The following is a 230,686-nucleotide window of genomic DNA, read 5'->3' on the forward strand; positions in this document are numbered from 1 at the left end:
GGACGCCCCCGTGACGGCGGCAGCAACGGCCGCGCGATCTCCCACAGGCCCTCCGGAACGATCCAACCCCACCGCGAACTCCCCATGCCCAACCAACGACCGGCTCACCACGTAGGACACGGTCTTAGCCGCTTCACACCGTAGCGGCGGTGGTGGTCGGCGACGGACTGGAAGCGGTTCACCAGCGCGTCTCCCCAGCGGAGTCTGATCGTCACGCACGAAGTATCGGTGCGGCCTTGGCTCCATTGGGCACGGATCCGGCACGCGGCCCCATAGCAGCCGCACTCAGCAAGCAACCCCCAGATCGCTGACCTGGGGGCTTGAGACGGAGCGGGCGACGAGAATCGAACTCGCGCTCTGAGCTTGGGAATCACCGGTGCTTCGAGGGCCTTTCCACAGGTAGGCCGCCTGTGGTGGTGGTAATTACCATCCTCGGGCGCCATCGTCTTGTGCCCCGGCCGTCCGTGGTTAACTGCTTTAACTGGTGCGAGAGTTGTGCGGGGTGAGTAATTCGGTGCATTCCTCCCTGCTCGGGTGCTTGGGAGAGGGTTTGAGGGCACCCCAGCCAACCTCGGCGACCGCACCGCCCGGGGTCCGCTGTGCATGTGGCACGCACGCGCCCCCGGCTGGCGCAGGTCTGGGGCCCGCATGCGTCGCGATTCACCCCGGCCACGACTATCCCAAGACTGCGCTTTCGAGCATGGCCACAGGACCTTGCCTTCTGCTGACAGGCAGTCACGAGGTGTACCGCGAGGTCGACCCTCGCCCTATACCCTCATTCCGTAAGCGAGCTACGTTACAGGGGGCAGACCATGAGCAAGCTGCACATCGAGTATGTCCGCAACGCCATCGACGAGCGGTACACTGATCTGCTGGACATGTCGGACCTGCCGAGATCGACCTCCGCACAGGGCCGTCAACAGGCGTTCCTCAGTCGCGGTATCGCAGCACTCGCCGTGCAGCATGAGCACCAGATCGGTCCGCGGGCTGCCGCTGCATGCGTCTTCGATGGTGCGGACGACCGTGGCCTGGACGCGATATCGGTCGAGTTCAGTGCTCCGCAGCCGCGGATCTGTCTGGTGCAGGCGAAGTGGAGCGACGCGGGCAAGGGCCCGTTCGACGAAGAAGCGGTGCACAAGCTGTTTCGCGGGCTGGACCTGCTTTTCGACCGGGCCTATTCGAAGTTTAACAGTCGTTTCCAGTCGCTGGTGCCGACTCTCCAGCAGGCGTTCGACCTGAGCCTGCCGAAGGTGACCATCGTCCTTGCCCTGATGCGGACGGCCCCTCTCAACTCCAACGTGCGGGAGTTACTGGAAGAGAAGATCGCCGAGCAGAACCAGGTCGACGAGATCGTCGACTACAAGGTCCTCGATCTGCGTGACTTCCACCGGGCGATCCTCGGTGACGCGGCTGCGCCGAAGATCGACGCCACGGTCAGGCTCGACGGCTTCGTACAGGAGTCGACCCCGTACAAGGCTCTCTACGGCACCATGACCGTCCCCGACCTCGCCGACCTGTACGGCGAGCACAGGCGAGGGCTCTTCGCTCGCAACATCCGGGATTCCCTCGACCTGACGGACGTCAATGTCAAGATCCAGAACACGCTGTTGGAGCAGCCTGAGCACTTCTGGTACTTCAGCAACGGCATCACCATGCTCTGCGAGACGATCAAGCCGGTCGGCCGAGTCGTCCCTGGAAGGGGCGGCGACTTCAAGCTGACCGGCATCAGTGTGGTCAACGGCGCACAGACCGTGAGTGCCCTGCACCGGGCCTTCGTCAAGGATCCCGACACCGCGGAGATCGGCCGGGTCATGGTGCGGCTGATCTCCCTGGAAAACTGCCCGGAGGGTTTCGGGGACCAGGTCACCACCACCACGAACACACAGAACCCGATCGAGGAGCGCGACTTCAAGTCGCTCGATCAGGGACAGATCCAGCTCCGCGACGATTTCCCCCTGTTGCTGCACCGTAGTTACGTCATCAAGCGTGGCGAGCGTCCCCCAGACGAGCGGCACGGTTGCTCCATGGCGGAGGCCGCCGAGGCCCTGGCCGCCGTCCATCCCAATGCTCAGCTCGCGGCGGTGGCCAAGCGAGACCAGAACCTCGCCGGATTGTGGGAAGACAGCGTCTACGACCAGGTCTTCGGGAAAACCCCGAACGTGTACCGGGTCTGGCGCTCGGTCGAACTACTCCGCGCGGTCCGCGAGGAGCTGAAGGCGCTCCGCGACGGCCTGCTCTGGCGTGCCGACGCCACCGCCTCGCACGGCGATCTTCTCGTCACCCACATCGTCTTCCGCCGCTTGAACACCACTGCCATCGAGAGCCCGGACTTCGACTGGTCGGGCGAACTCGCCAAGGTGCCGCAGCTGGTGCAGGACACCTTCGCGTGGGTACTGCGCGCGATCGACGACGAGTACGGCACGAGCAGCCACATCATCGCCGCTGTCCGCAATGCCGAACGCATGCAGCGCGTGGTCCGCGCGGCCATGCGGGGCCTCGACTCCGGCAGTACCGCTCCCGTCCTCCAGGACGATTACCAGGTCGCGGGAACCGAGCAGCGCGGGCGGCAGGTCAACGCGGTCGTCACCCTCATCGCAGCCGGCCGCATCCCAGAGGGCACAGAGCTGGAGTTCCGCCCCTTCTCACGGCCGGAGCGGCGAGAGATGACGGACTGGCTCGCCGCGACTCCTGACCGTGCCCGGGCAATCTGGTCAAACGTGAACGGCAACAGGAACCCACTGCGCTGGGCCGTGGACGGAAAGTGGTATTCGCCGAGTGGTCTGACCCGGAAGATGCGGGCCGAGGCGTCAGGGGTGGTCACCTCGGCGCAAGGAACGGTGCGGTGGTTCGTGCCCGACCAGGGCTCCCTCGAAGAGCTGGCGTACGAGGTGCGGCAGAACGAGGGGACCGATACCGAGACCGGACCCACGGAGCAGTGACGGGCGAAGGCCGGAGAACGCGCGGCTGACCGCTGGAAATCGGTGATTGTCACTGCCTGGCGTTACGGTCAGCACGTCCGTATGCCCGGTCGTGATCCCTTCCTCCGGGAAGCTCTGGCGGGTCAACTCCAGGACCGTAAGATCGCAGGTGCCAGCCGTTACAGGAGTGCCTGCAGGACAGACACGGGCTCCGGGCGGCGGGCATCTCACGCACCACCGAGCACAGGGAAGAAGCATCCGCCGATGGAGGAACTGACCTTGGATCTGGACATCCCGCAGCAGCCCGAGGACAGTGCCGGTCGGGATGCAGCAGCGGAAGCGGGCCAGCCCCAGGTCACGGCCCTGGAAGAGGGGCAGATCGTCGACTACATCACCGGCGAGGCGATCAAGGAGACCGAGAAGGAGAAGGTCCGCCAGCGCATCGCCCGGGCGCTCGTCCATGAACACGGGATCGACCCCGCTGACATGGCGCGCGATTTCCGCGTCACGATCAGTGAAGCCGGTGCCAAGCGGACGCGGACCAAACCGGCCGACATCGCGGTCTTCGAGTCCGGAGCCGCGCACACCACCGCCAACCTTCGCCGTGTGGTGATCTGCAAACCGGAGCCCAAGAGCAAGGGGAAGAACGTCGTCAAACTCCGTGAGCCCGACCAGGCGGAGAAGGATCTCGATGCCCTCCGGGAACTGATGGGCAACGAGGACCGCCCACTGTGCGCGGACGGGATGTGGACGGACGGCGTTGACTTCTTCTTCCTCAAGAAGGTGGTCAGCGACTTCGGCGCAGATTTCGAGGATCGCAGTGACTGGGCAGTCGCCGACGGGACCCTCGGCAGCCGCACCGTCGCCTCGCACCAGCGACTGCGGCGAGCAGAACCCGAGCGCCTCAAGACCGCGTTCCGCCGCTGCCACAACTACATCCACGGCAATGAGGGCATGCCGAAGGACGCCGCATTCTGGCAGTTCTTGTATCTGCTCTTCGCCAAGATGTACGACGAGCGAGTCACCCGAGGCACCGGACACGGCCGCTTCCGCACCGGCCTTAAGGAGATGTTCGAGAAGGACGGTCGGGCAGCTATCAGCGCCCGCGTCAGGGAGCTCTTCGAGGACGTCAAGCGCGAGTACAAGGACGTCTTCAAGCCCACCGATGAGATCACCCTCTCCGACCGGGCGCTCGCGTTCATCGTCAGCGAGATCGCCCCGTACGACCTCAGCGGCACCGACGTCGACGCGAAGGGCCTCGCCTACCAGGAGCTCGTTGGCACCAATCTGCGCGGTGACCGGGGTCAGTACTTCACCCCGCGCGGCGCGGTCAATTTGATGGTCGAGATCCTCGACCCGCAGGAGGACGAGACCGTCCTCGACCCGACCTGCGGCACCGGCGGCTTCCTCCAGGCCACGCTCAAGCACCTGCGCGACACCTGGAAGAAGGAGGCCGGCACCTATGGCTTCCCGGACACCGACGAGGAACGAGAGCGCTACCGGGACCGGCTGAGGGACTACGCGGAGAAGCGCCTGATGGGTGCGGACTTCGATCCCTTCCTGGTCCGTGCCACCACCATGGCGATCATGACACTCGCGGAGACCACCGGGAACGTCTTCCACATGGATTCCCTCGGCTTCCCACGCGGACACCTCCCGGGCGTCGAGGAGGCAAAGAAGAGGATCCCCCTCGGCGAGACCGTCGACGTCCTCCTGACTAACCCGCCGTTCGGCGCCGACATCCCCGTCAGCGACGAGTCCGTCCTCGGCTCCTTCCGGGACGGCATCGCCAAGTCCTGGGGACGCAACAAGGAAACCGGCGAGATCGAGGAAAGCCTGACCAGCAAGCCGGGCAGCATGGCCCCCGAGCAGTTGTTCATCCAACGCGCCATCGAGTGGGTCAAACCGGGCGGCCGTATCGGCATCGTCCTGCCCAACGGCATCCTGTCGAACCCGGGCCCGACCGACGAGGCCATCCGCCGGTACATCCTGGAGCACTGCTGGGTCCTCGCGAGCATCGAACTGCCTGTGGAGACGTTCGTCGTCGACGCCAACGTCAACATCCTGACGACACTCCTCTTCCTCAAGCGCAAGACAAACAAGGAGGTTCAAAATCACCGGATCGGGACGGAGAAGGCGTACCCAGTCTTCATGGCGGTCGCCGAGAAGGTGGGATTCGACCGGCGTGGGAACGACCTCCACAAGCGCGAGCCTGACGGAAAGATCATCGTGGAGACCTCGGTCGAGCAGGAGCGTCTGCGTATCCGCGGCAAGGATGTCGTCCGGCCGCTGCGGCGCAGCAAGCCGGTCATCGACAACGACCTGCCGGTGATCGCGAAGAACTACCGCGAGTTCCGGGCCAAGTACCCGGTGCCGGGCTTCGACCCGCGCGCGGGAACGGAGGTGGGCGCGTGAAGATCGCCAGCCTGTCAAACCCGGTGACGTCCGACTGGTTTCGGGAGCAGGGGCTCCGGCTCGACGCCTCGCCGTACGTCTCGGGCGCGCTGCAGGTGAAGAAGCTGCTGGACCGGCTTCCGGAGACGGTGCCGTTGGCGAGCCTGACGAGGGGACACAACGGTGGGATCTTCAACGGCCCCATGTTCCGCCGGGTCTATCTCACCGACCCCGAGCACAGCGTGCCGTTCCTCGGCACGAAGGACATGATGGCCGCCGACCTCACGGGGCTACCCCGGCTGCGGAAGGCTGACGCCCACTCGGCGGCGCTGTCGTACCTGCAGCTCAAGCCAGGCATGACCCTGATCTCGCGCTCGGGCTTTAATGCTGGCAGACGGGCTTACGCCCGACCTGATATGAGCGGTGTCTGGGCTTCAGAGGACATTGTCAAGGTCCAGCCCGACCCCGAGAGGATCAAGTCGGGATACCTTTATGCCTTCCTGCTCAGCCGGTTCGGCGAGGCGCTCGTGCGCGGGTCCGTGTACGGCTCGGCCGTGAAGCACATTGAGGCTCATCACATCGCAGGGCTTCCGGTGCCCCGGTTCGGCGATCGGGTGGAGTCCGAGATTCATGAGCTGGTGGAGGAGAGCACCGAGTTGCGTGCTCGCCACCAGGCCGAACTTGCCGCCGCGACGAAGGATTTTTTCGACAGCAACGGGCTGCCCGAGCTGAGCGAGCTGCGGTGGCATCAGCAGGAGCGGGATCTCGGGTTCGAGGTCGCGCGCGTGGGTTCGACCTCCTTGAGGGCGTTGAACTTTGCGCCGAGGGCGCGGCGGTTGATCGAGAAGCTGGAGACGGTGCCGGGAGCCAGGCTCGGGGAGATCTGCGCAGGCGGTCAGCTCAGCCGTGGCGTCCGTTTCAAGCGCGTGGAGAGCGACTCCGAACACGGTGTCCAGCTGGTGGGACAGCGTCAGGCGTTTTGGCTTCGGCCCGAAGGGCGCTGGATCGGAACCGCAACGACGCCTGCCGAGGTGTTCGCGAGCGACGAGAGCGTCCTTGTTGCGGCTCAAGGAACCCTCGGCGAGAACGAGGTGTACTGCCGGTCGATCCTCGCTACCGGATCGTTCTTGAAGTACGCATATTCTGAGCACTTCCTCCGCGTAGTCAGCGGCACCCCCGACATCCCTGGTGCCTACCTCTTCGCTTTCTTCCGCTCTGAGGCCGCGTTCCGAGTCCTGCGGTCGCTGAGCGTCGGTGGGAAGCAGCAAGACATCCACGAGTTCCTGCGCGCAGAGATCCCTGTCCCAATTGCCCTCAACACCGATCGCGACCGCATCACCGCCACCGTACGTTCCGCCTACCGATGTCGCGACCGCGCCGATGTCCTTGAGGACAAGGCGCTTGCGCTGCTCACCGCTGCCGTCGAGGAGGCCGTTGGCTAATGGGTGCCAGGATCGTTGCTGTTGGGGAGGCCGTCAACGATGCCGAGCGGCGCGTGATCGCGCATCTGCGTGATCACGCGCCGGACGACTGGACGGTTCTGCACTCCGTCGAAATCCCGGATGGGAACCGTCTGTTCGAAGTTGACCTGGTGGTGGTCACCGGGCACGCGGTGTACGTGATCGACGTCAAGGGCACCAGCGGCCGGATCGAGGTCGACGGCAGCCGCTGGTATCCGGCGAGGCGGGCCCCGTTCCGCAGCCCGGTACCCAAACTGCAGAGCCACGCCAAGCAACTCAAGACGATCCTGGAAACCGCACACCTGCCGCTGTCCCGGCTCTGGACCGACGCTCTGGTCGTCCTCTCGGCCCGGGACGCGGTCCTGCTGGACAACACGCCCGTGCAGCGTGACGCGAAAGCGACGGTCGCGCTGCCGGATCTGATCGAACGGCTGACGGATGTCCGCCGGGTACCTGTGTCGTCCGGGCGGTTCGACACGGATATCTCCGCGTACCACGAGGCGATCGTGAACACCGTGCGGGGCACCTCGCACGCGCCATCGGGGCCGCCGAGGTACGGCAGCTGGGAGGTCATCGAGCGGCTCAGCGAGTCCCAGCACGCCGAGGGCGCCGACGTCCTGGACGAGTACCGGGCGAAGAACGCTCTCGCGGTGCAGGGCTCGGGCACGGTCCGGCTCCAGGTCCGCCAGGCTGACCCGTACGCGCCGGAGGCCGAGCGGCTGCGGCAGCAGAAGCGGATCGGTATCGCCTACGAGGCACTGGGCAAGCTGCCCGCGCATCCGAACATCGTGGGGGTACGGGACTTCTTCGCCGACGAGGACCGGGGCGTGTACGTCACCGTCTTCGACGATGCCCCCGGGCATGCGCTGAAGCTGCACCTGACCGGGGCCGCCGACCCGCTGACTGCCGACGCCAAGCTGCGCAGCATCCGGCATGTCCTGCAGGGACTCGCGCACGCGCACAGCCGGCGGATCGCGCACCGCGAGCTGAACCCGTCGACGATTCTGATCGCTCAGGACGGCCGGGCGATGCTGACCGGCTTCGAGTACGCCAAGACCGCACAGCAGCGCGGGCACACGGTGCTGCAGGAGGCTCGACTGGTCGCCGACCCGGCGTACCTCGCTCCCGAATGCCACGCCGACCCCACCGCCATGGGGATGGCGTCGGACGTGTACGCGGTCGGCGTCATCGGCTACCAGCTGCTGACTGGCGAGCTGCCGTTCGGCTCGGTAACCGAACAGGCCGGGGCCGCCGGTCAGTTGCCGGCCGACGGGCTGGAGAACGCCGGGGTCCGGGTGGAGCTGGCGCACTGGCTCCGGACGCTGTGCGCAAGGGACCCGGACGCGCGGCCCAGCGCCCTCGAAGCGCTACGCCGCCTGGACCTGGCGATGGGCGCGCGCCGGGCCCCGGCCAAGCGGATCGGTTCCTCGGCCGCGCGGTCGGCGCGGCAGCCCGCCGCTGAGCAGCCCGGTGGCCCGGACGCGCCGCGCGGGGCGGACTTCTTCAAGCGTCTGCCCGCCGACTTCCAGCTCGGCACCAAGTACCTGGTGCGCCACCGGCTGGGCCGGCCCGGCGGGTTCGGCGTGGCCTACCGGGTGTACGACACGATACGGAGCGTCGACCGGGCGGTGAAGCTGGTCCTCAGGGACCGCGACTCCGTACTGGAGCGCCTCAAGCGCGAGGCCGACGTGCTGCAGCGGCTGCAGGGCGCGCCGCACCCCAACGTGGTGTCCATGGTGGACGCGGACCGGCTACCCGCTCCCGATCCGTACCCGTACCTGGTGTTCGAGTTCGTTGACGGCAAGGATGTCGCCGAGGTGATCCGAGGCGGCAGGATGGGCGCGGCAGACGTGCTGCGGTTGGCCGTCGACACCGCGCGTGGGCTGCGGCACATCCACGACCTCGGGGTGTGGCACTGCGACATCAAGCCGAGCAACCTGCTGTGGACCGACGACGGCGTCAGGCTGATCGACTTCGGGATTGCCAAGACCGCCGACTCCTCCGAGGGACACACCTACACCAGCGCCCGCTACAGCCCGCCCGATTTGGACCAGGTGCCAGCCAACGCCACCGGATACATCGATCGTGACCTGTTCGGGCTCGGTGTCACCCTGTATGAGGCGCTCACCGGCGGCCACTACCCGTGGGACGCCAACGCCCCGCTGGCCGGGGTCGCGCCGGCCGACCCTCGGATCGCATACAGCGGCTTCGACGATCTCGCGCCCGGCTTCGCCGAGATCCTGCTCCGGGTGACCTCTCCATACCGCGGCGAGCGGTTCACCACGGCAGAGGAACTGCTCGGGGCGCTGCAGACGCTGGAGTCGGCGCGGGACGCCCCCGTGCCCGCACCGCTACCCGAGCGTTCGGAACTGCCGCCGTCCCCACCGTCCGGCGACGGTCCCGACGAGACGCCCCTGCCCGATCCCAACACCAACCCGTTCGTGGCCCATCTGCAGACGCTGTACAGCCAGAGCCGGCGCAGCAATCGCGGCACGCGGGGCCTCGACCCGCACGCCATGTCGGTGTACGTCGAAACCGCCCTGGACCGCGAGCTTGTTCCCGCGCTGCGGCAGGGCAAGCACGCCCTCGTCGTGGTCACCGGGAACGCGGGCGACGGAAAGACCGCGTTCCTGGAGAGCTTCGAGCGCCAGGCCCGCGAGTGGGGCGCCGTCTTCGGGTCCCGGCGGCCCAACGGCAGCGACTTCACACTGGACGGTCACCGGTTCCGCATCAACCACGACGGCAGCCAGGACGAAGGCGAGGTGGGCGGGGACGATGTCCTGGAGGAGTTCTTCGCGCCGTTCACCGGAGCGGACGAGTCCGGCTGGGACGGCACCGGAGGTGAGACACGGCTGATCGCCATCAACGAGGGTCGCCTCATCGACTTCCTGAGCCACCGCCACGAGAGCTACTCGCACCTCGCCAAGCTGGTCAACCTCGGTCTGGTCGGGCGGGACACCGGTCAGACGGTCGCCGTCGTCAACCTCAACGCCCGCGACGTGGCCGCCCGCCCGACGGATACCGACGGCGTTCCCCAGGACGGTGAGTCGCTGCTGGAGCGGGTGATCGAGCGGATGACACACGAGCGGTTCTGGGAAGACTGCGCGTCCTGCGACCTCGCCGCCAGCTGCTACGCCCGGCACAACGCCCAGACCTTCCAGCACCCCTCGGCCGGCCCCCAGGCGATGCGGAGGTTGCGCAGGATCTACGAGCTCACCCAGCTGCGCGGCAAATTGCACATCACGCTGCGCGACCTGCGGTCGGCTCTGGCCTTCACCCTCACCTCTGGCCGCGACTGCGCGGAGATCCACCAGCTGTACGCGGCCGGTGACGCCCAAGGCATCCTGGACGGCTTCTACTTCTCCGCGCACCTGGGCACGCCCCCGGCCGAGGACGGCGGCCCGAGGGAACGCGACCGGCTGCTGTCCCTGCTGCGGGAGGCCGACGTCGCCGCCACGCCGCAGCCCCGGCTGGACCGTCGCCTCGACTACGCCGGGTTGCTGGAGGACGGCGCCCTGGTCACCGTGGACGGGCGCGGGAACCGGGACCGGGTGCTGCTGGAGCAGCGGTTCGCGGAGCTCGGCCGGTCGAACCCCAATGGTCGAGGGCACGCGGGCCGGGCGACCGACCACCGCCGCTACCTCGACGCGGCGCGCCGTCTGCTCTATTTCGAGCTCCACGACGAGGAGCGGGCCCAGCGGATGCTGCCCTACCCCTCGGTGCTGCGCTTCATGGAGCTGCTGAGCACCGATGCCTCCGTCGACGACGAACGCGACATGGTGCTGCGTGCTCTCAACCGGGGAGAGGGGCTGGTGGCCCCGGACCGCATCGGGGAGGCCCTGGCCCTGAAGGTCCGTGAGGTGACGGGCGGTCTCGTCCGCAGTTACCGCCGCTTCCCCGCCGAAGGGTTCCGGCTTGAGCCCGGAAAGGTGCCTGCCTCCCCCTATGTCGAATCCGGCCGCACCGCGCTGCGTCTGAGCTACCGCGACCCGGCAGGTAGCCAGGGTGGGACCGCGGAGCTGGACATCCGGCTCGACCTGTTCGAGCTGCTGCAGCGATTCGGACAGGGATACCGGCCCTCGGTGGCCGACGTCCAGGGGCAGCAGCTCGCCCTGGCCGTGTTCAAGAACCGGCTGGCCGCCGTCCCGTACCAGGAAGTGCTCCTCACCACGCACGGGCATGACCTGCACCGCGTCCACCGCACCGAGGACGGCGTCCTGCACATGAAGGACCTGGCAGCCGCCTCGGCAGAGGCGGCAGGCGACCTGGACGACGACCGACAGGCCGACGGGGCGGAGGAGACGGCATGGCGTTGACAGGATCACTCGGCACCTTCCACCACCCCGGCGTCAGCCGGATCGACTACAAGCCGCTGGAGATGGACCGGGTCCTCACCGCGCTGCTCGCCCGGCTGTGGCACCACGGCATGCCCAGCAAGATCAGCCGTACGGCGACGCTCGACGTCGATGTGTTCGTCAAGCTGTTCCTGGATCACCCCGACGTGTTCGACGGCTTCGACAGGGAGACCACCACCCGCTGGGCCGTCACCCACCTCATGGACATGGTCAACCGCGGCCGGGCCGACGAAGCCGTGGCCGCACCCAGGCCGCTGCACGGCTTCACCTACCGATTCCGCAACAGCCGCAAATCCCGTCCGTACGGCGCCGACGAACAGCTGTACGAGATGCTCGGCGCGGACGACGGTGCGCTGAAGGGATTGCGCGAGTTCTTCTTCTCCGACGTCGACCGGGTCACCGGCACCATTACCCCCGGCCCGGACACCGACGTGGAGACACAGGCGCTGCTGCACCTGGTCGAGCTCGCGGGCCGGAAGGTGCGGGACCAGGCGGACACCAGCAAACCCCGCACCCCCTCTCCGCCGCTGTGCGCCGAGCCCGCACAGCTGCTCTGCCAGGACGTCATGCGGCTCCTCTACCACCAGGACCGCATGCCGCGCACCGTGCTGGTGGACTACCTCAAGACACTCTTCGCCTTCCACCTGGCGCTTTACCACCTACGCATGATGAAGCTCCTGCCTGCTGCCGTCGAGGCCGGCACGGTCCCGGCCAGCTGCCGCAGGGGACACACCTCGAAGGCGGCGGCGGACCGCTGCCCGTACCAGGTGCGGCTCTTCCTCGATGCGGACGGCGCCCCCGGAACCCCGGCCGCCGCGCTGGCCGAACACAGCGCGGACATCTGGTACCGGCGCATCCCCCGCTTCGTCCAGGCGACCTACCAGGTGAAGAAGCTCGACGACTTCGCCGAGTCCCTCGCCAAGGCCGGCACCCTGAGCCGGCCCGCCGGACGGAACTACTTCACCCCGGAAGAGCTCCTGCGTCTGCTGGACAAGAAACGCCGTAGGGACCGCGACGCCTTCTTCCTCCAACGCGTCACCCGGGTGCGGGACGAGGAGGAGGACCTCCCGCCCGAGCTCAAGCAGATCACCCAGCTCGGACTCGACCCGTTCGACGAGTACACCGAGATGCTGATGCACTACCGCGGCCGTTACTACCGGGGCCAGTTCGTGAAGTGCCTCGACTCGATGCTGCTGAAACACCGTCCTGGCGCACTGCTCGCCCAGCCGCGCGGTGGCGGCGCGGACGCCGCCCGCCGGTTCGTCCTGGACGGACGTCTCCTCGAAGTCCTCCTCCAGGTGTCACTGCTGCGCGAGGCGGCCGACGGCAGCGGCGACCTGGCCACCGCCCCGATGCGGGTCGACGAATTCCTCACCCTGCTCCGTAGCCGGTACGGGCTCTACATCGACCGCCTCCCCGACGGCGACGGCTTCGCCGGCGCCCACCTCGACGACCAGGCGGCGCTGCGCGCCAACTCCGCCGCCTTCCTCAACCGGCTGCGCGAGATCGGCTACTACCAGGACATGTCAGACGCCTACCTGACGCAGACCATCACCCCCAGGTACGCCATCGGCACCGCTACACGGACGGGAGTCAGCACGCGATGACCACCACCCCGCCCGGCACGACCGGCCTGACCGAGACCACCGCGAAAGACCTCCGGGAGGCCCTCGAAAGCATCCTGGTGCCCCAGCTGGCGAAAATCGTCGGCGAGCGCGGCGCAGGACACTGCATGCGCGTCACCGAGGTCGAACCCGAACTCGCCGCACCCCTGGTGCGCCGACTGCGCGGTGCGCTCGGCCCCGACGCCACGGTCTGCCTGCTCTGCCCCACCGACGACCTCGCGCTGGACCGGCCGCTGCACGACGTGGGAGTGAGCAGCACCAAGTTGGTCGAGCTGCGCAACCGCAGCGACGGCGAAGGCGTCCTGCCCGGCCCCCTACTGGTCTTTGTGCCACCCATGGTCCGAGTCAGTGCGGAGGACTCCTTCGGCATCGCCACCTTCGAAGAAATCCCGCTCGGCGACGCCTACACCCGTCTCGCAGACCACCTCCTCGACCAGGTGCCGCAGCGGCAGCGCCCCGCCGTCGAGGAACTGCTCGCCGCCGTCCGCAGCCATCCGGACGGACGGCAGGCAGGCGACCGCGCCATCGCCCAGTACCTCCTCACCCTCCAGGTCAACGCCTACCGTGACCAGGTCGCCGGGGCGGCGCTCTACCACTTCGGCCTCGTACCGGACTTCGACCTGTTCGCCGACCCGGCCCTGGTACGGGAACGAGTCGACAAGAACCGCGGCCTGGTACAGAAGCTCACCGATTCGCCACGCTCCGAACGACAGCGTGTCCTGGATCTCGGCCTGACCGACAGCGGCTTCGCCGCCCGCCTCGCCGCCTTCGCCACCCGCTGCGGTCTGGAAGAGCCCACGGCCTGGACCCGCCGCATCGTCGTCGACCGGGAGAACTGGGGCCTGTCCTTCGGCAACTGGCGCGTCGACGAGCGGCGCCGTGCCACCGTCTCCATCGACGTCCGCGAACTCGGCCTGCCCTCATCGGGTGACAACCCCCAGCACCTGAGGGACTACCCGGCGCTGGCCGCCATGGCCGGCCAGCCCTACCTCCTCACCGGGGACAAGGGAGTCCGCGACATCACCGTCCGCTTCACCGTGCAGCCCGCCCCCCGCACAGTGGAAGGGCTGGAGAAGTTCCGTGTGGAGATCGTCTCCGAGAACGGCGGCCCCATCGGCCGAATCACCCACGTCGGCAAGGGGAAAACGGCCAAACCCGAGTACAAGAAGGCACTGAGTCGCCTCAACAAAATCGACTGGGAGGAAGGGTGGCACTACATCCGCGTCGTCCCACTCGACAAGGAGGGCGAGCCTCTCGATGTCGTCCCTGGCGCCCACGACCTGCCCGGCGGCGAGAGCGAGCGCTTCTACGTCGTCCCCGACGCCGAGGCCGAGGAGCCGCCGGAGCGCACCGCGGGACGGTTCCTCGGGCTCACCCAAGCCCTACGCTCGCTTCAGCTCGACTCACTCACCGCGGGAGAGGACCCGGCCCAGGTCATCGCCACCGACGTCCGCTGGAAGGCGTTCGGCGTCCGTAGCCCGCACCGCACGCTAAGCGCGAAGATCCACGCCGCGGGCAACGTCGAGATCCGGCTGTCCCCGCTGCTCGTCCAGGCCCAGCAGCACCTCCTCGCCCACCCCGACGACACCAGCCTGCGCCGACTGCTCCTGCGCCCGGACGGCACCGCCGAGGTGTCCAACGGCGACGACGCAGTCCTCGGGCAGACCCTGACCGGCCGGGCGGCCGAGGCGTACGACGCCTTCGTGAGCGCCCGGCAGGCGTATTTCGCCGCGATCACGGGCGAGACGGGCGCCTCGACGGAGCCTGCCGAGTTCCTGGTCAGCGAGGCGGTCGACTTCGAGCAGGTGCGTGACGAAGTCGCCGCCTATGCCGAGGCGTACGCGGAGCTCGTCGACGCGCAGGCGCTCCAGGTCGAAAGGGCCACCGACACCACCCGGGGCAGCGCCCTGAACGCACTCGCCCGCATCCAGCAGATCGACTGTGTGGCGGCGATGCTCACCGACGGTACGGGCCGACGCGAGGCGGTTCTGCTCGTCGCCCCCACCCACCCACTGCGGGCACTATGGCTGGCCACGTGGTCGGCGCTTGGCCTGGACTGGGTGAGCCGCCTGACCGCCGGCGACAGGAAGGCCGTTCTGTCCGCACGGGACTCCCTGCTGGCTTCCCTGGCACCCCTCGGCTTTCCGTTCGCCGTGCCGCGCCAGGACGGACGCCTGATGGCCACGGCCGACAACCTCACTCCGTACTGGGGCGCCTACTTGCCCAGCGAGACCGCCGACCCCCGCGGGGTGATCGGTCGGCTCGCCACCACCCTGAGTCTTCCTCCCGAGAGCACCCGCGCCACCGCCAACGGCAGCGGCGCCCTGTCCGGAACCGCACTGGCTGACCGGATCGAGCGCTACGTCCGCCTGCATCCGTACGTCCGCAGCCTGGTCATGAACGTCGTCAACGCAGGCCGGGCCGAGATCGTCGCCGATGCCCTGCTCGAATTGCAGCGCCGCGCCGCTACCCGCGACCTCACGTACGACATCCGCCTGTGTGTCACCGACCCCGAGGCGCCCGAGGCTGGCGCCGCCCTGATGGAGCTGCAGAGCGTGCAGAGCCAGATCTCCTCCGCCGAGGCCGAAGCCTTCCTGCACACCACCGGCCCGGCCCGCACCGCCAAGCTCGTCCATTCCGTACGCTCGGTGGACGAGTTCACCCGGCAGCCGGCGGAGTTTGACGCCCATCTCACCGTCCTCATCGACGCGTTCGGCGGCGAACAGCACTCCGCCACGCCGCACCAGACCGTCACCTACACGCCCGTCCACGGCCTGGTTCAGGCGACTGCCTCCACCTACGAGGACAGCGACCAGCAGATCGTCTGGCGAGCCGCCCCTCGCCACGGCACGGCCCTCCCCATAGAGGACGCCGAAGACCTCACCACGCTCATGGGCCGCCTCCCCGCCCTGCTCGCCACCGCCGCGGCCTGCGTGGCCACCGCCGGCCAGGCGCCGCGCAACGTCCCATGCACCGTCCTGTCTCTCGACACCGACGCCCGCGATCTCCTCTACCAGGCTCACCAGTCCGGCGACTGGGTCGTCACCATTGACCGCACTCTGGGCCTGGAGTACTTCGACAACGCCGACCGGCACGGCAGGCCCGAATACGTCATCGACTACGCGCCCTCCCAGGGCAGCGACCTTGGCCACCAGGTCATGGTCAGCTCCAACTCGGTCGACGAGCTACGCACCCTCCTCGGCCCGACGGCCGAGCAGCACGGTCTCAACGTCGAGACACGTCACCTGAACACGTTCTTCGACCAACTCCGACTTCTATCCGGCAACCTGGCGTTCAAGCTCGCGTCTACCGCGCCCAACCAGCGCACCGAGGTCCTCGGCTTGTCCCTGGCCCGCCTCTACCTGGACTATCAGGACGTCCTGCACAACCAGATCGTCGTGCCGCTCGACGGCCACCCCGAGTTGTACGCCGAGGCCCGTCGCCAGTCCCGCGAGCTTGGTGACGGTCTGTCCTTCCACCGGAGCGACCTGGCCCTGTTCCACCTGAACGCACGGCAGCGGACGATCACCTGCCACCTCGTCGAGGTGAAGTGCTACACCGCGCTCGACGACATCGGCGCCTACCAGCGGCTTAAGACCAAAGCCGCCCAGCAACTGGAACGCAGCCGGACCGTACTCGCCGAGTCCTTCGACCCGGACCTCAACACCCGTGACCGCGTCGACCGCTCCGTCAAGAACCTCACCCTCGCCTCCATGCTCCGCTTCTACCTGGAGCGCGCGGCCCGCCATGGCCTCGTGAACCAGAAGGCCCGAGCAGCAGCCCATCAACTACTCGACAGCCTCGACGACGGCTACCGGCTCCGCTTCACCCAAAGTGGCCTGATCTTTGATCTCGCCCGCACCGGCACCGACCAGGAAACCGACGGCCCGGTGAAGTTCCACCGCATCGGCCAGGACCTCATCACGGAACTCGTCGAGGCGATCCCGACAGTGCGGCCGGGTGTGGCGGTTCAGTTGGACGACACCGACCTGGCGGTCGACGGTGGAGACACCCGGACGCCGGGCGGCGCCGCAACAGCGCCGACTCTGGCTCTTCTACCACTCTCCGTCCCACGTCTCGCCGACGCGGCCTTCCGCGCGGACGACCTGGTGTTGGAACTGGAACGGCCAGCACCCGAACCGGAACCGGAGCCGGACGCGGAAGAGGGTTCAGCGCCGGTACCGCCAGCAGCCGATCAGCCTGGCAGCGAGGAGAAGGAGTCCGGCCCGCCCACTCCGCGGGCCGCCGCGGACTCGGCTCTCCTCAACACGCCGGCCCCCGAGGCCTCCGCCGCAGCCCTCGACCCGCAAAACTTCCACGATGTCCCGATCGTGGACGCCGCGAGCCCCGCCACCCCACCACCCAATCCGGCCGTGCCCGGTACCGCCCAGCGAGACATCTACCTCGGCGTCACTCGCCCCTCGCCCCAGCACGGCGTACTGGGCGACATCGCCGGCCGCACCGTCTCTCTCGATCTCAACGAGACTCACATCATCAGCCTTTTCGGCATCCAAGGTGGCGGCAAGAGCTACACCCTGGGCAGCATCATCGAAGCGGCCACGCTCCCGGCCCCGCCCGTCAACGTCCTGCCACACCCGCTGGCCACCGTGGTCTTCCACTACAGCAAGGACCAGCACTACGCGCCCGAGTTCACCTCGATGCTGCACCCCAACAACGACAGCGCTCAACTCGCCGCCCTCAAGGAACGCTACGGAGCGGAACCGCGTGCCCTGACCGACATCCTCCTCATCACGCCGGCGGCCCAGGTCGACGAACGCCGTGCGGAGTACCCAGGGATCGACGTGCACCCCCTGGCGTTCTCCTCCACCGAACTCAAGGCGGAGCACTGGAGGTTCCTACTCGGCGCCGTCGGGAACCGGTCCACTTACATCAAACAGATCGCCAAGGCCGTCCGTAAACACCGCGACAACCTGACCCTCGACGCGATCCGCCAGGAACTGTCCAGCTCCCGGATGCCTGACCACCTCATGGACCTGGCCGAGGGCCGCCTCGACCTGGCCGCAGAGTACATCGACGACAACGTCCGGCTCACCAGCCTGATCCGACCCGGCCGACTCGTCATCGTCGACCTGCGCGACGACCTGATCGAAAAGGACGACGCCCTCGGCCTGTTCGTCGTCCTGATGCAGCTCTTCGCCGACGCCCGCGACGGCGATCGCCGTTTCAACAAGCTGGTCGTCTTCGACGAAGCCCACAAGTACATCGACAGCCCTGACCTCGTGGCCGGCCTGGTCGAGTCGGTTCGCGAAATGCGCCACAAGGGCATGAGCATCCTGGTGGCGAGCCAGGACCCGCCGTCCGTCCCCGTGCAGCTGATCGAGCTTTCCAATCACCTCATCCTACATAAATGCACGTCCCCCGCCTGGCTCAAGCACCTGCAGAAGGCGAACGCTGCCCTGTCCGGCCTTACGGCTGAGAAACTCGCCCATCTCCGCACGGGCGAGGCTTACATCTGGTCGAGCAGGGCCACCGATCCGGCGTTCACCTACGGTGCTGTACGCATTCGATGCCGTCCCCGAGTGACGCAGCACGGCGGGGACACGAAAACGGCATCCGGGCGGTAAGTGGGTGTCAACTGAAGGCTCTCGTTTCAACGTCGGCTACTCGTCCGGAGTGGCGTAGTAGTCGGCCAGCATCTCGGCTGGCCAGGTGGGCTGCCGGATCTCGCCCCGTGGGCCCATCTCGGTGAACCAGGGTTTGATGTCCAAGACAGGTGTGCCGTCCACGGCGTCGAGTTCTTCCACGTGGAGGTCGAGGCCGTCCACCTTGAGCAGGCGGCAGCGGCTCACACCGAGCCAGTTCAAGCGACGCATGTTCCGGTGCGCGAAGATCCCTCCGGCCGGCCAGTCGGGGTTGCTCCTGGGGCGCCGGGGCTCGGCGTGCAGGTCGGTGGGGTCGGTCAGGTGGAAGCGGAAGACGACCTCGATGTGGGAGAAGTCGGCCAGCCCGACGACCGATCCCTCGGTGAACCTGTCACTGTCGACGCGGATGATCGAACGGGCGCCACCCCAGAAGTCGTCGCCGGGCTCCGCTCGCCCTCCGACGACGCGGGCCACCGGCACGACCGTGAACTCTTCTGCCATGAGTTGGTCTCTCCTGACGTAGGTCCGATCCCTGCATTCACGCCGACGCTGCCAGGTACGCGGCTGCTCTGCCGTCGAGCTCGACGACGGCGGGGATGCCGCGACGACGCACCGGGGAGAGTGCCTGGCGCATGTCCGCAGCAGTTCGGCGGGCGCGAGCCGAGTGGATACCGTCCATGGCGTCGAGAGCCCGTGCCCAGGTTGCGCACGCTTCCTCGATGGCACCCTGGCTGGCCTGGACGGAACCGAGATACCCAAGGGTCACGGCATGCGTGCGGGTGAAAGTGGATGCCTTGCGGGTGCGGACGCTACGTCGGAATTCGCGTCGCGCACCTTCCAGATCGCCCGTGTCGCGGAGGGCACAGGCAGTTTCATGGGCGAGGCTCGCTTCGCTGAAGAAGAAGATCCTGCCGGGTTCCTCGTCCCCGGGCCTGGCGCCGGCCAGATCGTCTTCTGCGCGGAGAAGTGCTGCGGCTGCGGCCCGCCTCTGGCCGGTCGCGGCGAGGGCACGGGCGTGGACGGCGCCGAGGAGGGCACGCTCCCTGGGGGTGGCCAGCTCATACCGTTGCCCGTCCACCGAGGCCGCGGCCAACTCCAGTGCGTGGTCCGGGTGGCCGAGGTCTACGGCTTGGTGAGCCATGGCTCGCAGCACGTGGCCAGCCATCGGTGCGTCGTCTGCTTCGGCGGCCAGGCCGACTGCCTTGGTGAAGTAGTGCTGTGCGACGGTCTGTTCCGCGTTGTCGAAAGCCATCCATCCCGACAGATACGCCAACTCGCTGGCAGCGGAGAACATGCCCTTGCGTACGCGGTCGTCGGTGAAGCGGCTGTTGAGGTAGGTCCAGACATCGCTGGTGAGATACTGCACGACCGCGGCGCGGGCGTGCCCGCCGCCGTGTCGTTGGTCGATGCGCGAGAAGGCAGCCACCATGTCGCGAGCGGCGTCGAGGTCGCCAAGCCCGATCCTGCGGCGGCCGGTGGCAGAGCGGCTGGCAGCGCGTTCGGCCTGTTGGGTCCACCAGGTAGAGCCTGGCACAGCCAGCGCGGCAACGGAGTAAGCGGCGGCCGACAGAGCACGCCTGCGCCCCTTGTCCAAGTCGAGCCTCCCGAGATCGTTCAGCGCTGCCAGCGTATCCGTACGCCAATCCAGCGTTGGTCCGAGAGCCGGTGTCGTCAGGCCGATCTCTTCTGCGCTCACCGTGCGGCCGAGGTGCCGAGATAGTGCCTCGACGACGAAGAAGACGGTCTCTTCGGCTGGTGAAGCGCCCGCGACCCATTGCGCGACGCTAGCCCTGCTCGTCCGCAAGGAGATCCCCATCTCCGCGGCAACGCCTCGTACCTGCCAGGCCAGAGCCTCGTAGGTGACAGCGCCGGCCTTCAAGGCGGCCCTCAGCAGGGCGTTCGGAGTCCCGTTCTTCCCACCTGGCTTGCCCATCAAGCCCCCTCGGTCTCGGCCTGCGTTCCAACATAGTCGTCACGTTGGGGAGTTGGCTAAACACACTTAACGCATCGCACCGCGCCACACCCTGGGCGTCGACTCCCAGGGCTCGTTGACTGATGAGGCAGCGCTTCGGCGCCCGTTTCGGAGCCTCGGCGTTCAGGAACGGACGTTGTCCACCCCCATCGACGGACGCGCGGGACCAACCATGATTGCAACGGCCAGTCTCACCGAACAGACCCGATATGCCCGAACATTGCCATGCCTGGCGCGGAGCGTCGGCGATTCCCGGTGCTGAGCTGCGCGGGGACGGGTGGGGACGGTTCGAACCGGATCAGGCCGAGGCGGTGGCCTGGTCCGGTTCCGGAACCGGTGCGGGGCAGTAACGGGCCCAGGCGTCGAGGAACTGGGTGCGGGCGTAGCCCTTGGCCTGGGTGCCGCCGGGGAAGCGGTGGTTGCCCGGGCGGATGCCGTAGTCCTCCAGCAGCAGACCGAGACGGCGCGGGGTGATCCCGGTCGGGCCGTGTTCGGCCCACGGCGCTTCGGGGGCGGTGTTGAGCTGGTCGATCAGGCGGCTCGTGCGCAGGGCGGGTGGGTCGCCCTCGGTGGCGAAGACCTCGCGGATGTCGGCCAGGATGCGGGTGCGCAGCCCCGTGTCGGCGTCCCTTCCCGTCTCGTGGGCGGTCATGGCCCGGCAGGCGGTGCGGGCGAGGGCGGGCCACTCACCTCCCCCGAGGTCGGCGATGATCACCAGGGGTTCCCAGGTGTCGGCTGCGCGGTCCTCGACGGGCATGTCCGGCTCCATGTCCTCGGCCTGGGCGCACAGGGGCCTGAGCCAGGCGGCGAGGCGGTCGCGTAGGGCGTGCAGGGCGGGGGTGTCGCGGCCGGTGCGGAAGGCCGCCACACTCTCGCCCGGTGCGCGGCGGCGCATGCGGATGACCACGGAGCGGTCCATGATCGTGTCGGGCAGGTCGCCGATGCCGGCGAGGGCGGCCATGGCGAAGGTGGGGAAGGCGACCGGGGTGTGCTCGGGGCCGGTGACGCGCAGGGTGGGCCGGTTGCGCTGGTGTCCGGCGTTGAGCAGGCCACGCAGGTCCTCGTTGCGCTCGGCCGCCTTGGCGGTGCCGAAGAGGGTGTCGGCCTCGTCGACCAGGAACGTCGGCGGATCCTCATCGGTGATCGAGCGGAAGATCGCCGCCGCGCTGGCGTTGACCGTGATCAGCGGGGCGTGCACGGTCTCGGTCACCACATCCAGCAGCCGCGACTTGCCGCACCGCTTGGCCGGACCGACCACCGCCAGACGCGGCGCGTGCTGCCACGCGGGCTGCAGGTGCGTGGCCGCCACCCACAACGTCACCGCCGTGAGGGCTTCCTCGCTCGGCATCACGACGAACCTCTTGATCCGGGCCCGTAGTTCGGTCAGCACCCGCGCCCCTTCGGACAGCGCACCTGGCGTGGCCCCGCTGGCTGGGGCGTCGGCGGAGGGGAGGGATGGCATGGGCGAGTGGGGATCGGTCATACTGGTGTCAGCTCCTCTGCTCGCGGGCCATACGGGACGGCAATCCCGGCCACGCGGGTCGATCGCTAGGGATGGCGGTTGAGAGGTTTGCGCTTTGGCCCCCGGTGCGAGCCGGGGGCTTCTGTCATGTGACGCGGATCGTGAGACTCCTCGGGCTGGTGGGGCCGGATCCAGACCATGCCACACGATTGCGGATCGCAGGAACTTTCTCCCTGTCGCAGAATGCATGCTACGGTTCACCAATCGCTGCGCCTGGCAGTGGTGCACTACGCATGGAAGGAGGTGGCTGTGGCAGACGAAGAAGCCCCGCAGGGTGTGCTGCTCAGCGGTGAGGCGAACGTCGCGGTGCGCATCAAGCTGGAACGTGAAGCCCGCGGCTGGAGCACCAACACCCTCTCCGACCGCCTCAACGAGGCCGGCTTCGACATGAACCCGTCCGGTGTCTGGCGCATCGAGAACGGCAAGCGCCGCATCAACCTGGACGAGGCCATCGGCTTCGCCGAGGTCTTCGGCCTCGACCTGCGCAACCTCGTCGGCCCCCCGCAACTAGCCGCCAAAGCCCGCGCCATGGAGCTCATCGACGCCGTCGTCCACGCGTTCCGCCAGACCCAACGGGCCAACGCCACCTACGCCACGGCGCGCGACGCCCTCGACGCGTACCTGGCCGAGCACCCCGACGTCCGAAGAGAAGCCGACGTGATGGTCTCCAACGCCATTGCCGAAGCCAGCGCCAGTCACCTGGCCACGACCTACGAGCCTCGGAACGACGCGGTCAACCACGCCCAAGAGGCGTAACTCGCCCGAGTTCTCGCCCTGTCGCCGGAGCTTCCCTCAAGCCCCGGACGGCTCAGTACGCAACCGCCATCCCTAGCGATCGACTCGGCAGGTCGGCATTGCCGTGCCACGGGCCTGCCGGGAGAGGACTCTCCCATGCGCCGAACGGCGATACCCCATGTATCCGCACAGCCCGCACGTGCCGCGACGGAGCTGAGCACCCATGACCGTCTGCTCACGGTGGCAAAGGCCGCCGAGCGGCTCGGCACCAGCGAGCGCTTTCCCCGTCGGCTGATCGCCGAACGCCGCATCGCTTTCGTCAAGGTCGGGCGCCACGTCCGCATCGCCGAGAGTGTCCTCGATGCCTACATCGAGGCACAGACCGTTCAGCCTGCCGTTCGGCGCGCCCGCTCCCGCTACGGCAGGGCCGCCTGATGGCGAAGAAGAAGGCGGCCAAGCGCCGCTTCGGGGCCGTTCGGCAGTATCCCTCGGGTCGTTGGACGGCCAGCTACGTCGACCCCACAGGGCTGCGGCGGCGCTCGCCCGAGACCTTCGCCACCAAGACGGACGCCGACGTCTGGCTGTCCCAGGTCGAGGCGGACCTCACCCGTGGCGACTGGACCGATCCGGATGTCGGGGCGGTCAACTTCGAGGAGTACGCCCTGCGGTGGGTCGAGGAGCGCCAGCTCGCCGCCACCACCGGCGAGCTCTACCGCCGTCTGCTCCGCCTGCACATCCTGCCGAGGTTCCGGCAGTGGGACCTTGACGAGGTGACCCCGCCCCGCGTTCGCGCCTGGCGTGCCGAACGGCTGGAGGCCACGGGCGCCGACACGACGGTCGCCAAGGCGTACCGACTGCTGAAGGCCATCCTCCAGACGGCTGCCGACGACGAGTTGATCCGCCGTAACCCATGCCGGATCAAGGGCGCGGGCAAGGAGTCCGCCGACGAGCGGCCGGTGGCGACCGTTGAGCAGGTCGACACCCTGGCCGACGCGATGGGGCCGCGCTGGCGGCTGATGGTCTACTTCGCGGCCTACGCCAGCCTCCGTCCTGAGGAGCAGGCCGAAATGCGCAGGCATGACGTGCTCCTGCCCGAAGAGCCCGACCCTGACGAGCCCCGTGAGCGTGAGGCTGAGCCTGAACCGGTCCTCTTGCTCATCAGCAGGGCGGCGCCCGAGCTGACCACCGGCCACCGGGTGACCGGCGAGACCAAGTCGCAGGCCGGGAAGCGCACGGTCGTGCTGCCGGGCTTCCTGTACGTCGATGTGCGGCGCCACCTCGACTGGTTCGCCTCCAAAGAGCCCGAGGGGCTGCTGTTCGTCGGCGAGCGTGGTGCACCGTTCCGCCGCTCCACCTTCGGTCGGAAGTGGCGCAAGGCGCGGATCAAGGTCGGGCTGCCGCCCAACTTCCGTTTCTACGATCTTCGGCACACCGGCAACACCCTCGTGACCCAGTCCGGCGGCACGCTCAAGGACGTCATGGTCCGCGCCGGCCAGTCGACGGAGAAGGCTGCGCTGATCTATCAGCATTCGCCCCTGGAGCGCCAGAAGGAAGTCGCCCACGGCCTCGACACCCGTGTTCGGGTGGCTCGCAGGGGTATCGCGGACGGCCACGGCAAGGGACGGTCAAGCTCGGACAGCGGGCCAAGTGGTGCGCGAGTGGTGCGCCACGCCTGACACCCTCCGACACCCGCCTCAGGGGGCCGACATGCTGCCGTCTCGGCCCCCTGAGACGGTCGCTACAGGCACGAAGACAGCGCCTGCGGAGCAGATCGGAGTCACCCCCGCTCACTCAACTTCCCATGGGGACAGAGGATTTGGTGTGCCTGTGGCCGCTGCTCTGGCTGCGCCACTCGACCGAGGGTTGTGTGATGCAGGTCACATGAAGTCGGTCTCGCCATTTGAGACGCATGTCGAACATGTAAACGATCGCACCCCCGTGCGTCGTGCCTGGGCGTCATTCGGCGGCTCAAGTGGTGCGCAAGTGGTGAGAGGGGCCTGGAGAGGTCTGGACAACAAACAAGCTCCAGGTCGCTGACCTGGAGCTTTGTCGTGGAGCGGGCGACGAGAATCGAACTCGCGCTCTGAGCTTGGGAAGCTCATGTTCTACCATTAAACTACGCCCGCGTGACCGGCTCGGGGGCTGGTCTTGGGGGTTAGCCTACCTCATCTTGGTGGGCTCCGTGTACGTCGGAGTGCCGTCGTGGTGGGGGGTGCTTCTTCCTCTAATGTGGCCTTCGCCGTTGTCAAGTCGCATGGGAGAGGGAAGCGTTGCAGACCAACACCGTGGTGCGTTGTGCCGAGGGGCATGTCTTTGTTGCGGCTCGGTTTCCCTTGCGGCAGTTGGGGCGGGAGCGGATCGGGCCGGGGCGGTTGTTGCGGTGTCCGCGGTGTGCCCGGCTGCGGAGTGCGGTGCCGGTGGGGTCAGATGCGGGTGCGGTGGAAGTTGAGGTAGGAGCGGGAGGGGGTCGGGCCGCGCTGGCCCTGGTAGCGGGAGCCGGCGCGTGATGAGCCGTAGGGGTGTTCGGCCGGGGAGGTCAGCCGGAACATGCAGAGCTGGCCGATCTTCATGCCGGGCCAGAGCTTGATCGGCAGCGTGGCCATGTTGGACAGCTCCAGGGTCACGTGACCGGAGAAGCCGGGGTCGATGAAGCCGGCCGTGGAGTGGGTCAGCAGGCCGAGGCGGCCGAGGGAGCTCTTGCCCTCCAGGCGGGACGCGACGTCCTCGGGGAGGGTGATCACCTCGTAGGTGGAGGCGAGGACGAACTCGCCGGGGTGCAGGATGAACGGCTCGTCGCCCGGCGGCTCGATCACGCGGGTGAGGTCGGGCTGTTCGGTGGCGGGGTCGATGTGGGGGTAGCGATGGTTCTCGAAGACGCGGAAGTAACGGTCCAGCCGGACGTCGATGCTCGACGGCTGGACCATGGTCGGATCGTAAGGGTCGATCCGTACACGGCCGGCGTCGATTTCCGTACGGATGTCCTTGTCTGACAGAAGCACGCCCCGAGGCTACCGGAGGGGCTGGTGGCCGCCCGCCCGCCGGGCGGCCGGCCACCACCGCGCGGCTACAGCGTGCCGAGCTTCACCAGCATCAGCAGGGCGAGCAGTTGGATCGTGGAGGCGGCCAGGGCGCGGGGCCAGGCGATCTCGTGGGAGCGGCTGACCATCATGGTGAACAGCGCACCCGCGCCCAGCCACGTCGCCCAGCCGATCACCTGGACGACCGGGTCGGCGCCGCCGAGGAAGATGGCGAGGGCGAGCCGGGGCACGTCCGTCAGGGTCATGATCAGCATGGCGAGCCCGGCGGTGGGCGCCCACAGGCCGTTGCCGCCGAACTGCCGGGCGAGGTTGTGCGTGACGGTGCTCAGGACGAGGGCGCCGAGGACCATGGCGAGGCCGGTGACCAGCAGGTACGGCGCGACCGTCGAGGCCGTGGTGTCGAGGATCTCCTCGCGGGCCTGGTCGAGGCCGAAGGCGGCGACCAGGCCGTAGAGGAACGTGACGATCAGCGCGGGCCACCACATGGCGTAGTCGCGCATGTGCCAGTAGGTGCGGCTTGAGCGGAAGACGACGCCGGTCAGCAGCTCCCGCCAGGGCAGCGGCGGCGGGGGCGGGGGCGGCTGCGGGGCAGCCGCCGGCGCTCCGGCGGCGTACGGGTCGCCGTGGTACGGGTCGCCGTAGTGCGGGTCGCCGTGGTGCGGTGCGTACTGCGGGTCCTGCGGGTACGGCTGCGGGGCGCCGGCGTACGGCGTCGGCGGCGGGTTGCCCTCGTCGCGCCTTCTTCTGAATACGGCCACGCCTATGAACGTACCGATTCCAGCAGCAGCTGTGCCACGTCGACGACGCGCAGGTCCTCCTTGGCGGCGCCGTCGTTCTTCTTGCCGTTCACCGAGTCGGACAGCATGACGAGGCAGAACGGGCAGGCGGTGGAGACGATGTCCGGGTTGAGGGAGAGGGCTTCGTCGACACGCTCGTCGTTGACGCGCTTGCCGATCCGCTCCTCCATCCACATGCGGGCGCCGCCCGCGCCGCAGCAGAAGCCGCGTTCCTTGTGGCGGTGCATCTCCTCGTTCCGCAGTCCTGGGACGCGGCCGATGATCTCGCGGGGCGGGGTGTAGACCTTGTTGTGGCGGCCCAGGTAGCAGGGGTCGTGGTAGGTGATCAGGCCCTCGACGGGCGTGACCGGGATCAGCCGGCCCGCGTCGATCAGGTGCTGGAGCAGCTGGGTGTGGTGGATGACCTCGTAGGTGCCGCCGAGCTGCGGGTACTCGTTCGCGATGGTGTTGAAGCAGTGCGGGCAGGTGGTGACGATCTTCTTGGCGCCGGCCGCGTCGAGGGTTTCGACGTTCTGCTGACCGAGCTGCTGGAACAGGAACTCGTTGCCGAGGCGGCGGGCGGAGTCGCCGGTGCAGGCCTCGTCGCCGCCCATGATGGCGAACTCGACGCCGGCGATGTGCAGCAGCTCCGCGAACGCCTTGGTGGTCTTCTTGGCGCGGTCCTCCAGGGCGCCGGCGCAGCCGACCCAGTAGAGGTAGTCGATCTCGGTGAGGTCCTCGACGTCGGTGCCGACGACGGGGACGTCGAAGTCGACCTCCTTCGTCCACTCCAGGCGCTTCTTCTTGGCCAGGCCCCACGGGTTGCCCTTGCGCTCCAGGTTCTTCAGCATCGTGCCGGCCTCGCTGGGGAAGGACGACTCGATCATGACCTGGTAGCGGCGCATGTCGACGATGTGGTCGACGTGCTCGATGTCGACGGGGCACTGTTCGACGCACGCGCCGCAGGTGGTGCACGACCAGAGGACGTCGGGGTCGATGACGCCCTGCTCCGCCGCGGTGCCGATCAGCGGGCGTTCGGTGACCTCGCCGGTCTCGCCCGCCAGCAGGTAGGGGGCGGCGGCGTGCGCCTGGTCGCGCAGGGACATGACCAGCAGCTTCGGCGAGAGGGGCTTGCCGGTGTTCCAGGCGGGGCACTGGGACTGGCAGCGCCCGCACTCGGTGCAGGTGGAGAAGTCGAGCAGGCCCTTCCAGGAGAAGTGCTCGATCCGGGAGACGCCGAACTGCGCGTCCTCGTCGGGGTCCTCGAAGTCGATCGGCTTGCCGGCGGAGGTCATGGGGAGCAGCGCGCCGAGCGAGACGGCGCCGTCGGCGTTCCGCTTGAACCAGATGTTGGGGAACGCCAGGAACCGGTGCCAGGCGACGCCCATGGCGGTGTTCAGGCCGATGGTGATGGCCCAGGTCATCGAGACGCCGATCTTGATCATGGCGACGAGGTAGACCAGGTTCTGGAGGGTGCCGGTGCCGAGGCCGTCGAACGCGGCGACAAGGGGGTAGCTGAGGAAGTATGACGCCTGGTAGCCGTCGGCGTGGTGCAGCGCGCCTTCGAGGCCGCGCAGCACGAGGATCGCGACGCCGATGGTGAGGATGACGTACTCGACGAAGTACGCCTGCCAGGGCGTGGACCCGGCGAAACGGGACTTGCGGCCGAGCCGGGAGGGCAGGCTCAGCAGCCGGATGGTGATCAACGTCACGATGCCGACGACCGTCATGGCGGCGATGAACTCGATGTACATCTCGTACGGCAGGAAGCCGCCGAGCAGCGGCAGCGTCCAGTCGGCCTCGAAGAGCTGCCCGTACGCCTGGGCCACCGTCAGGATGAGGGTGAAGAAGCCGATCGCCACGAACCAGTGGGCGACGCCGACGATGCCCCACCGGTTCATCCGGGTGTGGCCGAGGAACTCCTTGGCGAGCGTGGCGCTGCGCCGCTTCCACGCGTCCGTGCGCAGGCCCGCGGGGACGGGCTGGCCGAGCCGCAGGGTGCGGAAGAGGTGCAGCACGGCCCGGCCGAGCAGCGCGACGGCGACCGCGGTGAGCACCAGCGATACGACGATGGCGGCGAGTTGCATGGCGGCTCCTCGAACCTGCGGATCTTCATTGACGTGCGGGCGGACGGCTGACGGGCGTGCTGGCAAGATAGCTCAGCGCCATCTTACTAGGCGGTAACTTACCCGCTCCCGCCGGGCCCACGCCCTCGGCCGGACGGCGGCGCCGCGGGCGGGGCTTGACTTCAATATAACTTTAAGTTCCAGGCTGTATTCCGTCGCGCCGTTCCGTCGCGCCCCGACCGAAGGGATACGCCATGTCCATTGCCCACGACACCCACGACACCCACGACACCCACGACACCCACGACGCACGGCCGCTGCGCCTTGCCGTGATCATCGGCAGCGTCCGCGAGGGCCGCTTCGGGCCGACCGTCTCCCGCTGGTTCGCCGAACGGGCCGCCGCCCGGGAGGACATGACGGTCGATCTGGTCGACCTCGCCGAGCCGGCCGCCGCCCTGCCGCTCGGCATGGGCGAACCGGGCGACCCGCACACCGCGTTCGCGCAACGGCTCGGCGCGGCCGACGCGTTCGCCGTCGTGACGCCGGAGTACAACCACAGTTACCCGGCGGCGCTCAAGAACGTCATCGACTGGCACCACGGCGAATGGCAGGCCAAGCCGGTCGGCTTCGTCTCCTACGGCGGGCTCTCCGGCGGCCTGCGGGCCGTTGAGCACCTGCGGCCCGTCTTCGCCGAACTGCACGCCGTCACCGTCCGGGACACCGTCAGTTTCCACGACGCCTGGTCGCGCTTCGACGACAAGGGCCGGCCGCTGGAGCCCGCGGGCTGCGACGGTGCCGCCAAGGCCATGCTCGACCAGCTCGCCTGGTGGGGCCACGCGCTCCGCACCGCCCGCGCGAGCCGCCCCTACGGCTCGTGAACGCCATCGCCCGAGACGCGGCGGGTCGGCCGATTGGCGTCGTGCCGCGCGTCCGTTCGGAGGAAGCCATCGACAAATAATCCCAAATAACTTATGGCGTCCGACGGGCCGCGCAGGATGGGCGCATGACGCGCGGTCAGAAAATCCTGTGGTGGCTGCTGCTGGCCTTCGGGACGCTCCTGGCGATCACGGCCGGCACGGCGCTGTGGGCGTACCAGAAGCTGAACGGGAACATCCGCACCGACCACGCCGCCGCCGAGGCGCTGGACCGGGACGCGGCGAGGCGGCCCGCCGCGGAGCCGGGCGAGGGCAGGAACATCCTGGTGATCGGGCACGACCGGGGCTCCGGCACCGGCAACGCGCGGTCCGACACCGTGCTGCTGCTGCACCTCTCCGGCGACGGGCGCCGGGCGGACGCGGTGCACGTGCCGCGCGACATCGTCGTGGACATCCCGGCCTGCCGGACGGCCGGGGGCGAGCGGAGCGAGGCCGCCCGGGACCAGTTCAACTGGGCGTTCCAGCACGGCGGCGCGGCCTGCACGATCCTGACGTTCGAACGGCTCTCCGGTATCCGCGTCGACCATCACCTCGTGCTCGGTTTCGACGGGTTCGCCGACGTCGTGGACGCGGTCGGCGGCGTCGAGGTGGAGCTGGCCGAGGACGAACGCGACCCCAACGTGGGCCACGACCTGTCCGCCGGGCGGCACCTCCTCGACGGCGAGCGGGCCCTGGCCTACGCCAGGGCCCGGGTGCACGTCGGCGACGGCAGCGACCTCAACCGGCTCCAGCGCCAGCAGCACCTCCTCGGCCTGCTCCACGAGCGCATCACCGCACAGGGCACGGTCACCGACCCGGCGCAGCTGTACCCGCTGCTGAAGGCCGTCACCTCGGCGATCACCGCGGACCCCGGGCTCGACTCGCTGGACGAGCTGCACGGCCTGGTCAAGGACGTCCGGGCCGTTCCCGACGGCGGGGTGACGTTCCGCACCGTGCCAACCGTTCCGCATCCCACCCGGCCGGACCGCCTCGCCCTCGACACCTCCCCGGCCGGGCGCCTCTTCGCCGCGCTGCGGCAGGACCGGGCGCTGCCGCGCGTCGCCTGAGCCGCTGCCCGAGCCGCCGCCTGAGCCCGAGATGCGGGGCCCCTGGGGGCGTGCTGGCATGGAGAAATGATTGTGACGATCGTGGGCGCGGGCGCCATGGCCCGCGGCGTGGCGACCATCGCGCTGGCCGGCGGGCACACCGTGCGGCTGATCGACCGGACGCCCCGGAAGGCGGCCGGGCTCGCGGACGAGCTGCGCGAGGCCGCGCCGGACGGCGAGATCACGGCGTCCGACGCCATCGGCGTCGAGGACGCCGACCTCGTGGTGCTTGCCGTGCCCTGGCCGGCCGGGCGCGAGGCGGTCGCCGAGTACGGCACCGCGCTCGCCGGCTCGGTCGTCGTCGACATCAGCAACCCCGTGGACTTCTCGACCTTCGACTCGCTGGCGGTGCCGCCCGGCACCTCGGCCGCCGAGCAGATCGCCGCCGACGCGGCCCCGGGAACGCCGGTGGTCAAGGCGTTCAACACCACCTTCGCCACCACGCTGCTGGCCGGCCGCGTCGACGGCAAGCCGCTGGACGTGCTGATCGCGGGGGACGACGAGGACGGCAAGGGCGCCGTCGCCGACCTGGCCGCCGCGGGGGGCCTGCGCCCGCTCGACGTGGGGCCGCTGCGCCGGGCCCGCGAGCTGGAGGGCTTCCAGTTCCTCCACATGGCCGCCCAGGAGCGACTCGGCCTGGGCTGGTCGAGCGCCGTGAAGATCCTGCCCTGAGCCGGGGAGGCGCCGTGTGGTCACGCCGAATAGCCCTGTGGGCCGCGGTCCTGCCGGTGGCAGCCGTGGTCACCTGGGACGCCCCGCAGCTGACCGCGGCCACGCCCGCGCCGCCCGCCGCCGAGCACCGCTGGCCGCCGGTGAAGCGGGCCGCCGCCGCGCCGGCCGTGGTCACGCGTTCCGCCTGGGGGGCCGACGAGGACCTGCGGCACGAGGCCGTCACCTATACGGGCCCCGCCCGCGCGGTCTTCGTGCACCACACCAGCCACCCCGACGACTACGACTGCGCGGACGTGCCCGAGATGCTGCGCGGGATGCAGGCGGACCACGTGCACCGGATGGGCTGGGACGACCTGGGCTACAACTTCGTCGTCGACAAGTGCGGGAAGATCTACGAGGGCCGTTCCGGCGGCCTCGACCGCTTCGTGCTGGGGGCGCACACCACCGGTTTCAACATGGACAGCGTCGGCATCGCCGCGCTCGGCGACTTCGGCGACGCGGGCGACGTACCGGCCGCGCTGGTCACCGCCATCGCCCGCATCGCGGCGTGGAAGCTGCGCCCGGGGACCGACCCGCGCGGGCGGGTGGAGATGGTCTCGACGAACGACGACAGCCGTGTCCCCGAGGGGGACCCGGCCGAGCTGCACGTCGTCTCCGGGCACCGGGACATCGTGCAGACCCACTGCCCGGGGGACGCGCTGCACGCCGAACTGCCCGCCATCCGCGCGAAGGCGGCGGCGCTGCGGATCTCGGCCGGGCGCTGACGTTCCGATGGCGAGCCCCGCCGCGCGCAGCGCCGACGGCCTCCAGCCCCGCTGGCTGCGCGTGCTGCCGCTCGTGCTGCTCACCGGGGTGGGCGTGGCGGAGTGGATGGCGCCCGGCTGGGTGCAGCTGGCGTTCCTGTTCGCGGCGCTGCCGCCGCTGACAGGGCTGGTGTACGGGCCGCGCATGACGACGCTCCTGTCGGTGCTCGCGCTGCTGCTGCTCGTACTGCCGGTGACCAGGCCGCCGCATGTCAGCGACGCGGACCTGGGGGCGGTCGGCGCGATCTCGGCGGGCGGCGTGGTGGTGTCCTGGATCAGGACGCGGTACGTGCGGGACTTCGTCGTGGTGCGCAACGTCGCCGAGGAGGTGCAGCGCGCCGTGCTGCCGCCGCTGCCGGAACGGGTGGACGGGGTGCGGTGCGCGGCTCTCTACCGGGCGGCGCAGGTCGGGGCGCTGGTCGGGGGCGATCTGTACGACGTAAGGACCAGCCCGTACGGGGTGCGGGCCCTGGTGGCGGACGTGCAGGGGCACGGGCTCGCGGCCGTGGGCACGGTGACGGCGCTGCTCGGCGCGTTCCGGGAGGCGGTGCTCGACGAGGCGGACCTCGGGGCGGTGGCCGCGCGTATGGACCGCAGGCTGCTCGTGGACGCGGAGAACGCGGGCGAGCCGACGGAGCTGTTCGCGACGGCGCTGCTGCTGGAGTTCCCCGCGGCCGGCGGCGAGGTGCGCCTGCTGAGCTGCGGGCATCCGCTGCCGCTGCTGATCAGCGACGGGCGGGCGCGGGAGCTGCCGGCCGAGCCGGGCCCGCCGCTCGGCCTCGGGGTGGCCGGGTCCGCTCCGCCGCGGGCCGCGTCGGCGGCGCTGCGCGCCGGGGACGTGGTGCTCGGTTACACGGACGGCGTGACGGAGGCGCGGGACGCGGCGGGTGCGTTCTACCCGCTGACGGGCCGCCTCGCGGGGGCGGTGGGGCGGGAGTGGCCCGCGGGGCGGGTGCCCACGTCGGGTCTTGTGGAGTACGTGTGGCGGGACGTGACCCAGTTCGCCGGTGCGATACAGGATGACGTGGCGCTGCTGGCCTTGAGCCTCTGCCGACGACAAGAGTTGAGCTGACTCGGCTCAGGGTATTTGACGGGGGCGGTCGCCTGCGGCAGTCTTGAGTCAGTTGCACTCAAGCTAGTAGCTGGAGGATACCGAAATGGCACGTGCGGTCGGCATCGACCTGGGCACGACGAACTCCGTCGTCAGTGTTCTCGAAGGCGGTGAGCCCACCGTCATCACCAACGCCGAGGGCGCCAGGACCACGCCGTCCGTCGTCGCCTTCGCGAAGAACGGCGAAGTGCTCGTCGGCGAGGTGGCCAAGCGCCAGGCCGTTACCAACGTGGACCGGACGATTCGTTCCGTCAAGCGCCACATGGGCACGGACTGGAAGATCGGCCTGGACGGCAAGGACTTCAACCCCCAGCAGATCAGCGCCTTCATTCTCCAGAAGCTGAAGCGGGACGCCGAGTCCTACCTGGGCGAGAAGGTCGCCGACGCGGTGATCACCGTCCCGGCGTACTTCAACGACCACGAGCGGCAGGCCACCAAGGAGGCCGGCGAGATCGCCGGGCTCAACGTGCTGCGCATCGTCAACGAGCCGACGGCCGCCGCCCTCGCCTACGGCCTGGAGAAGGACGACCAGACCATCCTGGTCTTCGACCTCGGCGGCGGCACGTTCGACGTGTCGCTGCTTGAGATCGGCGACGGCGTGGTCGAGGTCAAGGCCACCAACGGTGACAATCACCTCGGCGGCGACGACTGGGACCAGCGCATCGTGGACCACCTGGTCCGCCAGTTCGCCAACGCGCACGGCGTGGACCTGTCCAAGGACAAGATGGCGCTCCAGCGGCTCCGCGAGTCCGCCGAGAAGGCCAAGATCGAGCTGTCCTCGTCCACCGAGACCACGATCAACCTGCCCTACATCACGGCCTCCGCCGAGGGCCCGCTGCACATGGACGAGAAGCTGTCCCGTGCGCAGTTCCAGCAGCTCACCTCCGACCTGCTGGAGCGCTGCAAGACCCCGTTCCACAATGTGATCAAGGACGCCGGTATCCACCTGTCCGAGATCGACCACGTGGTGCTGGTCGGCGGCTCGACCCGGATGCCCGCCGTGGCGGAGCTGGTGCGCGAGCTGACCGGCGGCAAGGACGCCAACAAGGGCGTCAACCCCGACGAGGTCGTCGCCATCGGCGCCAGCCTCCAGGCCGGCGTGCTCAAGGGCGAGGTCAAGGACGTCCTGCTGCTCGACGTCACCCCGCTGTCCCTCGGTATCGAGACCAAGGGCGGCATCATGACCAAGCTGATCGAGCGCAACACCACGATCCCGACCAAGCGCTCCGAGATCTTCACCACGGCGGAGGACAACCAGCCGTCGGTGCAGATCCAGGTCTACCAGGGCGAGCGCGAGATCGCCGCGTACAACAAGAAGCTCGGGATGTTCGAGCTGACCGGGCTGCCCCCGGCGCCGCGCGGCGTGCCGCAGATCGAGGTCACGTTCGACATCGACGCGAACGGCATCATGCACGTCTCCGCCAAGGACCTCGGCACCGGCAAGGAGCAGCGGATGACCGTCACCGGCGGCTCCGCGCTGCCGAAGGACGACATCGAGCGCATGATGCGCGACGCCGAGCAGTACGCCGACGAGGACGCCAGGCGCCGTGAGTCCGCCGAGACGCGGAACCAGGCGGAGCAGCTCGTCTACACCACGGAAAACTTCCTCAAGGAGAACGGGGAGAAGGTTCCCGGCGAGGTGAAGACCGAGGTGGAGGCCGCCATCGCCGATCTGAAGGAGCAGCTGAAGGGCGAGGACACGGCCGCCATCCGCGAGGCGTCCGAGAAGGTCGCGGCCACCAGCCAGAAGCTCGGCCAGGCCATGTACGCCGACGCCCAGTCGGCGCAGGCCGCGGGCGGCGCCCCCGGCGGGGACGGCGCGGGCGCGCCGGGCCAGGGCGGCGACCGGGCCGCCGACGACGATGTCGTCGAAGCCGAGATCGTGGACGACGACAAGCCGAAGGGCGGTGCGGCGTGACCCAGGACCCGCAGGGCTTCGACAAGGAGCCCGAGGTCCCCGACGCCGAGGCGGCGACCCCGGAGGTGCCGGAAGGGGCCACCGGTCCGCAGGAACAGCCGGGCGGCGAGGCCGCCCCCGGCGGGGACGGCGGCACGCCGGACCCGCAGCCCTCGGCGCAGGACCCCCAGATTCTGCAGGACGTCGCGCTGACGGCCCAGCTGGACCAGGCGCGCACCGCGCTGCACGAGCGGACGCAGGACCTCCAGCGGCTCCAGGCGGAGTTCCAGAACTACCGCCGCCGCGTGGAGCGCGACCGGGTCGCGGTCAAGGAGGTGGCCGTGGCCAATCTCCTGACCGAGTTGCTGCCGGTGCTCGACGACATCGGCCGCGCGCGGGACCACGGTGAGCTGCTCGGCGGCTTCAAGCAGGTGGCCGAGTCGTTGGAGATGGTCGCGGCGAAGATGGGCCTCGCCCAGTTCGGCAAGGAGGGCGAGCCCTTCGACCCGATCGTGCACGAGGCACTGATGCACAGCTATTCGCCGGACGTCACCGAGACGACGTGCGTGCAGATCCTCCAGCCGGGGTACCGCATCGGCGAGCGCACGATCCGTCCCGCCCGGGTCGGCGTCGCGGAGCCGCAGCCGGGCAAGCCGGCCGAGCAGGAGGAGAGCGCTGCCGAGAAGGACGACGGCGGTGGCCCGGACGAGGGCTGACGCCGCGGTGAGCGGGCCGACGCGGAAGGAGGGGCGCCGGGGATGAGTACCAAGGACTTCATCGAGAAGGACTTCTACAAGGTTCTCGGCGTCCCGAAGGACGCCACCGAGGCCGAGATCAAGAAGGCGTACCGCAAGCTCGCCCGGGAGAACCACCCCGATGCCAACACGGGCGACGCCAAGGCCGAGGACCGTTTCAAGGACGTGTCCGAGGCGTACGACGTGCTCGGCGACCCGAAGCGGCGCAAGGAGTATGACGAGGCGCGCGCGCTGTTCGGCAACGGTGCCTTCCGGCAGGGCCCCGGCGGGGGCGGCCAGTTCAACTTCGACCTGGGCGACCTGTTCGGCGGCGGCCAGCCGGGCGGCGGTCCGGCCGGCACCGGTCCTGCCGGGGCCGGCGGGTTCGGCGGCGGGCTCGGGGATGTCTTCGGCGGCCTGTTCAACCGCGGCGGGCCGGGTACGCGCACCCAGCCGCGCCGCGGCCAGGACATCGAGTCGGAGGTGACGCTCAGCTTCACCGAGGCGGTCTCCGGCGCGACCGTTCCGCTGCGGATGTCCTCCAGCGCGGCGTGCAAGGCGTGCTCCGGCACCGGCGACAAGAACGGCACGCCCCGCGTGTGCCCGACCTGCGTCGGCACCGGGCAGGTCAGCCGCGGCGGCGGGGGCGGCTTCTCGCTCACCGACCCCTGCGTCGACTGCCGCGGGCGCGGGCTGATCGCCCAGGACCCGTGCCAGGTGTGCAAGGGCAGCGGGCGCGCGACGAGTTCGCGGACGATGCAGGTGCGCATCCCGGCGGGCGTGGACGACGGGCAGCGCATCCGGCTGCGCGGCAAGGGCGCGCCGGGCGAGCGCGGCGGGCCGCACGGCGACCTGTACGTGGTGGTGCACGTCGACGCGCACCCGGTGTTCGGCAGGCGCGGGGACAATCTCACGATCACCGTGCCGGTGACCTTCCCGGAAGCCGCGCTCGGTGGTGAGATCAAGGTACCGACGCTGGGTGGTCCGCCGGTGACGCTGAAGCTGCCGCCCGGCACGCCGGGTGGCCGCACCATGCGGGCGCGCGGCAAGGGGGCGGTGCGCAAGGACGGCACCCTCGGCGACCTGCTGGTCACCATCGAGGTGGCCGTACCGCGCGATCTGGGCGACGAGGCGAAGAAGGCCCTGGAGGACTATCGCGCCACGGCAGAGGGCGAGGACCCCAGGGCGGGGCTGTTCGAGGCCGCGAAGGGAGAGTAATGAGATGAACGGCCGGAACGGACAGAGCAGCAACCCCTACGAACTGACCGAAGAAACTCCGGTGTACGTCATCTCCGTCGCGGCTCAGCTTTCCGGGCTGCACCCGCAGACGCTGCGGCAGTACGACCGCCTCGGTCTGGTCTCGCCGGACCGGACCGCGGGCCGCGGCCGCCGGTACTCGGCGCGCGACATCCAGCTGCTGCGCGAGGTGCAGCGGCTGTCCCAGGACGAGGGCATCAACCTCGCGGGGATCAAGCGGATCATCGAGCTCCAGACGCAGGTCGCCGCGCTCCAGGCGAAGGTGGTCGAGCTCCAGCAGGCCGTGGAGGGCGCCGCGGTCGCCATGCGGCAGCGCGAGGCGCAGGTCCACGCGTCCTACCGCCGCGACCTGGTGCCCTACCAGGACGTCCGGCAGTCCGCCGCCATCGTGGTCTGGCGCCCCGAGCGGGGGCGCTGACCGGCGGCGGTCCGCCGGGCCTGCGGGTGACGTCAGCCGCCCCGCGTCATGGCGTCGCCGCGGATCGTCGTGCCCACCGGACTGCCGTCGGCCCACACGCACATCGGCGCGAGACCGTTCTGCCCCTCCTCCGACCCCTCGCCGAGGTCGAACATCCGGCACTCCATGATCGCGTCGCCGAGCCCGTCCGGGGTGACGCGTTCCGGCTCGCTCACCGTCGACGTGGTGCCGCTCGCGGCGTGCAGCTGCTCGTGTATCGCAGTGGATGCCCGCGATGGCCGCCTCCGGGTCGGCCGATCTCGCCCCACAGACCGGTGACGATCATCGACTCTCCCTCCTCGCCGCCCAGGGGATCGGCCGTGGTGCGGATGCCGGCGGCCGTCCCGGCGAGGGTGATGCCGAGGGCCGCCGTCTGCGCCTCGGGCAGCTCGGGCAGCTCGGGCAGCTCGGGCGGCGCCGCCTCGGCGTCCGTCGGCGAGAAGGTCCCGCTCGTCTCCGGCAGCACCAGCTCGTACGTGCCGTCCGCGGTCCGGTCCGCCTCGTTGTCACTCATGTCGGTTCCCCTCCGGGTCTGCGCCCCCCTCGCGAACGTCGGTGCGCGGGGCCGAGCGCCGGGCGTGTGCCCCGGGGCTTGCGCTCTGGCTCAACACGTAACAAGCGTTGCTTGTCGGCCGCTTCAGCGTGGGACGATGACAAGGGAGTCATCGGCTGCGGCAGTTGGAGGGGATGTCAGGTGAGCGGTCCCAGCAAGGGAATCGAGAAGGCCGACGTACAGATCAAGTGGGACCCGAGCCCGTCCGGCGCGGCGGCCCATGACCTCGACATCATCGCCGCCACCTACCGCGCGGACGACCCGCACGGCGTGCCGGTGTACCTCGTGCACTTCGACAGCCGTTCCCCGGACGGCACCATCACGCTGAGCCGGGACAGCACCACGGGGCAGGGCTTCGGCTTCGACGAGATCATGAGCTTCGAGTTCGAGCGGCTGGCCGAGTCCTACGGCCGGGTGGTCGTGGGAGTGGTGATCCAGCAGCGCGGCGGGCGGACGGCGTTCGGCGACGTCGCGGGCACGCGGGTGCGCGTCGCGGAGGGCTATATCGAGCTGGCGGAGGACGATTTCGCGTCGGTCGCGGGCGCGACGGCGGCGACGGTCGCCGAGTTCACCCGCGACGGCTCCGCGGGCTGGGCGTTCCGCAAGGACGTGCGCGGCTTCGACGTCTCCGGGCCCGAGGAGTTCAGCCGCGTCATGGGAGCTCCGCCGGCCTGACCGAGCGCCGCAGGCGGCGGCCGAGCGGCGGCAGCACCAGCAGGGTCAGGGCGGCGGCGAACAGCCAGCCCGCCAGGACGTCGGTGGGCCAGTGCACGCCCAGGTAGACGCGGGTGAGCCCGACCGAGGCGCCCCAGGCCGCGGGCACCGCGATGGCCAGCGCCCGGGTCGCCGTGCGGTGGCAGTACGGCAGCAGCGCGGCGGCCAGGCCGATGGCCGTCAGCGCCGCCGTCGTCGAATGTCCCGAGGGCATCGACGGGTTGTTGACGTGCGCGGTCCAACTCTCCGCGGGGGGCCGCGGCCGGTCCAGCGCGTGCACCAGGAGGAGGCGCAGCAACTGCCCGGTGAGCAGCGCCGCGAAGCCCGCCACCGCGCCGAGCCACCACGTCCGCGGCACGGTGAGCGCCCCGGCCAGGGCGGCCAGGAGGTGCGGGATCACCCGGTTCCCCGTGTCGGTGACGAACGTGGCCACGTCGATGCCGGCGGACGTGCGGTGGTCGAGCACCCAGCGGTGCAGAGCCGTGTCGGGGCCGAACGGCGCGCCGTCCCCGGCCGCGGCGAAGAGGATCAGCGCGGCGAGCAGCGTGGCGGCCACGGACGCGAAGAGGTGGCGGCGCGGCACGGTCACACCACCGCGCCGTTCAGGAACAGGCCCGTGGCGGCCTCGGTCGTCCGCTCGACGCCGAGGCCGCCACGCGAGGCCAGCGGCACGGCCGCCTCGATCAGGCCGGCGTACAGCGCGAGCAGCACCTCGGGCGGCACGTCGCCGCGCAGCGTGCCCTCGGCGGCGCCGCGCCTGAAGAGGTCGAGCACCGGCGTGCCCACCCGCCGGTCCACCTCGTCGCGGGGGACGTAGCCGCTGCCCGAGCGCAGGAACGCGGTGTAGCGGCTGCCCGTGCCGAGGAAGGCGCGGGTGAGTCTGGCCAGGGCCTCGGCGACCGGTACGGTGTCCAGGCGCGCGGCGGCGATACGTTCCGTCAGCTCGTCGAGCGCGGCCTCGCGGAGCGCGGCGAGCAGCGCCTCGCGGGTGGGGAAGTACCGGTAGAGCGTGGCGCGTCCGACGCCGGCGGCGCCCGCGATGTCGGCCATGGAGGCCGATTCGCCCCGCTCGGTCAGCACGGTGGCGGCGGCGTCAAGCACGGAGGTCGCGAGGTGGTCCCTGAGGGCCGGCTTCCTGCTCATCGGCGTGAGTGTACTTGCGCCCCACGCCGCGCAGCGTCTAGTGGGAGGAGCGGCGCAGTTCGACGTCGTCGGCGCGTACCCAGGCGATGCGGTGGCCGAGCTGAATCTGGAAGTACTCCTCGCCGCGCACAACTTGGTGTCCGGCCGGGTCGAACGTGACGGCCCGGTAGTACTCGCTGTCCGTGCGCAGGCCGACCGCGTACTCCTGGTCGGCCGGTATCTCGTACGACAGCGGAACGACCGGCTGTACCGGGACGTCCGCCGGGTAGGCGCCGGCCTCCGGGTAGGCGCGGCCGTGGACCGGGATGGTCGCGGCGCCGTCCTTGCCGGTGACCACCCAGCCGCGGGCGTTCACCGCGGTCGGCGCGTCCGCCGGGTTGTGGAACCACGCCTTCTGCCCGAGGTACCAGATCGCCGTCCACGCGCCGCGGCGTTCGGCGACGGCGAACTGCTGGCCCGCGGAGGCGCGGGCGCCCACGTCGTTCACGCCGGTGGAAGACTCGCCGTCGCCGGGGTGCGTGCCGGGGTCGCGGACCAGGGGCGCGTCGTGCGCGGGCGCGGTGTGCAGGCGGACGGCGGCCGAACCGTGCGGCGCGCAGGGGGAGCCGGCGCCCTCGCAGTCCTCGTACGCCGGGGTGTGCGTCTCGTAGTCCGGCGCGATGGTCACCAGGCCGCCGCGCGGGCCCGCGGTGGCGCGGAACGGGGCGCCCAGCAGATCGAAGTAGTGCGCCCAGTCCCAGTAGGGCCCCGGGTCGGTGTGCATGCCGGGAACGTTCGCGTCGGTCGGGCCCTGCACGTTGTCGTGGCCGAGGATGTGGTGGCGGTCCAGCGGGATGTCGTACTCCCGCGCCAGGTGGCGGACCAGGCGGGCGGAGGTGCGGTACATCGCCTCCGTGTACCAGGCGTCGGGGTCGGTCAGGAAGCCCTCGTGCTCCAGGCCGATGGACTTGGCGTTGACGTACCAGTTGCCGGCGTGCCAGCCGACGTCCTCGCCCGCGACGTGCTGCGCGATGTGCCCGTCCCGGGAGCGCAGGCTGTAGTGCCAGGAGACGTACTCGGGGTCCTGCACCAGGTCGAGGGTGGTCTCCCAGGTGGCCTCGGTGTCGTGGATGACGATGTAGTCGACGGACTGCGAGGCGGGCCGCCGCGCCTGGTCGTGGTTGCCGTAGCCGCCGTCGGCCAGCTCCTCGTAGGGGGCGGGCAGCCACGCGCAGGAGACGGAACGCGGGCACTCGACGCGCGGGTCGCGCGGGGCGGCGGGCAGGCCGAGCGCGTCGGCGGTGCGGGTGTCGGGGACGACGGCGAGCGGCGGGAGCGTGACGCGGTCGCCGGAGTCGGTGACGCGGGAGGCGCCCTCGTTGATGACGGCGTACACCTCGTCCGCGAAGAACTCCGCGGCCTCGCGGGTGCCCGCGCCCGCGTAGGCCGCGACCGCGCCGTACCAGTCGGCGGGGTCGCCGCTCGCGGGGTGGCCGAGGTCGCGCTGCGCGGCGGCCAGCAGCGCGGCGCCGCCGGCGACGTTCGCCGCGTTGCCGGTCCGCAGCTCCGCGGGGTCGAGGCCGGTCAGCTCGGCCGCCTCGGCCAGGGTGCGGAGGTCCGCCGGGACGGCCCCGGCGTCCGGGGCGTTACGGGGGCCGGGGGACGGCGGCGGGAGCGGCCGCGAGGTGTCGCCGCGCGCGTCCTCGGTGCCGTGCGCGTGGTGCCCGCCGGTCGCCTCGGATGCGGTGGCGAGGGCGGTGGCCGCGTCGGTGAGGTGCATCGGCCCGTAGCCGCCGGAGACGCTGGGCGCGCCGTCGTGGCCGTCCCACCGGGAGGTGAGGTAGGAGACGCCGAGCAGCACGCTCTCGGGCACGCCGTGGCGTTCCGCCGCGTCGGCGAACGCGCGGGCCAGGCCCGTGGCGTCGGAGTCGGCGCCGGCCGGTCCCGCCGTGGTCAGCAGCGGCAGGGCGGCGGCCAGCGCGGTGGCGGCGGCCACGGCGGAACGGCGGGCGGGGGGACGGGTGCGTCGCAAGGCGGGCCTCCCGGGGCACGGCTGGGTCGCCATGGGCATGATCATGCTGATGGCCGCGGGCGGCGGCGTCAATGCGCGGGAGTAAGCCGGCACGCGGCTTTCGCGCGCGCCCCGTCGCCGCCTGCGGCGCGGCACTGGTCCACACCGCTGAAGTCCCCGGGTTTTGCCGGGACTTTACGCCGCGGGGTCGTCGTCAACCCCGGCCGGGACCCCACTCGATCGGCGGACGGTAGCTGGACATGTCCGTTCCGTGAACACAGGGTGGGCTCATGAGAATTGCGCGTTCCCCGATACCCGTGGCGCTCGCCGCCGTGCTGCTCGCGTTCGGTGCCCGTCCGGCCGCCGCCGCGCAGCCGTGGGCCGAGGGGCCCGTCGGCACGGTCGGCAAGCTCATGTGGGACGCGGGCGGCGGGCGGCTCGGTCTCTGCTCCGGGGCCGTCGTCGACGCGCCGAACGGCAGCGTCGTCGCGACGGCCGCGCACTGCGTGCGCACCGCGGCCGGTCCCGAGCCCCCGGCGGAGGTGTGGTTCGTGCCCGGCTACCACCACGGCCGCGACACCTACCGCGAGGACGGCTGGCTCGTCACCGGCTTCCACACGCCCGAGGGCTGGGACGTGACGCGCGAGACCTCGGCGATCCTGCCGCACGACTACGCGTTCCTCACGCTCGGGCGCCGGGACGGGCGCACCGTCCAGGAGGTGCACGGTGCGAACCGCCTCGCGTTCGAGCCGGTGGCCGAGGGCGGTCGGGTGGCCGTGCTCGGCTATCCGGCGGTCGAGCCCTACGACGGGGAGACGCTGCACTACTGCGCGGGCGAGACGGACGTGCTGACCGCGGGCGAGGCCGAGGAGCCGAACCTGGGGGGACTGCTGCTGTCCGGCTGCGACATGACCGCGGGGTCGAGCGGCGGCCCGTGGCTCACGGACTACGACCCGGCGACCGGGTCCGGCACGCTCGTGGCCGTGATGTCGGTGGGCAGCGGGCAGGGGCACGTCGTGGGCCGCCCGTATCCGGAGGGCGCGCGAAGCCTGTTCGCCGCGGCGAGCGGCGGCTGAGCGGCCGCGGCGCCGCCGTCTTCCGTGTCCGGTGCTGCCCCGAAACCAGCTTGAGTGGAATAGACTCAACTTATCGCACGTTGCGTCTGGCAGACTCATGCATGCGCACGCACACGGGACCTACGGAGGAGTACCGCTGAAGTGAACGCCGAGCTGACCAACAGGAGCCGGGACGCGATCAGCGCGGCCAACGACCGCGCGCTGACCGGCGGGCATCCGGACATCACCCCGGCGCATCTGCTGCTCGCCCTGCTGACCGGCCAGGACAACGAGAACATCCAGGACCTGCTCGTCGCCGTAGACGCCGACCAGGCGGCCCTGCGCTCCGGTGCCGAGCGCCTGCTGACCGGGCTGCCCAGCGTGCAGGGCGCGTCCGTGGCCAAGCCCCAGCCCAACCGGGAGCTGCTTGCCGTCGTCGCCGACGCCGCGCAGCGCGCCAAGGAGCTGGGCGACTCCTACGTCTCCACCGAGCACCTGCTGATCGGCCTGGCCGCCAAGGGCGGGCAGACCGCCGAGCTGCTGGCCGCCCAGGGCGCGGCCGACCGCAAGCTGCTCGACGCCTTCGAGGCCGGCCGCGGCGGCCAGCGCGTCACGACGGCCGATCCGGAGGGCACCTACAAGGCGCTGGAACGGTTCGGCACCGACTTCACGGCCGCGGCCCGCGAGGGCCGTCTTGACCCGGTCATCGGCAGGGACCACGAGATCCGGCGCGTCGTCCAGGTGCTCTCCCGCCGCACCAAGAACAACCCGGTGCTCATCGGCGAGCCCGGCGTCGGCAAGACCGCCGTCGTCGAAGGGCTCGCGCAGCGGATGGTCAAGGGCGACGTCCCGGAGTCCCTGAAGAACAAGCGGCTGGTCGCCCTCGACCTGGGCGCGATGGTGGCGGGCGCGAAGTACCGCGGCGAGTTCGAGGAGCGGCTGAAGGCCGTGCTCGGCGAGATCAAGGACAGCCACGGGCAGATCGTCACGTTCATCGACGAGCTGCACACGGTCGTCGGCGCGGGCGCGGGCAGCGATTCCGCCATGGACGCGGGCAACATGCTGAAGCCGATGCTGGCGCGCGGCGAGCTGCGCATGGTCGGCGCCACGACGCTGGACGAGTACCGGGAGCGGATCGAGAAGGACGCCGCGCTGGAGCGCCGCTTCCAGCAGGTGCTGGTAGCCGAGCCGGGCGTGGAGGACTCCATCGCCATCCTGCGCGGCCTGAAGGGGCGGTACGAGGCGCACCACAAGGTGCAGATCGCGGACGGCGCGCTGGTCGCCGCCGCGGCGCTGTCCGACCGTTACATCACCTCCAGGTTCCTGCCCGACAAGGCCATCGACCTGGTCGACGAGGCGGCGTCCCGGCTGCGCATGGAGATCGACTCCTCGCCGGTGGAGATCGACGAGCTGCAGCGTTCGGTCGACCGGCTGAAGATGGAGGAGCTGGCCCTGGCCAACGAGTCGGACGCCTCCTCCCAGGAGCGGCTGGCCCGGCTGCGGCGCGAGCTGGCCGACCGCGAGGAGGATCTGCGCGGCCTGACCGCCCGCTGGGAGAAGGAGAAGCAGGGGCTCAACCGGGTGGGCGAGCTGAAGGAGCGCCTGGACGAGTCCAGGGGCCTGGCCGAGCGCGCGCAGCGCGACGGCGACTTCGAGGCCGCCTCCAAGCTGCTGTACGGGGAGATTCCCGCACTCGAACGGGAGCTGGCCGCCGCCTCGGAGGCCGAGCGGGAGGCCAAGCGGGACACGATGGTCAAGGAGGAGGTCGGCCCGGACGACATCGCCGACGTGGTGTCCTCCTGGACCGGAATCCCCGCCGGGCGGCTGCTTGAGGGCGAGACGGAGAAGCTGCTGCGCATGGAGGAGCAGCTCGGCCGGCGGCTGATCGGCCAGCACGAGGCCGTGCGGGCGGTCTCGGACGCGGTACGCCGCAGCCGGGCCGGCGTCGCCGACCCGGACCGGCCCACCGGCTCGTTCCTCTTCCTCGGCCCGACCGGCGTCGGCAAGACCGAGCTGGCCAAGGCGCTCGCGGACTTCCTCTTCGACGACGAGCGGGCGATGGTCCGCATCGACATGAGCGAGTACAGCGAAAAGCATTCGGTGGCGCGGCTGGTCGGCGCGCCCCCCGGCTACGTCGGCTACGAGGAGGGCGGCCAGCTCACCGAGGCCGTGCGGCGCCGCCCGTACACGGTGGTGCTGCTGGACGAGGTGGAGAAGGCGCACCACGAGGTCTTCGACATCCTGCTCCAGGTGCTCGACGACGGGCGGCTGACCGACGGGCAGGGCCGCACGGTCGACTTCCGCAACACCATCCTCGTCCTCACCTCCAACCTCGGCAGCCAGCACCTGATCGACCCGCTGACCAAGCCGGAGCAGCAGCGCGAGGAGGTGCTGGCGGCGGTGCGGGCCGCGTTCCGGCCCGAATTCCTCAACCGGCTCGACGACCTGGTGGTGTTCTCCGCGCTCACCGGCCAGGAGCTGAGCAGCATCGCGCGGCTCCAGACCGACGCGCTCCAGCGGCGGCTCGCGGACCGGCGGCTGACCCTGGAGGTCACCGAGCCGGCACTGCGCTGGCTGTCCGACGAGGGGAACGACCCGGCCTACGGCGCCCGGCCGCTGCGGCGGCTGGTGCAGACCGCGATCGGGGACCCGCTGGCCAGGAAGATCCTGGCCGGCGAGGTCAGGGACGGCGATACGGTCCGCGTGGACGCGGCCCTGGACGGCGGCCTGGTGATAACGGCGGACGGCCGGGAATAGCGGCCCGGGCCCGCACCCGCCCCGGACGGCGCCGTTCCCGCGGTTGCCAGACCGGGGCGGGTGTGGGAGAGGATGGGGAGGCTTCCCCATCCGCACGAAGGGACTCACCTGTGTCTGTCGATCCGTCCGCCATCCCGAACTTCGGGGGTAAGCCGGGCAAGCCGGACAAGCAGGGCCAGCAGGGCCAGCCGCAGCAGGCGGGCAGGCCCACGGGGCCGATCATGCCGAACCAGGAGCTGGTCAAGCAGCTGCTGGACCGCATGAAGCTGAAGCACACCGTGGACAAGTCGGGTGACCTGCTCGCGCCGTGGAAGCACTACCGCGTGTACTTCATGTTCCGCGGCGAGGAGCGGCAGCGGGTGCTGACGGTTCGCACCTTCTACGACCGGCCGCACACCGTCGACGACAAGCCGCGGCTGCTCCAGGCCATCGACGAGTGGAACCATTCGACGCTCTGGCCCAAGGTCTACACGCACACCAGCGACGACGGCACGGTCCGGCTCGTCGGCGACTTCCAGCTGCTGCTGGGGGCCGGGGTCGGCTTCGACCACTTCGTGGCCAGCGTGGTCAGCTGGGTGCGGGCCGCGGGCGAGTTCGACAAGTGGCTCGTCGACCGGTTCGGGCTGGCCAAGGACGAGGACGAGGAGTCCACGGCTGAGCCCGCGGAGGACGCCAGGAACGCCGAGGGGGCGGCCGGGGAGCCCGCGGCTTCCGGGGACTCGGGCGACGCCGGGGACTCGGGCGACGCCGGGACCGCCGGCGGCCCCGCGGGCGAGGGCACGGGGACCGCGCCGTGATCGTCGCGTTCTCCGTGACGCCCATCGGCACCGGTGAGAACGTGGGGGCCGAGGTCGCCGAGGCGGTTCGCGTGGTCCGGGAGAGCGGCCTGCCCAACCGGACCGACGCGATGTTCACCAGTGTCGAGGGCGAGTGGGACGAGGTGATGGCCGTGGTGAAGCAGGCCGTGGAGGCCGTCACCGCCCGCGCGGGCCGGGTCAGCCTCGTGCTGAAGGCCGACCTGCGCAGCGGCGTCACCGACGGCCTCACCGGCAAGGTCGAGCGGGTCGAACGGCTGCTTGCCGGGCCCGATCAGCCCGGCGGCCGCGAGGAGCGGTAGGCCCGCAGCCGTTCGGGGCCCACGCCCAGATCGCGCAGCCGGGTCAGCACCTCAGCCACATCCGGGCTGCCCAGCTCGTCCATGATGCGCAGCGCGTCGGCCCACGCCTCGCCCGCCGCCGCGTCGTTCCCGAGCGCGCGGTGCGTGTCGCCGAGCCGCTGGAGCAGCGCGGCCTCAAGGGAACGGTCCCCGAGCCCGGGGCCGCGCAGCAGGGACAGGGCCCGCTCGTAGGCGCGCAGGGCGTCAGGCCACGCGCCGAGCTGGTGCTGGACGTAGCCGAGGGAGTCCAGCGTCGCGGCGAGGCCGAGCGCGTCGTCCCCCTCCTGCTGGAGCCGGAGCGCCTCGCGGCAGTAGTCCAGCGCCTCCCGGTGCTCGCCCAGGCGGGCCAGCAGCCAGCCGACGACGTTCAGCGAACGTGCCTCGTCCGGCCCGTTGCCCGCCGCGCGGTACAGCGCGAGCGCGCGGCGCTCGTGGCCGAGCGCCTCGGGCAGCCGCCCGCAGTTCTCCAGCACGAAGCCGAGGTGCTGATGCGTCTCCGCCTGCCCCTGCCGGTCGTCGGTCGCCTCCAGCAGGTCCAGGGCGTCCCGCAGCAGGCTCAGCGCCTCGTCGTAGTGCAGGAACCTGGTGCTCAGCCGCGCCTTGTTGTTCAACGCACGGGCCTGCTCGCCGAGTTCGCCCAGGCGCAGGGACGCGTCGAGAGCCGTGTCCTGGACGCGGCCCAGGTCGTGCCAGTGGCCCTGCCGGTCGAGGAGGCCGGTGAGGACCCACGCCAGGGCGCAGACCAGCGTGTCGAGCTCCTCGGCCGCCGCCCCTTCGAACGCGTCCAGCAGGCAGGCCCGTTCCGCCGTGAACCAGGCCACCGCCGCGGCCTCGTCCGCGAACGTCTCGACGACGATGCCGTCCCGCGGTGTGCCGAGGTCGGTGGGCTGCCGCCAGGAGGGGCCGAGCTGCCGGTGGGCGCGGTGCGCCGAGTGCAGGTAGTAGTCCAGCACCCGCCGCGTCGCGGCGCTCCGTTCCGCCGCGTCGTCGGTGGCCGCGGTCAGCTCGCGCGCGTAGGCGCGCAGCAGGTCGTGCATGGCGTACCGGCCCGGTTCGCGTTCGGTCAGCAGCTGCGCGCGGCTCAGCTCGGCCAGCCGTGCCCGCGCGGAACGCGGCGGCAGCCCGGTCAGCGCGGCGGCCGAGAGCGGCGTCAGGTCGGGGCCCGGATGCAGCCCGCCGAGCCGGAACAGGCGGGCCGCTGCCGGGCTCAGCGCCCGGTAGGACCAGGAGAACAGCGCCCTGATGTCCGTGGCCGCCTCCCCCGCCTCCCCCGCGAGGGCGTTCAGGGGCTCGGGACCGCCGAGGCCGTCGGCCAGTTCGGCGAGCGAGCGCTCGGGGGTCGCGGCGGCCTGCGCCGCGACCACGGCCAGGGCGAGCGGCAGCCGCGCGCACGTGTCGATGATGCCGTCCACGGCCCGCGCGTCGGCGGCGAGCCGCCGCGGGCCGAGCCGGTCGGCGAGCATCTGCCACGCCTCGTCCCGGGTGAACAGGTCCAGGTTGACCGCCCGCGCGCCGAGCGAAGCGACCAGGCCGAGCAGCCGGTTGCGGCTGGTGACGACGGCCAGGCTGCCGGGCGATCCGGGCAGCAGCGGGCGGCACTGCGCGGTGTCCCCGGCGTTGTCCAGCACGACGAGCATCCGCTTGCCCGCCAGCAGGCTGCGGTAGAGCGCGGCCTGGCTGTCCAGATCGGCCGGGACGCGCTGCGGCGGCACCCGGAGCGCGGACAGGATGCCGCGCAGCGCGTCCGAGGCGTCGAGCGGCTCCCCGGCCGCGCCGAGCCCCCGCAGGTCGACGTAGAGCTGGCCGTCAGGGAAGTGCGCGGCGACGCGGTGGGCCCAGTGCACCGCGAGCGTCGTCTTGCCGATGCCGGCGCCGCCGTTGACGGTGACGATCACCGCGGCGCTCCCGCCGCCGTCGCCCTCGCACGGCAGCAGCCCGTCGAGCTCGCGGATCTCCGCCGCGCGTCCGGTGAACGACGTGACGTCCGGCGGGAGTTGCCTGGGCCGCACGTCCGGGGCCGCCGCCCGGGCCCCGAGGCCGGGGTCGCGGCGCAGGATGCGCTGGTGCAGCCGCCGCAGTGCGGCGCCCGGCTCCGCGCCCAGCTCGGCGGCGAGCCGCTGTCTGGTCCTGGTGTAGGCGGCGAGGGCGTCCGCCTGCCGCCCGGAGCGGTACAGCGCCAGCATCAGCTGTTCCGCGAGCGGCTCCGCCAGCGGGTGGTCGAGCACCGCCGCCGACAGGGCGGGCACCACGTCGGCGTGCCGGGCGAGCCGCAGTTCCTGCGCGAACCGGTCCGTGAGCAGGGTGACCAGCTCGCGTTCGAGGCCCACCCTGACGCCCTCCGCCCACTCGCCGCGCAGCCCGGACAGCGGTGTGCCGCGCCATAACGCGGCGGCTTCGGCCAGCAGTTCGGCGGCGCGTGCGGCGTCCTCACCTCCCGCGGCCCGCGCGGCCAGGTGGCGCGCGCGGTGCAGGTCGACGGCGTTCCGCGGAACGTCGAGCAGGTAGCCCCCGGCCCCCCGGCGCAGCACGGGGCCGCCGGCGCCGTCCCCCAGGCGCCGCAGCACCCGGCGGAGCCGGGAAATGTAGGTGTAGAGCACGTCGCGGACGTGTCCCGGCGGCTGGCGCGGCCAGACCCGGTCGATCAGGGTCTCCGCGGTCACCGCCCGGCCGGGCGACATGGCCAGCACGGCCAGAACGCACCGCTGCTGCGGAGGACCCGGGTCCAGCCGGGCGCCGTTCGCCGCCCGTAGCTCCACGGAGCCGAGCAGCCGTATCTCAACCATGCGTCATCCGTCCCCATCCCTCGGCGCGATCCGGCGTGCCGGCGCACGCGTCCCCCGGGAGTTTCCCGGTTATACCGTCGGGGACGCGCGTGCGTAGGCAACGGCGCGGGGGTGGCTGAATCGCCGTTTCAGAACCTGTCAAGGTATCCGACAAGCCCGTTCGCCGACGCTTGCGGTCGGGTTTCTTCGCCGCTCGGCCAGAAGGAGTCGATCTCGTGCAGGCAGTACGCAGATCACGCCGCACGTGACGGATCTTGAAAGAGGGAGGTGTTCCCCGGGCGTCCGTAGGGCAGCGTCGTCCGGCGGGACCAGAGCGGTACTTAAGGACGTTGGAGTTCTCTGTCAGATGATGCACACCACTGCGAAGGCCGCGTGGGACGAGGGAGCCCCGTCATGAAGCCGATCATGCGACACGACGTCTACCACGCCGCCACCGGCGACGGCGCGTACCTGCTCACCCCCAGTGGAGCCGTCCGGCTCGCGGGCGAGGCCGCGGGCCCCTGGCTCGACCGTTTACTTTCGAGCCTCGACGGCAGCAGGACCGTCGCGGAGCTGACCGAAGGACTGCCGCCCGACCAGCGGGAGTTCGTCGAACGGATGCTGCGGCGGCTGCGCGCCGCCGGCGTCGTGCGCGACGCCGCGCCCACGCGGCACGCGGAGCTGACCGCGGCCGAGGCCGAGGAATACGCCCAGGAGATCGCGCACATCACCGGGTTCACCGAGGCCGACGCCACCGCCGCGTTCGTCCGCCACCGCGCCCAGCGCACGCTGGTCGCGGGCGAGGGGCCGCTGCTCGCGGCCGTCGCGACCGCCGCCGTCGCCTCCGGCCTGCGCACCGTGCGCGTCGTCGCGTTCGACGACGACGACGACGGGGGCGGGCCGCGGCCGCGGCCGCGGGACTCGGGTCAGCGGCTGACGTGGGAACGGCATCCCGAGCCGCGCGACGCCGAGGCGATGACGGCGCTGCTCCACCGCGCCGACCTGGTGCTGCACGTCACCAGCCGCCCCGCCGACCGCGCCCTGCTGGTCGAACGGTGCGCCGCGCGCACCGGGGTGCCGCTCGCCCAGGCCGTCGTGCGCGGGCCCGAGGCGTGGCTGGTCCCCCTCCAGCGCTGGACGGGAACCGGCGGCGCGCCCGGCCGCTGGGCCGCCGCCCTGCCCCGGCTCGCCGCGCCCGCCGAGACCGTGACCGCCGCCCCGGGGCCCGCCGCTCGCCTCGCGGTGGCCGCCCGCCTTGTCCAGAGCGTGTTCCGCATCGTCACCGGCGCCGAACCGGCCCCCGACCGGAGCGAGTTGGTCACCATCGACCTCGCCACGCTCGCCGGGCGGCACCGGCCGTTCCTGCCGCACCCTGTCGCGCTGCCCGCCCCGGCGCCCGACCGGCCCCGCTTCGCCGAACGCGTCCGCGCCCTGCGCCGCGGGCCGCGGCTCAGCGGGCAGGCGTTCGCGCAGCGGGCCGCGAGCTGTACCGACGACCGGCTCGGCGTCTTCCGCTTCGTCGACTCCGACTGGGCGCAGTCCCCGCTGCACGTCGCCCGCGCCGTGGTGACGCGGCGACCGCAACTGAGCGCCATCGGCTTCGGCTTCGGCGAACTCCAGGCCCGCCACCAGGCCGCGCTTTCCGCCCTGGCCCGGTACGCCGCGGGCCAGTTCGACGCGCGGAGACTGCCGGGTCACGCCGACGGCGGCAACGGGGAGCACGGAGCCGGCGCCGCGGGGCCCGACGAGCCGCACGGGCCCGCGGTGCTCGGCTACGAACTGGCCGACCCGGGCCGCGTCCACCGCGTTCCGGTGGCGGACGCGTTCCCCGGGCTGCGGCCCTGGCGCCCCTCGGACGACCCGTTCTCGCCCGTCGTCGGCGGCCAGGACTGGCAGGAGGCCGTCACCGCGGGACTCCTCGCGCACTGCCGCCTGCTGACGCTGGTGCGGATGCGGGAAACCACGCGGCCCTACCCGCGCGTGCCGCTCGACGAGGCGCCGCTCGGCCGGGAGGGCGCCCGCTGCCGGGACATCCTCGCCGAGCTGGACGAACTGCCGGAGACCTACGACATTACCGGGCAACTCGGCGTGCCCACCTACGCGTTCTGCCGCGGGCCCGTCACCGTCGCCTGCGCCGCCGGGCTCACGGCCGCCGCCGCCCTGACCGACGGGCTGCGCCAGGTGCTGCTCGGCGTGCAGGCGCGCGCCCACCTCCAGACCGGCTACGCGCCGTTCCCCGTCGTGCCCGGGCTGCCCCACGCGCTGCGCTCGCGGGACGCGCACACCCCGGCCGTCAACCCGCCGCTCGACGTCGCCGCGGTGGCGGCGCGGCTCGACGCCCTCGGCCACACCGCGGTCGCGGTGCCGCTCGACCACGACCCCGCGGTCGCGGAACTGATGCCTTATCTCGTTCACGTGGTGGTGCTATGACCAGCCCCGAGACCATGCCCACCCGCGCCAGGATCTGCGTGCTCGGCTCCGGCGGCGCGCTGTACGACGCCGTCCTCGCCAGAAGCGGCGGCACCGCGGGGCCGCGCACGCTGCTCGTGGCCGTGCACGAGGGCTGGGACACGGCCCTGCACGACTCGGCGCGGCGCACCGCCGCCGACCACGGCATCGGCTGGCTGCCGGTGCGCACCGAGCTGAGCCACGCCGTCGTCGGCCCGCTCGAAGTCCCAGGCGGCACCGGCTGCGCCGACTGCGCCACGGCCCGCGCCCGCCGCGTCCGCCCGGACCAGGACGAACGCGACGCCGTCCGGCGGCGGCACGGCCGCGCGCTCGCGGCCACCGCCCCCTCGTGGCTGACGGGCACCGCGGCCGGGCTCGTCGCCGGGCTCGTCGCCGAGGAGGCGGAACGGCTGTCGGGCGCCGAGCCGGGCGCGCCCCGCACCCGCAGGGCGCTGCTGCGCGTCGCGCTTGACGACCTGTCCGTCACCCGGCACCCCTTCCTGCCCGAGCCGCTGTGCGAGGTGTGCGGCGACGTGCCCGCGGACACCGCGGAAGGCGCCGTCCCCGCCCTCAAGGCCCGGCCGGCCCACCGCCCTGGCCGCTTCCGCGCCCGGCCGCTGCGCGACGCGCTGCGCGAGCTGACCGACGCCTACGTCGACGACCAGGTCGGCCTCATCGCCTCCCTCGACGGCCACCGGGCCGGCGGCCTGGTCGTGACGTCCGCCCCGGTCGGTTTCCGCACCGGCCGCAGGACCGCGGGCCGCGGCCACGCGCCGACGGCCCGCGCCAGCCGGCTGTCGGCGCTGCTCGGCGCCGTCGAACGGTACGGGAACGCGCCCGGCGGGCGGTCCACCGCCGTCACGGCCACCTTCCGGGAGCTGGGCGACCGGGCCCTCGACCCGCGCGCCGCCGACCCGTTCGCGCCGGAGCCGTGTCAGGACCGCCCGCGCGCCTGGGTGTGGGGCTGGTCGTTCGCCAGGCGCGAGAGCGTGCTGGTGCCCCAGTCCCTGGCCTACCGCGACCCCGCCGCGGGCGGGCAGGCCGAGGGGCCAGGCGGCAGCGCGGTGGGCGGCAGCCTGGAGGAGGCGATCCTCCACGGCCTGCTCCAGGCCGCCCGGTGGGACGCGCTGCTGATGACCTGGTACGCCAGGCTCGCCGCCGCCGAGATCGACCTGGCGGCGGCGGCCGACCGCGCCGTTCCGCTGCTCGCCGCCACCGTTCGCGCCGAAACGGGCTACCGCGTCCGGGCGTTCGACGTCTCGGCGGAGCAGGGCATCCCCTGCGTGTGGGCGCTGGCCGAGAACCCCGCGGGGAACGGCGGGCCCGCCGTGGCGTGCGCCGGGGGCGCCCACCCCGACCCGGAGAAGGCGATCCGCCGGGCGCTGCACGACCTCGGCCCGGCGCTCGCGGCCCTGCTCGACGGCTACGCGGAGGCGGGCGCGGCGGAGCTGGCCCGCCGCATGGCCCAGGAGCCCGAGCTGGTGCGGACGGCCGAGCAGCACGCGCTGCTGTACGGCGATCCGGGCGCCGCGGCCAGGCTGCGCTTCCTCACCAGCGCGGCGCCCAGCCGCAAGCCGGTCGACATCGGCGCGGAGCGCGGCGGGTTCGCCGGGGACGACCTGCTCGGCCACCTGCTTGAGGCCGTCGGCCGCTACACCGCGCGCGGTATGGACGTCGTGGTGGTCGACCAGACCGCGGCCGAGCACGCCGCGGGCGGCCTGGCCTGTGTGAACGTGCTGGTGCCCGGTACGGTGCCGCTGACCTACGGGCACGCGCGCCGGCGCGTGGACCGGCTGCGGCGCCTCGCCGAGGTGCCGGTGCGGCTCGGGCACCGCACCAGCCCGCTGCCGCCCGCGGATGTGAACCCGCACCCGCACCCGTTCGGCGGCCGGGGGAGCGCGCCCGGCGCCTGAGTCCGCGCTGAACGGCGGCGGTCAGCTTCCGTCAAGCTTTCGCTCAGCCGCGGGGGGCAGGCTGAACCCCGTTGCATGTTCGGAGACTTCGGAACGGGGGATTCAGGTGTCCACGCCCACTGCGCTCCCCGGCACCAGGGCGCACGCATTCCGGCTGCTCGGGCCCTTCACCTTCATCAGGGAGGGCGCCCTGCCGCGGCCCATGTGGCCCAAGCCCCGGGCGCTGCTCGCGCTCCTGCTCGTCGCGGAGGGGCCCGTCACACTGGAACGGATCGGCGCGGAGCTGTGGCGGGGCGGGCCGCCGGACTCCGCGGTCGCCAATATCCGCGGCTACATCGGGCTGCTGCGCCGCGAGGTCGGGACCGCCGCGGTGCGGACCGGGCTCGGCGCCTATGAACTGGCCCTGCCGCAGGCGCGCCTGGACGCCGAGGAGTTCCGCGCGCTCGTCGACCGCGCCGAGGTGACGGCCTGCCCGCGGCAGCGCCGTGAGCTGCTTGAGGGCGCCCTCGGCCTGTGGCGCGGGCCGGCGCTCAGCGGCATCGAGCACGGTCCGCTGCTGGAGAGCTGGGTGGAGCGGATGAACGGCCACCGGCGGCGCGCGTTGCTCCAGGTCGCCGAACTATGCCTGGAAGCGCGGCAGTACGCCAGGGCGCAGGACGTGCTGCGGCAGCACCTGGTGGGCAGCCCGACCGATGAGGCGGCGTACCAGCTGCTGATGCGGGCGCTGCACGGCGCGGGCGACAGCAGCGCGGCCCTGGCCGTCTACCAGCAGGCGAACCGGCGGCTGGTGGACCACGGCCTCTTTCCCGGGCCTCAACTGCGGGGTATGCAGCAGGCGATTCTCAGTCATCTGCCGCTGCCCACCCCCTGAGCCGGCGGCGGTCCCGGGGCGGGCGTGGTACGGCCGGGATGTGAAGAAGGCTGGTGCGACGTTGGTATTCCGTGTGGTCTGTGGATCAACTGCGGGGGTGATTGGGGGAGTTCGCGGACGGTCTGGCTCAACTGTTCGTATGGCGGGCGGGTGCGGGGTGAACACCTGACCACCCTGTCCCCGACGGGATGGAAACCTGGCTAAGTTGGGTAAAAACGCTGTGGTGGCGGCGTGTTACGTGATTCGGTGGTCCCGTTGTCTCCGGAGGGTCGGTCCGCGCCACCCTCAACTGCGCGCATGCGGGAGCCGACCCATGCTCACCACGATTCACACCGCCTTCACCGACACCCGAGCGGGCGACCTGGCCTGGGCCCTCGGCCGGGAGCCGCTGCCCTCGCTCGCCACCCTCGACGTCGAACTTGCCGGGGCACATATCCAGTTGCGCGTGCTCGGCGCCTCCCATCAGGTGCTGCTCGACTGCCGCGAGGGCACCTGCTCCGAAACCGTGGCCTGCATGCCGGGCAGCAACAACCCGTTGCCGCTCGGTGTGTCCAAGCGCCTGGGAAACTTCGAATACGAGTTCGCGGCCCGCGTGGAGAGCCTGAGCGTGGGCTCGTTCGCGGGTCGCGCCCAGGAGTTGCTCGCCCTGGTCGCCGAACACCCGTACGGCCTCGCGGGCCTCTTTCCCGGTGATCCGAACGCGTTCACCGCGCTTGTGGTCCAGCGCAGGGGCGGCCAGTTCCACTGGCGGACCTGGCACGCGTACCCGCAGGAACGGTGTCTGGTGGCGACGAGAACCCGGGTGAGCGGTACGACGGATCACCCCAAGTCCACTCCTGTGGGTGACAAGGCCAACCCGAAGTGTGACGTAACGTTCGGTTCATGATCGATACAACCGGGCAGGCGGCCGCCCCGCGCTCAGCGACCGCCGTGCTCCCCGTATCGGCGGGCGCCGGGCGCCTCGTGGTCCTCGTCGCCGTCTTCGTCTGCGCCGCCTGCGGCCTCGTGTACGAACTCGAACTCATCGCGCTCGCCGACTACCTGGTGGGCGACACCGTCACCCACACCTCCATCGTGCTGTCCCTCATGGTCTTCGCCATGGGCATCGGCTCACTGGCCGCCAAGCGCCTGCGGGAGCGCGCCGCGCTCAACTTCGGGCTGATCGAGTCGCTGCTCGCGCTGGTCGGGGGCTGCTCGGCGACCGTGCTGTACGTCTCCTTCCTGCTGTTCGGCGAGGCGAGACCGGCGCTGCTCGCGTTCTCCCTCGCCATCGGCGTGCTGATCGGCGCGGAGATGCCGCTGCTGATGACGCTGATCCAGCGCATTAGGGAGCAGGACGCCGGCCGCGCGGTGGCCGACCTGTCCGCCGCCGACTACGTGGGCGCGCTGCTCGGCGGCCTCGCCTTCCCCTTCCTGCTGCTGCCGCTGCTCGGGAAGCTCAGCGCGGCGCTGTGCACCGGCGTGGTCAACGCGCTGGCCGGCGCGGTCATAGTCCTGTGGCTGTTCCGCGGCGATCTCTCCCGCGCCGCGCGGCGCCGGCTCGTTCTGCTGAACGCGGCGGTGATCGCCGTCCTGGTGTCCTGCTCCGCGGCCGTCGATCCGCTGGAGCGGGCCGCGGCCGAGCGGATCAGCGAGAGCCCGGCGTCCGAGTCGCGGCACGCCCGCGCCGCGGCCCTCGCCGTGACCTCACCGTGAGCGCCACGGCGCGGGGGGTGGCATTTGGCGCGACCAGTGCCTTATGTGCCGGGCAGTGGGTAGGCTCCGCGCCATGGAGCACGAGGTCTTCCTGCCCTATTCAGCCGAAGCCGTGCGGAGCGCGCTCGCCGCGCCCGACCGGGTGGTCCGGTGCGTTCCCGGGCTCCAGCTGGAGCCCGGCGCGGACCCGGCCGCGCCCGAGGGCAGGCTGCGGGTGCGCATCGGCTCCTCCAGCATCACCTACCGCGGCTCCATGTCGGTGACGGCCCGCGGCGACCGCCTCACCGTCGAGGCGCAGGGCGCCGAGGCCAGGGGCGCCGGCGAGGCGGCGCTCATGCTCAGTGTCGTGCCGCGCGAGGTCGAGGACGGCTCCGGCACCGCGCTGACCTTCCACGGCACCGTCGAGGGGAAGGGGCGCATCGGCACCTTCGACGCAGGTCAGCGGCAGGCGGCGGGCCGCCGCCTGCTGGATCGTTTCGCCGAGGCGCTGGCCGAGGAGCTGGCGCGGGCCGACGAGCCGGCCCCCGCGGCCGGCGGCATCGGGGAGCCGGACGACAACGAGCGGGTCATTCCCGGCATTCCGTCCGCCCCCGAGCCGGAGCCCGGGCCCGGCGCCGGGCCCGGGCGTACGGCGCGCGCGGGCGGCAACGAGACGGGGGCCGGTGCCGAGTCCGACCACGACGCCGCGTTCGACGCCGTGCTGGGCGCGGAGCCCGGTCTCGGCCGCGATCCGGATGCCGATGCGGGCCCCGGGTCCGACCGCGGGTTCGACGGCGGCGACCTTGACGCCGATCTCGACGCCGATCTCGACTCCGACCTCGGCGCCGGTCTTGACTCCGGTCCTGACCGTGATTTCGACCCGGGTCTCGATGACGAGGAGGATCTTCCGGTGCACGAGCCCGAAGCGGACTTCGCCCGGCGCACCATGATCGGCCGCAGCGCGGAAGAGGTGGATCACGCCCCGCCGCGCGGCCGGTACGCCCCCGAGCCCACGCCCGGCGGCGCCCCCGGCCCCGCGGCGGCGCTGCGCTGGGCGGCCCCGGCGGCCGCGCTGGCCGTGGCCACGGCCGTGGTCCTGACGCGGGCCATTCGCCGCCGCCGGTGACGCGAGGCGCCCCACACAAGGGCGTCATTATGATTTACGTACATCGAATCGTTATCGTCATGGGGTGACCACCCACGACTCCGATCGCGGAGTACGACTCCGCGCCGCCGACGCCGAGTTGACGCTGCGCCCCGATCAGGGCGGCCGCATCTCCTCGCTGCGGGTCGGCGGTACCGAGCTGTTGCGCCAAGGCGAACGGTTCGGCTCCTTCATCATGGCGCCCTGGTGCGGCAGGACCAGGGAAGGGCGGTTCAGGAACGGCGCCACGGCGCACGAACTGCCGCTGAACGCCGCCCCGCACGCCATTCACGGCACCGTCCGCCGCCGTCCCTGGCGCACCGTCCGGGCGGACGCCACCTCGGCGGCGCTGATCTGCGCACTGGCGGAGCCCTGGCCGTACGCGGGCCGCGTCACCCAGCTGGTCGAGCTGGCCGAGGACGGCGGCGGGCTGACGTGCACGCTCGGCGTGGAGACCGACGGCGACTCCTTCCCCGCCCAGGCCGGCTGGCACCCGTGGTTCCTGCGCAACCTGCGCCCGGGCGGCCCCGGCGTGGAGATCGGCTTCGACGCCGAGTGGCAGGAGGAGCGGGGCGCCGACCACCTGCCGACCGGCCGGCGCATCGCGCCGGAGCCCGGCCCCTGGGACGACTGCTTCGGCATGCCGGACGGGGTGGACGTCACCCTGACCTGGCCGGGGCACCTGGAGCTGAAGGTCCGCAGCCGGAGCCCGTGGGCGGTGATCTACGACGAGCAGGCCGAGGCGGTGTGCGTGGAGCCGCAGTCGGGGCCGCCCAACGGCCTCAACACCCACCCGCGCCTGGTCACCCCGCTGGAACCGCTGGAGATCTCCACGACCTGGACCTGGCGGACCCTGCCGTAGGGTCGGGTGCCATGAGCGTGCGTGACGAGCTGTTGCAGCAGATCAAGGACAAGGCCGTGGTGCACGGCCGGGTGGTGCTCTCCTCCGGGCGGGAGGCCGACTGGTACGTCGATCTGCGCCGGGTGGCCCTGGACGGCGAGGCCGCACCGCTGGTCGGCCGGACGATGCTGGACCTGACGGCAGACCTGGAGTACGACGCGGTCGGCGGGCTCACCCTGGGCGCGGACCCCGTGGCCACGGCGATGCTGCACGCCGCCGCGGCGGCCGGCCGGCGGCTGGACGCGTTCGTGGTGCGCAAGGCGGGCAAGGCCCACGGGCTCCAGCGCCGGATCGAGGGTCCCGACGTGGCCGGGCGCCGTGTGCTCGCGGTCGAGGACGCCTCGACCACCGGCAGTTCCGTGCTGACGGCCGTGGAGGCGCTGCACGAGGCGGGGGCCGAGGTGGTGGCCGTCGCGGTGATCGTCGACCGCGGGGCGGCGGCGGCCGTGGCGCGGACGGGGCTCGCCTACCGTTCCGCGTTCACGCTGGACGATCTGGGGCTCGCCGACGCCTGAAGCGCGGCTTGGCTGGTGCCTGCCCCCCGGTTTGCGCGCGGCTTGCGGCCCCGCGGCGCGCCGGGCGCACGGTGCGACGTGGCCGCTCCGGCCAGCGCATATCACCCTGCGTGATGGTTTCACGTGAAACTGTCGCGCGCTGTCCCGGTGGCGGCGGGCGTCTGGGAGGATATTCGGGCAGTCGAACGCCACGCACACGGCAAGAACACAAGGAGCGGACATGCCCATCGCGACCCCCGAGATCTACAACGAGATGCTCGACCGGGCGAAGGCAGGCCAGTTCGCCTACCCGGCCATCAACGTCACCTCGACGCAGACGCTGCACGCAGCGCTGCGCGGCTTCGCCGAGGCGGAGAGCGACGGCATCGTTCAGATCTCCACCGGCGGCGCCGAGTTCCTGGGCGGCCAGTACAGCAAGGACATGGTCTCCGGGGCCACGGCGCTGGCCGAGTTCGCGCATGTCGTCGCGCAGAAGTACCCGGTGAACATCGCGCTGCACACCGACCACTGCCCCAAGGACAAGCTGGACGGCTACGTGCGCCCGCTGCTCGCCATCTCCGAGGAGCGCGTGGCCCGCGGCGAGAACCCGCTGTTCCAGTCCCACATGTGGGACGGCTCCGCCGAGACGCTGCGCGACAACCTGGAGGTCGCCGAGGAGCTGCTGGCCCGGGCCGCCGCCGCCAAGATCGTGCTGGAGGTGGAGATCACCCCGACCGGCGGTGAGGAGGACGGCGTCACCCACGAGATCAACGACAAGCTGTACACCACCGTCGAGGACGCCCTGCGCACCGCGGAGGCCCTGGGCCTCGGCGAGCGCGGGCGGTACCTGCTCGCCGCCTCCTTCGGCAATGTGCACGGGGTGTACAAGCCGGGCAACGTCGTGCTGCGCCCCGAGCTGCTGAAGGATCTCCAGGAGGGCGTGGCCGCGAAGCACGGCAAGGCGAGCCCGTTCGACTTCGTCTTCCACGGCGGCTCCGGTTCCACCCGCGAGGAGATCGCCACCGCGCTCGGCAACGGCGTGGTGAAGATGAACCTGGACACCGACACCCAGTACGCGTTCACCCGGCCCATCGTCGACCACGCCTTCCGCAACTACGACGGCGTGCTGAAGGTGGACGGCGAGGTCGGCAACAAGAAGGCGTACGACCCGCGCAGCTGGGGCAAGCTTGCCGAGGCCGGGATGGCCGAGCGGGTCACCCAGGCGTGCGGCGACCTGCGCTCCACGGGCACCCGGCTCAAGTAACGCGTCCGCCAGGAGGCACAGGAAGCAACTGGGCCTTCCACCGCGGACCCGGCAGACTGGACATCATGGCCATTCACGAAGACCTGCTCGGGGGCCCGCCCCCGACGCACCTGCCCGACGATCCGGAGCCCCGCGAGCTGCTCGCGGCCGGTACGGCCCCCGCCGAGGTGGCCGCGAAGTACCCGGCGTCCTCGCTGGTCTGGGCCCAGCTGGCGGACGACGCGTTCGCCGAGGGCCGCAGCATCGAGTCGTACGCCTTCGCGCGCACCGGCTACCACCGTGGCCTCGACGCGCTGCGGCGCAGCGGCTGGCGCGGCCAGGGCCCCATCCCCTTCGAGCACGAGCCGAACCGCGGCTTCCTGCGCGCGCTCCACGCGCTGGCCCGTGCCGCGGCGGCCATCGGCGAGCAGGAGGAGTACGAACGCTGCGCGCAGTTCCTCCGCGACAGCTCCCCGACGGCGGCCGACACCCTGTCCTGACGGAGATCTCCCACCGAGGGCGCCCCGTGACGAAGCGGGGCGCCTTGTCCGTCGGCACCCGTACCCTGACGGCGACCAAGCCGTGAGGAGACAACGATGTCGCAACCGGTGACCGATTTCGGACAGAACGAAACCCCCTACGAGCGCTACGTCCAGGCGGACGTGCTCACCCACCTCCAGCGACCGCTGACCGACGATCCGGGCGAAATGGCGTTCCTGGTCACGACCCAGGTCATGGAGCTGTGGTTCACCGTGCTCGTCCACGAGTGGCGCACCGCCGTGGACGCGCTGCGCGCGGACCGGCTGCCCGCGGCGCTGGCGGCGCTCGGCCGCTCGGCGCAGGAGCTGCGGGCGCTGAACGCCTCGTGGGAGCCGCTGGCGCGGCTGACCCCGCGGCAGTTCAATGCCTACCGTTCCGCGCTCGGCGAGGGCTCGGGGTTCCAGTCGGCGATGTACCGGCACGTGGAGTTCCTGCTGGGCGAGAAGTCGCCCTCGATGCTGGTCCCGCACCAGGGCACGCCCCGGGCGCACGCCGAGCTGGAACAGGCGCTGCGCGCGCCGAGCCTGTACGACGAGGCGCTGGCGTACCTGGCCCGGCACGGCGCGGTGATACCCGACGAGGTGCTGCTCCGGGAGCGCACCGGACGGTACGAGCCGCATCCGGCGGTGGAGGCGGCGTGGCGGCGGATCTACGCGGCCGGCGGCGACGGCGGCCGGGGGACCGGTGCGGAGAGCGGGCCGCTGCGGCTGGGCGAGGCGCTGACGGAGGTGGCCGAGCTGGTGTGGCGCTGGCGGTCCGACCACCTGGCGGCGACCCGCCGCGCGATGGGCGGCAAGGCCGGCACCGGCGGTTCGTCCGGCGTGGAGTGGCTGGAGAAGCGGGCCCGCAGGTGGGTGTTCCCCGAACTGTGGACGGCGCGCGGCCGGGTGTGAACGCGTGCGGCGCCGCGGCCCGGTCGGGGCCGCGGCGCGGGGGGCGTTCACCCGGCGGGAACGCCGGGCGCGGGCACGGGTGCGGGCGCGGGCACCGGTTCCGGCGCGGCGGTGTCCTGGCCGGCGGTGTCCTGGCCGGCGGTGGCGGTCAGCCGGGCGTACGCGACGATGTTGGAGTCGTAGCCGCCGTCCTGCGTCCACCGCCCGCCGCAGGTGATCAGCCGCAGCTGCGGGCTGCCGACCGCGCCGTAGACCCGCTGGTCGGGGAAGTCGGACTTCGGGTACTGCTCGACCGAGTCCACCGTGAACACGGCCGTTCGGCCGTCGGCGCGGTCGATCTCGATGTTCTCGCCCGGCCGGAGCGAGCCGAGCCCCGCGAAGGCGGCCGGCCCGTCGTAGGTGTCCAGGTGCCCGACGAGGATGGCGGCGCCGCGTTCACCCGGCGCGACGCCTCCCGCGTACCAGGCGGCGCGCATCGCGTCCTCGACCGAGGGCGAGGGCGGCGCCCCGTCCGGTGCCAGGTCGGCGCCGAAGACCTCGACGTCGGTGGCGAGTTGCGGAATGCGGACCCGCGTCGGGTCGGCCCGCGCCAGCGGTGCGGCCACCACGTCCGAGGGCTGGCCCGATATGGAGGCGTCCAGGTCCGCGGTCGATCCCGCGTCCGGCGCCGCGGCGGGCGCGTCCACCGCGCCGGGCCGGGACACTCCCTCGGCGATGCTGCTGGAGGCGCGCGCCTCGCGGACGTCGTCGCCTGAGCCGGGCGCGAGCACCCCGGCGGCCACTCCGATGGCGACGGCGGCGACCGCGGCCGCCACCTCAAGCCGCCGGCTGCGCACCGACAGCCGCTGCTGCCGCGTCCGCGCCGCGGGGCGGCCCGGTGCGGGCGCGGCCGGCCGCGTGCGGCGGCGTGCGGCGACGGCGCCGCGGCCGGCCGCGACGGCGCGCTGGGCCAGGGCCCGGCCGGCCGCCGCGAGCCGCGGCGCGCGGTGGCGGATCTTCGCGGATACTTCGCCGGCGCGGCGGGCCGCGCCGGTCAGCTGCCGGGTGCGGGCGAGCGCCGCGAGCCGGGCCGGCCGTGGGGGGCGGGTCACGCGCCCGGCCCTCAGTAGTGGGTGCCGGCGGCGCGGCGGCGGCGGGCGAGGAACACGTAACCGGCGGCGCCGGCGACGGTCACGCCGCCGCCGATGGCGAGCGCGGTGGCCTGGGTGCCGCCGCTGTCCGAGGAGCCGGAGCCGCCGAAGCCGGCCGAGGCGCCGCCGGACGGGGTGCCCGCGGTGAAGGTGAACGACGTGCTCAGCGTCACGCCGTCGGTGCAGCGGACGGTCACGGGGTAGCTTCTGCCGACCTGGAGGCCGCTGCGCTTGATGCGGCCGGTCCCGACCCACTTGTTCTCGTGGGCCTTCCGCAGCGTGATGTGCCGCTGGAACGCGTCCGAGGTGGCCGGGCCGCTGGGGTGGCAGGACGATTTGACGGTGACCGAGGTGCCGGAGCCGCCCGAGCTGGGCGAGATGGTCAGCGGCGAGGCGTGGTCCCAGCCGGGTCTGGCGTCGTCGTGGGCGGCGGCCGGGGCGGCGGCGACGCCGAGGGGGAGCAGGGACAGGGCCGCGGTCGCGGTGAGGCGGCTGGCGAAACGGTGCAGGGGCTTCATGGGTGACTGACCTCCGGTCGGCTGCCGCACGCGGGGTGGCGTGACGGGTTGTCACCCATGCGAACAGTGCGTGACGAGAAGCGCATCCGGAAGGCGTCCCCGCGGGTGCCGCATTGCTCCGCACGAGGGGAACGCGGCCCGCCGACCGCGGCTGACTGCCCTTCAGCGGGCCCTTCAGCAGGCGGCCGTTATTTGGTGTCCAGGTCCCGGCGCCGGAAGCCGAGCAGGCCGACGGTGATCAGCACCGCGCCCAGCACCGTCAGGACGACCAGCGGTGCCCAGTTGAGATCGGCGGCGGGCACCTGCGGGATGTGGCCGATGGGCGAGAGGTTGTACAGCCAGTCCGGCAGGTCGACGACCTCGCCGAGGGCCGTCACGAAGAAGCCGTAGGCCGGTACGGCCCAGGCCGCCGCCGACGCCGAGGGGAACCAGCCGAACAGCACGGCGGCGATGCCCGCCGTCGTCCACAGCGCGGGGGCGTAGGCGAGCGAGGCCAGCGTCAGGCTGCCAAGCAGGCCGGTGTCGTCGGCCGACGCGGCGCCGGAGACCCCGAAGCCCGCCCCGGCGAGCACCATGAGCAGCGTGCCGCCGACGAGCGCGACGGCGAGGTGCCCGCCCAGCCACCTCGCCCGGGAGAGCCCGGTGGCCAGCACCGGCTCCGCCCGGCCCGCGGTCTCCTCGGAACGGGCCCTGAGCGTCGCCATCACCACGTACGCGGCGGCGACGACGGCGAGGAGGCTCATGATGACGGAGGCGAAGGACTCGACGAGGTCGCCGCCGAGCTGCTCCACGGTGCGCCGCAGCTGGTCGTTCTCCGCCAGCAGGTCCTCCGCGTCGCCCAGGATCGAGCCGTACATCAGGCCGAACAGCAGCCCGCCCGCGGCGAATCCGGTCAGCACTCCGCGGTGCAGCCGCACCGCGAAGCCGAGCGGCGTGGTGAGCGTTCCGCCGGCGACGGCACGGCCAGGGCGCGGCGGGCGCAGCCCGGCCCCGACGTCCCTGCGCGTGCTGAGCCAGAAGGCGGCGGCGACGCCCGCGGCGGCCAGCGCCACGTTCAGCAGGAGGGGCCACCAGCGGTCGTCGACGTAGGGGTAGGTGCGCTGCGCCCAGCCGATCGGGGAGAGCCAGGCGAACGCGCCGGTGCCGACGTCGCCGACGGCCCGCAGCGTGTAGGCGACGGCGACCGCGGCCATGCCGAGCCCGGCGGCGCCGCGGGCGAACGGGGTGATCTGCGCGGTGAGGGCGGCGACGGCGGCGAAGGTGATGCCGACCGCGGCGCTGCCCGCGCCGTAGAGCAGGGAGCCGTTCGCGGTGATGCTCTCGACGCCGAGCCCGGTCAGCGAGGCCGCGAGCAGCAGGCCGAGTACGGCGTTGGCGGCGGCGGCCACGATCAGCGCGGCCGTCATGTGGGCGTGCCGGCCGACCACGCTGGAACGCAGCAGCTCGGCGCGGCCGGTCTCCTCCTCCGTCCTGCTGTGCCTGACGACCGTCAGGACGCTCATGATGCCGATGGCGATGCCCATGAAGCCGATCATCTGGTGGGCCGTCATGGCGCCGTAGGTGTAGTCGCCGGCGAGGTAGTGCTCGGGGCCCGTCATGGCGAGCCCGGCCGGCCCCTCCAGGGTCTCCTTCACCGAGGCGCGGTCCTCGGCCTCGGGGTACTGGGAGGTGAAGCTGGAGACGGAGGCCAGCGTGACCAGCAGCAGGGAGCCGATCCACACCGGCAGCCTGACCCGGTCGCGCCGCAGGTTGAAGCGGACGAGGGTGCCGGTGCCGGCGAGGGCGTTGCCGTGGCCGGGCCCGCGCGGCGCGGCCACCTCGGGCGGCCTGGTCGCGGTGGCGGTCATCGGGCCGCCCCCGCACCGTTGTTGCTCTCCATGGCCTTCAGCTCGTCGCCGTAGTGCCGCAGCATCAGCTCCTCCAGCGTGGGCGGGTGGCTGATCAGGCTGCGGATGCCGAACTCGCCGAGCCGGCGGACGGCGCCGTCGAGGTGCCGGCCGTCGACGCTGAACCGGAGCGTGCCGTGGGCCGCGTCGACGTCGTGCACGCCGGGCAGCTCGGCCAGGCCGGTGACCGGCCGCTCGGTCTCGGCCTCGATCGTGGTGCGGGTCAGGTGGCGCATGTCGCTGAGCGTTCCCGACTGGACGATGCGGCCGAGCCTGATGATGCTGATGCGATCGCACAGCTTCTCCACCTGGGCCAGGATGTGGCTGGAGAGCAGCACGGTCCGGCCGGCCTGTTTGGCCTCGCCGATGACGTCCTGGAAGACGACCTCCATGAGCGGGTCGAGGCCGGCGGTGGGCTCGTCGAGCAGCAGCAGATCGGCGTCGGAGGCGAGCGCGGCGACCAGGGCGACCTTCTGCCGGTTGCCCTTGGAGTAGGTGCGGCCCTTTTTGGTCGGGTCCAGGTCGAAGCGCTCGATGAGCTGGTCCCTGCGCCCCGGGTCCAGGCCGCCGCGCAGCTTCGCGAGGAGGTCGATGGCTTCCCCGCCGCTCAGGTTGGGCCACAGCTCGACATCACCGGGCACGTAGGCGAGCCGTTTGTGCAGCTGGACGGCGTCGTGCCACGGATCGCCGCCCAGCAGCGAGGCCGTGCCGGCGTCCGCCCGCAGCAGCCCGAGCAGGACGCGGATGGCCGTGGACTTGCCGGCGCCGTTGGGGCCGAGGAAGCCGTGCACCTCGCCGGACGCCACCTCCAGATCGAGCCCGTCCAGCGCACGCGTCCTGCCGAAGGTCTTGACCAGGCCGCTGACGGTGATGGCGTTGGTTGCCTCTGTCATGTTTCGAACCTACAGTTGTTTCACAAACTTGTGAAGCTAGGGAAATGTCAATACGCCGTAGGCGGGGTGGCAGGATGGCACGGTGATCGAGCACCATACGACCGTCGGGGAAGCGGATGATCAGCTCGCGGGCGAGCCGTACACGGAGGCCATGGCGGCCGTCGTCGAGCGCTTCGCGGCGGACCTGACCCAGGCGGGCATGCAGCGGATGGCCTCCCGCGTCTTCGCCTGCCTGCTCATCTCGCACGAGCCGACCCTCAGCTCGGCGGCGCTGGCCCGGCGGCTCCAGATCTCGCCCGCGGCCATCTCCGGGGCGGTCCGCTACCTCGCGCAGGTGCACCTGATCAGCCGCGAGCGCGAGCCCGGCTCACGGCGCGAGCGCTACCGCCTCCACCACGACATCTGGTACGAGGCCATCGCCGACAGGGACACCGTGCTGGCCCGCTGGATCGCCACCATGCGGGCGGGCATCGAGGTCGTCGGCGAGCACAGCCCCGCCGGGGAACGGCTGACCGACACCGCCGAGTTCCTCGAATTCCTCGCGTCCGAATTCGACGCGATCCTGACCCGCTGGAAGGAGCGCGGCGCCGGGCGCTGACCGGCCGGGCGCCCGGTCAGCCGGGCCGGGCCGGGACCGTCAGCCGCAGCGCGCCGGGCAGTACCGTCCACGTCCGCGCCCGGGTCGGGCCCAGGTCGACCGCGTCCGCCCGGTAGCTGAACGCCGGCCCCGACACCGTCACCGAGGTCGCGCGCGCGGAGACGTCCGCGCCCGCGGGTCTCGGCCGCACCACCACCTCGGCCAGGCCGTCCGCCGCCCGCAGCGACACCCCCGCCACCGGCCGGTCCACGTCCGCGAGCACCCGCCCGTCCGCCTCCACGCGCAGCCGCTGCCGCGGCCGGTGCACCGTCCGCCACCACAGGGCCGTCGCCCCCGAGGGGCGGGCCCGCGGCGCCGGGATACCGAGCGGGCCGAGCACCACGCCCCCCGCGTCGTCCGTCAGCACGTCGAGCCGCCGGTCGATGCCGGTGAGCACCGCGCGCGACGCGGCCACCGCGTCCGTCGGCACACCGAGCGTCCGCGCCACCGCCACCGTCGGCCCCGGGCCGACCGGCACCATGGCCAGCGGGCTCATGTCCAACTCCCCGTTGCGGTGCAGCAGCTTCACGGCCCGCAGCAGCGCCCCGTCGTCCCCGACGATCACCAGCCGGCGCCCGCGCCGCCGGGCCAGCACCCGCGTCAGCGCCTGCGGCCCCTCCAGGACACACACCTTGGCCTCGCCAGGACCCGCGCACAGGACGTCTCTGGCGATCCGTACCGCTTCCCCGTCCGTCCGCCGCGCCGTCGGATCGATGACGATGAGCACTGACTGTTCGCCTCCCGGCTGCGTCTCCCGTAAGCTCTCTGTGCAAGAGCCCCTGTCGCGATTGCGCCAGGGGTTTCGTCGATCCGGGGCAGCCCTTGCGTAGATGCCCCGCTCGAAAGGGGTGTACGCCTGTGCCCGCACTTGTGCTGCTCGGCGCTCAGTGGGGTGACGAAGGCAAGGGGAAGGCCACCGACCTGCTCGGCGGCTCGGTCGACTACGTAGTGCGCTACCAGGGCGGCAACAATGCCGGCCACACCGTCGTCGTCGACGGGCAGAAGTACGCGCTGCACCTGCTGCCCTCCGGGATTCTCTCCCCGGAGTGCACCCCTGTCATCGGCAACGGCGTCGTCGTGGACCCCAAGGTGCTGCTCTCCGAGCTGAGCGGCCTCGCGGACCGCGGCATCGACACCTCCCGGCTGCTGCTCAGCGGCAACGCCCACCTGATCACGCCGTACCACCAGACGCTGGACAAGGTGTCCGAACGTTTCCTCGGCAAGCGCAAGATCGGCACCACGGGCCGGGGCATCGGACCCGCCTACGCGGACAAGATCAACCGGCAGGGCATCCGCGTCCAGGACCTGTTCGATGAATCGATCCTCCGCCAGAAGGTCGAGGCCGCGCTCGACCACAAGAATCAGGTGCTCGCCAAGCTCTACAACCGCCGCGCCATCGTCACCGACCAGGTCGTCGAGGAGCTGCTCGGGTACGCGGAGAGCCTGCGCGGGTACGTGTGCGACACCGTGCTCGTGCTCAACCGCGCGGTGGACGAGGGCAAGGTCGTGCTGTTCGAGGGCGGCCAGGGCACGCTCCTCGACGTCGACCACGGCACCTATCCGTTCGTCACGTCCTCCAACCCGACCGCGGGCGGCGCCTGCACCGGCTCCGGCGTCGGGCCGACGCGCATCAGCCGCGTCATCGGCATCCTGAAGGCGTACACCACGCGCGTCGGCGCGGGCCCGTTCCCCACCGAGCTGCACGACGAGGACGGCGAGGCGCTGCGGCGCATCGGCGGCGAGTTCGGCGTGACGACCGGCCGCGACCGGCGCTGCGGCTGGTTCGACGCGGTGATCGCCCGCTACGCGACCCGCGTCAACGGGCTGACCGACTTCTTCCTCACCAAGCTGGACGTCCTCACCGGCTGGGAGCGCATCCCGGTGTGCACCGCCTATGACATCGACGGCCGGCGCGTGACTGACCTGCCGTACAACCAGACCGACTTCCACCACGCCAAGCCCGTCTACGAATACCTGCCGGGCTGGAGCGAGGACATCTCCAAGGCCCGCAGCTTCGAGGAGCTGCCGAAGAACGCGCAGTCCTACGTGCTGGCCCTCCAGGACCTCTCCGGCGCCCCGATCTCGGCGATCGGCGTCGGCCCGGGGCGCGACGAGACCATCCAGATCAACCCGTTCGTCTGAACGACCTAATCGCCTGCCCCACGGCCGCGGGGCGGCCGCGTGTACGCCACGCGGCCGGCCCGCGGCCGTCCTCCTGCCCGGTGTCAGTCGGCGCTCCCCGAGTACTCGGCCGTGAAGCCGCCGGAGCCGTCGCCGCCGTACGGGGTGAACGCGATCGACTCGGCGTCGTCGAAGGTCTCGACCGGCTCCCACTCCAGGCGGTAGGACGGCAGCGGATCGCAGTCCCCGCTCGTCGTGTCGCCCGGGCCGACCAGGATCGAGGCCCCGTCCTCCCGCTCCGAGACCAGCGGCGCCTCCCAGGTGCAGGTGCCGTTGGTGTAGGTGAGTGCCAACTCGCCCGCGGACGCCGAGTAGGCGGTGGTGATCTCGTAGTCAGAGGACGAGTAGACCTGGTCGTAGATGCCCAGCGGCATGCCGTCGCCGCCGGCGCTCAGGTACGACGAACGCAGCTCCGCCGACAGGGCGCCCGCGGTCCACAGCAGTGAGCCGTCGTTCTGCACCTCGATGGTCTGCTCCCCGTACGGCTCGCACCGGGACGGGTCGTCGTCCGGCACCGTGTCGGTGACGCCGGCGCCGTTGAGCGTCAGCGTGCCGTCCCCGGCCGCGACCAGCTCCGACTCCTCGGTGCACAGCAGGGTGCTGAGCAGGGTCCACTGGGTGGCCACGACGTCGCCGCCCGAGCCGTCGGTGAGCTCCAGCCGCTGGTACCAGCCCTTCGGCTCACCGTTCTCCATCACCTCGCCCTCCCAGTCGCCCACGAACTCGGAGCCCACCGTGGCGTCCCCGGGCGGGGTGGTCTGCGGATCGGACGGCTCAGGATCGGTCGGCTCCGGGGTGGTCGGGTCGACCGACGGGCCCGTCGCCGTCGGCCCCGGCGGCTCCGGGTCCTCGTCGTCGCCGCCGCCGAGGGCGACGACCGCGACACCCGCCGCGACGGCGAAGACCACGACCGCGGCCACGATGATCCACGTGATGTTCTTGCGCTGCCCGCCGGGCGCGCCGTGTCCGCCGTGTCCGCCGTGTCCGCCCGGCCCGTGCCCGCCGGGGCCGCCGGGGTAGGCGGGCCCGTACGGGCCCTGGAGCGAGGCCACCTCGGGCGGCACGGGCGAGCCGTAGCCCGGCGTGCCCTGGGCCTGCGGGTAGCCGTAGCCACCGGGCGGCTGCGGGTAGCCGTACCCCGCGGGGGGCACGGCCGAGGTCATGGTCGCCATCCCGTCGACGCCCGAGTTCGGCGGCGGGCTCGGCGGCGGCGTGGCCGGGGTGCTCAGCTGGGTCGGCGTCGGCGGGGCCAGCGGCGCCGTGGGCGGCGGCGGGCTCGGCATGCCCGTGGGGGGCGGCGGGCTCGGCATGGCCGAGGGCGGCGCCGGCGTCGGCGGAACGCTCGGCATGGCCGGCGGCGGCTGCGTCGTGGGCGGCGGCGGGGCCTGGAGCGGGTCCTCGGAGTCCAGCAGCTCCACGGCGTGCCGGCCGAGCTTCGCCACCAGGGCGCCCGGCAGCCAGGGCTCCTCGTCGTCGTCGGTGGTGGTCGCGGCGAGCAGCTCGTCCAGGCTGGGGCGCTCCGCCGGGTGCTGGGCCAGGCAGCGTTCGACCAGCGGCCTGATGTTCTCGGGGACTTCGGAAAGGTCCTGCTGGCCCTGGACTATTCGCAGCATCAGCGCGGTCATCGCGCTGTTGGCGTCGCCGAACGGCGTGCTCGCGGTGGCCGCGAAGGTGAGCACGGAGCCGAGGCAGAAGATGTCGCTCGCCGCGGTCAGCACTTCGCCGCGGCACTGCTCGGGGGACATGAAGCCGGGCGAGCCGACGGCCGCGCCGGTGCGGGTCAGCCCTTCGCCGCCGGACTCCAGGGCGCGGGCGATGCCGAAGTCGATGACCCGCGGCCCGTCAATCGTGATCATGACGTTCGACGGCTTGAGGTCCCGGTGCACCAGACCCGCGGCGTGAATGTCACGCAGGGCCTTGACCAGGCCGTTCGCCAGGACGAAGAGGGTACGCTCGGGCAGCCTGCCGTAGGTGTGGGAGACGACCTCGTGCAGCGAGGGCCCCGCGACGTAGCCGGTCGCGACCCACGGCGTCTGCGCCTCGGTGTCACAGCCGAGAACCGGCGCGGTCCAGTCGCCGCCGACCCTCCGTGCGGCGTCCACCTCCTGCTGGAAGCGCCTGCGGAACTCGGGCTGTGCCGCGAGTTCGGGCTGGACCAGCTTGACGGCCACCGTGCGCCCGCGGTCGGAGCGGGCGAGATACACGCTGCCCATTCCGCCGGCGCCCAATTTACCCAGCAGCCTGTAGTGGCCCACCCGTTGCGGATCTGTCGGCCCGAGCGGTTTCATGCTGTGTTACTCCTCTTCGCTCCGGTAAGCCTCATGAGAATACGGGCGCCCGTACGCACCGGTGAGGACAGAGGCCGAACCGTGATCGGTTCCCGATCCCGCCGTGAGGCCGGGAACCCGTGCCGTTTCGTGACATGAGGCACACCTAGTCGTTGCGTTCGAACTCGCCGGGGTCGTTGTCCAGCGCGGTGAGCCAGATGACCTTGATCGTGTCGTCGTCGTCCTCTTCGTGCCACAGCCGGAAACCGGAGTAGACACCGCAGTCCGGGTCGGAGACCGATTCGTCGAGGACATCGGGTCCGAGCGTGATTTCCCTCCCCTCGACCTTGACGAGGCGGTTGTCCCACGCGCAGACCAGCTCGTCCGCCTCGGAACGCTCGAAGCGCAGGACCGGCTCCCCGATCGGGCCCTGGGAGATGGTGATGATGTCCTCGCCGTCGACCTCTTCGCCGTCCAGGCCCTCGTCACGCCATTCGTCGCGCCACGCGCCGAGCAGCGTTTCCGGCACATTCGCCTCGGAGGCGGTGTCGGCCGGGCTCAGCGTCGCGGTCTGCTCGCCGTAGTTCCACGTCATCTCCTCGCCGTTCTCCGACAGCTGGAGGGTCTGCGGCGTGCTGTTGTCGCGGCACGTCTCGGTGGTCTGGTGCGAGGGAACGGCCCAGGCGGACTCCTCGGTGAACGACAGCCGTTCCTCGAAGGAGTCGAGACGCACCTCGTAGGAGCACAGGATGGTCGGGCTGAGGGTCAGGGCGCTGCCGACGATCTCGCCTTCGGCCCCCTGCGTGATCTCGAAGCGCAGCTCGCGCACTTCGCCGCTCGCGTTCTCGTACTCGCCCTGCCAGGCGCCGAGATAGCCCTCCTCGATGGCGGCGTCCGAGCCCGAGCCCGAGCCGCCGGTCAGCTGCGTCGCGACCACGACGCCGAGCACCGCCATCACCACGAGTACCGCGCCGACGGCGAGTACCGGGACCGCGCGGCGCCGCCGCGGCGCGGCCGGTCCCGCGCCCGTGCTGCCGTACGGCGAGGGGCCGTAGCCGCCGAGCGAGGGGATGGAGGGGGCGTCGGGCCGGTACGGGGTGTTCGGCTGCGAGTAGGGAGAAGGCACGGGAACGGGCCGCGGCTGCGGGGTCGCGGACGAGGGCCAGGACGGCGGCGCCGGCCGGGTCGGGCCGGGGTCGAGCGGCGTGGGGCCGACGGCGGTCTGGCCCGCGGCGCCGGTGGCCGTCGGGTCCGCGGGCGCGGCGGCGGTGGCGCCGGTGGCGCCGGTGGCGGTGGGGTCCGCGGGGACGGCGCGGGCGTCGGTGCGGCTCTCGGGGTTCTCCGAGTCGAGCAGGGCGACGGCGTGCCGGCCGAGCTGGGCGACCAGCTCGCCGGGCAGCCACGGCTCCCGCGAGTTGTCGGGGGTGGTCGCGGCCAGCAACTCCTCGACGGTGGTGCGCCGTTCGGGCTCCTTGGCCAGGCAGCCCGCTATCAGCCGGCGCAGACCCTCGGGTATGTCGGTGAGGTCGGGGCCCTCCTCGGCGATGCGGAACATGAGGATGTGCACGCCGGAGTCCAGGGCGCCGAACGGGGTGCGCCCCGTCGCCGCGTACGCGAGCAGCGACCCGTAGCAGAACACGTCGCTCGCCGGGCTGATCTGCTGGCCGCGGACCTGCTCGGGGGACATGAAGCCGGGCGAGCCGACGGTGGCGCCGGTGCGGGTGACGCCCTCGCCGGGGGCGGACTCCAGGGCGCGGGCGATGCCGAAGTCGATGACGCGCGGCCCGTCGATGGTCAGCAGCACGTTGGACGGCTTGAGGTCGCGGTGCACCAGACCGGCGCCGTGGATGTCGCGCAGCGCGTGGGCAAGACCGTTGGCCAGCAGGCGGACGCTGCGCTCCGGCAGCGGACCGTAATCGCGGCTGACGATCTCGTGCAGGGAGGGACCGGCGATGTAGCCGGTGGCGACCCACGGCACCGGGCCCTCGGTGTCGGCGTCGAGGACGGGCGCCGTCCAGCTGCCGCCGACGCGGCGGGCCGCGGCGATCTCCAGCGAGAACCGCCGCCGGAAGTCCGGCTCCTGGGCCAGGGCGGAGCGGATCGTCTTGACGGCCACGGTACGGCCGCGCTCGGAACGGGCCAGGTACACCTGGCCCATGCCCCCCTCGCCGAGCCGGCCGAGCAGCCGGTACGCACCGATGCGGTGCGGGTCCTGTGGCATCAGCCGGTCCATACGGAACAGACTCCCCCGATTGTTTCACGTGGTTGTCTCACCGAGGATAGAGGTGAACGCGGTGGGCGCGTATGCGGGTCAGAGCCGCCGGTGCGGCGGCCACGCGCGTTCATCTCGGCCCGGTGAGCCGGTTGTGCTGCATGGTGGTCAGCCGCCTCAGGAACACCACGGCGGCCAAGGCGGCGGCGAGGCACAGCACTTGCTCCACGGCCCCCAGGTTCCCCCGCGTCACGGCCTCGTCCCAGTCGTCCGCCTCGTGCCACGGGTCGCCGCTCACGACGACGCCGTACACGATCCAGCCCAGCAGCAGCGTCCACCAGGTGTTGACGAGGCCGACGGCGGGGTGCGGCAGCGGGTGGGAGGCCCGCCAGATGTCGTCGGCGATCTGCTTGGGCAGCACGAGGTTGGCGAAGGGGACGAACCAGAAGATGACGGCCCGGTTCGGCCGGTAGCGGATGCGGCCGGGCGCGAACGCCTCCGCGTTGCACCGCATCCGCCGGAACCAGATCAGCCAGACGACGAAGATGGCGATGTGGAGCAGGCCGACGAGCGTCGTCAGCACGTCGAGCGTGGTTTTGCTCCCCTCGGCGGCGTCCGCCACGGAGGAGAAGAGGAGATACGGGTCGGCTTTCCGCTCCTCGCGCAGGTCGCCGAGCAGTTGCAGGTGGACCACGAGCGTGACCACGACGAACAGGGCCATGACGGCGAACAGCCAGGTCAGGGCGTTCGCCAGGGCGCTCGCCCGCCGCGGCTCCGGCGGCGGCCCCTGCGGAACGGCCGGGCCGGGCGCGGGCCAGGCGTGGCCGGGCGGCGGCGGTGTCCGCCACGGCGGCGGCGTGTGCGCGCCGGGCGCGTGCGCCGGCGGTGGAGTGCGGACGGGCACCGCGCCGGGCGCGTGCGCCGGTGCGGCGTACGTGAGCGGGTGCGCGGCGGCGGCGCCCGCGGTGGTGCGAGCCGGCGCCCCGCCGGGGCGCGGCGGCGCGGCCGGGGGCGCGGGCGGGCCGGCCGCGGCGGCCGGGTCCTCGCTGTCCAGCAGGGCCACGGCGTGCCGGCCGAGCTGCGCCAGCACCTCGGCGGGCAGCCAGGGCTCCGCCACGGCGGCGGTCCCGGTGCGCTCCAGCAACTCGGGTACGCCGGGGCGCCGTTCGGGGTCCTTGTCCAGGCAGTCGCCGACGAGACCGAGGAGAGCGTCGGGAATGCCGTCGAGCGCCGGCTCCTCTTCCACGATGCGGAACATCAGGGCGTGGCCGCCGCTGTCCGCGGTGCCGAACGGGAGCCGGCCGGTGGCCGCGTAGGCCAGCACGGCGCCGAGGCAGAAGATGTCGCTCGCCGTCGTCAGCCGCGCGCCGCGCACCTGCTCGGGGGACATGAAGCCGGGCGAGCCGATGACCGCCCCGGTGCGGGTCAGCCCGCCCGAGGTGACCGCGTCCAGGGCGCGGGCGATGCCGAAGTCGATGACGCGCGGCCCCTCGATCGTGACCATGACGTTCGACGGTTTGAGGTCGCGGTGCACCAGGCCGGTGGTGTGGATATCGCGCAGCGCCAGGACCAGGCCCCTGGCGAGGAACGTCAGGGACCGTTCCGGCAGCGGGCCGTAGTCCTCTGCCACCACCCGGTGCAGGGTGGGCCCGGCGATGTAGCCGGTGGCGACCCACGGCACCCGGCCCTCGGTGTCGGCGTCAAGTACGGGCGCGGTCCACTCGCCGCCCACCCGGCGGGCGGTGGCGATCTCCTGCGCGAAGCGCTCCCGGAAGGCGCGCTCCCTGGCCAGGGCCGGCTGGATGGTCTTGACGGCCACCGTCCTGCCGCGCTGTGAACGGGCGAGGTAGACCTGCCCCATCCCGCCCTCGCCGAGCCGGCCGAGCAGCCGGTAACCGCCGATGGCCTGCGGGTCCTCCGGCTCCAGCGGTCTCATGCGCGCTTTTCCTCCCCCGGAAGGCGTGATCAGGTCGCAGGCAGGATAGGTCAACCGGCCGCGGCCGGGTTCCCGTGCGCCGCGGCCCGTGAGCGGGGCCCGGACGCCGCCGGGCCGGACGCCGCAGTGTTGAGGACGCGCGGTCCCCGCGAACGGTTCTCGCCCGCGCGCGGTCAGCCGCGGGTGTCCGGGAGTCCGTCCATGACCTCGGACAGCCGGGTGAGCACCGCGAGCACGTAGCGGAACTCCTCGGGCCCGCCGAGCGCTTCGCCGAGCCGCGCGGCGAACTCGGTATGCGCGGGCCCGACGCGCGCGACCGCGGCGCGCCCTTCCGCGGTCGGCGCGAGCAGCTTGGCCCTGCGGTGCGCCGGGTTCTGCCGGTACTCGGCGAGGCCGCGCCGGACCAGCAGGTCGGCGATGCGCTGCACGCTCTGACGGGTGATGCCCATGGCCCGCGCGATCCCGGCGACCGGCAGCGGTTCGCGCAGCACGGCGCCGAGCACCTGCCACCACGCCGCGGTCAGCCCCGCGGGGCGCGCCATGCGCTCCGCGGCGGCGAGGAACTGCCCGTTGAGGCGGAAGACCGCCAGCGCGCTGCCCGAGAGCAGCGCCGGGTCCGCGGGCAGCGCCGGGTCCGCGGGCTCCGCCGGGCCGGCGGGCCGCTCCGTTCCGCTCATCCGGCCGCCGCCACCGTCGGGTAGGCGGACGCGTCGGAGTGCGCGAACAGCCGGAACCAGGCGTCGAGCACGTGCGGCTCGAAGACGCCGAGCCTGGCGAAGATCTCGCGGGCGAACGCCTCCGGGTCCGTGGGTCCCGCGGTGATGAGGTCGCCGTCGGTCACCGCGTCCGCGTCCAGGTAGCGCGAGCCGCCCGCGTAGCCGCTGGCGTCGAGCACCTGCCGGTCGGCGCCGGTGTGCGCGCGGCCGTCGAGCAGCCCGGCCCGCGCCAGGCCGAACGTCGCCCCGCAGATCGCGGCGACGGGCACCCCGGCGTCGAGGAAGGCGCGGGCCGCGCGGGCGAACGGCGCCAGCGCGTCGCCGGTCAGCCACAGGTCGGCGCCCGGCAGGATCAGCAGGGCGCTGTCCTCGGGGCGCAGCAGATCCAGCGTGGTGTCCGGCAGGATGCGCAGGCCGCCGGCGGTGGTGACCGGCGCGTCCGTCGCGGCCACCGACACCACCCGGTGGCCGCGCCTGGCGAGCTCGGCCGTGGCGTGCCCGGTTTCCCAGTCGGCGAGCGTGTCGTACACGGCCAGATGCACGGTCTTCCGCATGGTGTCCTCCGGTCTCGGCGCGTCTCTTCCCGTCGCCATTGACAGCATACTGTCGGATAAGCAGTATGCTGTCAACGGAAGGGGTCTAGGCTGGACCGCCGTGATTCAACGCAGCACCTTGCGCGAACAACTGGCCGACGCTCTCCGGGAGGAAATACTCGCCGGGCGGCTGGCTCCCGGCGGCGAGTTCACCGTGCGCGAGATCGCCGAACAGTACGGCGTCTCGGCCACGCCGGTGCGCGAAGCCCTGGTGGATCTCTCGGCCCAGGGCCTGCTTGAGGTCGAACAACACCGCGGCTTCCGCATCCGGCGCTTCTCGCTGACCGACTACCGGCACATGGTCGAAGCCCAGCGGCTCGTCAGCGACGGGATACTGCACGCCGACCCGGCCTTAAGCCTGCGCGAGGCGGTACCCGAGGCGTTCACCTCCATCCGCCGCCGCGCCGCCGCGGCCAGGCAGGCCGCCCTGGCCGGTGACCTGGACATCCTCATCGCCTACGACCTGCGCTTCTGGCGCGAACTCGACGCGCTGCTCGGCAACCCCCACATCGGCGAGTTCCTCGACCGGCTGCGCGTCGCCTGCTGGGCGTTCACCGTGCCCCGCCTGCGCGGGCAGCCCGGCCTCGCCGGGCGGCTCTGGTCCGGCCACCTCGAACTGGCCGACGCCGTCGAACGGCAGGACGCCGCCGAGACCGGCCGCCTGCTGCGGGCCCACCGTTCCCACGCACTTGAACTCGCCGCTCAACTGGCCGGGGCGTGACCGCCCTTCCAGGCTCTACGCTGGCGGTACGCAACCGTTCGAGAGAAAGCCGTTACGTGGCCTGTGACCTGTGGCTGGTCCCCCTCGTCGATGTGCTGTGCCACAGCCCCGACAACCCCTTCGCCGACGAGCTCGCCGAGTACGACCGGGCCCTGGCCGAGGCCGGGCTGCCCCCGGTCCCGGTGTACGGCTACGTCCCCGGCATGTCCGGCTCGGTGGCCCCCATCGCCGGCTTCGACTACGCGGCCCTGCACCTGCTGCGCCGCGCCTACCTGCTCCAGCTGAGCGGCCTGCCGGTCTCGCCCGCCGACGAGCTGGACGGCGACTACCAGCAGCTGCTCGAAATGTTCGAGGCGAGCGCCCAGCAGGCGCACCTCGTGTGGCACTTCGACCACGCGGGCGCCTACGTGCCGGTCGACTTCCCGCACCCGCTGGTCAACGAGTCGCTGCTGGCCGGCGGCGGCCCGCTCGGGTCGAGCCACGGCCTGCTGCGCGAGCTTGAGCTGGTGGCCCCCGTACTCGACATCAACCCGGTCAACCCGCCGCCCGCCCCCGACCCGCCGTCGCGCCCCACCAGCCTGGAGGAGCCGGCCGCCCTGCCCGGATACGGCGAAGGCCCGTTCGCCAGAGAACGCCACGTCTGGCTCGGCCTGCACGCCGCGGCGACCCGCAGCCTCGCCCAGGGGTCCATGATCGTCTTCAGCTGACCCCGCGTCCGCCCTCCGGGGGCGGGGACCATCCGCCGCCGTGCCGGATCACCCGCCGCCGTGCCGGATCACCCGCCGTTCTCCGGCGGACGCTGCCTGGGCATGCCCGGCCGCATACCCGGCCGCATGCCCGTCCGGTCCGCGAGGAAGCGGGCCCTGAGCGCCGTGTCCGCCTCCGACCGGCCGCCGTCCCGGTCGCCGTCCCGATCCGCGGCCAGGACCCGCCGCTGCCCACCCGCGGACACCCGGCCGTACGGGTGGAACTCCCGCATCCAGTCCGCCGTTTCCGCCCGCACCAGCTCCGTCACGTCCTCGGAGAACTGCCGCAGCACGCCGAGCCGCCGCTCCGCCGCCTCCTCCGCCAGCCCGTCCCGCAGCCCCTCCGCCGCCCAGTCGTACCGCAGGACCGCCAGCCGTTCCCGCACCGCCTGCGCCGTCGCCACGTCCCGCATCCACCCGGACGTCAGCCCCAGGTACCGGTCGCAGGCCAGCGCGGCCACCGCGCCGAGCAGCGACAGGCAGCCGAAGCGGCCCGCCACGCCCACCAGCGGCAGCACCGCGCCGCCCGCCGCGCCCGCGAACGTGCCGCAGCGCAGCAGCCACGCCGTGCGGCGCTTCCACACCCGGGCGGCCAAATACCAGTCCGCGGTCCGCGCCGCGTCCGCCTCGGCGCAGGCGTACAGCTCCGCCAGCCGGTCGGCCGCGACCGTTCCCCCGGACATCTCGGGCAGACTCACCACCCTCACACTCCCCACGACAGGCCCGCACCCCGGGCCGGGAAAGCCTTTCTAGTGCCTTCCGCGCCGCCGCCCCGCCGCCGTTCCCCCGCGGGGAACGGCGCGCCGGGCCGCGTTCCCGCCACCCGTGGGCGGTACGGCCGGGAGCCCGCGGACCACCCCTCACCCGAAAGAGTGGGCGGCGGACAGGGCCTACTCTTGGGCCCCGTGAGAATCCTTGTCATCGGCGGCGGTGCCCGCGAACACGCCCTGTGCCACGCCCTCTCCCAGGACCCCGACGTCACCGAGCTGCACTGCGCGCCGGGCAACGCCGGGACGGCGGAGGTGGCGCAACCGCACCCGGTCGACGCGGTGAACGGCCCCGAGGTCGCGGAGCTGGCCGCCCGGCTCGGGGCGGACCTCGTCGTCGTCGGCCCCGAGGCCCCGCTGGTCGCCGGCGTCGCGGACGCGGTGCGCGCCGCGGGTATCCCGGTCTTCGGTCCCTCCGCGCAGGCCGCGCGCCTGGAGGGCAGCAAGGCGTTCGCCAAGGAGATCATGGCCGCGGCCGGGGTGCCGACCGCCCGCGCCCACGTCTGCACCACCCCCGCGGAGGCCGACGCGGCGCTCGACGCCTTCGGCCCGCCCTACGTGGTCAAGGACGACGGCCTGGCCGCGGGCAAGGGCGTCGTCGTCACCGAGGACCTGGCGCACGCCCGCGCGCACGCCCGTTCCTGCGAGCGGGTCGTCATCGAGGAGTTCCTCGACGGCCCCGAGGTCTCCCTGTTCGCCGTCACCGACGGCGAGACCGTCGTGCCGCTCCAGCCCGCGCAGGACTTCAAGCGGGCCCGCGACGGCGACGAGGGGCCCAACACCGGCGGGATGGGCGCCTACTCCCCGCTGCCCTGGGCCGATCCCAAGCTGACCGACGAAGTGCTCGACACCGTGCTCAGGCCCACCGTCGAGGAGCTGCGGCGCCGCGGCACCCCGTTCTCCGGCCTGCTCTACGCCGGACTCGCCCTGACCTCCCGGGGGGTGCGGGTCGTCGAGTTCAACGCCAGGTTCGGCGACCCGGAGACCCAGGCCGTGCTGGCCCGGCTGCTCACCCCGCCGGCCGGGCTGCTGCACGCCGCCGCCACCGGCACTCTCGACAGCTTCCCGCCGCTGCGCTGGAGCGACGGCGCCGCCGTCACCGTCGTGGTCGCCGCCGAGGGATACCCCGAGGCGCCCAGGACCGGCGACCCCGTCGAGGGGCTCGACGAGATCGCCGCCGAGGACGCCCCCGGCGCGTACGTGCTGCACGCCGGCACGCGGCGCGACGAGGCGGGCCGGGTGGTGAGCGCGGGCGGCCGGGTGCTGTCCCTGACCGCCACAGGACCCGATCTCGCGCAGGCCAGGGCCGCCGCCTACCGCGCCGTCGCCCGGGTGCGGCTGGCCGGCTCCCACCACCGCACCGACATTGCCGCGCAGGCGGCCTCCGCGGTTCCGTTCTCTCCCCAAAGCCCCTCCATCGAGTGACCGATCCGCTGACCTGCTGACGGGCCCGCCGCGCCCAACTAGGGTGCGGCGCAACGTCTTCCGCCCACGTGGTCACGCGCCCCCGTGGCGATCGGCGGCATCGCACGTTGCGGTGCCGGCGACCGGTGCGACAGTGGAGGAACGGCGGGGGACAGGCCGAGCGGCGTCGCACTGCGGAGGGCAGGGCATGGGGCAGCGTAAGGCGCGAAAAGCCGGACTCTCCGCGCGGGATCACGCGCTGGCCGTGCTCCGGGTGCGCAACAGCGCGCTGGCGCTCGCGCTGCTCCCGGCCGCCGTCACGGTGGTGCTGTTCGCCTCGGGCGCCCCCGGCGCGGCCGGCACGCTGCGCGCCCCGGTCTCCGTGCTCGCGGCCGTCGTCGCGGCCGTCGCCGTGGCCACCGGAATCATGATCTGCCGCGCCCGGCCCGCCGTGACCCCGGTGGTCCCCCTGCCGGAACGTGCCGCGCCCGCACTCCACGGCCTGATACGAGATCTCGCGGACCGGCTCGACGTGCCCGCGCCCGGCGGCATCGCGCTCACCCCCGACTGCGACAGCTGGCTGGAGGAGCCGCCGGGGCACCCCGGCGCGGCGGCGCCCGTTCTGGTCATCGGCTCGCCGTTCCTGTGGTGGATGCGGGTCGCCGAGCTGCGGGCCCTCCTCGCGCCCGTCGTCGCGGGCACCGGCCCCGCCGGCCACCCCGACATCGCCGCCGCGCGCCGCTGTGTGCGCGCCTGGGACGCGGCCGCCGGCCTCGCCCGGGGCGTCTCGCCGCTGCGCCACCCGCTGACCGCCTCGGCCGGCCGCCTCGCCCGGCTGTTCCTGCGCATCGCGGCGACGCACAGCGCCGAGATGGAGCGCGGCGTCGCCGCGGCCGCCGCCGCGCGCGCCCAGGGCGTGGACCACGGGGCGCGGGCGCTCGCGCAGGAGCAGGTCGGCCTCGCGTACGCGGGCTGGGACCGGCTGCTGACCCGCGTCGCGCTGCCCGCCTGGCGCGTCGGCCGCTGGCCCCGGCGCCTGGACGCCGGCGTGGCCGCCGCCCTCACCGAGCTGTCCCGCCGCGACCGCCTCGCCGACGGCTTCGCCGCGCGGCTCGGCGAACGCCCCGCATGCGACCTGCTGGAGGACCCGGGAGCCGTCGACGAGGCGGTCTCCCTGCTCGCCGCCCGCCTCTTCCACGGCGTGCCCGCGGGCCACGGCGCCGACTGGGCCCCCGTGGACTGGACCGCGTACCCCGACGAGGTCGTCGACCGCATCTGGCGCGACCGCGCCGCGCGCCTGTTCGACGTCCTCGACGCCGCCGAGACGCCCACGCTGGCCCGCGCCCTCCAGCGGCTGGCGGACGCCGCCGTCGCCGACGGCACCGAAGCACTCGCCGCCAGACTCGGCGCGCACGCCGCCCGGTGCGACGCCCAGCGCGCCCCGGCCGCCGTGGGCGCCGACCCGGCCGCCCCCGGCGCCGCCTTCCCGCCGCCCCTGGCGCCGCCGCGCAGCGACAGGGAACTGCTCATCGAGCACGTCTCCGCCGCCGTCTGCTGCGCCGCGGCGGACACCACGGGGGCCACGGCCGGCCTCGACTGGCTGGACGGCCCGGTGCTGCTCGCCGACGGGGAGAAACGCCGGGACGACCTGTCGGCGCCGGTGCACAGCCTCGTCGACGACGGCGACCCAGGACCGCTGCGGGACTGGCTGGCCGACGCCGGGGTCCGCGCGGACAAGCCCGTGCGGCTGGTCTGAGGAGGATGCGCCCGTTCCGGCCGCGAGGGCTCGACACGCCCCGCCCGCGGCGCCACCATCGGGCAGCCGCCGCCGGCCTCCGCCGTGACGGTACGGTGACGTACCGTCTTCTCCTGGTGCGGTGCCGGGGGCGGTGTCGAGGGTGGTGCCGGGAGCGGCGTCGGGAGCGGTGCCGGGGGCGTGCCGCATCACCGTCAGGGGCCGGGAGGGGCGAGTGAGCAAGAGCACGGAGCAGGTCCGGCGCTGGGAGTCGGGCGCGCTCACGCACGCGGTCTCCGATCCGTTCGGCCAGGGCCCGCTGCCCTGGGTGCGGGCCGGCGACGGCCACCTGCGGACGAACGGCCTCGGGCTGCCCGCCGTGCGGACACCGCCGGGACTGCGGACCGCCGACGACGTCGACTGCCAGATCAAGGGCTTCGTCACGGACAGCACCGTCGCCCCGGGCGGCCCGCTCGATTTCCGCGTCACGGTCGACCCGCCGCGGGAGTTCACCATCGACATCTACCGCATCGGCTACTTCGGCGGCGACGGCGCCCGCCTGCTGCTGAGCAGCCCCCGCCTCATCGGCATCCGCCAGCCCGCCCCGCTGATCGCGGGCCGCACCGTCTCCTGCCACCACTGGTGGCTGTCCTGGCGCCTCCAGGTGCCGCCCGACTGGCTGCCGGGCGCGTACGTCGCCGTCCTGACGACCGCGGACGGCGAGTTCCGGTCCCACGTGCCGTTCACCGTGCGCGACGACCACCCCGCCGACCTGTGCCTCGTCCTGCCCGACATCACCTGGCAGGCGTACAACCTCTTCCCCGAGGACGGCCGCGGCGGCGCCAGCCTCTACCACGCCTGGGACGCGGCCGGCCGGCTCATCGGCGAGCAGAACGCGGCCATCACCGTCTGCTTCGACCGCCCCTTCGCGGGCGCCGGGCTGCCGCTGCACGCCGGGCACGCCTACGACTTCATCCGCTGGGCCGAGCGCTACGGCTACGACCTGGCCTACGCCACCGCCCGCGACCTGCACGCCGGGCGCGTGGACGCGTCCCGCTACCGCGGTCTGGTGTTCTCCGGGCACGACGAGTACTGGTCCGTGCCGATGCGCGGCGCCGTCGAGGACGCCAGGGACGGCGGCACCTCGCTGGTGTTCCTCTCGGCCAACACCATGTACTGGCAGGTCACGCTCAGCGCGCTGCCCTCGGGCGACAGCGACCGGCTGCTGAGCTGCCGCAAACGCCAGGGGCCCGGCCGTTCCGCGCTGTGGCGCGACCAGGGGCAGCCGGAGCAGACGCTGCTCGGCGTGCAGTACGCGGGCCCGGTCCCGCGGCCGCACCCGCTGGTCGTGCGCAACGCCGGCCACTGGCTGTGGGAGGCGACCGGCGCGGCGGAGGGCGAGGAGCTGCCCGGGCTCGTCGCCGGCGAGGCGGACCGCTACTACCCGCGCACCCAACTGCCCGATGCCGAGAGCCGCATCCTGCTCGCCCACTCGCCGTACCGCGACGGGACCGGCGCCCGCCGCCACCAGGAGACGTCGCTGTACCGGGCGCCGAGCGGCGCCTGGGTCTTCGCCTCCGGCACCTTCGCGTGGTCGCCCGCGCTCGCCCGGCCCGGCCACCTCGACCCGCGCATCCAGAAGGCGACGGCCAATCTGCTGGACCGTATCTGCAAACGCGACTGAACGTCTCCGCGGCGCCCGCCGGAAGCACGGCACGCGCCGGGAGCCCTCCACGGGCGCCTCCCGCGCCCTTCCCGCCCCCGTTGCCTCCGTCCGTCGCCGCCCCGGTGACGAAACGGACAGTTCCCTGCGGAACAATGGATTCGCGCGGCCCAACCGTCCCAGAAGCCGCCAGGAGGCGTCGTGCCAGGATTCGTCGACAAGCCGCAGCCCGTTCACGTGCCGGGTCTTGTGCATGTGCACACCGGGAAGGTCCGGGACCTGTACCGGACGGAGACGGGCGATCTGGTGCTCGTCGCGACCGACCGCGTATCCGCCTACGACTGGGTGCTCGCGACCGAGATCCCGGACAAGGGCCGCATCCTGACCCGGCTTTCGCTCTGGTGGTTCGACCAGCTCGCCGACCTCGTGCCGGGGCACGTGATCTCCACCGAGCCGCCGCCCGGCGCGCCCGAGGCGTGGGCGGGCCGCGTCATGGTGTGCCGCGCCCTGTCGATGATCCCCGTCGAGGCCGTCGCCCGCGGCTACCTCACCGGCAGCGGGCTCGCCGAGTACGAACGTGACCGCACCGTCTGCGGCCTCGCGCTCCCGCCGGGGCTCGTCGACGGCTCCGAGCTGCCCGCGCCGATCTTCACACCCGCCACCAAGGCCCCGGTCGGCGAGCACGACGAGAATGTGAGCTATGAGGAGGTCGCCCGCCAGGTCGGCCCCGAGACGGCCGCCCGGCTGCGCCAGGCCACGCTCGCCCTCTACAGCCGGGCCCGCGACATCGCCAGGGACCGCGGGATCATCCTCGCCGACACGAAGTTCGAGTTCGGCATGGCGCAGGACGCGGGCCCCGACGGCCCGCTGATCCTCGCCGACGAGGTTCTGACGCCCGACTCCTCCCGCTTCTGGCGCAAGGCCGAGTGGGAGCCAGGACGTCCCCAGAAGCCCTACGACAAGCAGCTCATCCGCGACTGGCTCTCGTCCCCCGCCGCCGGCTGGGACCGCACCGGCGACGCCCCGCCGCCCGCCCTGCCAGAACACATCGTGGCCAGGACGCGGGCCCGCTACGCGGAGGCGTACCAGCTGCTGACCGGCATCCCCTGGACCTGACGCGCCCCGCGCGGGGTGCGCGGTTCACAGCCAGCCGCGTTCACAGCCAGCCGCGTTCACAGCCAGCCGCGTTCGCGGGCGATGCGGGCCGCGGCGTGGCGGTTCTCCGCGCCGAGCTTCGCCGCCGCGGCCGACAGGTAGTTGCGCACCGTGCCGGGTGCCAGGGACGCGCGGGCGGCGATGTCCGCGACCGGTGCGCCGTCCGCCGCCAGTTCGAGCAGCTCCGCCTCGCGCGGGGTCAGCGGCGAGTCGCCCGAACTGATCGCGTCCGCGGCCAGTTCGGGATCGATGTAGCGGTTGCCCGCGCGCACCGCGCGGATGATCTCGGCCAGCCGCTGCGCGGACAGCGTCTTCGGCAGGAAGCCCCGGACACCCGCCGCGAGCGCCCGCTTCAGGTCACCGGGCCGCCCGTGCGAAGTCACGATCATCGCCGCGCACTCCGGCAGCCGGGACCGCAGCGCTTCGGCCACCGCCACCCCGTCCTGTCCCGGCATCTGGAGGTCGAGCACCGCCACGTCGGGCCGCAGGGCCAGCGCCATGGCCAGCGCCTCAGGACCGGTGCCCGCCTCGGCGACGACCGCCAGATCGTCCTCCAGGGCGAGCAGCGCCGCCAGCGCCCCGCGGATCAGGTGCTCGTCGTCGGCGAGCAGCACTCTGGTCTTCTCGTCGCCCGTCATTCCGCCCCTCCGGCCGGTACCCGGGCGGTCAGCAGGAACGTCCCGCCCGCGCCCCGTTCCGTGCTCAGCGAGCCGCCGAGCGCGGCGACCCGCTCGCGCAGCCCGGCCAGCCCCATGCCGCCGCCCTGGCTGTCCTGAACGCCCTCCGCCAGCACCCCGTCGTTCTCCATCTCCAGCACCGCCTCACCGTTCGCCAGCCGGCGCAGCCGTACCGTGCACCGGCCCGCGTCCGCGTGGCGCAGCACGTTGGTCGTGCCCTCGCGCACCACCCAGCCCAGGGCCGACTGGACCGGCTCAGGCAGCCGCTCGCCGTGCCGGTCCTCGATGCGGCAGACGATGCCCGCCGCCTGGAGCACACCGCGGGCCCCGACCAGCTCCGCGTGCAGATCCGCCCTGCGGTAGCCGCGGACCACCTCGCGGATCTCGCGCTGCGAGTCCCGCGCGATGCGCTGGACCTCCGCCATCTCGTCGAGCGCCGCGCCTTTGTCGCGCTGGAGCAGCTGCGCGGCGAGCTCGCTCTTCAGCGCGATCACCGACAGGTTCCGCCCCAGCACGTCGTGCAGGTCCCGCCCGAACCGCAGCCGTTCCTCCGCCACCGCGAGCCTCGCCTCCGTCTCCCTCGCCGCATCCAACCGGTCGACCACCTTCAACGTCCACGCGCTGGTCCGGAAGGCGGCGCCGCACACCGCCGCACCGCCCGCGGTGGCGACACCGATCACCAAGCCGCCGAGCAGCGGCGCGTCCAGCGCGACCGCGCCGATCGCGCAGGTCGCCGCCGGTACCGCGCAGACGGCCGCGGCGCGGCGCAGCGGCCACGCGAGCACGGCGGGGCCGGCGCAGTACACGGCCTGGTAAATGGCGATGGCGCGGCCCTCTTCCGGCATGCCGCCCGCCGCCTCGGCCAGCACGGGTGCGATGAGGGTCGCCGCCGTCGCCGCGTAGTACGCCACGAGCAGCCGGTCCGGCCGGTCCTGCCCGCCGAGGTAGTACCGCAGCGCGGTCCGGATCAGCACCAGGCTGAGCAGAAGCTGCCCGCCCACCACCGTGCTCACCGCGGCCAGCGCCGCCGCGTCGCTCTCGTCGGCCACCCGGACCAGGACCGTCGCGACCAGCACCGCGTTCGTGAGGCTGATGAAGTAGAGGCTCCAGGCGACGTAGTGGTGGAACCTGGCGCGCTGGCTGGTGCGCCGCAGACCCTCCAGCCGGCGGAACGTGCGCATCGGACTCTCCTCGTCGGCGGGTGTGCTGCCCGGTGGGCGTGCGGTGGGCGGCCTGCTTCCCGTTCAGTGCCGCGGTTCCCAGCGGAACCACCGGCGTACAGCAAACACCGAGGCCGCGATCCAGGCCACTCCGACGGCCATGGCCCGCAACTGGTCGGACGCGTCGATCCCGCCGAGCCAGCCGGCCCTGACCAGGTCGACGGCCGGGGTGAGCGGCAGGAAGCGGCAGATCTCCGCGAGGTTGTCGGGCAGGATGTCGAGCGGGAAGTAAAGGCCGGAGCCCATCACCGAGATCATCAGCAGCGGCATGCCGGTGATCTGCGCGCTCTCCACGGTCTTGGTGAACGTGGCCGTGGCCGCGGACGCCGCGGCGAGCACCGCGGTGCCGAGCAGCAGCCCGAGGAGCAGCACCGCCGCGTTCTCGGGAACCGCCGCGTCCAGCACGGCGATACCGCCGACCACCAGGAGGACGCACTGCACGAGCGCGAGCACCGCGGCGGGCAGCGCGGTGGCGGTCATGATCTCGCCGTCCGTCAGCTCGCCGGTGCGCAGCCGCTTCAGCACCCGCTCCTCGCGCCGTGCCACGTACGTGGGAATGAGTCCCAGGTAGAGGACCATGATCAGCACCATGCCGATGCCGCCGGTCATCACGGCCTCGCCGCGGCTGAGGCCGGTGCCCGCCAGGTCGAGCTGGTCGGACGCCGTGTACGAGAGGCCGATCAGCGCGGCGGGCATCAGCAGCGAGACGAAGAGCGCGCTGCGGTTGCGCAGCAGCAGCGTCAGCTCCGCCCGCGCCAGCGCCCCCATGCGGCGCAGCGCCGCCGCGTCCGGCAGGCCCCAGGTGAGAAACGACGTCATCGGCTTCAACGGCTTCTGTGCGTTGTGCGTACTCATGCAGCCTCCTCAGCCATGGCGAGAAACACCTGTTCGAGCGAAGCGGAACGGGCGTCGAGCCCGGGCAGCTCCACGCCCGCCTCGCGGGCCCACAGCAGCAGATCGGTCAGCGACTGCTGGAGATTGCCGGTCTGCGCCTCGACGTTCCCGTCGAACACGTCGACCGGTCCCGGCAGCGGGAGCCACGCCGGGTCGAGCCCTTCCGGCAGGCGGAAACGGATACGGGCGGGGTGGGCGGCCATCACCTCGGCGGGGGTGCCCATGACGGTGATCCGGCCCCGGTGCATGATCGCCAGGCGGTCCGCCAGCGCCTCCGCCTCCTCCAGGTAGTGGGTGGTCAGCAGGATCGTCACGCCGTCCTCGCGCAGCCGCCGCACGACCTGCCAGGTGTCCTGCCTGGCCTGCGGGTCCATGCCGGTCGTCGGCTCGTCGAGGAACAGCACGCGCGGGCGGGTGGTCAGGGCGAGCGCCAGGTCAAGGCGCCGCCGTTCGCCGCCGGACAGCTGCTTCACGCGCACGTCCGCCCGCTCGTTCAGACGCACCGTGCCCAGCACCTCGGATATCGGAGCCGGGCGGCCGGTGCAGCCGGCCCACATGCGGGCGGTCTCGGCGACGGTCAAGTCGTTGGAGAACCCGGCCTCCTGAAGCATGATGCCGGTGTGCGGGCGCACCTGCGCGCGCTCCTTGAACGGATCGCGCCCCAGCACCCGGACCTCGCCCGCGCTCGGCGCGGCCAGCCCTTCGAGCACCTCGACCGTGGACGTCTTCCCGGCCCCGTTGGTGCCGAGCAGGGCGAAGATCTCGCCCTGACCCACCGAGAAGTCCACTCCGCGGACGGCTTCGTAGCCGTCCCGGCCGCTTCCCCCGTAGCGCCGCCGCAGGGCGCTCACTTCGATCATCGTGTCCATGCCGTCAAGCCTGGCCGGGGAACGGGCGCCGCGGCAGTGCGGGCTGTCACGCATGCGGATGACAAATGTCAGGGGGGCACGGCCCCAACCCGCGCGCACACGGCGGAGGGCCCGGTCCTCAAGGACCGGGCCCTCCGACTCACGAGCGGACGACGAGATTCGAACTCGCGACCCTCACCTTGGCAAGGTGATGCTCTACCAACTGAGCCACGTCCGCACGACACTCACTATACCCGACCCGAGTCGGGGCCAGTGGGCTGGAGCGGGTGACAGGAATCGCACACTGCGCCTCCCTCTTGGAAAGAGGGTGTTCTGCTACTGAACTACACCCGCGCGGCTCCCGGGGCTTCGGGCCTTGTCTGCCCTGCCCCGCGGCGCGCTCCAGACTCTAGCCGATCACCCCGGGTTCATGGCAAGTCGACTCAATGAACGGTCGTGTGTGCCTCGTTGAAGGCGTCGTAGACCTTCTTGGGGATGCGGCCCCTGGCGGGCACCCCGAAGCCGTTGGACTCCGCCCAGGCCCGCACGGCCTTGGGGTCGGGGGCCACGGCGGTGTGGTGGAACGTCCTGCCCGAGCGGGCGCGCTTGCGGCCGGCCTCCACGTAGGGGGCGAGAGCGGTCCGCAGCTTCTCCGCGTTGTTGGAGCTGAGGTCGATCTCGTACGTCTTCCCGTCGAGTCCGAAGGCAACCGTTTCCGACGCTTCTCCGCCGTCGATGTCGTCGGCGAGGGTGACCACTACACGCTGTGCCACGGATATCGGTCCTTCCGGGAGGCTCGCTGCCACGGCGGCCCGGAGGCCGGTTACCGCCGAATCACGTGCAGCGACGCTGGACTCCCACTCGTTCGCGAGTATGGTTCTTTTATTTGCACTGCGCCTGGCACAGTAATGCGAGACGATGAATTCAGTCACTCATCATCCTCGTACGGGGACCTTACTTTTTCCAGGACGTTTTCTGGAAGGGTTCCAGGTCCCGATACCCTAACGTGACCTTTACTCTGAATATCTACTCGCGTAGATTTCTCCTCCGGGTACGCTGGCCGGTGCAGCGTCAAGCATCACCACCACCGCACCACCACCGGGAGTACCAGTGGCTCGCGTCGTAGTCGACGTCATGCTCAAGCCGGAGATCCTCGACCCCCAGGGCCAAGCGGTGCAGCGCGCACTGCCACGGCTCGGGTTCGACGGCGTCTCGGACGTCCGCCAGGGCAAGCGTTTCGAACTGGAGCTTGCCGGGCCCGTCGACGAGGCGGCCCTCGACCGTGTCAGGGAGATGGCGCGCACGTTTCTCGCCAACACGGTGATCGAGGACTTCGAGGTCCGGGTCGAGGAGGAGCGGTGACCACTCGTGTGGGAGTCGTCACATTTCCCGGCTCGCTCGACGACCGTGATGCCGCCCGCGCGGTAAAGCTCGCCGGCGCCGAGCCCGTCGCGCTCTGGCACGGCGACAAAGGCCTGCATCAGGTCGACGCCGTGATCCTTCCGGGCGGTTTCTCCTATGGTGACTATCTCCGCTGCGGCGCCATCGCGCGTTTCTCCCCCGTGATGGAAACGATCATCGCCAGGGCGCGCGCGGGCCTTCCCGTGCTCGGCATCTGCAATGGCTTCCAGATGCTGTGCGAATCCCACCTGCTGCCCGGCGCGCTCACCCGCAACGACCACCTGCACTTCATCTGCCGCGACCAGCGCCTGCGCGTGGAGAACGCCGGGACCGCCTGGACGGCCGACTACGCCGAGGGCCAGGAGATCACCGTTCCCCTGAAGAACGGGGAGGGCGGCTACGTCGCCGACGAGCGCACCCTCGACGAGCTGGAGGCCGAGGGCCGGGTCGTCTTCCGCTACCTGGAGCGCAATCCGAACGGATCGCGCCGCGACATCGCCGGCATCTGCAACCCCGCGGGGAACGTGGTGGGTCTGATGCCGCACCCGGAGCACGCCGTGGAGGCCCTGACCGGCCCCACCACGGACGGGCTCCCGTTCTTCACCTCGGTCCTCAAGAAGCTGGTCAGCGCATGAGCCTCGACACCGTCAAGCACGCCGCGGGCAACCCGCACGACGAGCAGCCCTGGGCCGAACTCGGTCTGAAGGAGGACGAGTACGAGCGCATCAGGACCATCCTCGGCCGCCGCCCGACCGGCGCAGAGCTGGCCATGTACTCGGTGATGTGGTCCGAGCACTGCTCCTACAAGTCCAGCAAGGTCCACCTCAAGCAGTTCGGCGAAAAGGCCCCGGCCAGCGACGCGTTGCTGGTCGGCATCGGGGAGAACGCGGGCGTCGTCGACGTCGGCCAGGGGTACGCGGTCACGTTCAAGGTCGAGTCGCACAACCACCCCTCGTACGTCGAGCCCTACCAGGGCGCGGCCACCGGCATCGGCGGCATCGTCCGCGACATCCTCGCCATGGGCGCCAGGCCCGTCGCCGTGATGGACCCGCTGCGCTTCGGCGCGGCCGACCACCCCGACACGCGCCGCGTGCTGCCGGGCGTCGTCGCGGGCATCGGCGGCTACGGCAACTGCCTTGGCCTGCCCAACATCGGCGGCGAGGTCGTCTTCGACTCCTGCTACCAGGGCAACCCGCTGGTCAACGCGCTGTGCGTGGGCGTCATGCGGCACGAGGACATCCACCTCGCCAAAGCCTCGGGCACCGGCAACAAGGTGATCCTGTACGGCGCCCGCACCGGCGGCGACGGCATCGGCGGCGTCTCCGTGCTCGCCTCGGAGACCTTCTCCCACCCGTCGCCCCCCACCCCGAGCGGAGACGCTTCGCGTCACCCTCTTCCTGGCCCCGCCAAGCGGCCCGCGGTCCAGGTCGGCGACCCGTTCCAGGAGAAGCTGCTCATCGAGTGCACCCTGGAGGTCTTCGCCGAGGACCTGGTCGCCGGCATCCAGGACCTGGGCGGCGCAGGACTGTCCTGCGCCACCTCCGAGCTGGCCTCGGCCGGCTCCGGCGGGATGCGCGTCGACCTGGACACCGTTCCGCTGCGCGACGCCTCGCTCTCCCCCGAGGAGATCCTCATGAGCGAGTCGCAGGAGCGCATGTGCGCCGTCGTCCGGCCGGAGAACGTCGACCGGTTCCTGGAGATCTGCGCCAAGTGGGACGTCATCGCCACCGTCATCGGCGAGGTCACCGAGGGCGACCGGCTGGAGATCTTCTGGCACGGCGAGCAGATCGTCGACGTCCCGCCGCGCACCGTCGCGCACGAGGGGCCCGTCTACCACCGCCCGCTCGCCCGCCCCACCTGGCAGGACGCGCTCCAGGCTGACGACGCCGCGGCCCTGCCGCGCCCGGCCGGGCCCGAGGAGCTGCGCGAGCAGGTGCTGCGGCTGACCGCCTCGCCGAACCAGGCCGCCAAGGCGTGGATCACCGACCAGTACGACCGTTACGTCCTGGGCAACACGGTGCTCGCGCAGCCCGAGGACGGCGGCATGATCCGCATCGACGAGGAGACCAACCTCGGGGTCGCCATCGCCACCGACGGCAACGGCCGCTACGCCAAGCTCGACCCGTACGCCGGCGCCCAGCTCGCCCTGGCCGAGTCCTACCGCAACGTGGCGGCCACCGGCGCCCGGCCGCTCGCCGTCACCGACTGCCTCAACTTCGGCTCCCCCGAGGACCCGGCCGTCATGTGGCAGTTCGCCGAGGCCGCCCGCGGTCTCGCCGACGCCTGCCGGACGCTGGGCACCCCCGTGACCGGCGGGAACGTCTCGCTGTACAACCAGACCGGCGAGAGCGCGATCCACCCCACCCCCGTGGTCGGCGTGCTCGGCGTCATCGACGACGTCACCCGCCGCACCCCGATGGCCTTCCGCACCGAGGGACAGCTGATCTACCTGCTGGGCGACACCGCCGGGGAGTTCGGCGGCTCGGCCTGGTCCCAGGTGATCCACGGCCACCTCGGCGGCCTGCCGCCGCGGGTGGACCTGGAGCGCGAACGGCTGCTCGCGGAGGTGCTGATCGCCGCCTCCCGCGACGGCATGATCGACGCGGCGCACGACCTGTCGGACGGCGGCCTGATCCAGGCGGTCACCGAGTCCTGCCTGAAGGGCGGGCGGGGCGCGCGTCTCGTCGTTCCCGAGGGCCTCGACGCGTTCACGTTCCTCTTCTCCGAATCGGCGGGCCGCGCCGTGGTCGCCGTGCCGCGCGGCGAGGAGGTCAGGTTCACCGACATGTGCCGCGCCAGGTCGCTGCCCGCGGCGCGCGTCGGCGTCGTGGACGGTGACGCGGTGGAGGTGCAGGGGCAGTTCACCCTGCCCCTCGCGGAGCTGCGCGAGGCCCACGAGCACACGCTGCCCGCGCTGTTCGCCTGACGCCGTTCACCTGATGCTGTGCGCCTGCCGCGCCGCGCGGCCTGCCGCCCCCGTGCGCGGGAGGAGCACAGATCGGTGAAGTGCCCCACCCGGCGCCCCTGGACTCGGTAGCGTGACGGCTCGTCATGACACCGAGCAGTCAGGGGTTCACCAAACGTCATGTCCGCACCGCATCCGACACCGCATCCGACACCGCAGCCGGCCCCGCGGCCGGCACCGCCACGATCGAAGTGGCAGCATCCGTTCGTCATCGTTCTCCTGCTCGTGGTCTTCCCGCCCGTCGGCATCTGGCTGGCGTGGCGGAGCGGATGGCCACGGCGAAGAAAGTTCATCGCCATGGGCTTATCCGCCCTTTGGCTCGTCGCCCTGGCTTTCGCGCCGTCCGAGGAGGAGACGGCCGACGACGCCGAGGCGGCAGCGGCGGACCAGGAGGAGGAAGGGCGCACCGAGGTGCCGGACTACACCGGCCAGAATCTGGCCGTCGCCATCCGCTCCGCGGTCACGGCCGGATTCGACACCACCTCCCACGATGCGACCGACGAGGACGCGGGCCAGCGGGACGACGGAGACTGGCTCGTCTGCTTCCAGAACCCCGGGGCCGGTGCGACGGCCCCGCCGGGGACCACCATCGACTTCGCCGTGGTGCGCGGCGGCTCGCCGTGCCCGGAGGCTGACGGACTCGCCGTGCTGCAGGAAGCGGTGCCCTCCGTGGTCACCCTGCCCTACGCCGAGGCCGCCGAGCGCCTGGGTGAGTACGGACTGACGGAGATCGGGGCGCGCAGCGCGTACCGCGACGTGGAATTGCCGGAGGAGTACGGGGACTGGCTCGTCTGCTTCCAGCGGCCCCGCGCGGGCGAGGTGGTCCGGGACCTGGCCGCGACGACGGCGGACCTCTCCCTTGTCGAACCGGGCACGGACTGCCCCGCGTTCGACAACGACCGGCTGCACCCCGAGCCCGAGCCCGAGCCCGAGCCCGAGCCGGAACCCGATCCGGTCCCCGTTCCCGACCCGGAACCCGTTCCCGATCCGGAACCCGTTCCGGACCCCACGACGGGCGGCGGTGACGACGACTCCGGCGGTTCTGCCTACTACCAGAACTGCGATGCGGCCCGCGCGGCCGGCGCGGCGCCCCTGTACCGGGGCGACCCCGGCTACCGGGCGGGTCTCGACCGGGACGGCGACGGAGTGGCCTGCGATTCCTGAACGCCGGACGCCCGCTGCTCCGCCCCGCTACTCCGGGCGGAGTAGCGGGCGACTCCGCCCGTCGGATGCCGTGGTGCGGGGTCGCGCATAGCGTCGGTGGCATGACGGAGGGATACGAGCACAGCAGGCGCCGCTTCATGACGGCCGCGGCGGCGTTCGGGGGCGCCGCCGCGGCGGTAGGGCTGGCCGGCGGGGCCCGCGCCGCCGGGCGCGGCGGGGCGCGCGTCGCGCGTGAACGCCGTACGGGAGACCGGCTGGTCGAGCTGACGATCGACTCGCCCGCGCTCGGCGGCCGGGAAACGGTGGCGCTGCTGACGCCCCGCGGCTGGGAACGCCGGGCCGCGGGGCGGACCTGGCCGGTGCTGTGGCTGCTGCCGGGCGGCGACGGCGACGAGCGGATCTGGACCGAGCAGCACCTCGTGCAGGACATCGACGAACTGCGGGACACGCTCGTCGTCATGCCCGGCATGCCGCTGTTCGGCTTCTGTACCGACTGGTGGAACGGCGGGGCCGGCGGGCCGCCCGCCGTCGAGACGTTCCACCTGCGCGAGGTACTGCCCCTGCTGGAACGTGACTACGGCGCGGGACAAGCGCGCGCGGTCGGCGGCGACTCGCAGGGCGGCTTCGGCGCCCTGTCCTACACGGCGCGCCACCCAGGACTGTTCCGCGCCGCGGCCTCCTACAGCGGCGCCGTTCACCCGCTGGCGCACCCCGAGGTGTGGCTGTCCGGCGCCAGGTACGTCGGCATCGACGGCACGGCGATCTTCGGCGACCCGGTGGCGCAGCGGCACCTGTGGGAGGCCCGCGACCCGTGGTACCTGGCCGACGCGCTGCGCCGCACGCCCGTCTACCTCGCGGCGGGCGACGGCACGGCAGGGGAGCTGGACGGCCCGGACCCCGAGCCGGACCCGTTCATCCCCGGCACGGAGGAGTGGGTCGAGCGGCTGCCGGACGACGTGATCTCGCTGACCGAGGCGATCTGCGGGCTGGAGGCCCGCGCACTCGCCGACCGGCTGATCACGCGGGGCACGCCGGTGACCGCCCACTTCTACCCGGGCACGCACGGCGGCACCTACGGCAGGCGCGAACTACGCGCCTCCGTACCCCTGTTGCTGCGCGCTCTCAACGGTGACGGGTAGCCGCGCGCTGCTCAGCGGCCCGGCCTCGTCTCGTAGCGGGGGCCGAGGTCCGGGCGGTCGGTGCCCTGGAGTTCGGTGACGAGCCGGTGGACGGACACCAGATCGTGCAGCAGCAGCCGCGTCCGCTCGTCGGGCAGACCGGCGGTGCGGGCGATCTCCGTCGCGTACACGGCGTCGCCGCCGTGGCGCCGTTCCGCGTCGCCGAGCGCCTGGAAGACGCGGGCGTGGTCGCTTCCGTAGCCGGGCGCCCCCCGTCCGGTGAACGTCCGCCCGGGCGGCGGCGCGGGCCGGTCAGCGGCGCGGGCCTCGGCCTGTTCCTCGGCCTCCCGGCGCTGCTTGCCGCGGTGGAGCGGGTCCGTCTTCTCCTCGTGGGTCAGCGAGGAGCGGTCGGGCATGTGGGTGCGCTGCTTGGAGCCGCCCGTGGTGACTCCGCGCGCGCTGGGGCTGCCGCCCGCGCGTTCGGCCTCACGCGCCGCGCGGCGCCGCTGTTCCTCGTTGCCCTCGACCTTCTTGCGCACCATGACGCCTCCTCTCGGCGCTCCCGCTCCGCTCAGCGGTCGCGGTCGCGGTCCTCGCGGTCCAGTTCCTCCTCCACCGGGGGCTTCGGCACGTCCCGCAGCTGCTCGGCCTGCCCGCGCCTGCCGCCCCTGCGGGCCTGTTCCGCGCGCTGGGCCGGGCTGAGCCCGAGCCCCGCGTCCCCGGGCAGCCGCACGGAGCGCGCGACCTCGGTGCGGTTGGCGTAGCTCTCCGGCGGGATGCCGCGCAGCGCCTTGACGGCGGGTTCTGACGCGCCGGCCTGCTTGGCGGCGCGGACCAGATCGTCCTTCCCGGCGGGGAAGTCGACGCTTCTGACGGCGTGCAGGATTTCGTTCATATCGGTCGCGGCCATGGCGTTCCTCCCGTCCTCGGCCGTTCGTGTCAACGCTGGTGCAGGCCCACGAGGGTGCCGCCGGCGAGCTGCCGGCCGCCCAGCTCCTCGCGCACGTCCCGCGCCGAGGCGGGCTCGGGCAGCGGAACGGGCCCGGGGAGCGCGTAGAGGCGGAAGAAGTAGCGGTGCGCCGGGTCGCCGACCGGGGGCCTCGGCCCGTCCCAGTCCGCGTCGCCGAAGCTGTTGGTGTGCGCGGCGGCGCCCGGCGGCAGCGACCCGGTGCCGACGCCGTCGCGGTGCGGGTCGATGCCGGTGACCAGCCAGTGCAGGAACGTGCCGGACGGCGCGTCCGGGTCCTCGCACATCAGGGCCAGCTCCCGCGTGCCGGCGGGGGGACGCGACCAGCTCAGCGGCGGCGAGAGATTCTCGCCGTCCTTGGTGTAGCGCCCGGGAATGGGCGCGTGGTCGTTGAATGCGCTGCTGCGCAGTTCGATTCCAGCCATGCCGCCGGAGTACCCGGCGCGGCCCGGCCCATTCAGCTGTCCTCGTCCAGTCCGTCGAGGGCCTGGTAGATGACGTTCTTCAGGGCCTCGGGCTCCGGAACGTGCCGCAGGGTCATCATTCCGTGTTCGGACGCGGACTGTACGCGCACGGTGCCGTACCGCATGATCCGTTCCCACAGGGTGGCCGAGAACGACACGTCGTTCACCCGGCTGAGCGGAATGCTGGTCCCCGTCTTGTTGAGGAATCCGGCCCGCTTGTGGAGCCGCTTGGTGGTGAGGAAGTACAGCGTGGCGCGCCACTGGAGGAGGGGGATCAGCCACCACCACACGGCGGCGACCGCCGCGGCGCCGAGCACCACCCACACCGCGGTCCCGCCCCAGTCCTCGTCGGTGGGGAGCACCCAGATCACGGCGCCGGCGGCCACGGCGACGAGGCAGAGCACCAGGAACTCACTGATCATCGTGGTCCAGTGCTGCCGGGTCTCGTAGATGAGTTCCTCGTCCTCCGCCAGGTAGCGGTCCGCGGTAGCCATGGGCGCATCGTGGCACAGCCTCCCGCACCCCACCCGCCGCCCGGCCCACTTGGTATGACCTTGTCACCTTCCGGCCCGCGGCGATGGTCGTAAGCTCCGTGCTATGTCTGCCGTCCGGCGCAAGGTCCGCGCCCACCACCCCGACCGGGTCCGCGACGCGCTGCTCGCCCAGGTGGAGTTCGTGCGGCTGGCGGCCCGGGAGATCCCGGACGAGGCGCGGGCGGTGCCGTCCGGCCTGCCGGGCTGGGACGTCGGGACGCTGCTGGTCCACATGGCCGGTCAGATCGACGCGCTGCCCAGGGTGCTCGCGCAGCCGCCGCCGGACGTGGCGCGCCCCGAGCTGGGGGTGAGCGAGTGGGCCCTGACCGCTGGGTCCACCGGGTCCACCGCGAACGCCGGGTCCACCGGGTCCACAGCGAGCGCCGCGGACGCCGCGAGCGCCGCGGACGCCGCGAGCGCCGCGGACGGCGGGACGCGGCTGGACGCCGCCGCGGAGGAGCTGGAGGCGGTGGTGGAGACCGGCGTGCGCGAGGACGTGCTGCTGCCGCACCGGTTCGGCGCCATGCGCGCCCTCGACTTCACCGTCACCCGCGTCGTCGAGCTGGTGGTGCACAGCGACGATCTGACGCGCGCCCTCGGGCGGCCGGTGCGGCTGGACCGGCAGGCCTTGGCGATCACCACGCGGGTGCTCGCGGACGCGCTGGCCGTCAAGGCGCCCGGCGCCTCCACCGAGCTGCGGGTCCCGCCGTTCGCCGCCGTCCAGTGCCTGCCCGGCCCGCGGCACACCCGCGGCACCCCGCCGAACGTGGTGGAGACCGACCCGGTGACCTGGCTGCGGCTGGCCGCCGGGCGCACCGCCTGGGACTCGGCGCTCGCGGCCGGCCGGCTGCGCGCGAGCGGCGAGCGGGCGGGGGCGCTCGCGGCCGAGCTGCCCGTCCTGAGCTGATCCACGCCGGGCCGGTATGGGGCATGTCTCACAATCCTGGGGTTCTCCCCGGCCCGGGGTCCTGGCCTAGACTCGTGCTCGTGCCACGTGGTGACGGACGACTCAGCCACGACCTTGACCCCGGAGAGCAGGGCCCGAGGGACGCGTGCGGCGTCTTCGGTGTCTGGGCCCCGGGCGAGGAGGTCGCCAAGCTCACCTTCTTCGGACTTTACGCACTCCAGCACCGCGGACAGGAGTCCGCGGGTATCGCGGTGAGTGACGGTTCGAAGATCCTGGTTTTCAAGGACATGGGCCTGGTCTCCCAGGTCTTCGACGAAACCTCCCTCGGCTCGCTCCAGGGCCACATCGCCGTGGGACACGCCAGGTACTCGACGACGGGCGCCCCCACCTGGGAGAACGCGCAGCCCACCTTCCGCGCGACCGGCCACGGGTCGATCGCCCTCGGCCACAACGGCAATCTGGTCAACACCACGGAGCTGGCCGGGCTCGTCGCCGCGCTGCCGGACGGCAAGGGGCCGCGCCAGGGCGCGCCGGAGCGGGTCGCCTCGACCAACGACACGGATCTCGTGACCGCGCTGCTCGCCGGGCAGACCGACGAGGCAACGGGCGAGCCGCTGACCGTGGAGGAGGCCGCCCCGCGCGTGCTGCCGCAGGTCAAGGGCGCGTTCAGCTTCGTTTTCATGGACGAGGACACGCTGTACGCGGCCCGCGACCCGCAGGGCATCCGTCCGCTGGTCCTCGGCCGCCTGGAGCGCGGCTGGGTGGTGGCCTCCGAGACGGCCGCCCTGGACATCGTCGGCGCCTCGGTCGTGCGGGAGGTCGAGCCGGGCGAGCTGATCGCCGTCGACGCACAGGGGCTGCGTTCCACACGCTTCGCGGAAGCAAAACCGCGCACCTGCGTCTTCGAGTACGTGTACCTCGCCCGCCCCGACACCGACATCTCGGGCCGCAATGTGTACCTCTCCCGCGTCGAGATGGGCCGCAGGCTGGCCGCGCAGGCGCCGGTGGAGGCGGACCTGGTGATACCGACCCCGGAGTCCGGCACGCCCGCGGCCATCGGCTACGCCGAGGCGTCGGGCATCCCGTACGGCTCGGGCCTGGTGAAGAACGCGTACGTGGGCCGGACGTTCATCCAGCCGAGCCAGACGATCAGGCAGCTCGGCATCCGCCTCAAGCTGAACCCGCTGAAGGAAGTCATCCGCGGCAAGCGTCTCGTGGTCGTCGACGACTCGATCGTCCGCGGCAACACGCAGCGCGCCCTGGTCCGCATGCTCCGCGAGGCGGGCGCCGCCGAGGTCCACGTGCGGATCAGTTCGCCGCCCATCAAGTGGCCCTGCTACTTCGGCATAGACTTCGCCACCCGGGCCGAGCTGATCGCGGGCGGCCTGTCGGTCGAGGAGATCCGCACCTCCCTGGGCGCCGATTCGCTGGCCTACATCGACCTGGACGCGATGGTCGCGGCCACCACGATTCCCAAGCGGAAGCTGTGCTGCGCCTGCTTCGACGGGGCCTACCCGATGGAGCTGCCCGATCCGGCGGTGCTCGGCAAGGACGTGCTGGAGCAGCCGGCGAACGCGGCCGGGCCGTCCCCCCTGCTGACGGCGGGCTCAGGCGGCGGCAACGCCCGCCCGTGACACCGATACGAAAGATCTCCCTGATGACCGAGAACGCGCCGCCCGGCGCCAGCTACGCGGCGGCCGGCGTCGACATCCAGGCCGGCGAGACGGCCGTCGAGCTGATGAAGAAGTGGGTCGCCACGACCCAGCGGCCGGAGAGCATGGGGGCCCTCGGCGGGTTCGCCGGCCTCTTCGACGCTTCGGCCCTGCTGCGCTACCGCCGCCCGCTGCTGGCCTCGGCCACCGACGGCGTCGGCACCAAGCTCGTGATCGCCCAGCGGATGGACGTGCACGACACCATCGGCCAGGACCTGGTCGCGATGGTGGTGGACGACCTGGTCGTCTGCGGCGCGGAGCCGCTGTTCATGACCGACTACATCTGTGTGGGCAAGGTCCGCCCGGAGCGGGTCGCTTCGATCGTCAAGGGCATCGCGGAGGGCTGCGTGCTGGCCGGGTGCGCGCTGGTCGGCGGCGAGACGGCCGAGCACCCCGGCCTGCTCGGCCCCGACGAGTACGACGTCGCGGGGGCCGGCACGGGCGTGGTCGAGGCGGACCTGGTGCTGGGCGCCGAGCGCGTCCGGCCGGGTGACGCGGTGCTCGCGCTCGCCTCCTCCGGCCTTCACTCCAACGGGTACTCGCTGGTGCGGCACGTGTTCTTCGACCGGGCGGGCTGGTCCCTCGAACGGCACGTGCCCGAGTTCGGCGGCACGCTGGGCGAGGAGCTGCTGCGGCCCACCCGCATCTACACGCTCGACTGCCTGGCGCTGATCGGGGCCGCCGAGGTGCATGCTCTCGCGCATGTGACGGGCGGCGGGCTCGCGGCCAATCTGGCGCGGGTGCTCCCGCCGGAGCTGCATGCCACGGTGGACCGCGCCACCTGGACCCCGCCGCCGGTCTTTGGCGCCGTCGGGGCGGCCGGGGGGGTGGCCCGCGAAGAGCTGGAACGCACGCTGAACATGGGCATCGGCATGTTCGCCCTCGTGCCGCAGGACGCGGTGCCCGCCGCGCTGGCCACGCTCGCGGACCGCGGCGTTCCGGCGTGGGTGGCGGGTGAGGTCACCGAGGCGGGAGCGGACCGGCCGGGCGGCACGGCCGTCCTCACCGGAGACCATGCGCTCTGAAGCCGCCCGGCGCCCGTCCGGCCGCAGGCGCGCGGACAGGACTGAACCCGGTCCGGCGGTACCGGACCGGGTCGGAGTCTGTCGCGTCGTCTTCTCGGTCAGTCCGCAGTACGAAGCCGCGGGTCAGGCGCCACGGCGTTTGGACGAGGCGCCTGACGACGGCCCGTCGTCGTCGTCCTCCTCGTTGTACAACTCCGCGTACCGTGCGTACTGGTCGTCGTCCAGCTCATCGTCGTCGTCCTCGAACCGCTCGCCGTTCGGCGGCTGTTCCGGCGGCGTCGTCGACGATGCACCCAGCTCCTCGGCCAGACGAGAAAGGTCCGTCCTGCCGCTGTTGTACTTCAGCTGGCGGGCGACCTTCGTCTGCTTGGCCTTGGCCCGGCCGCGCCCCATTGGCTCGACCCCCTCAACGACGGGGCGCAACGGCCCCGGAGTGTTGACATCCGTTCATGAATGAGAACGAGCTCTCGGACGAGAGCCCGGTCCATCGGCCTTCAACCGTACCTGCTTCCGCGACCCTACGGTACGCCGTCCGCAGGACCGGGCCGCACGCATGGCGACCGATGGGCCTCTCTTTGCTGGTCAACGGCGATTTTACCTTCTTTCGACGCGCGACTCGCGCGCGGGGGTGACATGTCTTACGCATACGCACGTTCAGCGTTCGCGGCCTGCGCCATCCGGCGCTCGGCGATCCGGTCGGCTGCCACGGCGGGGGGTACCCCCTCGGCCGCCGCATGGCCGAAGATCTCCAGCGCCGTCTCGTAGATCTTTGCCGCCTTTGCCTTCGCACGTGCGAAGTCGAAGCCGTGCAGCTCGTCGGCGACCTGGATGACGCCGCCCGAGTTCACGACGTAGTCGGGCGCGTAGAGGATGCCCCGCTCGGCCAGGTCCTTGGCCACGCCGGGGCGCGAGAGCTGGTTGTTCGCCGCGCCGCAGACGATGTCCGCGGTCAGCAGGGGCACCGTGGTGTCGCTGAGTGCACCGCCGAGCGCACAGGGCGCGTAGATGTCCAGGCCCTCCGCCGTGATCAGGGCCTCGGTCGTCGGCACCGCGGTGACCTGCGGGTGCGCGGCCAGCACCTGCGCGACGGCGCCGGGCCTGACATCGGTGACCAGCACGCGCGCCCCCGCCTCGACGAGGAGCCCGGTGAGCAGGTGCCCGACCTTGCCGACGCCGGCCACGCCGACCGTGCGGCCGGTCAGCTCGGGACTGCCCCAGCGGTGCGCGGCGCCGGCGCGCATGCCCTGGTAGACGCCGAAGGCGGTGAGCACGGAGGAGTCCCCGGCGCCGCCCGCCTCCGGGGAGCGGCCGGTGGTCCAGCGGCAGGTGCGGGCGACGACGTCCATGTCGCCGACGTAGGTGCCCACGTCGCAGGCGGTGACGTAGCGTCCGCCGAGGCCGTCCACGAACCGGCCGTAGGCGAGCAGAAGCTCTTCGGTCTTGATCCGATCCGGATCGCCGATGATCACGGCCTTGCCGCCGCCGTGCGGCAGGCCCGCCAGGGCGTTCTTGTAGCTCATGCCGCGCGCCAGGTTCAGGGCGTCGCGCAGGGCGGCCTCCTCCGGCCTCGCCTCGCCGGCGTAGGCGTGGAAGCGCGTGCCGCCGAGGGCGGGGCCCAGGGCGGTGGAGTGCAGGGCGATGACGGCCTTGAGGCCGGTGGTCCTGTCCTGGCAGAGCAGGACCTCTTCGTGACCGCCCTGGTCGGAGTGGAAGAGGGTTTCCAGCGCGCCTGGTCGGGCGGTGCGCTCGACGCCGGGCGCGGCACCTACGTCGGTCACGGTGGTGACTCCTGTATGTCGATGCGGATGCTCCCCGTTGGGTTGGGAGGGCATTGTTGGGATGAGACTACGGCGATTGCGGGCGAGGGGATGCCCCGGGTTCGGCTCCCTGACACGATCGGACGCGTCGCCTGCGGGTGGGGCCGCCGCGGCGGCGGCCCGGGAGAGGGAGGGCTGAGTGCCGAACGTGCCGTACGCGGCGTATCTCCGGGTCTACGAGCCGCTTGCGGCCTTCCCGGAGCCGGAGCGCTCGCACTGGGCGGCATACGCCCAGCGCGACCGGCTGCCGACCGCGCAGGACGAGATCGGCCACGCCCTGGCCGGGCTCGTGGCGACGCCGCCGCGGGCGGCACCGGCCAGGGAGAGCGGCGACGCCTTCGTGACGACGGTCGACGGCGTGCTGTGCGTGTGCCCGTGGCGGACCCGGCTGCGCTCCTGGCAGGCGCTGGGCGACGTGGGGGACTGGCTGATGCCGCAGCCGGTGCTCGACGCCGCGCTGCCGCCAGGCGTGCGGCGCCGGGCGGCGGCCGACTACAGCGACTGGCGCGAGCGGAACCCGGACGCGCGCCCGTGGGTCCGGTCGGCGCTGTGGCACGTTCCGGTGCGCTGGTTCACGCTCTTCACCGATGCGGAACGGATCTTCCGCAAGTCCGGGGAGGGGCCGGGGCCGGCGGCGGCGCCCTCGCTGAGCTACCGGACGCCGATGGTCGAGGCGCGGCGCCGGGTGGCGCGCGGGCTGCGCACGGTGCGCGAGGCGATGCCGCAGGGGCCGCTCGCCGAGGCGCTCACCGATGTGGGGCGGTGGCTGGAGGAGTTCCACCCCCGCTCACTTGTCGAACTGGACTACGGGGGATTGATCTATACGATTCCCGAGGACCAACTGGCCGCGGACCGCTCCGCGGCCGACGTCACGGAGGGGCTTGCCGCGCTCGCGGCCGGCGACGCCGAACGGGCGGGCCGGCTCTACGAGGAGCTGACCGACCGCTGGATGGCGATTCGCGAGCGTCAGTTCGCCAACTGATCTAGGGACTAAAGCCCCAAGCGTGATGGAAGGCACTGTAAGGAACTCTTGCCAACAAGTAGTCTCCTCGTGTCAAAATAGGACAAGGAGCTCGGAGCAGGTCCAGCTGTCCGTCGGGCGGCCCGGTGGTGAGTCATCGTGGAGTGACTGATCGTCACGGCGGCGTGACTGTCCGCTATGGCATGCTCCGGTGGCTTCCGCCGAGGTTGAACACCTGAGAGGGCAATTCCATCGGTTTGGCCGACCCGGCTGGACGGATGGTGTAGTTGTAGTGCCGAGGACAAGCCGTTCGTCCTATAACCGACTCGACCCTCGTCCGCCATTTCGGGCAACGTGGGTCAAGGTGCAGAATTTAGAGGAAAGAACCGTGATGGTTCGGTTCTCCCGAGGAGGCCGCTCATGACCGCTCGCACCCCTGATGCCGAGCCGCTGCTGACCCCGGCTGAGGTTGCCACGATGTTCCGCGTAGACCCGAAAACGGTCACACGCTGGGCAAAGGCGGGCAAGCTCACGTCAATCCGCACGCTTGGTGGGCACCGCCGCTACCGCGAAGCGGAGGTGCGCGCGCTGCTCGCGGGCATCCCGCAGCAGCGCGGCGAGGCCTGAGCAACGCAGCACGACCCAGGTCCCGGGGCCCCCACCCCGGCCGGCTTGGCCCTAGATCGCGTCGGACTCCGCCGGGTCCGGCGCGATCTCTTTGTGTGCGGAGCCGGTAGCGGGTGCCCCGTGCAATTGCACATATTAAATTGGCGAGTGTCTCTACGGGGTCGAATGAGCTCAGCGCGCTATCAAGTTCCGTGACTCCCGTCACACCTCCGTTGGCTTGCCCGCCCGGATGATCTTGCGGTAGTACGCGCCCGCCCCACCCGCGGCCCCACCTACATCACTACCCAACAGCGAAAGCCCGGACCCCCAAATGGGGGTCCGGGCTGATGTCCGCGGTCCTGACGGGATTTGAACCCGCGGCCTCCACCTTGACAGGGTGGCGAGCACTCCAAACTGCTCCACAGGACCATGCGTGCGAGCGAGACTCTACCCCAGCGCGCCCCGCCCGGGCCAATCGCGGTCCGGGCAGAGGGCCGGCGGCCCCGCGGCCCTAAGGAACGAGCGCGTCGATGGCCTTCAGGATGCGCTTGTCGGACACCGGCTGCGCCGTGCCCAGGGCGTGCGCGAAGTAGCTCACGCGCAGCTCCTCGATCATCCAGCGGATGTCCGCGGCCTGCGCCGGCACCGGCCGCCCCGCGGGGAACTGTTCGAGCAGCCAGGCGTGTTCGTCCTGCATCTCGTGGACCTTCGCCATCCGCGCCCGGTCCTTCTCGGCCTGGTGCGGCAGTTGCTGGAGCCGTCGGTCGGCCGCCATCAGGTAGCGCAGCAGATCCGGCAGCCGCCGCGCCCCGTGGCGCGTCACGAAGCCCGGCGGCACCAGCGCGGCCAGCTGCGCCGTCACGTCCGCCACGGCGGGCGCGAGCACCGGGCTCGTCACCCCCGCGAGGCGCCGTTCGCACACCTGCCAGGCCGACAGCACCTCCCGCACCTGCCGCACGATCCGCAGGGTCACATCCACCACGTCCGCCCGCACCGCGTCGAACAGCTTGCGGAACGCCTCCTCGTCCCACACCGGCCCGCCGTGCGCCGCGATCAGCTGATCGGCCGCCGCGCCCACGCAGTCGTCCAGCAGGGCCTGTACGCCGCCGTGGGGCGACCTGGACAGCGCGAGCTTCGCCGCGTTGTCCAGCTGCCGCTGCGCGAACTTCCCCGGATCGGAAGGGAGGTTCAGCAGCACGAGCCGCCGCGTGCCCTGGCCCATCGCCTGCCGCTGCTCCGCCTCGCTGTCGAACAGCCGCACCGCCACCGTCGCGCCCTCGTCCACCAGCGCGGGGAACGCCTTCACCGGCTGGCCGCCGCGCCGCGTCTCGAACGTGCGCGGCAGCGTGCCGACCGTCCAGGACGTCAGGCCCTCCGCGGTCGCCGCGAACGCCCGGTCCAGCGCCTGCCGCGCCTTCGGCCGCAGCCGCTCCCGCAGCGCCTCCAGATCCTTGTCCTCGGCATCGCGGCCGTCGACCGACAGCTTCCGCCGCCGCTCGTCCACGATCCGGAACGTGATCCGCAGATGCCCGGGAATCCGTTCCGGCGCGAAGTCCTCCGGCGCGATCCGCACGCCCGTCAGCCGCGTCAGCTCACGCGCCAGCGCGACGTGCAGCGGGTCGCCCGTCGGCTCCGGCGTCTGCGCGAGGAACCGCTGCGCGAAGTTCGGCGCGGGAACGCAGTGCCGCCGCACCGGCTTCGGCAGCGACCTGATCAGCTCGGTGACCAACTGCTCGCGCAAACCGGGGATCTGCCAGTCGAAGCCCTCGGCCGACACCTGATTCAGCACCTGGAGCGGCAGATGCACCGTCACGCCGTCCGCGTCCGCGCCCGGCTCGAACTGGTACGTCACGGGGAACGTCAGCCGCCCCTGCCGCCACGTGTCCGGGTAGTCGGCCTTGGTGACCCGCTCCGCCTGCTCGTTGATGAGCATGGACTTCTCGAAGCTGAGCAGATCCGGCTCCGCCTGGCGCTTCTTCTTCCACCAGGAGTCGAAGTGCGCGCCCGACACGACGTGGTCGGGCACGCGCTGGTCGTAGAAGTCGTACAGCGTCTCGTCGTCCACCAGGATGTCGCGCCGCCGCGCCCGGTGCTCAAGCTCCTCGACCTCGGCCAGCAGCTTCCTGTTGTCGTGGAAGAACTGGTGCCGGGTACGCCAGTCACCCTCCACCAGCGCGTTCCGCAGGAACAGGTCCCGCGAGACCACCGGGTCGATCCGCCCGTAGTTCACCTTCCGCTGCGCCACGATCGGCACGCCGTACAGCGTCACCCGCTCGTACGCCATCACCGCCGCCTGCTTCTGCTCCCAGTGCGGCTCGCTGTACGTCCGTTTCACCAGGTGCCCGGCGAGCGGCTCGATCCACTCCGGCTCGATCCGGCCGTTGACGCGCGCCCACAGCCGCGAGGTCTCCACCAGCTCGGCCGACATCAGCCACCGCGGCGGCTTCTTGAACAGCACGGACCCGGGAAACACCGCGAACTTCGTGCCCCGCGCGCCCAGATACTCGTGCTTGTCGGGGTCCTTGAGGCCCACGTGCGACAGCAGCCCGGCGAGCAGCGACTGGTGGACGCGCGCGGGCTCCGCGTCGAGCTCCGACAGCTCGATGCGCAACGTCTTCGCAACCGTGCGCAGTTGGGAATAGATGTCCTGCCACTCGCGTATCCGCAGGTAGTTCAGGAACTCCGTCCGGCACATCCGTCTGAACGCCGAGGACGACAGCGCCCGTTGCTGCTCCCGCACGTAACTCCACAGCGCGAGCAGCGCCAGGAAGTCCGACTCCTCCGCGGGACCCTCCCGGAACCTGGCGTGCTTCGCGTCCGCCTGCTGCTGCTTGTCCGCCGGCCGCTCCCGCGGGTCCTGGATCGACAGCGCGGCGGCGATCACCATGACCTCGCGCGCGCACCCGTTGCGGTCCGCCTCCAGGATCATCCGCGCCAGCCGCGGGTCCACCGGCAGCTGCGCCAGCTTCCGGCCCGTGTCCGTCAGCCGCGCGCCCGCGAGCGCGCCCAGCTCTTCGAGCAGCTGCACGCCCGCCTTGATCGACCGGTGGTCCGGTGGGTCGATGAACGGGAAGCGCTCGATGTCGCCGAGACCCGCCGCGTTCATCTGGAGGATCACCGAGGCCAGGTTCGTCCGCAGGATCTCCGCGTCGGTGAACTCCGGCCGGGAGAGGAAGTCCTCCTCCGAGTACAGCCGGATGCAGATGCCGTCGCTTGTCCGGCCGCAGCGGCCCTTCCGCTGGTTCGCGCTGGCCTGCGAGACCGCCTCGATCGGCAGCCGCTGCACCTTGGTGCGGTGGCTGTAGCGCGAGATGCGGGCCGTGCCCGGGTCGATCACGTACTTGATGCCGGGCACCGTCAGCGAGGTCTCCGCCACGTTCGTCGCCAGGACCACCCGCCGCCCCGGGTGCGCCTGGAAGACCCGCTGCTGCTCGCCGTGCGACAGCCGCGCGTACAGCGGCAGCACCTCGGTCATGCGCAGCCTCCGCTTCTCCAGCGCGTCCGCGGTGTCGCGGATCTCCCGCTCGCCGGAGAGGAAGACCAGGATGTCGCCCGGCCCTGAGGCCTGAAGCTCGTCGACCGCCTCACAGATCGCGGTGACCTGGTCGCGGTCCGGCGCCTCGCCCTCCTCCTCAAGCAGCGGCCGGTAGCGCACCTCCACGGGGAACGTGCGGCCCGAGACCTCGATGACCGGCGCGTCGCGCCCCTCGCGGTCGCGGAAGTGCCGCGCGAACCGCTGCGGGTCGATCGTGGCCGAGGTGATGACCACCTTCAGATCCGGGCGGCGCGGCAGCAGTTGGGCCAGGTAGCCGAGCAGGAAGTCGATGTTGAGGCTGCGCTCGTGGGCCTCGTCGATGATGAGGGTGTCGTACTGGCGCAGCTCGCGGTCGTGCTGGACCTCCGCCAGCAGGATGCCGTCGGTCATCAGCTTGACCAGTGTGTCGTCGCCGGCCTGGTCGGTGAACCTCACCTTGTAGCCGACCGCGCCGCCCAACTGCCCGCCCAGCTCGTCGGCGACGCGCTGCGCGACCGTGCGCGCCGCGATCCGGCGCGGCTGGGTGTGCCCGATCAGCCCCTGGACCCCGCGGCCCAGCTCCAGGCAGATCTTCGGGATCTGGGTGGTCTTGCCCGAGCCCGTCTCCCCGGCGACGATCACCACCTGGTGATCGCGTATCGCCGCGAGGATCTCGTCCTTCTTCCGGCTGACCGGCAGCTGCTCGGGATAGGTGATCCGCGGCACGGCGGCACGCCGCGCCTGCACGCGCAGCTCGGCCGCGCCGACCGCCTCGGCGATCTCCGCGAGCACCGCGGCCTGCGCGGCCGGCTTGCGGACGCGGCGGGCCCCGTCGAGGCGGCGGCCGAGGCGGCGCTGGTCGCGCAGCATGAGTCCGGGCAGCCGGTCGGCGAGATCTGATAGGGGGGAGGGGTGTGTAGACATACGCACCCAAGGGTCTCACCTCCGTGCGGGGGCGGCGAGCCGTTATCCGACCTGGCGTGTTGTGGGCGTTATGCCCGAATATGGTGAGCCGGTGAGTGGACACTGGCGTGCCTTCCGGCACTCGCCGTACCTTCCCGCGCTCGTGATCGTGCTGATCGTCGCGGCCTCCGCCGGTCTCTTCGCCGGCTCCTACACGTACGCGATGGCGAATCCGACGCCGCGCGAGGTGCCGGTGGCCGTCGTCGGCAGCCCGGACGGTGCGTTCCTCGACGCGTTGCGGGGGCGGCTCTCGGCCTCCCTGGACCGGCGGGAGTACGCGGAGTATCCACAGGCTGTGGACGCCGTCGAGGCGCAGCGCGTCTTCGCCATCGTGCGCGAGCGCAACGGCCGCATCGAGCTGGACACCGCGAGCGCCGCCGGCGCCTCGGTGGCCGAGCTGCTGACCGGCGGCGCCCGCGCCGCGGCCCGCTCCGTCGACGCGCGCATTGACATCCGCGACCTCAAACCCCTGCATCCTGGGGACCCGCGCGGGCTCGCCCTGTTCTACCTCTCCATCGCCGCCGTGATCACCGGCTTCCTCGGCGCGGTGCAGCTCAGCGCCAACGCGGGCACGCTCAAACCCCTCGAACGAGCCCTCGCCACCGTCGCCTACGCGCTGCTCGGCGGCTTCGCGATCGTCGCGACGGTGACCTGGCTGCTCGACGCGGTGGAGCTGCCGTTCCTCCAGTCCTGGACCATCGTCTCGCTCACCATGTTCGCCTCGGGCATGATCTTCACGATGTTCAACACCCTGGTGCGGCGCTGGGCGATCCTGCCCACCTGGGTGCTGATGGTGATGCTCGGCAACCCCTCCTCCGGCGGCGCCGTCTCCTGGCCGCTCCTGCCGTCCGTGCTCGGCGCGATCGGCCGCTGGCTGCCGCCCGGCGCCTCCGTGAACGCGCAGCACACCGCCGTGTACTTCGCCGGCCACCAGCACGCCCAGCCCTACCTGGTGCTGGCCGGCTGGACCGCGGTGTCCTGCACGGTCTTCGCCGTCTGGCGGCACCACCACCCCGGCGGCCGGAACTGAACCCGCCCGACCAGATGGCGGCTCCGGAGATTGCCACGGCCAACCGTTGCCGCTTGGCGTGAGAGCGCCCTCCAGCGAACGACCCGGCGCCATGCCGGGAGGCGTTCAGTCCTCGTCCGCTCCCGGCGTTCCTGGCGAGGCGCGCCACGCCAGGAACGCCCCCACGGCGCTGTACGTCAGCAGCAGAATTCCGTTCTCGGCGTCCCGACGCCGCTCCAGGGACTGTGTCCGCTGCTGCTGCTCGTAGGTTCGTGTCCCCACCATGACGGACCCGTCCAGCACCGCGCATCCGGTGTCACCGGGACGCATCGGGCCCGGGTGCTCCTCCCCGTCCTCGCGCACGTTCTCCCCGGGGCACACGACCTCCGTCGACGCCGTCAGGGACCCCACCAGGCTCGCCGCTCCCCATGCCGCCGGCACGAGGAGAAGGGCCACGAGGGCGATTCTGTACGTTCGGTGGTTCACGAGACCTTCCACGCAGGACGCCGGACCCGGCGTTCCGTGCGGTCCCCCCGCACCCCGGACGCCCCGCTTTCACCATAGCCCGCGCGGGTCGGCACCCAGCGGCAACTCCCTCTCGCCGAGCTTCGGTTGCCCGGAGCAGCCGCCGGGAGCAGCCCGCCGGGAGCAGCCGCCCGGAGCAGCTGGCGGGACTTCGCGCAGAATCGCCGGTGCGGTCTCGATCCAGCCCGGTCGGGGGCATGGCCGCCGACGCGTTCGTCCATGCGGTCCCCCGGCGGATCAGGTGCTGGAACGCGCGACCAGGCGGGTGGGCAGTATCAGCGGGCTGGGCTCCTCGCCGCCGATGAGCCTGACGAGCATGCGTGCTGTTTCGTGGCCCAGAGCCTGAATGGGCTGGTGAACCGTGGTCAGCGCCGGTTCGGTGATCTGCGCGATGTCCAGGTCGTCGAACCCCACGACCGCGACATCGTGCGGAACGGCCCGGCCGACGCCGCGCAGCGCGCGCAGGGCACCGGCCGCCATGTTGTCGTTGGCGGCGAAAACCGCGTCCACGTCCGGGTGCCGTTCGAGCAGTTCGGTCATGGCGGTGGCCCCGCTGGGCTCGGTGAAGTCGCCGCTCGCCGGGGGGAGGGGCTCAAGCCCGGCAAGGATCATGGCCTCCCGGTAGCCGCGGTGGCGTTCGCGGCTGACCTGCGTGTCCAGCGGTCCGCAGATCATGACCACCCGCCGCCGTCCGCGGGCGAGCAAATGCTCCGTGGCCCGGCGCGCGCCGCCGACGTTGTCGGCGTCCACGTACCACGGCGGTTCGTGACCGGCCGGGCGTCCGCCGAAGACCACGGGCAGTTCTGCCTCCCGGGCGGTGTGGAGCACGGGGTCGTTCTCGCGCACAGCCATGAGCATCACGCCGTCGACGCCCCGGGCACGCAGCAGTTCCGCCAGGCGCTGCCGACTGCGGTCGGCGGCCGCGAGGCACAGCATCAGGTGCAGATCGGCTTCCTCCAGGGCCGCCGACGCGCCGACGATCACCTTGGCGAAGAACGGGTCCGCGAAGATCGCGGGTGTCTCCCCCGAGATGACGAGAGCGGCCACCCCCCGCTGGCGGGTCGCAAGTGCCCGCGCCGTGGTGTTCGGCACGTAACGAAGCTCCCTGATGGCCCGTTGGACCGCCTCGCGCTTGTCGCGGCTGACGTGGGGCGCGTTGTTGAGCACCCGGGAAGCCGCCGAACGGGAGACGCCGGCACGCTCGGCCACCTCGTCGAGCGTGGGCCGTCGGCGCGGCATATCTGTCATGAACTGCGGACCCTTCCTCGCTGCGATCGCCTGGTCGTTCCCGCTGTGGCGTCCCGCCTGGTCGTCCAGCTAAGCCATCCCGCTGGGCCATCCCGCTGGGTCGGCACGCTGGGTCGGCACGCTGGAAATTGCTGGGAGCGCTTCCATTCTAGAACGTATCCGCGTTCATCACGCCGTGCCTGACGAGCAGCTGACGCGGGCCCCCTTGACAGCTCCCAACAGCACACACACCATATCGAGAAGACCGTGAGGTCGACCCCCACCGGAGTGGGAGCGCTTCCAGATCAACGCTTCCGAACCAACGCTCTCGAAGCGCCGCTCGCGCCCGGCATGCCGCAGCCCGGCATGCCCCCGCTCCCCGTGTCGACGGCTCAGGACGAAGGCCGCGCGGCGCTCCCCTTTTGACGAATGAGGTACATCCATGCGCAGACTCCTACGCGGGGCAGTGGCAGGACTCCTCGCTCTGCCACTGTTCCTGGCCTCCTCGCCCTCCGCGCAGGCGGCCCCCGACCCGCTCGCCATGACCAGCGGCTTCTACGTCGACCCGGATTCCAGCCCGGCGGTCTGGTCGGCCGCCAACCCCGGTGACGGACGCGCCGCCTCGATCCGCGACTCCATCGCCGACGTCCCCATGGCCCGCTGGTTCGGCTCGTGGAGCGGAGACATCCGTTCCGCCACGGGCTCCTTCGTCGGCGCGGCTCAGTCCGCCGACAAGCTCCCGCTCCTCGTCGCCTACAACATGTACGGCCGCGACGCCTGCGGTGGGCACTCGGGGGGCGGAGCCGCGTCCCCGTCCGAGTACGCGGCCTGGGTCGCCGCCTTCGCCGACGGCGTCGGCAACCGTCCGGCGGTTGTCGTACTCGAACCGGACGCCCTCGGCGACTACAGCTGCATGACCCAGGAGCAGATCGACGAGCGCCAGAACATGCTCGTCAACGCCCTCGCCGAATTCCGGTCCAAGGCGCCGAACGCCTGGGTCTACCTCGACGCGGGCAACCCGGGCTGGGTCGACGCCTCGACCATGGCCGACCGCCTCCACGCTGCCGGCCTCAGTCAGGCCAGGGGCTTCTCCCTCAACGTCTCGAACTACTTCCCCACTTCGGAGAACGTGTCCTACGCCGGCGGCATCAACCAGGTGCTGGGTCAGCGTCACGGCTACGGCAAACCGTTCGTCGTGGACACCAGCCGGAACGGCAACGGCTCCAACGGCGAATGGTGCAACCCCGGCGGTCGCAGGATCGGCACTCCCACCCAGGAAGGGGGCAGCGGCGCGGAGATGCTCCTGTGGCTCAAGACCCCGGGTGAGTCCGACGGCGACTGCGGTGTCGGATCGGGCTCCACGGCCGGGCAGTTCCTGCCGGAGGTCGCCTACAAGATGATCCACGGCTACTGACACCCCGCTACGCCTGGCTTCGCCTCACCTCGCCCCGGCGGCCACCCGCCTCGGCGCCGGCACATCCCGTCGGCGCCGGGGACGGCCGCGTTCCGCCGTCCCTGTCCTCCGGGTCGTCACCGGCGGCCGGGCGAGCAGCCTGCGGGCCGCGCCACCAGGAGGCGGGCCGCGTTACCGAACGGGCCATGGCGGCCCGCGCCGGGTGTGACGGCTGGGGGCCTCAGCTCTCAGGAGCCGGGGTGGTGTCGGTGTCGCCTGTGCGGCACAGGGCATCCTGATGCCCGTCCTCCCATGTGATGAGCAGGACGCCAGGCCCCTCGTCGCAGTCCCAGATGTCCCACATGGAACCGGCCGACTCGGGTGAGGTCTCGACGGTGGCTGTGCCCCGGTAGGAGTCCTGGGGGCCGCTGAGGTCGGCGAGGCTGTTGCAGTCCAGTTCTACCGTGAGCTGTCCGTCGTTCTCGTCCTCGATGGAGCCGAAGCAGACTTCGTCTCCCGCAAGAGCGGAGTAGGAACCGGGGCTGCCGACCGAGTCGGCGTCTCCCTTCGTGTCGATGAGGAGGGTGTAGACGGCGCCGTTGTCCGAGTAGGCCGGCATCCAGCCGCCGGCGAGGTCCTCGACGCCGAAGTCCGTCGGGGTGGGGGCGGGGCTGCTCGGACTCGGTGCGGGGGACGATCGTTCCGCTGACGGGGGTGATGGTGTGGGCGCGGCCCTGTCGTCGCCGGCGGAACCGCCGTCATCTGAGCCGCCGTCATCGGAACAGCCGCCGATGGCCAGCGCGGCAGCGGCCACGGCTGCGGCCACGGGTCGTCTCATATCCCTTTTGATACAGGGACCTGCGCGGGAGGGGTCCCGACCGTGTTCGTGGGTGGTGCCGAAGGCACCGAGTCGGCCTCGGGGTGGCCGGCGACAAGAGCGACGGAGCGGAGGCGGTGGGGCGAGCCGTGCTCACCAGCCGAGAGGCCGGGTGTCGCGGAAGAAGCCGCCCCGTGGGCCGTGGTCGGGCAGGGTCGCGGCCCAGATGATTCCCGGGGCGCTTTCCTCGACGGGGCGCGCGCCGAACGCTTCGGCGCCCGGCACTGTCGCCGTCACGCCGGGACAGACCGCGTTCACGATCACGGGAGTGTCGGACAGTTCGGCCGCGAGTACCGCGGTGAACGCGTTGAGCGCGGCCTTGCTGATCGCGTGGCTCGCCGCCGCGCCGCCAAAGGCCGGGAAACCGTACTGTCCGTCGGTGTGTGATCCCGCGCCCGAGCTGACGTTGACGATCCGGGGGTGGCTCGACCGGCGCAGCAGAGGCAGGAAGGCCTGCGTCATCCGCCACGTTCCGAAGAGCGTCACCCGCAGAGCGTCCGAGGCCGCCGCGAGGTTCGCCTGTGAGGGCGTCTCGTCCCTGTCGGGGGGAGCGGCCGCGTTGTTGATCAGGATGTCGAGGTGCCCCCACCGGGCGGCGAACAGCTGTGCCGCGGTCTCGACCGATGCCTGGTCGGCGATGTCCACTCCCACGGGCATGGCCTCGGCTCCGTCGATGGGTCCGGCGGCGGCCGCGGCGTCGGCGGGGTCTCGTGCGGTGAGGACGACGCGCGTTCCCAGCCGGCCCAGCTGCCGGGCGACCTCCGCTCCGATGCCGCGTCCCGCGCCGGTGATCAGAGCGGTCGTCGTCGGGCGTTCCGTCGCGTCGTCCGCGCTGCTCACCGGGCCTCCAGCCGTCCGAGCGGGGTGGGTGCGGTGGTGAACGCTTTGCCGGCGAAGTCCCAGGCGTGCTCGTCCAGGCCCAGTTCCGTGCGCAGGAACGCCCAGGTGAGCCATAGGGCGGCGTCTGCCAGTTCGGGGTTCTCGTCGGTCGCTTCGGCGGCGTCGTAGCCTGAGACACCTCCGAGGGCATGGCCCGCGCCGTGGAGCTGGAGCAGCGCCTTGCGGCCGGGGGAGAGCGCGTAGGCGTCGGTGTACCAGTCGGGTCCGCGGACGTTGAGGTGGGTGGAGAGGTCCTCGGCGCCTCCGATGACGAGCGCGGGCCTGTTCATGAAGGAGAAGTCGGTGCCCGAGAGGACCGGGTAGTGCTCCTTGGCGTACTCGCTCAGTGAGTCACCACCATGCCCGGGCGCGGACATCAGGACGCCGGCCGTGAGGCGCGGCTCGGCGAGATCGATCGGTGACCCGTCCGCCGGGTCGATGCTGCGCGCGCCGAGCAGGAGGCTCGCCGTGTAGCCACCCATCGAGTGTCCGACGACGGCGATCCGGGTCCGGTCGAGGCGTCCCCGCAGAGAAGGCAGCGCTTCCTCGGCACTGTCGAGGTGATCGAGCACGAACGACATGTCCGTGGCGCGCGTGCGCCAGTACAGCGGTGCCTCGGGATCGTCGGCGTCGCGCAGGCCGAGCATCGCCGAGTCCAGGTGCGTGGGCTGGAGCACCGCGAAGCCGCGCGCGGCGAGGAAGTTTCTGAGCGGCCCGTAGCCGTACAGCGAGGACAGGAAGTTCGACGGGCCGTGTCCGTGAGACAGAAGGACGATGGGGAGGTCCGTGCCGGAGACCGGTGCCGAGATCCGCAGCTGCAGATCGACGGCGCGGTCCTGGGTCGGCAGCGTCACCGGCGCGATGGAGAGCACCGGTGAGGCGGGCACGGGGTCACGGGTGTAGCGCATGGATGTGCTCCTCTGGACGGATGCGGTGGGCGTCGCCGTCGTCGCCGCCGAGGCCGACTGGCGTACCCACCTAGGCGGATCAGTGTTCCGCTAAAGACGATACGGAACCATGTTCCGGAATGTCAACGAGTCGCTCGCCCGGCTGACGAGCCGATGGCCCGGGGGACGTGGCCGACTACACTCACCGGGTCAGTGACCCAGTAGCCCGCGGCGCGGAGAAGGTCATCCGGATGACAGAACAAGACCCGGCGGCGCCCCCGCGTCGCGCTCGGCGCATCGACGCACGCCGGAACGAGCAGAGGCTCCTCGACGCCGCGGCCACCGTCTTCGCGACGACAGGTGTCGACGCGCCGATCCGCGCGATCGCAGCGGAGGCGGGCGTCGGGCTGGGGACCATCTACCGACACTTTCCGACGCGCACCGAGCTGGTCGTCGCGGTGTACGGGCACCAGGTGGAAGCCTGCGCGGACACCGGCCTGCGCCTGCTCGCCGAGACGGCCTCGCCGTTCGACGCGCTCCTCGTGTGGGCGGACCGGTTCGTCGACTTCGTCATCACCAAGCACGGCCTTGCCGACGCGCTGGGCTCGGACGACGCCGGATTCCGGCGGCTTCACGCCTACTTCCTCGACCGGCTCGTCCCCGTGTGCGCGAAGCTGCTGGTCGCCGCCGAACGCTCCGGCCAGATCACGCCCGGGGTGGATGCCTACGAACTGATGCGCGGCATCGGGAATCTCTGCGTCGGGCACGAGACGGACGCCCGATACAACCCCCGCCACTTGGTCGAGCTTCTCGTTCGCGGTCTGCGCGCGTCCGGGGCGGACTCCCCGGCCCCGTCACCCCCCGCCCCCTGAGCGCCCCGCCGGATCGCCGCCGCCATCGGTCCGGGTGTTGCTGCACCGGCTGCGCGACGAGTGCCGGTGCCGCACCCGGGAGCGGGGCAAGCGCCCCGCCGAGCCCCGGCGTCGCGGAACGTCGCGCGGCTCGTCCGCACGCCGACGCCCGGCTACGCCACCGGTCGGCCACCGGTCGGCAGTTCGGCCTCACCCGCCGCTTCCATGATCCGCGCCACACGTGCGTCACGCTGCCGCGGGGCACAGCGACCACGGCGTGAGGATGCGGGGGCCCGCGCACGCATCACTGGGGGAGAAGCGCAGGGCGCCGGACAGACTCGGCGGAGGGCTGACCGGGGGCGTAGATGTCAGCGTTGATGTCAATCGGCGCCCCGGGCGATTGGCCAGCGACCGGGGCGACGGCTTCATGGACATCGTGAGTTACTCCGGTCAGCACGCACTCGACGCGGTCGATGTCTCAGTCCGCGAGACCGGCCCCGCACCCCGCCGAGACCGCCTGGGCGCCCGCGCAGGGCCCGCGCTTGGTGCGGCCGGGCCGTGCGGGCGTCCTCCGGGGCACGGCCCCACCAGGCGAGCTGGTCCAGGAAGGCGGCGGCCGGGGCCTCCTGCGCGCCGGGGTCCTTGAGGTTGCGGTCCTCGTCGAACTGCTTCCAGAAGTTGGCGAAGCTGATGGTGTTGCGGATGGAGACGGCGTGCACCTCGTTGAGGACGCGGGCCGCAACTGTCCCACCGCGTACACCCCGCCGCCCATTCCGCCGTACGAGACATAGCCGACCGGCTTGGCGCTCCGCTCCTCGAAGTACCAGTCGATGCCACTTCAGGGGCGCCGGGTAGCCGCGGTTGTAGACCGGGGTGACGATCACGAACGCGTCGGCCGCGGCCGGCCGCGGGGCCAGTGCCCGCACCGGCCCCGGCAGCGGGGCGTCCGGGGCATCCCGGCGAGGGTGTCGGGCAGCCGGGCCTGAAGCAGGTCGGCGGTGTTCACCTCGAACTCGTCGCAGGCGGCGGCCCGTTCGGCTATCCACTGCGCGGGCGCCGGACAGAACCGGGTCCTTGCGGGGGCTTCCGAGGAACACGGCCAGGCGGAGCCTGGTGGTGGTGCCGGCCCAGCGGTGGTGGACGACCGCGGTGCCGGACATCGTGGTGTTCTCCTTCTCGTTGCATGAGGCCACCCGTGCCGCTCCCGTCTCGGCGGGCAGCCCGCAGGTGTCCAACTCCGCCCGGTGAACCGCCGCGGCGAGCGAGCCGAACACCGCGATCCCGGCCCCGCGCCGACCTTCATACAGATCTCCGGTAGCGACGCCGCGGCGCCCGTCCGCTCTTTGAAGAGCGATGCCGATCACCAAGGTGTTGACCAGCACCGGCAGCGGACTCGTCGCCTGTGCGGAGGCGGACTTCGCAGCCTCCCGGGCATACAAGTTCGGCCCGTACGCGATCGTTGCGGGCGACGTGAACTTCAGCCGGCAGGCCGGGCCTGCCCCCCGGTGCGAGGAGATGCGGCCATACAACCCCGAGTCGCGAACCGTGCACACCGATCCGGCGCTCGGACTGCTCAGGTCTCCGAACCGGGAGGTGGCGTGGACATTGGCAGCGAACGGACTCGTCGACGCGGCCTGGCGGCTCTATCAGCAGTCCGGGGACGAGGAACTGCTGCGGCCCACCTGCCTGGAGGAGCCCATCGACCAGGTCTGGGTCAGCGCGCCGCTCGCTCCTGCCCTGGTCGGCTACCAACTCCTCGACACGCCCGTCGGCGCATCCGACCACCACGGCGTCGCGATCACGCTGGACCTCAGCCGCGTGGTGAAAAACGACCCATGGGCCTACCGCTGAGGTGATCCGAGCATCGGGCCGCTCCATGGAGGGGCCCTCCATTCCTGCCGGGGGCACGATGGAAAGGGCTGGTCAACGGCCCGCGGGGTGGCCGGAGTCCCCGCCGCCGTGGTGGTCTCCGCGACACGGGCGGCCAGGGCTCCACCGATGGTCACCCGCGTGTTCACGGTTCGGTCTCGGTTGTCATAACGGACCTGGAGCTGGAAGGCGTCGTAGACCTCGCGCTGGACATCGGCGGGCAGCCGGGAGAAGCGCGTGCCGAGCCGGGGCAGGGCGTCGAGGAGCGCGGTGTCGCCCCGCACGGCCCGGGAGGGGCCGGCGGACCGGGCGTGCGTGAGTTCTTCCTGTGCGGCCCGCCGGGTGCGTTCGAGGTCGTCGAAGCATCGGCGGATGCCCGTGCGGAAGGCCGCGGCCGTGTCGGGATCGCCGTCCTCCTCCCCGTTCGCGAGCTGGTCCAGAGCCGGTCCAGGAGACGCTCGCGGCGGGCTTCCAGCCCGGTGACCTCCTGGCGGAGTCGGCTGATGCGGTCGGCATCGCCGGGCCGCGCCCCGGGTTCCGACCGGAGCAGGCCTTTCCGCCGTTCCCGCCGGTCGGGTCCGAAGACGTGCTCGTCGATGAAACCGTGCACGGCCTCCAGCAAGGGGCGCGCGCCGCTCCAGACCGCCGTGGGGCGCCCGCCGTACCAGTCGGCGGCGTGGTGGTGATCGCGCTTCGGCCGGCGGGCGTAGTAGTTCCGCCCCTTGGAACACACGTGCCGAACGTACGGCGCCCGCACAAAACGCAGAAGATGTATGACCGCAGCACGTAGACGTGTTGGGCCGAGCGGGCACGGGGGGACGGTGGCGGGCCAGACGGCGTCGAAGGGCATCACCTGCCGGGTCAGGGTGGGAGTGGCCCGCTTGGTGCGGGCGCCGGCCGGAACACCGGTGGGCGGATCGAGGCTAAGCAGTACCCGTTTCTGGTTCCCGACCCCGCGGTCCTGGCGACTCGGCGAGAGGTCCGGCCGCGCGGTCGAGTGCGGCTGCGTAGGCGGCCTGCATTTGTGCCGCGATGGTGGGGCCGTTGGGCGCCGGCTGTCGGCGGGCTTGTGGCCCGAGGTGGGTCGCACGGAGTTCGTCCATGAAGGCTTCCCACGTCGGCGGGCCGCCGGCGGCGAGCACGTCTCCACGGGCGGCGTACTCATCGGTCACCGGGAGATGCCGGGTTCCCCAGGCGCCGAGTTGGACGAAGACCGGCACCAGCTGGATCGCCTGTTCGGTCAGGCTGTAGGTGACCTTCTGCTTGTGCGAGGGATCGTCGGCCCTGGTGAGCAACCCGTGCTCGACGAGCACGGCGAGCCGGTCGGCGAGGACGTTCGACGAGATCCGCTCGGGGCCGGCAAGTAGTTCACGGAAGTGCCGGGCGCCAACGAAGATCACGTCACGGAGGACCAGCAAGGTCCATCGGTCGCCGAAGATCTCCAGCGACAGGTTGATCGGACAGCTCGACCGCGCGTCCTTCCGCACCGCACTCACCTCCGAACTGGTTGCGTATACGCACCAGTATCTCCTACGATAAAACCGGTTGCATGATGAGAGCAGTTAAGGAGGCTCAGGCATGTCGCTGGGCAACCTCCCCGAGGTGGTGTCGCGCGAGGAGTGGCTCGCTGCCCGCAAGGAGCTTCTCGCACGCGAGAAGGAACTGACCCGACACCGTGACGATGTCAACGCCGCTCGGCGCCGACTGCCGATGGTCGAGATCACGAGAAACTACGTCTTCGACGGTCCGCACGGCAGCGCTGAACTGATCGACCTCTTCGAGGGGCGCGGCCAACTGGTGATCTATCACGTCATGTTCGGACCCGACGCCGACGAGGCCTGCCCAGCCTGTTCGTTCTGGATCGACAACGTGGGCCACCTGAGCCATTTGCACGCTCGCGACACTTCGTTCGCGGCCGTCTCGCGAGCGCCGCTGGACAAGCTCGAACGCTACAAGCAGCGAATGGGCTGGACCATCCCGTGGTACTCATCGCACAGCAGTGACTTCAACTACGATTTTCACGTCAGCTTCGACGCGTCGATCACGCCGGTCGAATGGAACTACCAGGACTACGCCCAGCTGGTGCGAGACACCCCAAGCTGGGAGGGGTACACCGGCGAGGAGATGGGCGTGAGCGCCTTCCTGCGCCGAGAAGATCGCGTCTTCCACACCTATTCCTGCTACGGGCGCGGCATCGATCTGCTCAACGGCACCTACAACTGGCTCGACCTCACCGCCCGCGGCCGCCAGGAGGACTGGGAACAACCGCCCGGCCGCAACGACGGCCCTGCCATGAGCTGGCTGCGTCGCCACGACGAGTATGAGTCCACAGCCGTCGACCGTGCGAGCGGCCCAGCCTGAACACGACGTGGCGCGAGACCGCACGGCAACGAAGGCTCCCATCGCCGTGGCGCTGCGGCTCCTTACCAGCAGACCAAGACGTGGACACGTTCGTGGCCAAGACCCCGCACACCAACGAGGACAAGCAAAATCCACAAAGAGGTGCGGACGAGTGCCCCGCAGGCGGCACCGCCCCCACCGCACCGGCGCGGAAGCCGAACTCGCCCACCTCCGCCGGCGACCGCATCGGCTGCCGGTGGCCGCCGTCGAACTCGGCGTCCCGGACCCGTTCGTGCGAGTCGCCGATCGGAGCGGCGCGGCTTTCTCGGACAGGCATCGCGCCGGTCAGGCCGACGGGCCGGTGCGGGGCACCGGCCCGTCGGGGGGTTGCTGCTGTCAGCGGTGTCGTGCGCGCCGCTGACGGGCGATGAGGACCGCCGTCGTGCCCGCGCCGAGCAGCACGGCGGTGAGGGCGATGACGCCGCCGAGGCCGGACGTACCGGTGTGGGCGAGGCTGCCGTCCGGTTCCGGGGCGTTGGGCGGCGGGCCCGTCGGCTGCGCCGAGGGCGGGGACGTGGGCGGTGTCGGGGACGGGGGTGCGGGAGATGTCGGTGTCGGTGTCGGTGTCGGTGTCGGGGATTCCGGCTCCGGGATGTGGACGCCGGCGTCGATCGTGTGGTCGACCCCTCCTGCTGTGTCCGGCGCGGTGACCGGGACGTAGCCGTTGCAGAGCCGGCCGGAGGTCGGCGGGGTCACGTTGGAGTCGTGGACCCGGTCGTCACCGGCGCGCGGCAGTGTGAACCGCAGGTCGGTGGCGGCCGGCTGGCCCGGTACCCCGCTGGTGTCCGCCGTGCAGACGTCGAACTGCACGGTGTACTCGGCGCCCGGGGTCAGCTCGTAGTCCGCGCCGACCCCGCCGAAGTAGTACTCGCCGGCGGCATCGGTCGTGGTCGTGGCGACCTGCTCGCCGCCGGCGTCCAGGAGGTTGACCGTCGCACCCGGCAGCAGCACGTGCCCCGGGTCCTGGAGGCCGTTGCGGTCGCCGTCGTACCAGACCACGTTGCCGATCTGGATCGGCGCGTTCGCCGCGGCGTACGCGATGTCGCCGAGGCCGCCGGCCTTGCCGAACCCGTTCTGATTCGGGCCGACGAACTCGTACGCGTTGTTGACCGGGTCGTTGCCGGGGCCGAGGCCGGTGGCGACGTCGTAGTAGCCGGTTCCGCTGGTGACGACCCGGCCGGTCGGGTCCATCTGGGTGCTGACGACCCACTGCTGCTGCGGGATGTAGGCGACCGATCCGAGGGCGGACTCCTGGTGCGGCCCAGGCTGGGTCGCGGAGCCGCCGTTCGGGAAGAAGTCGCCCGGGAAGTACTCGACGACGCTGCCGGGCTGGACCCCGTCGAGGGTCGGGTCCGTGGCGTGGTCGGGGCAGTTCCCGGTGCCTTCCCAGTCGTACCCGCCGTCGGGCCTGGCGCAGGCCATGCTGATGTCGCCGCCGGACATCCCGTTCTGCGGTGTGTCCTCGCCCGGCCTCGGGTCAAGACCGCCCCAGCTCACGACGTCCATGAACCGGTCGCGGAAGCCGAGGATCAGCGAGCCGTCGCGGGCGAAGGCCATACCGGCCAGCGCCGGCTGCGGGTTGATCATCGCGCCGCCCACCTGGAAGGAGTCCCAGTCCGCCAGGTCGGTGTTCCACGGGTTCCAGTGGTTGTTCTGATCGTGGCCGGTGTTGTTGACGTGCACGCTGCCGCGCTCGAAGTCCAGCGGCTGGGACAGCACGGTGGTGAACTCCCCGCCGTCATAGGTGGCGACGACGGCCCTCAGGTCCGCGCGGTCCTGGGTGCTCTCGGCGCTGCACACACCGCCGACGTACAGGCCGCCGTCGTGGGCGGCCACACTGAACGGACGCCAGTCCCCGGCCGACGCGCAGCCCGGGTCGGGGATCGGCACGGTCTCCTCGGGCGCCGAGGCCGTGGGCCCGGTCGCGTCGAAGCTGACCAGGCTGCGGGTGAGCAGGTTCACCGCGTACAGGGTCGAGCCGTCCTCCGACAGGGCCAGGCCGCCGATGCTCTCCTTGCCCGGCGCGTCGGTGAACCCGGCGTCCTTGATCAGGTTTTCGGTGTCGTGCGGTGTCTCCGTGGCGCCCGGCACCGTCGCGAACAGCGTCGGGGCACCGCCGTCGGCCGGCTGGAGGTAGATCGCGCCGCCGCCCTCCGGCCCGTACTCGGTGTACCGGCGGGCAAACGCCGACTGGAACAGCTGGTCGCGGTACCGGTCGTAGGCCAGCCCGTAGGTGGTGCCCACCTGATCCTGGGTGTTGAGGACCTCCGGGCACGCCTCCTGCTCGGGACAGGTGCCCCGGGCGTCCGTCCCGAACGCCACCAGCGCCCGGGTGTCCGTTCCGCCCGCGCCGCTCTGGATCGGCACGAAGTAACGGGAGTCGGGGAGTGCGTAGTCGGCCGGGTTCCAGACCCCGGTGGTCACCGAGTCGTCCTTGCCGTCCGAGACGTCCACGAACGTGGTGAAGCTGTCGAAGTGGTTCGCCGCGGTCGAGGCAGGCGCCGCCTGTAGATAGTCCTGGTAGGGCTCCGGGACGCTGACGTCGACCCGGTACCGGCCGCCGGTCAGCTCGTTCGACGGCGGCACGACGACCCGTCCTGTGACGTCCGTGACACCGGTGACACGATTGCCCGCGGGGTCGGTGACGTCGACCTGGATTCCCCGCTGCGGCACGTCCATGGTCGCGTTGATCACGCCGGTGCCGAAGAAGTCCCGCAGTACCTCGACGGTCAGGGTGCCGTCGGAGGCAGCGGCTCCGGCCGACCCGGCGCCGGCCAGGACCGTGCCCACGCCGCCCCCTAACAGGAGCACGCCGGACAGCCCCATCCGCAGCAGTACACCTAATCGCATAACGCTCCCTTTATCTCGTCCTGAGTTGACGCAGACCCAGCGACTTCCGGGCAGGAGACTACAGTTGACCAGCCCGTAGCGTCCGGCCAACCGCGGAGTTGGAAGCGCCTCGGTGACAGCTGTTATGCTCGCGCCGCGTGCGGAGCATGTGGAGCGGCAGAGCCCGGGACGTCAGTGCGCGGAGCAGCGAAGCGCGGAACGGCAAGGCGCGGGTCAGCAGTGGGCGGAGCACCGACAGCGAGCGGCGTCGCCGGTGGACACGATTACGTTGGACAGTGGCAGCCGTTGTCTGCGTCGGGGCAGCCGCGGCCGGCTCCCTCGTCCTCCTCCGCGACGGCGATGACCCCGCCGCCCCGCGGGCGTTGACCTCGGACGAGGTGAACCGGCTGGCCGTCACTCGATTCCTCAACTACCAGGCCGGAGGCCGGGCGGTGACGATCAACGTGCCGAACGTCGCCGGTGGGCTGGTCATCACCGCATCGGTCGACTACCGCACCCACACCGGTTACGGGGTCGTGCGCGGGACCGGCCGCGACGCGTCCAGCGACGGGCTGATCCGGTGGACGGACACCACCGTCCTCGTCCACCCCATGGCGGACCCCCCGGCCGTCGCCCCGGCGTCGCCGCCCGCGTCCGGTTGGCACAGCCGTCCACTGCTGACGTCCGGTATGACGCTGGACAGTGCGCTGGCCATCGTGCTCGACCTCGGCAGCGACCGGCCGGACAACGCCGCGCTCTTGCCGCAGAACGGCGCCACCTGGGTCGGGCAGGAGCACGTACACGGCCATCGAACGGACATCATGACCGGGCCGCGCGCCCAGGCCGAGTCCGGCGCCGGCGCCGAGTCCGGTCCCGACGTTCCCGAGTCCGGTCCCGACGTTCCCGGTGGCGACAGCGGCACCGGAACGTCACAGACCGTGCGTTACTGGATCGGCTCGGACGGCACCATGCACCGGGTCGAGGTCGATATCGCCTCCGCGCCCGAGCCGGTGGTCCTCGACTTCGACACCCGGACGTACGTCCCCGTCCAGCCGCTGCCCGAAGCCACCCCGACGCCGTAGCCGCCGCTCACGAGGTCCCTGCCCGCGCGCCGTCGGCGAGCAGGGACGGTGACGGCAGCGCGATGTCCGCGACGGCCGGCAGCACCGGGACGTCCGGCACGGCGGTGGCGCCGGCCGTGCCCGCCGCCGGAAACTCCGGCTGCGGGCCGGGCGCGGCCACATCGGTGAAAGGAATGCCCGCGGGCGCCGCCGGGCCGCGCCAACTGCCGGACGGCGTGGGGGAGGTGGCGGGGACCGGGCAGGACGCGGTGGACGCGAGCCCCGCGGGCACGGTCGTCCGAAGCTCGTTCCCCTCCAGGCAGTTGCCCTGACCCCCGGTGGCGGTGGGGAACGTCCAGCCGACGTCGACGCCGTTGGCGGTGAAGGTGTTGTCCGTGATCCGGTTGCGGTCCGCCGTCAGGTCGGCGGTCGCGGTGATCACAAGCCCGGCGTTGGGGTTGCCGGTGACCCGGTTGCGGATGAACAGGTTGTCGCTGCCGCCGTCGACGCCGATGCCGATACCCCAGCCGCCGTCGGCCTGTTCGGGGGTCCGCGGCTGCTGGTTGTCCGCGATCAGGTTGCCCGCGATGACGGCGTCGCGCTGCGGGAGCAGTTTCTCCTGGTGGTCGGAGTTGGTGGTCAGTCCGACCCGGTTGCCGACCAGGCGGTTGCCGACCACATACATGTCACCACTGGCGTTCGTGCCCTCGTAACCGACCGCGTTGAGCTCGGAGATGTTGTCCCGCACCACGATCCGGCACGGCCTGCACTGGCCGACGTAGATCCCCGAGTCCGCCCCGCCCGAGGTGTAGGAGTGCTCGATGACACCGTTCTGCGCGGAGAACGCGTAGATGCCGTAAAGGCCGTTGCGGGTCGCGGTCACATGCGACACCAGGAACGATTCCAGGAGGGTGACCGGTTCGTCGCCGGTGTCGTAGCCACCGCTCCCCGGCAGTGCGGCGGCCGCCGCCGCCGAACCGGTGACCAACACCCCGTTGTGCGTGTGGTGTTGCACGGTCAGGTTCTCCACGGCCACCCCGGGCGCCGTGACGACCACACCGTTCGGCCGCCGCACCTGCCCGTCGATGACCACCTCCGCCCGGGACTCGCCCCGCAGCGTGACGCGCTCCGTGTCGATCAGCACCGACTCGTGGTACACGCCCGGCGCCACCAGGACCAGGTCACCGGGCCGGGCCAGGGACACCGCGTCCGAGATCGTCGCGGCGTCGGCGGGCACCCGGATCGTCACCTCCGCGCCGTCCGGCCGCCGCCCCGCGTCCGATCCATCGCCGCCGCCATCGCCGCCACCGCCGCCACAGCCGGTCACCAGCGTCAGCGCGCCCAGGGCAGCCGTCATCACGCGAAGAGCTAATCGAGACATGATCCCAGTCTGGCACGGTGTCACCCCGCCGAACGTCGAACCCCCGGTCGCCATAAGACGATTGCAGGGCAGCCCCGGGCCGGGTGTGGCAGTGTACGCAGCATGCACCGCGCCGACCGTCCGCCGTCACGCCGCACGTTCCTCGATGTCACGGGTGCCACGGTGGCCGCCGGTCTCCTCGCCGGCTGCTCGGGGGACTCCGCCCGGTCCGACCGGTCGGGCGATCCCGCCCCTGCCGCGTCGGCCACGCCCACGCCGGTCGCGGTGACGGGCCGGCATCAGGCGGGCGTGACGCTTCCCCGGTTGGCCCAGCCCCACCTGCTGGCCCTGGTGGCCGACCTCGGCGCCACGGTGCCGCCCGGCCCGCTCCTCGCGGAACTCGGCGAGACCATCCGGACCCTCACCGCCGGGTCCGACCCGCGCCTGCTGGGCCTGTCCCCGGGCGATATGACCGTGACCGTCGGCGTGGGCCCACGGCTGGTGCGGACGGCCGATGCCACCCTGCCCGGCGCGGCCGACCTCCCGGGGTTCTCGCGCGAGCGGATCGCCTCGCGGGAACGCGGCGGGGATCTGCTGCTCCAGATCTGCGCCGGCGACGCGTTGCTCCTGCCGGTCGCCGCCGCCGCGCTCCTGGACCAGGCCGGCGACCGAGTCCAGGAGCGCTGGCGGCAGTTCGGACGCCGCGGTACGGAGGTGCCCGTGGCCGAGGACCGTTCCGCACCGCGCAACCTGCTCGGTTTCATCGACGGCATCGTGGGCCCGCACACCACCGCCGAGCAGGAACGTGACCTGTGGCTGGCCGGACCCCGCGCGGTCGCCGACGGCACCCTGGCCGTACTGCGGCGCATGGAAATCGACCTGACCCGGTTCGCCGCCCTGTCCGTCGCCGAGCAGGAGGCGGTCTTCGGGCGGCGCCGGGCCAGCGGCGTCCCCCTCTCCGGCGGCAGCGCCGACTCGGCCCCCGGACTCGGCGCCAAAACACCCGACGGGCGCTATCTCGTCCCCGTGGACGCCCACGTACGCAGGGCGAACCCCACGGTGGTCGGCGTCGGCCACATGCTCCGCCGCTCCTACAGCATCGACTCTCCCGCCCCGGGCCTGCTCTTCATCAGCTTCCAGAACGACCTGCGGACCTTCACGGCCACGCTCGCCCGCATGGACACCTCCGACGCGCTGCTGCCCTTCACCACCACGACCGCCAGCGCGACCTTCCTGATCCTCCCCGGCTACGAGCCCCAACGCCCGCTCGGTTCCACCCTGTTCGGCTGATCCACGATCACGATCACCACAGGTGACCTGAGCGCGCCGAGAGCACCCAGTCGCGCACCCGCGTCTCGACCAGGCCGAAGTCCTTGGCGACCTGACCGATCGAGCGGTCGCCACGACGGCACAACTCAACGATCTCGGCCTTGAACTCCGGCGTGAACGAGCGGCGAGCGCGACGAGACTTGTTCCCCACGCTCTCCATGATGGACATCCTCCCGGGGATGAACCCCTGATCTCGAATGTCCGTCGAACCGCAGCAAGCTCACCCCGACGCCCAGCTACACCACGGGCAGGGACTCTCGACGTCCGTCGCGAAGCTCGTGCTGAAGGAGTTGCGGGACCACAGCTTCTACGCGCTGTACGTTCTCGCGCTGACGATGGGCATGCGGCGTGGTGAGTTGCTGGGGCTGTCCTGGACGGCCGTCGACTGGAGCGCCGGACGCTCGTGGTGGCGACGAGCCTTCAGCGCGCCGGGGGAGAGCTGCGGCTCATGCAGCCGAAGACCATGGCGTCGGTGCGGACGCTGCCGCTCCCGCCGCTCGTGGTCGGCGCGCTCACGGACCACGGGGAGCGTCAGGCGCAGGAGCGGGCCGCCGTGGGGATCGACTGGAAGGAGAACGGGCTGGTCTTCCCCTCCCGGGTCGGGACGCCGTACGAGCCGGACAACCTGCGCCGGAGCTGCGAGCCGGTGCGGAAGCGGCTGGGTCTCGACATCCGCCTTCCGTTATCTGCGCCACACGTGCATCACGCTGCTGCTCGACCTCGGGGTACCGCCGCACATCGTGCAGCAGATCGCAGGTCACAGCGGCATCGAGGTGACCATGAAGGTCTACGCCCATGCGTCGCTGGACGAGATGCGGAAGGGTCTCGACAAGCTGGGGAACCGGCTGAGCTGAGGGCGTTGGCGTACCGGTTGGCGTAGACGCACGAAACGGGCCCTGCGGGTGATCTCCGCTGGGGCCCGTTTCCGCTGGTCAGAAGGAAGGTGGCTGGGGCCGGGATCGAACCGGCGACCTTCCGCTTTTCAGGCGGACGCTCGTACCAACTGAGCTACCCAGCCGGAGCGGTCCTGACGGGATTTGAACCCGCGGCCTCCACCTTGACAGGGTGGCGAGCACTCCAAACTGCTCCACAGGACCCGGCTTGTCGCGACGCCCTGACCCGGGCCGTTGTCGCTGAAGCAGCGTATCACGGCGGCGCGGCCCGCCGAATCGCGTTCCCTGGCGGCCGGGGCGGCCGCGGCCCGGCCCTTGACGGCCGCGGCGGTGCGTGCGACGGTCGTGCACCGCTGTGTTGTATCGATATAAGGTCGCCCCACCCCCCGAAGGAGATCTTCCGCATGCCGGAAAAGATCGGCACCGCCGTCATCAACCTCGATCTCGAAGGCCCGGTCATCAGCCGGCACCTCTACGGGCACTTCGCCGAACACCTCGGACGGTGCGTCTACGGCGGCTTCTGGGTCGGTGAGGACTCCGACATCCCGAACGAGGGCGGCATCCGCCTGGACGTCGTCGAGGCGCTGCGCAAGCTCAACGTTCCCAACCTGCGCTGGCCCGGCGGCTGTTTCGCCGACGAGTACCACTGGCAGGACGGCATCGGGCCGCGCGCGGAGCGGCCCCGCATGGTCAACACGCACTGGGGTGACGTCGAGGAGAACAACCACTTCGGCACCCACGAGTTCATGGCCCTGTGCGAACTGCTCGGCGCCGACCCGTACATCAGCGGGAACGTCGGCAGCGGCACGGTCAAGGAGATGAGCGACTGGGTCGAGTACCTCACCCGCCCCGGCGACAGCCCCATGGCGCGGCTGCGCCGCGGCAACGGCCGGGACGAGCCGTGGCGCGTCCCGTTCTGGGGGCTCGGCAACGAGACGTGGGGCTGCGGCGGCAACATGCGCGCCGAGCACTACGCCGACCTCGCGCGGCAGTACGCCACCTACTGCCGCGACCACGGCGACAACACCCTCTACCGCATCGCCGCGGGCGCCTCCGACGACGACTACGCCTGGACCGAGACGCTGATGAAGCAGATCAGCTGCTTCGGCTGTGAGGCCACGCCGCGCAACTTCTTCCAGGGGGTGTCCTTCCACTACTACACGATCGCCGGAACGTGGGAGGCGAAGGGCAGCGCGACCGAGTTCACGGCGGACGAGTACTACCGCACGCTGGTCCGCGCGCAGCGCGTGGACCGCCTCATCAGCGGTCACTCCGCGGTGATGGACTGCTACGACCCGGGCCGGAAGGTCGGCCTCGTGCTGGACGAGTGGGGCACCTGGTGGGACGTGGAGCCCGGCACCAACCCGGGCTTCCTGCACCAGCAGAACACCTTGCGCGACGCGATGGTGGCCGGGCTGCACTTCGACATCTTCCACCGGCACGCCGAGCGGCTGTTCATGGCGAACATCGCGCAGACCGTCAACGTGCTCCAGGCCATGGTCCTCACCGACGACCGTGAACGGCTGATCCTCACCCCGACCTACCACGTCTTCGAGATGAACAAGGGGCACCAGGACGCCACTTCGCTCGCCGTGCACCTGCGCGCCCCGGACGCGAAACGCGCCGTCGGGGACGGCGAGCTGGAAACGCTGTCGGCCTCCGCCAGCGTCCGCGACGACCGGGTGCTGATCTCGCTGACGAACCTCGACGCCGAGGACTCCGTCGCGCTGACGCTCGACCTGCGCGGCCGGACGGCGGGCGAGCCCGCCGCGCGCATCTTGACCGCGGAGCGGCCCCAGGCGTTCAACACCGGGGACGCGCCGGACACCGTCGCGCCGCGCGCGTTCGACGGCGTGGAGCGCGTGCCGGGCGGGCTGCGCGCCGTGCTTCCGCCGCACTCGTTCGTGACGATCGAGGCGCCCCTGTCCTAAAGACGCCGGCCGGAACGCGGCCCCGCCCCTTTTTCCACGGCGGGCCGGCGGGCCGGGGTGATCTACTGGGCGAACGCCCACCGGTGCCGGGGCAGCGCGGCCGCGGCCAGGTGGTAAGGATTTGAGGACGAGGGAGACCCGTGACATACGTCGCCTCCGGCACCCGCTACGACGGCGCCATGCCCTACCGGCGCAGCGGCCGGTCCGGTCTGAAGCTGCCGGCCGTTTCGCTCGGCCTGTGGCACAACTTCGGGGACGGCCACCCGCTGGAGACCCAGCAGGCCATCCTCCGCCGCGCCTTCGACCTCGGCGTGACGCACTTCGACCTGGCCAACAACTACGGTCCGCCGCCCGGGGCCGCCGAGACGAACTTCGGCCGCGTCTTCGCGCGCGACTTCCGGTCCCACCGGGACGAGATCGTCGTCTCGACCAAGGCCGGCTACCACATGTGGAACGGCCCCTACGGTGAGTGGGGTTCGCGCAAGTACATGCTGTCCAGCCTGGACCAGAGCCTCACGCGGCTCGGCCTCGATCACGTCGACATCTTCTACTCCCACCGCCCCGACCCGGAAACGCCGCTCGAAGAGACGATGGGCGCGCTGGACGCGGCCGTGCGCCGGGGCAAGGCGCTGTACGCCGGCATCTCCAACTACTCGCCCGAGCAGACCCGCGAGGCCGCGCGCATCCTGGCCGGGCTCGGCACGCCGCTGCTGATCCACCAGCCCTCGTACTCGATGGTCAACCGCTGGGTCGAGGACGGCCTCCTCGACGCGCTCGACGAGGCGGGCGCGGGCTCCATCGCGTTCTCGCCGCTGGCCCAGGGCCGCCTCACCGACCGCTACCTGCAGGGCATCCCCGAGGGTTCGCGCGCGGCGGGCGGCAGTCCGTTCCTCGACGCGAAGGGCGTGGAGGAGACGGTGGGCCTCGCCCGCGCGCTGAACGCCGTCGCGCAGCGGCGCGGGCAGACCCTCGCGCAGCTGGCCATCGCCTGGGTGCTGCGCGGCGAACGGGTCACCTCCGCGCTGGTCGGCGCGAGCAGCGTGCGGCAGCTGGAGGACAGCGTCGGCGCGGTCGGGAACCTGGACTTCACCCCGGAGGAACTGGCCGAGATCGAGGTGCTCCTCACCCGGTCATGAGCGGCGGGCGCGGGGTGCGGGGTGCGGGGTGCGGGGCGTGCCCGCGTGCCCGCGCGCCCGGTCCGTTGTCGGACCCGGGACGTAGCTTGTGAAGCATGGATGTGCGGGAGCTGGAGCTGGGCGGCGGCCGGGTGCTGCGGACGTATGACGCGGGGGGTGGCTCGTTCCCCGTGTTCTGGCTGCACGGCACGCCGAACGTGGGGACGCCGCCCGCGCCGCTGTTCCCGGCCGCGGAGCGGCTCGGGGTGCGGTGGGTGTCCTACGACAGGCCCGGGTACGGCGGTTCTTCGCCGCGGCCCGGGCGGGACGTCGCCTCGGCCGCGGGGGACGTGGCCGCGGTGGCCGACGCGCTGGGTCTCGGGCGGTTCGGGGTCATGGGTCACTCGGGCGGTGCCCCGCACGCGCTGGCGTGCGGGGCGCTGCTGCCGGAGCGGGTGACGGGGGTGGTCGCCGGTGCCGGGCTCGCGCCGTTCGGGGCGGCGGGCCTTGGCTGGTTCGACGGCATGGGGGAGTCGGCGGCGGCGTCCCTGCGGGCCGCCGCGCGGGGGCGGGCGGCGAAGGAGGCGTACACGGCGGCGGCGGGCGGCGATGAAGGGCCGGAGTTCACCGAGGCGGATCTCGCCGCACTGGCCGGTGCGTGGGGCTGGTTCGGCGAGGTCGTAGGACCGGCCGTCGAGAGCGGTCCCGGGCCGCTGATCGACGACGATCTCGCCTACGTCGCGCCGTGGGGCTTCGACCCGGCCGGGGTGCGCGTTCCCGTGCTGCTGCTGCACGGGGAGCGGGACCGGATGGTGCCGGCGGCGCACAGCCGGTGGCTCGCGGACCACTGCCGGGGGGCGGAGCTGTGGCAGTACCCGGAGGACGGGCACATCTCGGTACTGCACGCGGGCGAGGCGGCGCTCGCGTGGCTGTGCGCCCGGCGGGACGCGGCCTGACGGCAACTGCCAGGCCCGGCCCGGCCCGCCGGTTCTCCCCGGCGCCGCGGGGTGGCCGGGTTGGCCGGGCCGGTGGCGGGTATTCAGTTCCTGGCCCCTGCCCGCCGCCCCGTCGCGGGCCCGCGGTGGGCCGGTTCCTGCCTCGGCGGCCCGCTTTCCGGGAGGACACCGCTGCCATGACGACTAGCTCGCTCCCCTCCGAGGCCGCCGACGTCATCGTGGTGGGCGCGGGGCCCGCCGGGGCGTCGGCGGCCTACCATCTCGCCCGGCACGGGCACGAGGTACTGCTGCTGGAGAAGGCGGAGTTCCCGCGCGACAAGGTCTGCGGCGACGGCCTGACGCCGCGGGCGGTGCACCATCTGGTCCGCATGGGCATCGACACCAGGGAGGCCGGCTGGCAGACCAACCGCGGGGTGCGGTTCGTCTCGGGCGACGTGTCCTTCGAGGTGGACTGGCCGGAGAGCGGGCGCTTCCCCGGGTACGGGCTGACGCGTTCCCGGCACGACTTCGACGATCTGCTCGCCCGGCGGGCGGTGGCCGCCGGGGCCAGGCTGTTCTCCTCGACCCGCGTCACGGGCCCGGTCCTCAACCGCGCCGGGCGGGTGTGCGGGGTGCGGGCGGTGATGGGGGCGGGGCAGCGCCCCGTGGTCTGCTCCGCGCCGCTGGTGGTCGCCGCGGACGGGGTGTCGGCGCGGCTCGCGGTGGCCCTCGGCGTCGGCCGCCTGCCGCGCCGCCCGATGGCCACCGCCGTCCGCCGCTACCACCGCACGTCGGTGCGGCACGCGGACCCGTACCTCGACATCTGGGGGGATCTGCGGATGCGGACGGGCGGGCCGCCGCTGCCCGGCTACGGCTGGATCTTCCCGATGGGCGACGGCCGGGTGAACGTGGGGCTCGGCCTGGTCAACGACCGGCGCTCCGGCTCGTCCGAGACCCGGCAGGTGCTGGACGACTGGCTGGCCCGCACGCCGCCCGAGTGGGAGCTGCGCGACCCGGCGGGCATCGACGGGCCGCTGCGCGGCGCGGCACTGCCCATGGGGTTCAACCGGCTGCCGCACTACACGCGCGGGCTGCTGCTCGCGGGCGACTCGGGCGGCATGGTCAGCCCGTGGAACGGCGAGGGCATCCCGTACGCGCTGGAGTCGGGGGAGCTGGCCGCCGAGATCGTCACCGACGCGCTGGCGCGCCCGGCGGGGCCGTGGCGGGAGCGGGCCATGCTGCGCTACCCGCACGAGGTGCTGCGGCGCAACGGCCGTTACTACCGGCTGGGCAACGCGTGGGCGACGCTGCTGGCCAGGCCGGCGATCACCTCGCTCGTCAGCCGCCGGCTGGTCACGTCGCCCGCGGCGATGCGCTGGATGATCAGGCTCCTGGTCAACCTGACGGACGACCGCGGCGGCGATACGGCGGACCGGGTCATCAACGCGCTGGTGCGCGTCGTGCCCGCGCCCGCGCCCGTACCCCGCGGCGCACGGCGCGCGCCCCGCCGGGCGCTGGCCGACCGGGGCTGAAAGCGGACGCCTCTGTGATCGTTTACGGTCGGAATGTTTCTTGTTCCCTGAACGCTTCGACCGTATCCGACCGAAAGACAGGGGCCTGCTTCCATGCGCATCTTCCTGACCGGTGCGACCGGTTACATCGGCGGCTCGCTCGCCGTCCGCCTCGTCGAGGCCGGGCACCAGGTGCGCGGCCTCACCCGTTCCGCGTCCTCGGCCGCGGGGCTGACGCGGCTCGGTATCGATCCCGTGGCCGGCTCCCTCGACGACGCGGCGGTCCTGGCCCGCGAGGCGCGGGCCGCGGACGCCGTGGTCAACGCCGCGGACAGCGACCACGCGGGTGCCGCCTCGGTGCTCGCCGAGGCACTGGCCGGCTCGGGCAAGGCGCTCCTGCACACCAGCGGCTCCAGCATCGTCGGCGAGGCCGCGGGCGGCGAACGGCGCGACGAGGTCTACACGGAGGCCGACCTCGCGGAGGGCGGCCCGTGGCGGCCCGCCCCGGACAAGGCGCCGCGCGTGGCCATCGACCAGGGCGTGCTGGCCGCGGCGCGCGACGGCGTGCGCTCCGTGGTGCTGTGCAACAGCCTGATCTACGGCACCGGCCGCGCGCTGCGCGCCGACAGCGTGCAGATCCCGCGTCTGGTCGCCACCGCCCGCAGGACCGGCGTCGCCCGGCACATCGGCCGCGGCGAGAACATCTGGTCGCACGTGCACCTCGACGACGTCACCGACCTCTACCTCCGCGCGCTCGCGGACGCCGCGCCCGGCTCGTTCCACTTCGTCGAGAACGGCGAGTCCGACTTCCGCGCGATCACCGTTGCCATCGCCGAGGCACTGGGGCTGCCCGCGCCCGAGCCGATCGGCGTGGACGCCGCGATCGAGGAGTGGGGCTACGAACCGGCCGTGTACGCGCTCGGCTCCAACAGCCGGGTGCGGGGCGCCGCGCCACGCGCCGATCTGGACTGGCAGCCGGCGCACGCGTCCGTCACCGACTGGATCAAGGAGAACGTCCGCCCGGAACAGGGGAGTTGACCGCCCCCGACCGGCAAGAATGACGGGCGGGCTGATCTTCGTCCCAGTCCCAGTCCCAGTCCCCGCCCCAGGAGGAGCAATGCCAGAGAAGCCGCAGGTCCCCATCGACACCGCCGTGCCGCAGTCGGCCCGCATCTGGAACTACTGGCTGGGCGGCAAGGACAACTACGAGGTGGATCGCGTCGCCGGGGACCAGTTCCGGGCGACCTTCCCCGGCATCGTCGACGGGGCGCGCGCCGCCCGGTACTTCCTGGCGCGGGCCGTGCGGCACCTGGCGGGCGAGGCCGGTGTCCGGCAGTTCCTCGACATCGGCACCGGGCTGCCCAACGTCGACAACACGCACGAGATCGCGCAGCGGGTCGCCCCCGACTCCCGGATCGTCTACGTGGACAACGACCCGCTGGTGCTGGCCCACGCGCGCGCCCTGCTGACCAGCGCGCCCGAGGGCGCGGCGGACTACGTCGACGCCGACCTCTTCGAGCCGGCGGCGATCGTGCGGGCCGCGTCGGAAACGCTGGACTTCGACCGCCCGGTGGCGCTGATGCTGATGGGCGTTCTCGGGCACGTGGAGGACTTCGGCCGGGCGAAGTCGATCGTGCGCAGCCTGCTGGAGGTGCTGCCGCCGGGCAGCTACCTGGTGCAGTACGACAGCACGGATACCAGCGAGAGGTACGTGGCGGCGATCCGGAGCTACAACGAGGCCGCCGCCGTCCCCTACATCCTGCGCAGCCCGGCACAGATACGGGAGTTCTTCGACGGCCTCGACCTGCTGGAGCCCGGCGTCGTCTCCTGCTCCAGGTGGCGGCCGGACGCGCTCGCGTTCGGCCTGCCCGAGGAGGTGCACCAGTACGGCGGGGTGGCCATGAAGCTCTGAGGCCCGCCCCGCCGTACCGCCCGGAGCCCGTCAGAGCAGGGTTTCGCTGACGGCCGACGCGAACGCGGTCACCAGCGGCGGGGTGTGGTCGCGGTGCCAGACGAGGCCGAGCTCGGAGTCGGGCAGCCCGGTGACCGGCACGAACGCGACGGAGCGGCGGCCGGCGTGGTAGTCCGCCGTCGAGCGGCACAGCAGCATCGTGCCGCGGTCGGCCGCGGTCAGACTCAGGCCCTCCTGAAGGGTGTTGACCGCGGGGCCCGGCGGCACCCGCCGCCCGCCGGGCGTCCGGCTCGGCGCCTGGACGCGGCGCCAGTACGCGGGCGCGGAGCCGTTGACGCCGATGAGCGGCCACTCGGCCAGCTCCTCCGCCGTCACGGACTCCCGCGCGGCGAACGGGTGCCGCGCCGAGACGGCCAAAGTCTGCGGCTGGCGGGAGAACACGGGCCCGAGCACGATGTCCTCCTCCTCCACCGGCAGCAGCACGACCGCCGCGTCCAGCTCCTGGCGCTGCAGCGGCCCGAACGGGTCGGACAGCGGTATCTCCACCAGCTCGATGGTGCTGCCCTGGCACCGTTCCTGGAACAGGGTGAGCGCGCCCGCGAGGTAGTCGTCCACCGTGCCCTGGAAGCCGATGCGCAGCACCCCGCCCGTGCCGCGGGCCGCCGCGCGGGCATTGTCGACCGAGTCGCGCAGCGCGTCGTAGGCGGGCCGGAGTTCGGCGAGGAAGCGTTCGCCGAGCGGCGTGAGGCCGACGCGGCGGCTGGTGCGCTCGACGAGGGAGGCGCCGATGCGGCTCTCCAGCGAGCGCAGCAGCTGGCTGACCCGGCTCTGCGACACGTAGAGCCGCTCCCCGGCGCGGCCGAAGTGCAGCTCGCGGGCGAGGACGAGGAACGCCTCAAGCTCACGAATCTCGATTCCGCTCATCGGACTTCCTCCCTGCGGACATGCGGACACGCGGACACGCGGGCATGCGGACCCGGCCCCGGGCGGGGTGGCCCGGCGGATTGAGTAGCCCGGCTCATAGAAGGATGAGGGATTGGCCGTTGTTCCCGCAGCCCTCCGGCCGGTTCCCTGAATACATGACTCAGACTGAGAAGACCGCGGGCTCCGCGCCCGCGCCCGCGCCGGAACGGGCGGACGCGCGGGGCTGGGCCGCCGTGGCCGCGGTCGCGGGCGCGACGTTCACCGTCGTCACGTCCGAGATGCTGCCCGTGGGCCTGCTGACGCCGATCGGCGACTCGCTGAACGTGTCGGAGGGCACGGCCGGGCTCACCCTGACGGTCACCGGTCTGGTGGCCGCCGTCTCCGCGCCGCTGCTGACTCCCGCGTTCGGGCGCGCCGACCGGCGGATGCTGCTGTGCGTGCTGATGGCGGTCCTCACGGTCGGCAACCTGATGGCCGCGTGGGCGCCGAACTTCGGCGTGATGATGGTGGCCCGCGTGCTGGTCGGCCTCGGCATGGGCGCCGTCTGGGCCATCGCCGCGGGGCTCGCCCCGCGCCTGGTCCCCGCCGGGTCCACGGGGCCGGCGACCTCGCTCATCTTCAGCGGTATCGCGGTGGCCTCCGTGCTCGGCGTGCCCGCGGGCACCTACATCGGTGAACTCGCCGACTGGCGCATGGCGTTCGTGGTCATCGGCGGCCTGGCGCTGGCCGTGCTCGTGGCGCTCGCCATGCTGCTGCCGCCCCTGCCGGGCGAGGAACGGACGCGGCTCGGCGGCGTGATGGGGCTGGTCCGCAATCCGCAGGTCGCCTCCGGCCTGCTCGTCGTCGCCCTGCTGGTCACCGGCCACTTCGCCGCATACACCTACGTGCGGCCCGTGCTCGAAGAGGTGTCGGACGCGGAGGCCGGGGTGATCGGCACGCTGCTGCTGGTCTACGGCATCGCGGGCGTGGTGGGCAACTTCATCTCCGGCGCGGGCGCCGGGCGGTCCCCGCGGCGCACGCTGCTCGTCATCACCGCGGTACTCGCGGTCACCGCCGCGCTGGTGCCGCTGATCGGCGGCTCCGTGCTGGTCGCGGGGGTGCTGCTGGTCACCTGGGGCCTGTCCTACGGCGGCGTGTCCGTGGCCACGCAGACCTGGCTCCTCGCTTCCTCCCCCGAGGCCAGGGAAGCCGCGTCCTCGCTGTTCGTCGGGGTGTTCAACGGTGCCATCGCGGCCGGTGCGCTGGCCGGCGGCCTGGCGGCGGACGGCATCGGGACCACGGCGGTGATGTGGCTCGGCTGCGGTCTCGCGGCGGCGGCGTTCGCGGCGGTCGCGCTGGGCCGCGCGCCGGAGACCGGCCGGCTCTGAGGGCCGGCCGGTGCGGTGGCCGGTGCGGTGGCCGGTGCGCCGGCCGGGCGGGCGGCGGCTCTCGCACGGGCCGCCGCCCGCGCCCGGGTCAGTGCCCGACCGCGTCGAGGAACTCGGTGATCAACGCGGCCCAGGGGCCGGGGCGTTCCGCGGCGATGGCGTGACCGGAGTCGACCGACACCAGGCGCGCGCCGGGGATGCCCGCCGCAAGTTCGCGAGAGTGAACAGGAGTCGTGAGGAGGTCGCCGTGCGGTGACACCACGAGGACCGGGACGCGGATGCGCGGCAGATCGGCCCGGACGTCGATTGTGTTCAGCAGTTTCAACTGCTGTGCCGTGCCCGGTGGAAGGCCCTGTGAGAAAAGCCGCACCTGCTCTTCGAGCTCGTCCTGCGACCGGTCCTCCAGCCAGTCCACACTTCCCACGACCAGCGAAAGATAGGCGGCCAGTGTCCGGTTGTCCCCGCCGCTCTCCACCAGGGCGCGCCAGGTGTCTATTGCCAGCCTCAGCCGCGGACTCGGCCGGGCGAATCCGGCGGAGAGAACGAGGGCGGTCACGCGCTCGGGATGGCGAATCGCGGCCCGCACGGCAACGGTGGTGCCCATCGAGAAACCAGATATCGCGAATGAATGGACCCCTGCCCGCACCGAGCTTTCCACAATGTGGTCGGCGAGGCCGTCCAACGTGAGCGGGCCGGCTGCGGACGGGGTCGTTCCCGAGCCGGGATAATCGGGTCCCACCAGGGTGCGGCTCTTTGCGAGGGCGTCGAGAACCGGCCCGAAGCTGTCCTGGATGTCGCTGCCGGCTCCGTGTGCGAGCAGCAGGCCAGGGCCCTGCCCGCGGACGAGGGGAGCCGCCGTTCGAGTATGCTGATCGGTCATGTCGGCCAGGATAACGAGGGTTTGATGCCGTTACACGAAGCGGCTCCGTCAAAAACGTGTATTCCGCGGACGACTACCTGAACGAGTAGTCGCGGTCTACTCGCATAGGCAGTGGTGCCGACGAGTGGAGGAATCGTAGAGTCAGTGCGAATCGGGCGCGCCGAATGAAGGTGCCCGCACTGACAAAGGAAGGCCGATGCTCGCTTCCCGCCGTTTCCCTCTGTCCTCCTACCAGCGCGACATCTGGGCCGCAGAAGCAGCGGTTCCGGACGATCCGCAGTTCAATGTGGTGCTGCACGACCGGCTGACGGGTGATGTCGACACGGACGCGCTGCGGGCCGCCCTCGAACGCGTGCTCAAAGCGAACGAAACGTTCTCCCTGCGGTTCGACGAGCAGGACGGTATTCCCTTTCAGTGGATCGGGGCCGCGGACCGCTCGCCGTGGGTGGAGTACCTCGACCACAGCGGGGCCGCGGACCCGGCGGCGGCCTGCGCCGAGTGGCGGGACCGGTCCCTCCAGCGGCCCTTCCCGCTGCGCAACGCGCGATTATTCGCAGCTGCGATCATTCGGGAGAGCGCGTCCACGGTGCACCTGCACCTCAACGCCCACCATCTCCTCGTCGACTCCTGGGCGTTGAACGAGGTCGCCCGGCAGGTGTGGGACGCGTACGGCGCGCTGACGGGCGGTGGCGCGGCCGGGTCGGAGCCGGCGGTGACGCGGGTGCCCGGCGTGGCCGCCCTGCTGGACGCAGACGCCGCCTACCGGGCGTCCGACGAGCCCGCGCGCGCCCGCGCGCACCACCGCGCGGCGCTCGACGGCGTGACGCCCGCGCTGTTCGGCCGCCGGGCGGCGCCCGCCGCGGGGCCCGCGCGCGGCCGGCACACGTTCACCGTCGAGGCGGACATCGTGCGGCGTGTCCGCCGCGCGGGCGGCTCGCCGTTCGCGTTCGTCGCCGCCGCGTTCGCCACCTATCTGGCGCGTGTCCACCGCGCCGGCGAGGTCGTGCTCGGCGTGCCGTTCCTCAACCGCCGCACGGCGGCGGAACGGCAGCTGGTCGGCCAGCTGGCGAACAACCTGCCGGTCCGGGTCGCCGTGCCCGCCGGTGCCTCGCTGCACGAGGTGGCCGCCGCCGTCCGCGGCAGCACGGCGGCGCTGCGGCCGCACGAACGGCTCGCGTTCGGCGACGTGCTGCGCGAACTGCCCGCCCCCGGCGCGCGCCGCCTCTTCGACGTCACGCTGTCCTACCTGCGCCATCCGCACCCCGCAGTGCCCGACGGGATCGAACGGGACACCGCCCTCATGGCGCCGGTGCACGCGGACGGGGTGCTCGCGGCGATGATCCACGCCTCCGACGACGACGCGGACCTGCGCATCGACCTGGACTACGCCCGCGACGTCTTCGACGAGGACCTGCCGATCACGGCCGTCGCCGGGCACCTGCTCGCGCTCCTCACCGGCGGCGCTGAGCAGCCGGGCCGCCCGGCGCTCGACCTGCCGATGCTCGACCCCGACGAGTACAAGGAGCTGACCGAGGTCAGGCAGGGCCCTGACACCTGGTACGCGGGCGACCGCACCGTCCACGGCCTCATCGCCGAGCAGGCGGCGCGCACGCCGGAGCGCATCGCTGTCCACGCGCCGGACGGCGGCTCCCTCACCTATGCCGAACTCGACGCGCGGGCCTCCAGCGTCGCCCGCGCCCTGCGGGTCCGCGGCGTCGGCGCGGGCGACCGCGTGGCCGTGCTGATGGAGCGCGGCCCGCAGCTGATCGTCGCGCTGCTCGGCGTGCTCAAGTCCTCCGGCGCCTACGTGCCCGTCGACCCCGGCTACCCGGCCGACCGCATCCGCTTCCTGCTCGACGACAGCCGCGCGAAGGCCGTACTGGTGGACGAACTCACCGCGCTCCCCGACGAAGGACCTGGAGGGCCAGAAGGACCGGGCGGTGGGCACGCCGCACGCGCCCTGCGCGTCGGCGACCTGACCGCGGACGCCGCAGGGGATGCCGCGCCGGACGCCGCCCTGGACGCCGCGGGCGACGGCTCGGCCACCGCCACCTCGCGGGACCTCGCCTACGTCATCTACACCTCGGGCTCCACCGGCCGCCCCAAGGGCGTCATGGTCGAGCACCACTCGGTGATCAACCGGCTGGCCTGGATGCAGAAGCGCTACCCGGTCGGCCAGGACGACGTCCTGCTCCAGAAGACGCCGATCTCCTTCGACGTGTCCGTCTGGGAGCTGTTCTGGTGGGCCATCGAGGGTGCGAGCCTCGCGCTGCTGCCCGCCGACGGGCGGCGCGACCCGCGCGACATCCTGCACGCCGTCGCCGAACGGCGCGTCACCACCCTGCACTTCGTGCCCTCGATGCTCGGCCCGTTCCTCGACCTGCTCGAATCCGACCCCGCGCTGGCGGCCGAGGCGGCGTCCCTGCGGCAGGTGTTCGCCAGCGGCGAGGCCCTGCCGGGCGCCCGCGTCGAGCAGTTCAACCGCGTCTTCGCCGCCCGCCCCGGTGGCCCGCCGCGGCTGGTCAACCTGTACGGGCCGACCGAGGCCACCGTCGACGTCTCCTTCTGGGACTGCCCGGCCGGGCCAGGACGGCCCGTGCCGCGGGTGCCGATCGGCCGGCCGATCGACAACACCCGTCTCTACGTGGTGGACGCGCGCGGCGGCCTCCAGCCGTCCGGTGTCCCGGGCGAGCTGTGCATCGGCGGTGTCGGCGTCGCCCGCGGCTACCTGGAACGTCCCGAGCTGACCGCGGAGAAGTTCACTTCCGACCCGTTCAGCCCCGGCGGGCGCCTGTACCGCACCGGCGACCTCGCCCGCTGGCTGGCCGACGGCACGCTCGAATACCTCGGCCGCATCGACGACCAGGTCAAGATCCGCGGCAACCGCGTGGAGATGGGCGAGGTGCAGAACCGGCTCGCCTCGGTGCCCGGCGTTCGCGACGCCGTCGTCGTCGACCGGCGGAGCGAACGGCGCGGCACCCACCTCGTCGGCTACTACGTCGCCGACGACGACCTGCCCGCCGACCGGCTCCGCGCCGAACTCGCCGCCACACTGCCCGAGTTCATGATCCCCACGCACTTCGTCCGGCTCGGCGCCATCCCGCTGACCCCCAACGGCAAGGCCGACCGCCGCGCCCTGCCGGACCCGGGCGCCGCGCCCGCCGCCGACTCGGAAGGCGCCGAGCCGGACGGCGCCGACGCGCCCGAGGGCGCCGTCCAGACCGCACTCGCCCGCATCTGGGCCGACGTGCTGGAGACCGGACCGGTCGGCGTGCACGCCAACTACTACGCGCTGGGCGGCGATTCCCTCACCCTGCTGCGCATCCGGGCCCTGGCCGAGCGGGAGGGCATCCGCTTCTCCCTCACCGACCTGATGCGCCACCCCACCGTCGCCGGGCTCGCCCGGCACGCCACGGCCGGGCCCGCGGGGCCCGCGGCGCACGCGGACCTGGGCCCGTTCGCGCTGGTCTCCGGCGTGGACCGGGCGCAGCTCGAAGGCCGCGAGGACGCGCACCCCCTCACCCGCCTCCAGCTCGGCCTGATCTACCACAGCCGCGCGGAGGAGGGCTCGGCCGTCTACCGCGACGTCTTCCAGTACTCCTTCGCGTTCGACTGGGACGAGGCGCGGTTCCGCCGCGCGTTCGGCCTGCTGGTGGCGCGGCACCCCGCCCTGCGTTCCTCGTTCCACCTCGGCGGCTTCTCCGAGCCGCTCCAGGTCGTCGACGCCCGCGTCGACGGCGGCCTGGGCATCACCGACCTGCGCGGCCACGACGAGCCGGCCGCCCTGGCGGCGATCCGCGCCCACGTCGACGAACGCCGCTACCACCGCTACGACGTCGAACGGCCGCCGCTGTACCGCTTCCAGGTGTTCCTGCGCCCGCGCACGGTCGAACTCGTGCTGAGCTTCCACCACGCGCTGCTCGACGGCGGCAGCGTCGCCAACCTCGTCAGCGAACTCCTCCAGGACTACCTGCACGGCCTCGGACTCGGCATCGGCCCGGTGCCCGGCACGGGGCTGCCCTCCGCCGCCCACCACGTGCTGGCCGAACGGGAGGCGCTCGGCTCCCAGGAGTCCCGCGACTACTGGCGCGAACGGCTCGCGGACGCGCCGCGGCTGCGGATCGAGGGCTTCCGCCAGCACGAGGCCCCCGCGGGCGAGGAGCAGATCACGCGCCTGGTCACCCTCGCCGACGACCTCACCGGACGCGTCCGCGACCTGGCCAGGGACCGCGCGCTGCCGGTCAAGTCGGTGCTGCTGGCCGCCCACTGCCTGACGCTGCGGCTGCTGACCGGCACCGCGGACGTCACCACGGGCCTGGTCAGCCACGGCCGCCCCGAGACGACGGGCGGCGAACGCGTCACCGGGCTGTTCCTCAACACCGTGCCGCTGCGCCTCGACACCGGCGCGGCGACCTGGGCGGAGGTGGCGCGCGCCGCGCTGCGCGAGGAGCAGGACGGCCACCCGCACCGCCGCTACCCGCTCAGCGCCATTCAGGAGGACAGCGGCGGCACCGTGCTGGAGACGGCGTTCAACTACATCCACTTCCGGCAGCTCGCGGCCGTTCTCACGCTGCCGGGCGCCCGGCTGCTCGACTTCACGACCTGGGAGGAGACCAACTTCCAGCTGCTGGTCAACGCGATGACCGACCCGGTGAGCGGGCGGGTGCGGCTGCGCATGGACTTCCACGGCGGCACCTTCACCGCCGCGCAGGCGGAGCTGTACGCGGACCGGTTCACCGCCGTCCTGCGCCGGATCGCCGAACACCCGGACGAGACACCGGACTTCACCTTCCTCGCGCCCGGCGGTCTGGCGCGGCCGCCGGTGGCGCTGCCCGCCGAGCCCGCCGCCGAGAACGTCGTGCGCGCCCTCGACGCGCGGATCGCGCGCACCCCGGAGGCGGTCGCGCTGGTCTCCGGCGGCACCCGCTGGACCTACGCGGAACTCGGCCGCGCCGCCGACCGGGTGGCCGGCGCGCTGCTCGCGCTCGGTGCCCGGCCCGGCGACCGCGTCGGCATCGCGATGGAACGCTCGCCCGAGACCGTCGCCGTCACCGTCGGCGTGCTCAAGGCCGGGGCCGCCGCCGTGCCGCTGGACATCGCCTACCCGGCGGAGCGGATCGCGATGATGGTCGAGCAGGCCCGTCCGTTCCGCGTCATCGCCCACGCCGCGCACACCGGCGCCCTGGGCGGCGCCGCGAACCCCCTGATCGCCGGCAAGCTGCTGATCGCCGAAAAGCTGCTGGATGGCGAGGAGTTGCTGGATGGCGAGGAGCTGCTGGACGGCGGAACGCCCGCGCCCGCCCCGCGGCCGCCCGCGCCCGATCCGGACCGCACCGCGTACGTGCTGTTCACCTCGGGCTCCACCGGGCGGCCCAAGGGCGTCGCGATGCCGCACCGTTCGCTCGCGCGGCTGGTCGCCTGGCAGAACCGCGTCCCCAGCGGCGTCACCGGCGGGGTCACCGCCCAGTTCGCGCCGCTCAGCTTCGACGTGTCCTTCCAGGAGATCTTCTCCACCCTCTGCGGCGGCGGCACGCTCGTCGTGCTCGGCGAGGAGGAACGGCGGGACATGCCGCGGCTGCTGCGCCTGCTGGACCGGGAGGGCGTGCAGCGGATCTGCCTGCCCTACGTCGCGCTCCAGCAGCTCGCCGAGACCGCGGTCGCCCTCGGCCTCGCGCCCCGGGCCCTGCGCGCGCTGCTGTCCTCGGGCGAACAGCTGCGCGTCACCGACGAGATACGCCGGCTGTGCGCCGCGCTGCCCGGCGTGCTGCTGGAAAACCAGTACGGGCCGACCGAATCGCACGTCGTCACCTCGTTCACGATGCGCGGCGACCCCGCGCGTTTCCCCGCGCTGCCGCCGATCGGCCGCCCCGTCGACGGCTCCGCCGTGCACGTTCTCGACGAGCGGCTGCGACCCGTGCCCGCCGGGGTCAGGGGCGAGCTGTACCTCGCGGGCGAGTGCCTGGCCGAGGGGTACGTGGGCCAGCCCGAGCTGACCGCGGAACGTTTCGTTCCGCACCCGGCGGGGCCGGCCGCCGGCCGCCTGTACCGCACCGGCGACCTCGGGTACGCGCTGCCGGACGGCGACGTGGTGTGCCTCGGGCGGGCCGACGCGCAGGTCAAGGTTCGCGGCTTCCGCGTGGAGCCGGCCGAGGTCGAACTGGCCATCACCCGCTTCGCGGCGCGGCACCCCGGCATCGCGGAGGCCGCCGTCGTCGCGCGCCGCCGGGAGGGCAACGACTCGTTCCTCGCGGCGTTCCTCGTCGGGGAACGCGACCAGGCCGACCTCACACTGCTGCGCAAGCAACTGCGGACCGTGCTGCCCGAGTACATGGTGCCCTCGCACGTCGAGTGGCTGGCCGCCCTGCCGCTGACCCCCAGCGGCAAACGGGACGACGCCGCGCTGCGCCGTGCCCCGCTGACCGCGGGCGGCGGCGGCGGTGGCGGCGGCGGGCGGGCGGGCGCCGCGCCGCGCGACACCTACGAACGGACGCTGGCCGGCATCCTCGCCGACCTGCTGGACGTGCCCTCGCTCGGCGTGCACGACAACATCTTCGACCTCGGCGGCACCTCCCTGACCGCGATGCGGCTCGTAGTGCTGATCGAGCAGCGCTACGGGATCAACGTGCCGCTGTCCGAGTTCGTGGCCGCGCCCACCGTCGCCGAACTCGCCGCCCTCCTCCGCGCGGGCGGCGCCACGACCGGCTTCGACCCGCTGGTGCCGATCCGGCCGCGCGGCTCGCGGCGGCCGGTCTTCTTCGTCCACCCGATGGGCGGCAACGTGCTGTGCTACGTCGGGCTCGCCAAACACCTGCACCCAGACCAGCCGTTCTACGCCCTCCAGGCCGCCGGCGCCGACCCGGGCACCGAACCGCTGCGCAGCGTCGAGGAGTTGGCCGCCCGCTACGTCGAGGCGATCCGCCGGGTGCAGCCGGCGGGCCCCTACGTGATCGGCGGCTGGTCGTTCGGCGGCTTCGTGGCGTTCGAGATGGCCAGGCAACTGCGGGCCGCGGGAGAGGACATCGCCCGGCTCGTGCTGCTCGACACCACCGCGCTGAACGAGGGGCGGCGGCTCGCCACCGACGACGAGGCGCTGCTCGGCTGGTTCTTCTGGGAGCTGCTGTGGCTGCGGCGCGGCGGCGACTCGCCGCTCGAACTGATCCCCGATCAGCTGACCACGCTGGACGAGAAGTTCGACTTCATCGCCGGGCTCGCGGCCGAGGAGGGCGTGCTCCCCGCGGGTGCCTCCGGGGCGGTCGTGCGGCGCCTGTTCCACGTGTACGAGGCCAACTGGCGGGCCGCGTTCGCCTACCGGCCCGACGTGCGGGACCAGGACATGGTGCTGATCCACGCCTCGGAGCCGCTGCCCGGCGTGCTGCACTCGATGCACACCGCGATCGGCAGCATGCACGCGGACCCGGCCAACGGCTGGCGGCAGCGCACCAGCGGCCGGCTCGACGTCGTCGACGTGCCGGGCGACCACCTCTCGATCATGGAGGAGCCGCACGTCGCGCACCTGGTCAAGACCGTCACCGAACTGATCGGACAGTGACATGAGCGACGCGACCACCACTCCCGAACGGCCGCGGCGGGCGCCGCGGAAGGCACCGCGGAAAGCACTCGTGATCGGCGCGGGCATCGGTGGCCTCACCGCCGCCGCGGCCCTGCGCAAGGCCGGTCTCGACGTCGAGGTGTACGAGCGGGCGGGCGAGCTGCGGGCGGCGGGCTCCGGCCTGTCGGTGATGAGCAACGCCATCGCCGCGCTCGACTCGCTCGGCCTCGGCATCGACCTGGCCGGGCGCGGACAACCGCTGGAGTCCTACCACGTCAGGACGCCACGGGGACGGCTGATCCGGGAGTTCCCCTTTCCCGAGATCATCGCCCGCATCGGCGCGCCCAGCGTCCTGATCACCCGCGCCGACCTGCAACAGGCGCTCCTGGAGGCCACCGAGGGCATCCCCATCATCACCGGCAGCACCGCCACCGCGTTCGAGTGGGACGAGACCGGTGCGGACGACGGCGGGGTGCGGGTCACCTTCGCCGACGGCAGTGAGGCGTACGGCGACGTTCTGATCGGCGCCGACGGCTTCCACTCGGCCGTGCGCAGGCAGCTGGTCGGCCCCGAGGACGCGCAGGACAGCGGCTACATCTGCTGGCTGGCCGTCGTTCCCTACGCGCACCCGAAGTTCGCGCCCGGCTCCGTCATCCACTACTGGGGCGCGGGCCGGCGCTTCGGTCTGGTCGACGTGGGCGGCGGGCGCGTGTACTGGTGGGGCACGAAGAACATGCCGGCCGAACGGTCCCGCAGCTGGAAGGGCGACCGCACCGAGATCCTCGCGACCTACGGCGGCTGGGCCGACGAGGTCAGGCACGCCATCGAGGTCACCCCTGACGACGCGGTGATCGCCGTGCCCTCGCAGGACCGGGCGTTCCTCGAACGCTGGGGCCGCGGCCCGGTGACGCTGCTCGGCGACGCCGCGCACCCCATGCTGACCAGCCTCGGGCAGGGCTGCTGCATGGCCATCGAGGACGCCGTGGTGCTCGGCCGGGCGCTGGCCGGCGCCGAGGACGTGCCGGCCGCGCTGCGCCACTACGAGGACCTGCGCCGCGAACGCACCCGCGGCATGGTCGCCGCCTCCCGCGGCATCAGCACGTTCGAGCAGTCGGAGACCCTGATCAGGCGGCCGGTGCGGGACGCGTACTTCCGGTTCATGCCGCAGCGCAAACTGACCCGCATGCTTCAGGACGCCCTGACCTTCCAGGACGTGGCCCTGTGAACGGCCGGCGACGGCGGGCAACGCCGGGGCACGGGCGGGCCGTTCTGGTGACGGGCGCCTCGTCCGGCCTCGGCCGGGTGTGTGCGCTGCGCCTCGCGGCGGGCGGGTTCCACGTGTTCGCCGGGGTGCGGCAGGAGACCGACGGGGACCGGCTGGCGCAGGCCGCGGCCCGCGGCCGCCTCACCCCGGTGCGGGTGGACGTGACCGACGAGAAGTCGGTCGCGGCCGCGGCCGAGCGGATCGGCGAGGAGACCGGCGAGGGGACCGGCGGGCGCGGCCTGTGGGGCCTGGTCAACAACGCGGGGATCTGCGTCTCCGCGCCCCTGGAGTGCGTGCCGCCGGCGCAGCTGCGCCGACAGCTGGACACCAACGTCGTCGGGCAACTCGCCGTCACCCAGGCGCTGCTGCCGCTGCTGCGGCGGGCGCGTGGCCGCGTCGTCAACGTCACCTCCGGGCTCGGCAGCGTCGCCATCCCGTTCCTCGGGGCGTACGCGTCGGCGCAGTTCGCGAAGGAGGCGCTGACGGACGTGCTGCGGCGCGAGCTGCGCCCGCACGGGGTGGCCGTCACCGTGGTGCAGCCGGGCGCCATCATGACGCCGATCTGGGGCAAGGTCTCCGATGTGGCGCGGGACGCCATGGCGGGGGCGCCCGGGCAGGTCGCGGCGCTGTACCGCGACAAGTTCGAGCAGTTCCTCGCCTACAACGAGCGGCAGGCCGAAGAGAGTCCGACCCGTCCGGAGGACTTCGCCCGGGTCGTCGGGCACGTCCTGACGGTGCGGCGGCCGAAGGCCCGCTACCGCGTGGGCGCGGACGCCCGCCGGGTGAGCGTACTCGCGCGGGTCCTGCCGGACGCGGCCCTCGACCGCTATTTGCGGTCGATAACCGAATGAGCGAATGAGCGAATGAGCGAATGAACGAATGAGCGAAGCGCACCGGGCAGCCGCGCCGGACCCTTGGTCCTGGCGCGGCTGCTGACCGGCCGTCCGGAACTGTTCTGCCCGGGCGCGGCGAATTTTGGCCATTGTGGCGGAGTCGCCGTGCATTAAAGGGCGAGGGGAACGATGCCGGGTGGCAAGGCCGACGTCAGTCGGCCGAAATTTGCTGTCCACTTGCGGGCGCCTAATCTATGCTGTCCCGGCGTTCATGGCCGGGCCCTTCCGACGCGCGACAAGGAGCAGGATCATGGTGGCGACACAGCAGCAGGAAGATCCCCACATATGGCGGGACTTGATTGCCAGGCACCGGCAGACGCTCGATAACGCACTGGAATCCGTCCGCACCCGCGTCAACTGGTCGCCCTATTCCGAAGATTACCGCACCTACGGGAAGAGCGGGAAGAACGGGGGAGCGGGCGACGAAGGCGAAACGCAGTTCCGGCGATTACTCGGCCGCCCGTGGGACGTGGCGCAGCCCGGCCGCGACGGGACCGTGGGCCCCGGCCCCGACGCGGGCGGCGAACGCTCCCCCTACGGCCCGGAACTCGGCATCTCCTACCCGCACTCCGACCCGGACGCGCTGCTGCCCGCGATGACCGCCGCCATTCCGGCCTGGCGCGACGCCGGACCCGAGGTCCGCGCCGCGGTGTGCGTGGAAATACTCCACCGCATCAATATGCGCAGCCCGGAATTCACTTACGCCGCGATGCACACGAGCGGGCACAATCCGGTGATGGCCTTCCACGCCGGCGCGGTGCACGCCCAGGACCGCGGCCTGGAGGCGGTCGCCCACGCCTACGCCGAGCAGACCCGCCTGCCCGCGGCGTTCCGGTGGCGCAAGCCGCTGGGCGACGGCACGGCGATCAACCTGGACAAGACGTTCACGGCCGTGCCGCTCGGCATCGCGCTCGTCGTCGCGGGCAGCGTCTTCCCCGCCTGGAACAGCTACGCCGGCCTGTTCGCCTCGCTGGCCACCGGCAACGCCGTCCTCGTCAAACCGCACCCGGCCGCCGTCCTGCCGCTCGCGCTCACCGTCTCGGTGGCCCGCGAGGCGCTGGGCGACGCGGGCTTCGCCCCCGACCTCGTCTGCCTCGCCGCGGAACACCCGGGCGAACGGCTGGCCGCCTCGCTCGCCACCCGCCCCGAGATCCGCATCGTCGACTACGCCGGCGGCCGGGACTTCGGCGACTGGCTCACCGGCAACGCCCGGCAGGCCCGCGTCCACACCGCCACCTCGGCCGTCAACACCCTCCTCGTCGAATCCACCGCCGACTACCGCGACATGCTCGCCAACCTGGCGTTTTCCGTCTCCCTCTACAGCGGCCAGCTGTGCACCAGCCCGCAGAACGTGCTGATCCCGCGCGCCGGTATCGCCACCGACGAGGGCCACAAGACCTACGACCAGGTCGTCGACGACCTCGGCGCCGCCCTCGGCGACCTGCTCGCCGACGACGCGGCGGCCGCCGCCGTCCTCGGCGCGCTCCTCGGGCCCGCGGTGCTGGCACGCGTCGAACGCGCCATGTCCGGCGCGCTCGGCAAGGTCGCCGCGCCCACCCGCGCCGTGCGGCACCCGGAGCACCCAGACGCCGTGATCCGCACCCCCGTTCTCGTGCGCCTCGACGCCGCCCGCCCGGCCGACCGCGCGACGCTCCTCAGCGAATGGCTCGGGCCCGTCGTGTTCGCCGTCGCCGTCGGCTCGCCCGCCGAGGGAATCGACCTGATGGCCCACACGAACCGCACCTGCGGCGCCCTTTCCGTCGGGGTCTACACGCGCAGCAGGGACGTGGAGGAAGCCGCGGAAAAAGCCTGCCTCGATACCGGGGTCATGCTGTCGGTCAACCTCATGGGGAACTGGTACATCTCGCAGTCCGCGGTCTACTCCGATCTCCACGGAACGGCACTCAACCCTGCCGCCAATTCGGTCCACTGCGATGCCGCATTCGTCGCCGGACGTTTCCGTTTCGTCGGTGTGCGCCGTTACGGCGGTGCCGCATGACCGTTTTTGCTGTCGTGGGCGAGACCCCAATTCGGGGGCGTCGGCGCGAAATGCAGCTGGTGCGCGAGATATTGGAGCACGGGCTGAACGCGGGCAGCGCCGTTCTCACGGTCGAGGGAATTCCCGGCATCGGCAAGACCCGGCTGCTGCGCGAGGCCGCCGCCGTCGCCGACCGCCTCGGCTACCGCTTCGCCCAGCACCGCGGCCCGGGGCCCGGGCCCCGCACCGGCAGGACCCACGCGCTGCTGTCCGGGCAGCTCGCCGGGCGGCCCCGGCAGGCGGAGGCGGCGGGCCGCCCCCTGCTCGTCGTCCTCGACACGCCCGACCGGCCCGACCACACGCCGCCGCCGCGCCGCCACCGCGCGCTCGGCGGGCGCGTGGTGTGGCTGATCGCCAGGCGCCCCGGCTGCCCGCGGCCGCTGCCCGCCGACGACCAGGGGCGCCGCGGCGAACGGCTCGTTCTCGGCCCGCTCGCCCACGCGGACGCGGTGCGGCTCGCCCAGGACACCCTCGGCGCGCCGCCGGGGCCCGCGCTGCGGCGGCTGCTCGAACGGGCGGGCGGCCACCCGCAGTTGCTCGTCGATCTGCTGGCCGGGCTGAAGGAGGAGGGCGGCCTGCACCGCGTCGCGGGCGAGGCGGACCTGTCGGGCCACCGGCTCCCGACGCGGCTGACCGCCCGCGTGGGCGCGGTGCTCGACCGGTATTCGAGCGGCTGCCGCCAGCTCCTGTGCATCGCCGCGATCCTCGGCGACGAAGTGGTCTACGAGGACCTGGCCGCGATGACCGCCACCTCCGTCTCCGCGCTGCTGCCCGCCATCGAGGAGGTCCGCGCCACCGGCTTCGTGCGCACCGAGGGCACCAGGACGGTCTTCCTCAACCCGCTGCTGCGGCAGCTGATCGCCGCCTCGATGCCGCCGACCCTGCGCACGGCCCTCATCCGGGAGGCGTCCGCGCTGCGCGCGGCCGCCCGCGAGCCGGCCGCGGGACGCGGCCCCGCCGCCCCGCCCCGGCCCGGCCGGGACACCGTTCCCGTGCACGTCCCCGCCCCCGTGCCGGGGCCGCCGGCGGCGCAGCCGGACGAGACCGACCTGAACCAGCGGCAGCAACTGCTGGTCGACCTCGTCGGCGAGGGCCTGACGAACCAGCAGATCGCCCGCAGGCTCGCCGTCTCCCACCACACCGTCAACTACCACCTCAGGAAGCTGTTCAAGGTCTTCGGCGTCAGCTCCCGCATCGACCTGCTGAACGCGGCCGAGCGGCAGCGGACCCCGGCGGGCGCCCGCCGCCCCTGACCCCGAAGCCCGCATCCGACCCCGGAGGCTGCCCCATGACCCGCATCGCCCTGGCCAGGACCTGGCCCGACGCCGACACCCCCGCCCCGGCGCGCCGCTCCGGCTGGCTCGCCGACGCCCTGCGCGACGAGCCAGCCGACGGCCGCACCCCGCCGCTGCTCGACGACACCCGCTGCGACGTGTGCGTCGTGGGCGGCGGGTTCACCGGCCTGTGGACGGCGCTCGACATCGTGCGCCGCGCCCCCGGCACCGACGTCGTTCTCATCGAGGCCGACATCTGCGGCGGCGGCGCCAGCGGCGCCAACGCGGGCTTCCTCATGCCGATGTGGGCCAGATTCAGCAGCCTGGTCGCCATCAGCGACCACGCCGAGGCCCGCCGCATCGGCACGGCCTCCGCCCGCGCCGTCGACGACATCCTGGACTTCGCCGGCACCCACGGCATCGACATCGGCCACCGCCGCGGCCCCTGGCTGTGGGCCGCGTCCACGCCCGCCCAGCGCGGCGCCTGGGAACGCACCCTCACCGACCTGCACCGCGCGGGCATCCGGCCGCTGCACCAGATATCCGGCGCCGAGGCGCGCCGCGCCGTCGGCACCGCACAGCACTTCGGCGGCGTCGTCGACCCCGGCTGCGCCACCATCCAGCCCGCCCGGCTCGCCCGCGGCCTGCGCCGCGCCGCCCTCGACGCGGGCGTGCGCATCCACGAACACACCCCGCTGCTCGCGCTGCGCGCCGCGGACGGCACCACCGAGGCCCGCACCGCCTACGGCAGCATCCGCGCCGAACGGACCGTGCTCGCCATCAACGCCTGGGCCGGGCAGCTGGAGGACCTCGGCCGCCGCATGGTGACCGTGGCCAGCGACACCCTGCTCACCGAGCCCGCCCCCGAACGGCTGAAGGCCATCGGCTGGGACGACGACACGTCCGTATGCGACTCCCGCCGCCGCCTGAACTACTACCGCACCACCCCCGACGGGCGGCTGCTGTTCGGCAAGGGCGGCGCGGGCGTCGCCCCCGGGCACGCCGGGCCGAGCACCCTGTGGGGGCCGCCGCTGCGCATGGGCGAGCTGCGGCAGCAACTGGCGCGCCTCTTCCCGCGGCTGGCCCAGGTGCCCGTGGCCCACGCGTGGACGGCGCCGGTGGAGTACTCCGTCACCTCGCTGCCGTTCGCCGGCTGGCTCCGCTCCGTGCCCGGCGTCGCCTACGGCACCGGCTACTCAGGCGACGGCATCGGCCCCGCCCGGCTGATGGCGCGGGTGCTGTCCTCGCTCGCCCTCGGCGTGACCGACGAGTGGTCGCGTTCGGCGTTCGCCCGCACCCCGGGCGGCCGCATCCCCACCGAGCCGCTCCGCTACCCGGGCACCCGCCTGCTGCTCCCCGCGATGCGCGCGGTCGAACGCCGCGAGGACCGCGGGCGCAAGATCCCGGCCCCGGTGAAACGGCTGCTCACCCCCGACCCGTCCCTCTTCAGGACCCGCACCCGGGCCGGCTGACCCCCCGTGGTGACGCGCGGGCCCCCGCGGTGGCACCCTGGAGCCGGCAGCCGCCGCCGACAGCCGAGGGAGATTCCCCACCATGCAGTTCGGACGCCGGAAGCAGCAGCGCGGGCAGGAGCCGGAGCAGGCCGCGCCCCCCGAGGAGATCGCCGAACGCGAACACGCCGTCGGCCGGCTGCTCGAAGCCGGGCTCCACGAGGACGCCGCCCCGCTGATGCGTGAACTCCTCGCGGACTACGAACGCCACCTCGGGCACCGGCACCCCACCACCATCTCCCTCTACGACGCGCTCGGCCACACCCTCTACCAGCTGCGGCGGCTGCCCGAGGCGGAGGACATGCACCGGGAGGCGTACCAGCGCAGCACCGTCGTCGAGGGGCCAGACCACGCCAGGACCCTCACCTACGCGCACAACCTGGGCGCCGCGCTCGTCATCGGCGAGGAGACGGAACAGGGCATCACCCTGCTCACGCGGACGCTGGAACGCCGCGAGGCGCTCCTCGGCGCCGACCACCGCGACTCCCTGGACACCGCGGCGGTCCTGGGCGCCGTGCTGTTCTCCACCGGGGACCACGTCCGCGGCCACGAGCTGCTGGAACGCACCTGGACCCGTTACGCGGCGAGCCTCGGCCCCGACGACCTCCAGACCCTCGCCGCCGCCGGGAACCTGGCGGCGGCCCGCCACGCCGTGGGGCGTACCCGCGACGCGGCGCAGCTCCTCGCCGAGGTGGTGCAGGGCTACGCCCGGGTCCTGGGGCCCGACCACGAGCTCACCCTGCACACCAGGTCGCGCCTGGACACGATGACCAGGGCCGCCGGGCTCCGCCCGGACTGAGTCCTCAGTGATCCTCGGGGCCGCGGCGCGGCCCGCGCTGTTCTCCGCGGCGTTCGACGCGCTGGGCGAACGCGAGCCAGGAGGCCGCGCACTCCCGCGCCGCCGCCGCGACCAGTCCTGTGCAGTGGGCAGGCACGGCCTCGGCGAGGCGCTGCCAGGTGGCGGACGGCACCGAGTGCGCGTCCATGAGGCGCAGGATGCTGCGGCCCGCCTCGGAGAAGCGCAGCGAGGGGTCCCGCTTCAGCTTCCGCAGCAGCTCCTTCGCCCCGGCGCCGTCCTCCTGGTTTCCGGCCGCCGCCGCGGACACGGCGTCGTGCGGCGTCACCGGCGCGCCGCGCGGGGGCCTGGGGGCCTGGGCGGCCCGGTGGGCCGTCGGCTCCGGCGGCTCGATGCGCGCCGTCGCCTGGCGCCTGCGCAGCCCGGCGGGCACCGGGTGCTGTCCCGAGGTCAGCCGCCGCCGCACGTCGTGCGCGGTGCCGATCGATATGGCGGCCTCGCGCGCGATCTCACGCAGGCTCGCGGCCGGCCGTTCCCTGATCAGCCGGCTCGCCAGCAGGCGGCCCTGCGCCGCGTTCAGCGGCCGGGTCCTGCCGTCCCGCCCGACGCGCCCCGCGAGTTGTGCGGCGTCCCCGCTCGCGCGGCGGCGGATCGACGCGACGCTCTTCGCCGACAGGCCGGTGATGTGCCCGATCGCCCGGTCCGACCACTGCGGGTGCGAGCCGAGCAGGCGGCGCACCGCGGCGGTGCGGTCGGCCGTGGACAGCGGCAGGCCGTGCGTCACGTTGAGCCGCACCGACAGTGCGAACAGGTCGTGCTCGTGCCCGTCGACGAGCCGCGCCTCGATCGTCTCGTGCCCGCGCAGAACGGCCGCGCGCACCCGGTGCCTTCCGTCGATCACCCGCATCGTCGGGCGGTGCACGAGGATGGGCGGCAGCGGGTTGTCCGTGGCCGCGAGCGCGTTCACGTGCTCGATGTCCAGGCCCGCGAGCCGCGGTGAATCGGTCAGCCGCAGCACGGCGACGGGCACCGGGGTGACGGGGATCTCCTCGACGGGCTCCGTGGCCCGCACCACCGGATGCACCCCGGAGTACTCCGCGAGATATGCGCCCGGTTCAACGCCCACCGTTCATCTCTCCACGTTACTCGTCGAGGGTTTTCCGCATACTATGGGCGCTTTCCAGGACGCGTGAGGGCCGTTCGACCCACACCGGAGAGCAGCGCGATGCGAGGGCGTGCACGGTGAGACCACCGCAGACTTCCCTGCCGCCGGGGCCCGCCGAGCGGGAGTTCATGACGTTCGCCCGGCAGTTCGCGTTCTACGGGCGCACCGTGGTCATCGGCGCCTGTTCCGTGCTCGCCGTACTCGCCATGCCGGTGGACGAGATGGCCGTGACCGCCCTCATCTGCGGTGCCGTCCTGGCCTGGTGCGGCGTGCACCTCGCCTGCGCGGACGCGCCCGGCAGGTCGAGGACGATGCTGGCCGCGGACCTCGTCGTCATGACGGGCCTGTGCCTCAGCAGGCCGCTGACCGTTCCCGAGTCGCAGACCGCGCACGACAGTACGTGGATCGTGGTGGCCGTCAGCTTCCTCGTGGTCTCCTACCAGCTGTCGCACCCGCCGCTGACCGGCGCCCTCGTCGCCGTGCAGCTGTGCCTGGCCGACCTCGCCGGCGCCGCGCTGGCGAACCCCGGCACGTGGCAGGGGGCGCTGCCGGTGGTCTCCTGGGTGCTGGTCGAAGCGGTGCTGGCCCGCGTCCTGTTCGGGCTCGTGCTCCGCGAGAGCCGGGCGGCCGACGCCGCGCTGGCCGAAGCGGCCGCCGCCCGCCGGGACCTGGAGGTCGCCGATGCCCGCCGGGCCGCGGAACGCGAACACCTCGCCGTCCTCCACGACACCGCGTCCGCGACGCTGCTGATGGCGTCGCTGCCGGGATCGCCCGTCAGCCGCGGCGACTTGCGCGCCCAGGCCGCCCGCGACCTCGACCGGCTGCTGGCCGGGCAGGCCGCCGCGGGGGAGGCCGACGTGGCCGCGGAGCTGGCCGCCGAGATCGCCGCGCACCCGGGCCTGACGGTCACCGCCCGCCTCGCCGACGACCTCGGTACCGCGCCAGGCGCGGCCGTGGCAGGACTGCGCGACGGCATGGGCGAGGCCCTGCGGAACGTCGCGCGCCACGCGGGGGTCACCGCCGCGGCCGTCACGGCGGAACGCACCGGGCCGACGCTCCGCGTGACCGTCGCCGACGAGGGCGCCGGCTTCGACCCGGCGGCCGTCCCCGCGCACCGGCAGGGCCTGAAGCTGTCGGTCACCGGCCGGATGGCCGCGGCGGGCGGCCACGCGGCCGTCGCCTCCCGGCCAGGACGGGGCACCACGGTCCGCCTGACCTGGCCGGGCGAGGCGGTGCCCGGCGCGGCGGAACGCGACGAGCTGGTCGGCCGCCACCTGTTCCGCGGCCTGCGCCACGCCGGACTGATCATCCTGGCCGTCATCCACTTCGGCCTCGCCCTGCCCGCGCTGCTCGGCAGCCTCTCCGGCTACCGCCATCCGCTGCTCCAGCTCGCCGCGTTCGGGCTGCTGACGGCCGTCGTCGCGGTCACCGCCGCGTTCGTCGTACGGGGGCGGCCGTGGCCGCGGCGCTGGGTGCCGCTCGCGCTCGCCGCCGTGTTCGCCGCCTCGGTGGCCGCGACCAGTCAGCTGCCGGGCGGGGACTTCCTGACGACGCCGCACTGGGCGTTCCTGGAGACCGGCTGGTTCGGCGTGGTCCTGCTCGGGCACCGCGGGCTGCGCGCCGTCGGGGCGTTCATCGGCTGCCATCTGGCGGTGACGATCGCCCAGTTGCTGGCCGCGGGCGTGCCGGGCCGGGCGGACGCGGCCGGGATGGCCGTCAGCGCGCTCGCCGTCTGCGGCTTCCAGGTGGCCGTCGTGCTCGGCACCGGCCTGCTGCGCGAACGCGGCGACGCCATCGGGGCCGCCGCGCGAGACCGGGACACCATGCGCATCCGGGCGGCGGCCGCCGTGCAGATCCACGCCGACCAGCGCGAACGGTACCGGGCGCTGCACGCCACCGTCTTCCCGCTGCTCACCGCGCTCGCCGAGGAGTCGGCCGACCCGGCGGACGAGGAGGTGCGGCGCGCCTGCGCGCGCGAGGCCACGCGGCTGCGCCGGCTGTTCGCGGAGAGCGACTACGCCGCGGACCAGCTGATCCACGAGCTGCGCGCCTGCATCGACGTCGCGGAACGCAACGGCGTCACCGTGCAGCTCGCGGTGCGCGGTGAGCCGCGGGGCCTGCCGCAGGACGTGCGGCGCGCGCTGACGGACCCGGTCATCACGGCGCTGGCCGCGGCCAGGCGGACGGCGCGGGCCACCGTGGTGCGCGCCCCGGGGCAGGTGCGGGTGGGCATCGTGATCGACGTCCCGGAGGCGCCGATAGCGGCCGGCCCCGCGGGCGGGGTGCGCATCCGGCGGGTCAGCGGCGAGGGACGGCTGTTCGTCGAGGCGGCCTGCGCGGCCTGACTTACAGCTCGTCGAGGGAGATCAGGCCGTCCTGGACGGCCCTGGCCACGAGGTTGGCCTTGGTGTTCGCGGGCCGCCCGGCGTTCGCGTAGCGGATGCGCACGCGGTCCAGGTAGGTGTTCACGGTGCTCACTGACAGGCCGAGGCTCTCGGCCACCATGGCCTTCGACTCGCACTGGAACCACTCCAGCAGCACCTCTATCTCGCGCGGCGTCAGCGTCGGCCGGCCGGGGCTGCGGTCGCTGCCGAACGCGCCGGCGAGCCCCGGCGGCGTGTAGGGCCGCCCGGCCGCGGCGGCGTGGATCGCGGCGACGAGGTGCCGTTCCCCCTCCGACTTGGTCAGGTAGGTGAACGCGCCGAGGTCCAGGCAGGTCAGCGCCGCCTCCTGGCTGTCCCGCATGGTGTAGACGATCACCTTGCGGTCCTGCGCGACCAGCCGGTTGACCTCGGTGTAGGCGGGCGTCTCGCCCGTCAGGTACAGGTCGAGCACCACCACGTCGGCCTCGCGGCCGGGACCCGCGAGGGCGACCGCCACGTCCGCGCCCTCGGCGAGCACGCGTATCGGCTCCGCCGCGGCGGCGCACCAGCCGCGGATGCCGGCCCGCACCACGGGGTGGTCGTCGATCAGCACGGCGCTCACCGCCCCGGGCACGGGCGGACACGGCTCGCCGCCGGCCGGCCCACTCGGCTCTTCGTCCACAGATGACCCCATGGTGATGGTGGGCCACAAGTCTATGGGGGGTCATGGGCAGCTTTCGACACAGTGTCGATTAGTGCCGGCGGGCGGCGGGCGGCGGTCAGCGGGTGCCATGCGGGCGTCTGCCCGGTGTCAGCAGGGCCGTTTCGCCCGGGGAGATGTCCAGGCTCAGCACGTCGGGTTCCGCGCCGGGGCGGAAGACGATGATCTCCCCGGCCGCCAGCACGGCGGTGCGCCGGGCCGCCTCCTCGCCCAGCAGGCGCCCCACCGGCTCCGCGAACCGCGCGTCCAGCGCGAGCACCGCGTCCGCCGTCGACCAGAACACCGAACGCCGCGGCGCGTTGCGCGTCACGTGCAGCACCGTGCGCCACGGCCCCTCGGCCAGCCCCGCGGGCGGCGCCCGCCGCAGGTCGCACATCAGCGCCTGCGGCCCGTCGGCCACCGTCGGCGGCGCGGGCGGCGCGGCCGGCCAGCCCGCCACGTTGTCCGTGACGACCAGCCGGTCGCCCGCGGCCTCCCCGACGGACGCCCACTGGTCAGGCACCCGCGTGGCCGCGGTGACGCGGGCGCCGACGCCGAGCAGCCGCAGCGCGAACAGCCTGCTGAACAGCGACTCGCCCAGCACCGCGATGCGCGAGCCGGCGGGTCCTGGCGCCGCGAGCGACACCGGCTGCCCGGCCGCCGTCGTGCCGAGGTGCACGCCCGCCTGGCCCGGCAGCAGGCCGAAGGCGGGCACCGACGCGTCCTGCCAGGACGTGGCGGGCAGCGTGGTCAGATCGGGCGTGGCCGCCCGGCGTGCGGGGCTCATCGGGCTCCTCCGGCCGTGGTCGAGGTCGGGCCGCCCGCGCCGGCCGCGGTGCCGGAGAACCCGGCGGCCTCGACCAGTGGGCGCGAGGGATGGGCGACGGGCAGGGTCGCCAGCAGACCGGCGGCCTGGTCCTCGGCGGGCGGGCCGACCGCCCCGGCCCGCACCAGCCGGTCCCGTTCGGACGCGGCGTGCTGCGCGAGCGTGCTGACGATGCGGACCGCGGTCCTGATCCGCAGCTCACCGCCCTCCGCGGTGAGGGTGGCCGCCGCGACCACGCGGTCCGCGGTGCACCCGGCCAGGCCCGCGAGCAGCCGCGCCCAGTCGCCCTGGCCGCCGACGCGCGCCGTGACCGTGCAGTGGGTGGCCGCGCTGCCCGCCCAACTGCCCGCCAGCGCACGGCCGTCGCCCGAGGTGTCCCCGATCTGCCGCAGCAGGTCGCGCAGCGCGTCGGCGTCCAGTGGCGTGGTCGCCACGCCGAACGCGGCGAGCCGCGCCCTGATCCGCGCGGTCGCCGCGGCCACCGCGGCGCGCGCCCCGGCCGCGCCGCCGCCGCGCCGTTCCGCCGCCTCGGGCGCGTCGATCGGCTCGTGCCGCACCACGAGCCACGACCGCAGCGCGACGGGCCGCCCGCCCGTGGGCAGCTGGCGGTAGCAGATCGTCGGCTGGTAGCGGTAGTGGAAGTCCCAGGGCGGCAGGCCGAACTGTTCCACGACGAGCTGCGCGGCGGCCGGGTACGCCGGGTCCTCGGCCAGCCACTGCGCGACGGGCCCGGCCGGCACGGCGGGCAGCGCGCCGCCCGGGAACGCGAGCACCGCGGCGTAGCCGCGCCCGTCGGCGAGCACGCCGAGCGCGTAGCCGTTGCGGTCGGCCACCTCGGTCACGTCGAGCGCGGGCAGCAGGGTGTGGACGACACCGAGGTGGTCCGCGGCACCGGCGGCGGGGCCGGCGACCGGCGCGCCGGTCAGGGCCCGGCGCCGCACCCGTTCCAGGAGCCGCTGGTCGGCCCAGCCGCCGCGGCTGCGCAGCAGCGCGCCCGTGGCGAGCAGGACGCCGAGGGCGCCGAGTGCCCAGGCCCATGGGCCGCTGTCGTGGAACGCGATCCCGGCGGCGAGGCAGCCGAGCGCGCTCTGCACGGCGACGAGCCGGCCGCGGCCGAAGCGCGCGCCGGGGACGTTCGGCCCTGTGCTCATGCGCCGCCTCCGTTCTCTTCGGCGTTCTCTTCTGGGGATTCGTCAGTGGTCTCCGCGGCTTCGTCCTCGCCGTCGGGCCGGCCGCCGCGCTGCTCCCTGGCGGCGGCCTGCGGGTCGAGCACGGGGCCCGCGGGCAGCAGGCCGACGAAGCTCCGCGGCACGGACAGCGCCTCGTCCGGCGCGTACCGCAGCCGTTCCACCGCCTCGGGGGAGGCGAACGGGTAGCCGGTGCCGCTGTCGGTGACCAGGACGTACGTGCCGCCCGTGCCGCCGGAGGCGCTCGCGCGGACCAGCGCGCCGGAACCCGCGGGCATCCAGATCTCGTCGAGCAGCCCGAGCCGCGCCCCGTCGGCCGGGGTCACCGGCGTCAGCCCGGCCGGCTCCGGCAGCGCGGCGGGCAGGTGCACCTCCGCCTGCCAGGGCGCGTCGCCCGGCCGGCCGCCTGGCGGGCTGCTGACGCACACCGGCTGGTTGCGGCCCGGCTCCGCCGCGTCCGGCAGCGCGTCCGGCCACGCCGGGTCGCCCGGCGCGGAGTCGTCCGAGCGCGGCGCGCGGGCCGCGTCCGAGGCGCTGATCTCGTGGCCCTCGGCCTCGGCACTCAGCAGCGTGTGCACCAGTTCGGGAACGGACACCAGGCCGTCCGGGCGCACCAGGTAGTACTGCCGCCCCGCGCCGCCCCCGGCGGTGTGCGCGAGATCGCCCACGGCGGCCTCGAACGGCAGCTCCACGTCCGGCGCGGCGCCGCTGCCCGCGCCCGGTTCCGGGATGGTGATGGCCGGGCCCTCGGGCACGGTGGCGATGAACTCTTCCGGCAACTGCACGGCGGCGACGCTCTGGAGCCCGAGCAGGTCGCGGATGCCGGGCTCGATGGCGTGCCTGCGGCCCTCGGTGAGCAGCCAGAGACCGCCGTCCCCGGCCTGGATCAGCACGGTGGCGCCGCCCGCGCCGCCCGCGCCGCCGTCCCCGCCGTCCGGCGCGACGCCGGGGACCGACAGGTACAGGGCGGTCCGCGTCGGGTCGCCGCCCGTCTCCGACGGCGTGGCGCACAGCGTCCAGTCCTCGTCGACCAGCGCGTCGGCGTCCGGCAGCGCGTCGGGCGCGCCGGGGATGCCGACGGGCAGCCCGCGGGGCGCGTCGTCGAGCGTGGCCTGCCGCACCTCGGTCAGCTCGCCGCCGCCGACCAGCAGCGCGGAGGCGAGGTTGAGCGCCGGGTGCACCACGCCGTCGTTCACGACGTAGCGCCCGCCGCTGTCGCCGACGACGACGGCGCCGGTGTCCGGCAGCGCGGGCCCGCGCCCGCCGCCGAGCCAGCCGGCGATGCCGAAGCCGGCCATGATGAGGATGCCGATGGCGATGCCGCCGCCCAGCGACCGGTTCAGCCGGCGGCGCGGGTCGAACCTGGCCTCGTCGGCGCCCCGCAGGAGGCTGGTGGTGCGCCGGCGGTTCTCGTAGGCGTACGCCTCTGCCTGTTCGCGTGTCGTTGCCATCTATCGGGTCCGGTTCCTGGTCGGGTGCGCGGCGCCGCGCGCGGGTCGTTCCGTGCCGTCGAGCCAGGCGTGGCCGCCGGGCGCGGCCGGTGGCGCGGCGGCCCGGCGTTCGCCCTCGGCCGGGCCGGGCCCCGGGCCCGCCCGCCAGCCGCGCCTGGCGGCGCGGCGCACGGCGGGCGCGCCGAGCAGGCCGAGGACGACGGCGAGCAGCAGCACGCCGCTCCACGCCAGCGCCGTCGCCGCGGTCGAGGACAGCAGCGGCTCCTCGCGGGGAACGGCCTGGACGGGGATGTGCCCGGGCCGGGCGGCGGCGTCGTCGTTGTCGCCGGTACCGTCCGCGCCGTCGCCGCCGCCGAGGTGGGTGAGGGCGCTGAACGGGTCGACGATGCCGGCGCCGGTGCGGTCGTTCCGGCCGCCCGCGACGGGGGTGGCGGAGTCGGTCAGCCGCTGGGCGACCTCGGCCGCGGTCAGGTCGGGGAAGCGGGAACGGACCAGGGCCGCGGCGCCCGAGACCTGGGCGGCGGCCATGCTGGTGCCCGCCTCGGCGCGGTAGCCGGAGCCGCCGGGCGCGACGACGGCCATCTCCTCGCCGTAGCCGGCGAGATCGACCCACGGGCCCGCGTTGGAGGAGTCCAGCGGCTGGCCGTCGTCGCCGACGGCGCCCACGGCGAGCACGCCGTCGTAGGCGGCGGGGTACATCAGGCCGCCGGAGACGCCCTGGTTGCCCTCGTTGCCCGCGGCGGCGACCACGACGACGTCGGCGGCGACGGCGCGGGCGACGGCGTCCCGGACAGGATCGTCGTCGACGGGCCTGGCCAGGGACAGGTTGATCACCCCGGCGCCCGCCTCGACGGCGTCGTCGATGGCGGCGGCGAGGGTGCGGGGGGTGGCCCGGTCGACGCCGTCGTCCATGCGGACGGGGTAGACGGCCGCACCGGGCGCGACGCCGCTCATGCGGTCGGAACGGTGTGCGGCCACCAGGCCGGCGATGGCGGTTCCGTGCCCTTCGCAGTCCTGAACGGGCTCGACCGCCGTGCGTTCGAACTCCTCCTCGGTCATCACGCCGCTGAACTCGCTGCCGTTGTGCACCTGGCCCGCCAGGTCCGGGTGGGTGGCGTCCACGCCCGAGTCGACGACGGCTACGGTCACGCCCTCGCCCAGGGCCAGGTCCCACGCCTGCCACAGCCCGAGGCGGTCGACCAGCGGGTAGGGCCCGGTGCCGTCCGGCAGGTCCTCGCCGGTCGCCTGGGTGCGGCACGGTTCGGCGGCGGCCTGGGGCGCGAGGCCCGGTACGGCGAGCGGCGCGGCGCACAGCGCCAGCGCCAGCGCGAGAGCGCAGGGCAGCGCCGTTCGCGCCGTTCGCGCCGTTCGCGCCGTTCGCGCCGTTCGTTCCGTTCGCTTCGTTCGTTTCGTTCGTTTCGTCCTCATCGGCGACGCCCGCCTCATACCCGCAGGTTCAGGAGGGCCGAGTAGACCTCCCAGACGGCCAGGGCGAGCGGCACCACGGACAGCAGGACCGTCGTCTCCAGCATGTCGAGCGAACGGGACAGCCGCGGGTTCACGTGCTGGCGGCCCGCGAAGAGCGCCACGCAGCCCGCGATCAGCGCGGTCAGCAGCGCCACGGGCAGCGCGATGCCCAGCGGCGCCAGGGTCTGCCCGAGCCGGTCGGCCAGCGCGAACGCGGCGGCGCCCGCCGTCGTCAGCAGCGCGGTGGCCAGCGGAACGACCCGCTGGCCCGCCTCCTTGAACAGGCGGGCCCGCATCAGCATCAGCACCACCAGCACGGCGCCGAGCACGCCGGGCCACAGGCCGCCCGCGGCGAACAGCACCAGCGTGCCGCCGCCCGCGACGACGTGGCTGCCGGCGAGCAGCCCCGTCAGGAGGCGGCGGGCGCGGGCGATCCTGGCGCGCAGCGCCTCGTGGGCGAGCTGGCTCGGCAGCGACTCCACGTCCTCGGCGGTCGCGGCGACGTGCGGCGCGGGCATGCGCGCGACGCGCAGCGCGAGCGTCGGCCACAGCGTGGTCAGGGCCAGGGCCAGCGGGGCCGTGACCGACGCGGCCTCGGCGGCCGTCACGTCCCATACGGCGGCGAGCAGCGCGCCGGTCGCGGCCAGCGGTCCGGTGACGACGAGGGCCGCGAACGTGCCGTCGCCGCCGCCGATCAGCACCGGGCCGAGCGCGCCGACGACAGCGAGCACCGCGCAGGCCAGCAGCAGGTGTCCCGCGGTGAAGCCGTCGACGGTGCCCGCCTCCGTGCCCAGCAGCCGGGCGGCGCCCAGCACGGCGGGCGGCGCGGCCAGCACGGCGGCGAACGTGCCCGCGCGGACATCGCCGAACGCGCGGGACATCAGCACGCCGACGGTCAGCGCGAGCAGGGCGGTGGCCAGGCCGAGCCAGCCGGGCAGCCGGCCGGGCGCGACGGCCAGCGCGCCGCAGCCCGCGAGCAGCGCGACCGCGGCAAGTGCCGCCGCGGTGCGGCGTGTTGCGGCGGCCGGCCAGCCGAAGCGCACGCCGTGCTCGCCGATGACCTCGGCGACGTCGTCGTACAGCGGCGGCGTGGTGTCGTCCCGACCGTGCCCGAGGAAGAGGAGGTCGCCCTCGCGGACGCCCTGCGCGGCGAGCGGGGCCGCCGCGTCCAGGCGCGTTCCGTCGGCCCGGCGCAGTATCCAGCCGCCGTGCCGCACGCCGCCGTCCTGGCCCGGCTCCTGACCGGCGTGCCGCAGCAGTCCCGGCATCAGGCGGGCCAGCGGCACCCCGGCGGGCACGGCGAGGTCGGCCCGCCCGGCCGGGCCCGCCAGGCCGATGCGGACGAATGCGGATTCCGTGCCGGGCTGCGGCTGGTGGGTGCGGCTGCCGTTCGTGGTGAGATCGGCGGTCATGGCGTCGTCCTGGTCATGGCGTGGTTCCTCGGTCCTGGGTGAGGGGCGATTCGGCGCGGGCGACCTGCACGGGAACGTTGCCGAGCCGGCGGTGCAGCATCAGGCCGCGGCCCCTGCGCCGCTTCACGGACTTCAGACCCCAGATGGGCATTTCGTCCTTGGGAATGCTCAGCAGGACCGCGGGAGTGTTCAGCTCCTTCAGGCGGCCGACGACGGGCTCGGCCACGCCGCGGGAGGCGCCGGCGGCCTGGCGCGCGAGGTAGATGTGCAGGCCCATGCCGCGGGCCTGGGGCAGGAAGTCGAGCAGGTACTTCAGGGCGTTGCCGCGGGAGGTGGCGACCAGGTCGTAGTCGTCCACGACGAGGTAGATCTCGGGACCGCTCCACCAGGAGCGGTCGCGCAGCTGCTCGGGCGTGACGTCGGTGCCGGGCAGCCGCTTCTTCAGCCCTTCCGCGAGCCCGCCGACGACCTCCATGGACCGTTCGTGCGTCGTGGAGTAGCCCAGCAGGTGCGGCCCTTCGAACTCCCTGAGCATCGTCATGCGGTGGTCGAGGATGATCAGCTGGGCCTGCTCGGGCGTGAACGCGGTGGTCACCTGCCGGGCGACGGACCGCAGCAGCGACGTCTTGCCCGACTCGCTGTCGCCCAGCACGATAAGACCGGCCTCCTCGCCCGGCCGGAAGGTCACCGGCTCAAGACGGTTGCCCTCGGTGGCGACCGTGATGCCGGGCCGCTCGTCCGGCAGCGCGGCGGGCACGGGGAACGTGGTGGGCAGCAGCCGCACCCCCGGCGCGCGGGGGCCCTGCCAGGCGGAGTCGACGCGGCGCACGAGGTCGGCGATGCCGTCCGCGAGCCCTTCGGCCGAGGGAACGCCGTCCACGCGCGGCACCGCGGTGAGGAAGTGCAGCTTCTCGTTCGGGTCGGTGATGCCGCGTCCGGGGCGGCCGCCGGGGATGGTGCGCTGCGCCTTGCGGTCCACCTCGGAGTCGAGGGCGTCGCCGAGCTTCAGTTCGACCTTGGTGCCGATGAGGTCGCGCAGGCCCATGCGCATGTCCAGCCAGCGGTTGCCGGTGACGACCAGGTGGATGCCGTACGTCAGCATGCGGCCCGCGACGGCCATCAGGGTCTGTTCCAGCTCGGGGTAGGTCTGCCGCAGCACCGCCCAGCCGTCGACGACGAGGAAGACGTCGCCGTGCGGCTCCGCGGAACCCGCCGTCTCGCCGGTGCGGCTCGCGGCGCGTTTGGCGCGGTAGTCCGCCATCGAGGTCACGCCCAGCTCGCGGAACCGGCTCTCGCGGCTCTCCAGCACAGAAAGGACCTCCGCGACGGTGCGGTTGACGCTCTCCGCGTCCAGCCGCCCGGCGACGCCGCCGACGTGCGGCAGCCCGGCCATGCCGAACAGCGTGCCGCTGAAGTCCAGGCAGTAGAACTGCACTTCGAGCGCGGTGTGGCGCAGCGCGAGGGAGGCGATGAGGCTGCGCAGGGCCGTCGACTTGCCGGAGTGCGGCCCGCCGACGATCGCCACGTGCCCGCCGGCGCCCGCGAGGTCCAGCGTCATGGGGTCGCGCCGCTGGTGGAAGGGGCGGTCGACGATGCCGATGACGCCGGTGAGCGGCGGCCGTTCCGGCGCGCAGCCGTAGCCGCGGCCGGTCCGGACGGACAGGTCGCCGAGCAGCGCGTCCAGCGGCTCCGGCTCGTCCAGCGGCGCCAGCCACACCTGATGCGCCTGCGGGCCCTGCCCGGTCATCTGCTCGACCATCACGCCGAGCACGGTGCTGCCCAGCGACTCGTTGTCCTCGAACTCGTCCGGCTCCGGCTGCGGTTCAGGATCGGGAACGGTCTGCTCCGCGGGCACCGGCAGGTAGCCCGCGGGGAACGGGCGGACATCGAGGCCGCCGCCGAGCGCCGCGCCGCCGCCGTCCCCGCCGTCCGTGCGGTACGGGCCGGAGACGTACGCGGCGCGGAAGCGCTTCAGGGTGGCGGTGTCGGTCTTGAGGTAGCCGTGTCCTGGGGCGGTCGGCAGGTGGTGGGCGTCGGTGACGCCGATGGCGGTGCGGGACTCCGACTCGGAGAACGTGCGCAGGCCGACGCGGTACGACAGGTGGGCCTCAAGACCGCGAAGACGCCCCTCGTCCAGACGCTGGGACGCCAGCAGCAGGTGCAGGCCCAGCGAGCGGCCCAGGCGGCCGATCTGCACGAACAGATCGGCGAAGTCCGGCTTTTGCGCGAGCAGTTCGGAAAACTCGTCGACGACGATGAACAGGCTGGGCAGCGGCGGCAGCGCCGCCCCGCGCTGCCGCGCCCGCTCGTAGTCGCGCACCGACACCAGGTTGCCCGCGTCCCGCAGCACCTCCTGGCGGCGGTTCATCTCGCCGGACAGCGCCTCGCGCATGCGGTCGACGAGGGTGAGGTCGTCCTCCAGGTTGGTGATGACGGCGGCCACGTGCGGGAGTTCGGCCATGCCCGCGAACGTGGCGCCGCCCTTGAAGTCCACCAGCACGAAGTTCAGCTGGTCGGGGCCGTGTGTGGCCGCCATGCCGAGCACCAGCGTCCGCAGCAGCTCCGATTTGCCGGAGCCGGTCGCGCCCACCAGCAGGCCGTGCGGGCCCATCCCGTTGAGCGCGGACTCCTTGATGTCCAGTTCGAGCAGGCCGCCGTCGGCGGATACGCCGATCGGCACCGCGAGCCGGTCGCGGATGGGCCGCGGGCGCCACAGCGCGTCCAGGTCAAGGCGCCCCGGGTCCGGCACGTTCAGCAGCGCGGGCAGTGTGTTGACGGCGGTCGTCAGGTCCTCCGCGTCGGCCGTCGTGGCCGCCGTGTCCACCCGGTAGTACGCGAGCTGCGTCGCCAGCGCCTCGGCCTCCGCCGCGGACAGGCCGTCCGCGGTGCCGAGTTCGTCCCTGGTCTCGCCCGCGACCACGGACAGCGTCCCGCCCGCGATGTCCAGGCGGACCCCGTGCGCGTCGGTGAGCGGCGCGGCGCGGCCGTCCAGGTCGAGCACGGTGACGCCCTGCATGCCGTTCGGGTCGAGCAGCGCCTCGCCGCCCGTCACGAGGCCGCCGTCCAGCACCACGAGCAGATGCGGGATGTCCGGGTCCGGCTCGGCGTTCCGGTTGAAGCGGGTGCGTCGCGTCAGCTCGGAGCCGAGCCAGTCCTCCAGCACGCCGAGCATCCCGTGCAGCATCCGCACCGGACCCACGTGGTCGAGATCGTCGGGGTGGTGGGCGTGCGGCAGCCACTTCGCCCAGCCCCACTCCGGCCCCTCGACATCGCGGGTGCAGACCACGATCCGCAGATCGCGCGGCGAGTGGAACGCGGCGGCGTGCGCCACCACGGCGCGCGCCAGGGCGCGCGCCGCGCCGGGCTCCTCCGCGGTCAGGGCCAGCGAGGCGAAGCGGCGCAGCGCGACCTGGACGGGCAGCCCCGGCACCACCGAGTGGGCGTCGATGAACCGCTTCAGCGCGACCGCCGACAGCGGATCGAGGTCCTCCACCGGCGGTGACTCGCCCGGCACCAGCGGCGTCGCCAGGTACCGCGGCCCCGCCCCGACCCGGACGGTGCCGAAGTCGTCGTCGGTGCCGCGCCGTTCCCACAGCCTGCGGCTGCCGGCGAGGGCCCAAAGGCCCCCGGGCTCCGGCGCGTTCCACTCCAGCGCCTCACGCTGCGCGGCGGCGGTGCGCCGCACCTGGGCGCGGGTGCGCTCCAGGTAACGCAGGTACTCCCTGCGGTCGTTGCGCGCCTGGCTCTTGGCGGAGCCGCGCTGCCGCAGCACCGAGCCGACCACCATGGCCAGACACGACACCAGGAACATGGTGCCGACGATGTACCCGATGGCGCCGCGCCCCATCGTGAGCATGTACAGCACCGAGCCGAGCCCGCTGAGCGCGGGCAGCGCCGTCATCCAGACGTTGCTGTCCTCCGGCTGCGGCAGCGGCGGCGGCGCCTTGAGCACGAGGTCGCTCTCGGGCACGGCGGGCCTGGCGGCCCGCGCCGGCCGGCGGAACACGGTGGTGGGGCTGGTCACGGTCGTGTTCCTGCCTTTCTGACGTGCCTGGTTCTTCTGGGCGCCGGGCCGGCCGCCCGGGTCACGGGGCGGCTATGTCCCGGCGGAGGCTGCGGTAGTCCTCCACGTGGTCGTGGTAGCCGCCGTCCCGTTCGAGATCCCCGAGATTCGGGAGGAAGTCCACGTCCCCGCGCCCGTCGCGCAGTGCGTCGACCTGCTCCTGGCTGATCGGCGGGTTGTCGGCGTTCGCGGCGCCCTGCGCGATCCAGTACCTGGCCTCGCCCTCCTCGGCGACGGCGTCCTCGTAACTCGCCGTGCGCCGCAGTTCGTCCGCGGTCGGCGGCTCGCCGACGGTGGCCGACTCCAGACCGGAGATGATGGGACCGGTGATGCCGGTCACGGCGCCCGCGGGCGGAATCATGCCGATCGTGTCGTTGATGGCACTGGCCATCTGGAAGCCGTTTCGCCAGTTCTGCTCGACCCGCTGCGAGGCGTCCTCCGGGTTGGTGCCCGCGACGGTGTACTCGGCGTAGTCGAGACCGCCGTGCAGCCTGGCCAGGTTTTCCAGCGAGCCCTCGACGGTGCCGCCGCCCTCGTTGAACGCCTGGGTCATCCGCTGCTGGGCATGGGCGTTGACGCCGCCGTAGAACTCGTCCTTCTGCTCCTGCTCCCGGGTGGCCACGAAGTCGAAGAAGCCGTTGCGCGCGTCGCCGTCCAGTGCGAAGCCCGGCACCTCCTGGCCGAGAACGTTCCGCACCATCCCGTCGTCGTCGGTGCCCTCGCGGGCCAGGAAGTCGAGGTAGGCGAGACCGGTGTCGAGCACCGCGTCCTCGACGTGCTGCGTGGTGGGGCCGTCGCCGCGGGCCACGGCGGTGTCCCCGCTGACCACCTCCAGCACGTTCTTCGCCGCGTCGAGCTGGTACCGGCTCGCCTCCTCGCCGTCCGCCGGGATGGTCGCGGCCCGCATGAAGTCGGCGGCGGCCTCCCCGTTGTCCTGGCTCCAGTTCAGCCGCGCGAGCGTGTCGACCCGCTCCACCGAGTCGAGGGTCAGCGCGGCTGCGTCCGGGTTGGTGGCGACCATGGTGAGCACCTGGCCCGTGCCGGTGAGGTCGTCGTAGAGGTCGGCATCCCGGACGTAGTTGGGACTGCCGGAGATGGAGTCGGCGCGCGCGTCGCGCTGCCACAGCTCGTAGTCCGTCTGGATGCCCAGGGCCGCCGCGCCCATGTCCGCGCCGAACCGGTCGCCCGGCGGCACGCTCGCGTGCGACATGAGTTCGCCCAGGCCGTTGTACTGCCCGATGCGCTCGTTGACCTGGTCCTCGTCGAGATCCTGGTTGAGGAAGTTCTCGTTGATCAGCGGCTTGACCGAGTCGGGAACGAGGTGGTCCTCCTCGGCCGGGTCGATGCCGCCGCGCTCGGGGTCCATCAGCGTGTTGATGCCGTCGGCCACGCTGCCCCGCGCGCCGTCGTACCGTTCGCCCTCCAGGTTGCCGAGTGCCGCGAGGTCGTCGGCTTCGAGGGTGTCGTAGAAGCTGCGCAGGTAGCTGCGCTCCTGGGAGGTCAGATCGTCGCTGCCGGCCAGCCGCTCGACGCCCGCGGTGTAGCGCTCCAGCTCCTCCGGGTCCGGGTCGTCCTCTTCGAGCAGCCGCTCCAGCTGTTCGGCCTCGTGCTCGGCCCGGCCGTCGGTGTGCCAGAACGGGACCGGGGAGTCGGAGACGTCGTAGCCGTACTCGGCGAGCTGGCCCTCCTTGCTGTGCAGCATCGCGTAGTAGTCGTCGATCCGTTCGAACATCAGGTCGTGGGAGAAGGAGACGCCGTCCGCGGCCTGAGTCAGGCGGTAGTCGCGGATGTGCGCCTCGACCAGATCCTTGCGGAAGGTCGGCTTGGTGTAGGTGAACGTCTCCTCGTAGACGGTGTAGGAGAACAGGTCGTGCTCCCCGCCGTCCTGCTCCGACAGCCAGGTCTCGAACATGTCGTAGTCGCTGGTGGCGCCCGACTGGTGCCGGTCCACCAGCCAGTCAAGGCCCATCGGGCCGTTGATGGCGTCGTCGTTCGACTCCAGGACCGACTCCGCCTCGCCGGCCACCGTGTTCAGCACCGACGAGATGTTCTCCAGGTTCTCCGCGCCCAGGTCCTCGTACGTCTGCGTCAGGTGCTCGGAGGCGTCCGCGTAGATCGCGTTGCTGCCGCGGGTGCCGGCCCGCTCCTCCAGGCTGGAGGCGTAGGCCGCGACGCCGCCCGCGTCATCGGCCTCCTCCGCACCGTTCCGGAATATTCCCGCGAGCGAATCGATCATTTCCAGATCGGTGTCGGAGGCGAATTCGCTTTCCAGCTCCCACGGGTCAACGCCCGCCTCGTCGATGACGTCTTGTTTGGTGATGGATATGGACACGGCTGAGCTCCGGGGAAGAGGAATCCCGGCGCACGGGAATTCCGGGGAAAATGCCGGGAAACTGGAATTAGATGCGGTCGGCGATATCGCGGCCGACATCGGTCAACTGGGCGCCGCCGAGGACGTATCCGGCCTCGGCGTCGGTGTCGTCGCCGATGTTGCCCGCGGTCACCGCGCCCGTCGCGATCTCGCCGCGCGTGTCCTGCACGCGCTGCGCCGCGCGGGACCGGTCGCCCGCCGCCGTGTTCAGCGAGGAGCTGAAACCGGCGGCGCCAGACCCGCCGAAGTGGGTGGAGGCGGGCGACGCGTTGCCGACGCGGCGGGCCAGGCCGCCCGCGACCTCGGCGGACTCGTCGTGGTGCCCCGCGCTGGTGCGGAACTCTTCGGGAAGGTACTCGGTCGCGTCGTCTGCCATCTGGTCCTCCTTCGGTCCCCCCTGGTCACTGCCCCGGTGCCGCGGCACGGCACCGGACGGCCGGTCACTCCCCGAGCACACCGGGCCCGGCCTTCCGGCCGGACGCCCACACACTCGGGTCCTCGGTCAGCTCGGTGGGCCGGTGGTGGCGGGTCCGCTCCTCCGCACGGTCCCGCGTCCGCGCGGCCGCCGCCGCGGGCGGCGGGCCGCCGGCCAGCCGCGCCGCCGCGTCCCTGGGCCGCGCCCGCACCGCGCCGGGCGACTCGGCCGTCGCCCTGCGCCCGGCCGCGCCGCCCCGGGCGGTGCCGCCGGTGCCGCCGGCGCGCGAGGCCGCCGCGCCGGGCGGCGGCGTGAACGGCCGCCCGCCCTGGGCCGCTTCGTGCATGGCGAACCGGCCGGCGACCGTGGCCCGCGTGTGGAGGTTGCGCGTCGCCTGCTGCACCATCTGGCCGCGCGCGGGGCCGGTGTGGCCGACGCTCGGCGGCATCATCCCGCCGTACAGGTTGGCCAGGCCCGCCGCCGTGCCGCCGGCACCGATCACGCCGGCCCCGGCCATTCCGAAGCCGGCCGCGATCGTGCCGGGGCCGGTGCCGAGGCCGGAGTAGCGCGTCGCGTACTCGGTGACCTCGCCGAACGGCTGCCCGGTGACCGGGTCGATCCAGCGGCCCGTCACGGTGTCGAACTCCCGGCCGGTGGCCGGGTCCACGAGGAAACCGGTGCCCGGGCTCTGCACCCAGCCGGCGAAGTCGCCCTGGTCGGGGCCGAGTACACGCGAGTAGGGGTAATCGCCGACGCCGACGTGCGCGCCGTTGGCCGTCTGGACCAGCGCGCCGGAGCCGCCGTACCCCGCGGCGCCCGCGGAACCGGCCGCGCCCGCGCCCGCGACGCCCCCGCCGCCGGACCCCGCGCCACCCGCGCCGCCCGCGCCCCCACCGGCTCCGCCGCCGCCCGCGCCGCCCCCCGGCGCCGCGGGCACGTCGCCGCCCGTCACCTGCGCGATCGTGTCGCCGAGGCGCGCCCGCACGTCCTCGGCGGCGCGGATCAGCTTCTGCTTCTCCTCGTGCTGGCGCTCCGCCGCCTGGACGGCCGCCATCCCGACATCGGGACCCGCGGGCGTCTCGGACGCCTCGTCGTACCTGGCCTCAAGACCGAGTGCCTCCTCCGTCGCCCTGGCGGAGGTCTCGCCCGCGACGCTCAGCTGCTCGGCGATCCGCCGGGCCACCGCGCCGGCGCCCCCGGCCCAGGAGGCGGTGCCCTCGACGCGCTCCGCCAGCTCGATCAGCCCGACGCCGGTCTCGGCCTGCGCCGCGGAGGCGGTGCCGGACAGCCGGTCCTCCTCCGAGGTGCCCGCGCCGGCCAGCGCGATCCACGCGCCGGCCGCGGCGAGGATGCGGACGTGCGCGGCGCTGTAGATATCCGCGACGATGCCCTTGAACTCCCCGTCGGTCGTCATGTCACTGCACCTCCAGGTACGCGCCGCCGCCGCCCCCGGAGGAGTGGAGGAAGTTGTTCATGTACTCGACGGCCTCGGTGGCGTTGTTGAGGCGGACCCGGGCCTCGTCGTCCGTCTCGTCGGCGATCTGCGCGGTCTCGCCCGCGCTGGTGCTGATGTCCTGGATCGAGATGCCGGCCCGCTCCAGCTGGTCCAGCATGGCGGCGGCCGCGGATTCCAGCGCCGCCTCCGCGGCGGCGCCGTTCGGAGCGGTGCCGAACAGCCCCTGGGCGGAGGCGATGTCGATGAACTTCGCCCGCATACCGGCAAGTTGGTCACTCCCGCCGGCGCCCGCCTCCACATCGCGCGCGGCGCCGGGGTTCAGCTCCAGATCCCCGTCACCCATCTCGCGTCCTCCCCTTGTGCGTCACCGTCTCGTCGCTGTCTCGTCGCCGTCTCGCCGCTGTCCCGTGCGGCCTGCGGTCAGCGTCCGCCGCCGCCCGAGGCGGCGTTGATCATCGCGCGACCGCCCTCGTTGCCGATCATCTGCACGTCGCGCATCGCGCGGTTCTGCGAGTTCACGCTGTCGTCGAAGCCGCCGGCCTCGCGCCGGAACTGCGCGTCGCGCTCGTTCAGCACCTCGCCGATCGCGGCGTCCACCAGGCCCTGCTCGACCAGGTTCATCAGCTGCGTGTGTACGCGGTCCCAGATCTCGGTGTACTGCTCCTGCTGGCCAACGGTCTGTGACTGGATGCCGTCCAGCGCCTCGTTGCCGAAACGGATCGTGTCCCCGCTCATGGTCCTGCCCCTTCGGTCTCGCGGTACGTGGCGTCGTGACGGTCAGATGCGGGCGGCGATGCCCGCGTCCGGCGTCGGGCCCTGCATCTGGACGTTGTTCAGCACGTTCTGTGCGTCCAGGTCCGTCTCGCGGCCCGTGTTGGCCGTCAGGCCCAGGTCCATCGACAGTCCGTCCAGCGCTTCGGCCAGCGCCTGCCCGGCGCGGCCGAGGTCCTCGTAGTTCTCCACCGCCCGGCCGGTGCCGGAGCCGTTGTAGGCCGTGCTGACGTTCGCGCCGTGCCCGCCGATGCCGAGCGCGACGCCCTCCATGTCGGTGTAGGCCTGGTTGATGATGCCTTGAACCCGGTCGACTTCCTCGGGTGAGAGCTTGACCTCATCGCTACTCATCGCTGCTCCTCATTTCCGCTCCGTCATGTTTGCCGGCGGCCCGCCCACGGGCGCCTTCCGGGTGTTTTCCATAGTGGCCGGACCCATCCGGCAAGGCCACAGACGGGTGTCCACAACCCTGTTCCAGAATCGTCACAACGGGTCCGCGTCTCGGCGGGGCGCCGCTGACCTGCGGGGACGTCGGTGAGCTCGGCCTCTTCCGCCTGATTGCGCACGCTTCGGCCCCCCCGTGTTCAACGTGACGTGAACGGCCTTGTGTTGGGCCGGGCCCCGCTCCGCGCGCAGCTCAGGGCGTTTGCGCACGGGACCACGCCGCCCGGTGGGCGGGCGCGCGGGCGGCGCGGGGCGGGCGCTCAACTGCGGCGGGTCAGCGGTTGAACAGCGGCGGCCTAACCGGCTTCCGGCGCGTACCAGTAGACGTGGTCGGCGCCGCGCGGCCCGAACGACAGGGAGGCGGGGACGTCGCCCTCCTGGAGCATGTGGATGGAGCACTGGGTGACCGTCGCGCCCGGCGCCGCCATCTCGTCGGGGACCCGTGCCGGGCACTGCTCGACCTCGCGGCCGTACACGTCGAGCAGGAGCACCTTGGTCGCCTCCTGACCGCTCACGGTGCGCAGTTCCACGTTCTCCTGCATGTCCGGGTAGAGGTCGAGCTCCGGGCTGTCGTTCCGATACTCGAAGGTGACGTAGTAGGGCACCTTGCCCTCGGTGTCGACATCCCAGTCGCTCAGGTCGGCCGCGCTGCCCGCGGTGACGCCGACGGGGGTGACGTTCAGCGGGATGTCCTGCTCGTCGGAGTTCTGCCAGGTGGTGTCGACGGATTCGCCCGCGGGCAGCACGGCGCCGCTCTCGCCGCCCTCGCCGCCCTCGGGCTCGGACGCCTCGACGGGCCACAGCAGCGGCCCGGTCCCGTCGTCCACGTAGGACACGGTGGCGGGCGCCAGGCCCGGGGGCACCATGTGGATCTGGCAGACCTCGACGGTCTCGCCCGCGGCGAGCCGCTCGGGAGCCTCCGCGTCGCACGCCGCGGGCAGCGGGGATTCGGCGCCGTCGTAGGAGAAGCCGCTCATCACGGTCATCCGCTCGCCCGGCCAGCCGTCGGCGCCGACGACGTTGAAGCCGTCGAGGTCGCCCTCCGGCAGCGCCGCGCCGGTGGGCGTGTAGCTGACGGTCAGGTAGTAGGGGACCAGCCCCTCCATGTCGTCGGGGAGTTGAATCCGCTCCAGGTCGGCGGCGTCGCCGCGGGCGAGGCCCACCGGCGTGATCTCCACGTCGTGGGCCGCGTCGGAGTCGTCCGTCCACGTGCTGCTCTGCGTGGTGGTGTCCAGGGTCAGGGCCGTGGGCTCGGCCGCCGCGCCGCCGTCCCCTGTGGTCTCCGCGGACTCCTCGCCGCTTCCCTCCCCGCTTCCGCTGTCGTCCGAACAACCGGATATCAGCAGAAGCGCTCCGGCGCCCACGACTCCGACAATTCCTCTGGGTACCCGCATCACAACTCCGGTGGCAGCAATTCTTCCGCGCTGTGCATTGCGCATCAGCAAGCCGGCGAGGCGCGCACCGCGGGTGCGGCACTTCCGCCGTGATCAGCAGCTTAATCACTGCCTGCCAGTGCAAAGCAACGGGCTCTGGGGCGCGGGAGAACGGCGCGTGGCACCGCGGTATCGGCCACTTCGGTTGCCGCAAGTCGCTTGCGCCGCTTGCGGATGCGCGCCCGCGGTCGTCGGGGTGGCGCGTAAGGCGCAGTTCACGGCGGGCGGCCGGTTTGCGTGCTGCGTGCACGGAACGCGGGCGCCGCGCCGTCCGGCGGCCGCGGCCGTGCGCGACCGGTGGACACCTTCGCAATGCACTGCAACTCTCTGACGATAATGCGCAAAATCGCATCCATTTTCGTGCAGAAATCGGATGGGAGACAGATGAGACAGCTGAGACAGCTGAGACGTCGACGTTTCAGGGCACGCACTCCGGTCGCCGTCCTGACCGCCCTGCTCGTCACGCTGGGCGGACCGACAGCCGTCGCCGTGGCGGCCCCCGACGACGGACCGGCCGCCGGCGCCCCGGCCGCGGCCGGCAGCACCGACGGCGGGCACGCCGCGGCGCACATCACCGACGGCGATACGGACACCTACTGGCAGGGCGCGGAAGGCGACTTCCCGCAGTGGGTGCAGACCGACCTCGGGGATGCCACCCGCATCGACGAGGTCGTGCTGAAGCTCCCCGCCGACTGGGACGAAAGGCAGCAGACCCTGGCCGTGCGGGGCAGCAGGGACGGGACCAGCTTCACCACCCTGACCGGCGCCGCCACCCACACCTTCGACCCCGGCTCCGGCAACACGGTCACGAGGACTTCACCGAGCTGACGCCCGAGGAGGGCCACCTCTTCGACGCGGCCGCGGGCGGCAACACCGTGACGCTGTCCTTCGACAGCACCACCGCCAGGCACCTGCGGGTCGCCTTCACCGGCAACACCGTCCAGGACGCGGGCCAGCTGTCGGAACTGGAGGTCTACGGACCGCGGTCGGGGGACACCCGGGCGCCGACCGCACCCACCGGGCTCACCCTCGCCGAGCCGGAGCCCGCCGCCAACCCGGACCCGGCCCGCTACACCGAGCCGGCCGGCTTCGGCCAGCAGGACGTGCAGGCGGCCCTCGACCGGGTCCGGATGGACCGGACCGGCACGCTGACCGGCGTCTACCTGCCGCCCGGGGACTACCTGACCTCCGCCAAGTTCCAGGTGTACGGCAAGCCGGTCGAGGTCGTGGGCGCGGGGGTCTGGTACACGCGCTTCCACGCGCCGGAGGGCCAGGGGAACACCGACGTCGGCTTCCGCGCGGACAGTTCGGCGGCGGGCTCGCGGTTCGCGAGCTTCGCCTACTTCGGCAACTACACCTCGCGGATCGACGGCCCGGGCAAGGTCTTCGACTTCTCGAACGTCGCCGATATCGAGATCGACGACATCTGGGCCGAGCACATGGTGTGCCTCTACTGGGGCGCCAACACCGACCGCGTCACCATCAGCGACTCCCGCGTCCGCAACGTGTTCGCCGACGGTCTCAACATGACCAACGGCAGTACGGACAACCACGTCGTCAGCAACGAGACGCGGGCCACGGGCGACGACAGCTTCGCCCTGTTCTCCGCGATCGACGCGGGCGGCGCGGACGAGACGAACAACCTCTACGAGAACCTGACGTCCCTGCTGACCTGGCGGGCCGCGGGTCTCGCCGTCTACGGCGGGTACGACAACACGTTCCGCAACATCCGCATCGCCGACACCCTGGTCTACTCGGGCATCACCATCAGCTCGCTCGACTTCGGCTACCCGATGAACGGGTTCGGCGAGATACCGACCAACTTCGAGAACATCACGATCGAACGGGCCGGCGGCCACTTCTGGGGCGATCAGGTCTTCCCCGGCATCTGGCTGTTCTCCGCCTCGGAGGAGTTCCGGGGCATCCGCATCAGCAACGTCGACATCGTCGATCCCACCTACGTCGGGATCATGTTCCAGACCAACTACGTGGGCGGGCAGCCGGAGCATCCGGTGACGGACACCGTCCTGACGGACGTCACCATCTCCGGCGCACGGCGCAGCGGCGACCGCTACGACCACAAGTCGGGCATGGCCGTGTGGGCGAACGAGATGGCGGAGCCCGGCCAGGGCCCCGCGGTCGGCGAGGCCACGTTCGTCAACCTGACCCTGACCGGCAACGACGAGGACTTCAGAAACACGACGTCCACTTTCACGTTCCACCTGCGGGAGGAGTAGCACCGCGGCCCGCCGAAGGCCACGCACCTTGGGCGGGCCGCGCCCCGTCGTGCGCGAACCGTTGACAAAGCCGTGCCTCGCTTGAAAACTCGTGATTGCTTGAACGCAAGACTTCGACTCATACAACTCAAAAAGCTGCATGACCTCCGCAACTTCGATGCAGTCACCTCTCCCCCACAGAACAGAGGACCCCCATGAAGTGGAAGAAATCGCGCGGAAGGCTGCTCACCGGCGCCTCCCTGGCCGGGCTGATGGCCGTCGCCCTCCTGCCCGCCACCTCCACCGCCGCTCCCTCCGAGCCCGCTCCCTCCGAGCCCGCATCCGCCGCTCCCGCCGAAGCCGCCGCGGAGCGTGGTGCGTCGTTGCCGTTTGTGGAGTATGAGGCGGAGGCGGGGGTGTTCGAGGGGACGTTGGTGGAGGCGGACGCGGAGCGGACGTTCGGGCACACGAATTTCGGGACGGAGTCCTCGGGGCGTGCGTCGGTGCGGCTGGACGCGACGGGGGAGTTCGTGGAGTTCACCTCGGTGAACGTGACGAACTCGATCGTGGTGCGCAACTCGATCCCGGACGCGCCGGGCGGCGGGGGGCAGGAGGCGAGCCTGAGTCTGTACGCGGACGGGGAGTTCGTGCAGAAGCTGACGCTGTCCTCGCGGCACAGCTGGCTGTACGGGAACACCGATGACCCGGAAGGGCTGACGAACACCCCGCAGGGGGACGCGCGGCGGCTGTTCGATGAGTCCCATGCGCTGCTGGAGGACAGTTACCCGGCCGGGACGACGTTCCGGCTGCAGCGGGACGCGGATGACACCGCGGACTTCTACTACGTGGACCTGATCGATCTGGAGGAGGTGGCGGCGCCGCTGCCGCGGCCGGCCGGCTGCGTGTCGATCACGGAGTTCGGCGCGGTCGCGGACGATGGCCTGGATGACACCGCGGCGATCCAGGCGGCGGTGACGGCCGATCAGGAGGGGGAGATCGACTGTGTGTGGGTGCCGGCCGGGCAGTGGCGCCAGGAGCAGAAGATCCTGACCGACGACCCGCTGGACCGCGGCCCGCACAACCAGGTCGGTATCCGGGATGTGACCCTGCGCGGGGCGGGGATGTGGCACTCGCGGTTCTACACGCTGACCCCGCCGCACGAGGCCGGGGGGATCAACCACCCGCACGAGGGGAACTTCGGGTTCGACATCGACGCGAACACGCGGATCTCCGATATCGCGATCTTCGGCTCGGGCACGATCCGCGGCGGGGACGGCGGCGCGGAGGGCGGGGTCGGGCTCAACGGCCGCTTCGGGGAGGGCACCCGCATCGCGAATGTGTGGATCGAGCACGCGAACGTCGGGGTGTGGGTCGGGCGCGACCACAGCAACATCCCCGAGCTGTGGGGGCCGGGTGACGGTGTGGAGTTCTCAGGTATGCGCATCCGCAACACCTACGCCGACGGTATCAACTTCACCAACGGCACCCGCAACTCCCAGGTGACCGACTCGCATTTCCGTACCACGGGGGATGACGCGCTGGCGGTGTGGGCCAGCCGCTACGTCGCCGACCCGGGCACCGATATCGGGCACGACAACACCTTCGCGAACAACACCATCCAGCTGCCCTGGCGGGCCAACGGGATCGCGGTCTACGGCGGGTACGGCAACACCATCGAGAACAACGTCATCTCCGACACGATGAACTATCCCGGGATCATGCTGGCCACCGACCATGACCCGCTGCCGTTCTCCGGGCAGACGCTGATCGCGAACAACGAACTGCACCGCTGCGGCGGCGCGTTCTGGGGCGAGGCCCAGGAGTTCGGCGCGATCACCCTCTTCGCCGCCGCCCAGGACATCCCCGGTGTCACCATCCGCGACACCGACATCCACGATTCCACCTACGACGGTATCCAGTTCAAGACCGGCGGCGGCGCCGTTCCCGACGCACAGATCACCAACGTGACCATCGACCGCTCCAACCACGGCTCCGGCATCCTGGCCATGGGCGGCGCCCGCGGCAACGCCACCCTCACCGACGTCACCATCACCAACTCCGCCGAAGGCGACATCCACATCGAACCCGGCTCCCCCTTCACCATCGACGGCGCACCCGCCGCCCGCGCGGGCTGACCCACGCCACCCCCGTGGCCCCGGTTCCCCGCCGGGGCCACGCTGCGTATTGACGCCCGCACCGGCGCCTGGGATGGTCTAGACCTAGGGCCCTACCCCACACCCCCACCTCAACAGGGCCCCCGGCATTCCCCCTTATCGCACCTCGGCACGTTCCGCACGTTCCGCACGTCCGATGCCTTCCGTTCCGGCACCTTGGCACGAAGGGGAACCTCCCATGCTCACCAGACTGCTCACCCGCCTCTCGCCCGGCAGGTCCGTCGTCGCGCTCGCCGTCGCGGCGGTCCTCTCCACCCTGTTCGTCACGCCCGCGGGGGCCGCCGACGGCCGGAGCGCCGCTCCCGGCGGCACCCCGGGGACGCAGCAGGCGTTCGTGGTCAGCGAGGCCCAGTTCAACCAGATGTTCCCGGGCCGCAACAGCTTCTACACCTACAGCGGCCTGGTCCAGGCGCTCAGCTCCTACCCGGCGTTCGCCAACACCGGCAGCGCGGAAGTGCGCAGGCAGGAGGCCGCGGCCTTCCTGGCGAACGCCCACCACGAGACGGGCGGCCTGGTCCACATCGTCGAACAGGACCAGTCCAACTACCCCCACTACTGCGACCTGAGCCAGCCGTACGGCTGCCCGGCCGGGCAGTCCGCTTACTACGGGCGCGGGCCGATCCAGCTCAGCTGGAACTTCAACTACAAGGCGGCCGGGGACGCCCTCGGCATCGACCTGCTCAACAACCCCTGGCGGGTCGAGCAGGACTCGGCCGTGGCCTGGCGCACCGCCCTGTGGTACTGGAACACGCAGAGCGGCCCCGGCAGCATGACGGCGCACAACGCGATGGTGAACCAGGCCGGCTTCGGCCACACCATCCGCGCCATCAACGGCGCGATCGAATGCGACGGCGGCAACCCGGGCACGGTCCAGAACCGGGTGAACAAGTACCAGCAGTTCACGCAGATCCTGGGCGTCGCCCCGGGCGGCAACCTCTACTGCTGATACGGCTGGGACCAGCCGACGAAGCGGACCGTGCGCGGCCCCGGCGCCCCCGGGGTCGCGCACGGCTCATTCATCCCGTGCACGACTCTTGACGCCGTGGTCCAAAGGTAGAATCTTTTAACCACAACGACACATGAGGACCCGCCGCGGTAACGACCGGCCTGTTGGCTGTTTTCCGTAACCGCAGCCGACCGGCCGGCGGTTCCGTTCCCGGAAGTGGTGAGACGTGGCGTCGGACGATGGGCGTGCCAGGACCGCGAGGCGCTTCACGCAGGTGAGTTCGGAGCGCATCTCGCAGCGGGTCGTCCAGCAGTTCCAGCAGATGATGCGGGAGGGCGTCCTCCACCACGGGGACAAGCTCCCGGCGGAGCGGGAGCTGGCCGAGCAGTTCAGCGTGAGCCGCAACTCGGTACGCGAGGCACTGCGCCAACTCGACATGCTGGGCCTGGTGGAAAGCAGGCACGGCGAGGGCACGTTCGTCAGGCAGCCCACCGCTTCGCAGCTCATGGCGCCCTTCCAGGCGGTCATCGAGCTGTCCACGCCCGCCGTTGACTCGGTGATGGAGTTCCGGATGGCGTTCGAGCCGGGCGTGGCCTCGCTCGCGGCGGCCAACCTGACGCCGGACGGCGAGGAGATGCTGACCACCGCGCTGCTGGCGTTCGAGCGGGCCGTCGACGACGGCGGTCCGGTCGAGACCGTCGACGCGGACTTCCACCTCGCCGTGGCGAGGGTGACCGGCAACACGACCGTGCTCGCCGTTCACACGGCCGTCTACCAGCTGCTGCACGACATGCGGAGCCGGCTGGACAGGTCGAGCTACCACCCGCACGACAAGACCGTCGCCGGCCACCGTGCCGTGTACGACGCCATCGTCGCCCGCGACCCCGACCTGGCCGGCCGGGTCATGCGGGAGCACCTCGCCGACGTGGCGGGTGACCTGCGCGGGCCCGCGGCCCGCGAGGTCGCGGCCGAGTAGGACGAGCCCGCCGCGTGTACGCGGACGGCCCGTCGACACCCCGAAAGGTAGGACCACTGAACCAGTCACCGTGGTGAGTGGTTCGCGGCCCACGAGGAGCGTGAGAATGCCGTACGAGACCACCACCCGCGTCGTGATCCTCGGCGCGGGACCCGCAGGACTGACCCTCGGCAACCTGCTGCACGCGCGCGGTATCCCGTGCGTCGTCGTCGACAAGTTCGACAGGGAGCAGCTGCTCGGCCGCACCAGGGCGGGGCTCCTTGAGTACCGCACGGTCGAGACGATGCGCCGCATGGGCCTGGCCGACCGCCTGCTCAAGGAGGGCCACCGGCACACCGGTTGCGAGTTCCGGTTCACCGGCCGCCGCACCTACACCGACTTCTCCGAGCTGTACGAGGGGCGTTCGCACCACGTCTATCCGCAGCAGGAGGTGGTCGCCGACCTGCTCGACGGGCTGCTGCGGGCCGGCGGCGACGTGCGGCTCGGCGTCGCCGCGGAGAGCCTCGAACAGAACGGCGACGGCGTGACCGTCCACCTCGCCGACGGCTCGGTCCTGCACGGCGCGTTCGTCGCCGGGGCCGACGGCCAGCACGGCGTGGCACGGGCGAGCACCCCGCCCGGCGCGGTGACCGAGTACGAGATGGTGCACGAGTTCCAGTGGCTCACGCTCATCGCCACGGCCGCGCCCTCCGCCGAGTGGACCATCTACGCCCAGCACGAACGCGGCTTCGCCGGGCACCTGCTGCGCAGCGACACCGTCACCCGCTTCCACCTCCAGGTCCCGGTGGGCGACACGGTGGAGACCTGGCCGGACGACCGGATCTGGGCGGAGCTGCGCGCCCGGCTCGCCCACCCCGGCTGGACGCTCCACGAGGGCCCGGTCATCAGCAAGAACATGCTGGACATGCGCAGCCGCGTGGCCGAACCCATGCAGTACGGCCGGGTGTTCCTGCTCGGCGACGCCGCGCACATCATCAGCCCCTCCGGCGGCAAGGGACTCAACCTGGCCGTGGCCGACGCCGTCGAACTCGACCGCGTGCTCGCCGAGTACGACCGGGCGGACGGCGGAACGGACCCCGGCCGGCTCGCCGCCTACAGCGCGCGCCGGGTCCCCGACGTATGGCAGGCGCAGGAGTTCAGCCACGCACTGCTGCACATGATGCACACCTACCCGCCGGGCGCGCCCGACGCCGCCTTCCGCCAGCGGCTCCAGCAGTCCAGGCTCGCTCAGCTCGCCAACTCCGAGCACTACGCCAGAAGCTTCGCGACCCGCTACATCGGCCCACTGCCCACCCACAGCTGACCCCCGACCGCCGCCGTCGGCCCCGGTCCTCCGGCCCGGACTCCGCGACGGTCACCGCTCCCGGTTCAGGCCCCCGACCGTTGCTCCCCGATCCCGATCCCGATCCCGATCCCGACCTCCGGGCCCGGACTCCGCGACGGTCATCCGCGGTCGCGACCGCGGCCGTTGCTCTCCGGCCGTCCCCCGACCTCCGACCGTTACCTCCGACCCGACCCGACCCGACCCAGCCCGTCCCGGCCCGTCCCGGCCGGAGGCCACCCGCACCGAAGGCCCCGCACTGCCCACCATGCCGACCTGCCGTTCCCCGTCCCCGTCCCCGTCCCCGAGAGGACCACCCATGCCATCGACCATCCGCGGCGCGCGCCCGGCCGCCGCCGCCCTCGCCACGGCGCTCACCATGACCGCCTGCGGCGACATCGGCAACCAGCGCGCGAGCGCCGAGGACGGGCTGCCGATCGTGCGCTTCTCCGGCCTCCCCGACCCCGCCCCGCTGCCCGTACTCGTCATGCAGGAACTCGGCCTCGACGAGCGGCACGGCTTCAGCGCCGAGTTCGTCGAGGTCGACCCCGACGCCTCCACCAGCACCTTCCTGCTGGGCGAGAGCGACATCGCCGTTGACCAGGACGCCACCAGCGCGGCCATCGCCAACAACGAGGGCAGCGAGGTCGTCTCCTTCTACCCGGCCCTCATCAACACGGCCTCCGTCGTCGTGCCCGAGGACAGTCCCTACGAGTCCCCGCAAGACCTCGTGGGCAAGCGCGTCGGGCACTTCGGGGACGACTCCGGCACCACCCAGGCCATCTCCGTGTCCCTCCGCCAGGCCGCGGGCATCGACCCGCTGGAGGACTACGAGATGGTCCAGTCCTCCCCGGCCGCCCTGCCGGAACTGCTCGCCAGCGGCGAGGTCGACGCGATCTTCGACTACGAGCCCTACGGCCTGCGCGCCGTCGAACAGGTCCCGGGACGCTACCTCTTCAGCGTCGCCGACCACTGGCAGCAGACCACCGACTGGGCCCCGCCGCTCGCCATGCTGACCGCCAGCCGGGACTGGCTCGGGGACAACGCCGACCTCGCCCTGGCCGTGCAGGACGCCTGGCGGGAAGCCGTGCGGGAGGTCGTCGCGAGCGACTACCGGATGTTCCTCGACGAGCCGTACGCCGCGTTCCTCGACCGCGAGAGCGAGGCGGAGCTGCGGGCGCTCGCCGACTACTGCGCCGGACTGCCCTGTTACGCGGACGAGTGGACCGAGGAGGACACCGCGCAGCAGATGGAGTACCTGCGGCTGCTCGTCGAGCAGGGCTCGCTCGACCGGCTGCCCGACTCCGATCCCGTCGCCGTCCTCGACGAGGTCGTCCGGGCGGACTGACCGCCGTGGCGACGACCAGCAGGACAAGGAGACCCGACATGACCTCTGTGACCACACCGGCCGCCCCCACCGCCGCCGGGACGCGCCTGCGGGCCGCGGCCGGCCGGTGGGCCCTGTCCGCCGCCGGGGTCGGCGGCGTGCTCGCCCTGTGGTGGGTCGGCGGCTCCGCCACCCGCTACGTGCCGCCGATCGGCGAAGTGGTCGGCGAACTCCCGCACTTCCTCGGACAGTCGAGCACCTGGGTGGCCGTGGGCACCACGACCCAGCGCGTGCTGTGGTCCCTGGCCGTCGCGCTCGTGCTCGGCACGGCGGCGGCCTGGGTGATGCGCCGCGACGGGTTCTGGAGCCGCGTGACCGCCTCCCTCACCGCGTTCGCCATCGCCGTCCCGAGTACGGTCGCGGCCCTGCTCGCCCTCTACCTCTTCCGCCGCGACCCGCTCGGGGTGTACGCGGTGGTGACGTTCATCTGCTTCCCCTTCGTGGCCACCATGCTGCGCCAGGGGATGCGCGAACTGGACCGGAACATCGGCGAGATGAGCGACGTCTACGGCCTGTCCGGAACGGCCAGGGCCCGCCACGTCGTCCTGCCGCAGCTGGTCCCCTACGTCTTCGCGGCCACGCGCAACGAGTACGCGCACGCCTGGAAGGTCGTCGTCCTTGCCGAGCTGTTCATCGTCAACAGCGGTATGGGCTACGAGTTCTCGCAGGCGTTCGACCACTTCCTGCTGACCGAGGTGCTCCTGTGGCTGCTGGTCTTCGTCGCGATCCTCCTGGCCGGCGAATACCTCGTCTTCCGAACCATCGAACGGTACGTCCTCTCCTGGCGGGTGATGTGAACATGAGCGAAACCACGCGCGGAACGGTCCCCGCCGGCGGGCCCGCGGGCGGCGACCCCTACCTCGAACTGCGGGGCGTCACCGTCAAGCACGCCGACCGGACCGTCGTCTCCGGAATCGACCTCGCCCTGCGGCCCGGGGAGTTCGTCGCCCTGCTCGGGCCGAGCGGCTGCGGCAAGTCGAGCCTGCTGCACGTGCTCGCCGGGCTCGCCCCCGTCGCGGGCGGCGCGCTGCGCCACCGCGGCGACGAGGCCACCGACGGGCTCCGCGGCCGCGTCAGGGTCGGCTACGTCTTCCAGGACCACCGGCTGCTGCCCTGGCGCACCGTCGGCCAGAACATCGAGATCGCCATGAAGGCCGCGGGCGTCCCGGCGGCCGAGTGGGACGAGCGGATCGAACGGTTCCTCGGCATGCTGCGGGTGGGCGAATACCGCGGCTCCTGGCCCATGCGGCTCTCCGGCGGCCAGCGCCAGCGGGTGTCGATCGCCAGGGCGCTCGCCGTCGAGCCCGACGTCGTGCTGATGGACGAGCCGTTCAGCGGCCTCGACGAGGTCACCGGCCGGGCGATGCGCCAGGAGCTGACCCGGCTGCACGAAGTCGCGTCCGTGCCCACCCTGTTCGTCACCCACTCCATCCGCGAGGCGCTGTTCCTCGCCGACCGGGTCGTCATCCTCAGCCACGGTCCTGCCCGCGTGCTGAAGACGCTCGACGTCCCGCTGGCCCGCCCGAGGCGGCACGAGGACCCGGCCCTGGCCCGCCTGGAGGCGGAGACCGTCGCCGACGTGCTGCGCGAGTGGGACCTCACGGAAGGGCCCGCGTCATGACGGCCGTGCTCCCCGCCCGCCTCCGCAAGCCCCCGGGCCGGCGCCCCGCCGGGCCGCCCCCGGAGCCGGAGGGGAACGGGCCGCGCGTCACCTGGCTCGGCCGGCTCGCCTCCGGGCTCACCGCCGCGGCCCTGGGCGTCGCCGCCTGGCAGGTGCTCAGCCTGTTCTCCGACGGCTGGATGCCGGGCGCCGGGGAGGTCGCGGCGGCCACCGCCGACGTGCTCACCGACTCCGGCTTCTACGGCGACGCGTGGCTGTCGCTGCGCCGCGTGCTGACCGTGCTCGCCGCGTCCGTGCTGGCCGGGCTGCTCATCGGGATCGCCGCAGGACTCAGCCGGTACGCGGAGGCGTTCCTGCGGCCGATCCTGGTGATCGGCCTGGCCATCCCCGACCCCGTCTACATCATCCTGACCATCCTCATCATGGGCATCTCCGAGACCTCGGGCGTGGTCGCGCTCGTCGTCGCGATCACGCCCCTGGTGGCCAACGTCGTCAGCGGCGCCGTCCTCGCCCGCGACCACAGCCTCGACGAAATGGCCCGCACCTACCGGCTCGGGCCCGCCGCCTACGCGCGGCACGTCCTGGCGGCGCAGGTGCGGCCCGCGGTGGTCGGCGCGCTGCGGACGTCGTTCGCGTTCTCCTGGAAGCTCGTCGTCCTCATGGAGACCATGACCCGCCCCGACGGCGTCGGCGCCCGGATCTACGAGGCGTTCCGCTTCCTGCGGCCCGAGGACATGATCGCCTGCGCGCTGGTGTTCACCGTCCTCATGCGCGTGATCGAAGTGCTCGCGCTGCGCCGCCTCGACCGGCCGGTACCCCACTGACCGAACCGCTCAACTCCCGCACGCACGCCTCCCGAGGAGGAAAGCCATCATGGACCAGAACCTGTTCAATGACATCTGCCTCAAGCAATTGACCCTGTCGGCCGTGCACGAGGGCGAGACCGTGGCCGTCCTGACCCGCGGCAACGAACGCGGCGCCTACGCCGACGCGTTCCTGTGGGCGGCGCGGCAACTCGGCGCCCAGGCCTTCCACCTGCGGCTGCCGTCCCCGGTGAGCGCGTCCGGCGCCTGGGCCGTCGGCGACTCGGGGCTCGCGGGCAACCGGCACGCCGTGGCGGCGCTCAAAAGCGTCGACATGGTCGTCGACTGCACCTTCCTGCTGTTCTCCGCCGAGCAGTTCGAGATCCAGGCCGCGGGCACCCGCATCCTCACCGCCGTCGAGCCCGCCCCGCTGCTCGCCCGGCTGATGCCGACGCCCGAGCTGCGCGAACGCGTCGAGACCGGCGCGGAACTCCTCGCCAAGGCCCGCACCATGCGCATCACCAGCCCGCACGGCACCGACGTCACCTACCGGCTCGGCGTCTACCCGACCCTGAGCGAATACGGCTACACCGACACCCCGGGCCGCTGGGACCACTGGCCCGCGGCGTTCGTGTTCACCGGCGGCGCGGACGACGGCGTCGACGGCCGGATCGTCCTCGCACCAGGCGACGTGCTGCTGCCGTTCAACACCTACGTGCACACGCCCGTCGAGCTGACCATCGAACAGGGCTTCATCCGCGACATCCGCGGCGCCGGCGGCGTGCCGAGCCTGGACGCCGACCTGCTCAACTCCTACATCGAAAGCTTCGACGACCCGCGCGGCTACGGCATGAGCCACGTCGGGTGGGGTCTTGACGAGCGCGCGCACTGGCACGGGCTCACCCAGTTCGGCGGCGGCATGGGCATGGAACTGCGCAGCTTCTACGGCAACGTGATGTTCTCCATCGGCCCCAACAACGAACTCGGCGGGCCCAACGACACCGCCTGCCACTTCGACATACCGATGCGCGGCAACAGCCTCTACCTCGACGACGAACTCATCGTCGACGCGGGCGAACTCACCGTTCCGGAGATGAAGCCGGCGGTGCGGCGATGACCGACTACCGCATCGGCATGATCGTGCCGAGTTCCAACCTGACCATGGAGACCGAGCTGCCGCGGATGTTCCTGGCCCGCGAGGCCGCCGTGCCCGGCGAACGGTTCGTCCACCACGCGGCACGCGCCCGCATGCGGCACGTCACGCCAGAAGAACTGACCGCCATGAACGGCCAGACCCGCCGGGCCGCCGCCGAACTCGCCGACGCGCGGCCCGACCTCGTCACCACCGCCTGCCTCGTCGCCATCATGGCCCAGGGCCCCGGCTACCACTGCACCGCGGAGGACTCCATCGCCGAGGTCCTGGCGGCGGAGAACGCCACCGCCCCCGTCGTCTCCTCCGCCGGGGCGCTGCTCAGCGGCATCGCCGCCCTCGGCGCCCGCCGCGTCGCGATCATCACCCCCTATATGAAGCCGCTCACCCGCGCCGTCGCCGCGTACCTGGAGGACGCCGGGACCGAGGTCGTCGACGCGCTCTCGCTCGAAGTGCCGGACAACCTCGCCGTCGCCCGCCTCGACCCCGCCGAACTCCGCGCGCACGCCGGACAGCTGGACCTGTCGCGGGCCGACGCCCTGGTGCTCTCCGCCTGCGTGCAGATGCCCTCGCTGCCCGCCGTTCAGCCCGTGGAGGACGCCCTCGGCATCCCGGTGCTCTCCGCGGCCACCGCCACCTGCCACCGCATCCTCACCGAGCTGGGGCTGCGGCCCTACGTGCCGGGCGCGGGGCGGCTGCTCGGCGGCGAACTCGCCGGAGCCGCCGCGTGACCGGGGCGGGCCCGCACGGGGCGGACGTCGAACAGCTCTACCGGACGGCCGGGTTCGGCGCGGCGGTGCCGCGCGGCCGGCGCCCGGGACTCGTGGTCGTCGACCTCACCCGCGGGTTCACCGAGGACAGGTTCCCCACCGGCAGCGACCTCACCGACGTCGTGGCGGCAACGGGGCGGCTGATCGAAGCGGCCCGCGCGGCCGGGGTGTTCACCGTGTTCACGGCCATCGCCTACCGCCCGGCGGAGGCCCACGGCGACACCGTCGCCTGGCTCCGCAAGGCGCCGGGGCTGCGCGGCCTCGTCGAGGGCGGCGAGGCCGTCGCCCTCGACCCGCGGCTGCCGGTGCTGCCGGAGGACCACCTCCTCGTCAAGAAGGGCGCCTCCGCCTTCGCCGGCACCCCGCTGGCCGCGCTGCTCACCGCGGCGGGCTGCGACTCGGTCCTCGTCTGCGGCGCCACGACCAGCGGCTGCGTCCGCGCCACCGCGGTCGACGCCGTCCAGGCCGGGTTCGACACCCTCGTCGTCCGCGAATGCACCGGCGACCGCGCCCGTGGCCCGCACGACGCGGCACTCTTCGACCTCGCGGCCAAGTACGCCGACGTCGTTCCCCTCGACGAGGCAATCGGCCACCTGACCGCACTCACGACCAAGGAGAACGCGACGTGACCGGCCGCCTCCTCACCCAACGGGCCCTGGCCGACCTGGCCGACGTACCCGCCACCAGCCGCTGGGTGCGCTCCGGCGCGCTGCGCCTGCACGTGCTCGACTACGGCGGCGACGCACCGCCGCTGCTGGTGCTGCCCGGCATCACCACCCCGGCCGTCGGCATGGACTTCGTCGCCCGCGAACTCACCGGCCTCGTCCGGCCGCTCGTCCTCGACACCCGCGGCCGCGGCCTGTCCGACGACGGCCCGGGCGACCTCGACGCCCACGCCGACGACGTCGAGGCCGTGGCGGACGGCCTCGGCCTCGGCCGCCCCGCGCTGCTCGGCCACTCCATGGGCGCGCGCATCGCCGCCGTGGCCGCGGCGCGGCCCGGCGGCGCGGTGAGCGGCACCGTCCTCGTCGACCCGCCGATGAGCGGCCCGGGCCGCGGCCCCTACCCGACGCCGCTCGCGACGTTCCTCGACCAACTGGCGCAGGCGCGGCGCGGCACCACGGCCGAGGAGGTCGCCAGGGCCTGGCCGCGCTGGCCCGCGCGCGAACAGGCCCTGCGGGCCCGCTGGCTCGCCGGCTGCGCCGAGGCGGCGGTGACGGCGTCGCATGCCGGGTTCGAACGCGAGGACTTCTTCGCCACCTGGCCCGCGGTCCCCGCGCCGAGCGTGCTCCTGTACGGCGCGGACAGCCCGGTCGTCACCGCGGACGGCGCCGCGGAAGCGGCCCGGGCCAACCCGGCGGCCACCGTGACCGCCGTCCAGGGCGCCGGCCACATGGTCTTCTGGGACACCCCGCCCACCGCCCTGGCGGCCACCCGCACCGCGCTGGCCAAGGTCCTCACCGACCGGTGAGCCCCGCCCTCCCGGCCCCGCCGGGAGGGGGCAGGCCCTGCCACGACCGCCACAGCGCCGCGTAGGCACCTCCCGAGGCGACGAGAGCCTCGTGGGTGCCGCACTCGGTGACGCGGCCGCCCTCCATCACCGCCACCCGGTCGGCATCGCGGGCCGTGTGCAGGCGGTGGGCGATGGCGATCACCGTGCGGCCCGCCAGGAGAGCGGCCAGCGCCCGCTCCGTGTGGCGTGCGGTCGCCGGGTCGAGCAGGGCCGTCGCCTCGTCGAGTATCACGGTGTGCGGATCGGCCAGCACGACGCGGGCGAGCGCCAGTTGCTGCGCCCTGGTCCCGTCGATCCGGTGCCCGGCGTCGCCCAGCTCCGTGTCCAGACCGTCAGGCAGCCCGTCGGCCCACTCCTCGGCTCCCACGGCGGCCAGAGCCACCCGCACCTCGGAGTCCGGGGCGTCCGGCGCGGCGATCCGCACATTGTCCCGCACGGACCCCAGAAAGACGTGGTGCTCCTGGGTGACGAGGACGATCTGCCGGCGCAGCCGGCCCGGGGACAGGTCCGACACCGGAACGCCTCCCACGGTGACCGCACCCGCGCGCGGGGTGTCGAGACCCGCCAGCAGCCGGCCGAGCGTCGTCTTGCCCGCGCCGGAGGGGCCGACGACGGCCAGGCGTTCGCCCGGCCGCACGGACAGGTCGACGCCGTTGAGCACGTCGGGCGATCCGGCGTAGGCGAAGCGGACCCCGGCCACCTCGATCCTGCCGTCGGCGTCTCCACGCGGTCCCGGGACCGGCGCCGGGACCGGCCCCGGCCGCGGCGCCGGGACCGGCCCGTCCGCTTCCGCCAGCCCTTCGACCCGCGCGAAGGACGCCATGCTGCTCTGCAGTTGCTCGATCCGCATGAGGATCACGTCCAGCGGCTGCGACAGCTGCCGCAGGTAGAGAGCCGAGGCGATCACGGCGCCGAGGCTGACCACACCGCGGTCGTACAGCACGCCGCCGGCCAGGAGCACTCCGACGACGGGCACGGCGTACGACACGTCCATGGCCGGGAACAGCACGCTGCGCAGGTACAGGGTCCGCATCCGGCTGCGGTAGCCCCGTTCGACCGCGTCGGCGCAGGCGTCGGTCCTGCGCTGCTCCAGGCCGAACGCCTCGACCGTGCGCGCGCCCGCCGCGGTGGCGGCGATGACCTCGGCCAGCTCGGAGTTCGCCGCCCCCTCGGCCAGGTAGGCGCCGTGCGCGCGGCGCAGGTACCAGCGCAGCGCGAACCAGATGCCGGTGAGACCGGCGACCCCGCACAGGCCGAGCACCGGGGAGAGCGCGAAGACCGCCCCGATGATGAACACCGCCTGAATCGCGGCGATGAGCAGATCGGGCCCGGCGTCGCGCAGCGTGGTGCCCACCGCCGCGATGTCCCCCGCGCCACGCGCCGCGAGATCGCCCGTGCCCGCACGTTCCACCGCCGACGCGGGCAGTGCCAGGGCCCGGTCGACGTACTGTTCACGGATGCGAGCCAGGGTCCGTTCCCCGAAACGGTGCCCCACGTGGGCCGCGTACCGGGCCAGGAGGAACTGCGCCAGCGCGAAGCCCAGGATCGTCCATGCCAGCCGGTCGACCGCCGCCGTTCCCGACCCGGCCTCCACCTCGTCGACAATGGCGCCCAGCAGCCAGGGCGCCACGAGCCCCGCCGCGGCGGCGAGCGCGTTGAGCAGGAGCACGAGGGCGAAGGCGCGGCCGTCCAGCCGGATCAGGTGCCATGCCGCCCGGCGCAGCCTGGCCGGTCCGGCGGCGGGCAGGGCCGCCGGGCCCGCGGGCTCCGGACGGGCGGTCATCGCGGCACCTCCGCCGCCGGCCCGCCGCGCGACACCAGCCGTGCGTAGTCCGGGCGGCTCGCCAGCAGGCCGCGGTGGCTGCCCCGGGCGGCCGTCCGCCCGTCGACCAGGAAGTACACGGTGTCCGCCCGGTCGAGCAGCAGGGGCGAGGTGGTGGTGACCAGAGTGGTGTGCCCGGACCTGGCCGCGCGCAGCCGGGCCGCCACTTCGGCCTCCGTGTGGGCGTCCAGCGAGGAGGTGGGCTCCGTCAGCAGCAGCACGTCCGGCTTCGCGAACAGCGCTCTGGCCAGGCGGACCCGCTGGCGTTGCCCGCCGGACAGATTGCGGGCGTCGTCGGTGAGGGTCCCGTCGAGCCCGCCGGGCAGGCCCCGCACGACGTCCTCGGCCAGCGCCGCCTCGATCGCCGCCGCGACGGCCGCCTCGTCCGCGTCGCGGCGCCCCAGAATCGCGTCGCGCAGCGGGCCGGCGAACAGATGTGCCTCGTGGTCCGCCAGGAGTATCCGGCCGCGGACCTGCGCCGGCGCGACCTCGCCGAGGAGCACGGCACCCCAGCGCACCGCCGAGCCGGTGAAGCGGCCGAGCCGGTCGGCCACCGCGGCGGATTCGGCCGGGCGCGCGCTGACCAGAGCGGTCAGCTCGCCGGGGGCGAGGGTCACGCCCGAGTCCGGGTCGTGGAGCGCGGCCGGCCCCTCCGGGGCATCCGCGGGCGACGCTCCCTCCGCCGCGTCCGGCGCCATGCCGAGGAACCGCACCACCTGGCGCGCCGCCACCAGACCGCGGCTCAGGTCGTACGCGCCCTCGATGAAGAACGACACGGGTACCACGAGCACCGCCGCGTAGCCGTAGACCGCCACCAGCTCGCCCACGGTGATGTCCCCCTCCGCGGCGAGCCGTGCCGCCTGCCACGACACGCAGGCGAGGAACAGCGTCGGCATGCCGACTCCGAGCGCCGTGACCCAGCTGGTCACCGCACCGACCCGGTAGCCCCGGGCGCGCAGCTCCTGGGACTCGCGCCGGTAGCGGGCCGCGAACACGGCCTTGCCGCCCAGCCCGTTGAGGACCCGCAGCCCGCCGACCATGTCCACCAGGCGGGCCGCGACCATCCCCTGCTGCTCCCGGTAGGCGGTCTCCGCGTTCCGCAGCCTGCCGAGGAGCGGCCCGAGCAGCAGTGCCAGGACCGGCACGCCCACCAGGACGATCAGAGCCAGGGGCACCGAGACGGACAGCAGCAGAACGGCCACCGTCAGGTAGGCGATCACGGCGCCGACCCCGGGCCCCGTGATCGTCAGGGTGTTGCTGATCGACGCCACGTCGCCGAGCCCCAGCGTGACGACCTCCCCCGCCGTCAGCCGCCGCGACAGGGACGAGCCCAGTCGCGTGGTGTGCGCCACGATCAGCCGGGACGTGCGGTAGGTGGCGTTCAGGCGCACCCGCGTCATGGTGCGGTGCCGCGCGATGGCCAGCCAGGCGTTCACCCCGCCGACCGCGATGAGTGCCCCTGACCAGCCGGCCAGGGTCTCCGTACGGCCGGGCCGCAGGCCCTCGTCGATCGCTCGGGACAGCAGGAGGGGCGGGAGGGCGAGGCCGGTCATCCACAGCGTGGCGAACGCCGACCCTGCCAGCACGCGACGGCGCTGACGGGCCACCAGCCACCACAGGAAACGCGCGGGGCCCCGGAGATCCGGAGTGCCCGGCTCGGCGTGCAGATCTTTCACGTCCCGCCTCTCATGCCCCGGCCTTCCCTCCCGCCCTGCGCACCGATGCTCCCTCATGCGGATGATGCCTCATACATCACCGGGCAGGACCTCGTCATCGACGGCGGGCTCGTCGCCTCGGCCCCCGCGGCGTTGCGGGATTGACGTGCGGGAGCCCGTTCAGGCGGGGGCCGGTGTCGCGTGGACGGTGCCGAGCAGGTGCAGGGCCTCGGCGCTCGGGGTGCCCGGCTCCGCGTGATACACCACGAGCTGCCGGCCGGGCGCCTCGCGGACGTCGAACGTCTGGTAGGCGAGGGTGAGCGGCCCCACGTCGGGATGGCGGAGCCGCTTGGCTTCCTGCGTCTTGCCGCGCACCGTGTGGCTGCGCCACAGGCGGGTGAACTCCTCGCTGTACGCGGACATTTCGCGCACGAGGCGGTGCAGCCGCCGGCTGTCAGGGTCGTGGCCCGCGGCGTGGCGCAGGTGGGCCACGACCGCCTCGGCGGCCCGGTCCCAGTCCCGGTGGAAACCGCGGGCCGCCGGGTCAGCGAAGGTCATGCGCACCAGATTGTCCGCGGGCCGGAACGGCGCGTAGAGCGCGGCGGCCAGGGCGTTCGTGGCGAGGATGTCCAGCGTCCGGTTCAGCACCAGGGCCGGGGTGCCCGGCCAGCAGTCCATCAGCTGCCGCAGCCCCGCGCCGACCCGGTCGGACACGGGCTCCGCCGGGCCCGCGGCCACCGCCCCCGCCAGCCGGTGCAGGTGCGCCCTGGCGTCGGGGCCGAGCCGGAGGGCGCGGCCGAGCGCGTCGAGCACCTGGGGCGAGGGGTGCCGTTCGCGCCCCTGCTCCAGGCGCGCGTAGTAGTCGGCGTTGATGCCGGCGAGCACCGCCACCTCTTCGCGGCGCAGCCCCGGGACCCGGCGCGCGCCGTAACTCGCCATGCCGGCCTCCTCGGGCCCGAGGCCCGAGCGGCGGCTGCGCAGGAACTCCCCCAGGTGGTTGTCGGCCATGCCCCAAGGCTACGGGCGGCCGGGGCGCCCTGCCCGGGTGTGTCACGTCCAGGCAGCGCACCCCCGCTTCAGCCCGAGGACCGCGCGAGGAGCGCGCGCAGCTCCGCGGCGACCCCGGCGGGCGCCGCCTCGGCCATGAAGTGGCCCCAGTCGACGGAGACGTGCCGCAGGTCGGGTGCCCAGGCGCGCCACAGCGCCGCCGCGTCGTAGCCGAGCGCGGCGCCCCAGTCCTGCTGGAGCACGGTGACCGGCATCCGCAGCCGGTTGCCGCCGTCCCGGTCGGCCAGGTCGTGGGCGAGGTCGATGCCCGCGGAGGCGCGGTAGTCGGCGACGATGGACGGCACCGCGCGGCGGCAGGCGTCCAGGTAGGCCGCGCGAACGGCGGCGGGGATCGCGTCCTGACCGTTCGACCAGACGTCGAGGAAGTGGCCGAAGAACGCGTCGGGGGCGCCCGCGATCAGCTCTTCCGGCAGGCCGGGTGGCTGCGCCAGCAGGTAGAGGTGGAAGCCGACGGCCGCGGTGACGCCGTGCATCACGTCCCACATGTCGGGGGTGGGCAGCACGTCGAGGCAGGCCAGGTGCGTGACCGCGGCCGGATGGTCGAGCCCGGCGCGGAAGGCGACGAGGGCGCCGCGGTCGTGCCCGGCCAGCGCGAAGCGCTCGTGGCCGAGGGCGCGGGCCAGCGCGACGACATCGTTCGCCATCGTGCGCTTGGCGTAGGTGGTGTCGTCGGCCGCGGCGGGCTTGTCGCTCGCACCGTAGCCGCGCAGGTCGGGGCAGATGACGGTGTGGTCGGCGGCGAGCGCGGGGGCGACGTGCCGCCACATGAGGTGGGTCTGCGGGAAGCCGTGCAGCAGCACGAGCGGCGGCCCCGAGCCGCCCACGGCGGCGTGCAGGGACACGCCCTCGGCGACGGGCACCCGCCGCCGGTCGAAACCCTCGATGACAGGCGTCACGGTCTTGTCCTTCCTGGTGGCCGAACTGGGTGTGTCCAGCCTGTCGGGCCCGGATGAGCAGCGGGTGAGCGCGTTACCGTGGCCGCGGCGGTGCCGAGGGAAGGGTGGCGACGGTGCGGGTCGCGTTCGGGGTGCTGGGTCCGGTGACGGCCTGGGACGGCGCCGGGAACGCCATCCCGCTGAAGGGGCCGCGGCACCGCGCCGTGCTGGCCCGGCTGATCGTCGCCCGCCGCCGCGTCGTGCCCGTTCCGGTGCTGGTCGGCGACCTGTGGGCGCGGCCGCCCGAGGGGGCGGTCGCGGCGGTGCGCACCTTCGTCGCCGCGCTGCGCCGGGCTCTTGAGCCGGACCGGCCGCCGCGGGCGCCGGCCCGGCTGCTGGTCACGGAGGGCCCGGGGTACGCACTGCGCGCGGACCGGGGAACGGTGGACGCCTGGCGCTTCGAGCAGGCGCTGGCGCCCGGCGCGCGGGCGCCCGGTCAGGCGCTCGGTCAGGCGCTCGGTGCGCTGGACGAGGCGCTGGCGCTGTGGCGCGGCCCCGCCTACGCCGACTTCGCCGACGAGGGCTGGGCCGGGGCCGAACGGTCCCGGCTCGGCGAGCTGCGGCTGCACGCGGTGGAGCGCCGCGCCGAGACCCTGCTCGGCCTGGGCCGGGACGCCGAGGCGGTGCCGGACCTGGACGCGCACGTGGCCGAGCACCCGTGGCGCGAGGACGCGTGGCGTCTGCTGGCGCTCGCGCTGTACCGCACCGGCCGCCAGGGGGACGCGCTCGCGGTGCTGCGCCGGGCCAGAACGCTGCTGGTCGAGCAGCTGGGCGTGGACCCGGGGCGGCGGCTGCTGCGCCTGGAGGCCGACATCCTGGCGCACGCCGGTCACCTCGACGCCCCGCCCGGGCCGGAGGACCGGGCGGAACGGGTGTGGACGCGGACGGCCGCCGCCTACGACCGCGCCGTCGCGCCGGGGGCACGCGCCCGGCTCGAATCGACGGTCGGCCTGCTGCGGAACCTGGCGGTGACCGGCGGCGGCGGGCTCGCCGCGGCGCGCGAGCACCGCGAGGCGGCCATCGCGGCGGCCGAGGAGCTGGGCGACGCGGTGCTGACCGCCCGCGTGATCGGCGCCTACGACGTTCCGGCGATCTGGACCCGTTCCGACGACCCGCGTCTCGCGGCGCGCGTGGTGGCCGCGGCCGAACGGACGCTGGCCGCGCTGCCGCCGGACGCGCATCCGGCGGCGCGGGCCCGCCTGCTGGCCACGGTCGCGCTGGAATCCCGCGGCACGGGCGGGGTGCGCGGGGCGCGCGCCGCCGGGGAGGCGGCGGAGATCGCGCGCCGCCTCGGTGACCAGGCGCTGCTGGCGTTCGCTCTCAACGGGGTGTTCATGCAGAGCTGCCACCGCGCGGGCCTGGCGCCCCGCCGGGACGCGGTCGGCGCCGAGCTGGTGGCGCTGGCCGGCCGGAACGGCCTCGTCACCTACGAGGTGCTGGGGCACCTCATCCGGCTCCAGGCGCGCGCGGCGCTCGGCGACTTTCCCGGGGCCGACCGCCACGCGGGCGCCGCCGAGCGCCTGGCGGAACGGCACGAACTGCCGCTGGTGGGCGTGTTCACCGCGTGGTACGGCGCGCTGCGGCTCGCCGCGACCGGCCGGACGCCCGCGTCGGCGGAGGCGATGGAGACGGCGGAGGCGGCCTACCGGGACGCCGCCGCGCTGCTTGACGGCGCGGGCATGCCGGGCCTGGAACGCGGTCTGCTGCCGCTGGCCCTGCTGTGCCTGCGCGTGCGGCACGGCCGGCCGGCCCGCGTCGGCCGGGACACCGGCCGGGACACCGACTTCGGGCCCTACGAACCGTGGGCGCGCCCGCTGCTGCTGCTCGCCGAGGACCGCGCGGCCTGCGCCGCCGCGGCCCTGCGCGCGCTCCCGGACCCGCCGCACGACCTGCTGTTCGAGGCCCTGTGGACGCTCGCCGCGCGGGCCGCGATCGCCGTCGGCGACCGGCGGACGATGACCCGCGCCCACCACGCGCTCGCCCCCGCGGCGGGCGAGCTGGCCGGCGCGGGCAGCGGGCTGCTCACCCTGGGCCCGGTCGCGGACCACCTCGACGCCCTGGCGGCGGCCCTCGGGGACACCGGACCGGACCGGCCGTCAACCCAGGGTTGACACTCGGTTGAGTGTCAACTTACGGTTGACGCATGGCGAATCCAGTCCGCACGACCTACCCCGTTCGGCTCGACGACCTGATCGAAGCCATCAAGAAAGTGCACACCGACGCCCTGGACCAGCTGTCCGGCGCCGTCGTCGCCGCCGAGCACCTCGGCGACGTCGCCGACCACCTCATCGGCCACTTCGTGGACCAGGCACGGCGTTCCGGCGCCTCCTGGACGGACATCGGCCGCAGCATGGGCGTCACCCGCCAGGCCGCCCAGAAGCGCTTCGTCGCCAAGGGCCCGGGCGAAGCCGGGGACCTCGACCCCGCCCAGGGCTTCAGCCGGTTCACCGAGGCGGCCAGGAACGTCGTCATGGCGGCGCAGAACGAGGCCCATACCGCGGGCAACGACCTGATCCGCCCCGAGCACCTGGCGCTCGGCCTCCTTGTCGAGCCGGACGCCACCGCGGTGCGGGCGATCACCGCGCAGGGCGTCACGCCGGAAGCCGTCCGCCGGGCCGGCACCGCCGCGCTGCCGCCGGCGGCCGGCGAGGTGCCCGACCTCGTTCCCTTCGACCCCGGCGCCAAGAAGGTGCTGGAGCTGACCTTCCGCGAGGCCCTGCGGATGGGACACCCCCACGTCGGGACGGAGCACATTCTGCTGGCCCTGCTGGAGTTCGAGGGCGGCACCGGCCTGCTCGGCGGCCTCGGCGTCGACAAGGCGGCCGCGGAGGCCACCATCGCCGAGGCGGTGGTGGCCTCCGGGACCGAGGAGGAGTGACGGCGTGCCGCCACCCCCGGCTCGGACGGTCAGCCGGTCGGACGGTCAGACGGTCAGCCGGTCGAGGAGGCCGGCCGGCCGTGCCGGCCGGAGCAGGAATCCGGCATGGCTGGTGTCCAGGGTGTGCACCTCGTAGGGGTTGTCGGGCGTCAGGGCGTCGGCCTCGGCGATCAGCCGGTCCTGCATGGCGACCGGCAGCGACCGGTCGCCGGTGAGCCGGATGTAGGTGCGCGGGATCGTGCCCCAGGTCTCGGCGTGCCCCCGGGCGTCGGCCGTCATCACCGCCAGGGACTCGTCCGGCTGGAGAATGCTGAGGAAGGCGCGGAACTGCTCATCCGTGCCATCCGCCATGATCGCCGCCTTGAGCGCGGCGAGCAGGGCCGGGTCGGCGGTGCGGTAGTTGGCCCGGCCGACGCCGAGCGCGGCGGGGTCCCCGACGTTCAGCGCCTGCAAGGGGGCCAGCAGGCTGCCGGCGAACTCGGGTTCCTGCATGTACGCGACGGGGCTCGGCCGTTGCACGCACGACCAGGCGGAGATGTACACGAGCCGGTTCACCAGGTCGGGAACGGCGTTCCCCACTCCGGTGATGGTGGTTCCGCCGAGGCTGGCGCCCACCAGGACGACCGGCCCGTGCGCGGCCACCCGGCGGACGACGTCGACGACCATGTCGACGTTGTCCTGGAGGGTGACCCCGGCCAGGGCCGACGGCTCGGCCGCCCAGGCGTCGAGATCCTGCGGGGCCTGGTAGGCGACCGGGTACTGGGCGTCGAAGCCGTGCCCCGGCAGATCGACCGCGAGACTGCGGTGGCCGAGCAGTGCCAGTTCGCGCTGGACCGGGCTCCACATGAACGAGTTGGAGCCGGAGCCGTGCACGAGGACGAAGGTGGGGTCGGCATCGCGGGCCCGTCGCGAACGGGAGTCGCTTGAGACAGAAGCCATGAGAAAGAGTCCAATTCGGAAGGCGGCATGCGCGGTGCGGCCGCCGTTGTGCGAGAAGAAAGCCGGTGCGCCCCTCACGGGGGGCGTCAGGCTTCGGTGACGGGCACGGAAAGGCCGGCGGCGGCGCGAAGCAGCCGCCGCGTCAGCCGGTGTCGGTGCGCGTCGACAGGCAGGGCCGAGCGTCACGCACACGGCGGCGCCGTGGGGTCACTCGACCGGCAGGGTCACGTCTCAGGTCAGGCGGTACGGACGCGGACGAAGACGAAGGTGTAGGCCATGGCAGGACCATACCGATCGCCCCGGCGCTCCTCGCACCCGGGTGTCACCGCGGGCCGCGGTCGCCGAGTTGCGCTTCGAGGCCGTCGAGCAGGTAGGCGAGCCCGGCGGTGAAGCTGCCCGTCCAGTCGTCGTCGTACAGGTAGCCGTTCGCGGCCAGGGTGGGGTAGCGGTCGCGGTGCGTCAGCAACTGCTCCTGGCCGATGCGGCGTTCCTCGTCGGTGATGTGCAGGGCGGTCTCGGTGGAGGCGCTGCCCATCACGTGGTTGTACAGGGCCCAGGTCGCGGCCGAGAGGGCGGGGCCCGCGAACCCGGCGCGGGCCAGCGTGGACTGGAGTACCTCCATCCAGGCCAGGAAGTTGGGCCCGATGGTCGGCCGCCGCCGGGCGGGGACGGCCGCGGCCCAGGGGTGCCGCAGCAGCGCGGTGCGCCAAGCCGTCAGCACGGTGGTGACGTCCTCGCGCCAGTGGGCGGCGTGTCCTGTGCCCGCCGGCACCTCACCGAAGACGGCGTCGACGGCCAGGTCGATGACGTCGTCCTTCGTGTCGACGTGCCAGTAGAGGGACGGGGCGACGACGGCGAGCCGGTCGGCGAGCCTGCGCATGGTGAGCCGGTCGATGCCCTCCTCGTCGAGGAGCGCGACGGCCGCCTCGACGATGCGCGTGACCGTCAGCGGCGGCTCGCCCCTGGTGGCGCGGCGTGGCCGCAGCCACACGCTCCGCACGTCGCCCGCCTTGCCCATCGCGCCTCACCCGACTCCTGATCCGTGCCCGTTCACCGGTGGCGCCAGTGTAGTAGCGTGTTCGTCGCCCCTAACGATGTTAGGGGAAACGAATTACGTTAGACAGGGGTGGCCGGTGGCGGACACGACGCAGGAATCACAAGGGTCGGAGTCGGAGTCGAGGTCGGAGTCGGGGGCCTTCGGGCGGCAACGGCGGTGGACGCTGCTCGCGGTGAGCGCGGCCCAGCTGCTGGTCGTGCTCGACGGGACGATCGTCAACATCGCGCTGCCCTCCGCCCAGCAGGCACTCGGCATGTCCGACGCCAACCGGCAGTGGGCGATCACCGCCTACGCACTGGCGTTCGGCGGGCTGCTGCTGATCGGCGGCCGGGTCAGCGGCGCACTCGGCCACCGGCGCGCGTTCGCCATCGGCCTCGCCGGCTTCGCCGCTGCCTCCGCACTCGGCGGCGCGGCCCCCAACCCGGGAACGCTGTTCGCCGCGCGCGCCCTCCAGGGCGTCTTCGCCGCCCTGCTCGCGCCCGCCGGACTCTCGCTGCTGACCACCACGTTCACCGGCACCCGCGAACGCGGCCGGGCCCTCGGCGTGTTCGCCGCGGTCGGCGCCGCCGGCTCGGCCATCGGCCTCGTCGCCGGGGGCCTGCTGACCGAGTACGCCAACTGGCGCTGGTGCCTCTACATCAACGTCCCCGTCGCGCTGCTCGCCGTGCTCGGCACCGCCCTGGTGCCCGCGGACCCGCCGGGCCGCGGCGGCGGGCGGCTCGACGTGCCCGGGGCCCTGCTGAGCACCGCGGGCTTCGCCTCGCTGGTGTACGCGTTCAACGAGGCCGAGCCGCACGGCTGGGGCGCGCCGCGGGTGCACGCCCTGCTCGCCGCGGGCGTCCTGCTGCTGGCCGCGTTCGCCGCAGTCGAGCTGCGGAGCCGGGGCCCGCTGCTGCCGATGCGCGTCGTCCTGCACCGCGCCAGGGGCGGCGCGTTCCTCGCCATCTCGCTGATGTTCGTGGCGATGTTCGGCTTCTACCTCTTCATGAGCTACTACACGCAGACGGTGCTCGGCTACACGCCGGTGCAGGCCGGACTGACGCTCATCATCAACGCACTGGCCGCGCTGGCCGGTTCGACGCTGATCGCCGGGCGGCTGCACGGCCGCGTCCCGCCGGTGGCGCTCATCGTTCCCGGACTGCTCGCCGCCGCCGCCGGTCTCGCCATCCTCACCCGCCTGAGTGCGGACAGCAGCCACGTTCTGGCCCTGTACCTGGTGCCCGCGCTCGTCCTCACCGGCCTCGGCCTCGGCTGCGTCATGCCGCCGACCGCGGGCCTGGCCACCGCGGGCATGGGCCACCACGACATCGGTGCCGCCTCGGCCGCCTACCACGCGTCCCAGCAACTCGGCGCGGCACTCGGCACCGCACTCCTCAACACCGTCGCGGCGAGCGCCACCGCCGCCCACCTCACCGCGCACCCGGACGCCACGCCGGACGCCGCGACCGTGCACGGCTACACGACCGCGCTGACCGTGGCCCTCGCCATCCTGCTGGCCGCCGCCTGCCTCGTGGCGCTCCTGAACACCAGGTCGAGGCGCGGGTCACGCTCCGCGGAGCAGGTGGGCTGAGGTGGCGGCCAGGCGGATATCCGGCCGGTGTTCCGGGACGCCGACACGTTCGCCGCCCTGATCCGCGACCCGGTGGCGCCGTTCCGCGCTCGGACCCCTCACACCCTGGTGGCCGCGGCCGACCTGCCGGCCGCCCGAGCCCGCGGGCGGGCCCGCCGCCACACCGCCGCCGCGCCGGTCACGGCGAGGCCCGCGGCGGCGGCGAGCCACAGCGCGGGCGAGGACGGCGAGGCCGCCGCCGCCCCGGCCAGCACGGCGGCCGCGTTGCCCGGCACGGTGCCGAGCAGCGTCGCGGCGGCGAACGGCAGCCACCCCACCCGGCAGGCCGCGGCACCCAGGTTCACGGCCGCGAACGGCACCACCGGGAGCAGCCGCAGCACCAGCACGCCGGTGAACGCCCGCTCCGACAGCCGCCGTTCGAGCGCCGCGACCACACCGTGGCGCGGCAGCAGCGGGCGCAGCGCGAACCGCCCGGCGGCGAACGCCGCCAGCGCCCCGAGCGTGGTGCCCGCGGCGGCCACGGCGAGTCCTGGCCCGACCCCGAACGCCGCGCCCGCGGCGGCGCTGAGCGCCGGCTTGGGCACCAGCACCAGTGTCCCCAGCGCATACCCGGCCACGAACAACGGCCACGCCGTCCCCGGCCCGGGCACCCCGTCGCCGACCACGAACGCGGCACAGGCACCCCCCACGAGCAGCAGGGCGAGGAGCGTGGCCCGCGGAAGTCGGTGTCCGTGCACGCAAGGAATCACACCACTCCGCACGCCGGCGGTCACGCCCGGGCCCGCACGCCGGGCTAGAGCATGCTGAGTGCCCGCATCGCGTCGCGTTCGATGCGCGAGAGCTCGTGGAGGATGGCCCCGGCCTGCACGAGGTTCTCCGTGTCGCCGGATTCGCCTGCTGCCGCGACGAGTGCGGCCACCTGTGTCCAGCGGGTGGCGGCCTCGGTGTACAGGCGGTGGCCCGTGCGCAGGTGGCTGCTGTCGATCAGCCGGACACACTCGGCGAGGAAGTCCCGGTAAAGGTTGCGGAACAGAGCGCCGCCGGTGCCGGCCTGCTCCATGAGGACGGCGGCCCGCGGCAGGTCCTCCCGCGGATTGCCGCTGCGCGACAGCCACTTCGGCACCTGCCCGGCGGTCTTCTCGATGCCCCGGTGGCCCAGGTTCGCGATGGGCGGGTTCAGGAAGGCGTCGGCGCAGGTCCTGATCGCGGGGATGATCCGGTCCTGCGGCGCGGCCGGGCCGCTGGGCGCCGTGATGGTGAAGGAGCGGTGCCTGGCGGCCATGGGGCCGCGTTCGGCCCTGGCCCTGGCCAGGCCGGTGCGGCTGGTCGAGACGGCGCCGCCCTGCGGGGCGGTGTCCACCAGGTAGGCGTCCTGTTCGTCGTAGCCGTACATGGCCACGACGTGTCCGCCGAAGTGCACCTTGGTGCTGAAGTAGTCCAGGTGGTAGCTGTCGAGCTGAAGGCCGACCGGCCGGCCGGCGTCGATGGGGCCCGCCACGTTCTGCCATGCCTTGCGCGGGGAGGCGGTCTCCGCCACCCGGAGCTCAAGTCCGAGTGCGGCGGCCACGTTCCTGGTGAGCACGAACGGCTTGACCCGGCCGCCCAGGAAGGGGAAGCCCATGGCTTTGCTGTCCCAGTAGATGAACGACAGCCCGGAGCCGAGCCCGAACAGCATGGGCTCGGACAAGTCGAGTCCCTCATGCCGCAGCAGCACGCCAAGCGCCGTCGTCTCGCAGTGCTGCATACCGCGGACATCGACGTCTTTCACCATGGCCATGCGGCTCATTCTCCCCCTCACCGGACGACTCACCGGACGACAGCGCCGCGGTTGGGCGTGCGGGGGCACGGCATACTGTGCGGATGCCGACAGCAGAATCCATAGCCCGGCTGCGTGAAGTCCTCCAGCTGCTCAAGTCCTTCCACGAACCGGCCGACATCCGCCGTGCCCCCGCACTGGAGCCCGCCGTCGACAAGGTGGTCTCCGCCGCCGCGGAGCTGGTCGACGTCACGGAGCCCGAGAATCTGCAGCGGCTCGCCTTGGCCGTCAAAGCCATCAAGGCCGCGCAGAAGGCGGCACGCGCCCACCGCCGCAACCCCCTGACGCGCCCGCTCTCCCACGCGCGCTTCGCGCTGAAGGTCGGCTCGGCCCAGGGCGCGATCCAGGGTGTGGTGGACAAGCTGGACCCCGCGGACACGCGCCCGTCCTCCTGAACGGCCCCTCGTCCCGGCGGTGGCCGGTCTGGGGCGGGGCCGGCCGCCTCGGCACCCGGCCCCGCGCGCCGGGGTCAGGCCCGGGAGCGGCCGACGTAGATGTTGCGGGCGCGGTAGTGGGTGTCGGTGGTGGGTCCGGATGAGCCGGATGAGCCTTCCATCTGCAGGTTGATGATGATCCACATCGGCCTGCCGACGAAGTCGGCGCCCCGGTGCTGGCCGACCCACTGGTCGTCGAGGTAGTAGTGGATGTCGACGTCGGTGGCGCCGGCCTTGGAGATCCAGGCGCGGTAACCGTGCCAGGAGCCCGGGTTGGAGACGTTGACGATGGTGTTGGACCAGCCACCGGAGGCGTTCTTATAGGTGTTGAACCAGTTCCGCGCGTCTCCCTTGTACTCCAGGATGTCGCTTTCCGGCGGCCAGCTGTTGACGCCGGTCAGCCAGAACGCCGGCCACGTGCCGCGCCCGGACGGGGCCTGGAACTCTCCCTTCACCTCCCACTGGGGAAACTCGTCGCTGACCACGACGTGCTGTTTCGCGTGCACCGCGCCGGAGTGGTAGCGGATCGGCAAATACGGATCGGCGGAGCTGTTTCCCTCGTCCCAGTTGATGCGGGTCGCCTTGAGCGTCAGGGCATTGCCGTCCAGATAGACGTGATTGTGGTCGGTGCTGGACGCGTACATCCGGGCGGTGCCGTTGTGGTCGGAGCCCCACGGGTAGCGGTAGTTCCAGGCCGCCTCAAGCGACGCGTAGCTCGTGAACGAGCCGTTGATGACCGTTTCCCAGGCGGCCGCCGTGGCCGCCGTGGCGGGCCGTGCCAGGCCGAGCGCCGTGCCGGCCAGTCCGGCGCCGCCGGCCACCAGGAAACGTCGTCTGCTGTGCGCCATGCCGTTTCACCCTTCTCGTCAGGTACCGGGCGGCGCGGAATATCCGCGCCGCCCGTGAAACCGCGCAGCCGGCCGGTCGGTCGGCCGGTCGTTCGTTCGGATGCGATGTCACCGTCGTCCCGCCGCGATACCGCGTCAATCGGCCCCAACTCAAGCAATCACAAACAATCAGTTGCGTTCATCGGGCGGGGTGGACGAAAACCGGTCGACACCGGGGACCGCTTCCGGAATCGTGCGGCGGCATGCGACACGAAGACGTCTGGAACGTCCAGGTTGCCCAGAGCTACGACACGCCGGGTGCGGGCATGTTCGCCCCCGAGGTCCTGGAGCCGGCGGTGGACCGCCTCGCCGAACTCGCCGCCGGGGGACGCGCGCTGGAGTTCGCCATCGGAACGGGCCGGGTGGCCGTTCCGCTGGCGCGGCGCGGAGTACCGGTCGCCGGCGTCGAGTTGTCGCGCCCGATGCTCGGCCAACTGCGCACGAAGGCGGACGAGGAGACGATCCCGGTCGTCGTCGGCGATATGGCGACCGCCCGCGTGCCGGGGGTGTTCCGGCTCGTCTACCTCGTCTACAACGCGGTCTCCAATCTGCTCATCCAGCCGGAACAGGTCGCGTGCTTCCAGAACGCCGCCCGTCATCTCGCCCCGGGCGGACGGCTGGTCATCGAGCTGTGGGTGCCCCAGCTGCGGGAGCTGCCGCCCGGCCGGCAGGCGGTGGTCTCGCAGTCCGAGGAGGGGTACGTCTGCCTGGACACCTTCGACGTCCTGCGTCAGCAGGTCGTGTCCCACAACATCTGGTTCGACGAGGGCGAGCGGGCGCGGGTGTTCCGCAGCCCGCACCGCTACGTCTGGCCGGCCGAGCTGGACCTCATGGCCCAACTGGCCGGGTTCTGGCTGGAGTCCCGGCACGCGGACTGGCAGGGCGCCGAGTTCACCGCCGAGTCGCGTTCCCACGTCTCCGTCTACCGGCTGCCGGACGCCGCCTGAGCACCCGGCACACCCGCGTCAGCGCGCCCCCGGGGCCCGCGCGGCTCAGTGCAGCAGGGAGGTCACCCAGTGGTGGAATTCGGTGATGTGGTGTTCGGTCGGTACCAGGACGCCGCCCGTTCCGTAGGCGCGGGAGTGCATCGCGGGCTGGGTGCGTTCGCAGGCGGCGAAGTCCTGTTCGTTGACACGGTGGAACAGCTCCACAGAGGCGGAGATGTCGGCGCCGGAGTCGATGACGTCGGCCGCGTACAGCCAGTCGCACTCCACCCGGGTCAGGTCGGGGGCCAGGGGGAACATGCGGTGCAGGATGACGTGGTCGGGCACGAGGTTGAGGAAGACCTGCGGGCGGACCGTGGTGGCGAAGTAGCGGCGGTCCTGTTCCTCGGCGAGGCCGGGCAGGCGGCCGAAGCCGGCTTGGCCGTCCACGGTGAAGCCCTCGGCGTCGCCGGAGAACTCGGCGCCGTGCCCCACATAGGACTGGGCCGCGTACCCCCCGGCGAATTCGGGGAGCACCTGCACCAGTTCGGGGTGGATCGAGGCGCAGTGGTAGCACTCCATGAAGTTCTCGACGATCAGTTTCCAGTTGGCGCGTACCTCGTAGTCGATGCGCCGCCCGAGCACCAGATCGGCGGGCCGGTACCGTTCGACGGCGTCCGCGTCGCCCAGGCGGGCGGTGACGGAGCCGATGACGGTCTCCTCGAACGAGGGCGGCGTATCGGCCAGGCACACCCACGCGTAGCCGAGCCATTCGCGCAGCGCGACGCCGATCAGGCCGTAATCGGCGCGGTCCACGCCGGGCACGTCGCGGAGGTTGGGGGCGGCGACCAGGCGGCCGTCGAGCCCGTAGGTCCAGGCGTGGTACGGGCAGCGGAGGTTGCGCCGTACCTGGCCCGACTCCTCGGTGCACAACCGGGCGCCCCGGTGGCGGCAGACATTGAGGAACGCGCGCAGGGCGCCGTCGCGCGCGCGGGTGATCAGCACGTTCTCGCGCCCCACGGTGACCGTGCGGAAGGAGCCGGGCGTCAGCAGGTCGCCGGCGCGCACGGCGCAGATCCAGCGCGTTTCGAAGATCCGTTCCTGCTCGCGGCGGAACGTGGCGGGGTCGGTGTAGGCGGAGCCGGGCAGGGTCGGGAGCAGGCCGGCTTGGGTGATCGGCATCGTCGTCATGGCTACCGGCCTCCCAGCCGGCTCGGGCGGAACAGCTCGATGGGGTGGGGCGTGGTGCCGGTGAGGGCGAGGTCGGCGAGGATCTCGCCGACGACGGGGACGAATTTGAAGCCGTGGCCGGAGAATCCGCAGGCCACGGTGACCTGTTCGTGCGCCGGGTGCGGGGCGATCACGAAGTGCTCGTCGGGGGTGGTGGTGTACATGCAGGTCACGGCGCGCAGCAGGCGGCCGGGCAGGTCGGGCAGCCGGGCGCCGGCGTGCGCGGCCATCTCGCGCGCCTCCCGGGGGTGCACCGTGCGGTCGATGGTGTCGGGCGTGCAGACGCTGCCCTTGCGGAAGAACGCGACCTTCGCGCCGCCGTCGGGCCCTTCGATCGCGGGGAAGCCGTAGATCTGGGTGCCGGCCGCGTCCTCCCAGATGTAGACGGGGTGCCGTTCCGGCTCGAACGGCGCGGTGCCGCCGACCGGCGCGAACCAGTACATGACCTGCCGTTCGATGGTGAACGGCACGCCGAGGTCCGCCAGTTGCTCCGGCGCCCAGGCGCCGGGGCAGACCACCAGATGGCCGGCGGTGTACACGTCGTCCGGGGTCGTGACGCGCACGCCGCGCCCGCCGGGCAGCGCCGTCCAGTCGGTGACCGGCTCCTGGTAGTGCAGGTCGGCGCCCGCCGCGGCGGCCAGCTTCAGCTGCGCGGCGACCGTGGCCTCCGGGCGCAGCAGCCCGGCCCTGGCCTCGTACAGCGCGATCTCGTCGTCCTGCGGGGCGAGGGTGGGGAAGCGGGCGCGGATCTCCTTGGCGTCGAGCAGCTCGTGCGGCAGCCCGTGGGCCGTGGCCGAGCGCAGGCTGCCCGCCACGGTCGTGCTGTCCGGGCGGCCGATCATGAGCCCGCCGCACAGCAGCGCGATGGCGCGGCCCGCCTCGCGTTCGAGACGTTCGTACAGCTCGTAGGCGCGCAGCAGCAGCGGAACGTAGTCGGGGCCCTCGAAGTAGGACTGCCGCGTGATGCGCGAACCGCCGTGGCTCGAGCCGCGGTCGTGGACCGGGCCGAAGCGTTCGAGGCCGAGCACGCGGGCGCCGCGCGCGGCGAGGTGGTCGGCGGCGGCGCTGCCCATGCCGCCGAGGCCGAGCACGATGACGTCGTAACGGGAAGCCATGCCTCTCCCTTCTCGCGTCCTGTCCCCGCGGCCGCGCGCGGCCCGCCTCAGCGGCGGATGCGGGTCATCTCCGGATCGAGCAGCGGCTCGGCGCGGACGGTGGCGGGCACCTTCTCGCCGAAGTACTCGATGTGCACGCCGGTGCCCGGCACCGCGAGGGCGGCGGGCAGCCAGGCGTAGGCGATGGCGCGGCCGACGGTGTGGCCGAAGGCCGCGCTGGTGACGTAGCCGACGGGCCCCGCCGACGAGGCCGCGTGCACCGGCTCGCTGCCCAGCACGAGGGCGGCGGGGTCGTCCAGCGTGAGGCAGGCCAGCCGGCGCCGCGCGGTGGCCTCCGACCGGTCCGCGAGGGCGTCGCGGCCGATGAAGTCGCCCTTGTCGGCGCGGACCGCGAAGCCGAGGCCCGCCTCGTACGGGTCGTGTTCCTGCGTCATGTCCACTCCCCAGGCGCGGTAGCCCTTCTCCAGCCGCAGACTGTTGAACGCGGCACGCCCGGCCGCGAGGATGCCGAGCCGCTGCCCGGCCTCCCACAGCGTGTCCCACAGCCGCAGCCCAAGGTCGGCGCTGGTGTACAGCTCCCAGCCCAGCTCGCCGACGTAACTCAGCCGCAGGGCGGTGACCGGCACGTGGCCGATGTGCCCGCGCCTGGCCGTGAAGTAGCGGAACGCCTCGTGCGAGACGTCGATGTCGGCCAGCGGCTGGACGAGTTCCCTGGCCAGCGGACCCCACACGCCCAGGCAGCAGGTGCCGGGCGTGACGTCGCGGACGGCGACCGAGCCGTCCGCGGGCGCGTGCCGCAGCAGCCAGTCCGTGTCGAGCGGCCCGTTGCAGCCGATCTGCCAGCGGTCCTCGGCGAGGCGGGCGGCGGTGATGTCGGAACGGACCCCGCCCGCCTCGTCGAGCAGCAGCGTGTAGACCACCGCGCCCGGCCGGCGGCCGACCCGGCCGGTGGTGAGGCGGTCGAGGAAGGCGAGCGCGCCTGGGCCCGAGACCTCAAGGCGCTTCAGCGGGGTCATGTCGAACAGCGCGACGCGTTCGCGCGTGGCCAGGGCCTCGGCGGCGGCGATCGGCGACCAGTGCCGCGCGGCCCAGGAGTCGCGGGGCGGGGCGGCGCCGGGCGGCAGCGACTCGGCGAGCGGGGCGTTCGCCTCGAACCAGTGCGGGCGCTCCCAGCCCGCCGACTCCAGAAGGTGCGCGCCGAGTTCGCTGTGCCGCGGGTGGAAGGGGCTGGTGCGCAGCGGCCGGGGCCGCGCGGGCGGGTCGAGCGGGTGGATGATGTCGTAGACCTCGACGAAGCTCTGCGCGCCGCGGTCGGCGATGTAGGCGGGGGAGAGCTGCGCCTCCTCGAACCGGTGCACGTCGCAGGCGTGGACGTCGGTGCGGGGGCGGCCCTCGGCCAGCCATTCGGCGACGGCGCGGGCCACGCCCGCCGAGTGCGTCACCCAGACCGCCTCGGCCAGCCACAGGCCCGGCACCTCGCGGACCTGGCCGATGAGCGGCATGCCGTCCGGCGTGAACGAGAACACGCCGTCGAACCCGTCCACGCCCCCGCCCCCGCCCCCGTCCCCGTCCCCGTCCCCGGTCTCGTCCGCCGTGCCGCGCAGCGCGGGGACCAGCTCGGCCGCGTCCCGCAGGGAGGGCGCGAACTCCGCCGCGGAGAACGGGAGTTCAGAGGCGGTCAGGGCGGAGGGGTCGACGGGCATGGGCCGGTGGGCGTAGGAGCCGATGCCGAGCCGGTCGCCGTGCTGGCGGAGGTAGAGGTCGCGGTCCTGGTGGCGCAGGATCGGCAGGCGCGCGGCGGGGTCGAGGGCGGGCAGCGGCGCGGTGCGGGCGTACTGGTGGGCCAGCGGCAGGAGCGGCACGGTGACCTTGGCCATCGCGCCGACGACCGGGCCCCAGAAGCCGGCGGCGCACACGACGGCGTCGGCGGGCACGTCGCCCCGGTCGGTGCGCACGCCCCGCACGCGCCCGTCCGCGTCGCGTTCCAGGCCGGTGACGGTGTGCCCGCCGCGGAACGTCGCGCCGCGCGCGATGGCGCGTTCGGCCTGGAGGCGGCAGGCCAGGGCCGCGTCGGCGAGCCCGTCGTCCGGGGTGTGGAGGCCGCCGAGTACGCGGCCGGTGTCGAGCAGCGGCCACAGTTCGGCGCACCGGCCGGGAGTGACCGGCTCGGCCTCGACGCCCCAGGACGCGGCGAGGCCGGCCCGGCGGGACAGGTCGGCCAGGCGCTCGGGCGTGGTGGCGACCTCAAGGCCGCCGACGGCGGAGAAGCAGCCGAGCGAGCGGTACTTGTCGATCGTGTACCGGGCGAACTCGGAGAGCACCTTGGCCGGGCTGGTCGCGAAGACCAGACCGGGTGCGTGGTAGCTGGAGCCGGGGCCCGCGAACAGCGGCCCGCGGTCGAGCACGGTCACGTGCCGCAGCCCGCGGGCGGTCAGTTCGTCGGCGAGCGCACAGCCGACGATGCCCGCGCCGATGATGACGACATGCGTTCCCGCCTCCGCTGCCATGGCCCGCTCCTCTCACCGATGCGTTGCGCATGGCGCGCTGCGTTGCGCCATGTGGGACATGGTGAGAAGCGCTCCGGGCAGTGTCAAGGGGGAGAAGGCACGGCGCACACAACGGAAAACGAACCGAAAATGGCCGGAAATCAGCTGCCGTAGCCCAGGCGCCTGGACAGTTCGGCCGCCGCCGCCATGCAGCTTTCGGCCAGCGCCGACAGCCGGTCCCCGCCCATCCGGTACACGGGGCCCGAGACGCCGATCGCCCCGATCACCGTCCCGTCGTACCTGCGCACGGGCGCGGCCACCGCGTTCAGCCCGTCCTCCAGCTCCTGCTGCGTGACCGCGAAGCCGTCGGCCGCCACCGCGTCCGCCTCCGCCCGCAGCGCCGCGGCCGCGGTCACCGTGCGCTCCGTGAACCGCTCCTGCTCCTGCGCGAGCAGGCTCTCCCTGACGGGCGTCGGCAGCGCGGCGAGCAGCACCTTCCCGCTGGCCGTGGCGTGCAACGGGGTGCGCCGCCCGAGCCAGTTGTACGCCGCCACCTCCGCCGTGCCCCTGGCCTGCATGATGTTGACCGCGGCATCCCCGTCGAGCACCGCGACGTTGGCCGTCTCGCCGGACTCGTCCGCGAGCCACCGGCAGACCGGCGCGCTCTCCTGCGAGATGTCGAGCCGAATCGCGGCGGCCCCCGCCAGCCGCAGGATTCCGGCCCCCAGGTAGTACTTGCCGCGCTCCTTCTCCTGGTCCACGAGACCGCGGCTCTCCAGCGCCCAGAGCAGGCGCGACGCGGTGGACTTGTGCACCCCCAGCTCGTCCGCGATCTCGGTGACCCCGGCCCCGCCGTTCCTCGCCAGTACCTCGAGCACGCTCACGGCCCGGTCCACCGACTGAAGGGACCCGGCCACCCCCCGCCGCCCGTCATCACCGTCTGTCATGGCCCCAATCGTAGGCGCCGTCACCCCGGTGGACCCGTGTCGGGCGGCGGCGGTCCTGGCCGGCTGGTGGAGCATCGGGGGGTGGTGGATGCCGTAGTCGTCGGGGCCGGTGCGGCCGGGCTCTCCCTCGCGCACCGGCTCACCGGGGCGGCCGGGGCGGCCGGGGCGGAGGTGGTGCTCGTGACGGCGCCCGAGGGCCCGCTGCGCCCCGCCGAACGGACCTGGTGCTGGTGGGAGGCCGGTCCCGGGGAGTACGACGAGGCCGTGGTCGCCGCCTTCCCGCGGCTGCGCGTCCGCGGCCGGGCCGGGGATGTCGCCGAACGGCGCCCGGGGGCGCTGCGTTACAAGATGCTGCGGTCCGGCGGCTTCGAGGCGCTGATCCGCGGGCGGCTCGCGGAACGGGCCGGGTTCAGGGCCGTGACGGCCGAGGTCAGCTCCGTGCGGGACGCGCCGGGCGGCGGCGCCGAGGTGCGCGGCACCGCGCCCGACGGGCGGCCCGTCGTACTGCGCGCCCGCTGGGCGTTCGACTCACGACCGCCGCGGCGCCTGCCGCCCGCCCGTACCACGCTGCTCCAGCACTTCCGCGGCTGGTTCGTGCGGGCGGGGCGCGGCGCGTTCGAGCCGGGCGTGGCCGAACTGATGGACTTCAGAACCCCGCAGCCGCCGCGCGGCCTGTCGTTCGGCTACCTGCTGCCGCTCGGGGAGCGCGAAGCGCTGGTCGAGTACACCGAGTTCTCGCCCGCCCCGCTGTCCGACGCCGCCTATGACCGCGCGCTGCGGCACTACACGCGGCACGTGCTCGGGCTCGCCGACCCGCACGTCACCGCCGTCGAACAGGGCGTCATCCCGATGACGGACGGCACCTTCCCGCGCCGCGCCGGGCGGTCGGTGTTCCGCATCGGCGTCGCGGGCGGGGCCGCGCGGCCCGCGACCGGCTACGCGTTCGCCGCCGTACAGCGGCAGAGCCGCGCCATCGCCGACGCCTTCCGGCGCGGCCGGCCGCCGGTGCCGCCGCCCCCGCACTCGGCGCGCTCCCGCGGCATGGACGCGGTGCTGCTCGCCGCCCTCGACGCCGGGCGGGTCAGCGGGCCCGACGTGCTGACCCGGCTCTTCCACGAGGTGCCGACGGAACGCCTGCTGCGGTTCCTCGACGGGCGCACCCGCTGGTGGGAGGACGCCGCGGTCGGACTGCGCATGCCGGTAGGACCCATGCTGCGCACCGCGGCGGAACTGCCGTTCCGCCCGCGCCGGAACGCTTCGGGAAAGTGAGGGAACACCCCATGACGCTGCTTCGCGACCGCGAACTCGCCGCGGCCTTCGACCGCGCCGCCGTCGGCTACGACCGGCTGGTCGCCGTCAACCCCGGCTACCACGCCCACCTGCGCCGCTCCGCCCGCCGCCTCGGGCCGCGGCAGGTCCCGGGCGGCGGGCGGCCGCGGCTGCTCGACCTGGGCTGCGGCACCGGGGCCTCCACGGCCGCGCTGCTCGCCGCCCACCCCGGCGCCCGGATCACCGCGGTGGACGCCTCGGCCGGCATGCTGGCGCGGGCCGCGGCCAAACGGTGGCCCCCCGGCGTCGCGTTCGTGCACGCTCCGGCGGAGCACCTCGAACGCGCGGGCGTCACCGGCCCGTTCGACGGCGTCCTCGCCGCCTACCTCTTCCGCAACGTCACCGACCCGGACGGGCTGCTGACCGCCGTGCGGCGGCTGCTCGCGCCCGGCGGGCGGCTCGCGGTGCACGAGTACACGCTCAGCGGCCGACCGCTGCACCGCGCGGTGTGGACCGCCGTCTGCCGCGGCCTCGTCTGCCCGGCCGGCGCCCTCACCGGCGACCGGCTGCTGTACCGGCACCTGTGGCACAGCGTCGCCGGCTTCGACACCGCCGCGGCCTTCGCGGACCGCATGGCGCGCGCCGGCTTCCGCGGCGTGCGCGCCGGGACCATGCCGGGCTGGCAGCGCGGCATCGTGCACACCCTCGTCGGGACCGCGCCGTGACCGGCCCCGGCCGCGACTTCGGCCGCGACTTCGGCCGCGACCGGCGCGCCGTGGTGCTGCCGGCGGCCGGCGGGCGCGCGCGGGTGGCGGGGACGCCGCCGCGTACCGCCGTGATCGGCGGCGGCATCGCCGGGCTCGCCGCCGCCACGGCCCTGGCGGAACGCGGCGTCCGCGTCACGCTGTTCGAACGCGGTGCCGGTCTCGGCGGCCGCCTCGCCGGCCACCCCGTGACGCTGGCCGACGGCTCGGCCGCCACGATGACGCGCGGCTTCCACGCGTTCTTCCACCAGTACTACAACCTGCGGCAGCTGCTGCGCCGCGCCGATCCCGGGCTGCGCATGCTGACCGGCCTGCCCGACTACCCGCTCCAGCACCGCGACGGCGCCCGCGACGGCTTCGCCCGCGTGCCGCGCACCCCGCCGTGGAACGCGCTCGGCTTCGTCGCGCTCAGCCCCTCGTTCCGCGTCCCTGACCTCGCCGGGATGCGCCCGGCCGCGGCGCTGCCGCTGCTGGACGTGCGGGTGCCGGACATCTACCGGCGCCTCGACGGGACCAGCGCGCACGACTTCCTGGCGGGCATCGGGTTCCCCGCCGCCGCCCGGCATCTGGCGTTCGAGGTCTTCTCCCGCAGCTTCTTCGCCGACCCGCGCGAACTGTCCGCCGCCGAGATGGCCCTCATGTTCCACATCTACTTCCTCGGCTCCGCCGAGGGCCTGCTGTTCGACGTGCCGTCCGAGCCGTTCCCCCAGGCCCTGTGGGAGCCGCTGGCCGCCTGTCTCGCGCGGCTCGGCGCGGAGTTGCGCACCGGCGCCGCCGCCGAACGGGTCACCCCGGCGGGGAACGGCCTCGATGTGACGGCGGACGGGCCGGCGGAACGGTTCGACGCGGCGGTGCTCGCCCTCGACACCGAGGGCCTGCGCGGCCTCGTGGCGCGCTCGCCCGCGCTCGGCGACGCGGAGTGGCGGGCGCGCGTCGGCAAACTGCGCACCGCGCCGCCGTTCCTGGTGTCGCGGTACTGGCTGGACCGGCCGGTGGCCCGCGACCGGCCCGGGTTCCTCGGCACCGCGGGCTACGGCGCGCTCGACAACATCACGGTGCTGAACGCCTTCGAGGGCGAGGCCGCGCGGTGGGCCGCCCGCACCGGCGGCTGCGTGCTCGAACTCCACGGCTACGCCCGGCCGGTGGGCGCGGACCAGCGGGCCGAGCGGCGCCGGCTGCTGGCCGCGGCGCACGAGGTGTACCCGGAGCTGCGCGGCGCGCGGACCGTCGACGCGCGGCACGAATGGCACGCCGACTGCCCGCTGTTCCCCGTCGGCGGCCACGCCGGGCGGCCGACCGTGCGCACCCCCCACCCGGCGGTGATGCTCGCGGGCGACCTGGTGCGCACCCCGCTGCCGGTCGCGCTGATGGAACGCGCCGCCACCACCGGCTTCCTGGCCGCGAACGCGCTGCTCGCGCGCTGGGGCGTGCGCGGCCACCCGCTGCGGACGGTGCCGCGGCGCGGGCGGTCCGCCGCCTTCCGGGCGCTGGCCGCGCTCGGCCGCCCCACGCAGCCCACGCAGCCCATGCAGCCCACGCAGCCCACGCAGCCCACGCAGCCCGTTCAGCCCGGGAACGCGCCGCGTTCGCGCAGCGCCCAGCGGCGCTCCGCGTAGGCCAGGTCGTCCCGCCACAGCCGGGCCGCCGCGGCCCGCATCAGCGGCCTGGCCAGCGGGGCCGCGGCGCGGGCGAGCGCGAAGCCGGGGCGGTGCGAGGTCGCGACGACGGCCTCGATCACGGCGGTCCGCGGCGCGCCGTCGGGGCCCGGGCCGAGCGGGGTCGCGTGCGTCTCCACGACCGAGCCGCGGCCCTCGCCCTCCTCGATCAGCATGGTGACGGTGCGCGGCCCGGGCGCGGTGAAGACCGCGCGCACCGGCACCACGGCGCGCCCCGCGACGCGGAACGAGACGTCGACGGCGAGGCGGTCGGGCGCGTCCGCCACGACGGTCAGGTCCACGAAGGAGTACGGGTGGAACCAGGCGCCGTGCCACGGGTCGAGGCGGTTGGCGACCACGTCCTCCGGCTCGCACCTGCCGGTGCCGGTGAACACGGAGTGCAGCGTGCCCGCGGGCCCGGGACGGGCGGGCACCGGCGGCGCGGCCAGCGGTTCCTCGCCGCCGAGCCCGTCCAGGCGCACCCAGGCCAGCACGCCGTCGTCATGCGCGGGGAACGGCTCCCAGCCGGCGAACGGCCTGCCGTCCAGGGCGAGTCCGTGCCAGTGGCACAGCAGCCGGCCGCAGCGGACCCTGCTGTCCTTCAAGGGCGCGCCCAGATGCGGGCACGCCCCCTGCCCGGCCAGCAGCCGGCCGGCCCGGTCGCGCCAGGCGACGACCTCGGTGCCGCCGACCGTCCGGCCGAGGGGGCGTTCCGCGGCGATGTCCGCGGACCCCGCGAGCACATACCAGTTGCCCGCGGTCCTGGCCGTGGCGCGGGCCAGCGCCTCGGCGATGAGGGCGGGCCTGGCGGCGCGCCAGGTGGGGCGCTGGTCCTCCCAGGCGGCGCGGCGGCGCAGGCGCAGCGGGTAGGGGGCGCGGGCGGTCATGCGGGGCTCCGTTCGGCCGGTGCGAGCGCCGGGGCGCGGTCGGCGGCCCGCGCGCGCCGGCGGGCGGCCAGGGCGCGGGCGAGGCCGTCGAACGCGACGGCGGCGCGCCGGTGCCGCGGCACGGCGGCGCGGCGGTGCAGCACGGACCAGCCGTCCGCGGCGACGGCGTCGAGGATGCCGCCGTACAGGGTCAGGGCGGTGCGGATGCAGGGCCGCGCCACCGGATCGAGCATCGCGACGCCGGGCGCGGCCTCGCGGTAGACGCCGCGGGTCAGCGCGGCGGCGGCCATCAGCGCGGCGGTGATGCGCCGGTCCCGCGAACCCGTTCTGCGGCTCCAGCACAGCAGTTCGCGGTCGGCGCCGTGCGCGGCGAGCAGGTCGGCGGGCAGGTACACCCGGCCGCGGTCGAGGTCCTCGCCGACATCGCGCAGGAAGTTCGTCAGCTGGAACGCCTCGCCGAGCGCGGCGGCGTGCGGCGCGGCCTCCGCGCGCGGCACGACCGTGCCGAGCACCGGCAGCATCTGGAGCCCGATGACGGCGGCCGAGCCGTACATGTAGCGGCGCAGGTCCGCGTAGGTGGGGTAGTCGGTGACGACCAGGTCGCTGCGCATCGAGCCCAGGAACGCGGTGAAGTAGCCGGGGTCGATGCCGTAGCGCGCGGTGGTGTGCGCCAGGGCGCGCACCACGGGGTACCCCTCGTCCGTTCCGCTCCCCTGGGCGGGCCCGGTGGCGAGGCGGGCCGCGAGGCGCGCGGCGAGCGCGTCCAGGGCCCGCGCGCGCTCCCGCGGCGCCGTCTCCCGGCCCAGGTCGTCGACGATGTCGTCGGCCCAGCGCGCGAATCCGTACAGCGCGTGCACCGCGGGGCGGCGGTCGGCGGGCAGCAGGCGCGTGGCGAGGAAGTAGGTCTTGCCGTGCCTGGCGTTGAGCCGCCGGCACTGCGCGTAGGCGGCGCGCAGTCCAGGACCGGTGATGCCGGCGGCGTCGAGTTCGCGGGCGGTCACGACGCGAGCGCGATGGTCGTGCGGGACCGGTCGCCGCCGCGGAGCCCGGTGACGCGGGCCGCGGCCAGCTTCCCGGAGAGCAGCACGGGCGGCACGCCCACGCCCGGCGTGGTGCCGCAGCCGGCGAGCACGGCGTTCGCGAGTCCGCGCACCAGGTTCCGCGGCCGGAACGGGCCGGTCTGCGCGAAGGTGTGCGCGGCGGAGAACGGCGTTCCGGCGGCGTGCCCCTGCCGCGCCCAGTCGGCGGGGGTGACCAGGTGCGCCTGTTCGATCGCGCCGCCGAGGCCGGTGAGTCCGCGGTGCTCCAGCTCGGCCACCAGCTCGTCGCGGTAGCGCGGGCCGAGCGCCTGCCAGGTGTCGGGGCCCGGGCCGATGCCGGTGTGGGGGCAGGGGGCGAGCACGTAGTGCAGGTGCTTGCCCGGCGGGGCGAGGGACGGGTCGTGCGTGGTGGGGCGGGTGATGAGCAGCGACGGGTCGGTCATCAGCCGCCCGCCGCGGGTCAGCTCCTCGAAGGTGCGGCGCCAGGCGCGGCCGAACGACAGGGTGTGGTGACCGAGTTCCGGCCAGGTGCGGGAGGTTCCGGCGTGCAGCACGACCGCGGACGGCGCGTGGCGCAGCGGCAGCGGGCGGCGCGGGACGCGGCCGAGCAGCCGGTAGGCGGTGGGGAGTTCGCAGCTGAGGACGACGGCGTCGCAGGGGATGCGCAGCCCCGCGGCGGTGTGCACGGCGGTGACGCGGTCGGCGGCGCGTTCGAGCCGGGTGGCCTCCTGCGCCCAGTGGAACGTGCCGCCCGCCTCGGCCGCCGCCTCGGCCAGCGCGCGCGGCAGGGCGTGCACGCCGCCGCGCGGGAAGTACACGCCGGCGACCGTGTCCATGTAGGCGATGACCGCGTACGCCGCGAGCGCGCGGGCCGGCGGCACGCCCGCGTACAGCGACTGGAAGGTGAAGACGCGCCGCAGCCGTTCGTCGTTCAGGAAGCGGCCGATCTGCCGGTCGAGGCGGCCGAAGCCGCCGAGGGCCGCGAGGCGGGCCAGGTCGGGGTGGAGCAGCTGGAGCGGCGAGTCGAAGTTGGCGTCGATGAAGCGCCGCCGCTGGGCGCGGTACAGCGCTTCGAGCCACCGCCGCAGCCGCAGGTAGCCCGCGGCCTCGCGCGGGCCCGCGCACCTGCGGACCTCGGCCTCCATCGCCTCCGCGCCGGTGTGCACGTCGATGCGGCTGCCGTCGGCGAACCGCGCCCGGTAGGCGGGGTGCAGCGGAACGAGGTCGAGGCGGTCGCGCAGCGAGGTCCCGACGGCCGCGAACGCCTCGTCGATCAGCTCCGGCATGGTGAGCACGGTCGGCCCGGTGTCGATGCGGTAGCCGCCCAGGTCGAGCCGCCCGGCCCGGCCGCCGGGCCCCGGGGACCGCTCCACGACGGTGACGCGGCGCCCGGCCCCGAGCAGGTGCAGGGCCGCGGCGAGCCCGGAGAGACCCGCGCCCACCACGACGACGTGGCCGGTCGGCCCGGCCAGCCGCCTCACCGGCCGGCTCCGGAGTTCGGTTCTGCGGTTCTGCGGTGTCGTGGCATCGCGCGTCCTTCCGTGTGCCGGGCACCCGTCCGGGCGGCCCGTCGCAGGCGTTCCCCGCAACGGGTCCCGGCGCTCGCGGCGCGCCACGATTCAGCCCGTTCGGCCCACACCTCCGGGGCGGGAACGCTGCGGCTCGACGGTGTACTTGGGGTCGCGGGCCGAGGCGAGGCCGGCGTGGAAGAGGCCGAAGCGGGTGCACACCGACGCGGCGAGCAGCGCCGCGCCGCTGAGCGCCGCCGCCCGCCGGCTGCGGCGGGAGCGCAGCGCCGCGCCGGCCGCGCCCGCCGTGCCCAGGACCTCGGCGGCGCGCAGCAGGCGGCCGGCCGTGCCCTGCCGGTAGGTCTCCGCGATCATTCCGGTGCGGCGGCGCAGGGCGTGCATGGCGGCGAGTTCGGCCGCCGTGCCGAGCACGGCGGCCCGGCGGGCGGGGCCGTTCTCCGGCAGCGGGCCCGTCAGCAGCGCCATGCCGGCCGCCGCCGCGGCGGCGGAGCCGGTGAACAGGTAGGGCAGTTCGCGGTGGCCCTCGTGCCAGGCGGGTACCGCCGTGTCGGCGATCAGCACGCCGGTGTAGGCGGCGACCGCGGGGCCGAACACGGCCGCCCCGCAGGCCGCGGCGCGGCCGGCCCGCGGGAAGCGGCCGGTCACGTCGGCCGCCGCGGCGGCCCCGGCCAGCGGGCCGTAGCCGACGAGCAGCCAGGAGCCGATGCTCATGGGGGAGGTCGGTTTGAAGACCCGCAGCATGTTGAGGAAGCGTTCGGGGCGGCCCAGGTCGTGGATCAGCGCGGCGGCCGACAGCGAGACCGCGCCGAGGGAGCTGAGCTTCATGGCCCGCGCGGTGCCGCGCCTGCCGGTCAGTTCCGCGCCGGCCGCGAGCACGGAGCCGGCCCCGGCGAGCCCGCCGAGGAAGAGGTACCCGGCGATATCCGTGGCCGCCCAGTGCGGCACCTTCAGCACCGGCCGCCCGTAGTACGAGGTGAACGCGGCCTCCCGGGCACCGCGGCGCCGCCCGCCGTCCGGGCCGCCGTCGGGCCCGCCGTCCGGGCCGCCGTTCATACCGTTGCCGAACAGGGCCTCGCTGCCCGGCCGTTCGCCCCGCAGCCCGGCCCTGGTGACCTCCGCCCCGCTCATCGCCTGCCGCCCGCGAACACGGTCGCCAGGCCGGTGAGCAGCGCCGCCGCGGCGACGCCCGCGTGCCGCCACATCGCCGGCAGGTCGCGCGTGGTGACGACCGGATCGGGCGGCAGCCCGTACACCTCTGGCTCGTCGAGCAGCAGGAACAGCGCGCCCGCGCCGCCCACGCCGTCCGCCGGGTCCTCGCCGTACAGGCGCGCGTCGGGAACGCCGGTGGCGTGCAGCTGCTCCACGCGCGCCGCCGCCTTCTCGCGCAGCTCGTCCAGCGGTCCGAACTGGATCGATTCGGTGGGGCAGGCTTTCGCGCAGGCCGGTTCCTGCCCGGCGCCGAGCCGGTCGTAGCACAGGGTGCACTTCCAGGCCCTGCCGTCGCCCTCCCGCTGTTCGATCACCCCGTAGGGGCAGGCGGGCACGCAGTAGCCGCACCCGTTGCAGATGTCCTCCTGCACGACGACGGTGCCGAACTCGGTGCGGAACAGCGAGCCGGTCGGGCACACGTCGAGGCAGGCGGCGTGCGTGCAGTGCTTGCACACGTCGGAGGCCATCAGCCAGCGCAGCTCGGGCTGCGTCTGCTGGCCGCCGAGCGGCTTGTCCTGCTCGATGAACGCGACGTGCCGCCACGAGGAGGCGCCGAGCGCGCCGGTGTTGTCGTAGCTCATGCCGGTGAGGTCGAGGCCGTCCTCGGGGACGGCGTTCCACTCCTTGCAGGCCACTTCGCACGCCTTGCAGCCGATGCATACGGAGGTGTCGGTGAAGAAGCCGACGCGTTCTGGCGGCGCATCGGGCTCCACATCGGGTGCGCCGGGTGCGCCGGGTGCCCCGGGCAGCAGGTGCGGTTCGTGCGTGGTCATGGGTCAGACCTCCATGCCTGTCTGCTCGTCCGATCCGGCGCGTCCGCGGTAGTCCTCGACCAGGGCGCGCAGCGCCGGGCCGCGGGGGCGGCGCCCGGGGCGGATGTCCGCGGACAGCGCCTTGACCTCCTGGATGTGCACGTTGGGGTCGAGAACGATCGAGGACAGTTCGTTCGCCGCGTCGCCGCGGGTGTACCCGTTGGGGCCCCAGTGGTAGGGCAGCCCGATCTGGTGCACGGTGCGGCCGTCCGCGCGCAGCGGCGCCATGCGGCGCGTGACGAGGACGCGCGCCTCGATCGCGTTCCGCGCGGTGATGACGGTCGCCCAGCCGGCGTGCGTGAGGCCGCGCTCGGCGGCCAGTTCCGGGGAGACCTCGACGAAAAGCTCCGGCTGGAGTTCGGCGAGGTAGGGCGACCAGCGGCTCATGCCGCCCGCCGTGAAGTGCTCGGTGAGGCGGTAGGTCGTGACGACGTACGGGTAGACGCAGACCCGGCCGTCCCCGTCCGAGGGATGGTAGGCGTTGCCCTCGCGGGGGAACGTCAGCCGCACGGGTGAACGGCGGTGGCGCGGGTGCAGCGCGTTGCCGAACGGCGAGTCCTGCGGCTCGTAGTGCGTCGGCATCGGCCCGTCGACGAGGCCCGCCGGGGCGTAGAGCCAGCCCTTGCCGTCGCCCTGCATGATGAACGCGTCGTCGCCGCGGAGCGCCGCCACCCCCCACGCGTCCGCCTCCGGCACGTGATCCGGCGGGCAGGCGGCGGGGAAGTCCGGCACGTCGTGGCCGGTCCAGCGGCCCGCCGCCGCGTCCCACCACACGTACGCCTTGCGCTCGCTCCACGGCGTGCCGTCGGGCGCGGCGGAGGCGCGGTTGTACAGCACGCGGCGGTTGGCGGGCCAGGCCCAGGCCCACTCGGCGGCGACCCAGTCCTGCTCGGTGTGCGGTTTGCGCCGCGCGGCCTGGTTGACGCCGTCGGCGTACACGCCGCAGTAGATCCAGCAGCCGCACGAGGTGGACCCGTCGTCCTTCAGCTCCGTGTACGCGGACAGCGGGGCGCCGTCGGGGCCGCGGCCGTTGATCTCGGCGAGCACGGCATCGGCGATCGGTTCGCGGTGCGGTCCCGTCTCCGCGTAGTCCCAGGCCAGGTCGAGGAAGAGCCGGTCCTCCGGCCGGTCGGAGCCGGCCAGCTTCTCGCGGATGCGCAGGGCGAGGTGGTGGGCGAACCACAGTTCGCTGCGCGCGTCGCCCCGCGGTTCGACGGCGGCGTGGTGCCACTGGAGCCAGCGGTTGGTGTTGGTGAACGAGCCGGACTTCTCGGCGTGCGCGGCGGCGGGGAAGAAGAACACCTCGGTGCCGATGTCCTCGGTGCGCAGTTCGCCGGTGTCGATCTCGGGGCCGTCCTGCCACCAGGTGGCGGATTCGATGAGGGAGAAGTCGCGCACGACGAGCCAGTCGAGGTGGGCCATGCCGAGGCGCTGGAGGCGGGCGTTCGCCGAGCCGACGGCCGGGTTCTCGCCGAGCAGGAAGTAGCCCTTGCAGACGCCGTCCAGCTGGGCCATGACGGTGTCGTAGGTGCTGTGCGAGCCGGTGAGGCGCGGCAGGTGGTCGAAGCAGAAGCCGTTGTCCGCGGTGGCGGCGTCGCCGTAGTACGCCTTGAGCAGGCTGACCATGTAGGCGCCCATCTCGGACCAGTAGCCCTTGCGGGTGCGGACGGCGGCGACGAACGACTCCAGGTCCTGGTGGGCCTGGGCGTGCGGCATCGGCAGGTAGCCGGGCAGCAGGTTGAACAGGGTCGGGATGTCGCTCGACCCCTGGATGCTGGCGTGGCCGCGCAGCGCCTGGATGCCGCCGCCGGGGCGGCCGATGTTGCCGAGCAGCAACTGGAGCACGGAGGCGGCGCGGATGTACTGCGAGCCGACGGTGTGCTGCGTCCAGCCGACCGCGTACACGAACGCGCTGGTGCGTTCGGGACCCGAGTTGCGGGTCAGGGCGTCGCACACCTGGGCGAACCGCTCCGGCGGGACGCCGCAGACCCGTTCGACCAGCTCGGGGGTGTAGCGGGCGTAGTGGCGCTTGAGGATCTGGAAGACGCAGCGCGGGTGGGTCAGCGTCTCGTCCCGCCGGGGGCGGGGCGGTACGTCCTGGCCGCCGGAGCCGTGGGACTCCGAGCCGCCCGCGCCGTGCTCGACCGCGATGTCGTCCAGCCGCAGGTTGCGGTGCGGGTCCGGCTCCCCGGCCAGCGAACGGACCGCCGCGCCTTCGTACTGCCAGCTCGTCGGGTCGTAGCGGCGCCCCTCCTCGTCGAGGCCCGAGAAGACGCCGGCCAGGTCCTCGGTGTCGCGGTAGTCCTCGCCGACGATCGTGGCCGCGTTGGTGTAGGCGAGCACGTACTCGCGGAACTCCCTGCCCCGCGTGAGGACATGGTTGATGATCCCGCCGAGGAACGCGATGTCGCTGCCCGCGCGGATGCCGACGTGCAGGTCGGCCAGGGCGCTGGTGCGCGTGAAGCGCGGGTCGACGTGCACGATGGTGGCGCCGCGCGCCTTGGCCTCCATGACCCACTGGAAGCCGACGGGGTGCGCCTCGGCGTAGTTGGAGCCCTGGATGACGATGCAGTCGGCGTTCTGGAGGTCCTGCATGAAGGTGGTGGCGCCGCCGCGGCCGAAGGAGGTGCCGAGGCCCGCCACGGTGGAGCTGTGGCAGACGCGGGCCTGGTTCTCGATCTGGATGATGCCGAGACCCGTGAACAGCTTCTTCAGCAGGTAGTTCTCCTCGTTGTCCAGCACCGCGCCGCCGAGGCTGGCGATGCCGAGGGTGCGGGCCACGCGGGCGCCCTCCACCTCCCACTGCCACGTCTCGCGCCGGGTGCGGATGACGCGGTCCGCGACCATGTCCATCGCCTCGTCCAGGCCGATCGGCTCCCAGCCGGTGCCGTGCGGGCGGCGGTACAGCACCTGGTGGCGGCGGGCGTCGCCGGTGACGAGCTGGAGGGTGGCGGACCCTTTGGGGCACAGGCGCCCGCGGCTGACGGGGGAGGCCGGGTCGCCCTCGATCTGGACGATCCGCTCGTCCTTGACGTAGATCTGCTGGCCGCAGCCGACCGCGCAGTAGGGGCAGATGGAGTCCACCACGCGGTCGGCGGTGTCCGTGCGGGGCCGCAGCGCCGCGGTGCGGCGCGAACGGGCCGCCGCGCCGCGGCCGAGCGGGTCCTGGCCCGTCAGCTGCCGGTACACGGGCCAGTCCTGAACCCAGGTGCGCACGCCCATCGCCCGCCGTCCCTCCTTTTGCGCCGGTTTCGGCCTTTCCGGCCTGTGACGATGATGCGGCGGCGTCCGGTGGGGCGCATGCGGGGTGAGGCGAAAGAGAAATGCCGACGGGAGAAACGTTTAGGAACGGACCGTTCCTAAACGTCCGGCATCGTCGTCGGCATGGACAACACCACTGCCCCCCGCGACCGGCGCTGGCTCGGCCTCTTCGCGATCCTCGGCGCGATGATCATGAACCTGCTGGACGCCACGGTGGTCAACGTGGCCGCCCCCTCGATCCAGGCCGATATCGGCGGCACGGAGACCAGCCTCCAGTGGATCGCGGCCTCCTACACCCTGGCCCTCGCGGTCGGCCTGCTGACCGGCGGCAGGTTCGGCGACATGTTCGGCCGCAGGCGGGTGCTGCTGATCGGCGTCGCCGGTTTCGTCCTGGCCTCGGCGGCGTGCGCGCTCGCCTGGTCCCCGGGCACCCTCATCGGCGCCCGCGTCGCGCAGGGCCTGTTCGGCGCGGTGATGATCCCGCAGGCGTTCGGCCTGATCCGCGACCTGTTCCCGCCGCGGGAGATCGGGAAGGCTTTCGGCGCGCTCGGCCCTGTCATCGGCCTGTCCACGATCCTCGGCCCCGTCGTCGCGGGCCTGCTCGTCGACGCCGACGTGCTGGGCACCGGCTGGCGGATGGTCTTCCTCATCAACCTGCCGATCGGCGCGTTCACCCTGCTCGCCGGCTCCGCGGCGCTGCCCCGCGGGCGCCGCAGGCGGGACGTGCGGCTGGACGTGACCGGCGCGCTGGTGGCGGGCGCCGCGATCTTCCTGCTGGTCCACCCGCTGGTGCAGGGCCGCGAACTGGGCTGGCCCGCCTGGCTGTTCGCGGTCGCCGCGGGCGGCGCGGCGGCCCTCGCGGTCTTCGTCGCCCAGCAGCTGCGGCGCAAGCGGTCGGGGCGCACGCCGCTGGTGGAGTTCAGCGTGCTGGCGAAGCGTTCCTACACCTCGGGTGTCGCGTTCGTCGTCGTCTTCTTCGGCTCCATCGTCGGATTCTCGCTGGCCATGGGCCTCTTCCTGCAAATGGGGCTCGGCTTCGGGCCGCTGCGGGCGAGCGTGACCATGGCGAGCTGGGCGGTCGGCGCGTTCTTCGGCTCCGCGTTCGGCGCGATGGCGATGGCGCGCCTCGGCCGCCGCATCCTGCACCTGGGCCTGGCGCTGATGACCGCGGGGCTCGCCGGAACGCACCTCGTGCTCGGCCGCGCCGGGACCGGCGTGGACGGCGGCGATCTGGCGCTGCCGCTGGTCCTCTACGGCTTCGGCATGGGCATGATCTTCGTGCCGCTGTTCGACATCATCATGGGCGACGTCGACGACCACGAGGTCGGGTCCGCGTCCGGCCTGCTGGAGTCGTTCCAGCAACTCGGCGGCAGCCTGGGCGTCGCGATCCTCGGCACCGTCTTCTTCTCCGGCGTCGGCGCCGCCCCCGCGGTGGCCGACTTCGTCGGCGCGGCCCGCCACGTCACCCTGCTCGCCCTCGCCCTCACCGTCGCCGCCTTCGCACTCGGCTTCCTGCTCCCGCACCGGGCCAGGCAACAGCCCCCGGCCCCGGCCGACACCACCCAGGAACGCGAGCCCGCGCTGGTCTGAGCCCCCGGGCCCCCGCCGCCCACGCCCCGGGGCGTGGGCGGCGTTCCGGGGCGGTCAGGGCGTCGTGATGCGCAGGGTCAGGATCTCGAACGGGCGCAGGTGCAACGGGACTTCCGGGCCCGGCAGGGGTGCGGTGCCGGGAAGTGGGCGTTCCAGCAGGTCGACGGGGACGGCCACCGCCCCGGGGGCGTCCACCCGCAGCGTGGCCGTGGCCCGGCCGCCCAGCGCCTCGTACAGGCGGACCACCAGATCGCCCGACCGGTCGTCGGCGAGCTTGACCGCCTCGATCACGACCGCCTCGTGGTCGGTGACGGCCACCGGCGGGACGGCCGACGTGCCGGGCACGCGGCGTTCCGGCAGGTTGAACCGGTAGCCCTCGCGGACGGCGTCCGCGAGCGAGGCGCCCACCACCAGCGCGTACGCCAGGCGGTGGCGGCCCCGGTCGGCGTCCGGGTCGGGGAACCTGGGCGCGCGCAGCAGCGAGAGGCGCAGCGTCGTGGTGGTGCCGCCGTCCGCCCGGACGTCGCGGGTCACCTCGTGGCCGTAGCTGGAGTCGTTGACGAGCGCCACGCCGAACCCGGGCTCCTCGACGTGCAGCCAGCGGTGCGCGCAGAACTCGAACTTCGCCGCGTCCCAACTGGTGTTGGCGTGGGTCGGGCGCACCTGGTGGCCGAACGGGATCTCCCCGCGCGAGTGTTCCGCCCGCAGATCGAGGGGGAACGCCGCCTTCAGCAGCTTCTCCCGCTCCTGCCAGTCGATCACCGTGTCCACGTCCAGCCGCCGCGTGCCGCGCCGCAGCGTCAGCAGCTGCTCGACGCGGGAGTCGCCGAAGGTGCGGACGACGCGGATGCCGTCCGCCGCGGGCGCGACCTCGTCGGCCTCCGTCAGGTCGCGGACCGTGTTGCGGTAGAAGTCGTCGATGTCCCAGGCGTCCCACTGGTTGGGGAAGTCCTGGTGCAGCTGGAGCAGATTGGCGGGCGACCCGGGCGGCAGCGCCTCCCGGCCCGTGGCCAGGTCCCTCAGCGAGGTGACCAGGCCGCGCCCGTCGACCGTGACGCGCAGCAGCCCGTTGTCCAGCACCAGCTCGCCGTCCGCGCCCCGTTCGGCCGCTACCCCACCGTCCGCCGCGGCCGGGTCCGCGACCGCGCCGCCCAGCGCGGGCACGCCGCCGCGGGCGTGCGGCGCGGCGTTGAAGGCGACCTGTGCACCTTCATCGGCCGCCGGGCCGGCCAGCGCGGCGAGCGCTCGTTCGACCAGGCCGTTCAGCTCGGCGGCGACCGCGGCGTACGTGGCCTCCGCCTCGCGGTGCACCCAGGCGATGGACGAGCCGGGCAGGATGTCGTGGAACTGGTGCGTCAGCACCGTCTTCCACAGCCGGTCCAGATCCTCGTACGGGTAGGGCGCGCCGACGCGCAGGGCGGCCGTCGCCGACCACAACTCCGCCTCGCGCAGCAGGTGTTCGGCGCGGCGGTTGCCCTGCTTGGTGGCGAGCTGCGTCGTCAGCGTGCCGCGGTGCAGCTCCAGGTACAGCTCGCCGGACCACACCGGCGCCCGCGCGCCGTACTCGCGGTGCGCGGCCTCGAAGAAGTCCGCGGGCCCCTCGACGGTCACCCGCGGCGAACCGGCCAGGTCGGCGAGCCGTTCCGCGCGCCCCAGCATCTCGCGGGTCGGGCCGCCACCGCCGTCGCCCCAGCCGAACGGCACCAGCGAGCGGCCCGCCGGGCCCTTCTCCTTGAAGTTCCGCTCGCTGTGGGCGATCTCCTGCCCCGACAACTCGGCGTTGTAGGTGTCGACGGGCGGGAAGTGGCTGAAGACGCGGGTGCCGTCGATGCCCTCCCACCAGAAGGTGTGGTGCGGGAAGGTGTTCGTCCTGTTCCACGAGATCTTCTGCGTCATGAACCAGCGCACGCCCGCCAGCTTCATCAGCTGCGGCAGCGCGGCGTTGTAGCCGAACGTGTCCGGCAGCCACATCTCCTCGGTCTCGACGCCGAACTCCTCCAGGTAGAACCGCTTGCCGTGGACGAACTGGCGGGCCAGGGACTCCCCGCCGGTCAGGTTGGTGTCGGGCTCCACCCACAGGCTGCCGGCCGGCAGGAACTGCCCGGCCGCCGCCTTCTCCCGCGCCCGCCGGTACACCTCGGGCCGCTGCTCCTTCAGCCAGGCCAGCTGCTGGGCCTGCGACATCACGAAGCGGAACGCGGGGTGGTCGTCCATCAGCGCGGTCACGTTGGCGACGGTGCGCGCGGCCTTGCGGACCGTTTCGCGCAGCGGCCACAGCCAGGCGGTGTCGATATGCGCGTGGCCGACCGCCGATATGCGGTGCGCGTCGGCCGGGGCGGGCGCGGCCAGGACCGCGGCCAGCGCCTCGCGGGCGGCGGGGGCGGTGCCGGGGATGTCCTGGAGGTCGACCGCGTCCAGGGCGCGTTCCACGGCGTGCAGAACCTGCCAGCGGCGGGTGGACTCCGCGGGCAGCTCGGCCACCAGGCCGGACAGCACGTCGAGATCCTGGCACAGCTCCCACACGTCCCGCTGGAACACGGTCAGCTCGGCCCGGGCCAGCCGGTAGAGCGGCGCGCCCGCCTCGTCCGCCGCGCCCTCCAGCCAGGCGGCACGCGCGCCGAGGCCGGTCGGCAGGAACGGCACGCCGCCGGGGCCGCTGTCGAGGATCAGCGGGTTGGCGGCGGCCTCGACGTGGAACGTGAACTCCTCGCCGCCCGCCGCCTTCTCGGCCACGGTCAGCCACGCGTTGCGCGGGTTCAGCGCCTTCAGGGGCGTGCCGTCCGGGAGATGGACCAGGCCCTCCGCGGAGAAACCGGCCTTGGTGCCGTCGAAGCCGAGGTCGACGACGGCCTCGACGCGCCGCCCCGCCCACTCGCGCGGCACCGTGCCGGAGATGCGGAACCAGTGCGTGGCCCAGGCCGGGCCCCAGGGCTCGCCGGCGCGCATGGGCCGGTACGGCGCGGCGATGCCGTCGGCGACCGGCACCGGCTCGCCCGGTGCGGCCCAGCCGGCGACGTCGAGGGGGACGCCCGGCCGGTGGACGGCGGGCCACAGGCGCTGGGTCAGGACGCGGTGCAGGCGCCGTTCGGTCTGGGCGGGGTCGCGGTGCATCGGTACTCCGTGGGGTGGCGGCAGGTGGGAGCGGCCCGCGGCAACATGCGAACCGGCCTATTATGAAAATCCAATGGATGGATGAAGTCAACGCCGCGCGTCCCCCGGAGGCAGGCGTATGCGCACTCGGGGAACGGGCAAGGTGTCAAAGGTTTTTTCTGCCGGACAGGTCGTCAGGTCGTCAGGTCGTCAGGTGGCCCGCGCCTCGGCGCGGGCGTGGGTGCGCAGGCGGGGCGCGAAGGACGCGTGGAACACGCCGGAGGCCGCGCCGACCGCCGCCGCCGACTCGTTCAGCAGCGAATGTTCGACGTGGACCCGCCGCAGCCTGCTGGCCAGCGGGAACCGGTTGACCGCCGCGGAGATCTCGGACAGGAAGAGACCGGCGACCGGCGCCGGAACGGCGGGGCCGCCGACGATCAGCAGGGTCGTGTCCAGCAGGTCGGTCACGCCGGTCGCGCCCCTGGCGACGACCCGCGCGACCTCCCGGAACGCCCGCACGGCCCGCGCGTCCCCCGCCGCCGCGGCGGCGCACAGCGACTCGTACGCGCCCGGCGCCTGCGGCCACGTCAGCCCGGCCGCGGCGGCCTTGTCCAGCGCCGACGACATGGGCGCGCACTCCGGCACCCGGCCGGGCCCGCCCTCGGGGGTGAGGTGCCCGAGCGCGAACGCGCACAGTTCGCCGAACTCCCCGGCGTTGCCCGTTCTGCCGCGGTACACGTCGCCGTTGAGGAACGCCCCGGCCCCGGCGCCCGCGCCCAGGTACAGGTAGACGAAGTCGCCGGTGCGGGCGGCGGCGCCGATCCAGCGTTCGCCGATGGCCGCCGCGGTCGCGTCCTTCTCGACGGTGACCGGCACGCCCAGCCGTTCCGCGAGCGCGGCCCGCAGCGGAACGTCGCGCCAGCCGCTGAACAGCGGCGGGTCGTACAGCACCCCGGCGCCCGCGTCCAGCGGACCCGGCACCGCGATGCCGACGCCGAGCAGGGTGTCGGACACGGCCCGCGAGGCGGCGACGGCCTCCCGCGCCATGCGCGTCATGCTGTCGATCACCGAGTCGGGGTCCGCCCCCTCGCGCAGCGGCAGCACCCGCTGGTCGAGCACGCCGCCGCACAGGTCGACCACGACCTGCGTGATCATCTCCGGGTCGAGGTGGATGCCGATGGCGCAGGCCGCGTCCGCGCGCAGCCGCAGCGGCACCCGCGGCTTGCCCTTGCCGCCGGGGCGCACGGAGTCCTCGACCAGGAAGGCCGAGGTGAGCAGGTTGCGCGTGATGCGGGAGACCGCCTGCGGGGTGAGCCCGGTGCGCTGCGCGATCTCCACGCGGCTGAGCGAGCCCGCCTCCCTGATGCTCTCGATGACCAGCTTCTCGTTGAACGAGCCGAGCGCCAGCTGGTCGAACGCGCGCGGCGCCCGAGCCGTCGGCGGTTCGGGCGCCGCGCCCTCCGCCGGGCACCGCCACACCAGCGGCGCCGCCTGACCGGCGCGCAGCGCGTCGAGCAGCGAACCGTGCGCGGCCGCCGCGGCGGCC

At 72.9% G+C, this 230,686-nt stretch carries 181 protein-coding genes, 6 tRNA genes and 3 pseudogenes (1 of these 190 cut by a window edge); 99 read left to right on the forward strand and 91 right to left on the reverse strand.

Annotated elements, in window-relative coordinates:
• Nucleotides 1-812 precede the first annotated feature (812 nt).
• The 6 genes from RM779_RS20890 (at nucleotide 813) to mads8 (ending at nucleotide 18,337) form a co-directional block, all read left to right on the forward strand.
• Nucleotides 813-2,939 (forward strand): AIPR family protein, encoded by a 2,127-nt coding sequence (locus RM779_RS20890; RefSeq protein WP_311619275.1) that lies wholly within the window; start codon nucleotides 813-815, stop codon nucleotides 2,937-2,939.
• A gap of 243 nt (nucleotides 2,940-3,182) precedes the next feature.
• The gene (gene mads2 / locus RM779_RS20895; RefSeq protein WP_311619276.1) at nucleotides 3,183-5,333 is read left to right on the forward strand and encodes a methylation-associated defense system DNA methyltransferase MAD2; all 2,151 of its coding nucleotides are present in this window, start codon (nucleotides 3,183-3,185) and stop codon (nucleotides 5,331-5,333) included.
• A complete protein-coding gene (mads5, locus tag RM779_RS20900) occupies nucleotides 5,330-6,754 on the forward strand; it encodes a methylation-associated defense system restriction endonuclease subunit S MAD5 (RefSeq protein ID WP_311619277.1) in 1,425 nt (474 codons plus the stop codon). The genes mads2 and mads5 overlap by 4 nt, the downstream gene beginning before the upstream one ends.
• The gene (gene mads6, locus RM779_RS20905; protein ID WP_311619278.1) at nucleotides 6,754-11,088 is read left to right on the forward strand and encodes a methylation-associated defense system protein kinase MAD6; all 4,335 of its coding nucleotides are present in this window, start codon (nucleotides 6,754-6,756) and stop codon (nucleotides 11,086-11,088) included. Before mads5 ends, mads6 begins: the two co-directional genes overlap by 1 nt.
• Nucleotides 11,079-12,734: a methylation-associated defense system protein MAD7 gene (mads7, locus tag RM779_RS20910; RefSeq protein WP_311619279.1), complete on the forward strand. Its 1,656-nt coding sequence runs from the start codon at nucleotides 11,079-11,081 to the stop codon at nucleotides 12,732-12,734. The genes mads6 and mads7 overlap by 10 nt, the downstream gene beginning before the upstream one ends.
• Nucleotides 12,731-18,337 carry a methylation-associated defense system ATP-binding protein MAD8 gene (mads8, locus tag RM779_RS20915; RefSeq protein WP_311619280.1) on the forward strand — a complete coding sequence of 1,869 codons (5,607 nt, stop codon included), beginning with the start codon at nucleotides 12,731-12,733 and terminating at the stop codon, nucleotides 18,335-18,337. The genes mads7 and mads8 overlap by 4 nt, the downstream gene beginning before the upstream one ends.
• A gap of 36 nt (nucleotides 18,338-18,373) precedes the next feature.
• Here the strand turns inward: mads8 and RM779_RS20920 are convergent, their stop codons facing one another.
• The 3 genes from RM779_RS20920 to RM779_RS20930 form a co-directional block, all read right to left on the reverse strand.
• On the reverse strand, nucleotides 18,374-18,856 hold the full coding sequence (locus RM779_RS20920) for an SAM-dependent methyltransferase (RefSeq protein ID WP_311619281.1): 483 nt from the start codon (nucleotides 18,854-18,856) through the stop codon (nucleotides 18,374-18,376).
• Between the two features lie 37 nt (nucleotides 18,857-18,893).
• Nucleotides 18,894-20,288: a Tat pathway signal protein gene (locus tag RM779_RS20925; RefSeq protein WP_311619282.1), complete on the reverse strand. Its 1,395-nt coding sequence runs from the start codon at nucleotides 20,286-20,288 to the stop codon at nucleotides 18,894-18,896.
• Between the two features lie 337 nt (nucleotides 20,289-20,625).
• Entirely contained in the window at nucleotides 20,626-21,810 is a 1,185-nt protein-coding gene (locus tag RM779_RS20930; RefSeq protein ID WP_394813351.1) for a DUF3631 domain-containing protein, read from the reverse strand.
• 288 nt (nucleotides 21,811-22,098) lie between these two features.
• Here RM779_RS20930 and RM779_RS20935 point away from each other — a divergent pair, with 288 nt between their 5' ends.
• The 3 genes from RM779_RS20935 (at nucleotide 22,099) to RM779_RS20945 (ending at nucleotide 24,260) form a co-directional block, all read left to right on the forward strand.
• Nucleotides 22,099-22,605, forward strand: a complete 507-nt coding sequence (locus RM779_RS20935) for a helix-turn-helix domain-containing protein (RefSeq protein ID WP_311619283.1) — start codon at nucleotides 22,099-22,101, stop codon at nucleotides 22,603-22,605.
• A 192-nt stretch (nucleotides 22,606-22,797) separates the two neighbouring features.
• Nucleotides 22,798-23,019, forward strand: a complete 222-nt coding sequence (locus tag RM779_RS20940; RefSeq protein WP_311619457.1) for an excisionase family DNA-binding protein — start codon at nucleotides 22,798-22,800, stop codon at nucleotides 23,017-23,019.
• Nucleotides 23,019-24,260 carry a site-specific integrase gene (locus RM779_RS20945; protein WP_311619284.1) on the forward strand — a complete coding sequence of 414 codons (1,242 nt, stop codon included), beginning with the start codon at nucleotides 23,019-23,021 and terminating at the stop codon, nucleotides 24,258-24,260. The genes RM779_RS20940 and RM779_RS20945 overlap by 1 nt, the downstream gene beginning before the upstream one ends.
• A 376-nt stretch (nucleotides 24,261-24,636) precedes the next feature.
• On the opposite strand, the gene RM779_RS20950 is transcribed toward RM779_RS20945, so the two are convergent.
• From RM779_RS20950 to RM779_RS20970, 4 genes are all read right to left on the reverse strand, one after another.
• Nucleotides 24,637-24,710 (reverse strand) — tRNA-Gly (locus RM779_RS20950).
• Between the two features lie 297 nt (nucleotides 24,711-25,007).
• Nucleotides 25,008-25,583, reverse strand: coding sequence for a dCTP deaminase (gene dcd, locus RM779_RS20960; protein WP_311619286.1), 576 nt, complete (start codon nucleotides 25,581-25,583; stop codon nucleotides 25,008-25,010).
• Between the two features lie 65 nt (nucleotides 25,584-25,648).
• Complete coding sequence (locus RM779_RS20965; RefSeq protein ID WP_394813352.1) at nucleotides 25,649-26,380, reverse strand: Yip1 family protein; 732 nt, start codon at nucleotides 26,378-26,380, stop codon at nucleotides 25,649-25,651.
• A 2-nt stretch (nucleotides 26,381-26,382) separates the two neighbouring features.
• The gene (locus RM779_RS20970) at nucleotides 26,383-28,485 is read right to left on the reverse strand and encodes a (Fe-S)-binding protein (RefSeq protein ID WP_311619287.1); all 2,103 of its coding nucleotides are present in this window, start codon (nucleotides 28,483-28,485) and stop codon (nucleotides 26,383-26,385) included.
• A 233-nt stretch (nucleotides 28,486-28,718) separates the two neighbouring features.
• Between RM779_RS20970 and RM779_RS20975 the strand changes: the two genes are divergently transcribed.
• The 9 genes from RM779_RS20975 to RM779_RS21015 all read left to right on the forward strand — a co-directional run bounded on the left by RM779_RS20975 (nucleotide 28,719) and on the right by RM779_RS21015 (nucleotide 37,376).
• On the forward strand, nucleotides 28,719-29,342 hold the full coding sequence (locus tag RM779_RS20975) for an NADPH-dependent FMN reductase (RefSeq protein WP_311619288.1): 624 nt from the start codon (nucleotides 28,719-28,721) through the stop codon (nucleotides 29,340-29,342).
• 125 nt (nucleotides 29,343-29,467) lie between these two features.
• On the forward strand, nucleotides 29,468-30,445 hold the full coding sequence (locus tag RM779_RS20980; RefSeq protein ID WP_311619289.1) for an LCP family protein: 978 nt from the start codon (nucleotides 29,468-29,470) through the stop codon (nucleotides 30,443-30,445).
• A 66-nt stretch (nucleotides 30,446-30,511) separates the two neighbouring features.
• Nucleotides 30,512-31,156 carry an NADPH-dependent F420 reductase gene (locus RM779_RS20985; protein ID WP_077059959.1) on the forward strand — a complete coding sequence of 215 codons (645 nt, stop codon included), beginning with the start codon at nucleotides 30,512-30,514 and terminating at the stop codon, nucleotides 31,154-31,156.
• 14 nt (nucleotides 31,157-31,170) lie between these two features.
• A complete protein-coding gene (locus RM779_RS20990) occupies nucleotides 31,171-31,920 on the forward strand; it encodes a peptidoglycan recognition protein family protein (protein ID WP_311619290.1) in 750 nt (249 codons plus the stop codon).
• 7 nt (nucleotides 31,921-31,927) lie between these two features.
• Nucleotides 31,928-33,031: a PP2C family protein-serine/threonine phosphatase gene (locus RM779_RS20995; RefSeq protein ID WP_311619291.1), complete on the forward strand. Its 1,104-nt coding sequence runs from the start codon at nucleotides 31,928-31,930 to the stop codon at nucleotides 33,029-33,031.
• An 85-nt stretch (nucleotides 33,032-33,116) separates the two neighbouring features.
• On the forward strand, nucleotides 33,117-34,988 hold the full coding sequence (dnaK, locus tag RM779_RS21000) for a molecular chaperone DnaK (protein ID WP_311619292.1): 1,872 nt from the start codon (nucleotides 33,117-33,119) through the stop codon (nucleotides 34,986-34,988).
• Nucleotides 34,985-35,683: a nucleotide exchange factor GrpE gene (grpE, locus tag RM779_RS21005; RefSeq protein ID WP_077059955.1), complete on the forward strand. Its 699-nt coding sequence runs from the start codon at nucleotides 34,985-34,987 to the stop codon at nucleotides 35,681-35,683. The genes dnaK and grpE overlap by 4 nt, the downstream gene beginning before the upstream one ends.
• A gap of 42 nt (nucleotides 35,684-35,725) precedes the next feature.
• Nucleotides 35,726-36,919 (forward strand): molecular chaperone DnaJ, encoded by a 1,194-nt coding sequence (dnaJ, locus tag RM779_RS21010; RefSeq protein WP_311619293.1) that lies wholly within the window; start codon nucleotides 35,726-35,728, stop codon nucleotides 36,917-36,919.
• Nucleotides 36,920-36,923: 4 nt separating this feature from the next.
• A complete protein-coding gene (locus RM779_RS21015; protein ID WP_077059953.1) occupies nucleotides 36,924-37,376 on the forward strand; it encodes a heat shock protein transcriptional repressor HspR in 453 nt (150 codons plus the stop codon).
• A 32-nt stretch (nucleotides 37,377-37,408) separates the two neighbouring features.
• Here RM779_RS21015 and RM779_RS21020 read toward each other — a convergent pair whose 3' ends face one another.
• On the reverse strand, nucleotides 37,409-37,591 hold the full coding sequence (locus RM779_RS21020; RefSeq protein ID WP_311619294.1) for a hypothetical protein: 183 nt from the start codon (nucleotides 37,589-37,591) through the stop codon (nucleotides 37,409-37,411).
• Entirely contained in the window at nucleotides 37,588-37,929 is a 342-nt protein-coding gene (locus RM779_RS21025; RefSeq protein ID WP_311619295.1) for a hypothetical protein, read from the reverse strand. The genes RM779_RS21020 and RM779_RS21025 overlap by 4 nt, the downstream gene beginning before the upstream one ends.
• 180 nt (nucleotides 37,930-38,109) lie before the next feature.
• On the opposite strand from RM779_RS21025, the gene RM779_RS21030 reads away from it, so the two are divergent.
• Entirely contained in the window at nucleotides 38,110-38,643 is a 534-nt protein-coding gene (locus RM779_RS21030) for a TerD family protein (protein WP_311619296.1), read from the forward strand.
• Here the strand turns inward: RM779_RS21030 and RM779_RS21035 are convergent.
• The 3 genes from RM779_RS21035 to RM779_RS21045 are packed head-to-tail and all read right to left on the reverse strand — an operon-like array spanning nucleotide 38,621 to nucleotide 41,875.
• Complete coding sequence (locus RM779_RS21035) at nucleotides 38,621-39,271, reverse strand: phosphatase PAP2 family protein (RefSeq protein ID WP_311619297.1); 651 nt, start codon at nucleotides 39,269-39,271, stop codon at nucleotides 38,621-38,623. The two genes, RM779_RS21030 and RM779_RS21035, sit on opposite strands and share 23 nt — an antisense overlap.
• Nucleotides 39,268-39,825 (reverse strand): TetR/AcrR family transcriptional regulator, encoded by a 558-nt coding sequence (locus RM779_RS21040; protein WP_311619298.1) that lies wholly within the window; start codon nucleotides 39,823-39,825, stop codon nucleotides 39,268-39,270. The genes RM779_RS21035 and RM779_RS21040 overlap by 4 nt, the downstream gene beginning before the upstream one ends.
• 37 nt (nucleotides 39,826-39,862) lie before the next feature.
• Nucleotides 39,863-41,875 (reverse strand): N-acetylmuramoyl-L-alanine amidase, encoded by a 2,013-nt coding sequence (locus tag RM779_RS21045; protein WP_394813353.1) that lies wholly within the window; start codon nucleotides 41,873-41,875, stop codon nucleotides 39,863-39,865.
• A 230-nt stretch (nucleotides 41,876-42,105) separates the two neighbouring features.
• Here RM779_RS21045 and RM779_RS21050 point away from each other — a divergent pair, with 230 nt between their 5' ends.
• The 4 genes from RM779_RS21050 to RM779_RS21065 all read left to right on the forward strand — a co-directional run bounded on the left by RM779_RS21050 (nucleotide 42,106) and on the right by RM779_RS21065 (nucleotide 46,744).
• On the forward strand, nucleotides 42,106-42,891 hold the full coding sequence (locus tag RM779_RS21050) for a trypsin-like serine peptidase (protein WP_311619299.1): 786 nt from the start codon (nucleotides 42,106-42,108) through the stop codon (nucleotides 42,889-42,891).
• A gap of 141 nt (nucleotides 42,892-43,032) precedes the next feature.
• Nucleotides 43,033-45,627 carry an ATP-dependent chaperone ClpB gene (gene clpB / locus RM779_RS21055; RefSeq protein ID WP_311619300.1) on the forward strand — a complete coding sequence of 865 codons (2,595 nt, stop codon included), beginning with the start codon at nucleotides 43,033-43,035 and terminating at the stop codon, nucleotides 45,625-45,627.
• 110 nt (nucleotides 45,628-45,737) lie between these two features.
• Nucleotides 45,738-46,424: a YbjN domain-containing protein gene (locus RM779_RS21060; protein WP_394813354.1), complete on the forward strand. Its 687-nt coding sequence runs from the start codon at nucleotides 45,738-45,740 to the stop codon at nucleotides 46,422-46,424.
• On the forward strand, nucleotides 46,421-46,744 hold the full coding sequence (locus RM779_RS21065) for an MTH1187 family thiamine-binding protein (protein WP_311619301.1): 324 nt from the start codon (nucleotides 46,421-46,423) through the stop codon (nucleotides 46,742-46,744). Before RM779_RS21060 ends, RM779_RS21065 begins: the two co-directional genes overlap by 4 nt.
• Here RM779_RS21065 and RM779_RS21070 read toward each other — a convergent pair.
• On the reverse strand, nucleotides 46,717-49,566 hold the full coding sequence (locus RM779_RS21070) for an AfsR/SARP family transcriptional regulator (protein WP_311619302.1): 2,850 nt from the start codon (nucleotides 49,564-49,566) through the stop codon (nucleotides 46,717-46,719). The two genes, RM779_RS21065 and RM779_RS21070, sit on opposite strands and share 28 nt — an antisense overlap.
• Before the next feature lie 393 nt (nucleotides 49,567-49,959).
• Here RM779_RS21070 and RM779_RS21075 point away from each other — a divergent pair, with 393 nt between their 5' ends.
• From RM779_RS21075 to RM779_RS21125, 11 genes and pseudogenes are all read left to right on the forward strand, one after another.
• Nucleotides 49,960-51,975: a hypothetical protein gene (locus RM779_RS21075; protein WP_311619303.1), complete on the forward strand. Its 2,016-nt coding sequence runs from the start codon at nucleotides 49,960-49,962 to the stop codon at nucleotides 51,973-51,975.
• Nucleotides 51,972-53,906: a TOMM precursor leader peptide-binding protein gene (locus RM779_RS21080; protein ID WP_311619304.1), complete on the forward strand. Its 1,935-nt coding sequence runs from the start codon at nucleotides 51,972-51,974 to the stop codon at nucleotides 53,904-53,906. The genes RM779_RS21075 and RM779_RS21080 overlap by 4 nt, the downstream gene beginning before the upstream one ends.
• A 106-nt stretch (nucleotides 53,907-54,012) precedes the next feature.
• Complete coding sequence (locus tag RM779_RS21085) at nucleotides 54,013-54,777, forward strand: AfsR/SARP family transcriptional regulator (RefSeq protein ID WP_311619305.1); 765 nt, start codon at nucleotides 54,013-54,015, stop codon at nucleotides 54,775-54,777.
• A 313-nt stretch (nucleotides 54,778-55,090) separates the two neighbouring features.
• Nucleotides 55,091-55,663: a DUF2617 family protein gene (locus tag RM779_RS21090; RefSeq protein ID WP_311619306.1), complete on the forward strand. Its 573-nt coding sequence runs from the start codon at nucleotides 55,091-55,093 to the stop codon at nucleotides 55,661-55,663.
• Nucleotides 55,660-56,406, forward strand: a pseudogene (locus RM779_RS21095) (spermidine synthase); the annotation flags it as partial. The gene RM779_RS21090 and the pseudogene RM779_RS21095, both read left to right, overlap by 4 nt.
• Before the next feature lie 139 nt (nucleotides 56,407-56,545).
• On the forward strand, nucleotides 56,546-57,577 hold the full coding sequence (locus RM779_RS21100; protein ID WP_311619307.1) for an SRPBCC family protein: 1,032 nt from the start codon (nucleotides 56,546-56,548) through the stop codon (nucleotides 57,575-57,577).
• Between the two features lie 64 nt (nucleotides 57,578-57,641).
• Entirely contained in the window at nucleotides 57,642-58,457 is an 816-nt protein-coding gene (locus RM779_RS21105) for an aldose epimerase family protein (RefSeq protein WP_311619308.1), read from the forward strand.
• An 11-nt stretch (nucleotides 58,458-58,468) separates the two neighbouring features.
• The gene (gene pyrE, locus RM779_RS21110; RefSeq protein WP_311619309.1) at nucleotides 58,469-59,011 is read left to right on the forward strand and encodes an orotate phosphoribosyltransferase; all 543 of its coding nucleotides are present in this window, start codon (nucleotides 58,469-58,471) and stop codon (nucleotides 59,009-59,011) included.
• A gap of 220 nt (nucleotides 59,012-59,231) precedes the next feature.
• On the forward strand, nucleotides 59,232-60,254 hold the full coding sequence (gene fbaA, locus RM779_RS21115) for a class II fructose-bisphosphate aldolase (RefSeq protein WP_311619310.1): 1,023 nt from the start codon (nucleotides 59,232-59,234) through the stop codon (nucleotides 60,252-60,254).
• Between the two features lie 65 nt (nucleotides 60,255-60,319).
• Nucleotides 60,320-60,733: a DUF3151 domain-containing protein gene (locus tag RM779_RS21120; protein ID WP_077059935.1), complete on the forward strand. Its 414-nt coding sequence runs from the start codon at nucleotides 60,320-60,322 to the stop codon at nucleotides 60,731-60,733.
• A gap of 96 nt (nucleotides 60,734-60,829) precedes the next feature.
• Nucleotides 60,830-61,666: a tryptophan 2,3-dioxygenase gene (locus RM779_RS21125; RefSeq protein WP_311619311.1), complete on the forward strand. Its 837-nt coding sequence runs from the start codon at nucleotides 60,830-60,832 to the stop codon at nucleotides 61,664-61,666.
• Between the two features lie 47 nt (nucleotides 61,667-61,713).
• Here RM779_RS21125 and RM779_RS21130 read toward each other — a convergent pair whose 3' ends face one another.
• The 4 genes from RM779_RS21130 to RM779_RS21145 all read right to left on the reverse strand — a co-directional run bounded on the left by RM779_RS21130 (nucleotide 61,714) and on the right by RM779_RS21145 (nucleotide 66,093).
• Nucleotides 61,714-62,757 (reverse strand): class F sortase, encoded by a 1,044-nt coding sequence (locus RM779_RS21130; RefSeq protein WP_311619312.1) that lies wholly within the window; start codon nucleotides 62,755-62,757, stop codon nucleotides 61,714-61,716.
• Nucleotides 62,758-62,768: 11 nt separating this feature from the next.
• Nucleotides 62,769-63,314, reverse strand: coding sequence for a hypothetical protein (locus RM779_RS21135; protein ID WP_311619313.1), 546 nt, complete (start codon nucleotides 63,312-63,314; stop codon nucleotides 62,769-62,771).
• A gap of 188 nt (nucleotides 63,315-63,502) precedes the next feature.
• A complete protein-coding gene (locus RM779_RS21140) occupies nucleotides 63,503-65,161 on the reverse strand; it encodes an ABC transporter permease (RefSeq protein WP_311619314.1) in 1,659 nt (552 codons plus the stop codon).
• Complete coding sequence (locus RM779_RS21145) at nucleotides 65,158-66,093, reverse strand: ABC transporter ATP-binding protein (protein ID WP_077059930.1); 936 nt, start codon at nucleotides 66,091-66,093, stop codon at nucleotides 65,158-65,160. The genes RM779_RS21140 and RM779_RS21145 overlap by 4 nt, the downstream gene beginning before the upstream one ends.
• An 82-nt stretch (nucleotides 66,094-66,175) precedes the next feature.
• Here RM779_RS21145 and RM779_RS21150 point away from each other — a divergent pair, with 82 nt between their 5' ends.
• Nucleotides 66,176-66,691 carry a GbsR/MarR family transcriptional regulator gene (locus RM779_RS21150; protein WP_311619315.1) on the forward strand — a complete coding sequence of 172 codons (516 nt, stop codon included), beginning with the start codon at nucleotides 66,176-66,178 and terminating at the stop codon, nucleotides 66,689-66,691.
• A gap of 16 nt (nucleotides 66,692-66,707) precedes the next feature.
• Here RM779_RS21150 and RM779_RS21155 read toward each other — a convergent pair whose 3' ends face one another.
• Nucleotides 66,708-67,457: a diacylglycerol kinase family protein gene (locus RM779_RS21155; RefSeq protein WP_311619316.1), complete on the reverse strand. Its 750-nt coding sequence runs from the start codon at nucleotides 67,455-67,457 to the stop codon at nucleotides 66,708-66,710.
• 131 nt (nucleotides 67,458-67,588) lie between these two features.
• Between RM779_RS21155 and RM779_RS21160 the strand changes: the two genes are divergently transcribed.
• A complete protein-coding gene (locus tag RM779_RS21160) occupies nucleotides 67,589-68,872 on the forward strand; it encodes an adenylosuccinate synthase (protein ID WP_311619317.1) in 1,284 nt (427 codons plus the stop codon).
• An 83-nt stretch (nucleotides 68,873-68,955) separates the two neighbouring features.
• Here the strand turns inward: RM779_RS21160 and RM779_RS21165 are convergent, their stop codons facing one another.
• The 5 genes from RM779_RS21165 to RM779_RS21185 all read right to left on the reverse strand — a co-directional run bounded on the left by RM779_RS21165 (nucleotide 68,956) and on the right by RM779_RS21185 (nucleotide 76,635).
• Nucleotides 68,956-71,199: a serine/threonine-protein kinase gene (locus RM779_RS21165; RefSeq protein ID WP_311619318.1), complete on the reverse strand. Its 2,244-nt coding sequence runs from the start codon at nucleotides 71,197-71,199 to the stop codon at nucleotides 68,956-68,958.
• Nucleotides 71,200-71,344: 145 nt separating this feature from the next.
• On the reverse strand, nucleotides 71,345-73,411 hold the full coding sequence (locus RM779_RS21170) for a serine/threonine protein kinase (protein ID WP_449657302.1): 2,067 nt from the start codon (nucleotides 73,409-73,411) through the stop codon (nucleotides 71,345-71,347).
• Nucleotides 73,412-73,520: 109 nt separating this feature from the next.
• Complete coding sequence (locus RM779_RS21175) at nucleotides 73,521-75,326, reverse strand: protein kinase domain-containing protein (protein ID WP_311619320.1); 1,806 nt, start codon at nucleotides 75,324-75,326, stop codon at nucleotides 73,521-73,523.
• A 173-nt stretch (nucleotides 75,327-75,499) separates the two neighbouring features.
• Nucleotides 75,500-76,003, reverse strand: coding sequence for a MarR family winged helix-turn-helix transcriptional regulator (locus RM779_RS21180; RefSeq protein WP_311619321.1), 504 nt, complete (start codon nucleotides 76,001-76,003; stop codon nucleotides 75,500-75,502).
• A complete protein-coding gene (locus RM779_RS21185; protein WP_311619322.1) occupies nucleotides 76,000-76,635 on the reverse strand; it encodes a DJ-1/PfpI family protein in 636 nt (211 codons plus the stop codon). Before RM779_RS21185 ends, RM779_RS21180 begins: the two co-directional genes overlap by 4 nt.
• A 64-nt stretch (nucleotides 76,636-76,699) precedes the next feature.
• Between RM779_RS21185 and RM779_RS21190 the strand changes: the two genes are divergently transcribed.
• Together RM779_RS21190 and RM779_RS21195 are read left to right on the forward strand one after the other, a co-directional pair.
• Nucleotides 76,700-77,356, forward strand: a complete 657-nt coding sequence (locus RM779_RS21190; RefSeq protein ID WP_311619460.1) for a GntR family transcriptional regulator — start codon at nucleotides 76,700-76,702, stop codon at nucleotides 77,354-77,356.
• 56 nt (nucleotides 77,357-77,412) lie between these two features.
• Nucleotides 77,413-78,063 (forward strand): hypothetical protein, encoded by a 651-nt coding sequence (locus tag RM779_RS21195; protein ID WP_077059922.1) that lies wholly within the window; start codon nucleotides 77,413-77,415, stop codon nucleotides 78,061-78,063.
• Nucleotides 78,064-78,131: 68 nt separating this feature from the next.
• On the opposite strand, the gene RM779_RS21200 is transcribed toward RM779_RS21195, so the two are convergent.
• Complete coding sequence (locus RM779_RS21200) at nucleotides 78,132-78,785, reverse strand: SLATT domain-containing protein (RefSeq protein WP_311619461.1); 654 nt, start codon at nucleotides 78,783-78,785, stop codon at nucleotides 78,132-78,134.
• 222 nt (nucleotides 78,786-79,007) lie between these two features.
• Here RM779_RS21200 and purD point away from each other — a divergent pair, with 222 nt between their 5' ends.
• From purD to RM779_RS21220, 4 genes are all read left to right on the forward strand, one after another.
• Nucleotides 79,008-80,294 (forward strand): phosphoribosylamine--glycine ligase, encoded by a 1,287-nt coding sequence (gene purD, locus RM779_RS21205; RefSeq protein WP_311619323.1) that lies wholly within the window; start codon nucleotides 79,008-79,010, stop codon nucleotides 80,292-80,294.
• Nucleotides 80,295-80,481: 187 nt separating this feature from the next.
• A complete protein-coding gene (locus RM779_RS21210) occupies nucleotides 80,482-82,029 on the forward strand; it encodes a hypothetical protein (RefSeq protein ID WP_311619324.1) in 1,548 nt (515 codons plus the stop codon).
• A gap of 214 nt (nucleotides 82,030-82,243) precedes the next feature.
• Complete coding sequence (locus RM779_RS21215) at nucleotides 82,244-83,692, forward strand: N,N-dimethylformamidase beta subunit family domain-containing protein (protein ID WP_311619325.1); 1,449 nt, start codon at nucleotides 82,244-82,246, stop codon at nucleotides 83,690-83,692.
• Between the two features lie 180 nt (nucleotides 83,693-83,872).
• A complete protein-coding gene (locus tag RM779_RS21220; protein WP_311619326.1) occupies nucleotides 83,873-84,787 on the forward strand; it encodes a phosphoribosylaminoimidazolesuccinocarboxamide synthase in 915 nt (304 codons plus the stop codon).
• A gap of 56 nt (nucleotides 84,788-84,843) precedes the next feature.
• Here the strand turns inward: RM779_RS21220 and RM779_RS21225 are convergent, their stop codons facing one another.
• From RM779_RS21225 to RM779_RS21255, 7 genes are all read right to left on the reverse strand, one after another.
• Nucleotides 84,844-85,464 carry a response regulator transcription factor gene (locus RM779_RS21225; RefSeq protein ID WP_077059916.1) on the reverse strand — a complete coding sequence of 207 codons (621 nt, stop codon included), beginning with the start codon at nucleotides 85,462-85,464 and terminating at the stop codon, nucleotides 84,844-84,846.
• Nucleotides 85,461-86,684: a sensor histidine kinase gene (locus RM779_RS21230; RefSeq protein WP_311619327.1), complete on the reverse strand. Its 1,224-nt coding sequence runs from the start codon at nucleotides 86,682-86,684 to the stop codon at nucleotides 85,461-85,463. Before RM779_RS21230 ends, RM779_RS21225 begins: the two co-directional genes overlap by 4 nt.
• 63 nt (nucleotides 86,685-86,747) lie before the next feature.
• A complete protein-coding gene (locus RM779_RS21235; protein ID WP_311619328.1) occupies nucleotides 86,748-87,578 on the reverse strand; it encodes an ABC transporter permease in 831 nt (276 codons plus the stop codon).
• Entirely contained in the window at nucleotides 87,575-88,477 is a 903-nt protein-coding gene (locus RM779_RS21240) for an ABC transporter ATP-binding protein (protein ID WP_311619462.1), read from the reverse strand. The genes RM779_RS21235 and RM779_RS21240 overlap by 4 nt, the downstream gene beginning before the upstream one ends.
• Before the next feature lie 153 nt (nucleotides 88,478-88,630).
• Nucleotides 88,631-88,703: transfer RNA gene (locus RM779_RS21245), tRNA-Gly, on the reverse strand.
• Nucleotides 88,704-88,744: 41 nt separating this feature from the next.
• Nucleotides 88,745-88,819 (reverse strand) — tRNA-Gly (locus RM779_RS21250).
• A gap of 89 nt (nucleotides 88,820-88,908) precedes the next feature.
• Complete coding sequence (locus RM779_RS21255) at nucleotides 88,909-89,238, reverse strand: histone-like nucleoid-structuring protein Lsr2 (protein ID WP_077059913.1); 330 nt, start codon at nucleotides 89,236-89,238, stop codon at nucleotides 88,909-88,911.
• A 337-nt stretch (nucleotides 89,239-89,575) separates the two neighbouring features.
• Between RM779_RS21255 and purS the strand changes: the two genes are divergently transcribed.
• The 5 genes from purS to RM779_RS21280 all read left to right on the forward strand — a co-directional run bounded on the left by purS (nucleotide 89,576) and on the right by RM779_RS21280 (nucleotide 95,134).
• On the forward strand, nucleotides 89,576-89,827 hold the full coding sequence (gene purS / locus RM779_RS21260) for a phosphoribosylformylglycinamidine synthase subunit PurS (protein ID WP_077059912.1): 252 nt from the start codon (nucleotides 89,576-89,578) through the stop codon (nucleotides 89,825-89,827).
• Nucleotides 89,824-90,501 carry a phosphoribosylformylglycinamidine synthase subunit PurQ gene (purQ, locus tag RM779_RS21265; RefSeq protein ID WP_311619329.1) on the forward strand — a complete coding sequence of 226 codons (678 nt, stop codon included), beginning with the start codon at nucleotides 89,824-89,826 and terminating at the stop codon, nucleotides 90,499-90,501. The genes purS and purQ overlap by 4 nt, the downstream gene beginning before the upstream one ends.
• Nucleotides 90,498-92,792, forward strand: a complete 2,295-nt coding sequence (purL, locus tag RM779_RS21270; RefSeq protein ID WP_311619330.1) for a phosphoribosylformylglycinamidine synthase subunit PurL — start codon at nucleotides 90,498-90,500, stop codon at nucleotides 92,790-92,792. Before purQ ends, purL begins: the two co-directional genes overlap by 4 nt.
• A 336-nt stretch (nucleotides 92,793-93,128) precedes the next feature.
• Complete coding sequence (locus tag RM779_RS21275) at nucleotides 93,129-93,995, forward strand: excalibur calcium-binding domain-containing protein (RefSeq protein WP_311619331.1); 867 nt, start codon at nucleotides 93,129-93,131, stop codon at nucleotides 93,993-93,995.
• Nucleotides 93,996-94,096: 101 nt separating this feature from the next.
• Nucleotides 94,097-95,134, forward strand: coding sequence for an alpha/beta hydrolase (locus tag RM779_RS21280; protein WP_311619332.1), 1,038 nt, complete (start codon nucleotides 94,097-94,099; stop codon nucleotides 95,132-95,134).
• Between the two features lie 11 nt (nucleotides 95,135-95,145).
• Here the strand turns inward: RM779_RS21280 and RM779_RS21285 are convergent, their stop codons facing one another.
• The 4 genes from RM779_RS21285 to RM779_RS21300 are packed head-to-tail and all read right to left on the reverse strand — an operon-like array spanning nucleotide 95,146 to nucleotide 97,038.
• Nucleotides 95,146-95,655, reverse strand: a complete 510-nt coding sequence (locus RM779_RS21285; RefSeq protein WP_311619333.1) for a hypothetical protein — start codon at nucleotides 95,653-95,655, stop codon at nucleotides 95,146-95,148.
• Nucleotides 95,656-95,684: 29 nt separating this feature from the next.
• Nucleotides 95,685-96,023, reverse strand: coding sequence for a DUF2795 domain-containing protein (locus RM779_RS21290; protein WP_311619334.1), 339 nt, complete (start codon nucleotides 96,021-96,023; stop codon nucleotides 95,685-95,687).
• A gap of 29 nt (nucleotides 96,024-96,052) precedes the next feature.
• Nucleotides 96,053-96,505, reverse strand: a complete 453-nt coding sequence (locus RM779_RS21295) for a YbhB/YbcL family Raf kinase inhibitor-like protein (protein ID WP_311619335.1) — start codon at nucleotides 96,503-96,505, stop codon at nucleotides 96,053-96,055.
• 32 nt (nucleotides 96,506-96,537) lie between these two features.
• Complete coding sequence (locus tag RM779_RS21300; RefSeq protein ID WP_077059905.1) at nucleotides 96,538-97,038, reverse strand: PH domain-containing protein; 501 nt, start codon at nucleotides 97,036-97,038, stop codon at nucleotides 96,538-96,540.
• Between the two features lie 103 nt (nucleotides 97,039-97,141).
• Here RM779_RS21300 and RM779_RS21305 point away from each other — a divergent pair, with 103 nt between their 5' ends.
• The 3 genes from RM779_RS21305 to purM all read left to right on the forward strand — a co-directional run bounded on the left by RM779_RS21305 (nucleotide 97,142) and on the right by purM (nucleotide 100,721).
• Entirely contained in the window at nucleotides 97,142-97,984 is an 843-nt protein-coding gene (locus tag RM779_RS21305; protein ID WP_311619336.1) for a sterol carrier family protein, read from the forward strand.
• Nucleotides 97,985-98,064: 80 nt separating this feature from the next.
• Entirely contained in the window at nucleotides 98,065-99,618 is a 1,554-nt protein-coding gene (gene purF, locus RM779_RS21310; protein ID WP_311619337.1) for an amidophosphoribosyltransferase, read from the forward strand.
• Between the two features lie 23 nt (nucleotides 99,619-99,641).
• Nucleotides 99,642-100,721, forward strand: a complete 1,080-nt coding sequence (purM, locus tag RM779_RS21315) for a phosphoribosylformylglycinamidine cyclo-ligase (protein ID WP_311619338.1) — start codon at nucleotides 99,642-99,644, stop codon at nucleotides 100,719-100,721.
• A gap of 123 nt (nucleotides 100,722-100,844) precedes the next feature.
• Here the strand turns inward: purM and RM779_RS21320 are convergent, their stop codons facing one another.
• Nucleotides 100,845-101,114 (reverse strand): DUF3073 domain-containing protein, encoded by a 270-nt coding sequence (locus RM779_RS21320; RefSeq protein WP_311619339.1) that lies wholly within the window; start codon nucleotides 101,112-101,114, stop codon nucleotides 100,845-100,847.
• Between the two features lie 245 nt (nucleotides 101,115-101,359).
• The gene (locus RM779_RS21325) at nucleotides 101,360-102,553 is read right to left on the reverse strand and encodes a Leu/Phe/Val dehydrogenase (protein ID WP_394813355.1); all 1,194 of its coding nucleotides are present in this window, start codon (nucleotides 102,551-102,553) and stop codon (nucleotides 101,360-101,362) included.
• 124 nt (nucleotides 102,554-102,677) lie between these two features.
• On the opposite strand from RM779_RS21325, the gene RM779_RS21330 reads away from it, so the two are divergent.
• Both RM779_RS21330 and bldC read left to right on the forward strand, forming a co-directional pair.
• Entirely contained in the window at nucleotides 102,678-103,520 is an 843-nt protein-coding gene (locus RM779_RS21330) for a hypothetical protein (RefSeq protein ID WP_311619341.1), read from the forward strand.
• Nucleotides 103,521-103,919: 399 nt separating this feature from the next.
• Nucleotides 103,920-104,126: a developmental transcriptional regulator BldC gene (gene bldC / locus RM779_RS21335; protein WP_019431930.1), complete on the forward strand. Its 207-nt coding sequence runs from the start codon at nucleotides 103,920-103,922 to the stop codon at nucleotides 104,124-104,126.
• 333 nt (nucleotides 104,127-104,459) lie between these two features.
• On the opposite strand, the gene RM779_RS21340 is transcribed toward bldC, so the two are convergent.
• A tRNA-Asp gene (locus RM779_RS21340) sits at nucleotides 104,460-104,534 on the reverse strand.
• Nucleotides 104,535-104,616: 82 nt separating this feature from the next.
• A complete protein-coding gene (gene hrpA / locus RM779_RS21345; protein WP_311619342.1) occupies nucleotides 104,617-108,543 on the reverse strand; it encodes an ATP-dependent RNA helicase HrpA in 3,927 nt (1,308 codons plus the stop codon).
• Between the two features lie 70 nt (nucleotides 108,544-108,613).
• Here hrpA and RM779_RS21350 point away from each other — a divergent pair, with 70 nt between their 5' ends.
• On the forward strand, nucleotides 108,614-109,612 hold the full coding sequence (locus RM779_RS21350) for an ABC transporter permease (protein WP_311619343.1): 999 nt from the start codon (nucleotides 108,614-108,616) through the stop codon (nucleotides 109,610-109,612).
• A 105-nt stretch (nucleotides 109,613-109,717) separates the two neighbouring features.
• Here the strand turns inward: RM779_RS21350 and RM779_RS21355 are convergent, their stop codons facing one another.
• Nucleotides 109,718-110,047, reverse strand: a complete 330-nt coding sequence (locus RM779_RS21355) for a hypothetical protein (protein ID WP_311619344.1) — start codon at nucleotides 110,045-110,047, stop codon at nucleotides 109,718-109,720.
• A 306-nt stretch (nucleotides 110,048-110,353) separates the two neighbouring features.
• On the reverse strand, nucleotides 110,354-111,364 hold the full coding sequence (locus RM779_RS21360; RefSeq protein ID WP_311619345.1) for a LacI family DNA-binding transcriptional regulator: 1,011 nt from the start codon (nucleotides 111,362-111,364) through the stop codon (nucleotides 110,354-110,356).
• A 421-nt stretch (nucleotides 111,365-111,785) separates the two neighbouring features.
• Between RM779_RS21360 and RM779_RS21365 the strand changes: the two genes are divergently transcribed.
• Nucleotides 111,786-112,757: a glycoside hydrolase family 6 protein gene (locus RM779_RS21365; RefSeq protein WP_311619346.1), complete on the forward strand. Its 972-nt coding sequence runs from the start codon at nucleotides 111,786-111,788 to the stop codon at nucleotides 112,755-112,757.
• A gap of 220 nt (nucleotides 112,758-112,977) precedes the next feature.
• Here the strand turns inward: RM779_RS21365 and RM779_RS21370 are convergent, their stop codons facing one another.
• The 3 genes from RM779_RS21370 to RM779_RS21380 all read right to left on the reverse strand — a co-directional run bounded on the left by RM779_RS21370 (nucleotide 112,978) and on the right by RM779_RS21380 (nucleotide 115,400).
• Nucleotides 112,978-113,574 (reverse strand): hypothetical protein, encoded by a 597-nt coding sequence (locus RM779_RS21370; protein ID WP_311619347.1) that lies wholly within the window; start codon nucleotides 113,572-113,574, stop codon nucleotides 112,978-112,980.
• A gap of 132 nt (nucleotides 113,575-113,706) precedes the next feature.
• Nucleotides 113,707-114,453 (reverse strand): SDR family NAD(P)-dependent oxidoreductase, encoded by a 747-nt coding sequence (locus RM779_RS21375; protein WP_311619348.1) that lies wholly within the window; start codon nucleotides 114,451-114,453, stop codon nucleotides 113,707-113,709.
• Nucleotides 114,450-115,400, reverse strand: a complete 951-nt coding sequence (locus RM779_RS21380) for an alpha/beta hydrolase family protein (RefSeq protein WP_311619349.1) — start codon at nucleotides 115,398-115,400, stop codon at nucleotides 114,450-114,452. Before RM779_RS21380 ends, RM779_RS21375 begins: the two co-directional genes overlap by 4 nt.
• 230 nt (nucleotides 115,401-115,630) lie before the next feature.
• Between RM779_RS21380 and RM779_RS21385 the strand changes: the two genes are divergently transcribed.
• Nucleotides 115,631-116,251 (forward strand): TetR/AcrR family transcriptional regulator, encoded by a 621-nt coding sequence (locus tag RM779_RS21385; protein ID WP_311619350.1) that lies wholly within the window; start codon nucleotides 115,631-115,633, stop codon nucleotides 116,249-116,251.
• A gap of 404 nt (nucleotides 116,252-116,655) precedes the next feature.
• Here the strand turns inward: RM779_RS21385 and RM779_RS21390 are convergent, their stop codons facing one another.
• Nucleotides 116,656-116,949 carry a hypothetical protein gene (locus RM779_RS21390; protein WP_311619351.1) on the reverse strand — a complete coding sequence of 98 codons (294 nt, stop codon included), beginning with the start codon at nucleotides 116,947-116,949 and terminating at the stop codon, nucleotides 116,656-116,658.
• Nucleotides 116,950-117,126: 177 nt separating this feature from the next.
• Nucleotides 117,127-117,327, reverse strand: a pseudogene (locus RM779_RS33765) (hypothetical protein); the annotation flags it as partial.
• On the opposite strand from RM779_RS33765, the gene RM779_RS21395 reads away from it, so the two are divergent.
• Both RM779_RS21395 and RM779_RS21400 read left to right on the forward strand, forming a co-directional pair.
• A complete protein-coding gene (locus tag RM779_RS21395; RefSeq protein ID WP_311619352.1) occupies nucleotides 117,305-117,478 on the forward strand; it encodes a hypothetical protein in 174 nt (57 codons plus the stop codon). The pseudogene RM779_RS33765 and the gene RM779_RS21395 sit on opposite strands and share 23 nt — an antisense overlap.
• Nucleotides 117,479-117,583: 105 nt before the next feature.
• The gene (locus RM779_RS21400) at nucleotides 117,584-118,081 is read left to right on the forward strand and encodes a hypothetical protein (protein WP_311619353.1); all 498 of its coding nucleotides are present in this window, start codon (nucleotides 117,584-117,586) and stop codon (nucleotides 118,079-118,081) included.
• Nucleotides 118,082-119,022: 941 nt separating this feature from the next.
• On the opposite strand, the gene RM779_RS21405 is transcribed toward RM779_RS21400, so the two are convergent.
• Nucleotides 119,023-119,586: a winged helix-turn-helix transcriptional regulator gene (locus RM779_RS21405; protein ID WP_311619354.1), complete on the reverse strand. Its 564-nt coding sequence runs from the start codon at nucleotides 119,584-119,586 to the stop codon at nucleotides 119,023-119,025.
• Between the two features lie 91 nt (nucleotides 119,587-119,677).
• Here RM779_RS21405 and RM779_RS21410 point away from each other — a divergent pair, with 91 nt between their 5' ends.
• Nucleotides 119,678-120,460 (forward strand): DUF899 domain-containing protein, encoded by a 783-nt coding sequence (locus tag RM779_RS21410; protein ID WP_311619355.1) that lies wholly within the window; start codon nucleotides 119,678-119,680, stop codon nucleotides 120,458-120,460.
• 375 nt (nucleotides 120,461-120,835) lie between these two features.
• Here RM779_RS21410 and RM779_RS21415 read toward each other — a convergent pair whose 3' ends face one another.
• Nucleotides 120,836-123,325, reverse strand: a complete 2,490-nt coding sequence (locus RM779_RS21415) for an SdrD B-like domain-containing protein (RefSeq protein WP_311619356.1) — start codon at nucleotides 123,323-123,325, stop codon at nucleotides 120,836-120,838.
• Between the two features lie 299 nt (nucleotides 123,326-123,624).
• On the opposite strand from RM779_RS21415, the gene RM779_RS21420 reads away from it, so the two are divergent.
• The gene (locus RM779_RS21420) at nucleotides 123,625-124,410 is read left to right on the forward strand and encodes a hypothetical protein (protein ID WP_311619357.1); all 786 of its coding nucleotides are present in this window, start codon (nucleotides 123,625-123,627) and stop codon (nucleotides 124,408-124,410) included.
• A gap of 7 nt (nucleotides 124,411-124,417) precedes the next feature.
• Here RM779_RS21420 and RM779_RS21425 read toward each other — a convergent pair whose 3' ends face one another.
• Nucleotides 124,418-125,770, reverse strand: coding sequence for a right-handed parallel beta-helix repeat-containing protein (locus tag RM779_RS21425; protein ID WP_311619358.1), 1,353 nt, complete (start codon nucleotides 125,768-125,770; stop codon nucleotides 124,418-124,420).
• Nucleotides 125,771-125,872: 102 nt separating this feature from the next.
• On the opposite strand from RM779_RS21425, the gene RM779_RS21430 reads away from it, so the two are divergent.
• Nucleotides 125,873-127,039 carry a Dyp-type peroxidase gene (locus tag RM779_RS21430; protein ID WP_311619359.1) on the forward strand — a complete coding sequence of 389 codons (1,167 nt, stop codon included), beginning with the start codon at nucleotides 125,873-125,875 and terminating at the stop codon, nucleotides 127,037-127,039.
• A gap of 13 nt (nucleotides 127,040-127,052) precedes the next feature.
• Here RM779_RS21430 and RM779_RS21435 read toward each other — a convergent pair whose 3' ends face one another.
• Nucleotides 127,053-127,247, reverse strand: a complete 195-nt coding sequence (locus RM779_RS21435) for a transposase (protein ID WP_311619360.1) — start codon at nucleotides 127,245-127,247, stop codon at nucleotides 127,053-127,055.
• 362 nt (nucleotides 127,248-127,609) lie between these two features.
• On the reverse strand, nucleotides 127,610-127,750 hold the full coding sequence (locus RM779_RS21440) for a hypothetical protein (RefSeq protein ID WP_311619467.1): 141 nt from the start codon (nucleotides 127,748-127,750) through the stop codon (nucleotides 127,610-127,612).
• Nucleotides 127,751-127,788: 38 nt separating this feature from the next.
• Here RM779_RS21440 and RM779_RS33770 point away from each other — a divergent pair, with 38 nt between their 5' ends.
• Entirely contained in the window at nucleotides 127,789-127,932 is a 144-nt protein-coding gene (locus RM779_RS33770) for a hypothetical protein (RefSeq protein WP_394813360.1), read from the forward strand.
• 90 nt (nucleotides 127,933-128,022) lie between these two features.
• Here RM779_RS33770 and RM779_RS21445 read toward each other — a convergent pair.
• A tRNA-Phe gene (locus RM779_RS21445) sits at nucleotides 128,023-128,096 on the reverse strand.
• Between the two features lie 4 nt (nucleotides 128,097-128,100).
• Nucleotides 128,101-128,175 (reverse strand) — tRNA-Asp (locus RM779_RS21450).
• Nucleotides 128,176-128,375: 200 nt separating this feature from the next.
• Here RM779_RS21450 and RM779_RS21455 point away from each other — a divergent pair.
• From RM779_RS21455 to RM779_RS21480, 6 genes are all read left to right on the forward strand, one after another.
• The gene (locus RM779_RS21455; protein ID WP_311619361.1) at nucleotides 128,376-129,902 is read left to right on the forward strand and encodes an alpha-N-arabinofuranosidase; all 1,527 of its coding nucleotides are present in this window, start codon (nucleotides 128,376-128,378) and stop codon (nucleotides 129,900-129,902) included.
• Nucleotides 129,903-130,081: 179 nt separating this feature from the next.
• A complete protein-coding gene (locus RM779_RS21460; protein ID WP_311619463.1) occupies nucleotides 130,082-131,038 on the forward strand; it encodes an aldo/keto reductase in 957 nt (318 codons plus the stop codon).
• 95 nt (nucleotides 131,039-131,133) lie between these two features.
• A complete protein-coding gene (locus RM779_RS21465) occupies nucleotides 131,134-131,973 on the forward strand; it encodes an alpha/beta fold hydrolase (RefSeq protein ID WP_311619362.1) in 840 nt (279 codons plus the stop codon).
• A 176-nt stretch (nucleotides 131,974-132,149) separates the two neighbouring features.
• On the forward strand, nucleotides 132,150-133,484 hold the full coding sequence (locus RM779_RS21470; RefSeq protein ID WP_311619363.1) for a geranylgeranyl reductase family protein: 1,335 nt from the start codon (nucleotides 132,150-132,152) through the stop codon (nucleotides 133,482-133,484).
• Nucleotides 133,485-133,577: 93 nt separating this feature from the next.
• A complete protein-coding gene (locus RM779_RS21475; protein ID WP_311619364.1) occupies nucleotides 133,578-134,501 on the forward strand; it encodes an NAD-dependent epimerase/dehydratase family protein in 924 nt (307 codons plus the stop codon).
• A gap of 79 nt (nucleotides 134,502-134,580) precedes the next feature.
• On the forward strand, nucleotides 134,581-135,375 hold the full coding sequence (locus RM779_RS21480) for an SAM-dependent methyltransferase (RefSeq protein WP_311619365.1): 795 nt from the start codon (nucleotides 134,581-134,583) through the stop codon (nucleotides 135,373-135,375).
• A 30-nt stretch (nucleotides 135,376-135,405) separates the two neighbouring features.
• Here the strand turns inward: RM779_RS21480 and RM779_RS21485 are convergent, their stop codons facing one another.
• Nucleotides 135,406-136,299 (reverse strand): LysR family transcriptional regulator, encoded by an 894-nt coding sequence (locus tag RM779_RS21485; protein WP_311619366.1) that lies wholly within the window; start codon nucleotides 136,297-136,299, stop codon nucleotides 135,406-135,408.
• Between the two features lie 155 nt (nucleotides 136,300-136,454).
• Between RM779_RS21485 and RM779_RS21490 the strand changes: the two genes are divergently transcribed.
• Nucleotides 136,455-137,666: an MFS transporter gene (locus tag RM779_RS21490; RefSeq protein ID WP_311619367.1), complete on the forward strand. Its 1,212-nt coding sequence runs from the start codon at nucleotides 136,455-136,457 to the stop codon at nucleotides 137,664-137,666.
• Between the two features lie 88 nt (nucleotides 137,667-137,754).
• On the opposite strand, the gene RM779_RS21495 is transcribed toward RM779_RS21490, so the two are convergent.
• Entirely contained in the window at nucleotides 137,755-138,546 is a 792-nt protein-coding gene (locus RM779_RS21495) for an alpha/beta fold hydrolase (protein WP_311619368.1), read from the reverse strand.
• A 196-nt stretch (nucleotides 138,547-138,742) separates the two neighbouring features.
• Here RM779_RS21495 and RM779_RS21500 point away from each other — a divergent pair, with 196 nt between their 5' ends.
• From RM779_RS21500 to RM779_RS21530, 7 genes are all read left to right on the forward strand, one after another.
• Nucleotides 138,743-146,095 (forward strand): non-ribosomal peptide synthetase, encoded by a 7,353-nt coding sequence (locus tag RM779_RS21500; protein ID WP_311619369.1) that lies wholly within the window; start codon nucleotides 138,743-138,745, stop codon nucleotides 146,093-146,095.
• 1 nt (nucleotide 146,096) lies between these two features.
• Nucleotides 146,097-147,320: an FAD-dependent monooxygenase gene (locus RM779_RS21505; RefSeq protein WP_311619370.1), complete on the forward strand. Its 1,224-nt coding sequence runs from the start codon at nucleotides 146,097-146,099 to the stop codon at nucleotides 147,318-147,320.
• Nucleotides 147,317-148,210, forward strand: coding sequence for an SDR family oxidoreductase (locus RM779_RS21510; RefSeq protein ID WP_311619371.1), 894 nt, complete (start codon nucleotides 147,317-147,319; stop codon nucleotides 148,208-148,210). The genes RM779_RS21505 and RM779_RS21510 overlap by 4 nt, the downstream gene beginning before the upstream one ends.
• A gap of 292 nt (nucleotides 148,211-148,502) precedes the next feature.
• Nucleotides 148,503-150,251: a phenylacetic acid degradation protein PaaN gene (gene paaN, locus RM779_RS21515; RefSeq protein ID WP_311619372.1), complete on the forward strand. Its 1,749-nt coding sequence runs from the start codon at nucleotides 148,503-148,505 to the stop codon at nucleotides 150,249-150,251.
• A gap of 59 nt (nucleotides 150,252-150,310) precedes the next feature.
• Nucleotides 150,311-151,543: a helix-turn-helix domain-containing protein gene (locus RM779_RS21520; protein ID WP_311619373.1), complete on the forward strand. Its 1,233-nt coding sequence runs from the start codon at nucleotides 150,311-150,313 to the stop codon at nucleotides 151,541-151,543.
• A 35-nt stretch (nucleotides 151,544-151,578) separates the two neighbouring features.
• A complete protein-coding gene (locus tag RM779_RS21525) occupies nucleotides 151,579-153,036 on the forward strand; it encodes an NAD(P)/FAD-dependent oxidoreductase (protein WP_311619374.1) in 1,458 nt (485 codons plus the stop codon).
• An 82-nt stretch (nucleotides 153,037-153,118) separates the two neighbouring features.
• Nucleotides 153,119-153,874, forward strand: coding sequence for a tetratricopeptide repeat protein (locus RM779_RS21530; protein ID WP_311619375.1), 756 nt, complete (start codon nucleotides 153,119-153,121; stop codon nucleotides 153,872-153,874).
• 4 nt (nucleotides 153,875-153,878) lie between these two features.
• Here the strand turns inward: RM779_RS21530 and RM779_RS21535 are convergent, their stop codons facing one another.
• A complete protein-coding gene (locus RM779_RS21535; RefSeq protein WP_311619376.1) occupies nucleotides 153,879-154,997 on the reverse strand; it encodes a ParB N-terminal domain-containing protein in 1,119 nt (372 codons plus the stop codon).
• A 116-nt stretch (nucleotides 154,998-155,113) separates the two neighbouring features.
• Between RM779_RS21535 and RM779_RS21540 the strand changes: the two genes are divergently transcribed.
• Nucleotides 155,114-157,381, forward strand: a complete 2,268-nt coding sequence (locus RM779_RS21540; RefSeq protein ID WP_311619377.1) for an ATP-binding protein — start codon at nucleotides 155,114-155,116, stop codon at nucleotides 157,379-157,381.
• Between the two features lies 1 nt (nucleotide 157,382).
• Here RM779_RS21540 and RM779_RS21545 read toward each other — a convergent pair whose 3' ends face one another.
• From RM779_RS21545 to RM779_RS21610, 14 genes are all read right to left on the reverse strand, one after another.
• Entirely contained in the window at nucleotides 157,383-158,033 is a 651-nt protein-coding gene (locus RM779_RS21545; protein WP_394813361.1) for a response regulator transcription factor, read from the reverse strand.
• Between the two features lie 145 nt (nucleotides 158,034-158,178).
• Nucleotides 158,179-158,886: a hypothetical protein gene (locus RM779_RS21550; protein WP_311619379.1), complete on the reverse strand. Its 708-nt coding sequence runs from the start codon at nucleotides 158,884-158,886 to the stop codon at nucleotides 158,179-158,181.
• Nucleotides 158,883-160,076: a type VII secretion protein EccE gene (locus RM779_RS21555; RefSeq protein WP_311619380.1), complete on the reverse strand. Its 1,194-nt coding sequence runs from the start codon at nucleotides 160,074-160,076 to the stop codon at nucleotides 158,883-158,885. The genes RM779_RS21550 and RM779_RS21555 overlap by 4 nt, the downstream gene beginning before the upstream one ends.
• A complete protein-coding gene (gene eccB / locus RM779_RS21560) occupies nucleotides 160,073-161,563 on the reverse strand; it encodes a type VII secretion protein EccB (RefSeq protein ID WP_311619381.1) in 1,491 nt (496 codons plus the stop codon). Before eccB ends, RM779_RS21555 begins: the two co-directional genes overlap by 4 nt.
• On the reverse strand, nucleotides 161,564-162,991 hold the full coding sequence (locus RM779_RS21565) for a S8 family serine peptidase (protein WP_311619382.1): 1,428 nt from the start codon (nucleotides 162,989-162,991) through the stop codon (nucleotides 161,564-161,566).
• Nucleotides 162,992-163,005: 14 nt separating this feature from the next.
• Nucleotides 163,006-164,442, reverse strand: coding sequence for a type VII secretion integral membrane protein EccD (gene eccD / locus RM779_RS21570; protein WP_311619383.1), 1,437 nt, complete (start codon nucleotides 164,440-164,442; stop codon nucleotides 163,006-163,008).
• A 13-nt stretch (nucleotides 164,443-164,455) separates the two neighbouring features.
• The gene (eccCa, locus tag RM779_RS21575; protein WP_311619384.1) at nucleotides 164,456-168,466 is read right to left on the reverse strand and encodes a type VII secretion protein EccCa; all 4,011 of its coding nucleotides are present in this window, start codon (nucleotides 168,464-168,466) and stop codon (nucleotides 164,456-164,458) included.
• Nucleotides 168,467-168,527: 61 nt separating this feature from the next.
• On the reverse strand, nucleotides 168,528-170,837 hold the full coding sequence (locus tag RM779_RS21580) for a putative alpha/beta hydrolase (protein ID WP_311619385.1): 2,310 nt from the start codon (nucleotides 170,835-170,837) through the stop codon (nucleotides 168,528-168,530).
• 67 nt (nucleotides 170,838-170,904) lie between these two features.
• A complete protein-coding gene (locus tag RM779_RS21585) occupies nucleotides 170,905-171,252 on the reverse strand; it encodes a hypothetical protein (RefSeq protein WP_311619386.1) in 348 nt (115 codons plus the stop codon).
• A 64-nt stretch (nucleotides 171,253-171,316) separates the two neighbouring features.
• Nucleotides 171,317-172,705 carry a hypothetical protein gene (locus tag RM779_RS21590; protein WP_311619387.1) on the reverse strand — a complete coding sequence of 463 codons (1,389 nt, stop codon included), beginning with the start codon at nucleotides 172,703-172,705 and terminating at the stop codon, nucleotides 171,317-171,319.
• Between the two features lies 1 nt (nucleotide 172,706).
• Nucleotides 172,707-173,090, reverse strand: coding sequence for a hypothetical protein (locus RM779_RS21595; RefSeq protein ID WP_077059866.1), 384 nt, complete (start codon nucleotides 173,088-173,090; stop codon nucleotides 172,707-172,709).
• A 77-nt stretch (nucleotides 173,091-173,167) separates the two neighbouring features.
• Nucleotides 173,168-173,482 carry a hypothetical protein gene (locus tag RM779_RS21600; protein ID WP_077059865.1) on the reverse strand — a complete coding sequence of 105 codons (315 nt, stop codon included), beginning with the start codon at nucleotides 173,480-173,482 and terminating at the stop codon, nucleotides 173,168-173,170.
• Nucleotides 173,483-173,524: 42 nt separating this feature from the next.
• On the reverse strand, nucleotides 173,525-173,869 hold the full coding sequence (locus RM779_RS21605; protein ID WP_077059864.1) for a hypothetical protein: 345 nt from the start codon (nucleotides 173,867-173,869) through the stop codon (nucleotides 173,525-173,527).
• Nucleotides 173,870-174,258: 389 nt separating this feature from the next.
• A complete protein-coding gene (locus RM779_RS21610; RefSeq protein WP_311619388.1) occupies nucleotides 174,259-175,326 on the reverse strand; it encodes a hypothetical protein in 1,068 nt (355 codons plus the stop codon).
• Nucleotides 175,327-175,779: 453 nt separating this feature from the next.
• Here RM779_RS21610 and RM779_RS21615 point away from each other — a divergent pair, with 453 nt between their 5' ends.
• From RM779_RS21615 to RM779_RS21680, 14 genes and pseudogenes are all read left to right on the forward strand, one after another.
• Nucleotides 175,780-176,223 carry a galactose-binding domain-containing protein gene (locus RM779_RS21615; protein ID WP_311619389.1) on the forward strand — a complete coding sequence of 148 codons (444 nt, stop codon included), beginning with the start codon at nucleotides 175,780-175,782 and terminating at the stop codon, nucleotides 176,221-176,223.
• A 218-nt stretch (nucleotides 176,224-176,441) separates the two neighbouring features.
• Nucleotides 176,442-177,632 (forward strand): annotated as a pseudogene (locus tag RM779_RS21620) (glycosyl hydrolase); the annotation flags it as partial.
• 194 nt (nucleotides 177,633-177,826) lie between these two features.
• Nucleotides 177,827-179,746 (forward strand): glycosyl hydrolase family 28-related protein, encoded by a 1,920-nt coding sequence (locus RM779_RS21625; protein ID WP_311619390.1) that lies wholly within the window; start codon nucleotides 177,827-177,829, stop codon nucleotides 179,744-179,746.
• Between the two features lie 217 nt (nucleotides 179,747-179,963).
• Nucleotides 179,964-180,731 (forward strand): chitinase, encoded by a 768-nt coding sequence (locus RM779_RS21630; RefSeq protein ID WP_311619391.1) that lies wholly within the window; start codon nucleotides 179,964-179,966, stop codon nucleotides 180,729-180,731.
• Nucleotides 180,732-181,005: 274 nt separating this feature from the next.
• Nucleotides 181,006-181,707 (forward strand): FadR/GntR family transcriptional regulator, encoded by a 702-nt coding sequence (locus RM779_RS21635; RefSeq protein ID WP_077059863.1) that lies wholly within the window; start codon nucleotides 181,006-181,008, stop codon nucleotides 181,705-181,707.
• Between the two features lie 106 nt (nucleotides 181,708-181,813).
• Nucleotides 181,814-183,010, forward strand: coding sequence for a 4-hydroxybenzoate 3-monooxygenase (locus tag RM779_RS21640; RefSeq protein WP_311619392.1), 1,197 nt, complete (start codon nucleotides 181,814-181,816; stop codon nucleotides 183,008-183,010).
• Between the two features lie 337 nt (nucleotides 183,011-183,347).
• Nucleotides 183,348-184,376 (forward strand): ABC transporter substrate-binding protein, encoded by a 1,029-nt coding sequence (locus RM779_RS21645; protein ID WP_311619393.1) that lies wholly within the window; start codon nucleotides 183,348-183,350, stop codon nucleotides 184,374-184,376.
• Nucleotides 184,377-184,414: 38 nt separating this feature from the next.
• On the forward strand, nucleotides 184,415-185,212 hold the full coding sequence (locus RM779_RS21650) for an ABC transporter permease (protein WP_311619394.1): 798 nt from the start codon (nucleotides 184,415-184,417) through the stop codon (nucleotides 185,210-185,212).
• A 2-nt stretch (nucleotides 185,213-185,214) separates the two neighbouring features.
• The gene (locus RM779_RS21655) at nucleotides 185,215-186,036 is read left to right on the forward strand and encodes an ABC transporter ATP-binding protein (RefSeq protein ID WP_311619395.1); all 822 of its coding nucleotides are present in this window, start codon (nucleotides 185,215-185,217) and stop codon (nucleotides 186,034-186,036) included.
• Nucleotides 186,033-186,860, forward strand: coding sequence for an ABC transporter permease (locus tag RM779_RS21660; RefSeq protein ID WP_311619396.1), 828 nt, complete (start codon nucleotides 186,033-186,035; stop codon nucleotides 186,858-186,860). The genes RM779_RS21655 and RM779_RS21660 overlap by 4 nt, the downstream gene beginning before the upstream one ends.
• A gap of 49 nt (nucleotides 186,861-186,909) precedes the next feature.
• A complete protein-coding gene (locus tag RM779_RS21665; protein WP_311619397.1) occupies nucleotides 186,910-187,956 on the forward strand; it encodes a M29 family metallopeptidase in 1,047 nt (348 codons plus the stop codon).
• On the forward strand, nucleotides 187,953-188,720 hold the full coding sequence (locus tag RM779_RS21670) for a maleate cis-trans isomerase family protein (protein ID WP_311619398.1): 768 nt from the start codon (nucleotides 187,953-187,955) through the stop codon (nucleotides 188,718-188,720). The genes RM779_RS21665 and RM779_RS21670 overlap by 4 nt, the downstream gene beginning before the upstream one ends.
• Nucleotides 188,717-189,388, forward strand: a complete 672-nt coding sequence (locus RM779_RS21675) for an isochorismatase family protein (protein WP_311619399.1) — start codon at nucleotides 188,717-188,719, stop codon at nucleotides 189,386-189,388. The genes RM779_RS21670 and RM779_RS21675 overlap by 4 nt, the downstream gene beginning before the upstream one ends.
• Complete coding sequence (locus RM779_RS21680; protein ID WP_311619400.1) at nucleotides 189,385-190,230, forward strand: alpha/beta fold hydrolase; 846 nt, start codon at nucleotides 189,385-189,387, stop codon at nucleotides 190,228-190,230. The genes RM779_RS21675 and RM779_RS21680 overlap by 4 nt, the downstream gene beginning before the upstream one ends.
• Here RM779_RS21680 and RM779_RS21685 read toward each other — a convergent pair.
• The 4 genes from RM779_RS21685 to RM779_RS21700 all read right to left on the reverse strand — a co-directional run bounded on the left by RM779_RS21685 (nucleotide 190,217) and on the right by RM779_RS21700 (nucleotide 195,713).
• Entirely contained in the window at nucleotides 190,217-192,055 is a 1,839-nt protein-coding gene (locus RM779_RS21685) for an ABC transporter ATP-binding protein (protein ID WP_311619401.1), read from the reverse strand. The genes RM779_RS21680 and RM779_RS21685 overlap by 14 nt on opposite strands.
• Nucleotides 192,052-193,770, reverse strand: a complete 1,719-nt coding sequence (locus tag RM779_RS21690; protein ID WP_311619402.1) for an ABC transporter ATP-binding protein — start codon at nucleotides 193,768-193,770, stop codon at nucleotides 192,052-192,054. Before RM779_RS21690 ends, RM779_RS21685 begins: the two co-directional genes overlap by 4 nt.
• Nucleotides 193,771-193,929: 159 nt before the next feature.
• The gene (locus tag RM779_RS21695; RefSeq protein WP_311619403.1) at nucleotides 193,930-194,757 is read right to left on the reverse strand and encodes a helix-turn-helix transcriptional regulator; all 828 of its coding nucleotides are present in this window, start codon (nucleotides 194,755-194,757) and stop codon (nucleotides 193,930-193,932) included.
• Between the two features lie 68 nt (nucleotides 194,758-194,825).
• Nucleotides 194,826-195,713, reverse strand: coding sequence for an alpha/beta hydrolase (locus RM779_RS21700; RefSeq protein WP_311619404.1), 888 nt, complete (start codon nucleotides 195,711-195,713; stop codon nucleotides 194,826-194,828).
• A gap of 113 nt (nucleotides 195,714-195,826) precedes the next feature.
• Between RM779_RS21700 and RM779_RS21705 the strand changes: the two genes are divergently transcribed.
• Nucleotides 195,827-197,863, forward strand: coding sequence for an AfsR/SARP family transcriptional regulator (locus RM779_RS21705; RefSeq protein WP_311619405.1), 2,037 nt, complete (start codon nucleotides 195,827-195,829; stop codon nucleotides 197,861-197,863).
• A 32-nt stretch (nucleotides 197,864-197,895) separates the two neighbouring features.
• Complete coding sequence (locus tag RM779_RS21710) at nucleotides 197,896-198,630, forward strand: Clp protease N-terminal domain-containing protein (protein ID WP_311619406.1); 735 nt, start codon at nucleotides 197,896-197,898, stop codon at nucleotides 198,628-198,630.
• 45 nt (nucleotides 198,631-198,675) lie between these two features.
• Here the strand turns inward: RM779_RS21710 and RM779_RS21715 are convergent, their stop codons facing one another.
• Both RM779_RS21715 and RM779_RS21720 read right to left on the reverse strand, forming a co-directional pair.
• The gene (locus tag RM779_RS21715; RefSeq protein ID WP_311619407.1) at nucleotides 198,676-199,569 is read right to left on the reverse strand and encodes an alpha/beta hydrolase; all 894 of its coding nucleotides are present in this window, start codon (nucleotides 199,567-199,569) and stop codon (nucleotides 198,676-198,678) included.
• A gap of 322 nt (nucleotides 199,570-199,891) precedes the next feature.
• Nucleotides 199,892-200,587 carry a TetR/AcrR family transcriptional regulator C-terminal domain-containing protein gene (locus tag RM779_RS21720; RefSeq protein ID WP_311619408.1) on the reverse strand — a complete coding sequence of 232 codons (696 nt, stop codon included), beginning with the start codon at nucleotides 200,585-200,587 and terminating at the stop codon, nucleotides 199,892-199,894.
• A 76-nt stretch (nucleotides 200,588-200,663) separates the two neighbouring features.
• On the opposite strand from RM779_RS21720, the gene RM779_RS21725 reads away from it, so the two are divergent.
• Nucleotides 200,664-202,196 carry an MFS transporter gene (locus RM779_RS21725; RefSeq protein WP_394813356.1) on the forward strand — a complete coding sequence of 511 codons (1,533 nt, stop codon included), beginning with the start codon at nucleotides 200,664-200,666 and terminating at the stop codon, nucleotides 202,194-202,196.
• A gap of 98 nt (nucleotides 202,197-202,294) precedes the next feature.
• On the opposite strand, the gene RM779_RS21730 is transcribed toward RM779_RS21725, so the two are convergent.
• A complete protein-coding gene (locus RM779_RS21730; protein WP_311619409.1) occupies nucleotides 202,295-202,933 on the reverse strand; it encodes a VTT domain-containing protein in 639 nt (212 codons plus the stop codon).
• A gap of 56 nt (nucleotides 202,934-202,989) precedes the next feature.
• A complete protein-coding gene (locus RM779_RS21735; RefSeq protein WP_311619410.1) occupies nucleotides 202,990-203,973 on the reverse strand; it encodes a BtrH N-terminal domain-containing protein in 984 nt (327 codons plus the stop codon).
• 83 nt (nucleotides 203,974-204,056) lie between these two features.
• On the opposite strand from RM779_RS21735, the gene RM779_RS21740 reads away from it, so the two are divergent.
• Nucleotides 204,057-204,407 carry a hypothetical protein gene (locus RM779_RS21740; protein WP_311619411.1) on the forward strand — a complete coding sequence of 117 codons (351 nt, stop codon included), beginning with the start codon at nucleotides 204,057-204,059 and terminating at the stop codon, nucleotides 204,405-204,407.
• 74 nt (nucleotides 204,408-204,481) lie between these two features.
• On the opposite strand, the gene RM779_RS21745 is transcribed toward RM779_RS21740, so the two are convergent.
• A complete protein-coding gene (locus tag RM779_RS21745) occupies nucleotides 204,482-205,294 on the reverse strand; it encodes a family 16 glycosylhydrolase (protein ID WP_311619412.1) in 813 nt (270 codons plus the stop codon).
• Nucleotides 205,295-205,536: 242 nt separating this feature from the next.
• Between RM779_RS21745 and RM779_RS21750 the strand changes: the two genes are divergently transcribed.
• Nucleotides 205,537-206,280, forward strand: coding sequence for a class I SAM-dependent methyltransferase (locus tag RM779_RS21750; RefSeq protein ID WP_311619413.1), 744 nt, complete (start codon nucleotides 205,537-205,539; stop codon nucleotides 206,278-206,280).
• A 45-nt stretch (nucleotides 206,281-206,325) separates the two neighbouring features.
• Here RM779_RS21750 and RM779_RS21755 read toward each other — a convergent pair whose 3' ends face one another.
• From RM779_RS21755 to RM779_RS21770, 4 genes are all read right to left on the reverse strand, one after another.
• A complete protein-coding gene (locus RM779_RS21755; protein WP_311619414.1) occupies nucleotides 206,326-207,447 on the reverse strand; it encodes an aromatic ring-hydroxylating oxygenase subunit alpha in 1,122 nt (373 codons plus the stop codon).
• 2 nt (nucleotides 207,448-207,449) lie between these two features.
• A complete protein-coding gene (gene solA / locus RM779_RS21760) occupies nucleotides 207,450-208,601 on the reverse strand; it encodes an N-methyl-L-tryptophan oxidase (RefSeq protein WP_311619415.1) in 1,152 nt (383 codons plus the stop codon).
• Between the two features lie 47 nt (nucleotides 208,602-208,648).
• Complete coding sequence (locus RM779_RS21765; RefSeq protein ID WP_311619416.1) at nucleotides 208,649-211,108, reverse strand: GcvT family protein; 2,460 nt, start codon at nucleotides 211,106-211,108, stop codon at nucleotides 208,649-208,651.
• 140 nt (nucleotides 211,109-211,248) lie between these two features.
• Complete coding sequence (locus tag RM779_RS21770) at nucleotides 211,249-212,034, reverse strand: IclR family transcriptional regulator (protein WP_311619417.1); 786 nt, start codon at nucleotides 212,032-212,034, stop codon at nucleotides 211,249-211,251.
• An 81-nt stretch (nucleotides 212,035-212,115) separates the two neighbouring features.
• Between RM779_RS21770 and RM779_RS21775 the strand changes: the two genes are divergently transcribed.
• From RM779_RS21775 to RM779_RS21785, 3 genes are read left to right on the forward strand one after another with little or no spacing between them, the layout of a single operon-like run.
• The gene (locus tag RM779_RS21775; protein ID WP_311619418.1) at nucleotides 212,116-213,303 is read left to right on the forward strand and encodes a lycopene cyclase family protein; all 1,188 of its coding nucleotides are present in this window, start codon (nucleotides 212,116-212,118) and stop codon (nucleotides 213,301-213,303) included.
• Between the two features lie 11 nt (nucleotides 213,304-213,314).
• The gene (locus tag RM779_RS21780; protein WP_311619419.1) at nucleotides 213,315-214,028 is read left to right on the forward strand and encodes a methyltransferase domain-containing protein; all 714 of its coding nucleotides are present in this window, start codon (nucleotides 213,315-213,317) and stop codon (nucleotides 214,026-214,028) included.
• Nucleotides 214,025-215,683, forward strand: coding sequence for an FAD-dependent oxidoreductase (locus RM779_RS21785; RefSeq protein WP_311619420.1), 1,659 nt, complete (start codon nucleotides 214,025-214,027; stop codon nucleotides 215,681-215,683). The genes RM779_RS21780 and RM779_RS21785 overlap by 4 nt, the downstream gene beginning before the upstream one ends.
• Here RM779_RS21785 and RM779_RS21790 read toward each other — a convergent pair.
• The 6 genes from RM779_RS21790 to fdh form a co-directional block, all read right to left on the reverse strand.
• Nucleotides 215,632-216,609: a DUF5914 domain-containing protein gene (locus tag RM779_RS21790; RefSeq protein WP_311619421.1), complete on the reverse strand. Its 978-nt coding sequence runs from the start codon at nucleotides 216,607-216,609 to the stop codon at nucleotides 215,632-215,634. The two genes, RM779_RS21785 and RM779_RS21790, sit on opposite strands and share 52 nt — an antisense overlap.
• Nucleotides 216,606-217,610, reverse strand: coding sequence for a phytoene/squalene synthase family protein (locus RM779_RS21795; protein ID WP_311619422.1), 1,005 nt, complete (start codon nucleotides 217,608-217,610; stop codon nucleotides 216,606-216,608). Before RM779_RS21795 ends, RM779_RS21790 begins: the two co-directional genes overlap by 4 nt.
• On the reverse strand, nucleotides 217,607-219,130 hold the full coding sequence (gene crtI / locus RM779_RS21800; RefSeq protein WP_311619423.1) for a phytoene desaturase family protein: 1,524 nt from the start codon (nucleotides 219,128-219,130) through the stop codon (nucleotides 217,607-217,609). Before crtI ends, RM779_RS21795 begins: the two co-directional genes overlap by 4 nt.
• 138 nt (nucleotides 219,131-219,268) lie before the next feature.
• The gene (gene nrfD, locus RM779_RS21805) at nucleotides 219,269-220,306 is read right to left on the reverse strand and encodes an NrfD/PsrC family molybdoenzyme membrane anchor subunit (RefSeq protein WP_311619424.1); all 1,038 of its coding nucleotides are present in this window, start codon (nucleotides 220,304-220,306) and stop codon (nucleotides 219,269-219,271) included.
• A complete protein-coding gene (locus RM779_RS21810; protein ID WP_311619425.1) occupies nucleotides 220,303-221,160 on the reverse strand; it encodes a 4Fe-4S dicluster domain-containing protein in 858 nt (285 codons plus the stop codon). The genes nrfD and RM779_RS21810 overlap by 4 nt, the downstream gene beginning before the upstream one ends.
• Before the next feature lie 3 nt (nucleotides 221,161-221,163).
• A complete protein-coding gene (gene fdh / locus RM779_RS21815; RefSeq protein ID WP_311619426.1) occupies nucleotides 221,164-224,421 on the reverse strand; it encodes a formate dehydrogenase in 3,258 nt (1,085 codons plus the stop codon).
• A gap of 162 nt (nucleotides 224,422-224,583) precedes the next feature.
• Here fdh and RM779_RS21820 point away from each other — a divergent pair, with 162 nt between their 5' ends.
• Nucleotides 224,584-226,050: an MFS transporter gene (locus RM779_RS21820; protein ID WP_311619427.1), complete on the forward strand. Its 1,467-nt coding sequence runs from the start codon at nucleotides 224,584-224,586 to the stop codon at nucleotides 226,048-226,050.
• Nucleotides 226,051-226,104: 54 nt separating this feature from the next.
• On the opposite strand, the gene RM779_RS21825 is transcribed toward RM779_RS21820, so the two are convergent.
• Nucleotides 226,105-229,161 carry an alpha-mannosidase gene (locus RM779_RS21825; RefSeq protein ID WP_311619428.1) on the reverse strand — a complete coding sequence of 1,019 codons (3,057 nt, stop codon included), beginning with the start codon at nucleotides 229,159-229,161 and terminating at the stop codon, nucleotides 226,105-226,107.
• A gap of 189 nt (nucleotides 229,162-229,350) precedes the next feature.
• A protein-coding gene (locus tag RM779_RS21830; RefSeq protein ID WP_311619429.1) for an ROK family protein crosses the window boundary here: on the reverse strand, nucleotides 229,351-230,686 show its 3' portion. The gene runs 857 nt beyond the window's last position; the window shows 1,336 of its 2,193 coding nt (coding positions 858-2,193); its start codon lies off the right edge, out of view; its stop codon occupies nucleotides 229,351-229,353.

The sequence above is a fragment of the Streptomyces johnsoniae genome, assembly GCF_031845565.1.
Lineage (GTDB): Bacteria > Actinomycetota > Actinomycetes > Streptomycetales > Streptomycetaceae > Streptomyces > Streptomyces johnsoniae.

Coding starts and splice junctions, on each gene's coding strand:
- RM779_RS21100 (WP_311619307.1), top strand. CDS start 56,546: ATGGAGCACGAGGTCTTCCTGCCCTATTCAGCCGAAGCCGTGCGGAGC.
- RM779_RS21505 (WP_311619370.1), top strand. CDS start 146,097: ATGAGCGACGCGACCACCACTCCCGAACGGCCGCGGCGGGCGCCGCGG.
- purM (WP_311619338.1), top strand. CDS start 99,642: ATGACCGAGAACGCGCCGCCCGGCGCCAGCTACGCGGCGGCCGGCGTC.
- RM779_RS21295 (WP_311619335.1), bottom strand. CDS start 96,505: ATGGCTGGAATCGAACTGCGCAGCAGCGCATTCAACGACCACGCGCCC.
- RM779_RS21650 (WP_311619394.1), top strand. CDS start 184,415: ATGACCTCTGTGACCACACCGGCCGCCCCCACCGCCGCCGGGACGCGC.
- RM779_RS21235 (WP_311619328.1), bottom strand. CDS start 87,578: ATGAGTACGCACAACGCACAGAAGCCGTTGAAGCCGATGACGTCGTTT.
- RM779_RS21175 (WP_311619320.1), bottom strand. CDS start 75,326: ATGAGACCGCTGGAGCCGGAGGACCCGCAGGCCATCGGCGGTTACCGG.
- RM779_RS21410 (WP_311619355.1), top strand. CDS start 119,678: ATGTCGCTGGGCAACCTCCCCGAGGTGGTGTCGCGCGAGGAGTGGCTC.
- RM779_RS21370 (WP_311619347.1), bottom strand. CDS start 113,574: ATGAGACGACCCGTGGCCGCAGCCGTGGCCGCTGCCGCGCTGGCCATC.
- RM779_RS21685 (WP_311619401.1), bottom strand. CDS start 192,055: ATGACCGCCCGTCCGGAGCCCGCGGGCCCGGCGGCCCTGCCCGCCGCC.
- RM779_RS21715 (WP_311619407.1), bottom strand. CDS start 199,569: ATGGCTTCTGTCTCAAGCGACTCCCGTTCGCGACGGGCCCGCGATGCC.
- RM779_RS21300 (WP_077059905.1), bottom strand. CDS start 97,038: ATGGCTACCGCGGACCGCTACCTGGCGGAGGACGAGGAACTCATCTAC.
- RM779_RS21040 (WP_311619298.1), bottom strand. CDS start 39,825: ATGAGCAGGAAGCCGGCCCTCAGGGACCACCTCGCGACCTCCGTGCTT.
- RM779_RS21525 (WP_311619374.1), top strand. CDS start 151,579: ATGACCCGCATCGCCCTGGCCAGGACCTGGCCCGACGCCGACACCCCC.
- RM779_RS21290 (WP_311619334.1), bottom strand. CDS start 96,023: ATGGCCGCGACCGATATGAACGAAATCCTGCACGCCGTCAGAAGCGTC.
- RM779_RS21550 (WP_311619379.1), bottom strand. CDS start 158,886: ATGAGCCCCGCACGCCGGGCGGCCACGCCCGATCTGACCACGCTGCCC.
- RM779_RS21820 (WP_311619427.1), top strand. CDS start 224,584: ATGGACAACACCACTGCCCCCCGCGACCGGCGCTGGCTCGGCCTCTTC.
- mads8 (WP_311619280.1), top strand. CDS start 12,731: ATGACCACCACCCCGCCCGGCACGACCGGCCTGACCGAGACCACCGCG.
- RM779_RS21605 (WP_077059864.1), bottom strand. CDS start 173,869: ATGAGTAGCGATGAGGTCAAGCTCTCACCCGAGGAAGTCGACCGGGTT.
- RM779_RS20970 (WP_311619287.1), bottom strand. CDS start 28,485: ATGCAACTCGCCGCCATCGTCGTATCGCTGGTGCTCACCGCGGTCGCC.
- eccB (WP_311619381.1), bottom strand. CDS start 161,563: ATGGCAACGACACGCGAACAGGCAGAGGCGTACGCCTACGAGAACCGC.
- RM779_RS20980 (WP_311619289.1), top strand. CDS start 29,468: ATGACGCGCGGTCAGAAAATCCTGTGGTGGCTGCTGCTGGCCTTCGGG.
- RM779_RS21070 (WP_311619302.1), bottom strand. CDS start 49,566: ATGGTTGAGATACGGCTGCTCGGCTCCGTGGAGCTACGGGCGGCGAAC.
- RM779_RS21440 (WP_311619467.1), bottom strand. CDS start 127,750: ATGTCGAGACCCAGCCGCTTCCGCACCGGCTCGCAGCTCCGGCGCAGG.
- RM779_RS20985 (WP_077059959.1), top strand. CDS start 30,512: ATGATTGTGACGATCGTGGGCGCGGGCGCCATGGCCCGCGGCGTGGCG.
- RM779_RS21670 (WP_311619398.1), top strand. CDS start 187,953: ATGACCGACTACCGCATCGGCATGATCGTGCCGAGTTCCAACCTGACC.
- RM779_RS21825 (WP_311619428.1), bottom strand. CDS start 229,161: ATGCACCGCGACCCCGCCCAGACCGAACGGCGCCTGCACCGCGTCCTG.
- dnaJ (WP_311619293.1), top strand. CDS start 35,726: ATGAGTACCAAGGACTTCATCGAGAAGGACTTCTACAAGGTTCTCGGC.
- RM779_RS21170 (WP_449657302.1), bottom strand. CDS start 73,411: ATGGACCGGCTGATGCCACAGGACCCGCACCGCATCGGTGCGTACCGG.
- RM779_RS21225 (WP_077059916.1), bottom strand. CDS start 85,464: ATGACGGGCGACGAGAAGACCAGAGTGCTGCTCGCCGACGACGAGCAC.
- RM779_RS21135 (WP_311619313.1), bottom strand. CDS start 63,314: ATGAAGCCCCTGCACCGTTTCGCCAGCCGCCTCACCGCGACCGCGGCC.
- mads2 (WP_311619276.1), top strand. CDS start 3,183: ATGGAGGAACTGACCTTGGATCTGGACATCCCGCAGCAGCCCGAGGAC.
- RM779_RS21470 (WP_311619363.1), top strand. CDS start 132,150: ATGACGACTAGCTCGCTCCCCTCCGAGGCCGCCGACGTCATCGTGGTG.
- RM779_RS21755 (WP_311619414.1), bottom strand. CDS start 207,447: ATGACGACGATGCCGATCACCCAAGCCGGCCTGCTCCCGACCCTGCCC.
- RM779_RS21490 (WP_311619367.1), top strand. CDS start 136,455: ATGACTCAGACTGAGAAGACCGCGGGCTCCGCGCCCGCGCCCGCGCCG.
- RM779_RS21145 (WP_077059930.1), bottom strand. CDS start 66,093: ATGACAGAGGCAACCAACGCCATCACCGTCAGCGGCCTGGTCAAGACC.
- RM779_RS21380 (WP_311619349.1), bottom strand. CDS start 115,400: ATGCGCTACACCCGTGACCCCGTGCCCGCCTCACCGGTGCTCTCCATC.
- RM779_RS21050 (WP_311619299.1), top strand. CDS start 42,106: ATGAGAATTGCGCGTTCCCCGATACCCGTGGCGCTCGCCGCCGTGCTG.
- RM779_RS21015 (WP_077059953.1), top strand. CDS start 36,924: ATGAACGGCCGGAACGGACAGAGCAGCAACCCCTACGAACTGACCGAA.
- RM779_RS21745 (WP_311619412.1), bottom strand. CDS start 205,294: ATGGCGCACAGCAGACGACGTTTCCTGGTGGCCGGCGGCGCCGGACTG.
- RM779_RS21280 (WP_311619332.1), top strand. CDS start 94,097: ATGACGGAGGGATACGAGCACAGCAGGCGCCGCTTCATGACGGCCGCG.
- RM779_RS21210 (WP_311619324.1), top strand. CDS start 80,482: ATGGGGCAGCGTAAGGCGCGAAAAGCCGGACTCTCCGCGCGGGATCAC.
- RM779_RS21655 (WP_311619395.1), top strand. CDS start 185,215: ATGAGCGAAACCACGCGCGGAACGGTCCCCGCCGGCGGGCCCGCGGGC.
- nrfD (WP_311619424.1), bottom strand. CDS start 220,306: ATGAGCGGGGCGGAGGTCACCAGGGCCGGGCTGCGGGGCGAACGGCCG.
- hrpA (WP_311619342.1), bottom strand. CDS start 108,543: ATGTCTACACACCCCTCCCCCCTATCAGATCTCGCCGACCGGCTGCCC.
- RM779_RS21415 (WP_311619356.1), bottom strand. CDS start 123,325: ATGGGGCTGTCCGGCGTGCTCCTGTTAGGGGGCGGCGTGGGCACGGTC.
- RM779_RS20920 (WP_311619281.1), bottom strand. CDS start 18,856: ATGGCAGAAGAGTTCACGGTCGTGCCGGTGGCCCGCGTCGTCGGAGGG.
- RM779_RS21810 (WP_311619425.1), bottom strand. CDS start 221,160: ATGACCACGCACGAACCGCACCTGCTGCCCGGGGCACCCGGCGCACCC.
- RM779_RS21495 (WP_311619368.1), bottom strand. CDS start 138,546: ATGACCGATCAGCATACTCGAACGGCGGCTCCCCTCGTCCGCGGGCAG.
- RM779_RS21430 (WP_311619359.1), top strand. CDS start 125,873: ATGCACCGCGCCGACCGTCCGCCGTCACGCCGCACGTTCCTCGATGTC.
- RM779_RS21285 (WP_311619333.1), bottom strand. CDS start 95,655: ATGGTGCGCAAGAAGGTCGAGGGCAACGAGGAACAGCGGCGCCGCGCG.
- RM779_RS21640 (WP_311619392.1), top strand. CDS start 181,814: ATGCCGTACGAGACCACCACCCGCGTCGTGATCCTCGGCGCGGGACCC.
- RM779_RS21465 (WP_311619362.1), top strand. CDS start 131,134: ATGGATGTGCGGGAGCTGGAGCTGGGCGGCGGCCGGGTGCTGCGGACG.
- RM779_RS21770 (WP_311619417.1), bottom strand. CDS start 212,034: ATGACAGACGGTGATGACGGGCGGCGGGGGGTGGCCGGGTCCCTTCAG.
- RM779_RS21585 (WP_311619386.1), bottom strand. CDS start 171,252: ATGGCAGACGACGCGACCGAGTACCTTCCCGAAGAGTTCCGCACCAGC.
- RM779_RS21530 (WP_311619375.1), top strand. CDS start 153,119: ATGCAGTTCGGACGCCGGAAGCAGCAGCGCGGGCAGGAGCCGGAGCAG.
- RM779_RS21590 (WP_311619387.1), bottom strand. CDS start 172,705: ATGACGACCGACGGGGAGTTCAAGGGCATCGTCGCGGATATCTACAGC.
- RM779_RS21025 (WP_311619295.1), bottom strand. CDS start 37,929: ATGAGTGACAACGAGGCGGACCGGACCGCGGACGGCACGTACGAGCTG.
- RM779_RS21230 (WP_311619327.1), bottom strand. CDS start 86,684: ATGCGCACGTTCCGCCGGCTGGAGGGTCTGCGGCGCACCAGCCAGCGC.
- RM779_RS21080 (WP_311619304.1), top strand. CDS start 51,972: ATGACCAGCCCCGAGACCATGCCCACCCGCGCCAGGATCTGCGTGCTC.
- mads6 (WP_311619278.1), top strand. CDS start 6,754: ATGGGTGCCAGGATCGTTGCTGTTGGGGAGGCCGTCAACGATGCCGAG.
- RM779_RS20995 (WP_311619291.1), top strand. CDS start 31,928: ATGGCGAGCCCCGCCGCGCGCAGCGCCGACGGCCTCCAGCCCCGCTGG.
- RM779_RS20930 (WP_394813351.1), bottom strand. CDS start 21,810: ATGACCGATCCCCACTCGCCCATGCCATCCCTCCCCTCCGCCGACGCC.
- fbaA (WP_311619310.1), top strand. CDS start 59,232: ATGCCCATCGCGACCCCCGAGATCTACAACGAGATGCTCGACCGGGCG.
- RM779_RS21325 (WP_394813355.1), bottom strand. CDS start 102,553: ATGCCCTCCCAACCCAACGGGGAGCATCCGCATCGACATACAGGAGTC.
- RM779_RS20890 (WP_311619275.1), top strand. CDS start 813: ATGAGCAAGCTGCACATCGAGTATGTCCGCAACGCCATCGACGAGCGG.
- RM779_RS21695 (WP_311619403.1), bottom strand. CDS start 194,757: ATGGCCGACAACCACCTGGGGGAGTTCCTGCGCAGCCGCCGCTCGGGC.
- RM779_RS21600 (WP_077059865.1), bottom strand. CDS start 173,482: ATGAGCGGGGACACGATCCGTTTCGGCAACGAGGCGCTGGACGGCATC.
- RM779_RS21425 (WP_311619358.1), bottom strand. CDS start 125,770: ATGTCTCGATTAGCTCTTCGCGTGATGACGGCTGCCCTGGGCGCGCTG.
- RM779_RS21320 (WP_311619339.1), bottom strand. CDS start 101,114: ATGGGGCGCGGCCGGGCCAAGGCCAAGCAGACGAAGGTCGCCCGCCAG.
- RM779_RS21565 (WP_311619382.1), bottom strand. CDS start 162,991: ATGAGGACGAAACGAACGAAACGAACGAAGCGAACGGAACGAACGGCG.
- RM779_RS21165 (WP_311619318.1), bottom strand. CDS start 71,199: ATGAAACCGCTCGGGCCGACAGATCCGCAACGGGTGGGCCACTACAGG.
- RM779_RS21765 (WP_311619416.1), bottom strand. CDS start 211,108: ATGGCAGCGGAGGCGGGAACGCATGTCGTCATCATCGGCGCGGGCATC.
- RM779_RS21460 (WP_311619463.1), top strand. CDS start 130,082: ATGCCCTACCGGCGCAGCGGCCGGTCCGGTCTGAAGCTGCCGGCCGTT.
- RM779_RS21735 (WP_311619410.1), bottom strand. CDS start 203,973: ATGGCCATGGTGAAAGACGTCGATGTCCGCGGTATGCAGCACTGCGAG.
- RM779_RS21660 (WP_311619396.1), top strand. CDS start 186,033: ATGACGGCCGTGCTCCCCGCCCGCCTCCGCAAGCCCCCGGGCCGGCGC.
- RM779_RS21125 (WP_311619311.1), top strand. CDS start 60,830: ATGTCGCAACCGGTGACCGATTTCGGACAGAACGAAACCCCCTACGAG.
- RM779_RS21385 (WP_311619350.1), top strand. CDS start 115,631: ATGACAGAACAAGACCCGGCGGCGCCCCCGCGTCGCGCTCGGCGCATC.
- RM779_RS21485 (WP_311619366.1), bottom strand. CDS start 136,299: ATGAGCGGAATCGAGATTCGTGAGCTTGAGGCGTTCCTCGTCCTCGCC.
- RM779_RS21120 (WP_077059935.1), top strand. CDS start 60,320: ATGGCCATTCACGAAGACCTGCTCGGGGGCCCGCCCCCGACGCACCTG.
- RM779_RS21630 (WP_311619391.1), top strand. CDS start 179,964: ATGCTCACCAGACTGCTCACCCGCCTCTCGCCCGGCAGGTCCGTCGTC.
- RM779_RS21780 (WP_311619419.1), top strand. CDS start 213,315: ATGACGCTGCTTCGCGACCGCGAACTCGCCGCGGCCTTCGACCGCGCC.
- RM779_RS20945 (WP_311619284.1), top strand. CDS start 23,019: ATGGCGAAGAAGAAGGCGGCCAAGCGCCGCTTCGGGGCCGTTCGGCAG.
- RM779_RS21615 (WP_311619389.1), top strand. CDS start 175,780: ATGAGACAGCTGAGACAGCTGAGACGTCGACGTTTCAGGGCACGCACT.
- RM779_RS21740 (WP_311619411.1), top strand. CDS start 204,057: ATGCCGACAGCAGAATCCATAGCCCGGCTGCGTGAAGTCCTCCAGCTG.
- RM779_RS21435 (WP_311619360.1), bottom strand. CDS start 127,247: ATGTCCATCATGGAGAGCGTGGGGAACAAGTCTCGTCGCGCTCGCCGC.
- RM779_RS21625 (WP_311619390.1), top strand. CDS start 177,827: ATGAAGTGGAAGAAATCGCGCGGAAGGCTGCTCACCGGCGCCTCCCTG.
- RM779_RS21595 (WP_077059866.1), bottom strand. CDS start 173,090: ATGGGTGACGGGGATCTGGAGCTGAACCCCGGCGCCGCGCGCGATGTG.
- RM779_RS21480 (WP_311619365.1), top strand. CDS start 134,581: ATGCCAGAGAAGCCGCAGGTCCCCATCGACACCGCCGTGCCGCAGTCG.
- RM779_RS21180 (WP_311619321.1), bottom strand. CDS start 76,003: ATGAGCGGAACGGAGCGGCCCGCCGGCCCGGCGGAGCCCGCGGACCCG.
- purL (WP_311619330.1), top strand. CDS start 90,498: ATGAGCCTCGACACCGTCAAGCACGCCGCGGGCAACCCGCACGACGAG.
- RM779_RS21455 (WP_311619361.1), top strand. CDS start 128,376: ATGCCGGAAAAGATCGGCACCGCCGTCATCAACCTCGATCTCGAAGGC.
- RM779_RS21555 (WP_311619380.1), bottom strand. CDS start 160,076: ATGAGCACAGGGCCGAACGTCCCCGGCGCGCGCTTCGGCCGCGGCCGG.
- RM779_RS21645 (WP_311619393.1), top strand. CDS start 183,348: ATGCCATCGACCATCCGCGGCGCGCGCCCGGCCGCCGCCGCCCTCGCC.
- RM779_RS21350 (WP_311619343.1), top strand. CDS start 108,614: ATGCCCGAATATGGTGAGCCGGTGAGTGGACACTGGCGTGCCTTCCGG.
- RM779_RS21710 (WP_311619406.1), top strand. CDS start 197,896: ATGGCGAATCCAGTCCGCACGACCTACCCCGTTCGGCTCGACGACCTG.
- RM779_RS21365 (WP_311619346.1), top strand. CDS start 111,786: ATGCGCAGACTCCTACGCGGGGCAGTGGCAGGACTCCTCGCTCTGCCA.
- RM779_RS21200 (WP_311619461.1), bottom strand. CDS start 78,785: ATGTCCGGGGGAACGGTCGCGGCCGACCGGCTGGCGGAGCTGTACGCC.
- pyrE (WP_311619309.1), top strand. CDS start 58,469: ATGAGCGTGCGTGACGAGCTGTTGCAGCAGATCAAGGACAAGGCCGTG.
- RM779_RS21360 (WP_311619345.1), bottom strand. CDS start 111,364: ATGACAGATATGCCGCGCCGACGGCCCACGCTCGACGAGGTGGCCGAG.
- RM779_RS20975 (WP_311619288.1), top strand. CDS start 28,719: ATGTCCATTGCCCACGACACCCACGACACCCACGACACCCACGACACC.
- RM779_RS20925 (WP_311619282.1), bottom strand. CDS start 20,288: ATGGGCAAGCCAGGTGGGAAGAACGGGACTCCGAACGCCCTGCTGAGG.
- RM779_RS21720 (WP_311619408.1), bottom strand. CDS start 200,587: ATGGGCAAGGCGGGCGACGTGCGGAGCGTGTGGCTGCGGCCACGCCGC.
- paaN (WP_311619372.1), top strand. CDS start 148,503: ATGGTGGCGACACAGCAGCAGGAAGATCCCCACATATGGCGGGACTTG.
- RM779_RS21305 (WP_311619336.1), top strand. CDS start 97,142: ATGTCTGCCGTCCGGCGCAAGGTCCGCGCCCACCACCCCGACCGGGTC.
- solA (WP_311619415.1), bottom strand. CDS start 208,601: ATGGCTTCCCGTTACGACGTCATCGTGCTCGGCCTCGGCGGCATGGGC.
- RM779_RS21240 (WP_311619462.1), bottom strand. CDS start 88,477: ATGATCGAAGTGAGCGCCCTGCGGCGGCGCTACGGGGGAAGCGGCCGG.
- RM779_RS21790 (WP_311619421.1), bottom strand. CDS start 216,609: ATGACCGCCCGCGCCCCCTACCCGCTGCGCCTGCGCCGCCGCGCCGCC.
- RM779_RS21275 (WP_311619331.1), top strand. CDS start 93,129: ATGGGCTTATCCGCCCTTTGGCTCGTCGCCCTGGCTTTCGCGCCGTCC.
- dnaK (WP_311619292.1), top strand. CDS start 33,117: ATGGCACGTGCGGTCGGCATCGACCTGGGCACGACGAACTCCGTCGTC.
- RM779_RS21185 (WP_311619322.1), bottom strand. CDS start 76,635: ATGGCGACGGGAAGAGACGCGCCGAGACCGGAGGACACCATGCGGAAG.
- RM779_RS21075 (WP_311619303.1), top strand. CDS start 49,960: ATGAAGCCGATCATGCGACACGACGTCTACCACGCCGCCACCGGCGAC.
- bldC (WP_019431930.1), top strand. CDS start 103,920: ATGACCGCTCGCACCCCTGATGCCGAGCCGCTGCTGACCCCGGCTGAG.
- RM779_RS21500 (WP_311619369.1), top strand. CDS start 138,743: ATGCTCGCTTCCCGCCGTTTCCCTCTGTCCTCCTACCAGCGCGACATC.
- RM779_RS21400 (WP_311619353.1), top strand. CDS start 117,584: ATGCCGATCACCAAGGTGTTGACCAGCACCGGCAGCGGACTCGTCGCC.
- RM779_RS21475 (WP_311619364.1), top strand. CDS start 133,578: ATGCGCATCTTCCTGACCGGTGCGACCGGTTACATCGGCGGCTCGCTC.
- RM779_RS21090 (WP_311619306.1), top strand. CDS start 55,091: ATGCTCACCACGATTCACACCGCCTTCACCGACACCCGAGCGGGCGAC.
- mads7 (WP_311619279.1), top strand. CDS start 11,079: ATGGCGTTGACAGGATCACTCGGCACCTTCCACCACCCCGGCGTCAGC.
- RM779_RS21725 (WP_394813356.1), top strand. CDS start 200,664: ATGTTAGGGGAAACGAATTACGTTAGACAGGGGTGGCCGGTGGCGGAC.
- RM779_RS21045 (WP_394813353.1), bottom strand. CDS start 41,875: ATGCCCATGGCGACCCAGCCGTGCCCCGGGAGGCCCGCCTTGCGACGC.
- fdh (WP_311619426.1), bottom strand. CDS start 224,421: ATGGGCGTGCGCACCTGGGTTCAGGACTGGCCCGTGTACCGGCAGCTG.
- RM779_RS21140 (WP_311619314.1), bottom strand. CDS start 65,161: ATGACCGCCACCGCGACCAGGCCGCCCGAGGTGGCCGCGCCGCGCGGG.
- RM779_RS21665 (WP_311619397.1), top strand. CDS start 186,910: ATGGACCAGAACCTGTTCAATGACATCTGCCTCAAGCAATTGACCCTG.
- RM779_RS21750 (WP_311619413.1), top strand. CDS start 205,537: ATGCGACACGAAGACGTCTGGAACGTCCAGGTTGCCCAGAGCTACGAC.
- eccD (WP_311619383.1), bottom strand. CDS start 164,442: ATGACCGCCGATCTCACCACGAACGGCAGCCGCACCCACCAGCCGCAG.